The sequence below is a fragment of the Chitinophaga sp. LS1 genome (genome assembly GCF_034274695.1).
Lineage (GTDB): Bacteria > Bacteroidota > Bacteroidia > Chitinophagales > Chitinophagaceae > Chitinophaga.
The window spans coordinates 634,385-865,070 of record NZ_CP128362.1; the positions used below are offsets into that span (position 1 = coordinate 634,385).

At 43.0% G+C, this 230,686-nt stretch carries 180 protein-coding genes and 1 pseudogene (1 of these 181 only partly in view); 61 read left to right on the forward strand and 120 right to left on the reverse strand.

All coding sequences use genetic code 11. The annotated features are described in order from the left end of the window. From QQL36_RS02645 to QQL36_RS02675, 7 genes are all read right to left on the reverse strand, one after another. Window positions 1-9, reverse strand: the start of a protein-coding gene (locus tag QQL36_RS02645) for a DUF4369 domain-containing protein (RefSeq protein WP_321568804.1). 672 nt of this gene lie to the left of the window's left edge; 9 of the gene's 681 nt are visible here — the first part of the coding sequence; it begins with the start codon at window positions 7-9; its stop codon lies beyond the left edge, outside the window. Window positions 10-135: 126 nt separating this feature from the next. Continuing rightward, window positions 136-1,452 (reverse strand): sugar porter family MFS transporter, encoded by a 1,317-nt coding sequence (locus QQL36_RS02650; RefSeq protein WP_321568805.1) that lies wholly within the window; start codon window positions 1,450-1,452, stop codon window positions 136-138. Window positions 1,453-1,598: 146 nt separating this feature from the next. Then, window positions 1,599-2,429: an aldo/keto reductase gene (locus QQL36_RS02655; RefSeq protein WP_321568806.1), complete on the reverse strand. Its 831-nt coding sequence runs from the start codon at window positions 2,427-2,429 to the stop codon at window positions 1,599-1,601. 21 nt (window positions 2,430-2,450) lie between these two features. Continuing rightward, entirely contained in the window at window positions 2,451-3,431 is a 981-nt protein-coding gene (locus QQL36_RS02660; RefSeq protein WP_321568807.1) for an aldo/keto reductase, read from the reverse strand. A gap of 167 nt (window positions 3,432-3,598) precedes the next feature. Next, window positions 3,599-4,525, reverse strand: a complete 927-nt coding sequence (locus QQL36_RS02665; protein ID WP_083720200.1) for a glycoside hydrolase family 43 protein — start codon at window positions 4,523-4,525, stop codon at window positions 3,599-3,601. A gap of 17 nt (window positions 4,526-4,542) precedes the next feature. Next, the gene (locus QQL36_RS02670; protein ID WP_321568808.1) at window positions 4,543-6,975 is read right to left on the reverse strand and encodes a glycoside hydrolase family 95 protein; all 2,433 of its coding nucleotides are present in this window, start codon (window positions 6,973-6,975) and stop codon (window positions 4,543-4,545) included. A 122-nt stretch (window positions 6,976-7,097) separates the two neighbouring features. Then, window positions 7,098-8,645, reverse strand: coding sequence for a GH39 family glycosyl hydrolase (locus QQL36_RS02675; protein ID WP_179090949.1), 1,548 nt, complete (start codon window positions 8,643-8,645; stop codon window positions 7,098-7,100). 468 nt (window positions 8,646-9,113) lie between these two features. Between QQL36_RS02675 and QQL36_RS02680 the strand changes: the two genes are divergently transcribed. From QQL36_RS02680 to QQL36_RS02715, 8 genes are all read left to right on the forward strand, one after another. Then, window positions 9,114-10,865 carry an ABC transporter ATP-binding protein gene (locus QQL36_RS02680; RefSeq protein WP_321568809.1) on the forward strand — a complete coding sequence of 584 codons (1,752 nt, stop codon included), beginning with the start codon at window positions 9,114-9,116 and terminating at the stop codon, window positions 10,863-10,865. 36 nt (window positions 10,866-10,901) lie between these two features. Then, window positions 10,902-12,767, forward strand: coding sequence for a helix-turn-helix transcriptional regulator (locus QQL36_RS02685; RefSeq protein ID WP_083720195.1), 1,866 nt, complete (start codon window positions 10,902-10,904; stop codon window positions 12,765-12,767). 411 nt (window positions 12,768-13,178) lie between these two features. Continuing rightward, window positions 13,179-14,615: an exodeoxyribonuclease VII large subunit gene (gene xseA / locus QQL36_RS02690; RefSeq protein WP_321568810.1), complete on the forward strand. Its 1,437-nt coding sequence runs from the start codon at window positions 13,179-13,181 to the stop codon at window positions 14,613-14,615. Continuing rightward, on the forward strand, window positions 14,593-14,796 hold the full coding sequence (gene xseB / locus QQL36_RS02695) for an exodeoxyribonuclease VII small subunit (protein WP_083720193.1): 204 nt from the start codon (window positions 14,593-14,595) through the stop codon (window positions 14,794-14,796). The genes xseA and xseB overlap by 23 nt, the downstream gene beginning before the upstream one ends. Window positions 14,797-15,165: 369 nt before the next feature. Continuing rightward, window positions 15,166-16,422, forward strand: a complete 1,257-nt coding sequence (locus QQL36_RS02700) for a TolC family protein (RefSeq protein ID WP_321568811.1) — start codon at window positions 15,166-15,168, stop codon at window positions 16,420-16,422. Window positions 16,423-16,424: 2 nt separating this feature from the next. Then, a complete protein-coding gene (locus tag QQL36_RS02705; RefSeq protein ID WP_321568812.1) occupies window positions 16,425-17,447 on the forward strand; it encodes an efflux RND transporter periplasmic adaptor subunit in 1,023 nt (340 codons plus the stop codon). An 18-nt stretch (window positions 17,448-17,465) separates the two neighbouring features. Continuing rightward, window positions 17,466-17,771: a DUF190 domain-containing protein gene (locus QQL36_RS02710; RefSeq protein ID WP_320578071.1), complete on the forward strand. Its 306-nt coding sequence runs from the start codon at window positions 17,466-17,468 to the stop codon at window positions 17,769-17,771. A 16-nt stretch (window positions 17,772-17,787) separates the two neighbouring features. Beyond that, window positions 17,788-20,937, forward strand: a complete 3,150-nt coding sequence (locus tag QQL36_RS02715; protein WP_083720189.1) for an efflux RND transporter permease subunit — start codon at window positions 17,788-17,790, stop codon at window positions 20,935-20,937. Window positions 20,938-21,183: 246 nt separating this feature from the next. On the opposite strand, the gene QQL36_RS02720 is transcribed toward QQL36_RS02715, so the two are convergent. From QQL36_RS02720 to QQL36_RS02810, 19 genes are all read right to left on the reverse strand, one after another. Then, window positions 21,184-21,993 carry a hypothetical protein gene (locus QQL36_RS02720; RefSeq protein ID WP_321568813.1) on the reverse strand — a complete coding sequence of 270 codons (810 nt, stop codon included), beginning with the start codon at window positions 21,991-21,993 and terminating at the stop codon, window positions 21,184-21,186. A 47-nt stretch (window positions 21,994-22,040) separates the two neighbouring features. Next, entirely contained in the window at window positions 22,041-26,543 is a 4,503-nt protein-coding gene (locus QQL36_RS02725; RefSeq protein ID WP_321568814.1) for a CheR family methyltransferase, read from the reverse strand. Window positions 26,544-26,585: 42 nt separating this feature from the next. Further along, complete coding sequence (locus tag QQL36_RS02730; RefSeq protein ID WP_321568815.1) at window positions 26,586-28,097, reverse strand: GAF domain-containing protein; 1,512 nt, start codon at window positions 28,095-28,097, stop codon at window positions 26,586-26,588. A gap of 39 nt (window positions 28,098-28,136) precedes the next feature. Beyond that, entirely contained in the window at window positions 28,137-28,706 is a 570-nt protein-coding gene (locus QQL36_RS02735; protein ID WP_321568816.1) for a biliverdin-producing heme oxygenase, read from the reverse strand. Between the two features lie 66 nt (window positions 28,707-28,772). Next, entirely contained in the window at window positions 28,773-29,222 is a 450-nt protein-coding gene (locus QQL36_RS02740; RefSeq protein ID WP_321568817.1) for a response regulator, read from the reverse strand. Between the two features lie 284 nt (window positions 29,223-29,506). Further along, window positions 29,507-31,027, reverse strand: a complete 1,521-nt coding sequence (locus QQL36_RS02745) for a S41 family peptidase (protein WP_321568818.1) — start codon at window positions 31,025-31,027, stop codon at window positions 29,507-29,509. Window positions 31,028-31,152: 125 nt separating this feature from the next. Further along, entirely contained in the window at window positions 31,153-31,854 is a 702-nt protein-coding gene (locus QQL36_RS02750; protein WP_321568819.1) for a hypothetical protein, read from the reverse strand. Window positions 31,855-31,911: 57 nt separating this feature from the next. Continuing rightward, the gene (locus QQL36_RS02755) at window positions 31,912-32,643 is read right to left on the reverse strand and encodes a hypothetical protein (protein ID WP_083720182.1); all 732 of its coding nucleotides are present in this window, start codon (window positions 32,641-32,643) and stop codon (window positions 31,912-31,914) included. A 176-nt stretch (window positions 32,644-32,819) separates the two neighbouring features. Then, window positions 32,820-33,560: a hypothetical protein gene (locus QQL36_RS02760; protein WP_321568820.1), complete on the reverse strand. Its 741-nt coding sequence runs from the start codon at window positions 33,558-33,560 to the stop codon at window positions 32,820-32,822. Further along, a complete protein-coding gene (locus QQL36_RS02765; protein ID WP_321568821.1) occupies window positions 33,535-34,311 on the reverse strand; it encodes an HmuY family protein in 777 nt (258 codons plus the stop codon). The genes QQL36_RS02760 and QQL36_RS02765 overlap by 26 nt, the downstream gene beginning before the upstream one ends. A gap of 5 nt (window positions 34,312-34,316) precedes the next feature. After that, the gene (locus QQL36_RS02770) at window positions 34,317-35,012 is read right to left on the reverse strand and encodes an HmuY family protein (protein WP_321568822.1); all 696 of its coding nucleotides are present in this window, start codon (window positions 35,010-35,012) and stop codon (window positions 34,317-34,319) included. A gap of 5 nt (window positions 35,013-35,017) precedes the next feature. Next, window positions 35,018-37,276 (reverse strand): TonB-dependent receptor, encoded by a 2,259-nt coding sequence (locus tag QQL36_RS02775; protein ID WP_321568823.1) that lies wholly within the window; start codon window positions 37,274-37,276, stop codon window positions 35,018-35,020. Between the two features lie 284 nt (window positions 37,277-37,560). After that, window positions 37,561-38,577 carry an HmuY family protein gene (locus QQL36_RS02780; RefSeq protein WP_321568824.1) on the reverse strand — a complete coding sequence of 339 codons (1,017 nt, stop codon included), beginning with the start codon at window positions 38,575-38,577 and terminating at the stop codon, window positions 37,561-37,563. A 262-nt stretch (window positions 38,578-38,839) separates the two neighbouring features. Continuing rightward, window positions 38,840-40,900 (reverse strand): TonB-dependent receptor plug domain-containing protein, encoded by a 2,061-nt coding sequence (locus QQL36_RS02785; protein WP_083720176.1) that lies wholly within the window; start codon window positions 40,898-40,900, stop codon window positions 38,840-38,842. A gap of 483 nt (window positions 40,901-41,383) precedes the next feature. Then, window positions 41,384-41,701, reverse strand: coding sequence for a DUF6686 family protein (locus QQL36_RS02790; protein WP_306460907.1), 318 nt, complete (start codon window positions 41,699-41,701; stop codon window positions 41,384-41,386). 250 nt (window positions 41,702-41,951) lie between these two features. Further along, window positions 41,952-42,986 carry a hemin-degrading factor gene (locus QQL36_RS02795; protein ID WP_083720174.1) on the reverse strand — a complete coding sequence of 345 codons (1,035 nt, stop codon included), beginning with the start codon at window positions 42,984-42,986 and terminating at the stop codon, window positions 41,952-41,954. A gap of 3 nt (window positions 42,987-42,989) precedes the next feature. Further along, entirely contained in the window at window positions 42,990-43,835 is an 846-nt protein-coding gene (locus tag QQL36_RS02800; RefSeq protein WP_321568825.1) for a heme ABC transporter ATP-binding protein, read from the reverse strand. A 369-nt stretch (window positions 43,836-44,204) separates the two neighbouring features. Further along, entirely contained in the window at window positions 44,205-45,260 is a 1,056-nt protein-coding gene (locus QQL36_RS02805) for a FecCD family ABC transporter permease (protein WP_083720172.1), read from the reverse strand. Between the two features lie 368 nt (window positions 45,261-45,628). Next, the gene (locus tag QQL36_RS02810; RefSeq protein WP_321568826.1) at window positions 45,629-46,444 is read right to left on the reverse strand and encodes a helical backbone metal receptor; all 816 of its coding nucleotides are present in this window, start codon (window positions 46,442-46,444) and stop codon (window positions 45,629-45,631) included. Between the two features lie 721 nt (window positions 46,445-47,165). On the opposite strand from QQL36_RS02810, the gene QQL36_RS02815 reads away from it, so the two are divergent. After that, entirely contained in the window at window positions 47,166-47,417 is a 252-nt protein-coding gene (locus tag QQL36_RS02815) for a hypothetical protein (protein WP_083720170.1), read from the forward strand. Window positions 47,418-47,422: 5 nt separating this feature from the next. On the opposite strand, the gene QQL36_RS02820 is transcribed toward QQL36_RS02815, so the two are convergent. The 4 genes from QQL36_RS02820 to QQL36_RS02835 form a co-directional block, all read right to left on the reverse strand. Beyond that, on the reverse strand, window positions 47,423-48,277 hold the full coding sequence (locus QQL36_RS02820) for a DUF4249 domain-containing protein (protein WP_083720169.1): 855 nt from the start codon (window positions 48,275-48,277) through the stop codon (window positions 47,423-47,425). 79 nt (window positions 48,278-48,356) lie between these two features. Continuing rightward, window positions 48,357-50,966, reverse strand: coding sequence for a carboxypeptidase-like regulatory domain-containing protein (locus QQL36_RS02825; RefSeq protein ID WP_321568827.1), 2,610 nt, complete (start codon window positions 50,964-50,966; stop codon window positions 48,357-48,359). Between the two features lie 88 nt (window positions 50,967-51,054). Then, window positions 51,055-52,167, reverse strand: coding sequence for a FecR family protein (locus QQL36_RS02830; RefSeq protein WP_321568828.1), 1,113 nt, complete (start codon window positions 52,165-52,167; stop codon window positions 51,055-51,057). A 125-nt stretch (window positions 52,168-52,292) separates the two neighbouring features. Next, on the reverse strand, window positions 52,293-52,802 hold the full coding sequence (locus tag QQL36_RS02835) for an RNA polymerase sigma-70 factor (protein ID WP_083720166.1): 510 nt from the start codon (window positions 52,800-52,802) through the stop codon (window positions 52,293-52,295). 134 nt (window positions 52,803-52,936) lie between these two features. Here QQL36_RS02835 and QQL36_RS02840 point away from each other — a divergent pair, with 134 nt between their 5' ends. After that, on the forward strand, window positions 52,937-53,959 hold the full coding sequence (locus QQL36_RS02840) for a quinone-dependent dihydroorotate dehydrogenase (RefSeq protein WP_321568829.1): 1,023 nt from the start codon (window positions 52,937-52,939) through the stop codon (window positions 53,957-53,959). A 41-nt stretch (window positions 53,960-54,000) separates the two neighbouring features. Here the strand turns inward: QQL36_RS02840 and QQL36_RS02845 are convergent, their stop codons facing one another. The 8 genes from QQL36_RS02845 to QQL36_RS02880 all read right to left on the reverse strand — a co-directional run bounded on the left by QQL36_RS02845 (window position 54,001) and on the right by QQL36_RS02880 (window position 67,471). Further along, a complete protein-coding gene (locus QQL36_RS02845; RefSeq protein ID WP_321568830.1) occupies window positions 54,001-54,903 on the reverse strand; it encodes an Abi family protein in 903 nt (300 codons plus the stop codon). 1,865 nt (window positions 54,904-56,768) lie between these two features. Next, window positions 56,769-57,788: an Abi family protein gene (locus QQL36_RS02850; protein WP_321568831.1), complete on the reverse strand. Its 1,020-nt coding sequence runs from the start codon at window positions 57,786-57,788 to the stop codon at window positions 56,769-56,771. 77 nt (window positions 57,789-57,865) lie between these two features. Beyond that, window positions 57,866-59,863 carry a glycoside hydrolase family 127 protein gene (locus QQL36_RS02855; RefSeq protein ID WP_083720162.1) on the reverse strand — a complete coding sequence of 666 codons (1,998 nt, stop codon included), beginning with the start codon at window positions 59,861-59,863 and terminating at the stop codon, window positions 57,866-57,868. Between the two features lie 197 nt (window positions 59,864-60,060). Continuing rightward, window positions 60,061-61,671, reverse strand: a complete 1,611-nt coding sequence (locus QQL36_RS02860; protein WP_321568832.1) for a RagB/SusD family nutrient uptake outer membrane protein — start codon at window positions 61,669-61,671, stop codon at window positions 60,061-60,063. Window positions 61,672-61,681: 10 nt separating this feature from the next. Next, a complete protein-coding gene (locus QQL36_RS02865; RefSeq protein ID WP_321568833.1) occupies window positions 61,682-64,990 on the reverse strand; it encodes a TonB-dependent receptor in 3,309 nt (1,102 codons plus the stop codon). 176 nt (window positions 64,991-65,166) lie between these two features. Continuing rightward, the gene (locus tag QQL36_RS02870) at window positions 65,167-66,084 is read right to left on the reverse strand and encodes a FecR family protein (protein WP_321568834.1); all 918 of its coding nucleotides are present in this window, start codon (window positions 66,082-66,084) and stop codon (window positions 65,167-65,169) included. 67 nt (window positions 66,085-66,151) lie between these two features. After that, window positions 66,152-66,715, reverse strand: a complete 564-nt coding sequence (locus tag QQL36_RS02875; protein ID WP_321568835.1) for a sigma-70 family RNA polymerase sigma factor — start codon at window positions 66,713-66,715, stop codon at window positions 66,152-66,154. Between the two features lie 54 nt (window positions 66,716-66,769). Then, window positions 66,770-67,471, reverse strand: a complete 702-nt coding sequence (locus QQL36_RS02880) for an RsmE family RNA methyltransferase (RefSeq protein ID WP_321568836.1) — start codon at window positions 67,469-67,471, stop codon at window positions 66,770-66,772. A gap of 220 nt (window positions 67,472-67,691) precedes the next feature. Between QQL36_RS02880 and QQL36_RS02885 the strand changes: the two genes are divergently transcribed. The 4 genes from QQL36_RS02885 to QQL36_RS02900 all read left to right on the forward strand — a co-directional run bounded on the left by QQL36_RS02885 (window position 67,692) and on the right by QQL36_RS02900 (window position 70,891). Beyond that, window positions 67,692-68,069 (forward strand): DoxX family protein, encoded by a 378-nt coding sequence (locus QQL36_RS02885; RefSeq protein ID WP_083720156.1) that lies wholly within the window; start codon window positions 67,692-67,694, stop codon window positions 68,067-68,069. A 10-nt stretch (window positions 68,070-68,079) separates the two neighbouring features. Next, window positions 68,080-68,961: a class A beta-lactamase gene (bla, locus tag QQL36_RS02890; RefSeq protein WP_321568837.1), complete on the forward strand. Its 882-nt coding sequence runs from the start codon at window positions 68,080-68,082 to the stop codon at window positions 68,959-68,961. Further along, window positions 68,945-69,694, forward strand: a complete 750-nt coding sequence (locus QQL36_RS02895) for an AraC family transcriptional regulator (protein ID WP_321568838.1) — start codon at window positions 68,945-68,947, stop codon at window positions 69,692-69,694. Before bla ends, QQL36_RS02895 begins: the two co-directional genes overlap by 17 nt. A 192-nt stretch (window positions 69,695-69,886) precedes the next feature. After that, window positions 69,887-70,891, forward strand: coding sequence for a hypothetical protein (locus QQL36_RS02900; protein ID WP_321568839.1), 1,005 nt, complete (start codon window positions 69,887-69,889; stop codon window positions 70,889-70,891). On the opposite strand, the gene QQL36_RS02905 is transcribed toward QQL36_RS02900, so the two are convergent. From QQL36_RS02905 to dnaB, 3 genes are all read right to left on the reverse strand, one after another. Further along, window positions 70,848-71,378: a hypothetical protein gene (locus QQL36_RS02905; protein WP_321568840.1), complete on the reverse strand. Its 531-nt coding sequence runs from the start codon at window positions 71,376-71,378 to the stop codon at window positions 70,848-70,850. The genes QQL36_RS02900 and QQL36_RS02905 overlap by 44 nt on opposite strands. Window positions 71,379-71,494: 116 nt before the next feature. Continuing rightward, entirely contained in the window at window positions 71,495-72,844 is a 1,350-nt protein-coding gene (locus QQL36_RS02910) for an MATE family efflux transporter (protein ID WP_321568841.1), read from the reverse strand. Between the two features lie 117 nt (window positions 72,845-72,961). Continuing rightward, window positions 72,962-74,530, reverse strand: a complete 1,569-nt coding sequence (gene dnaB / locus QQL36_RS02915; protein ID WP_083720143.1) for a replicative DNA helicase — start codon at window positions 74,528-74,530, stop codon at window positions 72,962-72,964. A gap of 494 nt (window positions 74,531-75,024) precedes the next feature. Between dnaB and pheT the strand changes: the two genes are divergently transcribed. The 5 genes from pheT (at window position 75,025) to QQL36_RS02940 (ending at window position 81,101) form a co-directional block, all read left to right on the forward strand. Next, complete coding sequence (gene pheT, locus QQL36_RS02920) at window positions 75,025-77,445, forward strand: phenylalanine--tRNA ligase subunit beta (protein ID WP_321568842.1); 2,421 nt, start codon at window positions 75,025-75,027, stop codon at window positions 77,443-77,445. A 137-nt stretch (window positions 77,446-77,582) separates the two neighbouring features. Further along, window positions 77,583-77,885: a hypothetical protein gene (locus tag QQL36_RS02925; protein WP_143708671.1), complete on the forward strand. Its 303-nt coding sequence runs from the start codon at window positions 77,583-77,585 to the stop codon at window positions 77,883-77,885. A gap of 11 nt (window positions 77,886-77,896) precedes the next feature. After that, entirely contained in the window at window positions 77,897-78,190 is a 294-nt protein-coding gene (locus tag QQL36_RS02930; RefSeq protein WP_083720140.1) for a cell division protein ZapA, read from the forward strand. Between the two features lie 435 nt (window positions 78,191-78,625). Next, window positions 78,626-80,191: a ribonuclease Y gene (rny, locus tag QQL36_RS02935; RefSeq protein WP_083720139.1), complete on the forward strand. Its 1,566-nt coding sequence runs from the start codon at window positions 78,626-78,628 to the stop codon at window positions 80,189-80,191. A gap of 88 nt (window positions 80,192-80,279) precedes the next feature. Then, window positions 80,280-81,101: a purine-nucleoside phosphorylase gene (locus QQL36_RS02940; RefSeq protein WP_321568843.1), complete on the forward strand. Its 822-nt coding sequence runs from the start codon at window positions 80,280-80,282 to the stop codon at window positions 81,099-81,101. 232 nt (window positions 81,102-81,333) lie between these two features. Here the strand turns inward: QQL36_RS02940 and scpB are convergent, their stop codons facing one another. The 4 genes from scpB to QQL36_RS02960 form a co-directional block, all read right to left on the reverse strand. Continuing rightward, window positions 81,334-82,629 carry an SMC-Scp complex subunit ScpB gene (scpB, locus tag QQL36_RS02945; RefSeq protein WP_321568844.1) on the reverse strand — a complete coding sequence of 432 codons (1,296 nt, stop codon included), beginning with the start codon at window positions 82,627-82,629 and terminating at the stop codon, window positions 81,334-81,336. Window positions 82,630-82,927: 298 nt separating this feature from the next. Continuing rightward, complete coding sequence (gene atpG, locus QQL36_RS02950) at window positions 82,928-83,827, reverse strand: ATP synthase F1 subunit gamma (RefSeq protein ID WP_321568845.1); 900 nt, start codon at window positions 83,825-83,827, stop codon at window positions 82,928-82,930. A gap of 277 nt (window positions 83,828-84,104) precedes the next feature. Further along, window positions 84,105-84,977, reverse strand: a complete 873-nt coding sequence (locus tag QQL36_RS02955) for a WG repeat-containing protein (RefSeq protein WP_321568846.1) — start codon at window positions 84,975-84,977, stop codon at window positions 84,105-84,107. A 283-nt stretch (window positions 84,978-85,260) separates the two neighbouring features. Continuing rightward, window positions 85,261-85,842: a DJ-1/PfpI family protein gene (locus QQL36_RS02960; protein WP_321568847.1), complete on the reverse strand. Its 582-nt coding sequence runs from the start codon at window positions 85,840-85,842 to the stop codon at window positions 85,261-85,263. Between the two features lie 114 nt (window positions 85,843-85,956). On the opposite strand from QQL36_RS02960, the gene QQL36_RS02965 reads away from it, so the two are divergent. Further along, the gene (locus QQL36_RS02965) at window positions 85,957-86,319 is read left to right on the forward strand and encodes a DUF1016 N-terminal domain-containing protein (protein ID WP_321568848.1); all 363 of its coding nucleotides are present in this window, start codon (window positions 85,957-85,959) and stop codon (window positions 86,317-86,319) included. A gap of 23 nt (window positions 86,320-86,342) precedes the next feature. On the opposite strand, the gene QQL36_RS02970 is transcribed toward QQL36_RS02965, so the two are convergent. Further along, window positions 86,343-87,947: a RagB/SusD family nutrient uptake outer membrane protein gene (locus tag QQL36_RS02970; protein ID WP_321568849.1), complete on the reverse strand. Its 1,605-nt coding sequence runs from the start codon at window positions 87,945-87,947 to the stop codon at window positions 86,343-86,345. Between the two features lie 20 nt (window positions 87,948-87,967). Continuing rightward, entirely contained in the window at window positions 87,968-90,967 is a 3,000-nt protein-coding gene (locus QQL36_RS02975) for a SusC/RagA family TonB-linked outer membrane protein (protein ID WP_083720130.1), read from the reverse strand. Window positions 90,968-91,279: 312 nt separating this feature from the next. Between QQL36_RS02975 and QQL36_RS02980 the strand changes: the two genes are divergently transcribed. From QQL36_RS02980 to QQL36_RS02990, 3 genes are all read left to right on the forward strand, one after another. After that, a complete protein-coding gene (locus tag QQL36_RS02980) occupies window positions 91,280-92,650 on the forward strand; it encodes a DUF1080 domain-containing protein (protein WP_321568850.1) in 1,371 nt (456 codons plus the stop codon). Between the two features lie 267 nt (window positions 92,651-92,917). Continuing rightward, on the forward strand, window positions 92,918-94,663 hold the full coding sequence (locus QQL36_RS02985) for a DUF885 domain-containing protein (RefSeq protein ID WP_321568851.1): 1,746 nt from the start codon (window positions 92,918-92,920) through the stop codon (window positions 94,661-94,663). Window positions 94,664-95,020: 357 nt separating this feature from the next. Further along, window positions 95,021-95,374: an MmcQ/YjbR family DNA-binding protein gene (locus tag QQL36_RS02990; protein WP_083720128.1), complete on the forward strand. Its 354-nt coding sequence runs from the start codon at window positions 95,021-95,023 to the stop codon at window positions 95,372-95,374. A 141-nt stretch (window positions 95,375-95,515) separates the two neighbouring features. Here QQL36_RS02990 and QQL36_RS02995 read toward each other — a convergent pair whose 3' ends face one another. From QQL36_RS02995 to QQL36_RS03050, 12 genes are all read right to left on the reverse strand, one after another. Beyond that, entirely contained in the window at window positions 95,516-96,295 is a 780-nt protein-coding gene (locus QQL36_RS02995) for a sulfite exporter TauE/SafE family protein (protein WP_321568852.1), read from the reverse strand. Window positions 96,296-96,775: 480 nt separating this feature from the next. Next, window positions 96,776-98,140 carry an alkaline phosphatase family protein gene (locus tag QQL36_RS03000; protein WP_321568853.1) on the reverse strand — a complete coding sequence of 455 codons (1,365 nt, stop codon included), beginning with the start codon at window positions 98,138-98,140 and terminating at the stop codon, window positions 96,776-96,778. 40 nt (window positions 98,141-98,180) lie between these two features. Then, window positions 98,181-99,398: a metabolite traffic protein EboE gene (eboE, locus tag QQL36_RS03005; RefSeq protein WP_321568854.1), complete on the reverse strand. Its 1,218-nt coding sequence runs from the start codon at window positions 99,396-99,398 to the stop codon at window positions 98,181-98,183. Between the two features lie 11 nt (window positions 99,399-99,409). After that, a complete protein-coding gene (locus QQL36_RS03010; protein ID WP_321568855.1) occupies window positions 99,410-100,615 on the reverse strand; it encodes a 3-dehydroquinate synthase in 1,206 nt (401 codons plus the stop codon). A 77-nt stretch (window positions 100,616-100,692) separates the two neighbouring features. Further along, window positions 100,693-101,553 carry a UbiA-like protein EboC gene (gene eboC, locus QQL36_RS03015; protein ID WP_321568856.1) on the reverse strand — a complete coding sequence of 287 codons (861 nt, stop codon included), beginning with the start codon at window positions 101,551-101,553 and terminating at the stop codon, window positions 100,693-100,695. Window positions 101,554-101,778: 225 nt separating this feature from the next. Next, on the reverse strand, window positions 101,779-102,762 hold the full coding sequence (locus QQL36_RS03020; RefSeq protein WP_321568857.1) for a TatD family hydrolase: 984 nt from the start codon (window positions 102,760-102,762) through the stop codon (window positions 101,779-101,781). A 213-nt stretch (window positions 102,763-102,975) separates the two neighbouring features. Continuing rightward, complete coding sequence (locus QQL36_RS03025) at window positions 102,976-103,851, reverse strand: EboA domain-containing protein (protein ID WP_321568858.1); 876 nt, start codon at window positions 103,849-103,851, stop codon at window positions 102,976-102,978. Between the two features lie 417 nt (window positions 103,852-104,268). Further along, a complete protein-coding gene (locus QQL36_RS03030) occupies window positions 104,269-105,699 on the reverse strand; it encodes an FG-GAP repeat domain-containing protein (protein ID WP_321568859.1) in 1,431 nt (476 codons plus the stop codon). 127 nt (window positions 105,700-105,826) lie between these two features. Then, complete coding sequence (locus tag QQL36_RS03035; RefSeq protein ID WP_321568860.1) at window positions 105,827-107,611, reverse strand: RagB/SusD family nutrient uptake outer membrane protein; 1,785 nt, start codon at window positions 107,609-107,611, stop codon at window positions 105,827-105,829. A gap of 21 nt (window positions 107,612-107,632) precedes the next feature. Beyond that, window positions 107,633-110,878 carry a TonB-dependent receptor gene (locus tag QQL36_RS03040; RefSeq protein ID WP_321568861.1) on the reverse strand — a complete coding sequence of 1,082 codons (3,246 nt, stop codon included), beginning with the start codon at window positions 110,876-110,878 and terminating at the stop codon, window positions 107,633-107,635. Window positions 110,879-111,333: 455 nt separating this feature from the next. Further along, window positions 111,334-113,646, reverse strand: coding sequence for an ABC transporter permease (locus QQL36_RS03045; RefSeq protein WP_321568862.1), 2,313 nt, complete (start codon window positions 113,644-113,646; stop codon window positions 111,334-111,336). 136 nt (window positions 113,647-113,782) lie between these two features. After that, a complete protein-coding gene (locus QQL36_RS03050) occupies window positions 113,783-115,183 on the reverse strand; it encodes an RtcB family protein (RefSeq protein WP_321568863.1) in 1,401 nt (466 codons plus the stop codon). Between the two features lie 228 nt (window positions 115,184-115,411). Between QQL36_RS03050 and QQL36_RS03055 the strand changes: the two genes are divergently transcribed. Then, window positions 115,412-115,792, forward strand: coding sequence for a transmembrane 220 family protein (locus QQL36_RS03055; protein WP_143708669.1), 381 nt, complete (start codon window positions 115,412-115,414; stop codon window positions 115,790-115,792). A gap of 105 nt (window positions 115,793-115,897) precedes the next feature. Next, window positions 115,898-116,209, forward strand: coding sequence for a hypothetical protein (locus QQL36_RS03060; RefSeq protein WP_083720114.1), 312 nt, complete (start codon window positions 115,898-115,900; stop codon window positions 116,207-116,209). A 61-nt stretch (window positions 116,210-116,270) separates the two neighbouring features. Here QQL36_RS03060 and QQL36_RS03065 read toward each other — a convergent pair whose 3' ends face one another. The 6 genes from QQL36_RS03065 to QQL36_RS03090 all read right to left on the reverse strand — a co-directional run bounded on the left by QQL36_RS03065 (window position 116,271) and on the right by QQL36_RS03090 (window position 124,097). After that, on the reverse strand, window positions 116,271-119,666 hold the full coding sequence (locus QQL36_RS03065) for a ThuA domain-containing protein (RefSeq protein ID WP_321568864.1): 3,396 nt from the start codon (window positions 119,664-119,666) through the stop codon (window positions 116,271-116,273). Between the two features lie 51 nt (window positions 119,667-119,717). Then, window positions 119,718-120,485 carry a ThuA domain-containing protein gene (locus QQL36_RS03070; protein ID WP_321568865.1) on the reverse strand — a complete coding sequence of 256 codons (768 nt, stop codon included), beginning with the start codon at window positions 120,483-120,485 and terminating at the stop codon, window positions 119,718-119,720. A 5-nt stretch (window positions 120,486-120,490) separates the two neighbouring features. After that, the gene (locus QQL36_RS03075) at window positions 120,491-121,195 is read right to left on the reverse strand and encodes a DUF1080 domain-containing protein (RefSeq protein ID WP_321568866.1); all 705 of its coding nucleotides are present in this window, start codon (window positions 121,193-121,195) and stop codon (window positions 120,491-120,493) included. A 158-nt stretch (window positions 121,196-121,353) separates the two neighbouring features. After that, on the reverse strand, window positions 121,354-121,767 hold the full coding sequence (locus QQL36_RS03080; protein WP_083720336.1) for a c-type cytochrome: 414 nt from the start codon (window positions 121,765-121,767) through the stop codon (window positions 121,354-121,356). A gap of 104 nt (window positions 121,768-121,871) precedes the next feature. Next, window positions 121,872-122,927 (reverse strand): sugar phosphate isomerase/epimerase family protein, encoded by a 1,056-nt coding sequence (locus QQL36_RS03085; protein ID WP_083720111.1) that lies wholly within the window; start codon window positions 122,925-122,927, stop codon window positions 121,872-121,874. Window positions 122,928-122,933: 6 nt separating this feature from the next. Continuing rightward, window positions 122,934-124,097, reverse strand: a complete 1,164-nt coding sequence (locus QQL36_RS03090; RefSeq protein ID WP_321568867.1) for a Gfo/Idh/MocA family oxidoreductase — start codon at window positions 124,095-124,097, stop codon at window positions 122,934-122,936. A 624-nt stretch (window positions 124,098-124,721) separates the two neighbouring features. On the opposite strand from QQL36_RS03090, the gene QQL36_RS03095 reads away from it, so the two are divergent. Further along, entirely contained in the window at window positions 124,722-125,345 is a 624-nt protein-coding gene (locus QQL36_RS03095) for a DUF4253 domain-containing protein (protein ID WP_321568868.1), read from the forward strand. Window positions 125,346-125,562: 217 nt separating this feature from the next. Beyond that, on the forward strand, window positions 125,563-128,907 hold the full coding sequence (gene secA / locus QQL36_RS03100; protein WP_083720108.1) for a preprotein translocase subunit SecA: 3,345 nt from the start codon (window positions 125,563-125,565) through the stop codon (window positions 128,905-128,907). A 68-nt stretch (window positions 128,908-128,975) separates the two neighbouring features. Here the strand turns inward: secA and QQL36_RS03105 are convergent, their stop codons facing one another. After that, window positions 128,976-129,605: a hypothetical protein gene (locus tag QQL36_RS03105; protein ID WP_321568869.1), complete on the reverse strand. Its 630-nt coding sequence runs from the start codon at window positions 129,603-129,605 to the stop codon at window positions 128,976-128,978. Continuing rightward, window positions 129,598-129,810, reverse strand: coding sequence for a hypothetical protein (locus QQL36_RS03110; protein WP_321568870.1), 213 nt, complete (start codon window positions 129,808-129,810; stop codon window positions 129,598-129,600). The genes QQL36_RS03105 and QQL36_RS03110 overlap by 8 nt, the downstream gene beginning before the upstream one ends. Before the next feature lie 184 nt (window positions 129,811-129,994). Between QQL36_RS03110 and deoC the strand changes: the two genes are divergently transcribed. From deoC to QQL36_RS03125, 3 genes are read left to right on the forward strand one after another with little or no spacing between them, the layout of a single operon-like run. After that, complete coding sequence (gene deoC, locus QQL36_RS03115) at window positions 129,995-130,687, forward strand: deoxyribose-phosphate aldolase (RefSeq protein ID WP_083720105.1); 693 nt, start codon at window positions 129,995-129,997, stop codon at window positions 130,685-130,687. A 29-nt stretch (window positions 130,688-130,716) separates the two neighbouring features. Further along, window positions 130,717-131,163, forward strand: coding sequence for an SPOR domain-containing protein (locus QQL36_RS03120; RefSeq protein WP_083720104.1), 447 nt, complete (start codon window positions 130,717-130,719; stop codon window positions 131,161-131,163). Continuing rightward, window positions 131,147-132,322, forward strand: a complete 1,176-nt coding sequence (locus QQL36_RS03125) for a M20 family metallopeptidase (RefSeq protein ID WP_321568871.1) — start codon at window positions 131,147-131,149, stop codon at window positions 132,320-132,322. Before QQL36_RS03120 ends, QQL36_RS03125 begins: the two co-directional genes overlap by 17 nt. 576 nt (window positions 132,323-132,898) lie before the next feature. Here the strand turns inward: QQL36_RS03125 and QQL36_RS03130 are convergent. Genes QQL36_RS03130 through QQL36_RS03145 form a run of 4 tightly spaced genes read right to left on the reverse strand, consistent with a single transcriptional unit; the run spans window position 132,899 to window position 135,641 of the window. Continuing rightward, window positions 132,899-133,585 carry a hypothetical protein gene (locus QQL36_RS03130; protein ID WP_321568872.1) on the reverse strand — a complete coding sequence of 229 codons (687 nt, stop codon included), beginning with the start codon at window positions 133,583-133,585 and terminating at the stop codon, window positions 132,899-132,901. A gap of 15 nt (window positions 133,586-133,600) precedes the next feature. Then, the gene (locus QQL36_RS03135; protein WP_083720101.1) at window positions 133,601-133,972 is read right to left on the reverse strand and encodes a GntR family transcriptional regulator; all 372 of its coding nucleotides are present in this window, start codon (window positions 133,970-133,972) and stop codon (window positions 133,601-133,603) included. An 11-nt stretch (window positions 133,973-133,983) separates the two neighbouring features. Further along, entirely contained in the window at window positions 133,984-134,802 is an 819-nt protein-coding gene (locus QQL36_RS03140) for a hypothetical protein (RefSeq protein WP_321568873.1), read from the reverse strand. Between the two features lie 8 nt (window positions 134,803-134,810). Further along, a complete protein-coding gene (locus QQL36_RS03145; RefSeq protein ID WP_083720099.1) occupies window positions 134,811-135,641 on the reverse strand; it encodes an ATP-binding cassette domain-containing protein in 831 nt (276 codons plus the stop codon). Window positions 135,642-136,013: 372 nt separating this feature from the next. Here QQL36_RS03145 and QQL36_RS03150 point away from each other — a divergent pair, with 372 nt between their 5' ends. Then, entirely contained in the window at window positions 136,014-137,057 is a 1,044-nt protein-coding gene (locus tag QQL36_RS03150; RefSeq protein ID WP_083720097.1) for a hypothetical protein, read from the forward strand. A gap of 123 nt (window positions 137,058-137,180) precedes the next feature. Here the strand turns inward: QQL36_RS03150 and glyA are convergent, their stop codons facing one another. Next, the gene (gene glyA / locus QQL36_RS03155; protein ID WP_083720096.1) at window positions 137,181-138,458 is read right to left on the reverse strand and encodes a serine hydroxymethyltransferase; all 1,278 of its coding nucleotides are present in this window, start codon (window positions 138,456-138,458) and stop codon (window positions 137,181-137,183) included. A gap of 234 nt (window positions 138,459-138,692) precedes the next feature. On the opposite strand from glyA, the gene QQL36_RS03160 reads away from it, so the two are divergent. Together QQL36_RS03160 and QQL36_RS03165 are read left to right on the forward strand one after the other, a co-directional pair. Further along, the gene (locus QQL36_RS03160) at window positions 138,693-139,685 is read left to right on the forward strand and encodes a sugar phosphate nucleotidyltransferase (RefSeq protein ID WP_083720095.1); all 993 of its coding nucleotides are present in this window, start codon (window positions 138,693-138,695) and stop codon (window positions 139,683-139,685) included. Between the two features lie 235 nt (window positions 139,686-139,920). Next, window positions 139,921-140,862 carry an NAD(P)H-dependent flavin oxidoreductase gene (locus QQL36_RS03165; RefSeq protein WP_083720094.1) on the forward strand — a complete coding sequence of 314 codons (942 nt, stop codon included), beginning with the start codon at window positions 139,921-139,923 and terminating at the stop codon, window positions 140,860-140,862. 148 nt (window positions 140,863-141,010) lie between these two features. Here the strand turns inward: QQL36_RS03165 and QQL36_RS03170 are convergent, their stop codons facing one another. Continuing rightward, on the reverse strand, window positions 141,011-142,294 hold the full coding sequence (locus tag QQL36_RS03170) for an ABC transporter permease (RefSeq protein ID WP_321568874.1): 1,284 nt from the start codon (window positions 142,292-142,294) through the stop codon (window positions 141,011-141,013). 4 nt (window positions 142,295-142,298) lie between these two features. Then, the gene (locus QQL36_RS03175) at window positions 142,299-143,225 is read right to left on the reverse strand and encodes an ABC transporter ATP-binding protein (RefSeq protein WP_083720092.1); all 927 of its coding nucleotides are present in this window, start codon (window positions 143,223-143,225) and stop codon (window positions 142,299-142,301) included. Between the two features lie 587 nt (window positions 143,226-143,812). Here QQL36_RS03175 and QQL36_RS03180 point away from each other — a divergent pair. The 3 genes from QQL36_RS03180 (at window position 143,813) to QQL36_RS03190 (ending at window position 149,985) form a co-directional block, all read left to right on the forward strand. After that, complete coding sequence (locus QQL36_RS03180; protein WP_321568875.1) at window positions 143,813-146,839, forward strand: TonB-dependent receptor; 3,027 nt, start codon at window positions 143,813-143,815, stop codon at window positions 146,837-146,839. A 12-nt stretch (window positions 146,840-146,851) separates the two neighbouring features. Further along, window positions 146,852-148,405 (forward strand): RagB/SusD family nutrient uptake outer membrane protein, encoded by a 1,554-nt coding sequence (locus QQL36_RS03185; RefSeq protein ID WP_321568876.1) that lies wholly within the window; start codon window positions 146,852-146,854, stop codon window positions 148,403-148,405. Window positions 148,406-148,518: 113 nt separating this feature from the next. Then, window positions 148,519-149,985 (forward strand): RICIN domain-containing protein, encoded by a 1,467-nt coding sequence (locus tag QQL36_RS03190; RefSeq protein ID WP_083720089.1) that lies wholly within the window; start codon window positions 148,519-148,521, stop codon window positions 149,983-149,985. Between the two features lie 126 nt (window positions 149,986-150,111). On the opposite strand, the gene QQL36_RS03195 is transcribed toward QQL36_RS03190, so the two are convergent. From QQL36_RS03195 to QQL36_RS03210, 4 genes are all read right to left on the reverse strand, one after another. After that, window positions 150,112-150,804 carry a LytTR family DNA-binding domain-containing protein gene (locus QQL36_RS03195; RefSeq protein WP_321568877.1) on the reverse strand — a complete coding sequence of 231 codons (693 nt, stop codon included), beginning with the start codon at window positions 150,802-150,804 and terminating at the stop codon, window positions 150,112-150,114. Beyond that, window positions 150,801-152,327 (reverse strand): sensor histidine kinase, encoded by a 1,527-nt coding sequence (locus QQL36_RS03200; RefSeq protein ID WP_321568878.1) that lies wholly within the window; start codon window positions 152,325-152,327, stop codon window positions 150,801-150,803. The genes QQL36_RS03195 and QQL36_RS03200 overlap by 4 nt, the downstream gene beginning before the upstream one ends. Before the next feature lie 67 nt (window positions 152,328-152,394). Beyond that, on the reverse strand, window positions 152,395-153,957 hold the full coding sequence (locus QQL36_RS03205; RefSeq protein WP_083720086.1) for an NAD(P)/FAD-dependent oxidoreductase: 1,563 nt from the start codon (window positions 153,955-153,957) through the stop codon (window positions 152,395-152,397). A gap of 141 nt (window positions 153,958-154,098) precedes the next feature. Next, a complete protein-coding gene (locus tag QQL36_RS03210; RefSeq protein ID WP_083720085.1) occupies window positions 154,099-154,485 on the reverse strand; it encodes a DUF3127 domain-containing protein in 387 nt (128 codons plus the stop codon). A 637-nt stretch (window positions 154,486-155,122) separates the two neighbouring features. On the opposite strand from QQL36_RS03210, the gene dnaA reads away from it, so the two are divergent. Then, window positions 155,123-156,556 (forward strand): chromosomal replication initiator protein DnaA, encoded by a 1,434-nt coding sequence (dnaA, locus tag QQL36_RS03215; protein WP_072359606.1) that lies wholly within the window; start codon window positions 155,123-155,125, stop codon window positions 156,554-156,556. 66 nt (window positions 156,557-156,622) lie between these two features. On the opposite strand, the gene QQL36_RS03220 is transcribed toward dnaA, so the two are convergent. Continuing rightward, window positions 156,623-157,519 carry an IS1595 family transposase gene (locus tag QQL36_RS03220; protein WP_321568879.1) on the reverse strand — a complete coding sequence of 299 codons (897 nt, stop codon included), beginning with the start codon at window positions 157,517-157,519 and terminating at the stop codon, window positions 156,623-156,625. Between the two features lie 171 nt (window positions 157,520-157,690). On the opposite strand from QQL36_RS03220, the gene QQL36_RS03225 reads away from it, so the two are divergent. Beyond that, complete coding sequence (locus QQL36_RS03225; protein ID WP_179090944.1) at window positions 157,691-158,236, forward strand: RNA polymerase sigma factor; 546 nt, start codon at window positions 157,691-157,693, stop codon at window positions 158,234-158,236. 136 nt (window positions 158,237-158,372) lie between these two features. On the opposite strand, the gene QQL36_RS03230 is transcribed toward QQL36_RS03225, so the two are convergent. After that, window positions 158,373-158,594: a hypothetical protein gene (locus QQL36_RS03230; RefSeq protein WP_143708666.1), complete on the reverse strand. Its 222-nt coding sequence runs from the start codon at window positions 158,592-158,594 to the stop codon at window positions 158,373-158,375. Between the two features lie 164 nt (window positions 158,595-158,758). On the opposite strand from QQL36_RS03230, the gene QQL36_RS03235 reads away from it, so the two are divergent. Continuing rightward, complete coding sequence (locus tag QQL36_RS03235; RefSeq protein ID WP_321568880.1) at window positions 158,759-159,892, forward strand: hypothetical protein; 1,134 nt, start codon at window positions 158,759-158,761, stop codon at window positions 159,890-159,892. 274 nt (window positions 159,893-160,166) lie between these two features. On the opposite strand, the gene QQL36_RS03240 is transcribed toward QQL36_RS03235, so the two are convergent. Then, complete coding sequence (locus tag QQL36_RS03240; RefSeq protein WP_321568881.1) at window positions 160,167-161,537, reverse strand: ATP-binding protein; 1,371 nt, start codon at window positions 161,535-161,537, stop codon at window positions 160,167-160,169. Between the two features lie 398 nt (window positions 161,538-161,935). Between QQL36_RS03240 and QQL36_RS03245 the strand changes: the two genes are divergently transcribed. The 4 genes from QQL36_RS03245 to QQL36_RS03260 all read left to right on the forward strand — a co-directional run bounded on the left by QQL36_RS03245 (window position 161,936) and on the right by QQL36_RS03260 (window position 170,033). Further along, window positions 161,936-162,847, forward strand: a complete 912-nt coding sequence (locus QQL36_RS03245; protein ID WP_321568882.1) for a FecR family protein — start codon at window positions 161,936-161,938, stop codon at window positions 162,845-162,847. A gap of 233 nt (window positions 162,848-163,080) precedes the next feature. Further along, entirely contained in the window at window positions 163,081-166,464 is a 3,384-nt protein-coding gene (locus QQL36_RS03250) for a TonB-dependent receptor (protein ID WP_321568883.1), read from the forward strand. A gap of 23 nt (window positions 166,465-166,487) precedes the next feature. Then, entirely contained in the window at window positions 166,488-167,990 is a 1,503-nt protein-coding gene (locus tag QQL36_RS03255; protein ID WP_083720079.1) for a RagB/SusD family nutrient uptake outer membrane protein, read from the forward strand. Between the two features lie 93 nt (window positions 167,991-168,083). Continuing rightward, window positions 168,084-170,033: an alkaline phosphatase gene (locus tag QQL36_RS03260; RefSeq protein WP_321568884.1), complete on the forward strand. Its 1,950-nt coding sequence runs from the start codon at window positions 168,084-168,086 to the stop codon at window positions 170,031-170,033. A 232-nt stretch (window positions 170,034-170,265) separates the two neighbouring features. Here the strand turns inward: QQL36_RS03260 and QQL36_RS03265 are convergent, their stop codons facing one another. Further along, entirely contained in the window at window positions 170,266-170,769 is a 504-nt protein-coding gene (locus QQL36_RS03265) for an RloB family protein (RefSeq protein ID WP_321568885.1), read from the reverse strand. Window positions 170,770-170,775: 6 nt separating this feature from the next. Next, window positions 170,776-172,140 (reverse strand): AAA family ATPase, encoded by a 1,365-nt coding sequence (locus QQL36_RS03270; protein WP_083720076.1) that lies wholly within the window; start codon window positions 172,138-172,140, stop codon window positions 170,776-170,778. A 188-nt stretch (window positions 172,141-172,328) separates the two neighbouring features. Here QQL36_RS03270 and QQL36_RS03275 point away from each other — a divergent pair, with 188 nt between their 5' ends. After that, window positions 172,329-172,754, forward strand: coding sequence for a DUF3828 domain-containing protein (locus tag QQL36_RS03275; RefSeq protein WP_321568886.1), 426 nt, complete (start codon window positions 172,329-172,331; stop codon window positions 172,752-172,754). A 4-nt stretch (window positions 172,755-172,758) separates the two neighbouring features. Further along, window positions 172,759-173,433, forward strand: coding sequence for a DUF6928 family protein (locus QQL36_RS03280; protein ID WP_321568887.1), 675 nt, complete (start codon window positions 172,759-172,761; stop codon window positions 173,431-173,433). A gap of 3 nt (window positions 173,434-173,436) precedes the next feature. On the opposite strand, the gene QQL36_RS03285 is transcribed toward QQL36_RS03280, so the two are convergent. Genes QQL36_RS03285 through QQL36_RS03295 form a run of 3 tightly spaced genes read right to left on the reverse strand, consistent with a single transcriptional unit; the run spans window position 173,437 to window position 174,978 of the window. Further along, on the reverse strand, window positions 173,437-173,754 hold the full coding sequence (locus QQL36_RS03285) for a hypothetical protein (protein ID WP_321568888.1): 318 nt from the start codon (window positions 173,752-173,754) through the stop codon (window positions 173,437-173,439). Further along, window positions 173,741-173,932, reverse strand: coding sequence for a hypothetical protein (locus QQL36_RS03290; RefSeq protein WP_321568889.1), 192 nt, complete (start codon window positions 173,930-173,932; stop codon window positions 173,741-173,743). The genes QQL36_RS03285 and QQL36_RS03290 overlap by 14 nt, the downstream gene beginning before the upstream one ends. Next, window positions 173,929-174,978: a TlpA disulfide reductase family protein gene (locus tag QQL36_RS03295; RefSeq protein ID WP_321568890.1), complete on the reverse strand. Its 1,050-nt coding sequence runs from the start codon at window positions 174,976-174,978 to the stop codon at window positions 173,929-173,931. Before QQL36_RS03295 ends, QQL36_RS03290 begins: the two co-directional genes overlap by 4 nt. Window positions 174,979-176,057: 1,079 nt before the next feature. Here QQL36_RS03295 and QQL36_RS03300 point away from each other — a divergent pair. Further along, entirely contained in the window at window positions 176,058-178,076 is a 2,019-nt protein-coding gene (locus tag QQL36_RS03300) for a glycoside hydrolase family 2 protein (RefSeq protein ID WP_321568891.1), read from the forward strand. A gap of 121 nt (window positions 178,077-178,197) precedes the next feature. On the opposite strand, the gene QQL36_RS03305 is transcribed toward QQL36_RS03300, so the two are convergent. The 12 genes from QQL36_RS03305 to QQL36_RS03360 form a co-directional block, all read right to left on the reverse strand. Next, window positions 178,198-178,713, reverse strand: a complete 516-nt coding sequence (locus tag QQL36_RS03305; RefSeq protein ID WP_321568892.1) for a hypothetical protein — start codon at window positions 178,711-178,713, stop codon at window positions 178,198-178,200. 48 nt (window positions 178,714-178,761) lie between these two features. Further along, entirely contained in the window at window positions 178,762-179,382 is a 621-nt protein-coding gene (locus tag QQL36_RS03310) for a hypothetical protein (protein WP_321568893.1), read from the reverse strand. Window positions 179,383-179,420: 38 nt separating this feature from the next. Then, window positions 179,421-179,897, reverse strand: a complete 477-nt coding sequence (locus QQL36_RS03315; RefSeq protein WP_321568894.1) for a hypothetical protein — start codon at window positions 179,895-179,897, stop codon at window positions 179,421-179,423. 37 nt (window positions 179,898-179,934) lie between these two features. Beyond that, window positions 179,935-180,441 (reverse strand): hypothetical protein, encoded by a 507-nt coding sequence (locus QQL36_RS03320; RefSeq protein ID WP_321568895.1) that lies wholly within the window; start codon window positions 180,439-180,441, stop codon window positions 179,935-179,937. 46 nt (window positions 180,442-180,487) lie between these two features. After that, window positions 180,488-180,829 carry a hypothetical protein gene (locus QQL36_RS03325; RefSeq protein ID WP_321568896.1) on the reverse strand — a complete coding sequence of 114 codons (342 nt, stop codon included), beginning with the start codon at window positions 180,827-180,829 and terminating at the stop codon, window positions 180,488-180,490. Between the two features lie 89 nt (window positions 180,830-180,918). After that, window positions 180,919-181,152: a hypothetical protein gene (locus QQL36_RS03330; RefSeq protein WP_321568897.1), complete on the reverse strand. Its 234-nt coding sequence runs from the start codon at window positions 181,150-181,152 to the stop codon at window positions 180,919-180,921. A gap of 327 nt (window positions 181,153-181,479) precedes the next feature. Further along, a complete protein-coding gene (locus QQL36_RS03335; RefSeq protein ID WP_321568898.1) occupies window positions 181,480-183,111 on the reverse strand; it encodes a M28 family metallopeptidase in 1,632 nt (543 codons plus the stop codon). Window positions 183,112-183,566: 455 nt separating this feature from the next. Continuing rightward, a complete protein-coding gene (locus QQL36_RS03340; protein ID WP_321568899.1) occupies window positions 183,567-184,796 on the reverse strand; it encodes a PepSY-associated TM helix domain-containing protein in 1,230 nt (409 codons plus the stop codon). A 127-nt stretch (window positions 184,797-184,923) separates the two neighbouring features. Next, a complete protein-coding gene (locus QQL36_RS03345; RefSeq protein WP_321568900.1) occupies window positions 184,924-186,063 on the reverse strand; it encodes a DUF4236 domain-containing protein in 1,140 nt (379 codons plus the stop codon). A gap of 243 nt (window positions 186,064-186,306) precedes the next feature. Then, entirely contained in the window at window positions 186,307-186,633 is a 327-nt protein-coding gene (locus tag QQL36_RS03350) for a YegP family protein (protein WP_321568901.1), read from the reverse strand. Between the two features lie 17 nt (window positions 186,634-186,650). Then, the gene (locus QQL36_RS03355; RefSeq protein WP_321568902.1) at window positions 186,651-187,688 is read right to left on the reverse strand and encodes an SUMF1/EgtB/PvdO family nonheme iron enzyme; all 1,038 of its coding nucleotides are present in this window, start codon (window positions 187,686-187,688) and stop codon (window positions 186,651-186,653) included. Next, complete coding sequence (locus tag QQL36_RS03360; RefSeq protein ID WP_083720058.1) at window positions 187,685-188,626, reverse strand: caspase family protein; 942 nt, start codon at window positions 188,624-188,626, stop codon at window positions 187,685-187,687. The genes QQL36_RS03355 and QQL36_RS03360 overlap by 4 nt, the downstream gene beginning before the upstream one ends. Before the next feature lie 363 nt (window positions 188,627-188,989). Here QQL36_RS03360 and QQL36_RS03365 point away from each other — a divergent pair, with 363 nt between their 5' ends. The 3 genes from QQL36_RS03365 (at window position 188,990) to QQL36_RS03375 (ending at window position 191,583) form a co-directional block, all read left to right on the forward strand. Continuing rightward, window positions 188,990-189,454, forward strand: coding sequence for a hypothetical protein (locus QQL36_RS03365; RefSeq protein ID WP_083720057.1), 465 nt, complete (start codon window positions 188,990-188,992; stop codon window positions 189,452-189,454). 654 nt (window positions 189,455-190,108) lie between these two features. Then, a complete protein-coding gene (locus QQL36_RS03370; RefSeq protein WP_321568903.1) occupies window positions 190,109-190,930 on the forward strand; it encodes a sensor histidine kinase in 822 nt (273 codons plus the stop codon). Then, window positions 190,927-191,583, forward strand: coding sequence for a response regulator transcription factor (locus QQL36_RS03375; RefSeq protein ID WP_321568904.1), 657 nt, complete (start codon window positions 190,927-190,929; stop codon window positions 191,581-191,583). Before QQL36_RS03370 ends, QQL36_RS03375 begins: the two co-directional genes overlap by 4 nt. Before the next feature lie 106 nt (window positions 191,584-191,689). Here QQL36_RS03375 and QQL36_RS03380 read toward each other — a convergent pair whose 3' ends face one another. Genes QQL36_RS03380 through QQL36_RS03410 form a run of 7 tightly spaced genes read right to left on the reverse strand, consistent with a single transcriptional unit; the run spans window position 191,690 to window position 201,689 of the window. Next, the gene (locus QQL36_RS03380; protein WP_321568905.1) at window positions 191,690-192,346 is read right to left on the reverse strand and encodes an OmpA family protein; all 657 of its coding nucleotides are present in this window, start codon (window positions 192,344-192,346) and stop codon (window positions 191,690-191,692) included. Next, window positions 192,343-193,815 (reverse strand): hypothetical protein, encoded by a 1,473-nt coding sequence (locus tag QQL36_RS03385; protein ID WP_321568906.1) that lies wholly within the window; start codon window positions 193,813-193,815, stop codon window positions 192,343-192,345. The genes QQL36_RS03380 and QQL36_RS03385 overlap by 4 nt, the downstream gene beginning before the upstream one ends. A gap of 19 nt (window positions 193,816-193,834) precedes the next feature. Then, window positions 193,835-194,980, reverse strand: a complete 1,146-nt coding sequence (locus QQL36_RS03390) for a hypothetical protein (RefSeq protein ID WP_321568907.1) — start codon at window positions 194,978-194,980, stop codon at window positions 193,835-193,837. Next, a complete protein-coding gene (locus tag QQL36_RS03395) occupies window positions 194,977-198,492 on the reverse strand; it encodes a hypothetical protein (RefSeq protein WP_321568908.1) in 3,516 nt (1,171 codons plus the stop codon). The genes QQL36_RS03390 and QQL36_RS03395 overlap by 4 nt, the downstream gene beginning before the upstream one ends. Window positions 198,493-198,497: 5 nt before the next feature. After that, complete coding sequence (locus QQL36_RS03400; protein ID WP_321568909.1) at window positions 198,498-199,985, reverse strand: hypothetical protein; 1,488 nt, start codon at window positions 199,983-199,985, stop codon at window positions 198,498-198,500. A 2-nt stretch (window positions 199,986-199,987) separates the two neighbouring features. Continuing rightward, a complete protein-coding gene (locus QQL36_RS03405; protein ID WP_321568910.1) occupies window positions 199,988-200,431 on the reverse strand; it encodes a hypothetical protein in 444 nt (147 codons plus the stop codon). Window positions 200,432-200,447: 16 nt separating this feature from the next. Then, window positions 200,448-201,689 carry a hypothetical protein gene (locus QQL36_RS03410; protein ID WP_321568911.1) on the reverse strand — a complete coding sequence of 414 codons (1,242 nt, stop codon included), beginning with the start codon at window positions 201,687-201,689 and terminating at the stop codon, window positions 200,448-200,450. 176 nt (window positions 201,690-201,865) lie between these two features. Between QQL36_RS03410 and QQL36_RS03415 the strand changes: the two genes are divergently transcribed. Both QQL36_RS03415 and QQL36_RS35545 read left to right on the forward strand, forming a co-directional pair. Then, window positions 201,866-202,036 (forward strand): hypothetical protein, encoded by a 171-nt coding sequence (locus QQL36_RS03415; protein WP_321568912.1) that lies wholly within the window; start codon window positions 201,866-201,868, stop codon window positions 202,034-202,036. A 6-nt stretch (window positions 202,037-202,042) separates the two neighbouring features. Then, window positions 202,043-202,339, forward strand: coding sequence for a DUF6804 family protein (locus tag QQL36_RS35545; protein ID WP_415751050.1), 297 nt, complete (start codon window positions 202,043-202,045; stop codon window positions 202,337-202,339). Window positions 202,340-202,364: 25 nt separating this feature from the next. Here QQL36_RS35545 and QQL36_RS03420 read toward each other — a convergent pair whose 3' ends face one another. Genes QQL36_RS03420 through QQL36_RS03430 form a run of 3 tightly spaced genes read right to left on the reverse strand, consistent with a single transcriptional unit; the run spans window position 202,365 to window position 204,534 of the window. Beyond that, window positions 202,365-202,970 carry a hypothetical protein gene (locus tag QQL36_RS03420; protein WP_321568913.1) on the reverse strand — a complete coding sequence of 202 codons (606 nt, stop codon included), beginning with the start codon at window positions 202,968-202,970 and terminating at the stop codon, window positions 202,365-202,367. Window positions 202,971-202,980: 10 nt separating this feature from the next. Beyond that, window positions 202,981-203,970 (reverse strand): hypothetical protein, encoded by a 990-nt coding sequence (locus QQL36_RS03425; protein WP_321568914.1) that lies wholly within the window; start codon window positions 203,968-203,970, stop codon window positions 202,981-202,983. Between the two features lie 36 nt (window positions 203,971-204,006). After that, window positions 204,007-204,534 carry a hypothetical protein gene (locus QQL36_RS03430; protein WP_321568915.1) on the reverse strand — a complete coding sequence of 176 codons (528 nt, stop codon included), beginning with the start codon at window positions 204,532-204,534 and terminating at the stop codon, window positions 204,007-204,009. Between the two features lie 427 nt (window positions 204,535-204,961). On the opposite strand from QQL36_RS03430, the gene QQL36_RS03435 reads away from it, so the two are divergent. Then, window positions 204,962-205,459: a hypothetical protein gene (locus tag QQL36_RS03435; protein WP_321568916.1), complete on the forward strand. Its 498-nt coding sequence runs from the start codon at window positions 204,962-204,964 to the stop codon at window positions 205,457-205,459. A 48-nt stretch (window positions 205,460-205,507) separates the two neighbouring features. Here QQL36_RS03435 and QQL36_RS03440 read toward each other — a convergent pair whose 3' ends face one another. Beyond that, window positions 205,508-208,000 carry an alpha-glucuronidase family glycosyl hydrolase gene (locus QQL36_RS03440; RefSeq protein WP_321568917.1) on the reverse strand — a complete coding sequence of 831 codons (2,493 nt, stop codon included), beginning with the start codon at window positions 207,998-208,000 and terminating at the stop codon, window positions 205,508-205,510. 147 nt (window positions 208,001-208,147) lie between these two features. Between QQL36_RS03440 and QQL36_RS03445 the strand changes: the two genes are divergently transcribed. The 3 genes from QQL36_RS03445 (at window position 208,148) to QQL36_RS03455 (ending at window position 210,578) form a co-directional block, all read left to right on the forward strand. Then, on the forward strand, window positions 208,148-209,032 hold the full coding sequence (locus QQL36_RS03445; RefSeq protein ID WP_321568918.1) for an AraC family transcriptional regulator: 885 nt from the start codon (window positions 208,148-208,150) through the stop codon (window positions 209,030-209,032). Window positions 209,033-209,082: 50 nt separating this feature from the next. Next, window positions 209,083-209,319, forward strand: coding sequence for a hypothetical protein (locus QQL36_RS03450; RefSeq protein ID WP_321568919.1), 237 nt, complete (start codon window positions 209,083-209,085; stop codon window positions 209,317-209,319). Between the two features lie 242 nt (window positions 209,320-209,561). Continuing rightward, window positions 209,562-210,578, forward strand: a complete 1,017-nt coding sequence (locus QQL36_RS03455) for a hypothetical protein (protein ID WP_321568920.1) — start codon at window positions 209,562-209,564, stop codon at window positions 210,576-210,578. Between the two features lie 127 nt (window positions 210,579-210,705). On the opposite strand, the gene QQL36_RS03460 is transcribed toward QQL36_RS03455, so the two are convergent. Next, entirely contained in the window at window positions 210,706-211,434 is a 729-nt protein-coding gene (locus tag QQL36_RS03460) for a LuxR C-terminal-related transcriptional regulator (protein ID WP_083720041.1), read from the reverse strand. Window positions 211,435-211,938: 504 nt separating this feature from the next. Between QQL36_RS03460 and QQL36_RS03465 the strand changes: the two genes are divergently transcribed. The 5 genes from QQL36_RS03465 (at window position 211,939) to QQL36_RS03485 (ending at window position 219,346) form a co-directional block, all read left to right on the forward strand. Next, on the forward strand, window positions 211,939-215,061 hold the full coding sequence (locus QQL36_RS03465; protein ID WP_321568921.1) for a hypothetical protein: 3,123 nt from the start codon (window positions 211,939-211,941) through the stop codon (window positions 215,059-215,061). Window positions 215,062-215,168: 107 nt separating this feature from the next. Next, window positions 215,169-215,801, forward strand: a complete 633-nt coding sequence (locus QQL36_RS03470; protein WP_321568922.1) for a hypothetical protein — start codon at window positions 215,169-215,171, stop codon at window positions 215,799-215,801. 550 nt (window positions 215,802-216,351) lie between these two features. Further along, window positions 216,352-217,926: an IS21 family transposase gene (gene istA / locus QQL36_RS03475; RefSeq protein ID WP_321568923.1), complete on the forward strand. Its 1,575-nt coding sequence runs from the start codon at window positions 216,352-216,354 to the stop codon at window positions 217,924-217,926. Between the two features lie 60 nt (window positions 217,927-217,986). Next, window positions 217,987-218,745 carry an IS21-like element helper ATPase IstB gene (gene istB / locus QQL36_RS03480; protein ID WP_321566677.1) on the forward strand — a complete coding sequence of 253 codons (759 nt, stop codon included), beginning with the start codon at window positions 217,987-217,989 and terminating at the stop codon, window positions 218,743-218,745. A 367-nt stretch (window positions 218,746-219,112) separates the two neighbouring features. Then, window positions 219,113-219,346, forward strand: a complete 234-nt coding sequence (locus tag QQL36_RS03485) for a hypothetical protein (protein WP_321568924.1) — start codon at window positions 219,113-219,115, stop codon at window positions 219,344-219,346. Window positions 219,347-219,756: 410 nt separating this feature from the next. Here the strand turns inward: QQL36_RS03485 and QQL36_RS03490 are convergent, their stop codons facing one another. Further along, on the reverse strand, window positions 219,757-221,139 hold the full coding sequence (locus QQL36_RS03490; RefSeq protein WP_321568925.1) for an IS701 family transposase: 1,383 nt from the start codon (window positions 221,137-221,139) through the stop codon (window positions 219,757-219,759). Window positions 221,140-221,270: 131 nt separating this feature from the next. After that, the gene (locus QQL36_RS03495; protein ID WP_321568926.1) at window positions 221,271-222,017 is read right to left on the reverse strand and encodes a hypothetical protein; all 747 of its coding nucleotides are present in this window, start codon (window positions 222,015-222,017) and stop codon (window positions 221,271-221,273) included. Window positions 222,018-222,927: 910 nt separating this feature from the next. Between QQL36_RS03495 and istA (QQL36_RS03500) the strand changes: the two genes are divergently transcribed. Continuing rightward, entirely contained in the window at window positions 222,928-223,890 is a 963-nt protein-coding gene (gene istA / locus QQL36_RS03500) for an IS21 family transposase (RefSeq protein WP_321568927.1), read from the forward strand. On the opposite strand, the pseudogene QQL36_RS03505 reads toward istA (QQL36_RS03500), so the two are convergent. The 8 genes and pseudogenes from QQL36_RS03505 to QQL36_RS03535 all read right to left on the reverse strand — a co-directional run. Further along, window positions 223,850-224,029 (reverse strand): annotated as a pseudogene (locus QQL36_RS03505) (transposase); the annotation flags it as partial. The gene istA (QQL36_RS03500) and the pseudogene QQL36_RS03505 sit on opposite strands and share 41 nt — an antisense overlap. 206 nt (window positions 224,030-224,235) lie before the next feature. Then, complete coding sequence (locus QQL36_RS35550; RefSeq protein WP_415751063.1) at window positions 224,236-224,352, reverse strand: UvrD-helicase domain-containing protein; 117 nt, start codon at window positions 224,350-224,352, stop codon at window positions 224,236-224,238. Window positions 224,353-224,781: 429 nt separating this feature from the next. After that, window positions 224,782-226,425: a hypothetical protein gene (locus tag QQL36_RS03510; RefSeq protein WP_321568928.1), complete on the reverse strand. Its 1,644-nt coding sequence runs from the start codon at window positions 226,423-226,425 to the stop codon at window positions 224,782-224,784. After that, entirely contained in the window at window positions 226,425-227,174 is a 750-nt protein-coding gene (locus tag QQL36_RS03515; protein WP_321568929.1) for a hypothetical protein, read from the reverse strand. The genes QQL36_RS03510 and QQL36_RS03515 overlap by 1 nt, the downstream gene beginning before the upstream one ends. Further along, a complete protein-coding gene (locus QQL36_RS03520; RefSeq protein ID WP_321568930.1) occupies window positions 227,174-228,016 on the reverse strand; it encodes a vWA domain-containing protein in 843 nt (280 codons plus the stop codon). Before QQL36_RS03520 ends, QQL36_RS03515 begins: the two co-directional genes overlap by 1 nt. A gap of 189 nt (window positions 228,017-228,205) precedes the next feature. Beyond that, window positions 228,206-229,252 carry a hypothetical protein gene (locus tag QQL36_RS03525; RefSeq protein WP_321568931.1) on the reverse strand — a complete coding sequence of 349 codons (1,047 nt, stop codon included), beginning with the start codon at window positions 229,250-229,252 and terminating at the stop codon, window positions 228,206-228,208. A 307-nt stretch (window positions 229,253-229,559) separates the two neighbouring features. After that, window positions 229,560-230,183 (reverse strand): hypothetical protein, encoded by a 624-nt coding sequence (locus QQL36_RS03530; protein WP_321568932.1) that lies wholly within the window; start codon window positions 230,181-230,183, stop codon window positions 229,560-229,562. 10 nt (window positions 230,184-230,193) lie between these two features. Further along, entirely contained in the window at window positions 230,194-230,613 is a 420-nt protein-coding gene (locus QQL36_RS03535) for a hypothetical protein (protein WP_321568933.1), read from the reverse strand. Window positions 230,614-230,686: the final 73 nt, after the last annotated feature.

Genomic DNA, 230,686 nt, shown 5'->3' on the forward strand with positions numbered 1-230,686 from the left:
TGGCTTCATGCGTGGCAAGGGTTATGATTCCTAATTTAAACAAAATTCAGTTACGTTTCCGTCCACCGCAGGCACTGTAAGCAAAAAACCACTTCCGCGTTAGACAGAAGTGGTTTTTTTGTGCGTATTCGAAAATTACTTAATTCCCAACTCTTTTTGAATCGCCTCCAATGACTTACCCTTCGTCTCAGGCATCATTTTCAGTATAAACAACAACTGCAACAACATCATCACACTATAGAATACAAATGAGTAGAAACCTCCATGCTCACTGCCTTCCACAATGATAGGGAACGTCCAGGAAATAATCGCTGCCATAATCCAGTGTGTAAAACTCCCCAGTGATCCCCCCTGTGAACGTACTGAATTCGGGAAGATCTCTGAAATAAACACCCAGATCACCGCACCCTGTGAGAATGCAAAGAATGCAATAAACCCAATCAGGTAAATCAACACATTACTATTCGCAGCATGTGCATCCCTGAAAGCATAAGCCGTCAACCCCAGGAAAACAATCATACCTACTGACCCGATTAACATCAACGTCTTACGACCAAATTTGTCAATCACCGTCATCGCCAGCAATGTAAACAGGAGATTCGCCGCACCAATGTACACAGGTTGCAAATAGGCTTTACTTTCATCAAAGCCTGCCATTTCAAAAATGCGTGGTGCATAATACAGGATCGCATTGATACCTGACAACTGATTGAACATCGCCAGCAATACCGCATACATCACAGGTTTCATATACCTGCGCTGGAACAGCTTTTCCTGGTGTGCCTGCACAGATTCTTTGATGGATTGTATCGCACCATTTACATCCGTTTCCAGTAAGCGGTTCATAATAGGAATCGCCTCTGCCTCACGGTTGTTAAGGATCAGCCAGCGGGGACTTTCAGGAATAGAACGAAGCAAAACCCAGAAGAGGGCAGAAGGAAACACCATTATTCCCAGCATCCAGCGCCATGCATGATCTCCTAAACCTATAAAGAGGAAATTGGTGAGATAAGCGATGAAAATACCAGCTACAATGTTTAACTGAAACATACCTGCCAGCCTGCCCCTGAGAGGTGCAGGCGCTATTTCAGAAATGTACATAGGCCCTACTACTGAGGAGGCTCCTACTGCAAACCCACTGGTAAAGCGGAAGAATACAAACAGGAACCATGCAGAGACAGAAGCACAGCCAATAGACGAAATCACGAAAATAACGGCAATAGTGAGCAAAACCTTTTTACGGCCATGAATGCGGGCCGGACCACCTACAACCAATGAACCGATGACTGTGCCGATCAGACTGGCGGCCACCGTGAAGCCATGCCAGAAAGAATCGAGTGACCATAATTGTTGAATGGTTTTTTCCGCACCTGAAATAACGGCTGTTTCAAAACCGAAAAGAAAACCGCCAAGGGCGGCAATCAGGGCGATACGTACAGGATAAGAAAGCATATTAGACTGAGTAACGTGGTTAAAAAAATAAATATAATATGCTTTTTTCGTAAAGAGAAATCCCAAACGATTTCACCTTCTGTAAAAACGTTTGGGATTTCGTTATATGACCCGCAGCTCGTCTTTATTTGGCGGCCAGCCGGCTTTTATTTAGACAAAGTGTCAAATTCCTCATCCGTCAATTCTACCTCAGCAGCTTTCAGATTCTCTTCCAAATGCGCTACTGACTTAGTTCCCGGAATCAGCAATATATTATCTGCCCGCTTCAGCAACCACGCCAATGCGATCTGCGCCGTTGTTGCCTGATGCTTATCAGCAATTGCCTTGATCTTGTCCGCCATTTTTTGCGGACCAGATGCCAGCGGGTACCAGGGAATAAATGCCAGGTTCTGCTCTGTAGTATAATCCAGCACTTCTTCCCACTTCCTTTCACCCAGGTTATACAGGTTCTGCACAGATACGATCGGCAGCATCTGCTGCACCTGTTTGATCTGGTCTACTGTCACTTCTGATAAACCTACATAACGGATCTTTCCTGCCTTTACCGCTGCTATCACCGGTTGCAACGTCTCTTCCACTGGCGTATTCGGATCAATACGGTGTAACTGCCACAAATCAATCGTATCTACTTTCAGCCTTTCCAGACTGCCTTCAATATTCTCACGAATAAAATCAGGTTTACCATTCGGCACCCATTTATCAGGACCTGGACGTACAAAACCACCTTTGGTAGCAATGACCAGATCTGATTTATACGGATGCAGGGCATCTGCAATCAGTGTTTCATTCATCTTTGGACCATATGCTTCTGCTGTATCAATGAAATTTACACCACCTGCCACAGCAGCCTGCAATACTTTCTTTGCATTCTCCCGGTCATCTACCTCTCCAAATACGCCCTTGCCTGTAAGTTGCATACCTCCATAACCAAGACGGTTTATTTCCAGTGTTCCTCCAAGTTTAAATGTTGTTGCCATTTTACGTGCTTTTAATTTGGGTTAATTATTCGCCATTTTCTCCTGTATTTCCGTATACCTGGCGCCGGTATCCGGATACTTTTTCAGTAATGCCTCCAGTGCAGACAGATCCTCCACTGTGAGGTCCAGATCTACCGCTGCTGCATTTTCCTCCAGGTACTTACGCTTCTTTGTGCCTGGTATCGGAATGATGTTCACTCCCTGTGCCAGTACCCATGCCAGTGCCAGCTGTGCAGGCGTCGCATTTTTACCAGCGGCCAGTGCTGCAAACCCGCTTGCCAACTTCGCATTGTTATCCGCATATTCCTGTTGATAACGTGGAATACCTTTACGGAAATCACCTTCCGGCAGTGTACTTACATCCAGTGTATTCGTTACCAGCCCTCTGGCCAGTGGACTGAATGGCACAAAAGTGATGCCCAGCTCCTGGCAGAGCGGCAGGAGCTCCTTTTCCACATTCCTCGTGAGTAAAGAGTATTCACTCTGCAAAGCGGTGACAGGATGTACTGCATGAGCTTTGCGGATGGAAGCAGGGGAAGCTTCGGAAAGACCAATGTACTTTACCTTTCCTTCTTTCACCAGTTCAGCCATTGCACCTACCGTTTCCTCAATGGGAACATTGGGATCTACTCTATGTGCATAATAAAGGTCAATATGATCTACCTGCAGTCGTTGCAGGCTCTTCTCTACAGCAGTTTTCATATAAGCCGGTGAGCCATCGAAAACCTGTTTACCATGACCCAGCGATTTAAAGCCAAACTTGGTGGCGATAAATATCTTGTCGCGGTTGGGTACCAATACCTGGGAAATGAGTTTCTCATTCTCTCCATCACCATATACATCCGCAGTATCCCAGAAGTTGATGCCCAGTTCAAGTGCGCGGTGTAAAGTTGCGATTGATTCTTTGTCATCGGGAACACCATATGATTGGCTCATTCCCATGCAGCCCAGTCCGATTGCAGATAATGATTCTCCTGTAGTGCCTAGTTTCCTGTATTTCATTGTCATTAATTTTGGAGTTATACAAAATAAAAGCAAAATAGGATGCACTCTTTTTGAATGCATCCTATTTTTAAAGATAGTACGAAAATCATCTAAGCCTTTGACAAATGATGGTTTTCATAAATGGCCATGCGGCCGGCTTATTGAGTTAGTGAACTGGAACCAACTTATTGTGTTAGTAAATTGCCGAACTCCTTCTCCGTCACCGTAAAGATCGTCCCATGCCTGACCCCTTTCGGTAAACTGATCTGGTCTGAAACATCTTTCCACACCTTCCCATCTGTAGAGCTGATCGCCCCATATTTATGTTCTGTATACTTATCAAAATAGATCAGCCAGGTGTTCCCGATCTTCATCGTAGTAGGCCCCTCTGCCCAGTATTTACCAGTAATAGATGGCCCTGCCTTTGTATACGGTCCTGTTAGTTTACTACTGTATGCCACACGCAGATATTTTGCAGGTGGTTCAATGGTCTCATCTTTCATCACCATCATATACTTTGAACCGTCCTTTACAATCGTTGCATCAATCACATTAAAACCCGGATCATATAACAATTTAGTAGCCGAATACTTTTTAAAATCTTTAGTGGTCACATAATACATCCGGTGATTATACCCACTCTCTTTCGCAGCCGCAGTCTCTTTAAACTGACCCGAAATAGTCGTGGCCCAGTAAATCATATACGTCTTTGATGCCGCATCGTACGTGATCTCCGGCGCCCAGCAATTCCTCGCACTATCTTCCTTCGCCATTACAGGTATAAATTCCTGCTCAGACCAGTGAATCAGATCTTTTGACGAAGCATAGCCAATGCCTTTATCATTCCAGCTCACAGTCCATACCATGTGAAACAACCCATCTCCTCCCCTGATGATACAGGGATCACGCATCAGTTTATCATTGCTCACCACCGGTGTTAAAAAAGAAGAATCACCCTTTAAAGCCGACCAGTTATAACCATCTTTGCTGTATGCAAGATGCAACCCATCTTCACCATTTCCCTTGAAATATGCGAACAGGTATACGTTTTGAGACATGCCGGCGAGTGCCTGCAGCATGCAAAGGCATGATAGTAATGTACGTTTGACCATAACAGAAAAATAAGCAATTAATTTGTGAGTACATACGTTTTGCCCTTTTGTGTCGGCAAATCATATAGTTGTGTAGTTGAAATCTGCATAGGCGAAACCTTCCTGGCATCTTTTACAATCGGCTGTGCAATCTCCACTACCTCGTAAAAAGGATTCAGGTTATCCCCATTCGCTGTCACCAAACCCTTTCCTTTCAAAGCATTCGGCACACGGATCCGGCAATTACCACCTAATGTTGACAATATCTTCAGCTTCACCACTTTCCCATCTTTCCACTCCAACGCTGTAATGGTAAATCCACCTCTTGCCCTCAATCCATTCACATAGCCCTGCTTCCACTCCGCCGGCAATGCTGGCAATAACTGTATCGCCCCATCATGGCTCTGCATCAGCATTTCCGTTATACCTGAGGTACAACCAAAATTGCCGTCAATCTGGAAAGGTGCATGCGCATCAAACAGGTTGGTATAGGTACCCCCACCATGCTCTCCTACGGGTGACAACTGGTTTCTGATCAGTTGCAATGCATGCTCACTATTCTGTAATCTCGCCCACCAGTTTACCTTCCAGCCCATACTCCAACCGGTGGATACGTCTCCCCTTTCCAGCAAAGTAGTATTTGCGGCACTATATAATTCAGGATGTCTGTAAGGAGAGATCTGGGCAGCAGGAAACAACCCATATAAATGAGAAATATGCCTGTGATGATCCTCCGGATTATCCAGGTCTTCCATCCATTCCTGCAACTGGCCATACTGCCCCACCTGCATAGGGGGCAGCTTACTTCTCACCAGCTGTAAAGTATCAGTAAAAGCAGTATCCAGTTTCAAAATATGCGCAGCACGGATCGCTGCACTCAATGCATCAAATACAATCTGGTTATCCATCGTACACCCTGCATCAAAAGATACACCCGGTCTGATCTTCGGCGCATTCTCAGGCGAAGTACCAGGATTGATCACCAGCCAGTGATGCACTGGATCCTCTACCAGGTCATCTACAAAAAACAAAGCGGCTCCCTTTATCGCAGGATATACATCCCGCAAATAAGCAGTATCACCATTGTATAAATAACGATCCCAGAGGTGCTGACTCAACCACGCTCCTCCCATACTCCACACCCCCCAGAATATTCTGTCTACAGGCCCTGTAATCCTCCACAGATCAGTGTTATGATGCGCTACCCATCCCCGCGCACCATACATAGTCCGCGCAGTATGCTGCCCTGTGACAGACAGTTCCTTCACCATTTGAATCAATGGCGTATGCATCTCCGGCAGATTATCTTTTTCTGCCGGCCAGTAATTCATTTCAGTATTGATATTGATCGTGTACTTGCTGTCCCATGGCGGCCGCATTTCCGCATTCCAGATGCCCTGCAGATTAGCAGGTTGTCCACCGGGTTGTGAACAGGAAATGAGCAGATAACGTCCAAACTGGAAATACAATGCTACAAATTGCGGATCGTAAGTATGCGCAAAGTTTTTCAACCTTACATCCGTCGGCTCTTTCGCCGCTGCCGATGTACCCAGGTCAATTGAGACCCTGCTAAAATAATGTTGATAAGCTGCTACATGCTCCTGCAATAATGCCGGAAATCCTTTTGTACTGGCTTGTTTCAGATAAGCACCGGCTTTCGCTACCGCATCCCCGCCTATATCATTGTAGTTGATATAGTTCGTCGCAATAGAGATATAGATCAACGCCGTCGTTGCGCCGCTGACTGTTATCGCCGTATCATTCGCTGTGAGTGTTCCATTGGTCACAATCTTTGAGATCCCATGGAACACGACCTTTCCTTCTACGCCTTCATGACTGTTGGTAATACCATGAATAGTCAGGGTATCGCCCCCTGCTTTGACAGGTGCATTTGGCTGTAATGTGGATAAGTATGCACTGAATGACAGACTACCTGCCTTACTGCTGCTCAGTTGTACGACAATCGCCTGCGCTGGTACGCTGGCAAAGACTTCGCGGGTATAGGTCACACCATTTACGGTATAACGTGTAGTAGCTACAGCACGGTTCAGATCCAGCTCCCTGTAATAACCGGTAAACTGGTCATGACCGGGAAAGGTTAAATTCAGATTGCCCACTGGCTGAAACATTTGCCCACTGCTGGTTTTGCATTGCATTTTTTCAGCGGCAAGGTCCTGTGCTTCTTTTTGCTTACCTTCAAAAATCAATCGCCTGATGACTGGCAATGCAGCCAAAGCATCGGGGTTGTCGTTGTTGTTCGGACTGCCTGTCCATACAGTAGATTCGTTGAGCTGAATGATTTCATGAGCAGGATTGCCATAGACCATTCCACCCAGACGACCATTGCCGACAGGTAAGGCAGCTGTCCATACATTTCCGGCTGGTTGACGATACCAGAGTTTGAGACCAGATTGCTGGGCAAAGGTTTGTAAGGCGAACAGACTGCTGAGTAGCAGAAATAGTTTTTTCATAACGCATGGATATGCGTATAAAAATAACCCATATTGTCAAAATGACAATATAAAAAGGATGAACGTCAACAATATCAAAAAGCCGCCTTCATTTTTCGCACGAAATAAAGACTGACCTTTATCTATTTAGACAATTCATCAATCAACACCACATCCCAGGGCGCCAGGTTCTTCTCTATATACAACACACCGGTTGCACTGGATAAAACCTGTTCTTCATTCAACCCATTGGCTACCTGTTTCATTACTTCTACCTGGTCTCTGTTCAATGGCTCCGGACTACCGGCCTTCGCCCATTGAAAGATGGCATTGCCATCTTCTTTTGACAAGATATCCACATTGAAACGGGCATCAGGATGCATATTTTGAATCTTGAATGAATACAATTTTGTCTCTCCCTTTGACATCAGTGCAGTCACTGCTGCCCTATCTCCTCCAGATACGCCGGTTGTCACTGTCACAGGAATATTATAAAGAATGGCGCTGATCTTCTTTGAATCTTTATGACGGGTCACGACAATGCCATCTTTATTATATAACAACTCTTCGCCCAACGCATTTAACATACGATAAGCATGGAATGCTGGTTTTGCAATACCACTGGCATTCATCAAACCCTGACCACCATGGAAAATATCTTTGAGCTCTTCAGGTCCGTCTATGAATGAACTATAGAACACCCCATTCACTAATCCCACCGCATCCACATTCTCCTTCACGATAAAAGCTGCTGCAGGCAAATCGTCACGCACAGCATCAGAAGGTATAGGGCTGGTGCTCCACCTGGTCACAAAGATTTCTGCCTGTGGAAAATTTCTGCTCACCGTATTACGCAACGCTGTCAGATCCTTTGCCGTAGCACCTAATTCCCGGGGCTTACCTGCACTGTCTGAAGGATATGGATGCGCTGTCACGAAATCAACGGCCAGTTGCTCCTGTCTGCAATAGCCCAGGAATTCATCCAGCCATGCACCCTGGGTATCGCCAGAGAGCCCGCTGGTAGCAGGCCCACCCACTTTAACTTTGGGCGCTACCGCCTTCATAGCGGTTACAGTTGTTTTGTATAAAGTAAAATATTGTGTTTTGGTTCCATCCCAGAATGTACGCAGATCCGGTTCATTCCATGTTTCGAAATACCATTTATTCACTTCCTCTTCACCATACTTGCCCACAATGTGTTTGGTAAATTCTGTCACCAGGTCATTCCATTTTGTAAAATCTGTAGGTGGCACCACCCTTGCATTCCAGCTGAACTGGGTCGCATCGCTGCCAGCGATATCTTTTGGAAAGAAGCTGAATGCAATAAATGGCTTTACCCCCGCTTTGAGTGTTTTATCAAGCAGGTCGTCTACCAGGGTCCAGTTATACAGCCCCCCGTTATACACCCCCATGTCATCGTGAAAAATGCCTGTGAAACGGGCATACTTAAAGCCACAGGCTTTGGCCGCCACCGAAAGTTGGTCCCCCCAAACGGGTCTGGAAGCATCATTGGCCCTGCCGGCACCAACCCCTTTGTTCCAGTGTGGTTCAAAGAATTTTCCAGGATTCTTAGCATCGATAATAAACGGAGGTTGTTCTTCCCATAATGCCATGCTTTTCACAGTTCCGGGCAAGACTGCACTGCCTGCTACAGTGATCAATGCCTGCTTTAAAAAATTTCTTCTTTCCATACGAATAGGGTTCTTTAGTGCTTTGGTCCCCCTGGTTGTGGCCATAGTTTTTCATGGGAATGCTGTTGGCGGCCGGGGTTCCAGTTCTATATTGCTTAATATATAATGATACTAAAGCCAATATGATATTAAATATACAGCTTTTTATTTACCACACAAGGGGCTTCACAAAATATTGGTTACTACCGTAATATGATAAATTATATTATTAAGTTATGACAGGTTAGGGCATAGAATGGTTAAAATAATATTATTAGAAATAAGGACAGGCATTTACTGATTCAAGTACCTTCCCTTTTAAAGCAGGGTCGCCTGCCAGCAAGTGATCCGGTTCCATATCCTTGTATTCATTCAGGCCTGCCAGCCCCCCTCTGCATTTCTACTGCCGCTTTCCACAAAGTGCATGGCATATTGCCAGCCAGCCTGAAAAATTAACATCGTGGTGTAATTTTTGCCGCTTGTATTCGCATGAAAATTTTCTGGCAATACATGCGCCCTCATCGCTGGATGATCTTGCTTTCGCTGGTGCTGGCAGGCATCGCCCAGGTGGCCACCATGTATGACCCCATTATCTTTGGTAAAATTATCGACAATTATGCTTTGCACCCCGGAGACAGAACGGAAACCGTTTTAATCAAAGGTGTGGTGTTCTGGCTGATCATCGCTATTTCAATAGCCATGGTTGCCAGGTTAGCCCGTTCTCTGCAGGACTTTGTCATGCGCCTCATCGTACAGCGCTTTGGTATGCAGATCTTCAACGATGGCCTGAAACAAACACTACGCCTCTCTTTCCAGGAATTTGAAGAACAGCGGAGCGGTGAGACGGTTGTACTATTACAAAAAGTAAGAAACGATACTGAACGGTTTTTCAACGCGTTTATCAACATCCTGTTTTCAACAGTAGTAGGTGTAGGTGTGCTCACATGGTATGCCCTGCATAAAAACTGGATGCTGGTACCTGTGTTTTTCGTAGGGGTGGGTGTGTTAGGTACACTGACAAGTGCACTGAGCAGAAAGATGAAAAAAATTCAGCGCAGCATCAACAAAGAAACCTTAAAACTTTCTGGTTCCATCACAGAATCATTGCGCAACATTGAGCTCGTTAAGAGCCTTGGGCTTACCTTTCCTGAGATCAGAAGATTGAGAACGTTTACAAAGAACATCTTCGATCTGGAAATGAAAAAAGTAAAACAGGTCAGAACACTTTCATTCCTGCAAGGTACTACACTGAACATCCTCCGGCAATCTATTCTCTTCATTTTACTCTGGCTCATCTTTCATAAAGTATTGAGTACGGGTGAACTGATTGCCATGCAATTTATATCCGCTACAATCTTCGGACCGTTACAGGAGTTGGGAAATATTATTCTCTTTTACCGGGAAGCAGAAAGCTCCTTACTGTTATTTGATCAGCTCATGCAGAAACCTGTGGAAGATAAACCTGACACACCAGTCTCTTTAGGACCACTGGAAAATATCCGCTTTGATCACATTGTATTCCGCCACCAGACAGCAGAACAGAATGCCCTGGATGATATCAGTTTTGACGCCCAACTGGGGGAAACCATTGCCTTTGTAGGCCCTTCAGGATCTGGTAAATCAACGCTGGTGAAACTATTACTGGGACTTTATCAGCCCGTATCCGGTCATATCTATTTCAACGAGGTGGCATCAGATGAAATTCATTACAACCAGCTGCGTAGACAGATTGGATTTGTATCGCAGGAGACACAGTTATTTGCAGGGACATTCAGAGACAATTTATTGTTTGTAAAACCCGATGCAACGGAAGAAGAAATGATCGAAGCCCTGCACAAGGCAGCTGCAACGCCCTTGCTCACACGCTCTTCACAAGGCCTCAATACCTTGCTGGGTGAAGGAGGACTAAAACTATCAGGTGGGGAAAAACAACGTATTTCCATCGCCCGGTCATTGATCCGGCACCCCCGGTTATTGATTTTTGACGAAGCTACATCGGCACTGGACTCGCTGACAGAAGAAGCTATTACTGAAACAGTCAGGTCTATATCGGCCAGCAGAGAGCAGTTGAACATACTCATCGCACACAGGTTATCCACAATTATGCATGCAGATACCATCTATGTACTTGAAAAAGGGAAGATCGTAGAGACAGGCACACATGACCACCTATTGACACTCAAAGGATTATACTACGCCATGTGGAGACAACAGATTGGGGAAAGGAGAGTGGTCAGTTGAGTAAGAATACTCGCGAATACTCATTATTTTTGCTAAATGACCCAAAAAAGAATATACCATATCCTATTGATTGTATCACTGTGTCTGCAAATGCCAGCTTATGCACAGTCAATCCTCATTGATTCACTACAAAACTTATTGTCCCGCAAGGACTTACCGCTGGAAGACCGGGTAACCAGCACCATGTTGATGGCGCGGATTACCGGGAATAAAGACATGAAAGCGGCCATCGTACTCAATCAGCAGGCGCTGGCCATGAGCACAGGCCTCAAAGACCTGAAATACAGGGCTAATATATTCAGCAATCTCACACAGCAATATGCGCTCGATGACAGCTTTTCATTAGCTACAAAAGCCATGGATAGCGCCTTATATCTCGCACGTAAATCGGGCGATAAACAGGCACTGGGATTAGCATATTACCGCAAAGGATGGCTCCATATCATAGAACAGCAGGAAGACAGCGCGACCCACTATTTCTTCGAAGCATTGCGGATATTGGATGGACAAAAGAAATTAACCTGTGAGCCGGCAATCTATTACTTCACTGCAGCCACCTACGGTGACTGGAATGACCTGGATGCACAGGAAAAATATGCAAGACTATCTCTCTCCACCGCCATGCAAACCCAAAAGCCGGATGACCTGGTGAATGGATACCAGGCATTGGGCACCTACCTGGAATACAAATACAGGTCGAAGATGAATGATACCACCAAATACCTGCTTGACTCAGCATTGTATTGCAATAGAATGGCATTGCTCATCATTAAAGCGGAGAATGGAAGATTGGTAACCCGGAGTGCTCCCGCTCTATTATCGCTGAACACCGCCAATATGTTTGCAGAAAACTGGCCGGAGCAAAAGGATAGTATCATGCATTACCTGTACATGGCCACTGAATATGCAAAGGCCACGGAGCAGCAGGAAATACTGGCCAATTGCTATGGTATGCTAAGTGATATTGCAGTACACGATGGCAATCTGAAAGAGGCGGAAAATTTATTACTAACCGCATTTTACACAGTAGAAAGTTATCCCGCAGGTGGTGCACAGGTAAAGTCACATATCATGCAGGCACTCGCAAATGTGGCGGAGAAACAAGGCAACACGGCAAAGGCTTTAAAGTATTACAAACAATACATTGATTACTACCAACAGGCTTTTGACAATGAAAGATTGTCTACCGCAAAACGCTTAGGCGCACAATACGAAGCGGAGAAAAAAGATAAGGAATTACAGCTATTACAACAGAAAGCATCCTTCAATAAGGAATTGAATTTCTTCTACATTTCTTTAGCTATCGCTGCTGTACTGATCCTGATCTTCTTCTTCAGATCATATCATTTCCGTCTAAGAGCCAGCTTACAAAATCAGCAATTGTTAGAACTGGAAAAACATGATGCACAATTGCAATTGAAATTGGAAGCAGAAGAAAGAGCGAGATTAGAAACAGAGCAACTGCTCATGCAGGAAAGACAGGAACGATTACAAAAAGAGTTGCTGGCAGGCGCCCTGCAGGTAGAAGAAAAGAATGAATTGCTGCAATCCTTACAGAAAAAGATCACCACCATATCCGGCACAGATCCGCTCTTACGACAAATGGATCGCATCATCACTGATAGCCGGAAAATGGATGAAGAATTCGAAGCAGCAAAAGCTGATTTCAAAGAAATAGATCCCGAGTTCTTCAATCGCTTACAGCAAAAAGCAAAAGAGAACCTCACAAGATTAGATCTAAAATATTGCTCCTACATAAGAATGGGGCTCACCAACAAAGAGATTGCCTCCCGCCTGGCAGTAGAAGCGAAGAGTATCAGAATGGCACGCTACCGCTTAAAACAAAAACTAAACTTACCTAAAGAAGAAAGCCTCGACTTATTTCTTACAACACTAATTTAAGCAGCCAGCATTGAAGCTCAAGCTGCCAGCATTCAACCCTAAGCATTCCGGTTGCGCTTAATACGCTCCATTCTTTCAGCCGGCCGCTGGCCAACAAACGCCGCCAAAAAAATCGCTTTTGCCGAAGGTAAAAGCGATTTTTTTACCCCTCCCATACAACAAACTCCCCAAACAAAAAATAGCCACTCGCCTATACCTACCACCACAGCCGCGCCCGCCGCTCGTAAATAATATGTTAATGCTGAATACTTTAACTAGCCATTAACTGATTTAAGTAACCATCTTCCTAATATTGTCCTAACAATAAAAAGCCGCCTGAAGCTTTTTATGGATTTGTTTTCATAACGTGGAATTATTATAAACGACTGCCTTTCCAGGCAGTCGTTTTTGTTTACTACCTTTGTCCTCACTTTGAGTACGCAACAATACATAACGTTATCACAACTGGCCGCCCACATCCAGGGCACCATCAAAAACGCCTTCTCCCGTCAAAGTAGCTGGATCGTGGCCGACATCACCAGCCACTCCTTCTACCCTGCCAAAGGCTACCATTACTTTGACCTGGTCGAAAAAGATCCCCGTACCCACCAGCTCACCGCCAAAATCTCCGCTACTGCATGGGGAAACGGCAGCCTGCGGATCAGGGATTTCGAAGCTACCACCGGTCAGCGTTTTGGCAATGATATGCATGTACTGCTACAGGTACAGGTCGAATACCACGCCGTATACGGCCTCAAACTGTCCGTGCTGGATATAGACCCCAGCTTCACCATCGGACAACTGGAACAACAAAAACAAGCTACCCTACAGCGCCTCGTCACCGAGTGTGGAGATATTGTACAACAAGTACCCGAAGGCTACCTGACCCGCAATAAAAAACTCCCCCTCAGCGCTGTCATGCAAAAGATCGCCGTCATCTCCTCCCCTTCTTCTGCCGGCTACCAGGATTTCATGCACACCCTCCAGGCCAACGCCCACGGGTATATTTTCCATACGGATAATTATTTCACGACCGTTCAGGGCGAAGCCAATGCCGCACAGGTATGTGCACAACTCCAGGCAGTCGAAGATGCAGGAAAACACTACGATGCAGTAGTCATCATCAGAGGCGGCGGTGCACAAACAGATTTATTACTCTTCGATCAGTACCAGCTGGGTAAGGCAGTGGCAGGATTTCCTATCCCCGTCATCACCGGTATCGGCCACCATAAAAATGAAACCATCACGGATATGATGGCCCATACTGCCACCAAAACCCCTACCCGCGCGGCAGAACTGATCATCGCTCATAACAGGCAGTTTGAAGATGCCCTGATCAGTATCCAAAAACAACTGATCATCCGGCTCCAGCAATCCGTCGCTGGCAAACAACAACAATTGTCTGCCCTCAACAATGCAATTATCAACAGAAGCAGGGACGTAGTGATCCGGCAAAAAGAAAGCCTGATCAGGTATAACCAGTTAATACCACAGCAAGCCCGCCACCTGTTATTAAAACAACGAAACGGGATGATACAACTGTCAGCACAGGTATTATCAAAACCTAAACAATTAACGGCCTCAAGACTACAGGACCTGTCTTTCCTCCGGCAAAACGTACATAGCTTCAGCCGTAAATTGCTGCAACAGCAGCAGCAAAAGCTGCAACACCACGAAACGGTCGTACGCCTCATGAGCCCAACGACCTTATTACAAAAAGGGTTTGCACTGGTATACTACCAGGGCAAACTGATTACAAATGCCACCGCCTTGCAATCAGGAGAAGACATCACCGTACAAATGGTAGATGCCTCCGTACAGGCCACTATTCATACAATTAACTCAGATGGAAACGAATCTAACATATGAAGCGGCTTATAAAGAGCTGCAACAGATAGCCAGGGAAATAGAAACGGAATCCGTTTCTGTGGATGTGCTCGCAGCAAGAGTAAAGCGGGCTTCAGAACTGATCACTTTTTGCCAGACCAGGTTACGCGCCACCGAGGCAGAAGTTGAAAACATCATCCAGCAAATGACGATCTCCCAATAAATAAATTGTTTTCGGCAGCCAGTGAGTTCCTGCAGCCCATTTTTTTCGGCGGCCTTCAGCCGCCGAAAAAAATCCCCCGGATCTAAGAGATTTGCCGAAGGCAAATCTCTTAGATCCGGCAAATCTCATAGATCAGCCAATTTCCCCTCAAAAAAGGTAACCCTCCCCTATTCCATTTTTAAGCTCCTCCCCCTCCCCCCAACATTACCAATCCCACTCCCACCAAACATTTACCCTAAAAATTCTGTTATTCCCTTTTTAATAATTTCATTAAAAACGGGTTAAAATCAACCGCCCGTCTTTAAACCATTCCCCCCATTATTGAAATTTGCAATTATTGACTAATAAAATGCGGACAAACAGCATCACATGAAGAAGCTCTTCCTATTGGCTGTAGTAACCAGTGTACTCACATGTATACACTTAGTTGCTGTCGCCCAAACCAACTTCACCCTGGCAGCGGCTATCGATACCGCCAGAACTAACAGCCCGGTGCTTAAGGCCCAGTACATGAACATCGCCGCCGCACAAGCCGATGTCACTACCGCCAAACTCCGGCCTAATCCCAACCTGAATAACCAGACCTTACAACTGGCCAATTCTGCTCACTTCGCCCCCAATACCCGTTGGTCTTCCAACTCAAACCGACAGGTATGGTATCAGCTCACGAAACCTATTCAGTGGCCCAACCAGCGTAAGTACAAAATTGAAACAGCCTCAAAGGATGTTACAGTGGCGGACAATGAATACCAGGAAAACGTACGCAACCTCTCTCTCAACGTCGGTAACAGCTGGATCACCTGCTGGGTGCTCAAAAAGCGGCTCGCCCTCCTGCAGGACAGCAAAGGCAACCTCGATACCCTCGTTAAGATCAATGAACTGCGCTACAAAAACCAGGTGATCACTCAAACTGACCTCGCCCGTACAAAAGTGTTGCTGGATCAGTACAACCTACAACTCAGCGTATTCCAGCAGGATTACATGAATGAGTTACAAAACCTGCGCCTCCTCACCGGTATCCCTTCCAGTGTGGATATCGATACCCTGAGCGATGTACAGACACTTGCCCCCAGCGCTACACTGGACAGCCTCATTGCCCAGACTATGGACAACCGCTCAGACGTCGCCCTGGTCAAAAGTGCCATCGACGAGCGCAACAGCAATGTGAAATACCAGAAAACACTCGCTGTACCGCAACCTCAGTTAGGTATCATCTACAACCCGCAGAACTCTGTGCCTTACATCGGCTTCTATGCGGCCATCGATCTCCCCTTCTTTAACAGGAACCAGGGTGGGATCAAAAAAGCATACATTCAGGCACAACAGGCAAACCAGGAACTGAATACCACCCAGCGCACGATTCAGACAGAAGTAACCACCGCTTACAATACTTACCAGCTGCAAAAACAAAACCTGGCTAAGTTCAGCGGCATCCTCTCCCAGTCTCAACAGATCCTCGACAATGTAAAGTATGCTTACCTCCGCGGTGGCACCACCATCATTGACTTCCTGGATGCACAGCGTAACTGGTACGATACCCGGCTGCTGTACTACGATGGACTGCAATCTTACTATCAAAGCTATATTCAACTCTTATTCGCTACGGGCCTTATAAACCAATTATAATTATGCAACGCATTACCGGATATTTTTTAGTGGCCTCCCTCCTGCTGGCAGGATGTGGTCAGAAAGAACACAAAAAAGAAGTGACGGACGATCCCGGTCCTGCCATTACCAACAATGGACAGCAGATCACCTTCCCGGATACTGCTTCGGCCAACTTCTTCACCACCGAACCTGTAGGTGACTCTGCCCTGAGTGGTACCCTGCACGCTCCCGGCAAGGTGGCGGCAACTGTAATCCGCTCCCAGGAAGGTGCTCAAAACGTTGTGTTGTTCGACAATCCAGACCTGGAAAGTGATTATACTCAACTGGTACAACACAAGATCAATGTCAATCATATCGAAGAGATCAATATCAAGCAACGTAAAATAGAACTGGACCGTACACAGGACCTCTACGACCACGGTGCCGCCTCCGGCAAAGATCTGCTGGAAGCTAAATCCAGCCTGGCAATGGAACAAACCAACCTGGCAAACGAAAAAGCACAGCTGGTAGAACACGAATCAGGTCTGAAAGCAGGAGGCTTCGATCCTGAAATCCTCCGCACTACCGCTCCTGGCAATGCCTTCGTGATCTGCGACATCCCTGAAACACAATTGATCAACGTAACTAAAGGAACTGCCTGCACTGTTATACTATCCTCATTTCCCGATAAACCACTTGCCGGGAAAGTAGAGGCCATCGCCGATGTTGTCGACAACGTTACCCGCATGGTGAAACTGCGTATCCGGCTCTCAGCCCCGGATTCAGAGATCCGGGCGGGTATGTTTGCGATGGTAAACTTCACCGTTACTGGCGCTAACAAAACAGGTACAGGCACCATCAATGTAACAAGAGATGCCCTCATCACTGCCGAAGGTCAGAACTATGTGTTCGTAAAAACAACACCTACCACTTTCGTAAGAAAACAGGTGAGCACCGGTCTGCAGATAGGTGACCGCGTTTCAGTATATAATGGCCTTCAGAATGGCGAAAATGTGGTGATCAAAGGTGTGATGCAGCTGAAAGGTTTAAGTTTCGGATACTAATAAAAACCCTTAACCACAATGTTACAAGCACAGATCTATATAGATAAAGATGAAGTTCATGGCGCTCAGCCGCTGTACGAATACATCGTACAGTTTCTGCTCAAGCAAAAGGTAGCCGGCGCTACTGCTTTTCGTGGTGTGATCGGATTTGGGGAACATCATCAGATGAAACGCCCTGACAGCATCTTCAGCTTCGATGAACCGCCTATCATGATCACCTTCATCGATGAAGAAGAAAAAGTGCTGCACACCCTGAAAGAACTGCGCAAGCGGATCACCAGTGGGTTCATCATCACTACCAAAGTAGAACGATTCCAGATTTGACCGAAATAATCCGACAATGATTCGTAACCTTTTAATATTTTCTCTAAAAAACAGGTGGGTGGTCATCCTCATGGGACTTGGCCTGATGGGTATCGGCTACTGGTGTTTTACCCAGCTCAAGATTGAAGCCTACCCGGATATCGCTGATACCAACGTTATCATCGTGGCACAGTATCCTGGCCGCGCTGCTGAAGAGGTGGAGCAACAAGTAACCATCCCCATCGAAAGAGCGCTGCAAAATACGCCAAATGTACTTGACCGCCGTAGCCGCACTATCTTCGGCCTCAGCGTTGTTCAACTTACCTTCACCGATGGTACGGACGATTACTTCGCCCGCCAGCAGGTGAATGAAAGACTGGCTGCCGCCGAACTCCCGGATGGCGTAACCCCGGAACTGGCACCGCTTACTACTGCCGTTGGTGAAATCCTCCGTTATGTAGTCGAAGCACCACCCGGTTATACACCCACCGACATCCGTGACCTGCAGGATTGGGTCATCAAACCTTACCTGTTACAGGTACCCGGTATCGCGGATATCACCACTTTCGGTGGCCCGCTGAAACAGTTTCATATCTTAACCGCTCCTGATAAACTGCGTAAATACGATCTCACCTTACAGGATGTGATCGATGCCGTGCAAAAGAATAACCAGAATACAGGCGGTAACGTGATCAGCCGTGGTGAACAGGGATTTGCCGTACGTGGTCTGGGTGCTGTAAAAACAGAAGCCGACATTCGTAATATCGTACTCAAAGCAGCTAATGGTAACCCCGTATACCTGCGTGATGTAGCGACGGTTGAAGTAGCCCCACCACCACCAAGCGGTGTAATGGGCTATACTTTCAACGCTACGAAAACCAATGTGAGCAATGGTGTGGAAGGTATCATTCTGCTGCGCAGATATGAGAACCCCAGCGAAGTGTTGAAAATTCTGAAAGAAAGAATCAAGGACCTCGAAAGAGATGAACTACCCAAAGGCGTACACCTCCGTACCCTGTATGACCGTAGCTTCCTCATCGATCACTCGCTGGAAACCGTAGGTCATACCCTGTTAGAAGGGGTCTCTATCGTAGTGATCATCCTCATCTTCTTCCTGGGTAGTCTGAGAAGTGCACTGGTAGTAGCTCTCACCATCCCGTTCTCCCTCCTCTTCGCATTTATATTGATGCGGTTAACCGGTATTCCGGCGAACCTCTTATCACTCGGTGCGATCGACTTTGGTATCATCGTGGATGGGGCCTGCGTAATGGCAGAACACCTGATACGAACGTATCGAACGGCGCCACCGGAAGAAAAGAAACGGGGTATCATTGCATTGACCCTCCGCTCTTCTCAGGAAGTAGGCCGCGAGATCTTCTTCTCCGTAACCATCATCATCCTGGCTTATATGCCTATCCTGCTGATGACACGTGTAGAAGGTAAACTGTTCTCACCAATGGCGCTGACCCTGGCATTTGCAGTGATCGGCTCTATGCTGGCTGCACTCACGCTCATACCAGTACTGATCTCCTTCGCCTTTAAGAAAGCATTTAATAATACAGATAAGCCCATGAAGGAGCACAAAAATATTGTGCTGGACTTCCTGAGCAAACAGTATGGCAAACTATTAGGCAAGACCCTGAAACGTCCGAAAACAACGGTGTTGGCAGGTTTTGCTGTCGTAGTGATACTGGTATTATTCGGTGCGAACTTAGGTTCTGAATTCTTGCCGGAACTGGATGAAGGTTCTATCTTCCTCCGTGGTAACTTCCCCGCAGGTATTACCATCCAGGAAAATGCGAAGTACTCTCCAAAGATCAGGGAAGTGATCGCTAAATACCCACAGATCGCCTTCGTAATCACCCAGGCAGGCCGTAATGACGATGGTACGGATCCATTCCCAACCAACCGTAACGAAATCCTGGTAGGTCTGAAAGAATATAAACTGTGGAGCGATACCATTTCTAAAAAACAACTGGTTACTGATATCAGGCATGACCTGGAAAAAGCCATGCCTTCTGTGAAGTTCTCTTCCGGTCAGCCGATCATTGACCAGGTAATGGAAATTGTAACCGGTAGTGCGGCGGATCTCGCTATCTCTATCGTTGGTGACGACCTCACCATGATGCGTGCAAAGGCTGATACGATTGCTGATATCGTCAAACACATGCAGGGCTCTGAATCTGTGAACATTGAACAGGAAGGTCCGCAGGAGCAGATTGCGATCAATATAAACCGTGAAAACGCCGCCCGTTTCGGTATCAATGTAGCAGATATCCAGGGTATGATCGAAGCTGCGATTGGGGGTAGAACCATCTCTACATTGTACGATGGAACCAAACGTTATGACCTCGTCATCCGCTATACACCTGGTGAACGTAGTACGATCGAATCCCTGAAAAACTTACAGGTACCATCCGCTACCGGTGCATTGATTCCAATGAACCAACTGGCAGATATCAGCTATGTACAGGGTCAGACGAACATCTATCGTTACAATAGTAAACGTATGGTGACGGTGAGAACAAATATCCGTGGTCGTGACCAGGGAGGTTTTGTAAGTGAAGTCGGTCAGAAGATCGGTGCACAATTGCATATACCAAAAGGCTACTCCATTATCTATGGTGGTCAGTATGAAAACCTGGAACGTGCGGGTAAACAATTGTCCTTCACTATTCCACTCACCATCGTAATGGTGTTCTTAGTACTGTTTATCCTCTTCAGAAATATGCCGCAAACTGTTGTAACAGTAAGTTGTATCCTCTTCGCTCTGGCTGGCGGTATCGTTGCCTTGCTGATCCGTGGGTATCACTTTAACGTATCTGCAGGTGTGGGCTTCGTAAGTATCTTCGGTATCTCTGTTATGGCAGGCGTACTCCTTGTTTCGGCTATCAACCGACTCAGGGAGAAACCGGATCATACCCTGCAGGACAGCGTATTCCTGGGTGCGAAGGAGCAGTTGAGTGCACTGTTATCTATCCTGATCGTAGCGATTGCCGGTCTGATTCCGGCAGCTACCTCTTCAGGTATCGGTTCTGATGTGCAGCGTCCTTTGGCGACTGTGATCATCGGTGGTCTGACAAGTACTTTGATCTTTGCACCACTGTTAATACCACCACTGTATGCATGGGTGGAAAGAAACAGGAAAGCAAAGACAGTGAATAAGGATGATGAAGAAATAGAGTAAGTGTTAAAATGAGCAATACGGGGAACGGCCGCTTCGAAAGGAGCGGCTTTCCTTTTTAGCCCAACAAAACTTTCATGAAAGAAGGAATTCTCCAACGGGGAATGAAAACTATTTTCAGAAAAAAGCCCCTCGTATTAATACGAAGGGCTTTTCTAATTATATCCTTTAAAACTTCTTAGAACTCATTTTATAATTACCATTTAAGTATTGATTATCAATCACAAATTCCTATTTGTGAAATGAGTTCTAGTTCTTCTTCCAGAATAACCCTGAAGGCTCACTCTCCAGCTCACATTTCAAATTCGCTTTATCTCCTACCTTCTTCGTAATATCAACGCCTCCTTCTATTACATTCGCCACTGAAAAATTCTCATCTTCTACTTTAGTCACCACAATCTTACCCAGGGTCTTCTTCCGCTGCATCACCTTATCATTCACCGTAATCTCCGTCACCTCATACACCCTGAATTCATCATTCACCTTCAGACCCAGCAACGTACCTCCTGCTATCAACACCGAAGTCGCCGCACCCAGACTATTCTTATCCTCGATCTCCGCTATACTCACCGTCAGCTTAAAGTTCTCTTTCATAAACTTCTCTACCTGTGACTTCGCATCACTGATCGCTCCATCATATGCATTTTTCCCCTTACCACTCGCATTCACTGTCGTGGTAGCAATCACCTCACCACGCCCTGCATCTGTCACATTCAGTGTAAAGGAGATCTCCGCCACATTCGTATTGGTCGTACCTACAATCGGTACATTGGTCTGTCTCATCTCCATGGTCGCTTTCGCAATATTTCCGGAGATAATAAATTGAGCACCAGCCACCTTGGATTGTTCAAAAGAAGTATCAGTTTGACCAACCACTGCTAAACGCTTGTTTTTCAGGAACACATCTGCCACCGCATCCTGGATAGCGGTTACATTGTTCGTATTCTGAGAAGCGTTGGACTGAAAACGGAGGATACCCACCGTAGTTTTACTCTGAGCAAAAGCCGAAGCTCCAAAAATAAAGCTGGCAAATGTGAAAATTACACTCTTCTTTGTCATGGTTCAAAAATAAGGACTTCTATTAATATGTTGACATTAAAATAAGATCACCCTATCTCCTGATCCTGCTTTACAGGCAGGATAATAGTAAATGTCGCCCCCTCTTTTTCACGGCTGTGTGCCGTAATAATTCCGTGGTGTTTTTCAATGATCTTACGCGTAACCGCAAGTCCTATGCCAGTTCCCTCATATTTGTCCTTAGTATGTAAACGTTGGAAGAGTACAAAAATTTTATCCAGGTATTTCTCATCGAACCCGATCCCATTGTCTGAAATGGTCACACAGACATATTGGCCCTCCGGATCGGCAATACTGTCAAACCGTTTTTCAGCAATCCGGCTCGCCATAATACTGATCATTGGCTGTACATCCTTGCGGGAGAACTTAAAGGCATTGCTCAGCAGGTTCTGGAATACCTGCCGGATCTGGCTGGGTACCGCCTCGATCGTGGGCAGCTGCCCCACTGTCACGATAGCATTCTTTTCTTGTATCAATACCTCCAGGTCAGAGAGAATATCCCTGATTATTGTTTCCAAAGGCACCTTTTCGAAGAAATTCATCTGTGACAACCGGGAAAATCTTAACAAATCATTGATCAGATTTGTCATCCTGCTCGATGAATTGATGATCCTGTTCAGGTAATCTACCGCCTTTTCCTCCATCTGATCCTGGTACCGCTCCCTGAGCATATTTCCAAACATGTGGATCTTGCGCAAAGGTTCTTTCAGGTCATGCGATGCCACAAAGGCATATTGCTGCAACTCCGCATTGCTCGATTCCAGCTCATAATTCGCCTTTTGCAGGGCATTGGTACGTTCCTGTACCCGCTGTTCCATCAGCTCTGCCAGCATCTTCTGCTCGTGGATATCGGTATTCGTACCCACCCACAGGATCGATGCTCCATTCAGATCACGCTGTACCCGGGTACGTAACAGGAACCAGTGACATTGCCCGTCATTTCTACGGATCCGTAATTCCAGTGAAAAGTCCTGCTTATTTCGGAGGGCATTACTCCAGGTACGGGTCCATACCGGCACATCATCAGGGTGTAATATGCTTTCCCAACCGGCTTCACTGATTTTCTCAAGGGTCAGACCGGTATAGGAAGTAAACTGTTGATTCACAAAATTGATCTCGCCATTCGGCCATGCCGTCCAGAGGATCAATGGCATAGACTCTGCCAGGAAGCGTTTTTCCTCCATACTCATGACTGCCTGTTCCTCTGCTGCCCGCAAATTCGTTACGTCCAACATTGACCCCAGCATACGATAAGGAGTGGCATATTCATCCTGCAGCAGATAACCTCTGTCCAGGATATGTGCATAACTACCATCTGCCCTTAGCAAACGATACCCTTCTGACCACTGACTCTGTTTGGTATTCACCGCACGGCTAATGCTTTCCTGCACCCGCACCCTGTCATCAGGATGCACCTTCTCCATCCAGAAAGTTCGGCTGGAAGACTCTTTATCAGGACTATAACCGTAAATATTATAGAAGTTGTCACTCCACCACACTGTATTGTTGGTGAGGTTCCAGTCCCAGATAGAATCGTTGGTGGCTTTGGAAACCAGTCGGAAACGCTCTTCACTCTGTGTGAGCTCACGGGTACGTTCCAGCACTTTATCTTCCAGTGCAGCATTCAGATTACGGAGACTTTCACGCGCCTGTATCAGTTCATTGTAGTTACGGCGTAAACGTTCTTCCCCATCTTTCTTCTCTGTCACATCAGAGCAGGTGATCACAATGCCATCCGCTGTTTTTACGGCAGACATTTCATACCAGGCTTCCTCATTGTTATGGTTCACCAATACCTCTGTATGCAATACCGAACCATCCTGTACTACCTGCACATATTTCTCAAATAATCCCTGCTGCATCAGTTGCGGCATAGATTGTTTCATAGAAGGCGCATTAAGCGCAAGTACATCATGGCCCAGCAAATTCGCAGCTGCACTATTAGATGTCAGCAACCGGAAATCGGATACATTTCCATTATTACCCAGCACAACCTTAAAGGCCATGATCAGACTGGTACTGGCATTGAACACACCTTTCAACAGCATATCCAGCTCCTTGATGGCCGTGATATCCACAAAGGTGATCACTACGCCATCGGTCTGTTTATCCTGCCTGATATAAGGCATTATTTTCATCAGGTGCATATTGCCATTACTCAGCACCATTTCCTTCTCTAAAATATTTTTATTGCGTATGACCGCATTGATATCATCAAGTAAACTATCCTGCTGGATATTCGTAGAGATATGACTGATAGGCCGCCCAATATCAGCAGGGATCAGGTTGATCATCTTCACTGCCGCTGGATTGAACTTGCGGATCTGCATCCGGCCATCCACAAATACCTGACCAATGTCGGTACTGCGGAAGTAGTTGTCCATATCATCATTCAGCTCCATCAGCTCTTTGATTTTGAGCTGGTGCTCTGTATTCAAAGTATGCAACTCCTCATTGAGTGATTGCAACTCTTCATTGCTGGATTGTAATTCTTCATTGGCAGAGAGCAACTCTTCATTACTACTTTGCAGTTCTTCGTTGGAAGTCTCCAAACCTTCAATGGCCATCTGCAAATTCGTACGCGTCTCACCCAGCTCCGCTTCCAGCGACATGATGTGTTCATTCACACCTGCAGGGTAAGTCTGTTCCTCTTTCTGCTCTGACAACAATGCCGCTCTTTCCGGTTCTTCTCCAAATACAATGAGGGTATATTGTCCATTACCAGTATCAGGTTTAATCAACAGATTCACTAACCGGAGCCCCTCTTTTGTATTCAGTTTAATGCCTCTCAGCGTTGCTTTCTGCGTAGTTTTCCATGCCTGTCGCAATGCCATGTTCAATACCATGGACAAGTCATTGGGCACCATTTTCAGCAGATTCAGGTTCAGCTTTTTATCAGGCAGAGAAAGGAATTTTTTATAGTTACCAGTCGCTTCTCTGATCTCATAATTCTTGTCAATGTACACCGCTGCATAACCATATTCTTCCGATAGCACATTTCTGAAGTCATCTGCCAGATCCATCGCCAGTCGCTTCTCCTGTCCTAACAAACTTCCTGCATTCGGACGCATTTCTCTTGACTGACGAATGTATTCAAGTGGACTATACAGATTATCCGGTGGTGCAGAACGGGCTGCATCCGTCTTACGATAGAGCTTCCATTTTGCATTGATTTCTTCCAGTCCACTTCTGATCAATGCCGCAGATTCGCTGGTACCTAAAAATAAATAACCTCCTGTATTCAATGCAAAATGCAGTGACGCCAATACCTGTCTTTGCAGCACATTGTCCATATAAATGAGCATGTTCCTGCAACTCACCACATCATTCTTTATGAATGGTGGATCTTTCAGAATATTATGTCTGGCAAACACAATTTGTTTACGCAGTCGTGATACAATCTGGTAATGCTTTTCTTCCTTCAGAAAATATTTCTTCACCACCACCGGCTCCACGTCTTTCAGTACAGCAGCAGGATACACACCTTTGGCAGCATACTCTATGGCATTGCTGTCGATATCTGTTGCAAAGATCTTCACATCCAGCCACTTGCCTTTCTTTTGTAGCATCTGGTCTACCAGGATAGCCATTGAGTAAGCTTCCTCTCCCGTGCTACAGGCAGTGACCCATATTTTCAGAATAGCGCCTTCCTCTTTACTATCGATCAACTTGTCTAATACCTGATCTCTCAGTACTTCAAAAGCGGTCGTATCCCTGAAGAAACGGGTCACCCCGATCAGGAAATCTTTGGCTAATAACTTACTTTCTTCAGGATTCTGCCTGAGCAATGCCAGGTATTCTTCTAACGTCTTGTAGTTGAACTGCGCCATGCGTTTTGCAATACGGCGCGTAATAGTAGGAGACTTGTAATGATGGAAATCCTGACCACTGCTTTCCTGTACCAGTTTGAATACTTCCGGCAACAGGTGTTCTTCAATTTTACCATTGAAAACATGCAGCGGCAGGTCCTGTATATAATTGAAAATCTCGCCCGGCATAAATTCCGGTGCGAGTATATAATCTATATTGTCTGAGGCAATGGCGCTGCGTGGCATACCATCGAACTTGGCGGATTCAGGATCCTGTACCATCACCATTCCTCCTGCTTTCTTGATAGCTCCTGCACCACGTGTACCATCAGTACCCGTACCAGAGAGGATGATGCAAATGGCCTCACGGCCCTTATCTTTTGCCAGTGAAAACAAGAAGGTATCGATGGCTGTATTCGGCGCTTTCTCAACAGGTTTCTGCATCAGCCGCAGCCTGCCTTTTTCAATGATGATGTCTCTGTTGTTTGGAATCACATATACGCAATCGTTATCCACCGGCATATCTTCCTCTACCTCACGTACCTGCATGTGGGTATGCTTGGAGACCAGCTCCACCAACAGGCTCTTATAGTCCGATGACAGATGCTGTATAATCACGAATGATAGATTGCCGTACTCCGGCATGTTATCGAAAAATTCATGAATTGCTTCCAGTCCACCGGCAGATGCCCCTATGGCCACTATGTAATTCGCTTTCTTCATCTAAAGGTTTTATACCATAAACAAATGATGGGCCGGAAAGCCTCAGTCCATTGCCTTTACTATGTACTCCAATATAAAATTGCGCAGGTGTTCCGCCATGGTCAATTCCGTCTCACGCCATGGCAGAGCGGTATTCCGTACCTGTTGCTGCCAGGTACTAAACGAGTTTCGGGGGTGGTATTGTATATTATCTTTTTCGAAATGGATCGCTTCATCCGGGTTACCTCCCCACTTTACCTCCCTGATTACTTCCGGACGGAACAGTACCAAAAAGTCCCCTTTTTGTGGTTGTATGCTGATGACCAGTATTCCACTGGCGTATTTAGCATAGCTCACGAAAGGTTCATAGACTGCCGGCAGACTCAGTTCCTGGTACACACTTTTCTCCGCTGTACTCTGGATCCAGAGCAACAGATCTTTGAGCGCATGCTTATCAGGCACAGTACCTATGCTTTCCATCCTTTTATTAAATACCATGGCGGCGCCGGTGGCATCAAAGAGCTGAAGTACATTGGCCGCATTCCCCAACAAACCAGTTAGCAGGTCGTTGGTAATGTATACCTGTTCTACCAGCCTGGTCTGAATGTCATGCAGATCGGCATATTCATCGCTCTCTTCCTTATATTGAAGAGATAGGATACGCGCCGAAATGATGTCCGAAAGCAGTTCAAAAAGTGCCCTCCCTTCGTATGGCAGGTAGAACGGGGTACGGTGATGACAGGAAAACAGTCCCCATAGCTGCCCGTCTTTTAATATACGACAAGACATGGATGTCATGATTTCCATATTCTTCATATATTCCAGGTGCACGGCAGGAACAGAGCGCAGGTTGCAACCAGACAGATCTGTAAATGCATTCGTGAGGGGGTTGATGATAGGATACAGGCTCACCGGCACATAATCTCTGTTGGGAATAAGGCGGTAAGGATTTTTGAGGTACATGGCCCTTGCCAGCTTTGGAATATCAGAAGCAGGGAAAGTCAACCCCAGGTACTTTTCCATTTCCGGTACAGCATCCTCTGCCAGCACAGTACCATTCCAGTTGTTGTCGAACTGGTATACCATCACTTTATCGTAACCGGATAACGCTTTCAGCTGCGAAGCGGCTATCTGGCAGGCTTCCGCAATAGAGGAAGCCGCATTAATGGCCGCCATGGCATATTTGAGTTGCTGATAAATAGTAATAAACGAGTTTTGGGTAGTAGGCGTGCTCTGTGCCTCCATTTCCAGTATCACAGATTCACCGTTTACCTGCATCAGTACCAGGTAGTCTTTATTTGAAAAAGACAAAGTAAACGGTACCGTTTCAACGATACCTTCATGCACTCTCTTTTGCAATTGTTCCAGCTGGGTGGCAGGTATATACCTGGACAGTAACGTATTCACGACTTCTGCAGGTGGCAGCTCCAGCGCTTCTACGATATTCTCACTCACCTGCACGATTTTGTAATCACTCCTTTGCAGTATGATCAATATTCCATAGGGTTGTATCAGGTTAATCTGATGTAAAGGAACACTACCACAAAAGGTGGAGTCGTAGTTCTTCGTTTGCATAAAGACAGGTTATCCGGTATTTGATTAAGTTGAAATGGATCAGGCGTTGGCTTGCGCCCAAACTTTGAATAGCCTGAAGGTATTGGCAGCGGTTTCCACTAGCCGTATTTTTTGTTCATCTGTTCCGTGGTATCCTTCGAGGTAGAGTACGAAGCTGTCCCATTTAGCGCGGGATTCTTCACCATAACCGTTAAAAAAAGATAATGCCTTTGTAATTTCCGGCAAAGGGAGGTTTCGTTGTATAATCTGACAAATGACCTGTCCGCCCAGGGTGGAGCCTTCCAGTACATACATAGCACCAAGCGCCTGTCCGTTATCATTAATTTCTGGAATATCGGTACAGGTAGGTGGAGGATCCAGTGGAGAACCATTGATCACGTTGATATCCTGCAATAACAGCACAGCCTTGCGGCGGTGATCAAACCCACCGGGGAAGGATGTATCAATATGCGCCCCAATGTATTGTTCCAGCGGATAATAGTATCCGTAAAACAATTGCAGTAACCTGATGTATGCCTCAGGGGAATTTACTTGCTTAATCAGCGGGATCAGGGTCCTTTCCAGGTCCTGATGGAGTGCTGCTGTACTTTCTCTTAACTGTTCAATCATTATCTGGTATATGTGACAATGATTAAAAGTACTATGAATATTGCTTTGCCGCGTGTGGAATTAATTCTACGGCAATTGCACCACTGTAAACCAATAGATATGCAGCATGCGGGTAAATGAGACCAGGTCTGAGAAATTGGATGGCTTGATGGTAAAACTATTCACCCCCAATTCATAGCATTTCGAAATATCCTTTGCTTCAGTAGAAGTAGTCAGAATAATGATGGGCAGCCACTTAAGATTTGCATGTTCTTTAATTTCACGTAATGCTTCCCTACCGTCTTTACGCGGCATGTTCAGGTCAAGTAAGATAATACTTGGGAAAGGGTATTTTTCTTCGTCCGCATATTTTCCCTGCCTGTTCAGGTAATACATTAATTCTTCTCCATTCTCAACAAAACGCAATTCAGTTTCAGTCCCACTCTCCTCAAAAGCCACTTTTATAAGCTCCCGGTCGTCTGCGTCGTCATCAGCAACCAGTATACATTTTCTGGTACGTTGCGCCTTCTTGATCATCCAGATTTAAATTTGACGGATAAAATTACTTAAATATTGTTGGATATTACCACGAATGCACAGAATAAGGCTTTTTATTGACAAAATTCTCAGAATAGTGCCTACCACCCCGTTAAAACAGGGTGGTAGGACTTGATACTTTTTAAAGAGATCTATGCTTGTGTAGTTTTTTGGGAGTTAACAAACAGCAATTTGATAAGGAAGCTTCACAAATGTACGCCTGTTCTCATTTGTAGACAGATCGGATCGGGAAAAGAAAATACGCGATCGGGAAAAAATGAGCGTTATTTTGTGTGCAATCTATCCTCAATCATACCGGAAAATGAGGTCGGCCCCATGTGTATCAACGGTGTTACCGTTGTTGCAACACCCGTTCTTCCGGACCCAGCCAGATAACTCAAAGCTGCTGCTATACAGGTCTCATTTGCATCTCCGAAATCATGCGTCACATCGTCACTGGCAGCAATATCAGGAGTCATACCCTGAAAATAATCACCATCACCATTTGCATTCTGCATATAGAAGTTTGACATGTAAACTGTATAGGCGTCGATTTTAACACCAAAGAAACCCACTGGCTTTCCATAGGTTTGACTACCTACCAGCTTCACCGTCAGGTAAGGTTTTAAACTGTTGATCACGAGTTCACTCGCAGAAGCAGTATTGCCACTTACGATGAAAACGACCTGCTTCACACTGTTCAAACTCCCTGCCTTACTGAATTTGTAAGTGTTACCACTTACTGAATAATCCAGGTCAGCATAGGTAGCTGTATGACCATTATATTGAACAGTATTACCATTGGCATCCAGGTAAGTCTGTTGTTTTAAGATTGTTGCTTTACCATCCTGTAGCAGTTGATTGAAGTATTCAGTATACATCACCTTATCTTTCAGAGAAGGAGGTGCAATGAGGTTTACCAGCTCTTCAGCAGTAGTCGTATACCCACCACCATTATATCGTAAGTCGATGATGAGTGAGGTCACACCAGCGGCTGCAAACTTGCTGAATGCATTTTCCAGCGGCGTCTGCGAACTGGACAATACTGAGAAACGGCTATAGGCCAGGTATCCCACTTTGGAAGCGCCGGCGGTCAGGACAGTATCTTTCATCACCGGACTTGTTGAATAATTTGATTTCGTCAGATTCACAGTACCCGTCATTCCATTATTGTCCTCAATAGTCATGGATATTGAATTGCTGTTGAGTGCAGATTCAATAAAGGAAGTATTGGAAGTAGATACAGCAGTACCATTGATCTGTGTAACCTTGAAACCTCTCTGTAACCCGGCCAGTGCTGCAGGAGAATTGGGATTCACATAGCGAATGCGGATGTCGGTGCTTGCACTGAGGCTCAGACCGAAATCGTCCCCTTTGTCCGTCAGAGAAACAGTAGCCAGCCGGTTAGTGCCGGTTAGCGAAACACTTCCACGGCGGCCACCGGTGAGTGAACCGTCGTCAATAAAGGAATATTTTGGCGTACCGGCATAGCCAGAGTACTCATATGAGTAGCCGGTACTGGGGTTGGTTTTTAATTGGGTAATGACATACAGCTCCTTCTCGTAATTAGTCAATACACTACTGCCGGTAGCATACTGACGCGGATTGAAGGTAGTATAGTCAGGCAAAGCATCGTACCACAGGTATATCTGTTTTGCATAGAGATAGATGGAGTCGAGCGTAAATTGCTCACGGGTGCCTTCTGTTGGAGATACGGGTGTTTCAGTATCAGTATCGTGGTCCTTGCGACAGGCTACGAATACAGTGGCACAGGATAGGAGTGCAATAAGGATGGGTTGTTTCACCAGAGTGGATTTTAAGGGAATTTACAAAAAAAACAACATTTTTGACGTTTTTAACAGCGCTACCCCAAAGACAACAGCTTCCGCCGTTGGCGGAAGCTGTTGTCTTTGGGCCTTTTAAAACATAATTATTTCGTCGTTAAATCCGTACTTCCCTTAGCAGAAATAAAGTATTTAAACGTCCAATATCCAAAGTCATTCTGATGAATTGCCACAGTCGGCGTCTCAGGTGCTCCTTTGTAAATACTTACATACTGGAACTTCACATACCTGCCATCATTCAGCCTAAAGACAAACACTGTCGTCTTAGGAAAATTGAAATACATCAAATCCCCTGTTTCAGTATTAAACACCGGCTGAGACACATCCATACCCACCGTATGAATAAACTCACTCTCCGCAGGTGCAGCCGTGATCTTATCAAATGTCGTATCCTCATACCCCACTACCTTCACATCCGAAGCATTCATGGCAAACTTATCCACGCCATCCCAGTAATTAGGTGCAGTACCTCCCCAATTGGGCGCCATACTCAAACCAGATCCCTGGAAAGCCAGATCCCATGACGCCGTATTAATACTATCCTCCCCTGCACCAACCAATCCCATTTTCGCAAAACTAAACAGATTATAATCCAGTGTTGATGCTGTAGGTACAGGCAGACTATTGACCTCTACTACTCCACTCACTTTGATAGTTACATATTCATTCACAATCGAATCTTTCTTTTCATCCACAGGTGTCACATCCGTGTCTTTATCATCTTTACAGGCGAAGATAGCCCCGGTCAGACACAGTGATAAAAAAGCATACTTGAATTGCAGTTTCATTTCATTATTTGTTTTAAAAAAATACAGGAAAACGGCCTCCCGGCTATACCTCACACCTTACAGTGCCTGGTACTGGAAGTTATAATATGGATAGTTGGTAGCAGAGCTACTTGCATTAGGAGTACTGTTGGAATAAATGCTGGTGATGCTCACCTTCCATACAGCTTTACCAGTAGTACGATCTTTCAGGATCAGTGTACGTGGTTGATGTGCAGTTACAATATGGCTGGAAATATCATAATCATACCAGCCGGTACCAGCGCTCACAAGTACAGCGCCCATGTAAATATTGTTAGTACCCAGTTTACCACCTGGAGCAGCAATAGTAGTTACACCTTTGGCAGTAGCGAAAGCGGTATCCTGGTAGTTCAGCGTATAAGTGCTGGAATAAGCATAGATATCACCATTTGCACTACCAGTGAAACGCAGGGTATAACTCACAGTAGTCGCATTTACAGAATCACCACCTACGTTAGTAGCCAGGTTGAAATAATAAGTGCTCGCGACATTTGACCATTGCGTGCTGTCAGCTGGCGCAGTTACAGTACCCTGCGCAAAGTTGGTAACAGTGTATACTGATCCTGATCTGGATACAGTACCTTTTGTTTTGCTGGCATACGGACCAGCTACGGACAGATCAATAGAACCACCATCTGGTACAGTTACAGCCAGACCACCACCTACAGTGAGGCCGCTGTTAGGTGTAGTTACGTCATCTTTTTGGCAGGAAGAAAATAAAGCAATAGTTCCCGCTACCAGCAGGGCAGCGCTAAAACGAAGTGTTTTCATTAGATTTGTATTTTAAGAATTTTCAATAGTATGGCATCTTGTGTGGGACAGCATTTTCCCGGGCGCTATTAGGACCGTCACATCCAGCGTCTGTGGTGAATGCAGCCTGCATAAGGCCATACTTCTTTTTCCAATTAGTGGTTATTCCCGGTCACCGGCCGTTTCCTGTATAGTATTTATTTTGTGTTTGTCTTCAAATTCAAATCCCCCTTCGTCTCCTGCACATAATATCTAAAATTAAACCACGGGGCCAGGTTCTTCGTATTCTCATCTTTATAATCAGGCGCTGTCGCCGGGTTATCCTTATACAAATTCACCAACTCCACCTTCACATACCTGTTATCTTTCAACAAAAAGATCAAAGACCTATCCTTATAAGGCACCAACGAATGATCACTAAACTGATAATACCCCCAGCTATCAATCACATCATTTATATCAAAAGAAATCGGCACACTATTCCTGATCATAGAATCCGCCGGCGCTGCCGTCAACTCATCAAACGCAGTTCTCACCACCCTGATCTTCCCCAGCCCATTCTTCCCCTCAGCAGTAGCCGCATCCGCATTTATCTGTGAATTATAAATGCTGTTGAACATGATATGCCATGTAGCTTCACCATCCACCGCAGCAGCACTATCCACTGCCTTGTGCGTATCAAAATTAAAATACCATGCACGATGCCCTTCTGATGCAGCATGCCCTACATCCGGAGCTGGATAATTTACCACATACACCACATTGTATTTCTCATCCAGGTAAATATGTTCATCCAGTTGCCTCACACGGCTGGGTACCCAGTTGGTCCCTTCTAAATAAGTTGCTGCAGGTGTAGTCGTATCATTATCTTTCCCACAAGAGCAAACAAAGAACAGGGTCAGTGCCAGCAAACTATTGGTTAAATGTCTTATCGCCATCTTTATTGATCGTGTATTTAAAAGTGATATAAGGTGCAGCAGTATGAATATCCGGGTTAGCCGGGTTATCTTTATAAAAACTGTAGATCATCAGTTTTGCATAATTCCCCTTCGCAGTTTTAATAATAATAGTACGTGGCAACCCATACACCACATGGGCTTTCTCACTATCACCCGGATACATCTGTCCATAAAAATCATAGAAGGCATATCCATTTGTACTTCCATTAAAATGATCCAGAGTGAGATAACCATTTATCAACAGATCAGCATCTGCCACAGGTACAGTCGTCACTTTATTAAAAGCCTCCTCCATTAAACTTTGTGCAATAGGCACAGCAGCAGGACGCTGGTTTTCATAATCGAAATATTGCTTATCCACTGCACTATCTACCACCAGGTAAATGCCCCCTTTGCCAGGTCCACCCTTACCAGGATTGTAAGTAGCCGTGCCATTATTCGCCCATACACTGCTGTTGTAAATGCTGGCAAATGCAATGTCCCATTTGTCAGTCGCTGCATAAGCATCGGGGATCACACGGCCATCTTCCAGGCTATAATACACAGTTTTGAAAGTAGCGCTACCACCAGCTCTCGCTATAGTATCACCGATTAGGTTATTCACAGTATACGTACCACTGGCGGTCACTGTCACTGCAGGTAAATCAGGTAAAGCAGGATCGTCCTTTTTATCCTTATCCGAACAGGATGCGAATAAAAAGACGGCTAACAACAAGAAAGATATACGCATTATGATCAAGGTGTTTTCAGGTTATGACTACCATCCTGCTGTACAAAATAGCGGAAGGTGAAATAAGGTGCCGGCCAGAAAAGATCAGTCACAGTAGGAGGATTTCCCTGGTATACATTGATCAGTTCCAGCTTTCCATATTTACCATCTGCTGTGCGGATGATAAACGTGCGGTTCTGAATAGGCACTGCCAGATGTGTGTTCAGTGAATAGAAATACCAGCCGGTATTATAAGGTTGTGGATAACCATCCCATCCTGCAAAACGAAGATTCCCTGTTTCGAATGCATCCTCTTCGGGAGCTATTGTCACTTTGCTATAAGCACTATCCACAGCGATGATCAGTCCCTTTCCCGCACCACCTTTTCCGGGGCCTTCTCCACTACCGTTATTCACATATACGAGGGCATTATAGATATCTGTAAATGCAAGGTCCCAGTTGTTACTTTGCTTAAAGGTGTTGCTGCTATCCCATGATTGCAGTTTGGTCGACAGCTTGAAATAAAAACTCCGGAACGGGCGTTTCTCTTTTCCTTCCACACCATCCGCCACAGAGGCTTCAGTATCGCCAGCAAGGTCGTAGATGACAGTGCTCACGCCATCTTCATAATTTAGTTTAGTAACATTGTTGTTCTCTTTCTTACAGGCCATAGTCAGCAGTACGATGGCTGCTAACCATTGCCATTGGGCTCGCTTGTACATATTGGTTATTGTTTAAACAGTCGCCATTTCAACCCGGCCATCAGGATGCGTCCGGGTTGTCCTGGCATCAACATATCCGTATAATTCATGAGGTTGTCTGCTGTGATCTGAACAGCCAGATGACCTTTGCAAAGTTTCTTTTCGATAGAAGCATATACCAGGCAGTAGGCATCAATGAATGTATCGTAGGTATCCAGAAACCGGTTATTGTTTGCATCATCATAGCCGGACCTGCTCTTATAATTCGCGCGGAAAGTAGCGCTGATGCCCCAGGGAGCATATTCATAAAACACACGTAGGTTTAGCATATGCCTGGATCTGTTTTCAAGACCGATATAATCACTGACTTTGGATGCCCTCGTCTCTCCTGTATTATTGTTACGTATCTTATTGTATGGATAGGCGCCGGTCCTGATAGAATCCATAATCCCTCTATCCTTCGCATACAGTAACTGATAACCGAAAGATATGTCCAGGCCTTTCAGTACATGTGTACTGATACCGGCTTCTACGCCTCCGGTAAAAGATCTGTCGAGATTGATATAGGAATAAACGGGTTGAAAATTTGTGCGGGTCGCAATCTGAACAGTGTTGATAAAATTGTGCAGCTGGTTGTAAAAGCCATTCACATCGATGCGAATTTTTTGAACAGGTGTATAACTCATTCCAACATTGTAAGAGACAGCCATTTCGGGTTTCAGTGCAGCACTGATATCTTTTGCCACAGGTCTTACCTCACTGATCAACCCTGCTGCCTGCATGGCGGCCAACTGAATAGCTACTTCTTCCACACCCAATACGGTATATCCTGCCTGTGGATTGGTAAATACCTGGTATCTCTTCTGAAAATCAGGTGTTTTATAACCAGTTCCAAAAGCAGCGGTCAACGATATTTTTTCTGACAAACTATATTTCAATCCAGCGCTGGGATTGAGTCTGCCGCCATAAAAATCAGAATGGTCATAGCGGAAACCCAAACGGGAACTCAGGCGGTTATTCACTTTCCAGTCACCTTGAGCATAGGCATACTCACTTTTTAAATCATTCCCATCCATCACTTCGAGATTACCTCCTATGCCCCCGGCAAATGATAACTGATTCGACACAACATATTGCACCTGCTCCTCAAAGCGATGATAGTATTGGGTAAAATCATTTGAGCTCAGCTGTGCAGACTTACCTGTACTTACATCCTGAGTAGTGCTATATCTTGTCAGGTAGTACTGTGTTTTTAGTTGCCAGGTATTAGTAAGGTTAGCGTTCCAGCCATTATTAAGGTTAGTTTTCCTGTCTTTATTAAGGTTAGCCTGCCAGTCTTTATCAGGAGTAGCGTTCCTGTCTTTATTAAGGTTAGCCTGCCAGCCTTTATCAGGATTAGCGTTCCTGCCTTTATTAAGGTTAACCTGCCAGACAATCGCTCCATTCACATCACTTTCATGCAGTACATCCCTGGTAGTATTCGTCACCTGACTACTGCTATAGACAGATTCATTGATAGAATTACGGAGTGCCCATCGACCGGCAATGTTTAGTGAATTGTTAACATTCAATTTATACCGAAGCCGGCCCTGCAGACTATAACTATCATAAGGTGGTGCGGTCGCACCTTTGCTCAGGAAGGAATTCACATTGTAGCCATCGGTATGATAAAAATTACCTGATAGATTGAGGGAGCCGTTACCACTCTTATCAGTACCTCCACCAAATGGTGTTTCCCCTTCCAAAGTAAAATCCTGCGTATGCTGCGAACCATATCTTACAATAGCCTGCCCCTGTGCCGCATCAATATGTTGGCGGGTAATAATATTCACTACCCCTCCCAATGCTTCACTCCCAAACAAACTCGAGCTGGCCCCCTTCACAATTTCGATTCTTTCAATATCAGAAACAGTAATTCTTGACAAGTCGAAATTTCCCGCATTTCTACCTATCATAGGTTGACCATCAATTAAAATCAAAATATAATCAGCGCTAAACCCTTGTAGTTGCATACCAATTGCCCTCGACCCTGCAGAGACATCATTGACAATCGCAATACCCGTCTGTTCCCGCATCACCTCATCCAGTCGGCGGCTGCCCATCATTTCCAGTGTCTTGCGACTAATCACAGTCACAGGCATGGCAGCCCTGCTGGTAAGTGTTTCCAGGTGCACGGCTTTGACTTCCACACTTTTCAAAGTACGGGAGGTATCGGATTGACTAAAGGCACATAAACTGCTACAACACAATATGAAGAGCGTGTATAAATCTTTGCTGGTACGCATGAAAATTGAAGGATACTGCTATCTACAGCATATCGGGTACAATAATATATTTGGTTCGGGGCGGAGTGGTGTAAAAGTAGGAAGGGAATGTGACAGGGAAGTGACGAAACGGGAAAACCATTTACGCAATCAGGAAAATAAGGAGTGCTTACTAAAAAGTGAGGGATTATGATTTCCGCTTTCGCGAAAAAAGGGAATTCTTCAACGTTTTGCGCATGCAAAACGTTGAAGAATTCCCCCCTCGAATTTTTTGAGGTTTGCGAAGCAAGCCTCAAAAAATTCGCCTATTCTTTAATTAATGCATACTCCACAACCGGATACCCTCTCTCACCACCATCATTAATCCCCATACTCACAAACTTCAGCTTATAATAGTTACCCGCCGGATCTCTCACGATATAATAATATTGCTTGTAAATACCACTGCTGGTAGATCTCCAGCTACTACCAATCGCATCTCTTTTAGAAGAGAAAGTCAGTGAAGCCGTATCCGCCTTCGTAAAACTTGAATACCCAACCACAGTAGAATCCACCTTGGCAGCAGACACACCAGCATACTGGTTGATCACCACAAAATCAGAGAAGAAATAAGGAATAGTAGCAGTATAATACGCTGCATAAGACCATGCAAAATCCCACTCAGCTTTCTTAGGCTCTACACTCACTGTAGCATTGGTAGCAAATGAGAAGAACACAAAGTTATAACTGGAATTCTTAGTAATAGTAACAGAGTTAATAGTCGTAGCACCCAGTAAAGCATATTGTAAAGTATAACCAGTCGTACCATTGCGGGTAATTTTCACTTTATACCAGGTAGCAGGATCGGTAGTACCATCTTCTGCTTTTACCAGGTATACATAGTTCGCATCAGCAGTAGCAGATACTTCAGCAATCACAGTAACACTCAGATCACCATATACATCATCGATCATGCTAAGCGTACCCTGACCCTGACCAATCGCCATACTTACACCGCTGGCATCATCAGTAGTCACCGCAGTAATATCAGTTTTAGTAGTCACTTTTGCACTCATAGCGCTAAAGCTATTCAGAATAACTCTATAATCACTACCGCTATAAAAACCCAGTGACCAGCTAAGACGTTTTACAGCAGTTGCTGAATCAGTACTCATATCAACATATACAGTGTTTGGTGCGCCAGTACCGCCGCCGCCATCTAAAGTTAATTCGGATCCATCAGAAGGAGCAATCACCACAGTGGCATCATCATCTTTACTACATGCACTAAATAAACCAGTAGTAGCAACCGCCAGCACGAGTAAAAGTCTGCTTAATTTCATAGAGTTTTTAATTTTTGAATTGTATTTTATGAGCAATTGAATTATTTCCTGTTCTATTGAGATATCGAATCGGATCATATTGTTTTATTTTATGGATAACAACCCGTCTGGAATTGGTTTATATCAACCATACTTGAGATTAGTTTATAGCAACCCATTCGGAATTAGTTTATATCAGCCCTGCTTGAGATTAGTTTATAGCAACCCATTTGGAATTAGTTTATAACAATGCTGCTTGTTCTTTAAAGCAATGCCATTGGGATTATTTCCTATCCCACGTAAAACTCACCCCCAAAAAGTAACTCCTCCCATACCACATCGGCAATTGCGTCCCCGCACTATGCGCCACTCCACTATTCGCCGTACTATTATTAATATTCGTCACATTGAATATATTCCTCACCCCAGCATTAATATTGAACATCTTTGTCAACGACTTCATCACTGTAAAATCCGCCATATTATAAGCTGCCGACTTCACCTGATGCAAATAAGTCGTACCATCTGTAGCCGTCGCTGACTCATATGTAGGTCTCACACCATTATATTTATAAGACAGATTTAGCGTAGTCCCAATTTTCCTCATATTATAAGTAACATTCCCATTCACCTCTGGCGTCCACATAAAAGTAGGCGTAGGATCTGTCGCCTTATAAGTATCATCATCAGAGAATTCATTGTATCTACCAATGTAAGAAGCCCCTACACTCACATCCAGGTTCTTCCAATTGAGCTTACCCATCAGCGTCCCACCCGTAGTTTTGAATTTGGCAATATTCACATAAGTCATCGTATCACTATTCGCCACATACGCATAGTCAATCATATTATCAAAGTCATTATAGAACCCGGTCGCCGTTACATTCAATTTCACTTTCCCAGACTGAATCGCCTGCCAGCTCAATGATCCCGTAAAACTGTTAGAATATTCCGCCTTCAGGTTGGTATTCCCTTTAATAGCATGACTCGCATCATAGAAGTTAAAATACAACTCACGCAAAGCCGGCGCCCTGAAACCACGGGCATATGACAAACGCAAATCCAATGTCTTAGACAATGCAAATTTTACATTCAAAGAAGGTATCACCGGAGGCGCATCGTAAATAGAATTCTTACTAAATCGGACACCCGGGCGGATATTGATACCTGCAATTGGTTTTAATTCAGCAGAAGCAAAAAGAGAATAGTTAGAAATACTGGGCGTACCCTCTATACGCTGTCCGGACGAGGCATCACGACTATATTCAACACCCGGCTGAAAAGACAGATGAGAATTCAGGGCATACTGCGCTGTACTTCTAAAGAACACCGCATTGTATTTAGTCACATCCTGCGCACCTGAAGCGGTAGACAAAGTTTCCGACCCATCAGTAAAGTTTTTAATAGTAGTACGTGTATGTCTATTGTAATCCTGGTAAGACAAAGCACCATTAAGACTCAGGTCATCATTCACCTGCCACATCGCCTGTGCCTGATGTGTATATCTTTTAGTCAGATAATGTGCGTCTGTCGCTTTTCCATTATCATAATTAATATCTCCTTTAGCAGCCAGATCTTCATCCAGATAATCAAGACGATACCAGGCCTTCACATTTTTCCTGTCAATGCCCACTGTACCATAAGTCATCAACTGATCCTTCGGATGCCATGCCTTAGCTCTTCCAGTCAGCGTATCACTCCATCCACCAAAATTATTTCCCGTAATACCTGCTCCAGCAAAATAACCATGATCACTCCAGCGCAACCCCAACGATGCATTGTGTTGACCTTTACCATCCAGTGCTGCATATTCTTTGCCCACAGTTTCTTCCTGCACACTCGCATTTACAGACAATTGCTTATCGCCATTATACTTCTTCGTAATAATATTAATCACACCTGCGAGTGCATCTGTACCATAGACAACAGACATCGGTCCTTCTACAATCTCAATACGTTCAATACTATGTACATCAATCTGGGCAAGGCTCTGGCGGGTACTTCCACGATCTACCAACGGCACACCATCCAGTAAGATCTTCACTTCAGCACCAGACATTCCCATGAGTTCCACATCAGTTTCACCCAATGTGTTATCATTAGAAAAGCGAATACCCAACTGATTATCCAGCACACCTAAAATGTTGGTAGCACCCCGCATTTTAATATAATCAGCAGTAATGGTCCTCACCTGGTATACAGAATGCTTTAATGATTGTGGGGTGTATTGTCCTGTGACCACAACATCATTTAACTGTACCGAATCCATTCCTTTTTTAATCTGAGCCCAGCATTCGTAAGAACATGCGAATAGCAAGGCTAATAGAATTACCCTAAACTTCATAAGTATTTTTTGATTGCAGTCGAGATACCTTTCCCAGGCTGCATGCGGTGCGAACACAGGCAGTTAAGGGACATAGATGTTAGTCCATGATACCGGAAAAAATAAGATATTGTGTAAGCTGTCGCGGAGTAAACAGTCACACAATACAGAACACTGGCGGAGTAAAATTGTGAAGCAAAGATCATAAAGAATCTTTGCTTCAAATAATCTGATCAGGAAAATGATTTACGCAATAAGGAAACTTTAATGAATCGATTTTGAAATCTTAGTATGTCAATTTTGAAACTTAGCCATACTAATTCTGAAACTTTAGTATATCAATTTTAAAACCTGGCCATACCAATTCTGAAATCTTAGTATATCAATTTTAAAACTTAGCCATACCAATTCTGAAACCTTAGTATGTCAATTTTGAAACTTAGCCATACCAATTCTGAAACCAAGCACCCCGACCCCAAAAATTCAATCTACCAATTCAGCCACCTAGCGTATCAATTCATACACCTGCTGTAGCAGTAACGCCTCATCGATCGCATCTCTGAGGTCATTGAATTCATCCTGGGTAAAAGTAAAGCTGATATCCTTACAAGGGGCGTGAATGATGACTCTTTCTTCCCCATCAGGGAAGACCATACAACAATCTACAAAGTCTTGTCTATTCATCGTTTCACGAAAGAACTGAAAGTCTTGAGGGGAGAAATTGAGTAACAAATTATTATGCCAGATGAAAATCGTCTGACAGTGCATACAATGGCTAATTTGTGCCGTATTCTTTATACATAAAGTCCTGATGTCACACATATAATATCTTGTTTTAAAAATAGGGTTTCGTAGGATATTAATATGTGACAAAAGTAAGGGGGAATCAGAATGGTGATAGATCGATTCGGGAAAAGGATTTACCTAAACAGGAAAAACTGCATGCCACCTCAAAGTTTTCCTCCTATAAAATATACCGTATTTTTTTAGCCACCCGCAGGCCCTGCCCTCCAACATACAAAAGCTCCAGCCGAGGGCAGGAGCTTTTGTATGTTGCTTTTATAGTTTGCTCTTATAACTTCGCCACCAACTCTCTCCACTCTGCCAACTCCGGATTCCCCGGCTTCCTCTTCCCAAAGAACTGTGCAATCATCTCCCCCTCCGCATCAAACACTTCCACCGAAGTCACCACACCATCCACACTTGGCTTCTGCACGGCCCAGCTCTGCGCAATATCATCCGTCTTCAAATGCAAATTAAAATCAGCATCCATCACATTGATCCATCCTGGAATCTCCACAATCTTCTCCACCTTTCCTGTATGAATCTCAATATTCCCAGGATTACCCACAAACACCATGATCTCCAAACCACTCGCCGCCGCACTCTCCAATATCGTCTTCACACTTTCCTTACCTATCTTCCGCGTAAACTTCCCATCTCCAATTTCCAGCGCATACGTACGGGAAACTTTATGCTTCATCAACAAAGGGAAGAAATCATGCGTATCCTGCAAACCAGCCCATCCTTCCAGGAAAGCCGCTTTATCCGCCGTCTCATTCGCATGAACAGGCGGCGCCGGAGCAGGCAATACTGTAATTCCCAGTGGTTGTTCATCAGCGGTAAACTCAGTCACTAGTTTATCCCATGCTGTAATATTTGTCTGTTCTACTGCATAAATCTTCACAATCGCATTTCCCTGTGCATCAAAGATCTGGATAGAACGCTTGAACCCTGTTGCCGCATCATCATTCACTGCAAACCCAAACTTCCAGCGACCAAAGAACATACGCAGGTCAATATCTTTTCCCAACACAGTACCTACATGTCTGCCAGCAGCATCCACCTGCTCGAACAAACCTTTCCTTTCAATCACACAATGTTCATTGCGTGTCAGCACCATTACCTTACCCAGTTCAGGCATACGCTCCATCAAAGCAGGGAACGCTGCTTTCAGATGTTGTACAGCCGTACCAGTACAGGCTGCTACCACCTCGCCCTCACTTACCTGCAATTGTTTTGCCGCATCGCGAATCCTTACTTTAGGATTTTCTGCCCGAAATGCGATCCATTGGTCTTTCAGAGTTGGTGTTACAATTTCATTCATTTTTTAAAAAACATTTAATGCCTTCCTGGCAGGTGATTGAAATAAACCAGCGGTAGCGGCGGTAACCACCAGCGGATAATTACATTGGGGATGCGACAATATCGACACATCCACTCCAAAACTATTTTTAATATGCGCTGAAGTAAACACGTCATCCACAGTACCCTGTGTATACAATGCTCCTTCTTTTAATAATATTATACGATGTGCAAATGCAGCGGCCAACTGAAAATCATGCAATACAGCCACCACCAATACCCCGGCAGCAGTCAGCTTCGTCGCTAGTTGCAAAGCCAGCTGTTCATGCAGAATATCCATACCCGTAACTGGCTCATCCAATAATAACATCTTTTTACCAGTATAATCCAGCTCCTGCAAACCCGGTGCTTCCAGCAACTGCGCTAATACTCTCGCCATCTGCACACGTTGCTTTTGCCCACCGGACAAGGTTGGATAAGCCCTGTCTTTCAGGTCATAGACTTGCATGATCTGCAATGCACTCTTCACAATTTCCTTATCCAGTGATCCTAAATTCCTGCTATATACATACCTTCCCATTGCTGCTACATCCTGCACAGAAAACGCCTGGTTCAATGTTACGTGCTGTGATAGCACAGCCCTGGTGGTAGCTTGCTGTGCTACTGGTATATTACGCAGCTCCTTTCCGGTAATCATCACGTCTCCATTGTAAGTTGGGTACTCACCGGCAATCACTTTCAGCAACGTAGATTTTCCTGCACCATTGGCTCCCATGATTACACAAAGTTCTCCTGCCGATGCGTCAAAGCTGATACCCTTGAGTATTGGCATTTTCCCCAGTGTGAGCGATATATTTTTAATGTGCAACATTATTCCAGTATTGTCTTCTATTATTTTACTATAAGTGATAAAAGCGTAAGGAAAGTATTGTCTTCTTTTCCTTTATGATAAGCAATAACAAAATCGCGCAAGTATTATCCTCTTCTCCTTCACAATCACCAATAACAACATCACACCAGTACCATCTTCTCCTCCTTTACAATCACAAATAACAACATTACGTCAATATCATCTTCTCCTCCTTTACAATCAGCAACAATAACATCACGCCAGTATCATCTTCTCCTCCTTTACAATCAACAACAGCATCACGCCAATATCATCTTCTTCTCCTTCACAATCAGCAACCATAACATCACGCCAGTATCATCCTCTTCTCCTTTACAATCAATAACTACATCACGCCAATATCATCTTCTTCTCCTTCACAATCAGCCAAATAAAAAACGGTGCACCAATCACAGCCGTAATAATCCCCACCGGCAATTCTGCAGGTGCAATCATCGTCCTACACAACAAATCTGCAATCGTAAGCAACACGGCACCTGACAACGCAGCACCAGGTATCAAAATTCTATAATCCGGCCCTGTAAACTGCCTCACAATATGCGGTACTATCAACCCAATAAATCCAATAATCCCAGCCACTGCCACACCCGCCGCCACCGCCATGGTAGCCAATATCACCAACTGCACCTTTAGCCGCGCTACCTTCACACCACTATGCATCGCTTCTCTTTCACCCAAAGCCAGAAGATTGATGGCAGGTGCCAAACCCGGCAATAAGATAACGGGTATTAATATAAAAGGTGTCACCCCCATCACCGTCGTCCAACTCGCACCTCCCAAACTTCCCAATGACCAAAACGTAATACTTCTCAACTGTTCATTATTCGCCACATACGTCATCAACCCAGTCACTGATTCACACAAAGCCCTCACTGCAATACCTGCCAACAACATAGTAGATATCACTGCCTGTCCGCCACTACGCGCTACTTTAAAAATAAACAACGTCGTAAGAATCGCACCTGCAAAAGCAGCGAAGTTGAGCGAATAAAAATTCAGTAAGGGAACAGATTGAAATATAGGCAACGAACTTTGTACAATTATCATCACCACAGCAGCCATCGAAGCACCGGAACTAATCCCGATCAAACCCGGATCAGCCAATGGGTTACGAAATAGTCCCTGCAAAGAAGCCCCTGCCACACCTAATCCCGCACCAATCAACACACCTAATATCACACGCGGCAAGCGGATCATCCACAACACCCCTTCCATATTTTCTTCATAAACTATAGGGATATGGATACCTGCTTTGTGCAGAAGAATAGCCAGCACCTGCAGCGGTGACATATGCATGGCACCGGTACCTGTAGCAATGAGAATAACCAGTACCAATAGTATGCTAAGCCCACCAATGGCACTGATATTCTTAAATATCTTATTCATTAACTATTCTGTTTAACGGTACTGTTACTCCTGAAAATCTTAGTCACTAAACATTCATCTACCAACTCCGACATTTCTGAAAATTTTAGCCATTAACTTTCCAGCGTCACAAGCCGAGATCCATGAACGTCTTAGTCACTAAACATTCATCTACCAACTCCAACATTTCTGAAAATTTTAGCCATTAACTTTCCAGCGTCACAAGCCGAGATCCATGAACGTCTTAGTCACTAAATATTCAGCTACCAACGCCGACATTCCTGAAAATCTTAGTCATTAACTTTCCAGCGTCCAAAGCCGAAATCCCAAACACCTTAATCACTAATTTTCCGATTACCACCACAGATCCTCCTAACATCCTCCCCTTCCTAACTATTCAACTTCCCCGCCAATTCCTTCACTGCACTTATCACCCTGGGCCCAAAACCCGTCAACAAAGCCCCATCCATCACCACCACCTTCTTCTCCTTCCCGGCAGTCGTTTGCTGCACTCCCTGCACCTTCAACAACCCATCAACTCCACCCATACTCTTCAACCCATCATCAAACATCAAAATAATATCAGGATTAGCTGTCACCAACGCCTCTGGTGTCAGGGGTTTAAAATCATTAAAACTATTAGCAGCATTCTGTGCTCCTGCCAGTGTAATCATTTTTTCCGTAGGGGTTCCTGCACCCGCTACCAACATAGTACCCGCACCACGTGCATATATAAATAACACCTTCTTACCAGTCGGCTTTATTTTCAGTGCCGCCTGCTCTTTCTCTAATTGTTTAACAAGTGCAACACCTTTTGCCGGCACCAACAACGCAGCAGCCACTTCAGTAATCAACTTCTTAGTCCCTTCAATAGAAAATTCCTGTTTAAAAATCTGTGTCTTCACTCCCACAGTCTTAAACTGTTCAATCACAGCCGGCTGTAAAAAATTATCCGTCCCCAAAATCAGATCAGGATTAAGTGCCAACACCGGCTCTGCAGAGATATTTCTATTATGCCCTACTTTGGCAACCTGTTGCATGCTGGCAGGATAAGTACTGGTTACATCCACACCCACAATATTTTTCTCAAAACCCAATGCAACAACAATTTCAGTAACGGCGCCATTCAGGGAAACAATTCTCTTCTGGGCAAAAGTATTCATCGCCACAAGTAATGCAGCGGTCAGGACGATCAAGCGGTTCATAAAATCTTTAAAATAAGTTTGATAGAAAAAATAATGGTTGACCCTACCCGGGGTTGCGGGCCAACCATCGCTCACCGGAAGCACTTTACTCCGCCATGCTCCGGCAAGGTTTCTTTAATATGTTTATTACAGTCAGGACATAGAAATCCCATGAGGATATTAGCATCCCCTGACAGTAAGTCAAGTCAATAAATATTGATTATCAACCAGCCTGAATGGTATGCGGAGATATACCAGAAAGGTCGATGATGTGCGGCGGAGTAATTGAGTAATGCAAAGCTATGTCATAGAAATGTAAAGAACTAATCGAATCGGGAAAATTTTATGACAATCTTTACGCAAAAAGAAAAATAAGGATGAACGGTGATTTCGGTTTTCCTGAAATATTTTAAGCTGGCCGCAGGTTATTTCCACACAAATGAAATGCTTTTGCTTTCTGTATCCGTTAGCAAGCCGCTCACTCCCTAAAATAAAGCTATCTGCGTCCGTTAGCAAACCGCACCCCCTCTCCTAAAAACAAAACCTCGCGCTATTTGTATCAGTTAGCAAACCGCGCCCCCCTCCCTAAAAAAAGCTAAACACTCCACTAAAAGTGGATGCTTTTTTTCATGACAATACCTGAATCAAAAAAAAACAACTACTCAATTTGCATAATCGTTAAACCAAACCCTCCAATCCATTGTTTTAATATTTTTACCTGTAACCAGAAAATTTTAAGCCCATGGATTGGGAAGAATTGTTAAATCCATTATCGCCGTACTATCAAAATACTATGCGCGAACAAACACAAATCGTCAATCTCCAGGATGGATTGATCACTGCGGCAAAACGTCTCATGGCTTCACTCTATCCTCAATTGTACGAATTAGAATCAGCAGGGTACACCGAACTGGATAGTACTATTATTTCAGAATGTGTAAAGCTATCGTGTCGATTAAACGAAATCGTCTCGAAGTATCAGATCGAAAAGTAAGGGAGTTATTCTACAGTAAAGAGGAGCCTTGCCGCATTAATGCCAGCCATAATACCATATCCGTTTTCTACATTTGAATAAACGTTTTCCGGATCAAGGGAAATGTTTTGCGAATCGCTCAACCTTTGAGATGATGTAGACTGTAAGTACTGCCAGGCTGCAGGAGTGAGCGAACTTACTTCTATGATCATGTGCGTGCTACTGACTTCCTTCTGGGTCTGTAGTACAAACTGTATAGTTTTACCATTGAAATTTGCATCCGTTATGATGTACTCACTATTGTAATCATTGGTGATGATGTCAGGCAGATCATTATTTAATGCAGGGTCAAGTCTGAAGTGAATGGTATCACTCTTGTCAATTACCCATTTGCCATCGACAGAATCTGCGTTGAAGATGCGTACACGATAGTAGTCGGAGGTAGCGCCATTTTCCTTCAGGGTAAAGCGAACCCGGTTGAATGTGCGTTGTGCATACCCGTCGCTGATCAGCGGACGTATTGGTGTGCTGTCACCTGCACTTACAGAAGTTAATCCATCATTGTCCACATGAATGGAATAATGACTACCCGTCTTTGCAACAGCGTGCGATACGTAATATCCTAACCCATTTATCAATGTGTAAGTGGGGGTGGGCAGGGTAATGCCGTCTTCTGTCAATACAACGGTTGCGGAGTCTAATGGGTCAAATTGATATTCCGTCACTTGTTTACTGCGGGTGACACGGATATAGATCAGGCTGTCAGGTTGAATCAGACTGTTTACAACGATCTTGTCACCAGCATAAGGGATTTCAATTCTTGATTCCTTTACGCAGGAGATCAATGTTATGATGATAAGGGAAATTAAAAGTTTCCGCATGGTGTTAAAATTTGATTGAAAATGTCACACACTGAACAAAACTACTCCCACACTATACCCTCCAACCTTCTTCACGATATTAAAACTTGATTGAAAATGTCACACTTGGCAGTATTGGCAAAATACTAATCTCCTGCAGGTACCGCTTCTCATTCTTCTTATCCGTCACGATAGAATACATAAACGGATTTGCATGATTATATGCATTAAACAAACTAATCGTCCAACTCCTGCTCCCCCACGGCTTCTCCTTCGTATTCGTCGCACTCAGGTCCAATCTATGTATCACACTCGTCCTATACTGATTCCTATTACTCAACTGATCCAACACCGGCAAAGTACTTCCCCCATCATAAGGCGAAGAATCATTCACCCCTTCAAAACTCGCCACCGGCAATGTCAACGGCAACCCTGAATTAAAATGCCAGTTCGCCGCCAACTCCCATCGCTTCCCTATCTGCTGCATCAACATTACCTTAATATCATGCCTCCCATCATAATTATAAGGATACGACTCCCCATTATTCACATTCGGAAACCGCCTGTACGCCCACGAAAGCGTATACGCTATCCACCCTTTCAACTTCCCTTTCCGCTTCTCCAACATTACCTCCCCACCATAACTCGTTCCCGTACCCACCTCTACATAATCATCCCAATTCTTACTCGCCGAGTTGAAAATCTTACCATTATCCTTATACTCAATCACATTCTTCATACTCTTATAATAAGCTTCCAGTGAAAGCGCATACCGCTGATCTTTCAATAACTTATTCACCCCAAAACTAAACTGCCTTGAAAACATCGGCCTTACCTTCCTGGTAGAAGGCACCCACAAATCCATCGGCAAACTCGAATTCGATACACTCAATACATGCAGGTACTGGTTCATATGTGTATGCGCCAGCATCAGCGTCCAATGATGCGGTAACTGATACCTCGCCTGCAACCTCGGTTGCAAAGAAGAATAGAACTTTCCCGGCACCAGAAATTCTGAAGCATGTAAACCAATATTCACCCGCAATGCATCCGTAACCGTCCAGTCATCCTCCACATATAGCAACGCCTCTCCTCCCGTAGAAGTCGCCTGATTATAAGACGTATCCAACAAAGCTTTAGACTGAGAATAATCCTGAAATGCCGATACCCCGGGATTAAATTTGTGGATAATTCCACCCACGCCAAATTTGAATATATGATTCGGAGAAGGAATAAATTCTACATCCGTTCTCAGTATCAGATCCTGCACCATTGAATAGTATTTCCCATACAAATGAATAGAATCAGCACTCTTCGAAGGCTCGTAATAATAGTTGTAATCGATATTGAAATAATACTGTGAATAATTCAATGTCGTATTCATAAACAACTTCGGATTAAAAACATGGTTCCATCTCAATGCACTCGTTTGATTCCCCCAACTCAATTTTGTAACAGTATTCTCTTTAAAAGGATTCGAAGCAGTCGTACTATCCGCATTATTTTGCAAGGTCAATCCAAGGTTATCATTACCTATATAACTACTGAAGTAAAGCCGGTCCTTAGGAGAAAAAATATGATTTATTTTCAGATTCACATCATGAAAAACAAGGTTCACCTTTGTCCCTTTCTCCTTTTGAATTTCCTCATAAATATTATCCAGAAAAGGTTCTAAAATAGACCTGCGGGCAGAAACGACGAAGGAGGTCTTATCTTTTTTAATAGGTCCTTCCACCATTCCTCTTACAGCAATCACACCCACAGAAGCCTCCCCATGATACTCTTTCATATCCCCATCTTTTGTGGAAATATCAATTACAGAAGAAAGCCTGCCTGCATAGCGTGCAGGAAATCCACCTTTATAAAAGTCTGCACTTTTCACAATATCCGGGTTAAACACAGAGAACAATCCAAACAGATGCGAAGAATTAAACACAGGCGAACCATCCAGCAAAATGAGGTTCTGGTCAGAACCACCCCCTCTTACACTGGTCACCGTACCTCCATCTACCCCACCGGATACACCTGGCAAAGTCGCAATCGCACGCATCACATCAGACTCCCCCAATAACCTGGGCATCGCCTTTACATCTGCCGGTGAAACATGTAAGGCGCTCATCTGCCGGTTAGATTGCGCGGAGTCAGATACCGTGAACTCCTGCAGACTATTAGAAGGCTGCAATCCTATGATGACAAATGATTTTTTTGTAGAGGAAAGTCTTTCCGGGTTATAACCAATATAACTGACCCACAGATTACAGGAATCTTTTGGAATGGTCAGACTGAAAAACCCAAACTGGTTAGTAGTAGCTCCTGCCCGTTGACTGGGAGCATATACCGTAGCACCAATGAGTCTTTCACCATTGCGCACGTCCTGCACATAACCACAGATAGTGACGTTGGGAGATTTTTTTACGGTCAGCACAATTTGTTCACCAATGCGGGCGAAGCGAATATCAAAAGGAGAAAAGAGTTCGTCAAGGGCTCTTTTCAGGGGTTTATCTTGAAAATTGACTGTTACCCGGCGGGAAAGGTCTACTATCTCCCTGCTATAGGAGAAGTGGATGCCGTACTGGGATTCCAGTTGTCCGCAGATAACGGAAAGTGGCTGATTATTTACGGTGACAGTGATCCGGGTATGCCAGTCCCAGCCTAACACCTGCAGGGGAATGAGTAACGTTCCCAGCAGCATTCTTCCGAGCAATGACATAGTGTGATTTAAAAAAATGGGCTTTCCAGCCTTCTTGATTGAAATACTTTCTGGACTTCTTTAATGTGGTGCTGTTCAATTGAATTAATTAATCCTGCGGCCGCAACTCATAATCAGCACCCTTATTAATTACATTTGCATTCGTCGAATAAGCGATGGCATCCAATACATTCTTCACTGGTTCTCCTGTATAAGTGCCGGTAACCGGCAACTCCAGCAACGCAGCATCTGCAGTTACGTTTATATGATACAGCACATGAATGGTCTGCAACACCTCCCGCAAAGGAGTATCTTTAAAGACTACAGCACGGGTCTCAACATCACTAATATGTGCGCCAACCTGGAAATACTGCTTACTGGTATCTTCCTGCAACAACATACCAGCAGTTAAAATTACACTATCCTGCTGGTGGGTTACTTTAACTTTCCCTGAATGAATGAAGACACGCAGCTGACTGCTGTTATCCACACTAAAACGGGTACCCAAAACAGTTATTGCCTGATTGCCCAGGTCAATAATAAACGGATGAGAGGCATCAGTAGTTACATCAAAGGTGGCTTTTCCTTTCAGGATAACTTTACGATCTTTTTTACCAAACCCAGGGGCCACCTGTAATTGTGCGGCGGGGTCCAGCTGGATGCTGGTGCCATCATCCAGTTTCACCAGCTGGGCGCCGTTATAGTTGATTTGCCGTTCGTTTTGATGCATAATGTACCAAAGGCCTGCGCTGATCAGGAGGAAAACAGCAGCTGCAGCTGCCATCCACCTGGTAAGGGTTTTTGCGGGGGCTTTGGGTTGGGATGACTCATTATGGGTCATTCCATTATTTAACTCCAGCGAATCCGACCCATCTACCCGACTACTGACACTTTCCTTACCATTTACGCCTTCTCCACCACTGACACTTTCCTCTCCGGTTACACCATTTTCGCCAATCATTCCCCGGTGGTCCATTCCTCCTCCCTTCCTTTGCAGCTCCATCCGCTCACTCAGCATCCTCCAGGCCGTCTCCGTATCCATTCCTCCTGCTACCGCCTGCTCTGGAGCTGTACTTAACAACTTATCCAGAGAAGCCAGCAATACCGGATGCTCAGAATTCGCCTGCAACCAGGTATTCACCCATCGCTGCTCAATGCTATCCGCTTCCTTCAGCAGATACTTGCATAGAAGTGCATATAATGCCTCATCTGGTGTAAGCATAGTCATGTACAGTTAGTAGATTTACAGATTTGCCGGGCAAAAATAACATTTGCCGGTATGATAAATGACGCGTGCGGAAGGAGGACTCCCCTATTGTGGAAAATAAATTTTATCATAAAACCTGCCTATAAAAACAGGAACATCCCCAAATAATCCCTCAATTCTTTATGCATATGCTTCAGCGCCTTCCCCATTTGATTCTCGACAGTCTTCACCGAAATATTCATCAGGGTCGCAATCTCCGCATATTTCAACTGCTGCTGCCTGCTCAGTACAAACACTTCCCTACACCTCTCCGGTAACTTCTCCAACGCCTGCTGGTACAATTTTTCCAGCTCCCATGCCTGAGACGACGTCACTGTTGGGGATAACTCATACCCTGAAGCCAGCTCCTTTTCAGACCTGACGGTATCTTTCCGCCAGTTACTAATCGCTGTATTCCGGATAGCAGCAAAAAGATAAGACTTCACCATTCCCGTAATATCTACACTCTCCCGTTTCTCCCAAAGCTTGAGAAAAACCTGCTGTACTACCTCTTCACCATCATGTATATCTCCGGTATAATGCACGGCAAAAGCCACGCACTGTGCATGGTACTCCTTAAAAATGGCTTCTAATTTCTGGCGGTCTAGCATGATATCGGTTACAAAAATAGTATTCCCGAATGAAGATCAATGCAATTATAAATAATAAAAGTTTCATTGTGACAACAGTGAAATGACGAGGATCTCTCTTTTGCTTTTCTGGTTTAACATTATCTTTGTGCCGCATGTATAATTTAATCAAAAAGGTGTTTTTCCGTTTTCCGCCGGAAAAAATCCACTATCAGGTAATGAAAGGCCTGCAGATATTGCATGGCGTTCCAATGGGCAAGCAGATCCTCCATTCATTTTGTATGTCTAAAAAGACCGGGCTGGAACGGACTTTATGGGGACTGACCTTTAAAAATCCCGTTGGCTTGGCGGCAGGGTTTGACAAGGATGCGAAGTATACGGATGAATTGGCTAGTCTGGGCTTTGGATTTGTAGAGATTGGGACCGTAACCCCGGTGGCTCAGCCGGGTAATGACCAACCTCGTTTGTTCCGTTTGCCTACAGATAAGGCGCTGATCAACAGGATGGGATTTAATAATGGCGGCGCCGCTCCGGCAGCAAAACGACTGCTGAAGCGGAAGTCAGATATTATTATTGGGGGGAATATTGGGAAGAACAAAATCACGCCAAATGAAGAAGCGATTAGTGATTATGAAAAGTGCTTTCATGCGCTTTTTGATGTGGTAGACTACTTTGTAGTCAACGTCAGCTCTCCCAATACGCCTAACTTAAGGGCTTTGCAGGAAAAAGAACCGCTGAAACAGTTATTGCATCATTTGCAGATGCTGAATGAGCAGAAGGCGAAGCCAAAGCCGATTTTATTAAAAATAGCACCGGATCTGACGGATAGTCAGCTGGATGATATTATAGAGATTGTTACTGAAACAAAACTGGCCGGGCTGGTAGCTACGAATACGACGATTTCAAGAGAAGGATTACAGACTCCTCAGCATGAGGTGGAGGCGATTGGTGCGGGTGGTTTGAGTGGTTTACCTGTGAAGGAAAAGGCAACGGAGGTGATCCGGTATATTTCTCAGAAGACGAAGGGGAGTATTCCGATTATTGCGGTTGGTGGGATCTTTACGGCGGCAGATGCGCAGGAGAAGTTGGATGCGGGGGCGAGTTTGGTGCAGGTGTATACAGGGTTTATTTATGAGGGACCGACGATAGCGAAGAAGATATGTGATGGGTTGAAGTAAAAAGATTGAAAAAGGCTGCTTTAGAGCGGCCTTTTTTATTGTCATAAATCTTCTTCATCCCAATTCTCTGGAAATCCCATACGTTCCAGATCAATTCCTCTATATTTTACTAACAACTCCATTAGTTTGTAACTAAAATTATTCCCGGGGCTGGCAGTGTGTAATAAATAGCGAACGATACATAATTGGTAGTATAACCTTTCACTCTCTACACTTCCAGTTGGAGGTATATTATTAATCCAGCGTAATTTAACATGTCGTATTTCTCTCGGGAGGAACGAAAATATTCTGTAGCAAATCAATGAGTGATGGGCACAATAATTTCTAAGCATTGATACGACCTGTATCCATGACTGGAACCATTTGTCTTTAGAAATCCCGTATACATTAACTATTATCTTCTTTTCTTTAACATCACTTCGGATATTTCTATAAATCTTGGATAATGTACCGAAAGAAAGTATGTGCAATGTTTTCCAGGCTGGTGGATGTTCATATTTGGTATTTCTTCTGTCATGCTGCTTTATGAAGTCTTCATCAGATCGTTCAAGCTCACGATTAATCGTTTCGATTACTTCATTCACTCTGTCTTCACTAAAAAATACAGACTTATCTGCAAACCAGTTTGAGCCATAAGAGGGGCACATCATATTGATCAGGATAGCACGAAAAGACACCTCTATACGCTCAATAGCGTCCATTATTAATAGTCTGAGTTCACGATCAAAATTATAGAGTTCAATAACATGATCGAATGTAGTACCAGTCATAAATGTATGACTGACTTGGTTTTTCTGTAAATATTTCCAGTAACCTGATAATCTGTAAAATCCTACATGGGTTAAATAATGAATTGACTCATCAGAACTACTAATTATTAAACCGCGTTGTTGAAGGATTTTTATTTGGTCTGGTAACGTGAATGGTCTTTCAATGGAATTCATATAAAAAAAATGCCCCGCCTCGGGTGCGCTGATCTGACGGGAAGCGTGGCGGGTTCTGTTAACACAAATATACTTTCATTTATTCAAAAAAAACAAATTTTTAGCTACCTAAAAAAGCATTTTCCATTAATTGATTCCTACATTATTTGATCGTTATTATTATTCTCATCTATCAAAAAACGAACCTTATTAACTCCTCAATTTTCCTCAATTACACCAAACTAAATAACGATTCGTTTCTTTCGAATCATTTATTATTTAACCGCGCTATCTAAGGATTCTAATTTGATGAAGTTATAAAGTGAATGGCCTTCCAGTGGAGTTCATATAAAAAAAATGCCCCGCCTCTGGTACGCTGATCTAACGGAAAGCGCGGCGGGGACTGTTAGTACAAATATACTTTCATTTATTCAAAAAAAAACAAATTTTCAGCTTTCTAAAAAAAGCATTTTCCATTAATTGATTGCTACATTATTTGATTGCTATTATTATCCTCATCTATACAAAAAACGAACCTTATTAACTCCTCAATTTTCTTCAATCACAATAAACTAAATAACGATTCGTTTCTTTCGAATCATTTATTATTTAACCAAGCTATCTAAGGATTCTAATTTGATGAAGTTATAACGGGAATGATCGTTCAATGGAATTCATATAAAAAAAATGCCCCGCCTGTGGTACGCTGATCTGACGGGAAGCGCGGCGGGTACTGTTATCACAAATATACTATAATCAATAAGACAAAAACAAATTTTCACCTATCTAAAAAAGCATTTTCCATTAATTGATTGCTACATTATTTGATTGCTATTATTATCCTCATCTATACAAAAAACGAACCTTATTAACTCCTCAATTTTCTTCAATCACAACAAACTAAATAACGATTCGTTTCTTACGAATCATTTATTAGTTAACCGCGCTATCTAAGGATTCTAATTTGCTGAAGTTATAACGTGAATGGTCGTTCAATGGAATTCATATAAAAAAAAATGTCCCGCCTCTGGTACGCTGATCTGACGGGAAGCGCGGCGGGTTCTGTTACCACAAATATACTTTTATTTATTCAAAAAAAACAAATTTTCACCTATCTAAAAAAGCATTTTTCATCAATTGATTCCTACATTATTTGATCGTTATTATTATTCTCATCTATCAAAAAACGAACCTTATTAACTCCTCAATTTTCCTCAATTACACCAAACTAAATAACGATTCGTTTCTTTCGAATCATTTATTAGTTAACCACGCTATCTAAGGATTCTAATTTGATGAAGTTATAACGGGAATGATCGTTCAATGGAATTCATATAAAAAAAATGCCCCGCCTCTGGTACGCTGATCTGACGAGAAGCGCGGCGGGTACTGTTATTACAAATATACTATAATCAATAAGACAAAAACAAATTTTTAGCTATCTAAAAAAGCATTTTCCATTAATTGATTCCTACATTATTTGATCGCTATTATTATACTCATCTATACAAAAAACCAACCTTATTAACTCCTCAATTTTCATCAATTACACAAATTTAAATAACGATTCGTTTCTTACGAATCATTTATTATTTAACCGCGCTATCTAAGGATTCTAATTTGCTGAAGTTATAACGTGAATGGTCGTTCAATGGAATTCATATAAAAAAAATGTCCCGCCTGTGGTACGCTGATCTGACGAGAAGCGCGGCGGGTTCTGTTATCACAAATATACTATAATCAATAAGACAAAAACAAATTTTTAGCTACCTAAAAAATCAATTTTTAATAATTGATTCCAGTATTATTCAATCGATATTTTCCTTCACATTTTACCAAAACGAGACTCTCATCAAACCATCTACAATCAACTATTATAAACTTCATCATTGCCACAAATCTTCCTCATCCCAGTTCTCCAAAAAACCCATCTTCTCTAAATCAATCCCTCTATACTTTACCAACAATTCCATCAACCTATAACTAAAATCATTCCCCGGACTCGCTGTTTGTAATAAATACCTTACAATGCATATCTGATAATATAATTGTTCACTCACTACACTACCTGCAGGAGGAATATTTTTAATCCAGGGTAATTTGACTTGTCTTATTTCTCTTGGAAGGAATGAAAAAGGTCTGTAACAAATCAATGAATGATGCGCACAATAATTCCTAAGGATAGATACCACCTGCATCCATGACTGTAACCATCTTTCCTGAGGAAGCCCATAAACCTTAGCAATTATCCTCTTCTCCTTAATATCATCCCTAATATTCCTATATATCTTGGACAATGTACCAAAGGAAAGGATAGGCAAAGTTTTCCAGGCTGGAGGATGCTCAAATCCAGTTTTCTTTTTATCATGCTGTTTTACAAATTCTTCATCTGATCGCTCAAGCTCCCTGTCAATTTTCTCAATTGCATCATTCAGCCTTGCTTCATTAAAAAAGATACGCTTATCTGTAAACCAGTTTGAGCCATACACAGGGCACATCATGTTAATCATTATAGCTCGAAACGAAACTTCTATCCGTTCCATAGCGTCCAGCAACAATAACCTAAGTTCACGATCAAAATTATATAGTTCAATAACATGATTGAAAGTGGCTCCAGAGATGAATGCATTACGAACACTATCCTTCTGGAGGAACTGCCAATAATCTGCCAATCTATAATATCCTACATGCGCTAAATAATGATTAGCTTCATCACTATCATCTATTTCTAAGCCACGTTGTTGAAGGATTTTGATCTGGTCAGGTAATAATGGGAATTGTTTTTCAATGGAATTCATATAAAAAAAATGCCCCGCCTGTGGTACGCTGATCTGACGAGAAGCGCGGCGGGTTCTGTTAACACAAATATACACCCATTCTTTAGACAAAAACAAATTTTCCCCCATAAAAAAAGATATTCTTCAATTTTTAATCAAAAAATTAAAAATTGAAGAATATCTCAATCATTTCAATCACCCAATTATCACTTCAAACTCACCTCCTTCACCCTCTCCAAAAACCATACACTCATCTCCCCCTCTCCCCTATTCGCCCAACTATAATAAGGTATCAACGTCACCCCCTCTTTTACCGTCTCCACCTCCTGCTCCTCCCGCTCTACATTCACCCTCTTCCCCTCTCCCTTCAACACCACTACCCCATTCAACAACCCCTTCTCCATCACCACATCCCACTTTCTCCCCAACTGAAACAAATTACTCACCTTCCCCCCATTGTCCTTCCACTCCGCACAATACACCAACGGCCCCCGCTGGATCGCCACCTTCCCCACATCATCCACCAACCTGCTATCCGCCAACACCTCCTTCACCTCCATCGGCAAATTCATCGTCACCACATCCCCCTTCTTCCACTGCCTGCTCACCACCGCATACCCCTTCTCCATCTTATATGATACCGGCTGCCCATTTACATTTATCACTACAGCAGCAAAAGCAGTATCCCTAAACCGATACAACCCATCCGGTATCGCCTCTCCCTTCGCCCATCCCGGTACCCGCACATACAAATCAAATGCACTCGCCTTTACCGGATCTATTTTTAATACAATATTCCCCTCCCACGGATAATTATGCTGCTGCGTAACCACCACATCCGCATTATTCACTTTCAATTTCGCTGTACTATTTATAAACAAATTCACATACACCCTCTTCCCCTCCTGCGCATACATATAACCCGGCACTGATGGCAAAAACCGCACTAAATTCGTCGGACAACATGAACACTCAAACCACCCTGAACGACCCGGCTCTAAACTACCATGCTTCACCCCATCCGTCACCTGCATCGCATTCGTATAAAAGAACGACTTCCCATCCAACCCCAATCCTGATATCAACCCATTATACATCACCTTCTCCAACAAATCTATATACTTCGCATCCCCATGCAATAAAAACATCCGCTCATTCCAAAATGCATTCCCTATCGCCGCACACGTCTCATTATAAGCCGTCGCATTCGGCAACTCATAATCCTCTCCAAACCGCTCCCCTTCCGGCACCGCACCTATCCCTCCCTGTACATATATCTTCTTCCCCGTCATATTATTCCATATCCTGTCTATCGCCGCCAAATAAGCCGTATCCCCATCTATCGCCGCTATATCTGCCATCGCTGCATACAAATACATCGCCCTTACCGCATGCCCTTCCGCCTCATCCTGCGCCGTCACCGGCTTATCATCCTGCCAATACTTCCCATTCTGCCACTCATTCTTACTCCTCTTATCATACGCCCGCTTCCCTCTCTCATCTATAAAAAACTTCGCCAGCGCCAGATAATCTTTCCGCCCCGTAATACGATATAATTTCACTAACCCCATCTCTACTACCTCATGCCCAGGCGCCACCCCTCTCTTCCCTGGCCCAAATGTTTGCACCAACAAATCCGCATTCTTCAACGCGATATCCAAAAAATTCTTCTTCCCCGTCGCCAGATAATGCGCACTCGCCGCCTCAAATAAATGCCCTGAATTATACAACTCATGACTCAACACATGCTCATTCACCCACCGCTCTGGCCCCGCCCACTCTGGTGGATGCAAAGGATCAATCGTCCTCGCCGTATACAAATACCCATCCGGCTCCTGCGCCTTCGCCACTATCGCTATCAATGAATCTACATACCGATCCATTTGCTTATCCGGCGTCACTGCCATCGAAAACGAAGCCCCTTCTATCGTCTTGTAAATATCCGTATCATCAAATGTAAACTTCGTACAAAACTTCCCCGAATGCGCTGCCGCCATCTCAAAATTCTTTACCCTGCCGGTATTCTCACACCGCGCAAACGACGCCGGTATCGTTACGGTATGATTCACCTGAATACGCGGCAACCAAAAGTTGTCCGTCAATTTTACCGCTGTAAAATTGACTGCACGGATCGGATAATCCGCTTGTTGGGCTGATAAGGTAACTGAATAGAACAGTGACAATGATAAAAATAATCGCTTCATAATCGTGCATGTTTATTATCAAAAAGTGGAAAAGGATATCGCCCTCTCCCCAAAGACCTATCTCAAAAAATAATTCTTCCAAAAAAATAAAAAAAACGCGCTGTAAGTCTACAAAAATCCATCAACACCCTGCAAAATCTTTCCAATACATCACTAAAAAGCATTCAGTAAACTCACAAAAAAGCATCCACTCAATCCTAGTAACCCGCATTCTGCTTCAAATTCGCATTCTTATTCAACTCCGTCCTCGGTATCGGATACAAACTCCTATAATCCCCATTCGGACTATGCGAAAACCAACTCTTCTTCGTAAACACCCCAAACCTGATCATATCCTGCCTCCTTCTCCCCTCCTGACTAAACTCCCATCCCAACTCATCCAAAAACCGCCCATACACCACATCACTCCCCCCCTGAAAACTTGAATCCAAATGATTCCTCAACCCATAATCATACTCACTCCCCTTCAACAAATCTGCCCCCGTCACCGTCGCCTTTGATGGATTCGTTGAAAATGACCGCTGCCTTACCGTCGTCACTAACGTCGCCGCATCTGCTGTATTTCCCGTCCGTAACAAACTCTCCGCCTTCATCATCAACACATCCGCATACCTGAACAACGGCCAGTCATTACTCAACTGCACCTGCGCCTTCTGCTTTATCTCAAACTTCCCCAATCTATACCCATGTATCTCCTCCGATGCATCTATCCCCGGTACCGCATTGATGTAATTCAATGGCTGCCCTGAATAAGCCCCCATTGTACAATTCAACACCTCCCCACCCGCACTGTACTGCTGCCCCTTTATCCAGTTATCCCTGAGCCGGTCATCATCCACATCATACGTCTTTATAAACTGTGGTATCGCACATATCCCTCCCCACGGCGTTGACTTCAAATTATACGTCGCCTGGTTCGCCGGCTGCAATGTCTCCATATGTATATCAAATGCATTCCAGTTCGTCACATACGTCTCATCGAAAGGTAATGCAAAAATGATCTCTGGTGAGTTCTCATTCTCTGTAATGAACACATTCTTCTGCGCTGCCTCCAATGCAAACCCTACATGAGAATCTATCAACGTATCACACTGCTTTATACACGCTGCCCACGCCGGCACACCCGTATACACCTCCGCATTCAGGTACATCTTTGCCAACAACGCATGCGCCGCCCACTGATTGAATTTCCCATACGTCGTTCCATCATTCTTCGCACTCAACAATGGCAGATAGGTATTGATCTCATTCACGATAAAATCATATACCTCTTTCCGTGTGTTCTGTGTAGGCAGATATCCTGACGGCACATTGAACTCCGTTACTAACGGTACATTCCCATAAAAATCACACAACACATAATAATATGATGCCCGCAATACATGCAACTCCGCCAGCGTGGCATGCTTGGCCGTTGAATCTGATATAGGTATGATCCCTGACTCTAACTGATAGATCACCCTGTTACAATTCGTAATCCCCGCATATGCACGCCCCCATGTCTGCACCACTATATCATCATCCGCTGTCCAGGTATGCTCATGTATACGCAGATAAACACCCCCATCTACCCAACCATTCGGCCTCGCCGGTATCACCACTTCATCTCCTGATACTTCCTGCGCACGGAACAATCCATTCCAATCATTCATCACATACCGCCAGTTTACATACGCTGCCCCCACCAGACTCGCCAAATCTTCTGTAGTCGGATCAAACTGACTATCAATGATCTTATTATAACTGGTATCTTTTAGTTTGGTACAGGCCATTGCAAACAGCACTGCTATCCATATGTATCTTTTCATTGCTTTGGTTTTAAAAATTCAGATTCACACCTACAGTAAATGTTCTTACAGAAGGATACTTATCCCTGTCATCCACGCCCGGCGCCAGTCCCAGCCTGTTCACTTCCGGATCTATCCCTTTGTAACCTGTGAGTGTCAGCGTGTTCAGCGTGGATACATATACCCTCGCCCCATGGATGTACTTACTCTGAATATGATTGAAATTATAGCCTAAAGTGATGTTATCTATCTTCCAGAAATCTCCGTTTTCCACATAGTTACTATTGAACTCCAATGGCATATCCGTACTCAATACTGCCTTGCCCATTACCTTGTCATACGCTGATTTCAGACGATTGTACTGCTGCAACCCCGTGTTCTCATAATACATGCGCTGAAAGTTCAGTATCTGGTACTTGAACGCCCCACGCATGGTCACACTCAGATCAAAACTCTTATAGCGGAATGTATTATTCCACCCTCCATAATACCTTGGCAAACCATTCCCCAATACCCGCTTATCTTCAAATGCATGTTGATATGAAGCATAATCTACCGGCTTCCCATCACGACCTTCATAGATCCACTTTCCATCATTTGATATGTCTACTACTTTAAAACCATAGAAGTCGCCGATATTACGACCCACTCTCACAATATTGGTAAATGTCTGAATCGGCTCTCCCGTACTACCCGTGGTGATGTAATCCACACTCGCCTGGTACAACTCATTGGAAAGTGTGATCAGTTTGTTCGTATTGGTGGAGAACATCAGACTCGTACTCCATTCAAAATCTTTCGTCTTTACCGGAATGATATTCACCATTACTTCCAGCCCTTTGTTTTCCATCTTACCCACATTCGCACGGGTGCTGCTATACAAGTTAGGAGGACTAGGCACCGCATAATCATACAGCAAACCATTGATCCTCCTGATATAATAATCCACATTCCCACTCACCCGGCCATTGAACAATGTATAGTCTACTCCAAAGTTGGATTCATGCTTCTCTTCCCAACGCAGTTTATCATTCGGATTCTGTGAAGGACCCAGTGTCTGTATCCATACCCCATTGTTATACACATAATCGCCATAACTCAGGATACCCACACCCAGAAACAGATCTGTAGGCTGTGTACCCGTCACTCCATAACCCGCACGAAGCTTCAGGTCTGTGAGCCAGCTGATGCCTTTCATAAATGGCTCATTGCTTACTCTCCAACCAAATGATACCGCCGGGAAATTACCCCATGGCTGCTTCGTTCCATACAACTGACTCGCCGCCTCATGTCTCAGTGAAGCCAGCAATAAATATTTATCATCATAACTATAAGTCGCACGACCAAAGAAACCTATCAGGTTGGTTTCTGACTTCTCACTAAATTGCACAGCCAGCCCTTGTTTCAGGGCATACCCTATACCAATGTCATTATATGAAAAACGATCTGTTGGAAAATCCCAGTTCTGCATATAAGAATTCCGGTAGTCAGTTTCCTGGTAACTATACCCACCCATCACACTGAATTTATGCTTGCCGATATTCTTATTATACTGCGCCGTTAGTTCCATCAATCGCTGCACATTCTGTAATGAACCTACTGAAGCATATCCATTCCTGCCATCACGCAAGGTTGATATGTGTTGCTTGGTCTCTGAATAACCACGCTCTTCATTGTAACGGGTATAAGAAAACAACGCTGACAGTTTCAATCCCTCTATTGGCAACAACGTGATGGTACTGTTCATACGCGTATTCTGTGAAGTGTTTTCTCCACTGCTCTCATACAATCTTGACAAAGGATTTTCATAGTTGAACAAACCTGTCTGTTCAAACCACTTACCTGTTGAGTCGTATATTGGAGATGTCGGATTCCTTATCAATGCCTGTCTGTAGGTATACCCGTTAAAACTAATGCCATCACCTGTAGTGGTGAACTTATTATTTGAATTCAATAAACCTACATTGATGCGCAGCTTATCGTCCAGCATGCTATGATTGATGTCCACTCTACCTGTAAAAGTATTGTTGTCAGACTTTTTCATAATCCCTTCCAATGAACGATAGTTCACATTCGCGAGGTAATTCGTCTTGCTGTTACCACCACGGAATGTCAGGTTATGCACATGCGTGATCGGGGTCTGCGTAATCGCTTTCTGCCAGTCCGTATTGGACCCCAGATCCCATGATTTATCACGCGTACCATCTGCTATTTGTTGACGGTAATCTGCAGCTGTCAACATATCCATTTTACGGGCCACCGTCTGTGTACCTACATAACCACTATAATCTACGGTGTTGGTATACGCACCACCTGGCCTTCTGGTGGTTACAATGATTACACCGTTCGTACCACGTGTACCATATATCGCCGCTGCTGAACCATCTTTCAGTACATCCATAGATTCTATATCTTCCGGCGCCACTGTTTTCAGATCACCAGGTATACCATCGATCAGTATAAGCGGACTACTATTCGCACCTAACAATGTGGTATTACCTCTTAATAAGATCTGCGTACCACTGGTAGGATCGCCACTTGGTGCAGATACAGAAAGACCGGCTACTTTACCTTGTAATAACTGTCCCGCATCGAGTACATTTCCCTTTACAAAACTTTCAGATTTCACAGTAGCAACGGAACTGGTCAGATCGCCTTTACGCTGACTACCATACCCAATTACCACTACATCCTGCAGGGAGTTTTCACTCAGTGCCAATCTGATCGTGAGCTGACTGGTACCTTTCACCGGAACTTCCTGTGTTTTATAACCTACATAACTGATGACCAGTGTATCATTGTCAGTAGAACTATTCAAAGAGAAAACACCTTTCTCATTAGAGATCGTACCCGCATGAGATCCTTTAACAGAGATACTCACACCTGGCAACGGCTCTCCCTTTTCATCTGTCACCACACCAGAAATAGGCTTTACAAAAACAGCAGGAATAGATTTTTTAATAATGATGTAATGTCCATCCTGTATATAAGCAAGATCGTTTGGCGCCAGTACTGCATCCAGGATCTCTTTGAGAGAGCGTTCTTTATCTTCCAGTGATGGAACCGACGCCTGCTGGGCTACAGTGCCGTCAATGATAAAAAGCAGTTCAGTGTTGCGTTCAATTTGTTTTAGTACTTTATTCAGTTTGGCGTCATGGATATCCAGATGGAGTCTGATGGCGCTCAGGTCCTGCCCGCGGCCATCGCGGGCTACCAACAGCAGCGTCGTTGTACATAAAACCAGTATGACCAGGAACAGGAAGCGCATGATCTTTAATAACGGTTGAAAACGTTCGTATAAGGGAATAGGAACCCCGCTTAAAATACCGCAGTATTTCATATCTTTAAATGCATTTTGTATGATGAAATAGAAGTACAATGCCGTAGCGCTGAGGCATCTGAAGTTTGCAGACCGTGGATGCTGAAAGCGCTATGTTCTTTCTATCATGAAGAATCACCGGCGGGCATGCTGATAAATTTCATAACGGGAATATTTAATCAATAAAAAAACTATCCTTAATTACTACAGCCACTACCTGAAATAGTTACCTCCCTCTTATCTTCACTGATGCTAAATGTGGAATTGTTAATCTTACACAACATGGATAAAATGAATGGCAGATTGGCTGCCTGGTCAAAACTGGCCAGGAAAGTACAGTGCGCAAGTGCCGGATTTTCAAAGTGAACATCGACATCATACTTCCGGCTTAAGCGATGGGCAACTTCTTCAAAAGTTTCATTGTTGACTTCAAAGCTGCCGTCTATCCAGGCTTTATATACGACTGCGTTTACCTGTTTTTCCCTGATCGCGCCTGTGATTGGTTCCAGCGCAATCTGTTTGTTGGCAGTGAGCACTTTCAATTGCTGATGTTGATCTTCTACCTGTACTTTGCCGGTGGCGACGGTAATGAGGACTTTAGGATCATTTTTGTAAGCTTTAACGTTGAAAGATGTCCCTAAAACTGTGGCGGTACAGGGGCCAGCTTTTACGACGAAAGGGCGGCCTGCAGCCTGTTTGATATTGAAGAAGGCCTCGCCTTCCAGTGTTACTTCTCTTTTATTGTCAGTTTCGTTATACGTAAGTTTACTATCTGCATTGAGCCATACTTCAGAGCTATCTGGCAACAATAATCGATTTTGGTGTTCGCGGGGAACATAAACAGCCATTTGCCTGGTAACTGGTTTTTTATAATAATGATAGCCAGCGGCAAACAATAGCAACACCGCAGCAGCGATGCTTACCCATTTAAAAGATTTTCTTCGGGAACCAATTTGAATCCCCTCCCTGATCCGTACCCCCATCTGTGCATCCGGTACTGGCGTGGGCATGGCTTCCCGGGCCTGGTACCACTCCTGCAAACGCTGTATTTCAGCAGGGGTAGCAGTGCCATTGAGCCATTTTTCAGCTAGTTCCTGAATGTTTTCTTTTGACATGGGAATTGCCCTTTTATAGGTAGAGTATATTTCAAAAGGTTTACCCTTGGTCCGCCGAAAAAAAATTTCACATAAATAAAGTAGTGTACAAAGTACCCAGTTTTAACCGCACTGTTTTCAGTGCACGGGTCAGATGCCCCTCAGCAGTTTTGACGGAGATATTAAAAGATTGGGCAGATTCAGAGAGCGCATGATCTTTCAGTTTATTATCCGAAAAGACCAGGCGGCTTTTTTCAGGCAGTTCTGCCGCAATGGTATCCACCAGTTGCAACAGTAAGCGGGCATTCACAATCGCTTCTATATCGGGTGCCGACTGCGTCATGGCAGCCATTTCCTGCATACGCGTGCGAATGGTTTCCTGACGGGCATGATAATGGAAAATAGCGTAACGGGTAATAGCGAAGAGATAACTTTTTAAAGTCGTAACTTCAATGGAATGCCGCTTCTCCCAGAGAATAATAAATGTATCCTGTACAATTTCTTCGGCGATTTCCTTCGAAGGAAGACGTTTGTAAGCCATACGGAACAGCACCTCCCAGTAGCGGGAGTATACTTCATTAAAAGCCGGAATAGAATCCGCTTTTATCAAATTCCATAAATCGGAATCCTGATGAAGATGCGCATTTTTCACGTGGTACTTATAAAGTATATATTATAAGTGTGTAATCTACAATTATTTTTTCTTTTATCCAACATTCACCGCATTCATCATGGTGCACCCCACCACACCCGCAGTCTCCGTACGCAATCTGGTTTCACCCAGTGACACAGGTTTAAAACCCTTACCCAGGGCCAGTGAAATTTCTTCAGGCGTAAAATCGCCTTCTGGCCCGATCAGCAACAGCGAATCTTTCCCTTTTTCCATAGCTTGCCAGAGATGTTGTTTTTGTTCAGGCAGACAATGCGCGATGAATAATTGCTCAGAAGGCGGCTCATTCACCAGTTTATCAAAATTGGCTGGCGTAGTCAGTTCCGGTAAATAATATTGCTGGGATTGCAGCATGGCAGAAACAAGGATGTTTTCCAGCCTGTCTGCCCGGAATTTCTCCTTTTCAGAACGATGACTGATCAGCGGGATAATAGATTGTATACCAATCTCTGTGGCCTTTTCCAGGAACCACTCGATACGGGAAGTATTCTTTGTAAACGCAATCGCTATTCTTACAGGCGCAGCCACCGCTGGCATCAGGGTGTATTGGGAGATGGTTATGACACATTTCTTGCGGTTATCGTCCGTAATCACCCCCTGGTACCGTCCCCCTTTTCCATCGGTCAAAATCACCTCATCCCCTGCTGTATGGCGCAATACCATGATGCAATACCTGGAACCAGGTTCATCCATTGTGTAAGTGGCTGCAGATGGCAGCAGTTCTTTTGCGTAAAACATGGGTGCAAAGCTATTTAATTGGTACGAGAAAATGATGCTGACTCTTCTGAATCGTATGACCGAACCAAATCAATCAAATTACTGTCTGATGTATCAAACATCATCTCTTATCCTCTTATCCTCTTTTCCCCTTCAGTCGCAATTTCCCCCTTTATTGACGTACTCCCCCCTCACAATTTTCTGTGAACAAATCTATATTTACAATTGTAAATTATACTATATGAAAACGACTAAGATCATTTACTGGGTTACCACCTCTATCTTCTTCCTCTTCGAAGGCGTGATGCCTGCCATCTATGGCAATTCTCAATTAGCCAAAGAAGGGTTTGTACATCTGGGTTATCCTGAATATTTCCGGGTACTCCTCACCATCTTCAAAGTAACGGGAGCGCTGGTATTAATTCTTCCCTTCTTCAAAGGCAGGATCAAAGAATGGGCATATGCCGGCTTTACTTTTAACCTGATCAGCGCAGCAGTTTCCCATGCCGCAGTAGACGGTCTTTCCAACGGCCAGACCTTCTTCCCTATATTTGTCATGCTGATTTTAGCGATCAGCTATTTCACCTATCATAAAATATTTGGTGTATCTTCAAGGTAATAAAAATTATATGCCACGAAAGACCGCCATTGTTATATTACTTGCATGCCTGTCTGCTACCGTTCACGCACAAACTACCGCTCTCCGGAAAACGATCGATTCTATCGCCACACATTCCAATGCACATATCGGCGTAGCTACCTTATTGCTGGAAACCGGTGATACTCTTACTTACAGAGGCAATGATCATTATCCTATGCAAAGCGTGTATAAGTTCCCCATCTCCCTGGCCATCCTGCATCAGGTAGATATCGGGAAATATAAACTGGATGAAAAGATCCTCATTACCAAAGACGACATTATGCCCATAGGACATAGCCCTATCCGTGATGCACATCCAAATGGCGGTGTGAGCATGACCCTCAGGGAAATATCCAGGTACAATATCATGGAGAGCGATGGCACAGCCTGCGATGTATTGCTGCGTTTATTAGGAGGAACTAAGAAAACAAACGCTTACATTAAAAGCCTCGGTGTAAAAGGTATCAACATCGCCACCACCGAAAAGGAACAACAAAGCAATGATACCACCCAATATCGTAACTGGGCAACGCCAATAGGTATCACCCAATTATATAAGATCTACCTCCAAAATAAAGTATTGTCCAGCGCATCATACAATACCCTCTGGAAAGACTTAGCCGGATCTTACCCGGGCGCAAACCGCATCAAAGGGCTATTGCCCAAAGGCACAATAGTAGCTCATAAAACCGGTACCTCCGGCACAAATAATGGATTCACTGCTGCCACAAATGATAGTGGTATCATTATCTTACCAAATGGAAAACACCTGATACTGACAGTATTCGTATCCGATTCAAAAGGAAGTGATGCTGAAAGAGAAGCCTGGATCGCCCAAATTTCCAAAGCCGTATATGATCATTTTAAATGAAGGTGAGTTTTTAGGGGTCAATGAACGAACAAGTATTCATCATGACCTGATCCTCAGCAAGACAGCACATCTGTATGGTGAGACGCAGCCCCATGCCCATAAAAACGACTATTTCAGCATCCTCTTAGCAGGAGAATATGTTGAAAACTTCAGGAATGAATCTATTCTCATCAAGCCAGGTGATATCGTGTATAGAAGCAGACACCATATCCATAAAAATGAATTCGTAACGGATACGGTGTCGTGTATAAATATCGAAATCTCCCACAGGGAAAAGGAAGATTTCTTTCTCTATACAAATGACAATAAAGCCTATTTCTACCAACTGATAGTAGACTTTTTACTAAATAAATCCTTTGCTGCAGATCCCGGTTTCTTTATTGATCAGCCATTGCCGGAACGCAATCAAAATCTGACATGGCTCATACAAGTGATCGGGATCCTGCATGCCGAGAAAGATTTTTTTCATACCCCACATTCACTGGCACAAAGGGTATATGTCCATCCTAATTACCTGGCCCGGGCATTCAAAGAAAAGACAGGAGAAACCATTGGCACCTACCAACTCAAAATAAAACTCAATCATGCGGTGCACCAACTATTAAATACCCCTAAGACTATCTCCGACATCAGCTTTGACAACGGCTTCTATGATGACGCCCATTTTATCAGGTCGTTTAAAAAAGCCTATCACATCTCGCCCCTTCAATTCCGCAAACTGCTGAAAAGTTAATTGCATCCGATGCTGAAAAGCTATTCCATAACCTGCCGAAAAGTTAATCCCATCCGATGCTGAAAAGCTAATCCCATAACCTGCCGAAAAGTTAATTCCATCCGATGCCGAAAAGCTAATCCCATAACCTGCCGAAAAGTTAATTCCATACAATTTTGAAAATCCCCCCTGCCCTTCCTTTGTAGAAAAAACATGCGGTTCTCCCTTCTTCTCTTCATTTTATTCCCCCTCTGCACCTTTGCCCAATCCGACTCTACCCGGTTTTACAGTTCCTGCTTAGATGCCAATGTAACCAGGGCGTTGCAATATGTACCCCAACACCTCGCACCTGAATTTGAAAAACGCTTCAAATACGAAAATGACCAGTCTGATTACCTGATAAAACACACTTCCGGCATAGATTCTCTCCTGATAATCTTCCACGACTACTGGCGAAAATCATTACTGGATACTGCTAACAATTATGATGGAGAATTAGCCACTAAATTGTGTCAGTTTTTCCATGTAGAAAACACAAAACCCATTGATTCGCTGAAAGAAACATTCAATGCATATATCAAATCAAAAAACTTATTTTCTACGGATGGTATCGGACAGGTAGGTAGACTCTACGATCTGCTGGTATGGCGTAAACAAACAGATACGACTTACTCTTTTCATATAAATATGGAACTACTAAATGTACGGGTAGTACTCATGCAGAACTTTGTAACCCTTGGCTGGGAAGATTACGCCTCTTTAGGTAAATTCTATCCCGGTGGATGGGCGGTGACTGATGCCTTATATTGCGTCTCCGACGCATATGACAAAAAGAGCGAAAAATTCCTCGTCAGTTATCTCGCCCACGAAGGCCGGCATTTAAAAGACTACCAGCTATTTCCCGGTATAGCAGGCAAAGACCTGGAATACAGGGCTAAACTCACTGAATTGAGTATGGCAAATACAATGCTGTATTCCCTGATAAAATTCTTTATCAGCAATGGGAATAAAAACAGTGTGAACGCCCACCCGCTGGCGGATTACAATGTAATGAGTGATTTATCGAAACGTCTTTTCCACAAGGAATTTGAAGATGATATCAACAAGTGGAAAGCATTATCCGTGAAAAAGATAAACAGCACCGCCTATCAGCTATTAAAGGAAAACACAAAAGCTATGCGGAGCTCTTATAAAAAGAAGAAAAATGATAAAGCCTGAAAATAGGGACATCCACCATTGGAATCATCTCCCTTATCGGAATAATTTTCCCGGAGATACCCTCATTTTTAGTACACCCTATCGAACTCATTATCCCATAAACACCCTCATTTCCAGCATTCCCGATCGGAATAATTTTCCCGGAGGTACCTTCATTTTCATCATAGCTTATCGGACTAATCATCCCAGAAACACCCTCATTTCCAGCACAGCTTACAGATATACTTCCCCCGGTGGAAACCTTTACAACTTCCACCGGGCCATTTTCTTTTCTTAAAATACCCTCAATCTCCACCTCACTCATCCTTTTCAACAACTCCTTCGCCCGCCCCACCATTTTCCGATATACCTGCACATCCCCAATCTCCAACTCCCTATACACCCTCGCCGCCAAAGGCGACGCCACCTTCATCCGCCCGGCATCCTCCATCAATGGCCTAAACACCGGATCCCGACGAACCCTCTTCCCCGTCAACGAACTTTTCATACGCAGCACGAACCGCCCACTCCTCATCGGAGCAAGTGTCATACCCTATTTGGTACGCTGCTTAAAAGGTCGTTTCCCATGTATAATCATACTATGAATATACCGCTAAAAGGTCACTAAACCGCTGTAAAAGCGTTCAATTGAGTAGTCTTATGCTGAAATCTCAGGAACAACAATACCGAAGCTGTGAGTAGTCCCAATAATAACCCCCACCAGATACCCTGGATGCCATAGCCCCAATATATCCCTAACAAATATGCAACCGGTAAACCCAATACCCAATACGCCAATAGGGTAATCACAGTCGGAATCTTCACATCTCCCAATCCCCTCAATATCCCCAATCCAACCACCTGCGTACCATCAAACAACTGAAAGAACGCCGCTATCAAAATCAAATGCGCCGCTATCTCCACCACCGCCGGATCATTGATGTACATCAGCGGCAATACCCTGCATCCCACTAAAAATATCAACGCCGTCGTACCCATCATGATCAACACCATATGATAACTCGCTATCGCGGATAACCGTAACTCCCTCAACTGCTTCGCCCCAAAATGATTCCCACTCTTAATCCCCGCAGCCGCCGAAATTCCACTCGCCATCATGTAAGTGATAGAAGCTAAATTGATCGCTATCTGATGCGCCGCCTGCTCCCTTGCGCCAATCCATCCCGCCATAATAATCGCACTGCTAAACGCACTGATTTCAAACACATACTGCAACGCTACCGGGGTACCAATCCCCAATATCTTTTTAATCGTCTGCCATGATAAATACTTTGCCGCAAACGCCTTCAGATAAGGCTTGAAACGATGGGCCGTCAACACATACCAACACATCGCCACCGCCATCAGTATACGATCTGTCAAGGTGCCAATCCCTACACCAATCACCCCCAACCGTGGCAATCCTCCAATGCCATACACCAATGCAATCCCCACCACAATGTTGACAATGTTCCCAATAATACTGATATGCATGGCCTGCTTCGTAAACCCAAGCCCCTCTGCAAATTGCTTAAATGACAAAAACACCATCAATGGGAAATAAGATACCCCCAATAATTTCAGAAAAGGCTTCGCCTGCACAGCCACCGCCGGTACCTGGTCCAGTTTATACAGGTAATTACTCCCCACATAGATCAATGTACTCATCACCACGCCCATCACTAAATTGATCACAAGACTATGTCGCAACAGATCTCCACAGGCATTCTTATTCTGCCTGCCATACTCCTGCGCGATCAATGGGGTCAATCCATACGACATCCCAATGCCGATCACCATGCAAATAGAAAAAATACTACTCCCCAGCGCCACTGCCGCCAGCGGTACATCGCCCGTATGCCCTATAATAATGGTATCAGAAAGGGCCACCATCGTATGCCCCAGCTGACTAATAACGACCGGATATGCCAGTTTAAAATTGTCTTTATAATAAGTTTGATACTTAGTCCACACGTTGTTAAAATTTGATAGAAATAAATGGGAATCCGCTAACGGAAATAAACCCCATTTCCAGTAATAAAAAAAGGCGCTTCGGTGAAGAAGCGCCTTATATCGTAAACCTTTTTATTGCTAAAAAGGCGCCTCTTCATCGAAGTCCATATCATTCATACGTGATCCTTTCTGGATGTACAGCTTTGCTTCGTCCGTAGCACCACCATATGAATCCTTACCTGAATTACCAACCGGCATAAAGTTGCCGCCGCCGCCACCAGGATTCTCCAGACTACCATCATCCTCAAAGCGCTGGAATTCCAGTATCGCTCTCAGCTTGATCGTATCCAGCTGACCATTACGGTGTTTCGCTATACGCACGTGGGTTTCACCTTTATTGGATTCACCCATCTCATTGGTATTGATTTCATAGTACTCAGGACGGTACAGGAACATTACCATGTCAGCATCCTGCTCGATCGCACCAGATTCACGCAAGTCAGACAGCTGTGGCATCTTGTTACCATCCTTTCTCTTTTCCACATCACGGCTCAGCTGTGACAATGCAATGATCGGTACGTGCAGTTCCTTCGCCAACCCTTTCAGATCACGGGATATCTTGGAGATCTCCTGCTCACGGTTACTACCCTTACCATCTGCATGACCACTCATCAGCTGCAGGTAGTCAATGATGATCACACCTACGCCATGGTTGTGTACCAGACGACGGGCTTTCGCTCGCAATTCAAAAATGTTCAGTGCCGGGGTATCATCAATAAAGATCGGCGCCTTCGCCAGTCTTTCGATACCATGCGTCATCAGCTTCTTCATCTCGTACTCTTCCAGCTTACCACGGGTGATCTTTTCCAGCTTAATCTCTGACTCGGCAGAGAGAATACGCTGTACGATCTGCCCGGAAGACATTTCAAGGCTGAACACGGCCGCACCTTTCGGAAAGCGGGGATGCAACGCAGCATTTCTGGCCAGGTTAAGTGCAAACGCAGTCTTACCCACCGCCGGACGTGCCGCGATGATGATCAGATCCGTTGACTGCCAGCCATAAGTTACCCTATCGAGAGAAGGGAACCCGGAAGGTACCCCTGTGATATCATCACCTTTGTTACGCAGATCTTCGATACGCTTCATGGTATTCACCAGTACGCGGTCGATACTGTCATAGTTCTTACGAAGGTGATTGTTCGTCACCTCAAAGAGTTTACTTTCGGCGGAGTCGAGCAGGTCGAATACGTCGGCAGTATCTTCGTATGATTCAGATAAGATCTCTCCTGAAATACGGATCAACTCTCTCTGAATGAACTTTTGCAGAATAATACGGGCATGCGCCTCAATATTGGCGGAAGATACCACCATATTTGTAAGACGGGTGATATAATAGGGTCCACCTACTATCTCCAGTTCGCCCATTGATCGTAACTCTTCTACCACTGTGAGGATGTCCACAGGCATGGACTTACCCGCCAGGCGGGTCATGGCAGTAAAGATTTTCTGATGTGCCTCTACATAAAAACATTCACCTTTCAAGATCTCTACCACGGTGTCAAACGCCCCTTTTTCCAGCATAATGGCTCCCAATACGGCCTCTTCCATGTCCTTTGCCTGAGGTGGAATTTTACCGTACATCATGGTAGATACATCAACGGACGGCTTGCGACGTACATTGCGGTCTTTCTTTAGATTGAGATCCATTTATTTTTTATCTGATTCTGTTAACCAAAAAAACTATATGTCGTGGCTATCCTTAGTTTCTTTTACAATTTTTTGTACCTGTTATGTCCTTCTCGATTTCGAAATTGTAAAGCTTTTTAGGGCCGTAAAAACTAAGGTAACCGCATTTATTCATTTAACAAGGATTGATTGCTGATATAGTTTATAAGACACAATTCACAGGATATACACCCGCAAAATGTCAGTTATCCACTGACTGCAAATCACTTATTCACATTATTAACGCACAATCCCCATACAAAGGTGCACATAATCACAAACATTGTTAAAAAAGTTTTTCCCCATTGGTTTGGAGATATGCCTGATGTGATTACCGGCGGACTTATCCACATCCTGCAAAGATCGCTCCTTTTTAGTTGAGATTGCTAACACTTCTTAGTCAGTTTTGTGCAATGCGACCAACATTGGCACATTCGTACATTAATTTTACCTTTACGGACTTATTAATTAATCAAATGACTATTTCATACAATTGGCTGTGTGACTATTTGCCGGTGAAACCAACACCGGAGGAACTATCTGTGATCCTGACACGCATAGGTCTGGAAGTTGAAAGCCTGGAAGAATTCGAATCTGTTAAAGGCAGTCTGGAAGGACTTGTCATCGGAGAAGTACTCACCGCAGTACCACATCCCAATGCTGACAAACTGAGACTGACTACTGTCAATATCGGTGCCGCTGAGCCCCTCAACATTGTTTGTGGTGCGCCGAACGTTGCTGTTGGACAAAAAGTAGTGGTGGCCCCCATCGGTGTGACCATCTACCCTGCCTCCGGCGAACCGCTGACCATGAAAAAAGCAAAGATCCGTGGCGAAGAAAGCCATGGTATGATCTGCGCTGAAGACGAAATCGGCCTCGGTAGCAGTCATGCAGGTATCCTTGTGCTGGATCCTTCCCTGACCCCAGGTACCCCTGCCCGTGAAATATTCAAACCTTTTGAGGACTGGGTGTATGAAATCGGCCTCACCCCTAATCGCATGGATGCTATGAGTCATCTGGGCGTGGCAAAGGATGTGTGTGCTTACCTGAACAATACCGGCAATACGCTCGATAACAAAGCGAAAATCCCTGCCCTGGCTCCATTGCCTGAAGCAAAAGACCGCTACGACATCGCCGTATCCATCGAAAATACTACCGCCTGCCCTCGTTATGCAGGTATCACCCTCACCGGTGTGAAAGTAGGTCCTTCTCCTGAATGGCTGGCACATCGCCTGCAGGCAATCGGCATCCGTTCTATTAGTAATGTAGTGGATATCACCAACTTCATCCTGCATGAAACAGGTCAGCCATTGCACGCTTTCGATGCTGATACTATCAAAGGCCGCCAGATCCGGGTAAAGAACCTGCCACAGAATACCCCCTTCGTCACCCTCGACGAAAAGGAACGTAAACTGGATGCCGCTGACCTCGTGATCTGCAATGCAGACAGCGAACCAATGGCCCTGGCCGGTGTATTCGGTGGCCTGCACACAGGTGTATCCGATACTACCACTAATATTTTCCTGGAAAGCGCCTGCTTCGCTGCTGCCAGCATCCGTCCTACCTCTTTCCGTCATGGATTGCGCACTGACGCTGCTGCCCGTTTTGAAAAAGGTGTGGATATCTCAGGTACCGTATACGTTTTACAACGTGCCGCTGCCCTGATCTGTGAACTGGCCGGTGGCCAGGCTGCCTCAGGCATCATAGATGTATATCCTGCACCTAAGCCTGCTGTGGAAGTGGAAACCTCCTGGAAATATATCCAGAAGTTAAGTGGTAAAGCATACCCTGCTGACAAAATTGAACGCATCCTGGTGAGCCTTGGATTCACATTCCTGTCTAAGACTGATGAGCACTTCCGCGTAGCAGTTCCTTACTCCAAACCAGATATCAGCATTCCTGCAGATATCGTGGAAGAAGTAATGCGTATAGATGGTCTGGATAATATTGACATTCCTACCCAGGTGCAGATTACCCCGTCTCCGGCTTCCCGTCCTGACAAGGAAAAGATCCGTGAAAAGGTGGCTAACTACCTGGCATCGAATGGTTTCAATGAAATCTTCACCAACTCCATCACGAACAGTAAGTACTACTCACCCGAGGTACTGGCTACGACCGTTCGTATGATCAACAGTCTGACCGAAGACCTGGACATCATGCGTCCTTCCATGCTGGAAACCGGTCTGGAAAGTGTATCGCACAACCTGAACCGCAGAAATGACAACCTGTTGTTCTTCGAATTCGGTAATACTTACGCCACCAGCGGCGAACATAAATATGAAGAAACAGCTCACCTGAGCCTGTACCTCACGGGTCAGAAGGTGGCAGAAAGCTGGTTGCACAAAGCAGCACCGGTTGACTTCTACTTCCTGAAAGGTTATGTGCAAAACGTATTGCAACTACTGGGTATCAAGGGATTGCAATGGAAAGAAGGAGAACAGCATACCTGGGAGATCGTAGTAAAAAACAAATCGGTAGTGACCCTCGGTGCTGTGGACAATGCAAAACTGAAACAGTTCGACATCAAACAACCAGTATGGTTTGCAGATTTCAACTGGCTGAATTTGTTAAGCCTGTTGCAAAAAACAGAAAGCTTCTATAAAGAGATTCCTAAGTTCCCATCCGTACGTCGTGACCTGGCACTCATCCTTGACAAACAGGTGAAATACGCTGCAGTAGAGGCCGCAGTAAAAACTGTGAAGTCTCCACTCCTGCAGAACGTAAACCTCTTCGACGTATTCGAAAGCGAAAAGCTGGGTAATAATAAGAAGTCTTACGCAGTAAGCTTCACCTTCCAGGATGCGCAAAAGACGTTGACTGACAAGGAGATCGATGCGGTAATGGAAAAGCTCATCAAAACCTTCCAGACACAACTCCAGGCTGAGATCAGAAAATAATTAAAATGCTCCACGCAGGTATCATAGCCCGGGTGGAGCATTTTTTGTTAAAATCTCTTGAATATTAATCTCCGGTAGTTTCTATTATCAATTCATAATCCGTAATTTGTACTCATAAGTACATTTGAACATTGGCTTTGGAGCAACACATACTACGAATTGAAGAAAAGCTGCAACAGTTGCTGAAAAAGCTGCAACAGGTGCAGTCGGAGAATGTATCGCTCAAAGAAACGTTGCAAATCAAGGACAACGAACTGATAATGAAGCAACAGCAGCTCGATGAGCTGGACAATAAGTTACACTTGGCCAGAATCGCGGGTGCTGCACAGGGTACTCCCGGAAACAAGGAAGATGACGAAGAGTTTAAGAAGGAAATGCGCAATAAGATCAATGAATATATCAGGGAGATTGACCGCTGTATCGCCTTATTAAACATATAAACGACACAACCATGGAACCGCTGATCCCCATTAATATTATCGTAGCAGACAGGTCCTACAGATTAAAAATCAAGCCGGAAGAAGAAGAGGAAGTACGCCGGACCATGAAGGAAGTGAACGAAAAGATCATAGAATTCAAAACTGCGTATGCGGGCAAAGACTTACAGGATTACATCGCGATGGCGCTGATCATGTACTCGACCCATCCTGTTACCCACGGTGGAAAAGTGCAGGCTGGTCTGCAACCATTTCTGGAGGAGAAGCTGCAACATCTGGAGACATTGATCGATGAGCACTTAAAATAAATTCAACCAACCTCGGTTCAGGAAATGCAAAAGAGTCCCTATTAATAATTTAAAAATGAAGGAAATATATTAATATGCACCCTGAAAAGAAGATGTTTTGTAATAAGAAATGTTGAGTCCGGTAAGTGATGGATGATAGGAAGGGGCTGAAATGTTTTGAAAAAGTGGATTTCTAGAAAGTAATATATTCTAATATATAAATACGATATAGCAATTTAACGTTCAGCAAATTACTGTCGCTTCCCCGTTCATGAAAGCTGCGCCTGATGGCCCATACGGGGGTCTGGCCGGCCAAAATACCTACAAATCCTCAACTGTACTGCATTGCAGCACATTCTTTTTTGTATTTTCGTGAATCAGTTCTCACCCTCTACCTTTTCCACGGAATAGGGATGTGGCCAGGAATGCAACATAAATCAAGTTAAAATTATTGAAATGGAATCTACTTTAATCGTAGCAATAACAGCAGTAGCTGCGTTGATCATAGGAATACTGCTAGGCAAGGTTATATTTGCTAAGAACACACAAATAAAAATACAGGAAGCTGAGGCTCAGGCACAAAAGATCGTAGAAGATGGGAAAGTAGTCGCTGAGAATGAGAAAAAGAACAGAATACTGGAAGCAAAGGAGAAATTCCTGCAGTTGAAAAGTGAGCATGAAAAAGAAACCCTGGCGCGCAACCAGAAAATGGCAGATGCAGAAAACCGCATCAAACAGAAAGAACTGAGTCTGACACAGAAGACAGACACCTTAACGAAACAGATGCAGGAGAATGAGGCGATCAAGGAAAACCTGACCCGCCAGATGGAGCTGGTAGCTGTAAAACGTACCGAACTCGAAAAACACCAGGAAGAACATATTCGCCGTCTTGAAAAAGTAGCGGCACTTACAGCAGAAGAAGCACGTCATCAGCTCATCGAAAGCCTGAAAGAAGAAGCCCGCTCACAGGCCCTCTCCCACATACAGGAGATCATCGAAGATGCTAAACTGAAAGCAAACAAGGAAGCTAAGAAAATCATTATACAATCCATCCAGCGTACAGCTGCAGAGCAGACCATCGAAAACGCAATCACTGTTTTCAACCTGGAAAGTGATGAAATCAAAGGCCAGATCATTGGTCGTGAAGGTCGTAACATCCGCGCTATCGAAGCGGCTACCGGAGTTGACCTGATCGTAGACGACACCCCTGAAGCTATTGTATTATCTTCTTTTGACCCACTGCGTCGTGAAATCGCTCGTCTGTCCCTGCAAAGACTGGTACAGGATGGTCGTATTCACCCTGCACGTATCGAAGAAGTAGTTGAAAAAACGAAGAAACAACTGGAAGAACAGGTAATGGATATCGGTGAAAGAACCGTGATCGAACTGGGCATCCATGGTCTGCACAAGGAGCTGATCAGACTTGTAGGTAAGATGCGTTTCCGCTCTTCTTATGGTCAGAACCTGCTCATGCACTCCAAGGAAACAGCTAACCTGTGTGCGGTAATGGCAGCAGAACTGGGTCTGAACCCTAAACTGGCAAAACGTGCTGGTCTGCTCCATGATATTGGTAAAGTACCTGATGAAGAAACTGAACTGAGCCACGCCCTGCTGGGTGCCAAGCTGGCTGAGAAATATGGTGAGCATGCAGCGGTAGTGAATGCGATCGGTGCACACCACGATGAAATGGAAATGCAATATGTGATCTCTCCGATTGTACAGGCTTGTGATGCCATCTCTGGTGCCCGTCCTGGTGCCCGTCGTGAAATCATGCAGAGCTACCTGCAGCGTATCAAAGATCTGGAAAACCTGGCGCTGGCACATGATGGTGTGGAAAAAGCGTATGCAATTCAGGCAGGTCGTGAACTGCGCGTGATCGTAGAGAGTGAGAAAGTGACAGACAACGATGCAGATCGTCTTTCATTTGAAATCGCGAACAAGATCCAGAATGATATGCAGTATCCTGGACAAATTAAGGTGACCGTGATCAGGGAGAAACGTGCTGTTAATGTAGCGCGCTAATTCAGTAGAATTAATATATTTAAAGCAGGCCTGGAAGTTAGATTCCAGCCTGCTTTTTTAATTCCACTAATTACTTAACTCAATGATTATGCATCCCTTAGAATCACAGATCGAAGCAGCTGTCAATTTTCTTTCTCCTTTTAATGTTGATAAAGCCCGCGTAGGGATCGTATTGGGCACAGGTCTGGGCCAGCTGGTACAACATATTGTTGTGAGCAAGACAATCTCATACTATGAGATACCCCATTTTTCCTTATCGACGGTAGAGTCGCATAAGGGTCAGCTGATCTTTGGTAAGATTGGTGAGACCCCTGTTATTGCGATGCAAGGGCGATTTCATTATTATGAAGGGTACTCCATGCAGCAGATTACATTTCCGATACGGGTAATGAAGGCATTGGGGGTGGAGAAACTATTATTGAGTAATGCCGCGGGTGGGATGCGACCGGCGTTTAAGAAGGGGGATATGGTGCTGTTGGATGATCATATTAATTTACAGCCGGAGAATCCGCTTCGGGGGTTGAATTCCCCGGTGTTTGGCGTGAGGTTTCCGGATATGAGTATGCCTTATGATGAAGAGTTGGGAAAGTTGCTGAAGGCGGCGGCGCATAAGGTGGGGTATTTTTTGAGGACGGGAGTGTATGTGGCGGTACCTGGGCCTAATTTGGAGACGAGGGCGGAGTATCGGTTTTTGAGGATGATAGGGGGTGATATGGTGGGGATGAGTACGGTGCCGGAGGTGATAGTGGCGAATCAGATTAAGTTACCGTGTGCAGCGGTGAGTGTGATTACGGATGAGTGTGATCCGGATAATTTGCATGCGGTGAGTATAGAGGAGATAATAGAAGTGGCAGGGAATACGGATAGGAAGTTGAGTGAGATATTTGTGGAGGTGGTGAAGCAGTTGTAGGGTGGCGTGGCGTAGCTGGCGCCAGGCTTTTTCTAGAGGTGGTTTTGGGGAGGAGGCTTTTGGGGAGGTGACCTTTTATCGAGGTAACTTTTTCTCGAGGTGGATTTGGGGAAGGTGGCTTTGGGGAAGCCAGCCGAAGGACTTTTTTGCTGGATTTTTTTACTGGCCGCAGGCTCCTTTACGGCCCCCAAACAAAAACGCTTTTGCCGGATGGCAAAAGCGTTTTTGTTGTTTATTTTGAATGAGATGGATGATCATCATCTTCTCCTTTTTCTTCGTCTTCGTCGTTATTTTCATCTTCGTCATCGTCTTCTTCATCCTCGTCATCGTCTTCATCGTCTTCATCCTCATCGTCTTCATCCTCATCGTCGTCGTCTTCTTCATCCTCATCGTCATCTTCCTCCTCGTCATCGTCTTCTTCATCATCCCCTTCCTCGCCATCTTCTTCTTCGTCCTCCTCATCTTCGTCCTCGTCATCTTCTTCTTCTTCATCCCCTTCCTCCTCATCTTCTTCCTCGTCATCCTCTTCCTCGCTATCCTCTTCTTCATCACCATCCACAACATCTTCATCCTCCTCCCCATCTTCACCATCCTCCTCTTCCATCTCTTCCTCCGTCGGATCCGGCACATACACCACATCCTCAATATGTATCGTCTCTATAATCACATTATCAGGATCCTCTTTTTTATCTTCTTCATCTGCTGCCGCAGGCTCTTCTTCACTCCCTTCTTCACTTTCAGCTGCAGGTTGTTCAACCTCTTCCTCCGCCACAGGCAGTTCTGTCACTTCGCCCTCTTTTGTTTGCTCTTCCACCTCTTCCTCTCCCAACGGCAGTTCCAACTGCCCACTCACCTCATCCTCAATCACCGGCAAAATATCACCCATCAACTCTCCATTCTCAGAAACTGACAGTATCAGATTATCATCCTCCTGTCCATTTCCTCCTACTCCCATCATAAACGTCGGCTGCACCCCCTCTTCCTCAAACACTTCCTTCAATTTCGGCAGATCCGAAGCTGAATTCAACCCGAAATAATCCATAAACGCCTTCGAAGTAGTATACAACAGCGGCTTCCCTGGCAAAGTCTCACTCCTCCCGGAAATCACAATCAACTCCTTCTCCAACAATTTAGTAATGGAATAATCCGTACTCACCCCACGAATATGCTCAATCTCCCCTTTTGAAATAGGCTGCTTATACGCCACAATCGCCAACGTCTCCAACGCCGCTGTAGACAGCCTTTTCAGGAACTTATCCCCATTCAGCTGCGCCACAGTCTGATAATATTCTTTCTTGGTCAGAAACTGAAACCCTCCCCCACTCTCTCTCACTTCAAACGCATAAAACTCCGAGCTATACTTTTCCCGTATAGCCTCAATAGCCGTCTCCACCTGGTCAACAGTAACCCTGTCTTCCAAAAAAGCCAGTGCATTATTCAACAAGTCGGTGATATCCAGCACAGGCAGGGGTCTGTCAGCAGCGAATATCAGTGATTCAACATGAGGTATGATCTGTGAGATTTCCATTATCCGGTTTTCAATTGCTGGCGTCAGCGCCTATAAGCTAAAAAGTCAAAGACCGAAAATACAGTCTTTGACCTTTATGAAGAAATCAAAAATTATCGTTGTTAATACGATGTGTATAAGTCAGGCTATTACCCTTCCAGAAAAACTACACCACTCACAATCTCAATGAATTCAGTTGTCACATGGGGTTGTAGCAGATCTTAAGTCAGAAGATTAGACTTCCAGCACCGCTGCACCACTCACAATCTAAATCAGTTCGCTTGTTATGCAGGGTTGTAACTGGCCCTCTTTCAGGCTATTAACCTTCCAGCGCCGCTGCACCACTCACGATCTCAGTCAGTTCGGTTGTAATCGCCGCCTGACGTGCACGGTTGTAGCTGATCTTATAGTTACGCAACAGTTCATTTGCATTCTCTGTCGCCTTATCCATCGCCGTCATACGGGCACCATGCTCAGAAGCATTCGCATCCAGCATCGCTTTGTACAACTGTGTATTCAGGATCTTCGGCATCAGTTCAGCAATCAAAGTTTGCTTTTCCGGTTCGAAGATAAAGTCAGCCTTCGCAGCTTTCTTGCCTTTAGCAGCCGGAACTTCTTCCTCCACCTTTGCGATTGGCAGGAATTGTTCAGCTTTATAAAACTGGGTAGCGGCATTTTTGAACTGGCTATAAATGATCTCAACGGCATCATATTGACCGCTGGTGAAACCATCCATTGCAGCTGCAGCCGCTTCCTTCACGTGATCGAAATCCAGGTGAGCGAACAGGTGCCAGTAAGTGTCGTTCATTTTGTAACCATTCTTACCAAAATGCTCCCAACCTTTCTTACCGATAGGCAGGATAGTTACATGACCTTTTTCAAACTGTTCCTGGTATTTTTCACGGATCACCTGCTTAGTCAGCTTGATCAGGTTTGAATTGTAAGCACCACATAAGCCTCTGTCCGAGGTTATTACAACTAGTAATACCTTTTCAACAGGACGCTCTGCTGCCAATGCCAGGTCAATGCTGCCTTCACTGTTGGAAACAATGTTTTGCAACATTTCCTGCAATTTAACGGCATAAGGACGCATCAGTAAAATTGCATCCTGCGCACGACGCAGTTTCGCAGCACTCACCATTTTCATAGCCTTAGTGATCTGCAGGTTGGACTGTGTGGACTTAATTCGGTTGCGAACTTCTTTAAGCTGACCGGACATAATGTTTTATGTATTACGTAAAGTTTATATGACTAAAAGCCCTTTAGGAGCTCCAGAATTTGGCTGCAAAGGTAATAAAAAGTAATTAAGATTGATAGGATTGTGGATAGTTTGGTGTGAAACCAATGTGATCTTCGTCATATATTAATAAAACTGTATGATTGGTTGCAACAAACAAAAATAATCATACAATAACTATCTCCGGGAGGTAAAGAATCCTCTTACAGGAACTGATTCTCTCCTGTATTCTGTAATTTTCAATTATTTATTTATCCGGCTATTTCCCTGCCGCCGGCACCGACTCCGTCCATGTCTCATTCCCCTCCTTATCCACATACCCCACCTTCCCATTCAACTTAATCAACCCTCTCCCATTCTGGAAAATAACCGCATTATCATACTTACGCGCAATCACCTCCCTATTTGCCATATCTATAAACCCAAACTTCCCACTCACCCCAACCGGCGCATACCCCTCATTAAAATTCCCTACCCTGTCATACATAACCGGAATCACCACCTCTCCTTTATCATTCACAAACCCAAACTTATTATCCTGCTTCACCCATGCCAGCCCATCCTTAAATGGCCCTACTTTATCATATTGAGTTCCAATAATCTGCCCCGTCTTCAAATTAGCACGCCCACATTTCTCGCCATTATAAATCAATACACTATGATGACTCACCCCACTTATCATATCATAAGCTGGTTTCAGGACTACCTTCCCCTTACTGTTCACCATCCCATAAAATTCCCCCACCTTAATCCTCGCATATCCATCCTTTTCTGGCTTTACCTCCTCATAAACCGGCGCCACCCATTCCTTTCCCGTACTATCCAGCAATCCCTGCTTCTGTTTCTTACTCACAAAAAAGAATTGCCCCTTCACCCATGCAGAATCATACTTATAAGCAGAATGCTTCCCATTAGCAAAGACAAATCCATACTTCCCTTTTGCCTTCACAGGTGCTGCTCCACCCACGAATTCACCCACTGCCTCATACTGAGCAGGGATCTTTTCATGACCCGCAGCATCATTGAAGCCATATTTTCCATCTTTCTGGAATTTCACCAGGGAATCAGCTTGCTGCGCATGAGCGAAAATTGCCGGACACAGGAGTAAAGAGAGGAGGAAATATCGTTTCATAGGAAAAGGATTGTATACCAAAAATAATAAATATCATTGAATTATGCGTAAAAAGGCCTTCGCATGTGCAAAGGCCTTTTCTTTAATGACTATTAAAGCTTTAAAAACATTAAAACTTCAAAAAGATGATAAACCACTAAAACTTTAAAACGTTATAACACCAAAGCTTTAAACCATTAAATCACTAAACCTTTAAACCACTAAACCTTTAAACCATTAAAGCTTTAAACCACTAAACCTTTAAAATCTTCAAAAAACGCTAAAAACCTAAAAGCATACCACCTCATAATTTAATCTCCGTTCCCAACACCTTCAAAAAAGCAGCTATCCATTGTGGATGCGCCGGCCATGCAGGTGCCGTCACTAAATTCCCATCCGTCACCGCCTCATCTACATTCACAGCAGCATAATGCCCACCGGCAATCGTCACTTCCGGCCCTACTGCCGGATAAGCTGTCAATGTCCTGCCTCTCACCACATCCGCCACTGTCAATATCTGTATACCATGACAAATCGCAGCAATCGGCTTATCTGCATGCGCAAAATGCTTTACCAGTTCTATTACACGTGCATCGAGTCTTAAATATTCTGGTGCTCTTCCACCTGCAATCACCAATGCATCGTATTTATCAGGTTTTACATCCGAAAAAGAAGCATTCAGGATAAAATTGTGACCACGTTTTTCACTATACGTCTGATCACCTTCAAAATCGTGGATGGCGGTGATGACTTTATCCCCTGCCGATTTATCAGGACATACTGCATGTACGTTATGACCAACCATCAGTAACATTTGAAATGGTACCATGGTTTCGTAATCTTCTGCATAGTCTCCGGTGAGGAAAAGGATGTTTTTTTGAGCCATGAGAGAAGGGGGTTTTTAAGGGTGAGATTAAAGATAGTGAATAAATCTTTCTATGCACAACTGCAACTTTTTCCCACCTAAAGCGACTAATAAACAACAAGTAAAATCATTTTTATGGAGACACGTTTTGATGAAGTCATCTTGCTTATAAAACAGGCAAGAAGCAACGCCATCAAGCAAGTTAATATTGAATTGATCAATATTTACTGGCAGGTAGGGGCATATATAAGTAATAAAGTTAAAAATGCTATTTGGGGTAACAAAACAGTAACTGAACTAGCAGATCATATTGAAAAACATCATCCGGATCTGAAAGGCTTCACTCGTAGAAATCTGTACAACATGAAGCTGTTTTACGAGGCCTATACACCGTCATTATCGAATGATAATCAATCTGATATAATTGTGCAGACAGTGTCTGCACAATTTAACCAAACAACTAATCTCACAACAAAATATAAATTGTGCGGTCAGTGACCGCACAATTTATACTCACAACTTTAATACCCCGCATTCTGCCCAAACTCATTACTACTCCTATCAATCTGATCCTGCGGTATCGGCCTTAACACATGCTTCTCCACTATATTCAACCCGCCCTGCGGATTATGCAACCTCACCCTCTCCAACAACTTCCCCGTCCTCACCAAATCAAACCATCCCATCTGCTCCCCTACCAACTCTCTCCCACGCTCATCCAATATAAAATCAATACTCAAATCCCCCTCTCCAATCTTCATCGCCTCCTTATGCACATCCGTCTCCGCATCACTCGCCCCCACCTTCGCAGCACGCACACGCAATGTATTGATATATTCCACCGCCGTCGCATTATCCCCCTTCTTCATATACGCCTCCGCCGCTATCAAATAATCCTCCGCCAACCGATAAGCTATAAATGGCCGCACACCACTCGCCTGATTATCCGGCCGCAACGCATCCGCAAACTTATTCAATGATGGATACAACTTCTCCGTATAATTACGAGGCGGCACATACAAATACTTCTTACCCGCTATCTCCCCATCCGTCACATCCACCCCCGGCATATACACCGAAGTATCCCCCACCTTCAACTTATCTGTAGCAACATTACAGTACCAAACCCTCGTAAAAAACTTCTCATACCGCCCATCATTCACCCGATCCCTATACAACGTATCCAACAAAAACTTCGTCGGTCTAAACCGCTTCCACGGCGTCCCATTCGCCAAATCCCGCTTCATTCCCGACAACACATCATACTGCATCAAAAAGAACCTGCACGCATTATTATCCGACGAATTATACAACGCATCATTCACATACTGCACCGCAAACACCGTCTCATTATTCTTCTCATTCCCCTGCGCCCATACCTGCCCCACATCCGGCAATAACTGAAATCCATACTGTGATATCACCCTTGTCGAATACACCGCCGCACTATCATAATCCGTACCCACCGCCGAAGCAGAAGACGCTCTCGTTAAATACACCCGCGCCAATAAATGCTCCGCCGCCGGCTTCGTTGCCCTCCCCCAATCTGTCTGCGACACCGGCAACACCGCCGCCGCATATTGCAAATCACTGATCACCGATGCATAAACAGCAGCCACCGGATCACGATGCGCCTCCGTCACGATCGAAGTATTCTCTTTCAAATTCAACGGCACATCACCAAACAACTGCAACAATATAAAATAATAATTCGCCCTGCAAAACCGCGCCTGCGCCACTCCCGATAGCTTAACTGCCGAATCAAGTCCCGGTATCGCATCCGCCCTCGTCGTCACCACATTACACACATTGATCGCCTGATAAAACCCATTCCAGATCTCCTTCAAATGCGCATAACTGGGATTCAACTGCGACGTATACTGATTCACAAACTTAAAATCCCCATCCGACCCATTCGTATACGTATCCGTTCCAAACACACTCACCGTCATCCCCCGCTCTGTACTATAAAAATTTCTCAAACCCGCATAACTACCACTCACCGCCGTCGAAAACCCTCCCGGCGTATTATAAAAATCATCCGTCACATTCGTCACCACATCCTCATCCAACATCTTATTACACGATACCACCACTATGAATATTAAGAATAAGTACTTTTTCATGATCAAAATAATTTAAGAATTTAAAACGTTGCGTTTACGCCAAATTGCAACATCCACGTTGCCGGCGCATCTATACCAATCAAATTCACATCCTCCGGATCTATCCCCTTCCACTTCTGCCTGTATGGCGCCAGTATCAACGGCTGCTTCACATCCAATGAAAATCTTAACGACTCCATCTGCCACCTATCCATCACCTTCTTTGGCAACGCATACCCCAATCCTATATTTCTAATCTTGAAATAAGATCCATCAAAATAACTCAACGTATTATAGTTATTAGGCCGCTCCTGGTTTGAATTCGGACGTGGAAATTCATTCGATGGATGTGCAGGCGTAAAGTAATTCACATCCAGGTTATTATACCTTCCAAACAATGTATTATAGGTCGCATAAAAATCACTCTTGATCATACTCCCCATTCTCGCAAACGCTACTATCGACAAATCAAATCCTTTATAACTAAACCGCTGCGTCATACCTCCAGACCACTTCGGCTGCGATGATCCTAAGATCACCCTATCCTTATCATTCAATACCTTGTCATTATTCACATCGGCCAACTGTATCTCTCCCTGATGCTGTGTATACACCTGTGCCGCAGCTTCCGTCTGCCAGATGCCCACCTTCTTATAATCGTAATATACATAGGTTGGCTGCCCCACAAACCATCCATTCCCTATATCCTGTGTCTTGCCCTCTCCCAATGCCAATATCTTTTCCCGGTTTATAAAAAAGTTCACATCCATCGTCCAGCTAAACCCACTCTTCGATTCTATATTCACGGTCGAAATTCCTACCTCTATCCCTTTATTCTGCGTCTCACCTGTATTCTCCAACACATAATCAAACCCATTACTATACGGCAGGAATCGCTGTAATAACAAATCTGTCGTCTTCTGTTGATACACTTCCACCGTACCACTTATCCTTCCCTTCAACACACTAAAATCCAACCCAATGTTCGAAGATGTTGTCGTCTCCCACGTCAGATTAGGATTGCGCAATAAGATGGGCGAATACCCCAACGTTCCCTTATTATTAAATGAATAAGTCGTTCTGCCTAACAAACCCTGCGTGGCATAAGGCGGTATCCCCGTATTCCCGATCTTACCATAACTCGCACGTAATTTCAAATTATCAAAGAATGTTGCACCCTGCATAAAATGCTCTTTCGTAATATTCCAACCCAATGCGACTGAAGGAAAATACCCCCACTTATGTCCCGGTGCAAAACGGCTGGAACCATCCGCACGCAAAGTGAGTGTTACCAGGTATCTATCATCATATCCATAATTCACACGACCCATATAAGAAAGGATCGTCCACGTACCCAAACTACTCCCTATCCCCGTCACATTCGCTGCCTGCCCCAATCCATAATACTGCTGCCACTCCACCGGAATACCTCTCACTGATGCTGAACTACTATCCTCCCGCTGTCTTTGCACACTATACAATGCCGTCACACCAAGATTATGTTTCTGCCGGAAAGTCTTGTTATAAGTCAACAGATTCTCTACTGTATACGCCCACACAAACTGGCTTTGTTTGGTAGCCGTCGCATCTCCTCCTCCTATGAGCAGGTCTGTACTATTCTTTCCTAAAAACAACCCATAATTATTCTGCTGTAAATCTGTCCCTACATTCAGGCGATATTTCAAACCATCGAGAATGGTCACTTCGCCATACAGACTATTGAAGAACCGAAGATGATACAAATTTTCTACCCTGTTGCCTGGTACATAATTCAACAATGCATTCGGCTGCTGGTTATCACCCGTCGGATATGTAATGAGATGTCCATTGGCATCATAAGGATCTGCTATCGGCAACATTTTCAATGCATCTCCCATACCATTATAACTACTGCCTTTACGCGTACTATAGGCAGCCAGCATCGAAGTTCCTACTGTAATACGTTTACTGATTTCCTGGTCCACTGCCACATGCAGGTTATAGCGCTCATAACTTTGTAATTTCAATACCCCCTGATCTTTGAAGTATCCACCCGTCACTGCATACTTTGTTTTATCTGATCCTCCACTCACACCCAGGGAATGCCTCGTTTGCCAACCCGGACTAATCAACAACTTCTGCCAATCTGTATTCACGCCTCTCTTGATATTCGCCAACTCTGTCGCATTAAATATCTTCGCATCCGAAGCATCCGGGTTACTATCATCATAAGCCCCTGTGGTACGATACGCCTCTCTTTTCATTTCGGTATACTGCTGGGCATCCATCATATCCGTACGCCCCAGTGCATGCACATACCCATACAACCCTCCATAACTCACTACTGGTTTATTCCCACTTTTCCCTTTTCGCGTAGTCACCAGCACCACTCCATTCGCACCTCGCGAACCATAAATAGCAGTCGCAGATGCATCTTTCAAAATATCCATCGACATGATATCCGCCGGATTGATATCATTCATCGCCCCTGCAAAAGGAATTCCATCTACTACATACAAAGGATCATTTCCGGCAGAAAGCGATCGCGTTCCCCGCACACGTACTCTCGGCTCATCACCCGGCTTCGCACTATTATTAATGACATCTATACCAGGGGTCCTTCCCTGCAGCGCCTGTTGCGCATTTGTAACCGGTACTTCCATGATCGCCTTGCTACTGATCGAAGCAATAGACCCGGTCACATCTTTCTTCTTTTGCTGTCCATAACCAACTACGACAACTTCTTCGAGTTTCTTGTTGTCTTCGGCCAACATCACATCAATAGACGATCGGTTGTTGAGGGGGATTTCCTGTGGCAAATAACCAATAAATGAGATGACGATTGTGGCGCCGGGCGAGACTTTCAGCTTATAAGCACCCATGTTGTCGGTGACCGTACCCGTCGACTTCCCTTTCACAGCTACAGTAGCACCTATCACGGGTGTTCCATCTGGTGCTGTCACCCTTCCCGAAAGGTTCACCAACTGTTGTGCGCGTACCAGGGTTCCCAACAATAGCAGATACAGGAGTATCACCCCCGTTTTCGATAACGTGTTTTTCATTACGTAGAATTTTAGAGTAACAGAATAAGTACTAGTTTATTTTGAGTATACAATGAGCCCTTCCTTTTCCCGGCGGGTAATAACTACAGCTTATTTATGTTCAATTTTAGTCCAGGTTTTTCTTACAATTCCGGGTCGGGGCAATACAAGTTAAGTAGATTCGTTATAAATTGCAAACGATTGCATAAATTTAGAGACAAGTTAGTACTCCTTGGATAAATTGAATTTCTACCGTTCATCACATAAATGGTGCAATCGGTTGAATAAATGAAGGTTAATATTTATTTTTAAAACTAGTTTTGGTTCAATGTTATGAAAAACACGTTACTGGTCTGTAGTGTCCTGTTCCTCAGTAGTTGGGCAACGGCACAAAAGAAAGCTCAATGGCATTCACTCTACAATGGTAAGGACCTCACGGGATGGAAAGAAGTAAATGGGACAGCTACCTATGAGGCCAAAAAAGATGAAATAGTAGGCACATCCGTCACGGGAAGCCCAAATTCTTTTCTTGCTACCACAAAAGACTACGGTGATTTTATTTTAGAGCTGGAACTCAAGCTCGATGCGGAAATGAACTATGGTATTCAATTCCGCTCGGAAAGCAAACCTGACTATAACAATGGTCGGGTACATGGTTACCAGATGGAAGTAGACCCCAGCGACAGAGCATGGAGTGGTGGTGTATATGATGAAGCACGTCGTGGTTGGCTCTATCCGCTGGACCTGAATCCAGGTGCGCAAAAGGCGTTCAAAAAGAGTGACTGGAATAAGTATAGAATAGAATGCCGTGGATCGGAGATCAGAACATGGATCAATGGCGTTGCCTGTGCACATGTGATCGACGATATGACACTAAAGGGTTTCATCGCCCTGCAGGTGCACCAGATCTACAAGCCCGAAGATAAAGGCAAACAGATCCACTGGCGCAATATCCGCATTTTAGAAAACCCGGATGCTTCACAATATTCTCCTTACGATAATATCTATGTGGTGAATAATGTACCGAACACGGTGTCTCCACAGGAGCAGAAGAATGGATATGCGTTATTATGGGATGGCAAAACATCGAAAGGATGGAGAAGAGTGAATAAACAAGACTTCCCCACCACCGGCTGGACAATGGAAGATGGTTTACTCACTATCCACCAGTCTACCGGCGATGAAGAAGGTTCCGGTGGCGACATCATCACCGACAAACAATACGGTGCGTTCGATCTCGAGTTCGATTTCAAACTCACAGAAGGCGCTAACAGCGGTGTCAAATACTTTGTAAAAGAAGATTACGATACCAAAGGGAAATCAGCCATAGGCCTGGAATTCCAGGTACTGGACGATGAGCGTCATCCGGATGCCAAACTGGGCCGCGATGGAGACAGAACCCTGTCTTCTCTGTACGACCTGATCCCCCGGAAAAAAGATGCTAACCAGAATGCATTTAGAAAAATCGGTGAATGGAACCATGGCCGTGTCATTGTTTATCCAAATAATCATGTGGAACATTGGCTGAATGGCATAAAGATGGTAACATATGAAAGAGGGTCTAAAGAATTTAAAGACCTCGTGGCGATTTCTAAATACAAAAATTGGAATAACTTTGGTCTTTGGCCAGAAGGACACATCTTACTCCAGGATCATGGTAATACTGTATCCTTTCGTAGCATAAAAATCAAAAATTTAAAATAGGTTAACAAGTTGCCTTTAATTATTAACCTAATTTTGCAGCAGGTATATAAGCCGGAGTCGACTGTAATGTGGAAATTTCGAATGAAACCGGGCTGGAGCTTAAACGATTGAGTAAACCAGCAAGCATTTGAAAATGAAGGGGGTTATGCTGATAAATACCTGGTATTATTAAGTTTTCATTGTTCACTGTTCTATATAAAACATTCCGATTCTTCGGAGTGTTTTTTTATTTTACGCCAGTTTCCATCAACAAAATCTAAGTTAACAATGCTGTTTAAAAAGCACTATCTCCTACTGCCATCAATTCTGCTGGCAATGGCTTGTGGTCAGCCTGGCAAGAAATCCGGCAATGACGCCGATTCGCTGCACCACCTCGTCCAGAAATATTATGATGACAGAATGGAACTGTTTCCACTGGAAGCAACCATGAATGGAGAACATCAGTATGATAGTCTCCTGCAAATTGACATCAGCGAGCAATTCCGTCATCGCACCGATAGCTTTTACACCAGCTACTTAACAGCACTCAACGGTGTAGATACTGCAGGCCTTACGCCCAATGACCTGATCAGTTATCTCATGTTGCAACGCGACCTCACCCTGAGCAAAGAGCGCCTGAAATTCCCTGATCATTACATGCCGTTTGATCAATTCAGTGGCCTTACTTTAATGCTCCCTTTACTAGGCTCCGGCGCCAGCGCACAACCATTCAAAACGAATGACGACTACCGCCACTTCATGTCACGCATGAAGTCATTCTCTGAATGGGCAGACATGGCTATTGCTAACATGCGCAAAGGCATGGAAACAGGTATCGTATTACCCAAAACACTGGTTGTAAAAATACTCCCGCAACTGGCTGAAATCGCTAAGAAAGATACCGGCAATGTTTTCTATGCACCACTCAGAACCCTGAAGGATACTGCACTCGCCACTGCTTACAAAGCAAGCATCGAACAGTATATTTTGCCTTCTTATGCACGGCTGCATGACTTTATCGAAAAAGAATACCTGCCCAAAGCACGCACTACCAGCGGTTATGGCGCACTACCTAACGGTAAAGACTGGTACGCGCTCTACAGCAAATACTGGACAACCACCAACTTCACACCTGATGAGATCTTTGCCATCGGTGAAAAAGAAGTAGCCCGCATCAAAGGTGAAATGGAAAAGGTAATGACGGAGACTGGCTGGAAAGGCGATCTGCCCTCCTTCTTTACTTACATCAGAACCGATAAAAAATTCAAGATCTTCTCTACCCCAAAACAAATCCTCGATAGCTTCGCAAGCATCAAAGACAGGATTATGCCAAAGGTAAAAGAACTATACGGTCACCTGCCAAAAACACCTTTCGAAATCAGGCAGACAGAAGCTTTCCGCGCCGCTTCTGCAAGTGCGGAATACATGCAGGGTGCTGCTGATGGTTCAAGACCAGGCGTATTCTACGTACCCATTTTGAATGCAAAAGAATTTGGTTACACTGGTATGCAATGCCTGTTTCTGCACGAAGCAATACCCGGTCACCACTTCCAGATCTCTATACAACAAGAGAACGATTCGTTGCCTAAATTCCGCAGATTTAACTGGATCGGCGCATATGGGGAAGGTTATGCACTATACTGCGAAAGCCTGGGAAAAGAGTTAGGAATATATACAGATCCATACATGTACTTCGGCAGATTAAGTGACGAAATTCATCGCGCTATCAGACTCGTTGTGGATGTAGGTTTGCACTATAAAGGATGGACCCGTGAGCAAGCCATCAAGTATATGCTTGATTATGAACCAACAAGCGAGCAGGAAGCGATTGCCGAAATTGAACGTTATATGGCGTTGCCGGCACAGGCTTTGTCTTATAAAATAGGCGAAATGAAAATCCGCGAATTGAGGAATAAGTATACTGCTGAGTTGGGAGATAAATTTAATATCAAAGATTTCCACGACGAATTGTTGAAAGATGGTTGTGTACCATTGGATGTGTTGGAAGAAAAGATGGCGAGGAAGTTCAAATAAAACCATTTTGCCCTTTGCAGGATGCATTCATCCTGCAAAGGGCAAACATTATGAAAAAATCTATATACCCACAATTACTGCACAGCTTTCTGATAATCCGGATTTAACAATAAAATATGTGTCTGCTTTGAGAAAAGATACTTAAATTTATAGAAGTAAATATAGAATTACAGGGAACTTCGGAACTACCAGGGTTTTAAGGAACGTTGCCATATCACTAAGAGACTCTATCTATATCGAAAGCTATCTGCTCAACGCGCCTTTTACCATTTCACGTTACAAAAGATATTGCACGCTTGTGCCTTATAATTATCACTGAGAGAAAAGGAATTTTTTAACTTTTAAGCTGCCAGTATTATGTTTGACATGACCCTTAATTACTGCCTTGCTTTCCCTGCCGTGGTGCGGGAAGATAAGTGGGATGATGATGTACGGTTTTCCGTAGGTGAAAAGCTTTTTTGCATGATCTCTAAGGCTTTTCCACATCAGGTATCTCTGAAATGCAGGCTGGAAGATTTCCACCGCCTCATTTCCCAACCAGGTATCGTACCGGCGCCATATTTGGCCCGTTATCACTGGGTACAGATCAAACAATTGGAAACTTTGCCAGTTCCCGAATTACAGTCTTTATTACAGAATGCCTACGATCTGGTCGTGAATTCATTACCTCCGGAAGAAAGGGCGCAGATTTTGCGTGAGCAAAGGGTATAGGACCCCTGGATTTTTTGTGGTAGGAAGGTTTGCGCCTGACGCTGGCAGCGTTCAGGACTTCTAATTACCCACCAAATAAAAAAGCTTTTACCCAATCAGGTAAAAGCTTTTTTATTTGGTGGGTGGCCAATGGCCGACATTTTATAAGAAGACGGTGTAGATGATATCATACACCCCAAACACGATCAGCGTACACGCAAATACTTTTTCAAGTAAGGGTGATTTCATTTTCACCGCTGTTTTCGCCCCTAAATAAGAAGATGGTATCGCTGTGAGCGCCAGCAAAAGCGCTATGTTCCAGTCGATATGACCCAGGTACCAGTGCGCGATTGCCCCGGGTATGGATAAGATGGCAGATAATACGATGGAACATGCCAGCGCCTGCTTGATAGGCATTTTTAACCGCTTAATAAAGAAACTACTAAACAATACCCCGCCCGCGTTCGCCAATAAACCAGATAATAAACCAATACCTATCGCCGCCACGATCATTAACCCGGTATGAAACGCCTCTTTTTCAGCAACTTCCTCAGACTTCTTTCTTAAGAATGAAATCAACAACGTCGTACCAATTCCCATGATGAATAACGCGGTACAGATCATCAATGTTTCACCCTTTAAGTAATGGCTAAAATAAGCCCCTAATACCGTAGCAGGCACGCCAAATATTGCCCCTAATCCAATCACTCTTTTATCGAAAAGCTTCTCCTTGCTGTAAACCGCCGTTGCTGATATCGTACTCGTAATGGCCGCAGGTAATGGAGAGGCCAGGGCATAAAAGGGGTTGATGCCGGCAAAGATCTGTAAAGCCGGCGTACTCACCGCACTCCCTCCTTTGCCCAGTAAACCGGAAAGATAGCCCACTACCAATCCTATGGATAATATTACCCAATAATCAGTCTGTTGAAATAACACAATCATATACAGGTTAGACACACACGTGCCGGTTGGCAGGTCGTCGGTTGGTTTTGATGAATTTCCTTTTTAGCAAAAATAAGTGTCGCGTACAAGCCAAAAGTACTGTGTTGACGGAGGTTCAACAAAATAATCAGGGGGATTAGGTCATTACTAAAAGTTATGGGATATAACTTTATGTTATGATTCTGACTGTCGTGAGTTTGAAGGGGAATAGCCTACCAAGTCTAGGAAATATAGGAAATCAGGGGATTAGCTAAAATAATCCCCTGACAGCCAGTTTTATTGAAAACAAGGTTCATTTTCGATGGTGAAACGATGGTGAAACCTGCTATTTTTCTAAAAACAGATTTCTCTTTTTTAGAACCAGACACCTTTTTTATCCAATGCTTACCTGGAACTCATTTCATAAATGGATATTTGTAATTGATAGTCAATGCTTGAAGGGTAATTATGAAATGAGTTCTAGTATTAAATGAATACGCTCTATTGCATCGTTTTCCAGATCACATCATATATATCAATCGCCTCTACCGCACTCGTCTCCTCCCCTTTCGCCGTTATCAACACCGGGTGATACTGGCCATCTTCCGAAATTCGCCCATGTGACCCCTTAATTAATGTCGCATCCAGCGGAATCACATTCATCAGGTACCGGAAACCCAATTTCTTCTTTAACAGCTTAAAACCTGCCTTTAATTTGATCAAGGGATCTGCAGGGTTCATAAACATCTCCACCGGGTCATACCCTGGCTTACGATGAATATCTACCAACCTGGCAAAATCCGGCGCCTTCGCATCGTCCTGCCAATAATAGTAAGTAAACCAGCTATTGGTATCTGCTACCAATACCAACTCCCCACTCCTTGCATGATGCATATTGTGTGCACGCTTGCCTTCGCGATCCAATACCAGTTGTACACCAGGTGTGTTTTCCACAATCGCCCTTACCTTCTTATACACCGAAGGATCATTTACATACACATGCGCAACCTGGTGATCCGCTACCACAAATGCTTTGGAAGCTCCTGCATCCAGCAGCTCCAACCCACGCTCTTCTCTTACCGCTATCAAACCTTCCTGCCGGAAAATGCGATTCAGATGAATAGGGTTATTCACATTCGTAATACCATATTCTGAAAGAATGATCACACGGGTATCCTTCTTTTCATAATGATTCACAAGCTGTTTCACCACCTCATCTACCTCACGCAATTCCTTGCTGATGCGGGTCAGATCCTGCCCGGATTTTTGTAAACAATAATCCAGGTGGGGTAGGTAGATCAATGTCAGGGTAGGATCATACATATCATCCGTCATTACAGATGCATCTGCAATCCACTGGGTAGATTTGATATTCGCACCCGGTCCCCAGAACTGAAACAGCGGAAATGTGCCTAACTCTTTTTGCAAATGATCGCGCAGTGATGATGGATGTGCATAACAATCCGGCGCCTTACGGCCATCTGCTAAATACTGCGGACGCGGCGTCACAGAATAATCTGCACTGGAATACATATTGTACCACCAGAACATTTTGGAAACAGTAAAGGAAGGATCTATCTTCCTCGCTCTTTCCCATATTTTCGGTGCATCTACCAGCTTATTTGATTGTTTCCAGAACTTGATTTCACAATCCTCACGGTCATACCAGCCATTACCGACTATGCCATGCTCCGCAGGCCATTGTCCGGTGACATAAGTACTCTGTACCGCTGTGGTGACTGCAGGCACCATAGGTTTAATTGTGCGTAACTGGTGCTGCTGTACATACCCCTTTAAAAAAGGTGTATGTTCTCCAATCAGGGAGGAGGAGAGACCTACGACGTCAATAACAACTGTCTTTTTCATGATCGTTGAGCCATTCTTAGGATATGATTCTTGTTCAAATCTAGCCTTCCATTTTCAGAATTCCAAGCTGTTGCATCACCCAGCTCACCTCGCGCGAAACTGATTGATCCATTGGCAGTTTCAATGCTGCTGGCAATACGCCCCATGTGTAGGTTTCTACCTCCATATGCTGCGTAAATAACTGTTCAATTTGCAACGCCAATACTTCACGAATATCAGACTGTGTTGAATATAGTAACTCGTAGTGTTCTAAAAATACCGGTACATGAAAGTGTGATCGCCACTCCACTACATCCTTATTGTCCGCATCTTCCAGTGCCTGCGGTAAGTCAGGATAATGCAGAAAATCACCGTTCGATTTTCGCGCAATGACCTGGTGTAAATAAGTCGGTTCGTTGAATGCACTGAATGCCTGCACCACCGCTTCTCTTTCTACAGGATCTGCTGGCATAGCAGCTTTCAGCGCTGCACTGATTTGTAATTTACCAACTTTCAACCCATACTCCTGCAACTTTCCTAATACAAATGCAGGCGACTCATATACCAATGCAAAGTGGCATACGTCATAGCATAATTGAATATGCCTTTTTATAGTAGCACCAGCTTCTTTTTCTGTCATATCAAACTGGTCCAGCAGATAGTTAATACCCAATGGCATCAGGTAAGCAAAGTACCAGTCTATATACTCCTGAATATTCTCCATCAATCCATCTGGCTCGGGTTCTATATCCAGGTGCATCACAGGACCCCCTGCGCGATGTATACGTACTAACTGACCCAGTACCTGCAACATATTGAACGTGGCAGTTTCCATCGCCGCTTCTGTATCATCATGCCATAGTTTGTACGACAAGGGCGCTGTAGAAATACCACCTTCCATATCTGCCGGCAACAAAGCAGCGAGAATACGGAACAAACGAATGGTATATTCCACTCTGTCCGAAGTGGTCCAGTCAGGTGTATGTACCTGATCTTTTACCACGGTATGATGAAAGCCTCCGTATGGAAAACCATTCATCGTAAATACATAGCAACCCTGTTCTTTCAGCCATTGCTTGAAAGCCAGCAGATTGGTTTCTTTAGAAAGCTCTAAACTCGCCGTGTTGGCAAGACGCAGACCAATACCAAAAGGTTTATCAGGTGAAATACCTGACTTAATAGCTGGAATATATTGTTGCAATTGCGCGAAATGATCCGGCCAGGTTTCACCCGGGTGAATATTCGTGCAATAGGAAAGATGACCTGTAACTGTTTGCATGAAAATAGGTTTTAAGAAAGCGATTTGACTGTCTCTACAGCTTTGTCTAAAAGTGTCAGATCCATCACATGCACTTCTGCTGCCACACCGATCCCCTTTAATAAACAAATGGTAAGTCTGCCGCCAAGGTGTTCCCTGAACTCTTCCAATCCCTTGATAACCGGCGAAGGAATACCTTCTTTATGCTCCATTAATGGATGGTACACCGGCAGTTGTAACTGCTGCAATAACTTTACTATCCGCAAAGCAGATGCCTGATCCAGCCACCCCAGCAATGAAGCATAGATACTGTCTACTGCCATACCAATAGACACAGCTTCTCCATGGCGCAATTCGAAATTGGATAACTGTTCCAGCTTGTGCGCACTCCAATGGCCAAAGTCCAATGGCCTGGAAGAACCACTTTCAAATGGATCGCCCGCACCACCAATGTGGGCCATGTGTAAGGCGGCACAACGATATACCAGTTCCTGCATGAGCGGAAGATCTCCGTTTGCCAGCGCTGTAGCATTCGCTTCCAGCCATTCAAAGAAAGGAGCATCTTTGATCAGTGCAACTTTTACAGCTTCAGCAATACCTGCCCGCCAGTCTTTCGGATCCAGCGTTGTAAGCAAATGTGCATCGTTGAATACGGCTGCAGGTGGTGCAAAGGTGCCCAGGAAGTTCTTCTTCCCTTTGTAGTTAATACCATTCTTGACACCTACACCAGAATCATTCTGTGATAATACGGTGCCTGGTATACGAATATGACGTACCCCACGATGAGATACGGCGGCGGCAAACCCTACCAGGTCCAGTACGGCGCCACCACCAATGCCGATTACAAATGAATGGCGGTCGATGGAATACTGATCAATCGCGTCAACAAGGCTGTAAAATAACGGCATGTCGTTCTTTACAGCTTCGCCACCCGGAATAACCAGTATGTCGCCAGCAAGTTCAAAACCCTTCACGGTTTCGCAATAATGTTTAATTTGTACAGGAAGGTTCGGATGATGTTTGATCAATCCTTCATCAGCAATAACCAGTAAGCGCTTGCTGAGATTGTTCGCGGCCTGGGATTCCAGGTAGTTCTTAAGCAGTGGGTTCCCTGAGTCAAAGAGATGGGTGGTAAAAAATACCTCGTAGGTATATGGTACACTGAATGTCTGTTGAATAACGTGCATAGCTATGATTGTGTGCTCATCAAATAATAAAAGCCGTTTTAAAAGTAGCATAAAAAAATCGCTTTTGCCAGTGACAAAAGCGATTTTCTTTGCGCTGGTCCTGCGGCCAACTATATAAATTCAAAATATCAGGTTACAGCAAAAGCTTTTGCGATCAGCATAGATATTGGTAACAATATCAACACCAACAATGCATGTTGCAGGGTGGAAAACGCCGCTACCCATGCTGCATTCATGGCTATCAACGCAATGATCCCTCCTTTCACCGCCTTACCAATATTAGGTCCTGTGGGATTTTTCATGGCAATCCACAATGGTCTGTTAATCATAATGATGAATAACAGGATGAACGGCGATGCAATGAGCAGGTGTTCATTGTAATACGCGAGTGCTACCATCGTACCATATACCAATGCATAAGCAACAGCTGCAATCCGTATAGTCATTGCATTGCCCCCATGTACTTCACCACGACTGATGTAGGTCACTGCCGCAATGTACACGACAGGAATAATCCCCATCCACCAATACGCCTGCAAAGCAGGCATCACAATACTAATTCCTAACAATAAATTCAATCCCCTGCAAAGGCCCATATTCACAGGGCCCCATGCCCGGTGTTTTCCCCATTTATCATATACCAGTGCACATACAGTAATACCCAGTGCTATAAAACCAGTCACACGCGCAACTGTAAATGCCGCCAGTATACCTACTAATAAAAGGTACGAACCCAGTACAATTGCCTGGTTCATAGAAATTATGCCACTTGGAATCGGGCGTTCAGGGCGTTCTACTGTGTCCAATTTTGCATCCATCACATCGTTGAATACCACACCTCCTCCATACAGACCTATAGTAGCCAGACAGAGACAAAGTACGGGCAACAGATGATCCAGGTAATTGACCATTTCTGACCCCAAAAAACCGGATATAGCTATCCCTGCCAAAACATCTGCTACAGCTGTCACGATATTGGCAGGACGCATTAAACGTAAATATCCTAGTAATTTGCTAATAATATAATTCACCGGGTACACGGGTTTTCTCAATGACGAATGACGAAATACGAATTGCAATTGATCCATATTCACATACATGTTTAAATTTGTTAGCGCAACGAACAATTCGTTGCCGGGTTAAAATAACCTGGCTATGGCGTACGATCTGTCTGGATTTTAATCAGGACATTCGTCAAATCTTAATACTGCTGTTTAACTGATAATAGTAGACTGAGCATTACGGAAAGGTTGTTGACCACCGCGTAATACGGTACTTCCGTTGAACTTCTGGCTCTGGTCTATATTCTTTACCATCTCAAAATCCGCTTCATTAATTTGCCCACTTTGGGCAAAGGCTGTTATAGCATTTCGGAAAGTTACCAAATGAATATCATTCGAGTCAATACCACTTTCGTGCATGAGGGCCGCTGTTTTAGGTACAGCCAATGGGTCACTGATACCCCAGTCCGCAGCAGAATTGATCATAATCCGCTCACTGCCATACTGTTTCACAACTTCCACCATGCGCTCATTCCCCATTTTAGTAAATGGATAAATGGTAAATGCAGCCCAGAAACCCCTGTCCAATACCTCTTTTACAGTCTCTTCATTATTGTGGTCTACAATCACCATTTTTGGATCAATGCCATGCTCGATGGCGATGTCCATACTACGTGTGGTACCTTTCTTTTTATCTCTGTGTGGTGTATGGATCTGCACTGGCAAACCCGCTTCCTTAGCGAGTTCCAGCTGTGCACGATAATATTTTTCTTCAGCGGGTGTCTGGTCGTCAAATCCTATTTCTCCTACACCTACTACTCCTTCTTTATAAAGAAAAAGAGGGAGTATTTCCATCACTGCTTCCGCCAGTTTTTCATTATTGGCCTCCTTGCTGTTCAATCCGATGGTGCAATAATGCTTAATACCAAATTGTGAGGAACGAAAGCGTTCCCAACCAATGAGGGAATTGAAATAATCCCTGAAGGTATCAATGCCGGTTCTGGGTTGTCCTAACCAGAAAGCAGGCTCTATTACAGCAGTAATACCAGCCGCTGCCATAGCCTGATAATCGTCTGTGGTGCGGCTTGTCATGTGGATATGCGGATCGAAGAACTGCATTCCTTTTATACGCTCCATATACGCGGGTACCATTGTTAATGGTTGGGTTGTTCCATTCAGTTCGTGACTACAACACATGTCAAAATAATTTCGTGAGACCTGATAATTTGTTTAAAATTCCTGGTTGAATGACTGCAAGTTTACAGCATATACATTGAAGGTGTGATACACGTTTATGCTATTCCATGTTAATTCCGGTTTTCCGCAGGTTCATATCATGAATTAAGGCAATACATTTGCCTATTGAAGCTGCCGAATGCCCGCCCATGTTATGCACTTACCTGTTGTCAACTATGCATTCGCCTTTTCTGCAACAATATTCCATGTCAACGATTGATCGGCGATGGCACCAGCCAACTCCGGCGATTGCTGCAGGAGTACTTTTGCCGGCGCAAACCCGGTATGCGCACAGGCCAATGCCGCAGCTTCTTTGTCTATGATCTGATCCGATGCCCAGATACGATTAATGTCAGGCATGATCTCATGATCAATGAAAGGAGCGATCAATCTCCACAACATAGGATTGATCTTTCTGCCAGCAGCCCAGCGTTCATGTGCATAATCAATCAGGATCTGCGCGAGTGCCGGGTTAGCACGTTCGTCAAGACCAGTGATCAAATGCACAGGTTTGTCTGTAAAAATCGCTTTCATCACCAGCTGATTCCAGGCTGGTTCATCCAGGTACTGAGCAGGATAACTATTGTGTACCATAATGGCTTCCAGCACCCCGCCTATGTTTGAGCGGATGCCTTCAGCAGTACGCAGTTTCCACTCTTCCCCATATGCCAGCAAAGGCAATGCACCATACAGCGTAATCTGCTCATTCATATCTGCTGCCGAAAAGAGGTCTTCAATAGCAGCGACATAACGGGACCGGTCCTCCGAAGGAAATTGGAGCAACCACCAGATACGTGCGAGGCGATCTAACGTATATCCATAAATGAAAAAGTTATCTGCCTCGGGAATGTGAGTGTCAGGTATGACTTGTTTGCCCGTAAAACGGGGCATGGCAGTGAAAGTGATGTTGAAGCGCTGAGTAGTCTTCGCTTCCTGTAGCAGCTGTAACTGTTGTTGAAGCCAGTTAAGCGCTTGTGGCGTGGAGTGCGTGGCGATTATTGCATGTATTCGGTTCTTTACCAACGCACAATCGTAATAATATGGTTCCATCTTTGAGACCCTGGTTGTCTGACTTTAAAGTTAGCAGAATATGATGAAAAATAATAAAAGAGTTACGAAAGGTAGCGTGGTAATTTAAATGGCTGTATCATAGGTTATTTATTATTGGTGGTAAATAAAAGAGAGGCACATTGTGCCTCTCCTTCCGCCATTCTAAAACCTGATCAGTTCAATCAGGAGTATCTTTATAGACAAAACAATACAAGCGTATTGTTTATATATTTAAATGTATGTATCCAGGGAAATAATCAAGGTGGGCTAATCTCTATGTTAGCATTCCACGATTTAGATTTCTTACCTGTTGTTGTGTATGCAATATAAGGATTTATTTGTTACAACTATAATCTACCATGTAAAAAAAATGTCAACTTGAGTTACTATTTAATTGATGAGTAAGGTCGGGGCCGGTTATTTTTTCTTATTTTCCAACAGTACCAGTGGCGTATGAATATTCCAGGCCGGTTCATACCCATCCTGGATGATAAATCCCCTCGAATAGCTACCCAATACCAGGTCAATATCCCCATCTTTGTCATAGTCACCTGCCGCCATACAGATCCATCTACCCTGGTCAACTAACCCCGTAACTACATGAGGTTCAAATACTAACGATTTTTTTTGTTCCAGATAGACAAATTTCTCCGAAGGGTTATTTTTCAGATCTGCAAAGAAAGCAATCGTAGCCAGGTCCATATCCCCATCCTGATCAAAATCAGCAGCTATCACCTTGGTACACCCATTAATGTGGTAGAAGAAATCTGGTTTATCCACATCAAATTTGAAATTTCCCTTATTCAAAAACACATACACCCCATGATAAGGCTTGAGGATCATAGAGTAATCACCATTGTCTCCAGCCGTGTATATAATGTCCGGCTTGCCGTCTTTATTTATATCTGCCAGCTGAAAACTGGTGGACCCATAAACCGGTGGAAAACGAAGGATGTTCTCACTGGTAAATCCCCCCTTTTTATCATTCAGGAATAGCCAGATACCTTCATCATCATAAGCATATAACACCATCAGGTCAGGGTAACCGTCATTGTTGAAATCACCGGTTTCAGCATGGATAGCACCCGGCACATCCCGTATAGTTTTCCTGTTCTCCTCATTTACCAGGTAAAGCCCCCCGAATTTGTGGCCAAAACCAAGGGTGACATAGTCCTTCCCGAATGGCAAAGTTTGAACAGGTCTGGGCAGACCCATGGCTATCGTATGCACTTCTTTCAATGATGGGGTTATTCTCCAGATCACACCCGCCAACTGATCTACCGCCCTCAAATTCCCAATACAAGTCAAAATACCCGTATCCGCCCGCACCCAGTTTATATCCACTCCTGTTGATTGCAGATCAATTATTTTTTCTGCCTTCAAACTATCCCATTTAAACAGCGATGCCGTCTTCCCATTCTCTGCACTCGAATACACCCCACCCGTAAATGGATCGATCGAAACTAAGGTCGTACTCGCCCTATAAATAGTATCGGTTATTACTGGCGTATGCACAGCAAAAATCGAAGCATCCTCTTTTAAGGACGCAGACCCTGCTTTCAATGAATCAGGCGCTAATTCTCTATAATAACTCACAATCTCATTCCATTCATGGATGGAGATCCCTCCTTTCTGAGCATAATACTTATCATCATCCCACACACCAATCCCCAGATTTGGCGCCATCGCCGGCAATACATGCTTTAACCAAGTCTCTTTATCTAACAAAGCTGGTGACACCGCCATATGACAGCTACTACAATATTTAGTCGCCAATGCCTCACCTTTCGGCCGGCTTTTACATGAGCAAATGATAACGAGGAAGACGAAAGGAATATATCTAACCATACTTTACAAGTTAAAAAAAATTACGAATGGCAGCACCCGGCCGCCATTCGTAATTCAACTGCCCCGGATTAAGAGGCTCCCGTACTGACGGGCTCATTCATCACTCAAATGAGAACTTTAATAATTATTAGTAACCTTGATTTTGCTCCAATGTTTTTGTACCACCTTTTACACTCAGGTCAATCTGACGCTGTGGTATCGGATAATGCTCATTTCTTCCAGCCACAAACTTACCACCTGTGATGTCAGTAGTAATCTTTGACTCATACGCAAAGAACTTGGTCAGCTCTGTAGACGCTATACCCCAACGAACTAAGTCGAAATACCGCTGTCCTTCCATGGCCAATTCCAGCTTACGCTCAAAGTAGATGGCCTTCAGGGAAAAATCCTTACCCCCTGCTGCAAAAGTGCCGGCTGTATAAGTCGATACTACATAATTAGCTGCAGGCGTAGTAGAGAACCCACCCATCGGTGCCGCATCATTTGTGTATTTATACACCGCTGTCGCCGGCTTACCTGCCCTGGTACGTACCTGGTTTACATAAGTCTCTGCAGCTGTGTAGTTACCTAACTGTGCTTCTGCCTCTGCTGCCTGCAACAATACATCTGCATAACGGATCAACACAACATTCAATGCAGATCCCGGCGCCCAGGAGTTTGCATCTTTGTACTTATCCTGGTCATACTGCCAGTACACATTTTTCTTTGGCGCATAAGGCCCTGCATAATCCTGGTCACGTACCCATGAACGACCCGGGTGATTACCCCAATCCAGGTAAGGAATACCACGACGACCTACCGTCCAGTCCAATCTTGGATCCAGGTTACCGGCATCAGGTGTGAATGGCTCGGTAGACAGGATCTTCATGTCATTCTTCACTGCATGATCATTTGCATCATCCAGGTAAGGTAATCCAGTGGCATCTGTACGATATGAATTTACCAGGTCCTGTGTAGGCTGGTAAAATCCACAACAACCAAACGGACTGTTATAAGGGAAGTTCAGCATCTCACCCTGATTCGCATTCGCAATAGAAAGGGTACCATCATTGGCTGTCATCTGGATCGCGAATACAGACTCCTTGTTATTTTTATTAGCCGGATCAAAGTTATCTTCAAACCGATCCACCAATCCGTAAGACAAACCATTTGTAGTCTGTCCTTTTACGGTGATGATATCAAAAAGTGCTTTCGCCTCCGACCACTTTGCCTGGTATACATATGTCTTTGCCAGGTAACAGGCAGCTGCCCATTTGTTAGCACGACCTACACTGGTTTGTGTCTCTGGCAGGTTATCGTAGGCATACTGAAAGTCTGCTTCGATTTTAGGCCAGATATCCACATTATTCGGCTGTTTGTAATCGTCCATGTTCGTTTCATCTACCCAGGGAACTTTGTCATACATCTTCTTCAGCTCAAAGTAATAATGACCACGCAGGAACAAAGTCTGTGCTTTCACACCCACCTTATCGGCATCCGTCATACCTGTAGCATCCGGCAATAATGATAACAATGTATTGGCCCTGGCTATACCTTCGAACAATACCTGCCATTTGGTATTAAAGAAACCATTACTTGGATCAAATACACCTGTGGCAATCTGGCTTACCGGCGGCTGGTCAGTGGCATCACTACCCTTGTGGGCATCGCCGGCAGCTACGCTACCATAAATCCAGTTACTCGGCGCTGCCTCCCATGGGTTACCGCCATTCAGCGCTGCTGTACCACTACTTTGCCCATCCAGTGCAGCATATACACCTACGAGCAAAGCCTGGATACCATCTTTATTCTGTACGTCACTACCCGTCAATGCTCCCTGAGGACTACGTTCCAGGAAACTCTTGCTGCACGCATCTACCAGTATGGCAGTAGACATCACTGCCGCTATGACTATATATTTTGACTTAATCATTGTTAGCGATTTTTAACATTTTCAGAATCCAACATTTACACCTATCAGGTACTGACGCTGGTTAGGATAAGCACCTTCATCCAAACCATAGTTGGTAGAACCACCAGAGATCTCAGGATCTATACCTTTATACTTCGTGATCGTGAACACGTTCGCTGCCTGTACATATACGCGGAAACGATCTATACCTACCCGCTTCAATGTTGACGCAGGGAAAGTATAACCCAGGCTCATATTCTTCGCTCTGAGGTAAGAACCGTTTTCTACCAGGTAAGAGTTAGGTACGTTGTTCGTACTGAAAGAGTTGTCATTTTCCTGAATAGGAGCAGTAGCATTGTGATGATCAGGTCTCCATGAATCATAGAGCGCTGTCTTACTCTTTGCACCTGCAAAGTTAGCATAGTAGTCAGTCCACCAGCGAACCTGGTTCCAGATCTGATTACCTTGTACACCATACAGGAAGATGCTGAAATCAAAGTTTTTATAATCAAGTTCCAGGTTCAGACCATAGCTGAAATCCGGATTAGGATTACCAAGGAATGTTCTGTCTGCTTCAGTGATCTGACCATCATGGTTGATATCCGCATAGCGGAAACGGCCCAGCGCCGCCTGTGATTGGTAGATAGCACTACTATTGCCGGTTGCTTTCTGTGCTTCCAGGTTAGCAGCTGTGATCTCATCCTGTTCATTCCAGAAACCGATTGTCTTATAACCAAAGAAACTGGATACCGGCTGTCCTACTGCATTACGAATGATGAAGCTACCATTGAAACGACGTGACTCCTGGTCAAAGTAAGGCGCATCATAAGAAATAGCTACGATCTTGTTCTTGAAAGTAGTGAACGTAGCATTTGCTTTGAACGTGAGTTCTTTTGTCAGGTGTATACCAGTAGCTGTGATGGACAGGTCTATACCATGGTTTTCCATCTGTGCAATATTCACAGTAGGAGGATCTGTACGACCAGCAGTAGCAGAAATTTCAGGTTTGTACAACAGATCTTTTACTTTCTTGTAGTAATAGTCTGCACTCACTTCCACTTTACCTTTGAGGAAACTCGCATCAATACCTATGTTGGAGTTGATGTTGCTTTCCCATTTCGCATCCGGGTTACCAATGTGTGTTTTGGTAAAACCAGATACCAGCGTGTTGGATGTACCATTCAGGTCATAGAAAGAAGATCCTTTGTTCAAACCATATTGTGTAAAGGCGTTTGAACTTTCCACATTCAGCTGGTTACCCATGATACCATAACCACCCCTGATCTTCAGGTCTGACAGCCAGGATACATCTTTCAGGAAAGCCTCCTGAGAAATGCGCCAACCAGCACTTACTGCCGGGAACCAACCATAGCGGTAGTTAGCACCGAACTTACTGGAACCATCACGACGAATAACCGCACCTAACAAATAACGATCATGGTAACTATAATCCAAACGACCGAACAGGGAGAACAACCCATCTGAATAGGTGCCACTGCCAGTTGTCTGCGTACCGGTACCGGTTGATAGATTGGTGAAGTTAGGATCGAAGATGAAGTAATTCTGTGTAGTACCGGTAAGCGTGCGACCATGGTTGTCGTAAGCTTCAGAACCAACTAAAGCAGTAATATTATGTCTGCCAAATTTCTGGCGGAAAGTCAGGGTATTGGTCCATGTCCAGTTGTAACCATTGCTGGAACCTTCGGTATATGAATTCGTTTTGGTATTTTCCGCATTTTCATATTCCGGATAGGTGAAGGTGTGTGTGCTGGATGAGAAGATTTCACCACCGAATGACGTACGGAGTGTAAATACTTTCAGCACATCTGCTTCCAGGAACATGTTGCCCAACAGGCGTGAGCCCAATCCTTTGTTATTACGGATACGATCCTGGATCGCAACAGGGTTACGCGCATTACCCAGCTGGGCACTGTTGGTACTGAAAGAACCACCATAGTTACCTTTGATATCGTATACCGGAATAATAGGCTGCTCGCGGAAAGCCATACCAATTCCACTACCTTCTGTGAGTGCATCGATCTGTGGATTGTCGATGAGAGAGTATTCAATATTCTCCCCTATCCTGATATGCTGACTCACATTGAAGCTACTATTTGAGCGGATCGCATAGCGTTTCAGGTAAGTATTTTTCAGCGTACCTTCCTGGTTAAAATAATAGAAAGAGAGGAAATAACTACCCTGATCGCTGGAGCCACTAACTGAAACGTTGTGACTGGTGATAGGTGCTGGTTTGAAGATCTCATGGAACCAATCAGTACCTTGCTTGTTAGCCTTGGTAATACGATAGAAATTATCCAGGTCTGAAGGGTTTTTATAATTCGGATCTACATTATACAAAGAAGGATTTACACCCGGATCACCTTCTTTCAAACCACCGGGAGCAATGTAATCAGGTAAAACAGGAGTAGCACCCGAGCCATACAGACCATCGTTGTACACAATATTCGGATCCGTATTTTTCAGCGCCATCCATTTCAGGTTAGCCTGCTCCTGTGAATTCAGCAGGTGCCACACATTACCACCTTTAGGTACCTGACGACCATAGTATGCATCGTAAGTCACTCTTACTTTGCCTGGCTTACCTTTTTTTGTGGTGATGATGATCACACCGTTTGCTGCTCTGGCACCATAGATGGAGGCAGAACCTGCATCTTTCAGTACCTGCATGGACTCCACATCATTTGGGTTGATGTCCACAATATTTTGTGTTGGCACACCATCAATTACATAGAGCGGGGTGTTGTTACCAAAAGTATTCACACCACGAATGCGTACCTGTGGCTCTTCACCGGGCTGACCGGAGCCGAGTACCATGATACCTGATACCTGCCCCTGCAACTGGTTGCTCACCTGTGCAGTAGGTTGGCGGGTGATCTGGTCTACATTCACAACAGATACAGCACCTGTCAGATCTTTTTTACGTTGAGTGGCATAACCGGTTACAACAACTTCATCGAGCGAACCGATTTTTTCGGAGAGAATAACGTCGAGTGAGGGGCCATCACCTACAGCTACTTCCTGCGAAGTATAGCCGACGAAAGAGAAAATAAGGACATCACCTTTTTTAGCTTGTAATGTGTAATGTCCACTTGGGTCAGTGGCACCACCTCTGTTTGAACCTTTTACTGCTACAGTAACACCGGGCAAGGGATTGCCGGAGGATTTGTCAGTAACTCTACCAGTTATACGGGTTTGGGCTAGTACGTTACCGGCAAGCAGCAACAAGGCCCAGCACCATATAATGGTGCGGCATACATGTTTCTTCATAACGTGAAACGTTGTTTTTTTAGGTGAATGAATGGCCTGATCCTGGTCCTTTTGTTGAGAAAAAGACACAGCGATAAGAGCCGGTTACAGCATAATCCGGGTAATTAAAGAGGGTTTTGCAATAATGCCAGTCGGAGATACTAATGCTCTTCACACTGCCCGCGAATGCAGTGGGAGGGTGTTACAATTCCGGTCAAGGTTTATTTTTATTGGGTATTTGCTACAGCACTATTTCAGGAGGGCACTTTTGCACAGGCGTACAAACTAGATACTACATACAGCTTGTTCTCATGTCATAACGTTGTTTAGAATAATAATCGTGGATATTAGACTTTGGTTACGCTTACCAAATTAACACATTCATTTGTTTTATGCAAAGATTTTTTTAAAACCAATAAAAAGAGGGTGTATCGCAAGACCGATACACCCTCTTTTTATATGACAGATTAATTCATTTACTCAGTGCGAAGACTCTTCACAGGATTTATATTCGCCGTCTTTATTGCCCGCCATCCTACCGTCACCACTGTGATCAGCATCGAAAACAAAATTGCCGCAACAAAAACAGTAATCCCCGGCTCCGTCCTGTACACAAAAGAATCCAGCCAGCGGTGCATCACCCACCAGCCTACCGGCGCAGCGACTACAAAACCAGCTATCAACAACAGGAAAAATTCTTTTCCAAACAACCACAATATATTTCCCAGCCCGGCACCCAATGTCTTCCGGATCCCCACTTCCTTCGTACGCTGTGCTGCCATAAAAGAAATCAACCCATACAAACCAATACAACCAATCACCACCGAGATCAATGTAAATATGCGAACCAGCTCATAAATAATCAGGTCCTTCTGGTACAATTTCGCCATGTCATCATCCAGGAAACCGGACTGAAAAATATAAGCAGGATATACCGCCTTCCAGGCATTTTCCACTGCTGCCATCATTTGCGGTGCCCTTGCCATATTAATACTCACTGCACAATTCTGATAGGTGTATATGAGGGTGGTGATCACTAAGGGCTCTATCGATTCGTGAAATGAGCGGTAATGAAAATCTTTCACTACACCTACTACTGTACCCTTTGCCCCATTCACAGTTGCTGGATACCCGATTATTTCACGGGGTGAGCTAAATCCCAGTTTCTTTACGGCCGTTTCATTCACCACAAACTCACTCATCGTATCTGAAGCCGTCACATTTCTTCCAGCGATCAACTGCAATCCGAAAAAAGGAATATAATTCGCATCCGCCGTCTTATAAGCGACAGAAACATTCCGGTTGTTACAAACAATTCCCGTAGAGGGAGAGTAATCTGCTGCCGGGGCTGACCGGCAAAATGTAAATCCACTAATATCACCCAGCTTACCTGACAATGCATGTACCTTTGCCGCATCATTGTCCGGTACCGGCAGCATCACGATGGCCGATCTGCGAAATCCCGGATCTGCTTCCTGTGTATACCTCATTTGATTGGCGATGATAATGGTACAAATGATCAGCAATTGTGAAATAGCAAATTGTACAATCACTAATCCCCTTCTGAAAGAAAATCCACTGGCCGCCTTTTTTTGCTGTAATGCCACTACCGGCCGCAACCCTGAAATAATCAGTCCCGGGTACATGCCGGATATTAATACGATGCTTATAAAAAGCACGATTAAAAAACTCCAGCCACGCACATTCCACCAGCTTATCGTCGTGTGCAACAGGTTGTTTAAAAAAGGTAATCCCAGCCATGCCAGCAACACACCCACTGCCATAGCTGCTATTGTCAATATCGCCGTTTCAGTAATGAACTGCATAAACAGCTGCCAACGGAAACTTCCCAATGCTTTTCTTACACCAATCTCTTTGGAACGGCTCCAGGCCTGCGCTACAGACAGATTTATAAAATTGATACAGGTAGTAATGATCAATAAAAGCCCTATACAGGATATCATCCATAAGGTACTTTCCCGAATCACCCCATCCAGTGCAGTATTAAAGTGAATGTCTCCCAAAGGTTGAGTGACAAAGGCAAATAAACTTTCTTCATTTCCATATGCTTTGTTAGCAAGATCTTTCAATGCCTGGTCTGCCACAGCTTGCGTAATACCGGGCTTCAGCCTGATAAAACATTGCACCGATTTATTTACACTCATCCACCAGTCTTCTACCATCCACTGTTGATAGCCTTTCAATTTATCAAAAGGGAAAAAGATCTCCTGCCGCAGGTCTGTATTTGCAGGCAGGTCTTTCAATACGCCACTGATCTGAAAACGCATGGTGTCATCCAGCAATAAACTTTGCCCTACCGGGTCCTGCTGACCAAAATATTTATGCGCGATCCTTTCGGTAATGACCACGCCATGGGTATTACCGCTTAATAACGGAAAGTTGAATATCTCGAAATAAGCAGGATCAGTGAAAGCAATGTCTTCCAGGAAATTCTGACCACGCGTCACTGCTATGCGTTTATTACTTAGCATGTCCAGGTGTGTCACCTGCTCTGCAATGCCATAATCATTTTTGAAACGATCAGGCAAAGGGCCAGGTACTCCTGTATTGACCGACGCCTGTTCATCCATATGGAATTTCGAAATGATCCGGTAGATCTGCTCTTTGTGCAAATGAAAATTGTCAGTACGCAGGTGATAAGCCACCGTGGCATAGATGAGAATAATACAGGCTATGCCAATAGCAAGGCCCGTAATATTAATGAACGCATACGCTTTGCGGTGTTGCAAACTGCGAATGGCTGTGTGCAGGTAGTTGCTCATGGTCATTGCAGGCCGGAAAAGTATGCCAACAATAAAACAATTGATTATCAATATGTTTACTGATGTAATAGTGTTCATTTCAGCACAGTGGCTGCCCGCAAATGAAACATCGCCCATTTGCAGGAATAGCTTTGTCCATTACTTATTCTTTATACATTCTTACTATGCGGGGAACGAATCTTCCCTCAATGTTTACTAACTCCCGCTGTGCATCTATCACACGTTCTATGTCTTTGTATGCCAGCGGATTTTCTTCTACGCTCCCACCGATGAGTGTAACATTGGCATCGGCCAACATTTTCTTCAGTGCAGACATAGTTACGTTTTCTTTTGCGCGGGTGCGACTCATGGCCCTGCCTGCACCATGTGAGGCAGAGTACAAAGAAGCCGGTACACCTTTGCCTGATACCAGGTAAGCTGCAGTCGTCATACTACCCGGAATAATACCTAACTCACCTGCATGCGCAGGCGTCGCACCTTTCCGGTGGATGATCGCCTTGCGGCCATCTGCCAACGTATCTTCCCATGCAAAGTTGTGATGGTTCTCAATCGTAGCCAGTGCCTGCAAACCCGTTTCTTTCAGCAGATTTGCATGAATCCTGTCATGACATGCTTTGGCATAATCACCTGCCAGCTGCATACTCATCCAGTACTCCTGTCCTGCCTGTGTGTCGAGATCTAACCACGCCAGTTGTTGTGCCTCCCTGGGCAACTTGCAGGTATCCATCGCGATCTTTGTATAATACTGCGCAATTGCAGCACCTAACCCCCTGCTACCTGAGTGTGATAAGAGTGCGAGATACTCACCTGCTGCAATGCCCAATGCATTGTCTTCATTCAAGGTGATCAGGCCAAATTCCACAAAGTGATTTCCGGTACCTGATGTACCTAACTGCCTGGCTGCTTTTGACTGCAACCTTCTTAACAAATCAGTTTCTTTGAATGTAGAATGATCCAGCACAGCATGTTCCTGCGCTATATCCAATCCACCTTCCAATCCAAAGTGCGTGAAATTTTTCAACGCAGTTTTTAACTGAAAAGAATATCGCTTCAGAAAACTCTCGCCTGTATCTAAGATAGAGAGTGCCATTCTGCACCCGATATCCACTCCTACTGCATAAGGGATCACCGCATTGTGCGTAGCGAGCACACCACCAATAGGCAGCCCATAGCCTGTATGTGCATCAGGCATTAAAGCGCCCTGCACAGCAACGGGCAGCGTCATCGCTATCTCCATTTGTCTTTTGGCACCGGCTTCTATTTCTTTGGCGCCATACACTTTTACATCACCTGTTGTTTCCAGGAGGGTATGTGCACGGAAAGGTTTTACTGCTACTTCATCAAGGAAGGTCGCAGCTATTTTTCCCAGTACTTCATCATTACGATAAGTAGTGGGATTGTCTTTAATATCATTCAATAAAGAGATCGCTTCTTCTTTTGTATGATGCTTAAAGTGTTTAGAAAATATATTAATCACAAGGCTCCGGGCACGATCGTCTGTATAGCCGATCCTGCTGAGCTCTTTTGCTTTTAAATTGCTCATAAGAATGCTTCGTGCGGGCATAGCAATGCCGCAACTAAATTTTTAATCAGGAAAAATTAATTGGAAACGGGGTGTCCTGCCGGACTATGCGGCAAGATCGATGGGTGATATGTGGGTACGGTTCAGCATGATTCCTTGTGTTTTAAAAAGTGATGAAATAAGGAATTCGGGGCAAAGGTATATTTTTTTTATATATTGGTGAAATATTCTACAACATCAGGTCTCTTTATGAAATTATTCAACATTATATGGTGCATCCTCTTCATCATTTTCGCAGGATTGCAATACAATGATCCGGATCCATATATCTGGATGCCTATCTATTTGTACGGAGCTGCATGCTGTGCACTGGCAGCCATGGGCAAATTTTATAAAAAAGCATATGTAGCAGGTAGTCTGGTATATCTGTGTTATGCAGTCTATAAATTCTTTGATCAGAATGGTGTATGGGATTGGGCGACCAAACATCATGGGGAGAACATTGCAGAGACCATGAAAGCCTCGCAGCCATGGATTGAAGAAACCAGGGAGTTCTTTGGCCTGTTCATCCTGATCGCTGTTTTGATGATCAATTATATTTATGCCGGACGTAAAAAAGCAGGGAAATAAGGGGAATAATCTTTACCTTCAGTAGGATTAAGTTTTGTTTTCCTGATAACCCACATCCTACTCATGAGAAGATTGATCCCAAAACACCTGCACTCCTCGTAATATATGTCCGGTTTTTCCATTTTGCCTGTTCGTTATTCTAAAATCGTGGCCGCTGCTGAGTCTATTACCTGGCCTGTTACAGGTCTTAGCGAGAGTTCCTTAGGTATGGTTGATTATTGTATCATCGCCCACGATCATATTCCTGTTTCAATTCAGTTTAATCTGGGTGCTGCTGTGTATGGGCCTTATTATTTCAGTGATGAAGGGGAGAGTGAATTTGTGGCTGTTGGAATGAAGGCGGAGCTTGATATATCAGGCGTGATCCTGAGAATCGGCGAGTGGTATACGATTGAGATTGTAAGTATTTATGCTTAAAATGCAACGGCCTGCGGTGATCACCGCAGGCCGTTGCATTTATTTCGATAATAATTGCAATTTATTTTGATAACAATTCAAATCTACTCATCCCCAACGATGTCTTCTCCCCTGCATCTGCTGCCGTAATCTTTATATACAGATTATGCGGCTTACCATCTGCCACCGGTGCAAAGTTGATCGTAGCTGTATTGGGTACTTTTACTTTAGCTCCCGGCCCTATTACCACCTCGCCTAACTTAGTACCACTCTCTTTATCCAGGAACAACTGCACATTATATCCATACTGCAAAGACTCCTGTGAATAATAGCTGATACCCACACCCGTCACGCCTGTCAGATCCAGGTTATTATAACTTACCCAGCTGTTCGCAGTAGGGATCAGGAACTTGATGTCATTTGCTTCAAACGTAGTTACACCAAAAGACTGATCATAATTAGCCGCTACCAGTTTAGGGCTCTTCAGCATTGCTGTAGCCGTTCCCGTTAGCGGACGAATATTCGGACCTCCCTGATCTGTATAACTGGCTATCAGGTACAACACACCATTATCTTTCTCCGGCTTACCTGCTGTTGGAGACACTGTTCCTTTCTGTGGCAACGAAGCAGGTGCTTTGTTATCTCCACTCTGCGACATCACATAATCTGCCAGTTGATGTGCTTCTCCTGATGTGAGGGTAGGATGCGCTGACATCGCTGTTTCGCCCCATACGCCACCACCACCCTGGATGATCTTATTCGCCAGATAATCTTTCGCATTCGGATCATCTTTATATTTCTCCGCTACCTGTTTAAAGGAAGGACCGATCGATTTTTCATCCAGCTTATGACAGGTCTTACAATCACCTGATTCAAACAGGTTCTTACCTGCTATCACCCCTGTGATGATCTGATGCCCCTGCTGGGGAATCGCCGCCTGATCGCTACCTTCCATGTATTCTGCACGGATGTACATGTTCTCAGGTTTTATATTGTTAGCATCTTCCTTGTCACTTACCTGTACATCATAAGCTACCTGTTTGCCTGGGAAGTAGAAAGTTTTATTACCCGTGATATTGATCTTTACTTCCGGTGTTTCATTACCTGCGTACAACGCAATGCCTTCACTACGGGTACTGGTGCCTTTATCATCCAGCACTTCTACTGATACTGCATATTCACCAGCTACTGCATACGTTACTTCTGTCTCCGGTTCTTTCGTTTCTTTCTTATTTCCATTACCCAGGTACCAGATGTAAGTAAGCGGATCATGGTCAGGATCTGATGATCCTTTTGCACTCAGTTTCACTTTGAATGGTAAACCACCAGATAGTTTGTCTGCCTGGATCTTCGCTATTGGCGCACGGTTGCCACCATTAAAGTCAATTCTTGACAACCCTGCATCTTTGTTCTTACTAAACCAGCCATTCCCATATTCCAGTACATACAGTCTGCCATCAGGTCCCATTTCCATATCAATGATCGCATTGAATTTGGTATGCGGCATGAATGGTTCTGTCTTGGAGAGGTTTCCATCTTTATCAAAAGTTACCGCTTTGATCCAGCCTCTCACCCAATCGTAAATAAAGAACTTACCACTGTAGTAATCAGGGAAACGTGTTTCCTGGGGGTAATACTCATTGTAAAACACAGGGCCTGCCATGGCATTACGACCACCACTACCCATTGATGGGAAGTCAGGCGATTTATCGTACGGATACCAGATCATCGCTGGTGTAGCAGGTGGTAGATCTCTGATACCGGTATTATTACGTGAATCATTCACAGGTTTTGCAGGATCAAATGCAGCACCGGCTTTTCCTGTTTCGTAATCGTAACGATGGTAAGCATAGTTGTTACCCACGAACATCGGATAACCATAGTTACCCGGCTTCTTCGCCTGGTTAATTTCATCATACCCTCTTGGACCACGCTCCGGATCATCATTGTTTGCATCAGGGCCTACTTCACCCCAATACACATACCCCGTTTTACGGTCCACAGAAATACGGTAAGGGTTACGGGTACCCATTGCATAAATTTCAGGACGGGTCTTTGGTGCTCCCTTCTTAAAGAGGTTCCCCTCAGGAATGGAATAAGTACCATCCGGATTGATCTTCAAACGAAGGATCTTTCCTCTCAGATCATTTGTATTGGCGGATGTACGACGACCATCATAATTCAGGTGACCCGGACGATCATCCAACGGCGCATATCCTTTTGATACATATTGCTGGCCTGGTTCATCGAACGGTGTGGAGTTATCACCTGTGGACAGGTACAATAAATGATCAGGGCCAAAGGCGATAGAACCACCTGTATGACAACAGATATTACGCTGTGAATATAGCTGCAACACTATCTTCTCCGAAGCCGAATCGATCTGGCCGTTTTCAAATGTAAAACGGCTCAACCTATTCACTGAGGTATCAACAGGAGAGTAATAAATATATACATAATGGTTAGTAGCAAAGTCAGGATCCGCACTGATACCCAGTACACCTTCTTCTGCGTTCACATTCGGTACTTCTGTTTTGTAGTACACCCTTAAATAACCAGCCTGCGTCAACTTATGCGCCTGCTGATCAAAGTACATGATCTCACCTCTGCGCTGTGCAATGAGTATATTGAGATCAGGCAGAATAGTCATCTCAGTAGGTTCGAAGAACTCACCGGATACAAGGGTATTCTTGGTAAAGCGATCTTCAGCCGGCACTCTCAGGGTAGTGGCCACATTATAATCCAGTACCTGGTTTTTACCGATGGCATATTTAATACCGCTCAGTAACAATTTCAGCACATTCTCTTCTTTATAAGCAGCGTCTGTATGACCGAGTTCTGTGTAGAACGCACGGCCACCATCATAATCGTGGAACCAGCTTATAGGATGATTGTCTCCATTCTTCCCGCCTTCATACGTCTTCTCATCCACCGTCATAATAACTTTGATATTGGGACTGATCTTTTTGAAGTTATACCATTCGTCTTCGTGTTCCCATTTATCGGGCAACTGACCAAAGGACTTATCTTTTACAATCAGTGTCGCTTTGTGTGTACCAGCAGGATGACTGTCAAAGTAAGCACCCGCCAGTCCTCCATACCAACCCCACTCATATTCAGTATCCGTAGCAGCATGTACACCTACATACCCCCCACCGGATTGAATATATCTTTCAAAATCTGCTTCCTGGTAATTGTTCAGTACATCGCCGGTAGTGTTCAGGAAGATGACAGCAGCATATTTCTGCAAAGTATCTTCTACGAACATTTCGGCATTAGTAGTAGTGTCTACATCGAATCCATTTTCTTTTCCCAGTTTTTCAATCGCCGCAATACCAGCAGGAATAGAGGCGTGGTGGAATCCGGCAGTTTTCGAGAATACCAGTACCCTGGGATTACCGGGTCTGATCTTTGACTGGCAACCGGAAAGGATAATTCCGCAAAGCGCAGCCAGGTAAATAGCATACCTCAATCGCATGATAGTTGTTTTCGTGAAAAAGCCCCCATTTCCAGGGGGCTTTCTATATGATTAGTAAAAGGTTCCTGCTGTGCTGGCGGTAGCTGCTTTCAAGCCCATCACATATCTGAGTCCACCCAGTACATGCCGCATGTACGTCTTATCGCTATACGAGTCTTTGGTATGCCCCAGCTCTGTATAAAAAGCTCTGCCTCCATCGAAGTCATGATACCATGCCATGGGGTGGTTATCGCCGTTCTTACCACCTTCATAACTGCTCTCATCTATTTTGATGAGCACATGTACATCGGGGTTCAGGTCTTTGAAATTGTACCACTCATCCCATCTGGACCATTTATCGCCCAGGTGACGGGTGGCATCGTTATTCTTGTCTACTACCTGCAGGGTAGCCTGCTGTTGTGCCGGATGGCTGGTGAACCAGGCCCCTACCAGCTTATTGTACCATGGCCAGTCATACTCCGTATCAGTTGCAGCATGAATACCCATGAAACCACCGCCTTTGTGAATATACTTTTCCATAGCAGCCTGTTGTTTGTCGTCCAGGACATTGCCTGTCGTATTTAAAAACAACACCGCCGCATACTTCTTTAGATTCTTGTATTCAAATGCACTGGCGTCTTCCGTGGTGTCCACATCAAATCCATTTTCCTGGCCCAGCTTGATGAAAGCTACTTTAGCAACAGGAATACAATCATGACGAAAGCCCATCGTTTTAGAAAAAACCAGCAGGCGTGGACGATCCGCGGCTATCAACCGGGTCATGGGATACAACATCAACAGTGCGGTGGCACATACAATGCCAACAAACAGTTTTTTCATATTCATTAGAGTGTTTTGATCTTGAGACTGCGGTAGCTCACTACATTGCCATGATCCTGCAGGGCGATGTGACCTTTCGCATATTTCATAAAACCATCCCAGGTTTTAAACTTACTATTCGCTAACAGCTCCTTCCATTCATCGCTGCCAATAGTGGTTTCAATGGTTTTAGTGCCATTGAGCCAGAAGGTGAGATGACCGTCCTTTTTCAGGATGCGTGCTTTATTCCACTCTCCTACTGGTTTTGCAGCGTCCTTTGTTGATTTTTTCAAATCATACAGATCGCCGGAATTATGTTTAGGATATTTACCATCCGGATGACGGGCATCGTCCAGCACCTGCATTTCAGCACCTGTCAGATAGGTAGCACCGTATTTTGGATCTTCATGAACGCTGAAGATCAGGCCACTGTTGCCACCTTCAGAGATCTTCCATTCGTAGGTAAAATCGTAGTTTTCATATTCATCGTTAGTAACGAGGTCGCCACCACCTTTCTTCACAGCAGTATCGAGTACAAATGCGCCATCAGTTACCTTCCACCTGTCAGTAGCAGTGGATTGCAGATAAGAGTGCCAGCCTGTAGTCGTTTTGCCATCAAATAATAATTTCCAGCCGTCCTTTTGTTCTTTTGCAGTTAAAGTGTTGGGTTGTTGCGCGAAAACAGCGGCCGACGAGAGACTGAGCGCCAAAACGGGAATGAGCAATTTCATATGATTAATGGATTTGTTTGGGTTTGGAATTTTAGCAAAGCGGATTACGAAAGAATCAATATACGTGCTATACAATGGTTCCGCAGTTCACCCACAGAATGACATAGTTGAGACCCGTAAATTATTGCATCCATAATCCGCTACGGATAATTATTTGACTACTTTAAAGCCAGAATGTATTTCACCATTTCTTTGGCGTCGTCTTTCGATACATTAGGGTGTGCCTGCATAGGAATTTCGCCCCAATGACCACTACCACCAGAGATGATTTTGTCAGCCAGCATTTCGATGTTTGCCTCAGAGGCTTCATATTTGGCAGCTACTTCTTTGTAAGCAGGGCCTACCACTTTCATATCTACTTTGTGGCATGTCAGACAGTCCGACTGTGCAATCAGACCCGCGCCTTTCGAAGCTGCTGCTTCCGCCGCACCTTGCTTTACCATTGAGTTATCAACAGGCGCTTCGCTGCTGCTTGTTGATGTGTCTTTCTTTTCGCTGCTGTTACCGCTGCCACCACATGAGGCTAAGAAAAATGCACTTAATACGAATGGTGCCAGATAACGCATTCTCATTTTAGATTCCATTTTATAAGTCCTATTTCAGATTATGACAAATACAGATTGTGTAATATAAGCAACCTTATAATTTAAATACGATAATTATGATGAAAAGCACCTTATTCCAGACCGAGTACCTTTCTGTTCAGACTTTCGTCCGCGCCTGCACTGGCAAAATCGTCGAACGCCTTTTCTGTCACACGAATAATATGATCTTTGATGAACGGTGCACCTTCTTTCGCACCTTCTTCCGGATGCTTCAGGCAGCACTCCCATTCCATCACCGCCCAACCTGAAAAATCATATTGCGTGAGCTTACTAAACACGGCTTTAAAATCAACCTGGCCATCACCCAGAGAACGGAATCTACCCGGACGATCTACCCAACCCTGGTAACCGCCATATACACCGGAACGGCCGGTAGGATTGAATTCTGCATCTTTTACATGGAACATTTTGATCTTCTCATGATAGATGTCGATATATTCCAGGTAGTCAAGACATTGTAATACAAAATGACTTGGATCGTACAGCAGGCAGGCACGTTTATGATTGCCAGTCGCTTCCAGGAAACGTTCGTAAGTAGCGCCATCATGCAGATCTTCACCCGGGTGAATTTCATAACAGAGGTCTACACCATTCTCTTCAAATTCATTGAGGATCGGCAACCAACGGTTCGCCAGTTCTTTAAACCCGGTTTCAACCAGGCCAGCAGGGCGCTGTGGCCATGGATACACTGTATGCCAGAGCAATGCACCACTGAAAGTAGCATGCGCATCGAGGCCCAGGTTACGACTTGCTTTTGCAGCATATTTCAGTTGCTGCACCGCCCATTCGGTACGTGCAGCAGGTTTACCTCTTTTATCAGCAGGCGCAAATGCATCGAACAGATCGCTGAATGCAGGATGCACAGCTACCAGTTGTCCCTGCAGGTGAGTGGAGAGTTCAGTGATTTCCAAACCGGTGGATTGCACTAATCCTTTGATATCATCAGCATAAGTTTTGCTTTCAGCAGCCTTTTGCAGATCGAAGATATTTGGATCGGAAGTAGGGATCTGCACGCCTTTAAAACCTAAGCCTGCCGCCCATTTACAGATGCTCTCCAATGAATTGAAAGGGGCAGTGTCACCCAGGAACTGCGCCAGAAATATACCGGGTCCTTTGATAGTTTTCATAATAGATCAGATTTCAAATTTTGTCCATTTTTCGTTGCTCTGTCCTGATTTCACGACGTTCTCAATGAAGGCCATGCCTCTTACACCATCATCCACACCCGGGAAATCGAGTGCTTCAGGGGCAGGTGTTTCACCATTTAATTTAGCCTGCAGCGTGAGTGCGAAGTTGCGATACAGGTTGCCAAAGGCTTCGAGGTAACCTTCCGGATGTCCGCCGGGAGTGCGGGTATTGTGGATGGCATAACTACTTTGCAGGGCACCATAGTTATTACCGGCGCGATAAATTTCAGTAGGTTTATCCAGCCATTTTACCAGCAGGGTATTGGGTTCCATCTGTGACCATTCGATGCCGCCTTTTTCACCATATACCCGGATGGTGAGATTGTTTTCTTCACCAGCCGCTACCTGAGAGGCAATGAGCACACCAGAAGCACCATTATCGAATTTCAGCAGCACACCACCGTCGTCATCCAGTGCACGACCGGGAACTACGATATTGAGATCTGCACACAGTTTGTCTATTTTCAACCCACTGATATACTCGGCCAGATTGGCAGCGTGGGTACCGATATCGCCCATACAACCTGCTTTACCAGAGCGGCTGGGGTCTGTACGCCAGGCAGCACCTTTACTATCTTTTTCAGAGAAAGTGCTGAGCCAACCCTGTGGATATTCAACATAGACCTTTCTGATCTTGCCAAATACACCGTTTTTCACCATTTGCTTCGCCTGCTTTACCATTGGGTAACCAGTGTAAGTGTGGGTGAGTAGTAGGGAGAGGCCGGTAGCTTCCACCTTTGCTTTCAGTTGTTTGGCTTCTTCGAGGGTAAATGTGATGGGTTTGTCGATGGCTACATGGAAACCTTTTTCCAGCGCGAGCATAGCTGGTTCAAAGTGCACGTGATTGGGCGTAACAATGGCAATAAAATCCAGTTTTTCATCAGCCGGTTTGTTCGCTTCTGCCTCCAGCATCGTCTTATAGTCAGGATAGGTCCTGTCAGGGTGGAGGAACAACATTTCGCCAGAGGCTTTAGAGAGCTCCGGGTCAGAGCTGAAAGCACCTGCTTTCAATTCAATCAGTCCATCCATGTTCGCTGCAATTCTATGAATAGCACCGATGAAGGCATTCTTACCGCCCCCAATCATTCCCATTCTTAACTTACGGTTCATTGGCAAATACTTTTTGTTCTTTATGATAGGTTTTGTTTTTCTCTTCCCGCAGCATGAAACGGGGGTTTTGTGCACGTGATATTATCTCATAACGTCGTTGCTTCACAGCTTTTAAATGTAGAAAACTCCGGGGAAATTTCTATATGAAATTTCTTAATCGCCTGAAATAGGAGAATTTTTATTGACTCAATAGTCTACTTGTATTATAAAAGTATTATAGTAAAAATGAAAGAAAAATATGAGTAAGAAGTGTAGAATTAATTAACAAACAAATGTTTATATAAAAATAAAGAGCCTGATAAGACTATCCGGCTCTTGTTTTACTATCCTATGAAAACCCTAATAATGTAAAGGTAGACTGTTGTAACAAATGAAGGTGTTAAACGGTCGTTAATAATATCTTTTTTTTAAAGTGTACTTTTTACGGCTTATCCTAATTGAAACCAGAACGATATAGATGAAGGAATTGATTATATGGTGGTATAAAATATGTTTTTGAGTACAGCAACCAGGTCAATTATTTGCTTAAAACATTGATTATCAATCATTTTAATAATGAAATTTCGATCCAGGGTTGTCTGGTTATACTCATTTTTGTACATTGAGAAATATATAATAATACCTATGAGCAAGGTTCTTTTATCCTTTGCGGCTGTCACCCTCCTTTTTTCCTGCACCAACTTTGGGAAAGAGGTACCTATCAGTGAACAGGATCGTGTTTTGGCGGATTCCCTGCATTTTGACCGGAGCGCTATTTCCGCCATCCGGACACTCACTACGGTACCTTTACATTCCCTTGGAGAAGATGCAGGGATAGAGTTTGAGTATAACCCAAAGCCAGAGAAATACGAGCGGATCCGCAAAAAACTACGGTCTGCCGGTTATCTTCTCTTTAAATCTGAAGAAAATTATGGGAACCTTCCTGATCAATATGCCGTGATCAAATCCAATGATCAGTTTGACATTATCCGGTTAAAATCCACGGCGGCTCCTAATTATGACATCTCCAATGACAGCTTATTGTTCAGACTGCACGACTGGCATAACCGATACTCCCTGGAGATTCTTGGCGCAGGCAACGACTGGTTTGAAGCCAGAATAGAGCATATTTCACCCGCAGACCTCGAAGCCTTTGCCAGGGAAATACATAATTTTTGTCCGGATATAGCAGAGGAAGGGATTGGAAACGTGGAAGATCTCGTCCAGGAGCTGAAAGACACAAAGACTTTGTACCTCTGGTGGGATTAAAATTTATTTTTTCTGGTTTAACTGTCATCCTACGGCATTACAGCTTCACTATGTGCAAATAATTCCTAATTTTACGGGCCTTGCGCGAAACCCGGATAGCTGACACCTTGTCACCGGTTGCTTTCCAAGCATAATATTTGGGTAAGGAAACAGAAATGGAACATAGGTATCCTATGGCCCTACAACTATTTTAACAATCATTCGTAATAAACTAGACATGTTAGGTTTTTTAACAAAACTTTTTGGCGGGCATAAATCGGAGAGAGACATCAACACGATCATGCCTTTAGTGAAAAGGATCAACGAGGAGTATGAAAAACTGCAATCCCTGCCTGTAGACCAGCTGCGTAACAAAACGCAGGATTTTCGCCAACGGATCAAAGCCCATTTGTCGAAGATTGACGGAGTAATTGCCGAGAAACAGACTGAGGCTGAACAGACTGAAGAAGTAACCGCTAAGGATACCATCTATCAGGAAGTGGATAAGCTGAAGAAAGACAGAGATAAACAAATCGAAGAAATACTGAAGGAAATTTTGCCTGAAGCATTTGCGGTGGTAAAAGCAACTGCATATCTCTTCACCAACAATCCTACTATTACTGCTACCGCCACTCCGCTGGACCGGGACCTGGCAGTAAGAAAGGATTACCTGACCATTGAAGGTGACAAAGTGACGTGGAAGAATACCTGGACTGCCGCTGGTAGTCAGGTAACCTGGAACATGGTTCATTATGACGTACAGCTCATAGGTGGTATCGTGCTCCATGAAGGTAAGATCTCCGAAATGGCTACGGGTGAAGGTAAAACCCTCGTATCTACCCTGCCTGCTTATCTGAATGCATTGGCTGGCGAAGGTGTTCACATCGTAACGGTGAACGACTACCTCGCTCGTCGTGACTCTGAGTGGAATGGTCCTATCTTCGAATTCCTGGATATCACCGTAGATTGTATCGACAAGCACCAGCCAAACACTGCTGATCGTCGTGCCGCCTACCTGGCTGACCTTACCTATGGTACTAACAACGAATTTGGTTTTGACTACCTGCGTGACAACATGGTGCATACACCAGACGAAATGGTGCAACGTAAGCACCACTTTGCCATGGTGGATGAGGTGGATAGCGTATTGGTGGATGACGCCCGTACCCCACTCATCATCTCTGGTCCGGTTCCCCGTGGTGACGACCAGGAGTTCCATGCACTGAGACCCCGCATCCAACGTCTGATCGATGCACAACGCGCAGCTACTTCCCAGTACCTGCTCGAAGCAAAGAAACTGATTGCTGAAGGTAAAGACGATCCTAAAACAGGTGGTCTGGCCCTGATGCGTGCATGGCGCGGTTTGCCTAAAAGCAGCTCACTGATCAAGTACCTGAGCGAACCAGGTATCAAAGTATTATTACAGAAAGCTGAAAACTACTACATCGCCGACCAACAGCGCGAAATGCCGAAGGTAGATGAAGAACTGTACTTCAGCATCGACGAAAAGAACAACACTGTAGACCTGACAGATAAAGGTATTCACCTGATCACTCAATCCGGTGAAGATCCAAACTTCTTCATCATGCCCGATGTCGGCTCTGAGATCGCTGATCTCGAAAAGCTGGAACTGACAGCTGATGAGAAATTACATCGTAAAGAAGCCCTGCTGCAGGACTTCGCACAGAAATCTGATCGTATCCACTCCGTACAGCAATTACTGAAAGCATACACCCTCTTCGATAAAGATGTGGAGTATGTAGTAATGGATGGAAAAGTGAAGATCGTAGATGAACAAACAGGTCGTATCCTGGATGGCCGCCGTTATTCTGACGGTCTGCACCAGGCAATCGAAGCGAAAGAAAACGTAAAAGTGGAAGCTGCTACGCAAACATTCGCTACCGTTACCCTGCAGAACTACTTCCGTATGTATCACAAACTGGCTGGTATGACCGGTACAGCGGTGACAGAAGCAGGTGAGTTCTGGGAAATCTACAAACTGGATGTTGTTACCATTCCAACTAACCTCCCTATTACCCGTAAGGATAATGAGGATCTGGTATACAAAACCAAACGCGATAAATACAGAGCAGTCATCGAAGAAGTAAAGAAACTGCAGAACGAAGGACGCCCTGTACTGGTAGGTACTACCTCCGTAGAAGTATCCGAGTTACTGAGTAAGATGCTCACCTTCGATAAAGTGCCACACAATGTATTGAACGCAAAACAACACGCCCGTGAAGCACAAATCGTAGCAGAAGCTGGTCTGAAAGGTGCTGTGACCATCGCTACCAACATGGCAGGTCGTGGTACGGATATCAAGCTCGGCCCCGGTGTGAAAGATGCAGGTGGTCTGGCTATCATCGGTACTGAACGCCACGAAAGCCGTCGTGTAGACCGTCAGTTACGTGGTCGTGCCGGTCGTCAGGGAGATCCGGGTACTTCACAGTTCTTTGTATCTCTGGAAGATGACCTGATGCGTATGTTCGGTTCTGACCGTATCGCTGGTCTGATGGACCGTATGGGTTATAAAGAAGGCGAAGTGATTCAGCATAGCATGATCACCCGTTCTATCGAAAGAGCACAGAAAAAAGTAGAAGAAAATAACTTCGGTATCCGTAAGCGTCTGTTGGAATATGATGACGTGATGAACAAACAACGTACTGTGATTTATGCGAAGCGTAATCACGCCTTGTTTGGTGAGCGTCTGGCTATCGATGTGGACAATGCATTCTATGATGTAGCTGAAAACCTTGCAACGACACATAAAGATACCGGCGACCTGGAAGCACTGAAACTGGATATCATCCTCAACTTCGCGATCGATATCGATGTAACGCAGGAAGAGCTGACGAAAGGTGATGTAAACCAACTGGCATCTAAACTGTACCACGCTGCGAAAGAAAACTACCAGCGCAAAGTACAGGAGATCGCACAGAATACACTGCCTGTGATCAAACAGATCCATGAAGAACAGGGCCACCATGTTGAGAATATCTCCATTCCATTTACTGATTTCGTGAAGAGAGGTGTGAATGTAATGGCGAACCTGCAGAAGGTAGTAGATACCAATGGGTATGAAACGATCAACTCACTGGAACGTAACATCACCCTGTCATTGATCGATGATGCGTGGAAAGAGCACCTGCGTGCGATGGATGACCTGAAACAATCCGTACAGAGTGCAGTGTGGGAACAGAAAGATCCACTGTTGATTTATAAGTTCGAAGCGTTTAACCTGTTTAAAGAGGTGACTGCTGAGACAAGTAAAGAGATTGTATCTTTCCTGTGTAAATGCGGTATTCCTGTGCAGGATGATGGTGGTCGTGCACAACAGCAACAGCGCCAGCAGGCACCTCCGCCAATCAGGGAGGCACGTGAGCAGAAGACTGATATGAGTAAGCTGAAGGCGACACATCAGGATTTTGAAACTACCAATGGTCATGAGGCGCAGGAGTATGCTACGAATGCAGAGCCGATGAAACAGGATCCTGTGAAGGTGGGACCTAAGGTGGGAAGGAATGATCCTTGTCCTTGTGGAAGTGGTAAGAAGTTTAAGCAATGTCATGGGAAGGATTTGTAGTCCTTGCCGGATGAAAATAGTAAAGGGTGTCTCAGCTGAGGCACCCTTTGTTTTTTATATACAAAGGATTACGCAGCTAGAATAGAGGAGGGTTTGAGGCGGGGACGGAAGAAGGCGAGGATACTATTTGGGTTACGAACGCAGATCTGGATATGGTTCTTGAGTTTTATAGCGGCACCGGGAAAAGCAGGAGCACCTTCAAGAAAAGCACAGCGAACGGTGTCGAAGCCTGGTGTAAGGATAAATCCCAATTTTCGATGTTCAATTTCCTGGATGATACTGATTTCTTTGTGCATTTGTTCAATTACGGCACAATCTAATTTTCGAAGCAATTTATCCTTATGTGGATCAGATTTAACATCTTCATTATGTGGCATATCATCTAATATTTTATTCAATTTCACATAATAATCTGCTAATTGCCCGGTATATTTTGAATTCATAAAATCACAACAATTACCTGGATCAATAAATGCTCCTAATACTGCCGCTTTCCTGATTTTCCCTTGTTTTTGTTTTTCAAGCGCCCACTGACGGGCTCTTTCCAAATCATTCTCCCAGAAATACATACCATTCCCCAACCAATCGTAGGAATTTTTATTAAAATGAAACTCCTTAGGATCATTTACTAATCGCTGGCAGGTTTCCTCATCACATCCATGGAAACCCAGGATTACATGGTGCCTGTTATCATACATAAAAACACTGATTTAATTTATCCCATTTTAAATATTGAAAATCTTCATATTCCGGGGTGTAATTCCCATTTTCATCACAAATACCCATTTCCATGAGTTCACGGATATTTTGTTCCCGGGTGTTATTTTTAACCCGCTCCAATGCGTTTTTCGCTATCTCATCATACTTTTTATCGAGATACTCTTGCGAAAAAATGTTAATCATACTTTCTGTTTTAATAATGAACAATAATTTACCCCTCAAATTTACCCCCTTCCCCTCTCCCAGCCTAGCTTTCCACGATCCATTTTTGTTCATTCTGCATAAACCTTTTCTCACCTTAACCATTCCCGTTCATTCCTGACAATCCTACAATTTTCCCTACCTTCGCACCCGAAAACCACTCGCTATGCAGCTGAACAAATACATCGACCACACGGTCCTTAAACCTACCACCACCCTCGAAGACATCAAAAACCTCTGCATGGAAGCCGTTGAATACGACTTCGCCGCAGTATGCGTCCCTCCCCCCTTCGTAAAACTTGCCAAAACCTTCACCAGCAGCACCACCACCAAAGTAGCCACCGTGATCGGCTTCCCCTTCGGCTACTCGGCCATCGAAGCCAAACTCGCCGAACTCGTCCTCGCCATCGTTGACGGCGCCGACGAAATCGACATGGTCGCCAACCTCCTCGCCATCCGTAACAAAGACTGGGACTATATCGAAAAAGAAATCAACAACATCATGGCAGTCATCCGCAGCCAACAACATAAAGTCATCCTGAAAGTCATCATAGAAAGTGGCATATTATTGGAAGAAGAGATCATAAAATGCTGTGAGATCTATGCGAAATACGGCGTTGACTATGTCAAAACATCCACCGGATACGCCGAAAAAGGCGCCTCCGTCGAAGCCGTACAACTCATGCGGGCACATCTGCCACAAAATATTCAGATAAAAGCTTCAGGTGGAGTTCGTACATTTGCCTTCGCCCAGGAGCTCATCGCTGCCGGCGCCACCAGATTGGGTACTTCCAGCGGCGTGGCTCTCATGAAAGAGGCTAAAGGGGAGGCGACTACCGGCACCACCGGTGCTTATTAACCATACCCCAATCCTCTAAACGACTGAACATGAAACACATAATCATATTATTATCCGGGTTACTGATCGGAACCCTCGCTTCCGCTCAGGACAATACCCTCACCGCTGCCAATACCGGCGGCGTGAAAGTGGTAAAAGACAGCCGGCTCGACCTGCTGATCAAAAAACAGATCTATATCAATACCCTCGCTATCCGTAACCAACCAGGTTTCAGGGTACAGGTCATCTCTACCAACAAGAGAAACGAAGCGACCGAGATAAAAGCGAAGGTGATGCAACTCTACCCTGATTACCGTACTTACCTGGACTACCAGGCACCTTACTTCAAAGTACGCATAGGTGATTTCAAAAACAGGGATGAAGCTGCGGACCTGAGAGATAAATTGTCATCCAGCTTCACAGGCGGTGTATTCGTAGTGCCCGCCACCATTAATCTACAACCAGAGAAAGAGGCAGGGAATGAAGAATCGTATTAAGGAACTCGCGCACCAATACGCGCCTGAGTTCATTGCTATCAGAAGACATATTCACGCTCATCCCGAACTGTCCTTCCAGGAATTTGAAACGTCAAAGTACATTCAGCAACAACTGGATGCATTCGGTGTGAAATATACTGCCGGCATAGCCGGTACCGGTATCGTGGCCATCATCGAAGGGAAAAACCCTTCCAAAAAGACCATCGCACTCCGTGCCGATATCGATGCCCTCCCCATCACAGAAGCGAACGATGTACCTTATAAGTCATTGAACTCCGGTATCATGCATGCCTGTGGTCATGATGTACATACTACCTGCGTGCTCGGTGCTACCCGCATCCTGCAGGAGCTGAAAGATGAGTTTGAAGGCACCATCAAAATACTGTTCCAGCCTGGTGAAGAAAAACACCCGGGGGGCGCAAGTCTCATGATCAAAGATGGCGCACTGGAAAACCCACGTCCCGATGCCATCATCGGTATGCACGTACAACCTTCTATGGAAGCTGGTTTACTGGGTTTCCGTGCAGGTCAGTATATGGCCAGTGCCGATGAGATCTATATCACGATCAAAGGCAAAGGCGGTCACGCGGCCCAACCTCACCTGACTACTGATACCATTCTCGTGGCATCACATCTCGTTGTAAGCTTACAACAGGTGATCAGCCGGAACAATAATCCTTTCTCTCCTTCCGTACTCAGTATCTGTGCATTCAATGGTGGATATACGACCAACGTGATCCCCAGCGAAGTAAAACTGATGGGTACATTCAGAGCGATGGACGAAACCTGGCGCTTTAAAGCCCATGAGATCATCAAAAAACAGGCGACTGAACTGGCCCATGCCATGGGTGCAGAGATTGAAATTGATATATTGGTAGGTTATCCCTGCCTGTATAACAATGAGGAAGTAACCAGCCGCGCCAGAACAAAGGCGGAAGAGTATCTCGGACAGGAAAATGTACAGGATACAGAAGTGAGAATGGGGGCTGAAGACTTCGCATTTTATAGCCAGATTATTCCCGCCTGCTTCTTTAGATTGGGTACAGGAAATGTGGCAAAAGGTATCACATCAGGTGTACATACACCTACATTTGATATCGATGAACGTGCGATTGAAACCGGCATCGGTGCTATGGCTTATCTTGCTACGCAGCTATAAAAGATGGTCTATCTCGCTACGCAAGTTTTAAAATGGCCACACAGATCTAAAAACATTAAGAGCCCGCTCAATAGCGGGCTCTGTTTACATAGTTTTGCTTATATCAATATCGTTATCAAATCTTGATTTCTTTCAAACTTCACTCACCTCTAATTCTTTTTAATCTTCACTAACGCGCTAATTGCTTTCAAACCTCATTTACCTCTAATTCCTTTAATCTTCACTAACGCGCTAATTGCTTTCAAACCTTACTCACCTCTAATTCCTCTTAATCTTCACTAACGCGCTAATTGCTTTCAAACCTCATTTACCTCTAATTCCTTTAATCTTCACTAACGCGCTAATTTCTATCAAACCTTACTCAACTCTAATTCCTCTTAATCTTCACTAACGCGCTAATTTCTTTCAAACCTCACTTACCTCTAATTCCTTTAATCTTCACTAACGCGCTAATTTCTATCAAACCTTACTCAACTCTAATTCCTCTTAATCTTCACTAACGCGCTAATTTCTATCAAACCTTACTCACCTCTAATTCTTTTTAATCTTCGCTAACACGCTAATTTCTTTTACACTTTAATTCCTCTTAAACTGCGTTAGCTGTGACAACCCAATCTCATCCAATCTCAATGCCCGCATACTATCCGCTTTAACACTGAAATTCTTCACAGTCACATCCTGCAGTTCAACACTCCCATACCAACCCAACTGCACATTCATCGTATCAAAATTGCCCAGTTCACGCGTCAATACTTTATTATTTTTTCCTCCTTTATAGGTGAAATTTTCAATTTCCAACCCCGACATTTCCACATAACAATCATCCAATCCCGTTACTTCCAGTAATGGCTGTTTTAAAGTGACAATTTCCACATGCAAACTGTCTTTTGCTAACCTGATATATGTAACAGCCTTACAATACACTGAGATCCCATTCCCCTCACCTGGCAGGATGTATAAAGTATCTCCTACCTGTTTATAATAGTTTGAAGGCACTTCACTCTCCCCTCCCAAATTCCCTATACGATTTTCTGTATCATACATGATCCGTACATTATCTTCATTGATCACAATCGCCTTGAACGGACGTAAAACAGTCATCTTTGCTACCTCGACATTATCTCCCTTTTTCGGGAATCTTAAAACCGTTCCATCCCCATTTATCCCCTTCTTAAAATATGCCCATAATACCACATCTGACGCCAGCACCAACAACAATACGATGCCAACAAAAAAGAGTAACAATTTTATATTGGTCTTCATTTTTGTAAAATTTAATTACCTGAAATGTGAACGCTTATACTTCTCATAATGCGTCTTCAGCTCATCCAGCTCTATATCCAGCAAGTAGATATTCCGAAAGAACTGCGGCAGCTCATTCTCCATGAACCGTTCCTTCTTCAGCTGTTTAATCCGCTTCATCGCATCCGACGCTACGAAATAGCCAATCCCTCTTTTATTATAGATGATCTCATATTGCTGCAAATATTCACAGGTCCGCATCACCGTATTTGGGTTGACTTCCGTTTGCACTGCAAGTTCCCTCACGGATGGCAGCCGGTCCTCTGCTTTCCACTTTTCCAACAAGATCTGTTCGCATATATGATCCGCAATCTGCAGATATATAGCCTGTGATTCTTTAAATTCCATGAGTTGAAATTTTAAATTTCCTTATCTTTTAACCTGAAATATGCCAATACCCACAAGACCGGAGGCAATATAAACCGCCACATAAAGTACAGCGTCTCCCGCATCCAATGTGGCGACTCCAAAAAGATGGATCGATATTCTTCCATATGCGGATGTTCCGTAATTCCAACCCCAAAGAATGGCGCTGAAGCTGCCCAATGCATTAAATGACCATAGAACAATATGTTCATAAATGCCGCATTTACCAATCCAATGACCAGGATAAAAATGAATACTGCAAATAGGGTTTTTATAATACTGTACTTAGGGAAGTAAACAGATCCCAACAAAATGATTGCCTGTCCCATAAACCACCAGTGGTAAAGTTGCGTCATGTCATTGCGGAAGTCATCAGGCATACTGGGATCCATGACGTGCGTATCTCTGCTTAAAGACACTAAACCTGCACCTATGAAAGTGGCTGTTCCAAATGCAATGTGATATACCAGTAAAAACCCTGCTGTCGTAATCAATAACGTAGTGAGGAATTTTTCAAAATGCGAAGCAGGCAACAACAGATAATCGATACCTTTTGGTTTGTCGCCTAACTGAATAAATGAAAACCCGGTAAAGATCAAACCTGCGCCAAACAACAGAATGGCATAAAAAGGATAAATAAAGGAAACCCTTACAGTCTCTCTGTTGTTGGTCAAAATACTGATTACACCTATCGCCACCAATACACCTACCAACACCACCAACGACATCAGGTACAACCGCAGATTATCAACAATATGCTTTTTAAAATATGCACCAAACCTCGGTGCATGAAATACATTGCTCGTTTGCATAAGGGAAATTAAAAGAGTTGGTTAATCCGTCCGGAGGGCTCCAGTACGGCATTAAAGAGCAGTTCCATATCCAGTCTACCTGGTACGCCACCTGCATTTTCAGTGATGATAGAATGACCTAATCCGGTACTTTCTGCGAACAATACAAGATCTGCTTCTTCGAGTCGCTTCACACTTCTGAAACTCAGTCGCTCCGCCACAGTTTCCACATCCTGTTTGAAAATGATCTTATGATTGTCGATCACCACAATACTATCAATCAGGTTATCCAGGTCCCTTACCTGATGTGTGGATATCACAATACACTTCTCTTCATTCACCGCAGCGGCAATCACTTTGCGGAACTGGCTCTTGGACGGGATATCCAGGCCATTCGTCGGTTCATCCATAATCAGGCATTTGGTATTGGCTGCCAGACCAAAACTGATGATAACCTTTTTCTTTTGTCCATAACTCATGTCAGTGAGTCGCTGGTCGCGGGGAATCTGGAATTCATCCAGGTACTGCTGAAAAGCTTTTGTGTCAAAGTTGGGATAAAAAGGTGCATAGGTGTTCACATAACGGTTGATGGTCACCTGTGGCAGGTAAAACTCTTCAGGCACCAAAAAAAGTTTGCTGAGGAATGCTGGCTGACGGAGGCGGGATTCATACCCCATTACCGTACATACCCCACTTTTTGGAAAGAGTAGCCCGGCTATCTGCTTCAGCAAACTGGATTTTCCTGCCCCGTTTTTGCCCATCAGACCGTAAACGTGACCAGCTTCCAGCTCCAGGTTCAACCCCTCAAACAATGGCCTACCCTTTTTGTAGTGGAAATGAAGATCTTGGATAGTTATCATAGCAAGTGATTTAGTGTACTACTTACCTAGTACACTACAAAGATAGAGAAGGAAATCATAATTCCAAATTCAATTAGCTTTTTTTTCATACAGCCGATTTTATACCATCAGGCATCGTGCTATACAGCAAAATCCCTTGCACCAGCCGGACAAAATCATCTTCCTTGCTGCCGCAGGCCTTCTTATAAAATGCAAAAACCGCTCTGAAACAGGAATTTCCCTCATCGCTGCCAGCCGGACAAAAGCGTCTTCCTTGCTGCCGCTGGCCATTCCTTAAAAATGTTAAAAAATTATTTGTAGCGACATTTCTACACATTAAGAATTTTTAATAAATTATATTTGTCACTGTGGTTTAAATTAAAACTAATCCCTATGAAAGGTACCATATCCGCCTTGCTTAGTTTAAGCCTCTTGTTAACTGCCTTTGTGGCCTCCGCACAGTTCGTAAAATCAAAAGATCTGGAGAAATTGAAAAAACGGACGAAAATTATCGTAGTAAAAGAAGTCCCTGATAAGAGTATTCTTAAACAACTACGTCGTCAAAGCCAAACAAAAGCAGAAGAGTATAGACAAGCAATTAAACAGTTAAACCTGGATTTCCCTGAAGTTGTCAGACAATTCTGGAACGTGGATGGAGTAACAGCTACAATCGAACAGAGAACAGAAAAAGAAGTTGAAAAGCTGCGGAAAAAGAATGATAGAAGCTATATCGTTATGGATTGTCAATCGCTGCATGTGAAACCCAGTAAAAGCCATTATGCCAAATCCGCACAAACATTTACATCTGACCTGGTGTGGAAGAGTGATTCAAAAGATCTCAGTGTTCCGGTGATCAACATGTACTTCATTGAGAATGATGTAACGCGACCATTCTATATTCAGAATATGTCGGAACGGTTTCCGGATTTCCTGGATCTGGCAGTGGGTATCCGGTTATCCACCTATGTATTCTCAGACCACGTAGATGATAAGGCGGCCAAAGCGATGATGCAGTCTACCAGCAAGCATAATGCGATCTTCCTGAAAGACAGGACCCTGATATTATGTAATAACTGGCTGGATGAGGATTTTGAAAAAGGGAAAGCTGGTACAGATTATCCTTATCCCATTAAATATGTGGATTACGAAGACCTGGAAAGCTTATTCAGAAAAGATGGTTTTGCCGGCACTGTCATGGCTTATGTACCAGCAGGTGTGTTCTCTACTTTTGATAAGAATACACCAAGTATGGAAGTGCATGTGCCAGTAGTGATCGATCCGATAAATGGAATGCCTTTGTGCCATACAGATATCAGTGATGAAATGTTTCAGGCATGGGGATATTCATTGATTCCTAAAATGGGGAAGTCGATAGTAGGGTTCAGGAAAATAAGAAACGAGGATATCCGGAATTTCGCAAAATCAATAAAAGAATAAAATGCGGCCTGGTCAACAAATCGACAAATCGAATGTACTTCCGCCGCCCCATCTCAAACTCATAGAGGAAGCCTCCCGAATGGGAGGCTTCCTCTTTTATAAACATTTTAATTCACCTCAAAACTACAACTCAGGATACAGCGGAAACTGCTTCATAAACTCATTCACCGCACCTCTCACTGACGCAATCTTCGCCTCATTATCCGCATCCATCAGCAACTCATCAATCCATGAAATCACCTGCCCCATATGCTCTTCTGTCAAACCTCTTGAAGTGATCGCCGGAACACCCACACGAATACCAGAAGTCACAAACGCTGACTTATCATCAAACGGCACCATATTCTTATTCACAGTGATATCAGCCTTCACCAACACCTGTTCCGCCTTCTTACCGGAAATATTCTTATTACGCAGGTCGATCAACATCAGGTGGTTATCTGTACCGCCAGATACAATCTGGTAACCTTTCTCCACCAATGCCTTAGACATCGCCTGTGCATTCTTGATAATCTGCTTTGCATATACAGTATAATCGTCAGACAGGATCTCAAAGAAAGAAACCGCTTTCGCAGCAATCACATGCTCCAACGGACCACCCTGAATACCAGGGAACACCGCTGTATCAATCAGACTGCTCATCATACGGGTTTCGCCCTTTGGCGTTTTCAGACCAAACGGATTTTCAAAATCCTTACCCAGCATGATCATACCACCACGAGGACCACGCAGTGTCTTGTGGGTAGTAGTTGTTACAAAATGACAATGTTCGAACGGAGAGTTCAACAGCCCTTTCGCAATCAAACCTGCAGGGTGAGCAATATCTGCCATTACAAAAGCACCTATCTGATCAGCGATCTCACGGATACGTTTGTAATCCCAATCACGGCTGTAAGCAGAAGCACCACAAATAATAACCTGTGGTTTCTCTTTCAGCGCAATCTCTTCCATTTTATCATACTCAACCAGACCAGTCTCCTTGTTCACACCATAAGAGAATGGCTGATACAACTTACCAGAAAAATTCACGGGAGAACCGTGTGTCAGGTGACCACCCATACTCAGATCCAGACCCAGGATCTTATCACCTGGTTTCAGGATAGCCAGCAATACGGCAGCATTTGCCTGCGCACCAGAGTGAGGCTGTACGTTTGCATACTCAACTCCAAAGATTTCTTTAGCCCTGTCAATAGCCAGCTGTTCGCTCAGGTCTACAATTTCACAGCCACCATAATATCTACGTCCTGGATAACCTTCCGCATATTTGTTAGTCAGTACAGTACCCATTGCCTGTATTACCTGTAAGCTGGTAAAGTTCTCCGATGCAATCAATTCTATACCATGACGCTGACGCTCCAGCTCCTGGTCGATGATATTAAATATTTGCTGATCTCTTTGCATTTACTTTGAAAATTTGCGACAAAGTTAATCGAATTTATGGATAGTCAATAGTTCAATTTTAACCAATACTAGATTTTTCTTCTACAAAACTATATAATGATAGTTAATTCCACTGCTAAGCTATTACATACTATGCATTCCTCCCTGTGTAGGGGCATTTCCACTATTCTATTTATAAATTTTGTTCTACCTTCACGCCCTCAGTAGACTAAAAACATCTAATCGCTGCGGTACATGAAGGCCATTATACCTGTAGCCGGTGCTGGCACCAAGCTACGTCCACATACATATACTCAGCCTAAGGCATTGATCCCGCTCGCGGGCAAAACAATTCTAAGTATTATTATTGATCAGCTGGAAGAAGCAGGCATTACCGAATTCGTCTTCGTCATCGGTTACCTGGGAGAAAAGATCCAGCATTATGTTCAAAAGAAATATCCTCACCTTACCTGCCATTTCGTACAGCAAAATGTACGCGAAGGTACCGGTCACGCCATCCTGCTCACCAAAAAGGTGGTAGGTGACGATGAAATACTCATCGTTCTCGGCGATACCATCTGCGAAGGTAATATCAAGGAACTCATCGCTTCCCCCGTCTCGCAACTGGGACTAAAGAAAGTGGATGATCCCCGCAGCTTTGGCGTAGCCGAACTCAATGATGCCGGCGACATCGTACGCGTGGTGGAAAAACCACAGATTCCGAAATCGAACCTGGCCCTGGTAGGTATCTATAAAATCAAGGAAACCGACCAGCTCTTCGACTGCCTGGAACGGAACATAACAGAACATAGAAGGTCACATGATGAGTTTCAGCTCACTGATGCCCTGCAATGCATGATCGAACATGGGGTGCAGTTTACCCCCTTCAAAGTGAGTAACTGGTTCGACTGCGGCCGCAAGGAGACCTTGTTGGAAACAAATGCTATCCTGCTCAGTAAATATAAAGCACCCGCCAACCCTATTCTTCCATATGAGAATGCGATTATCATTCCTCCTGTAAGTATTGGCGAAGGTTGTAATATTAAAAATTCTATCATCGGTCCCAATGTCGCTATCGGAGATAATACCGTGATCAATTACTCTATCGTCAAGGACTCTATCATCGGCTCTTACAGCAATCTGTATGAAGTGGTGCTCAAGTCTTCCCTGATCGGTAGTGACGCCAATATTCGTGGCCTTAGTCAAAGCCTGAACATCGGCGATAATACAGAAATCGATCTCGGCTGAAATCTTCACTAACAGATAGTGATGCCAACTTCCATGAAAGAACCTTAGCCAACTTCCTGAACATTGGTCATCATTCAGAAATTGATCTCGGCTGAAATCTTCACTAACAGATAGTGATGCCAACTTCCATGAAAGAACCTTAGCCAACTTCCTGAACATGGGCCATAACTCAGAAATTCTTCCCGGCTGATTGTCATCACTTTCAGTTTAACATAACCTCCTTACATTTACGGCCATGAACCGTATATCTCAACTATTCAATATAGATTACCCAATCATACAAGCTGGTATGATCTGGGCTAGTGGCTGGCGCCTGGCCAGTGCTGTGAGCAATGCCGGCGGCCTTGGCCTGCTCGGTGCAGGTAGTATGTACCCTGACGTTCTCAAAGAACATATCGACAAGTGCAAACAAGCCACCGACAAACCTTTCGGCGTAAATCTCCCCCTCCTATACCCGAATATTGAGGAACACGTAAAGATCATTATCGAAAACAAAGTACCCATCGTCTTCACCTCTGCAGGTAATCCAAAAACATGGACTTCCATCCTGAAAGCCGAAGGTATCAAAGTTGTCCACGTAGTCGCCAGCGCAGCCTTCGCACTCAAAAGCGAAGCAGCCGGCGTAGACGCCATCGTAGCAGAAGGCTTTGAAGCAGGTGGTCACAACGGTAGAGAAGAAACAACTACCCTGGTCCTCATCCCCAGCGTATGTCAGGCTGTAAAAATACCCGTCATCGCTGCCGGCGGCATTGCCACAGGCAGAGCCATGACAGCCGCTTTCGCCCTCGGTGCCAGTGGTGTTCAGGTAGGTAGCCGATTCATAGCCACACCTGAAGCTTCTTCACATGATCACTTCAAACAAGCTATACTCGATGCGAAAGAAGGGGATACCCTCCTTTCCATGAAGAAACTCACTCCCGTAAGATTACTGAAAAACGAATTTTTCAAAAACGTAAAAGCTGCCGAAGAAAGTGGTGCTGACAATGAATCACTAAAAAACCTCCTCGGCAGAGGCCGCGCGAAAAAAGGGATGTTCGAAGGTGATATGACGGAAGGTGAACTGGAAGTAGGACAGGTAAGTGCGATCATTGATAAGATCATGCCTGCAGCAGATGTAGTCGCTGAGATCTGGAATGAATTCCAGGCCACGAAAATAGAACTCTGTCTAAACTCTTAAAAAAGAACTTTGGCTAAACTCCTGAAACCACGCTTACCAGCCGGCCGCAGGCCATGCCACAAACACAGGCCATGCCACAAACAAAAGATCCTTTGCCGAAGGCAAAGGATCTTTTGTTTGTAATATTAAGGATCTTTTGTTTTCAATATTATTGCCTGATCCACTTAATCGCTTCTTTCCACGTAATCTTCTTCCCATACATCAATATCCCCGTTCTATATATCTTCCCTGCCATCCACGTCGTTCCCAAAAACCCAACTATCAACAACGCCATCGACAATCCCAATTGCCAATAGGGCACCGTCCCCGGCACACCATAAGGAATCCTCGCCATCATCACCATCGGCGACGTAAACGGAATGATACTCCCCCAAAACGCCAACGAACTATTCGGATGCTGCACCGCCGCAATCATCACCATTATACCAATAATAATCGGCAATGTTATCGGCAATGTCAACCCCTGCACATCCGTTGGATCTTCATTCACCAAACTACCCACCGCTGCAAACAACGCCGCATAAAACAAATACCCACCCAGAAAATAAAATATAAAACAGGGAATAATCAACACCCAATTAATACTATCCATCACATATCTCAACTGTGACGCCACCTCCATCACCGCTACATTATTATTCGCATTACTCTGCGCCGCACTATTCATAACTGCTGTAGGAATAAACAATTGCAACACACAGATGAGCACCACCCAAATAGAAAACTGTAACAGCCCAACACCCGCAATCCCCACAATCTTCCCCATCATCAGCTGAAATGGTTTCACACTAGACACCATCACCTCTGCAATACGATTCACCTTCTCTTCCATCACACCTCTCATCACTGCCATCCCAAAAAACATCAGGATAATATAAATGATAAACCCGCTGGAATACCCCACCGCATAAGCAATCACTGAACTCCCTTTCTTCTCCTCCTTCCCTGATCTGAATTCAATATTAATATTCGACTTAAATCCTTTTATCTGTGCAATGTCAATATTCGCCTTCTCCATCCGCACCTCTTCAATCCGGGTATTCAGATACCTGTTCAGGTGACTCTCTATTCCCAGCCCCGGCTGACCACTACTATAATACGTAATCCCCAATGGTCTTTCAATATCAATCGCAGGAATATACAACACACCAGAATAACCATACTCCTCGTAATGCTTACTGAAAGTATCAATAGCCGTCTCCGTCAGGAATTTAAAATAGATCCCCTTCTCATCCGGCAATTTATTCAGGAACAAATGACTATCATCTATCACCGCAACACGCTGATCTTCGTTAGCACTCGTAGCTATCAGCACCGGCACTACAATCATCGCCGCAAAGAATAGCGGTACTAACAGGGTGACGACGAGAAAGGACCGCTTGCGCACGCGGAAGGTGAACTCTCTTTTGATGATGAGCCAGATCTTATTCATAGGATTAATTAATTGGTTCTTCTACTTCTATTTGCTGTACCTGTTGTATAAACACCTCATTGATAGAAGGTAGTATTTCCTGGAAGGATGTTATAGGGATTTCCTGCCTGATAAAATGTGCGAGAATATCATTTGTCGTACTGCCATCAGTAAGTTTCACGATATAACCGCTCTCTTCCTGTGAGACAATGGTAAAATGATAAGTCATTACTTCGGCAAAGTTAGGTACTCTGCCCAATCCTATCCGGAACAGGTCTTGTTTGAAATCGTGCCTGATCTGTTTCACCTCTCCATCCAGAATTTTCTTTCCTTTATTCACAAGAATAATACGATCACAGATCTCTTCTACCTGTTCCATACGATGGGTGGAGAAGATGATCGTGGTACCATTCAAAGCAAGGTCAAAGATTTCCTGTTTGATCAGGTTGGAGTTGATCGGATCTAACCCTGAGAAGGGCTCATCCAGTATTAACAGTGATGGCTCATGGATAATGGTGGAAATAAACTGCACTTTTTGTTGCATGCCTTTACTCAACTCTTCCACTTTCTTATTATACCATGCGTTGATATCAAACTTATCGAACCAATATTTGATCTTTTCTTTGGCTTCTTTTTCCGTCATGCCTTTGAGCTGTGCCAGATAGAGCGCTTGTTCCCCTACCTTCATTTTTTTGTACAGCCCTCTTTCCTCCGGCATGTAGCCGATGGAATGAACGTCATTATCCGGATGAAAAGGTTTGCCTTTGAAAAGTATTTCTCCCTGATCGGGATAAAAGATGCCGGTGATCATACGGAGCAGGGTGGTTTTTCCTGCGCCATTGGGTCCAAGCAGCCCAAAGATGCTACCCTCGGGGATAACAAAACTAATATCATCTACAGCTTTATGCGAGGCATAATCTTTATGCAAGTTTCTAACTTCGAGCAAACCCATAATTCTATATTACGGACGGAAATTACAAAAAATCCCACTGGCTTGGATAGAGTAAATTGAAAAGATAATCAAAAGGTGTATGAAAAATGCAGAAAATGTACAGTATCTCAATGCCATAAAGGGATTTTCGGGTAACGTAAAGTTATAATTACAGGTTGTTCAGACCCACGGCAGCAAATTTTGTTTTCTATATATATAAAATAAATCATCTACTGATACTGCTGTAAAACCTTGCGCTTTAAGCTGGTTAATTTTACATTCGGTTAAAAATTCAAATTGATATATTTCCTGACTGGATAATCTTAATCCGTAGAACCCGATTCCCACAAAATAACCACAATACACCCTCTTTAATTGTCAATTAGACATTAAAATAAAAACACTGAAAGAACACGCTAAAGAAAGAGAATAAATAGCATAAATACAGGATGTCAAAAAAATAAACGATTTTACCCCCCATTTTATACGATTTACCCCTGTTCGTAACAATGAATTTAATACTTGCTTTGTAACCGTCTATATATAGATGGGCTCAATAATCCTGAGACTGAGCATTTCATTTTAACCTACTTAAACAGATTCTCGTTATGAAAAGATTTCTAAGCATCTTTCTTTTCCTATTTCCGTACATGACACTTTTTGCCCAGCAATCGAAGATCACGGGCAAGGTGGTTTCCGGTACGGACCCATTACCCGGGGTAACAGTAAGGATTAAACACTCCAGCCAGGGAACAGTAACAGATAGTAAGGGTCAGTTTACCCTTATGGCAGGTACTGGTGATACACTGGTATTCAATCATATCTCTTTTCTTACAAGGGAAATAGTGGCAAATGGCAACGGTATGATGAATGTATCGTTGTTGTCTGCCAGCCAGAATGTGAACGAAGTGGTGGTGGTAGGTTATGGTACACAGAAAAAAGCAAACCTGACAGGCGCCGTCGGCGTTGTTAAAATGGAAGACATGGAGAGCCGGCCATTAACCAATCCCGGTCAGGCATTGCAGGGTACTGTAGCAGGGGTATATGCTTTGCAAAGCTCCGGGAAGCCCGGCGATGATGGTGCCGTTCTGGATATTCGTGGGGTAGGTACATTTGGTGACAATACACCATTAGTATTAATTGATGGCTTTCCGGGTAATATAAATGATGTCAATGCCAATGACATACAATCCATATCTGTGTTAAAGGATGCCGCTTCCGCCGCTATCTATGGTAACAGGGCCGCCAACGGTGTCATCCTGATCACAACCAAAAAAGGCACCGCTGGTAAATTACGGGTAAATTATACCGCATATTATGGTTCTCAAAGCCCTACCAGACTGCCACATGTTTTGAACGCTGTAGATTATACCACTCTTTATAATGAAGCTTCTGTCAATTCCGGCGGAACGGTAATGTATGCTGACTCTATCATCGCAAAGTATGCAGCACACAATGATCTGATGTATCCGGATATCAATTATTTCAAAGTGTACTATGGCAACGCAAATATTCAAAATCACCGCTTGAGCATTTCCGGAGGAAACGATAATGTCAACTATGCATTTATGCTGGGTCGCCTGAATCAGGACGGGATCCTTGTAGGCACCAGCTACAAGAAAACAGACTTCAGATCAAATATTGATGCCTATTTCCTAAAGAATAAAAGACTCCGGTTTTCTGGAAAATTATCTGGAAACCTGGGCGTGAAAAATGAACCAACAGACCTGTGGAATGCAGAGTGGTATGCAACACTTGCGCCAATTCACCCTTTACGAAATGCCGCCGGGCAATGGGTATCTGTTAACGGAGAACGAAACTACTATGGGGAAATTAAAGAAGGTAGCACTTCACTGACCAAACGATACAATTTCAACGGCCAGGTTGAAGCTGAATATAAGATAATAAACGGCCTGAGTGCCCAAATCACTTATGGTTATAATGTAATGACTTCAAAAGCAAATGCGTTTCACGCAAATGTTACATTGTATAATGAAAGCGGCACCACTACCAACCTGGTCTCCAATCTAAATGTTACCGACGAAACTGATGTTCAAACCTTGCTGACCTCCTTGTTAAAATACAACAAAGTGCTCGGTAAACATGAGTTTAACTTATTGGGCGGTTATTCTGAAGAAGAATTCACCTACGATTGGGAAAGCGCTTACCGTTCAGGATTTGTTAATAATACACAACGTGTGCTCAATCTTGGAGACCCTTCTACCCAAACGAATAATGCGGGCAGTTACGACCTTGGCTTGCGCTCCTATTTTGGCCGCCTGAATTATGTCTTTGATGGGAAGTACCTGTTTGAGGCTAACATCAGAAGAGATGGCTCTTCCAGGTTTGCAAAGGAACACCGGTGGGGAACCTTCCCCTCTTTCTCCGCAGGCTGGGTAATCTCAAAAGAGAGTTTTATGGAAAACCTGACCTGGATCGACATGCTTAAACTCCGTGCTTCCTGGGGCAGACTGGGCAACCAGAACATCAGTAATTATTACAATGGAAGCGATATACTGACATCCGGGCAAAACTACTCCCTGGGCGGTTCATTGTATTCAGGTGTAGCTGTTACTGCTATGACCAATAAAGATCTTACCTGGGAAACAGCACAACAACTCGACTTTGGTATTGATTTGTACCTGAAGAAAAACTTTGAGATCACTGCCGATTATTTCGACAAGCGAACAAAGGACTTACTACTGACCCAGTCTATACCACTAACAATGGCTCAATCTGCACCATATGCAAATGCGGGCGAAGTGCAGAACAAGGGGATCGAAGCTGCCATCACCTATAGAACTACCTTTTCTAACGGATTCAAATTAAGAGCAACCATCAATGCCTCTCATATGGTAAATAAGATTGTAAGAATGGATGTTGCGGAACAGCTGACTTCACCCAAAGCCATTAAGACCGGCGCAGCCATCAATTCATTCTACGGTTACAAAATGGACGGCATATACCAGATATCAGACTTTACCTGGCAAAATAACAGCGATCAGTCAATCCCTTATGCTGAACGCAACTATACAATAAAACCGGGAGTAGTACAGGTTTCCAACTACACGGCGCAACCAGGCGACATCAAGTATAAGGACCTCAATGGCGATAAGGTAGTTGACATGAATAATGACCGCACCATCATAGGAAATCAATTTCCTAAGCTAACTTATGGATTCAATATTAATATGGAATATAAAGGATTTGACCTGAGTATGTTTTTACAGGGTGTTCAGGGCATACAGGGATATACCTATTATGAAATTGCTACTCCATTCAGCGGATTTGCAAATATGGGCGACTGGTGGCTGAAAAGATGGACACCTGATCATCCATCCAATACCTTGCCACGGCTAACCTTAGATGGTGCACGTAATAATATCCATTCTTCTTTTTACATGGAAAACGCTTCATACCTGCGCTTGAAGAATATTGAACTGGGCTACTCTATAAGCCCCAAAATCCTTTCCAGAGCAGGTATCAGTTCCCTCAGGATCTATGGAAATGTGCAAAACGCTTTTACAATTACAAAATTCAAAGGGTTTGATCCCGAGCAAACAGTTGGTCAAACCAGGGCACAGGCTTTCCCGCAGGTCCGTATTATGACGATGGGTGCAAGTGTTAACTTTTAAAAAGGGCAGTTCATGAAAAACATATATAAAATAACTCTTTTCTTCTTTGCTTTGTCTATATTGGGTTGTAAGAAAGATCTTCTTGATAAAACACCAAAGGACAGACTTTCTCCCGCTACGTTCTTTCAAAACGAATCGCAATGCAAACAGGCACTGATAGGTATCTATAATGCCATTCAGCCTAATGCAACACCTTCCCATTTTTACCAGTTCGATTATATGTCTGATAATGGTTACTGCCAGGACTCCTGGCAGGGATCCAGGGAAATCGGCGAATGGCTCACCAATACTTCCAGCTGGGCCCCCTATGCTAAATGGACGATGGACTTTACCATCATCTCCAGGGCAAACGAATTTCTCCAGGACATCAGCAATGCAACCGTAAGTGAAACAGTTAAAACACAAATGTCTGCCGAAGCTAAATTCCTTAGAGGATATGCTTATACCGACCTGATCACCTATTTCGGAGATGTGCCACTTATCACAAAAGTGCTGGCATTGTCAGAGGCTTACGTATCAAGAACTGCTAAAAGCGATGTACTTACACAGATCATTTCCGATCTTAATGATGCAGCCGCCGACCTTCCTGTTTCCTACTCCGGAACAGATGTAGGACGTGCCACAAAAGGGGCAGCGATTGCTTATAAGGCAAAAGTCCTGTTGTATAACCAAAAATGGACCGAAGCGGCACAAGCGGCACAGGATGTGATCGATCTGGGAGCATACAGCTTATTTTCAAACTATGAAACCTTGTTTGACGAGGCCCATGAAAATAATGTGGAAGTTATTTTTGATATTCAGTACATCTCTACTACACAGGCACAACCATGGCCCTCATCTGCTTTATCTCTCAGCAGCTGGCCTACTGCAAATGTTACAGCAGACCTGATCAACTCATATTACATGACAAACGGGTTGCCAATTACAAATGCAAATTCAGGCTATGATGAGCAGGATCCTTTTAAAAACCGTGATCCCCGGCTGGCGGCGTCAGTAGTCTTGCCAGGTTCATCATTCGGGTCATCTACATTCATACCATCTGTGGACCAGGTTCCCTGTGGCGCACGACCTCGCAAATACGCTGCGCTGGGCATTGCAGATGTCAACAACTGCTCTCTTAACACAATCCTGATGCGCTATGCAGATATCTACCTGATGCGGGCAGAAGCACTGATCGAATCCGGAAGCACCGAGCAGGAAATATATACGCTGATCGATAAAGTAAGAGCCAGGGTAAATATGCCTACAGTGGAGTCCGTTGAAGGTGTTGGATTGACACAGTCTCAGCTCAGGAATATTGTACGTCACGAAAGAAGAGTAGAGTTTTACAACGAAGGAACACGCTATGCGGATATGCTCAGATGGCAGGATGCGTCCCTTGTACACGATGTATATGGCTATGATAAAGCATTGTTGTCAAACCCTGCCAGCCCTGCTACATGGACCTTTAAACAAATAAAAGTGGAAACAAGAACTTTCGATGCGTCAAAAGGATGGTTGTGGCCCATTCCCCAGGCTGATATAGATATCAATAAGAATTTGCTTCCAAATAATCCAGGCTATTAACCGCCGTGATACTACATTAGTTTCCAAAGTGATCCGGAACATTCAGCGTCCGGATCACTTCTGAAATAGTTTGTTTTACATGAATTTTGTCACCAAACCCAAATATCTCCGTTATGAAAAGAAACCCAATTATTCTGTTCATTTGCTTACTAACTATCTTAACTTCCTGTTCAAAAAAGGAAACGGCCCTGGACAAGATCCCGGCTTCTTCTCTTACAGCGTTGGCTACCACCACTCCGACAAATACAAATAGTTTGCGGGGAATTAACTGGGCTGACCCTAATGGCAATGAAGCACCCTCAAGGGTTGTTACGCCAAGCGGACTATCCGCTACCATAACGGCAGCAAATGCTGCGGCCGTAGGAAAACGAATTGCCGATTCTTTAAAACAGGCCGGCGGTACAACCATACGAATGCCTATCACTCCGCTAACTGCCAGTAATGTATCTTATTGGCCTGTATACCAGGCGGCTATTAATGCGATCGTAACAGAAGGTTGTAATGTTATACTCTGCTATTGGCCTGATGGCGTACATCATGTTCCTGACACTACCCAATGGTATACAATGTGGAAACAAGTGGATACTGTTTATAAAAACAATGCTGCTGTACTTTATGAACCGATCAATGAACCTGTAGATTATTCCAGCACTAATCTTTGCAACCTTTATGCAAATTTCTTAAATCAGCTTAATCCTGCTTCCTGGAAATGTATCCTGGATGGAACAGGATATGCAGGAGAAGTGATCTCTGTAGGTAATGACAGCCGGCTAACCAGTCAATATCTTGGTCTCCATTGTTACTGGTGGTTCTATGGATCTTATAATGTATGGTCAAGTTACTATAATATCGTATCAGGTAAAGTGGGAACATACGCCTCCAGAACTGTAATTACGGAAGTAGGCGTTGAAACTTTTCGTAAAATCAGTTTCTGGTGGCAGTGGGATACAGGCGTATATGAAGACCAGGCATTCCTGACAGGATCCCTGGCCTATTCAAAAGATAACCTGATAGGCACTATTGCCTGGTCAGGCGTAAATGATATTGACACCTATCGCTGGTTTTCGGCCAACAATAATCTTGTGGAAGTGAATCCTGGTTGTGCCAATATGTTCAGATGGTCATGGGGCCTTACTGCAACACCAAAATGGCAGGGACCAATCGCCGACGGGAGATTTAAACTGCAGAACCGGGCAAGCAACCTGATGCTTGATAATCTTGGAAGTACAACAGATGGGGCCAGTGTAGCTCAATGGCAAGATGGAACAAGTGCCAATCAGCAATGGAATGTGAGTTATACTGATGGTTATTATACTTTGAGTTGCGCCACCGGGAAAAATTGTCTTGATGTAGGTAGCAATACCAGCGATGGCTCTGCCGTTCAACAAAAAGCGCTAAGCTTTTCTAACAACAGCCAGCGATGGACATTTGTTTCTACCGGCGATGGTTATTATAAAGTAGTTAACCTCACTACAGGTAAATGCCTTGATACCGGTGGTCAGACTACAAACGGATCATCCCTGCAACAATGGTCTGGTAGTTCAAGTTATAACCAGCAATGGAAATTTATCCAGTTATAACAAAACATCATTAGGACTGCACCCAAAGGGCCAATTCCCTAAAAAAAATAAGAATATATAGCTCTCCCGAAAGGGCTATATATTCTTATCAAAAACATCCCCTATATTACCGGCAATCCCAGGCCACTACTTCAACATCCTCCCCACCGCCTCCGCATACGCTGCCCCAATCGGCACTACCATCTCCCCCACATACAAACTACTCCTATCCGCCCTTGTCACTTTTTCATTCGCCACTATAAAACTCCTATGCACCCTCGTAAACAACGCCTGTGGCAACAACGCCAACGCCTCCTGCATCGACAACCTTGACAACACCTTCTTCTCCTTCGTCACAAACGAAATATAATTCCCCGCACTCTCCAAATACAATATATCCCTCAACAATATCTTATACTGCTCATACCCACTCTTCACCATCACATAATTCGGTGCATCTGCCCTCGCACTCTTCTCCATCATCTCCAACAACCCCTTCGCCTTATTACACGCCTTCAAAAACCTTTCTTCCGAAAATGGTTTCAACAAATAATCCACCGCATCCAACTCAAAACTCTGCACCGCATGTTCACTATAAGCCGTCGTAAATATCACCAACGGCCCTCCCGGCAGCGTAGTCATCAATTCCAGCCCCGATATATCCGGCATCTTTATATCCAAAAATATCAGATCCACCGGCTCCTTTTCAAGATACGCCAACGCTGCAAACGGATCTGTAAAATACCCCTTCATATCCAAAAACTCCACCTGCTGTGCATGCGTACGAATCACAGACAGCGCTACCTGTTCATCATCAATCGCGATCGCTGTCAGTCTCATATCACATCATTTTTAGCAGGATCCACCACCAATGTCAGGTGTACAAAAAACTCTGTCCCCGTCTCACGTATATTCAAATCATGCTTCCCCGGATACAGCAGGTTCAACCGCTGCCGCACATTGTTAATCCCTATGCCCATACTCTCATTCTCAATCTCCACACTTTTATTTACATGAATACTATTGTACACATCAAAATAGATCTTATCATTCGTACAAGACAAAGACAAATTGATCCTTGACTTATTCCGCTGACTAATCCCATACTTAAACGCATTCTCCACAAACGGGATCAGCAACATAGGTGCAATGTTATGCTCACATAACGCCTCATCTATATTCACATCAATAATAATATCTGGTGTACCCTGCGTACGTAACCGTTGCAAAGCAATATAGTTCTGTAAGTAAGCAATCTCTTTCTCCAATGGAATACTTTCCAGCGTATTATCATGCAACATAAACCGCATCATATCTCCTAATTGCTGAATACCCTGCCCAGTTGCCGTTGCCTGCTCCTGCAATGCTGTACCATATAAAGTATTGAGTGCATTAAATAGGAAATGCGGATTAATCTGCCAACGTAAAAAATCTAACCCCGCTTCTGTATGCGTCAATGCCTGTCGCAACCCCTGCAATGTCGAAGCTCTTGCATTCCTCGCCGTAAAGATCCACCACGCCACAGGCAAAATCGCAATCGCCGTCACAAGTGTTGTGATCACAAGACCCGCAGCATAATACGCCCCACTATTAAAACTCCCCTGCACCGCTGTCAACAACATCCATATGAATGACAGCGCCCAGAACCCGATCATTTCCTGTACTAACACCTTTTTATTCCGATGCACAAGATAACGGGGATACAACCTGTGCATCGCCACAAAGTACATGAACGCACAAAAAACACCCACGCTAAATATCATCAATACAAACCCACGATCATCATTCCTGGCCACCATCAACCAGAACATAATGATCCCTGCCATCACAGCCCCATCAACCAACGACTGACGAAACCAGGACTTATTCACCACACGTTCATAGGCATAAGTTAAAAACAAATACCTCCCCGCATAATAAATCAGGTATACTACAACATAAAAAAACGTCAGGAGAAAAGCGGCCTTTGCACAATGTGTATGTACACCGCGTACAGTTTTGTATACCCCAAACAAGTATCCATACAACCATGTATCAGACACCCAAATGATAAAAAACAACGACATCAACACCGGAAATGATAACAATGCCCCCAATGTATATCGCTGTTTCTCATAAAATCGCGGCACGAGTACACCATGCACAAACACAAAAGAAAAGTATACAATAGCAATATGTGCTAATAAAGGGAACAGGTAATGTTTATAGTAATCAAACACCTGGTGATAGCGCGCGAACTTCCAACCATAGTCACGCTGTAGGTCAAATACATTATATACTACACTCTTGTATAGCAGGGAAAATAGAATAAGCAGGAAAATGCCCGTAGCAATCCCGAATTCAGTTCTTCTGATTTTATTCATGGAAAAAACTTTCAGCAATGATAGTTATCCCCTCAGCACTAAATAAATATATGTGATCAAAATACCACTATCCGTGATAAAATCCAATAATGCGGGCTGCCACACGTTCTCCGTCCATCGCAGCAGAGACAATACCTCCCGCATAACCCGCACCTTCACCACATGGATACAATCCTTTGATTTGTGGGTGCATCAGATCTTCATCATTTCTGGGTATACGCACAGGCGAAGATGTACGTGATTCAGTCGCCACCAGTATCGCATCGTTGGTATAATATCCTTTCATCTTTTTGCCAAAGGCTGTGAAAGCCTGCGACAATCTTGTATGTACACTGGAGGGTAACACTTCCTTCAGGTTAGTACTTTTCACACCTGGTACATAAGAACAATCTGGTAAAGTTGTAGACACTTTATTGTAGATAAAATCCGTCATCCGTTGCGCCGGCGCCACAAACTGTCCACCGCCAGCCTGAAAAGCATGTTGTTCCACCATCTGCTGAAAATACATGGCTGCCAGCGGACCTTTGTCTGCAAAGATTTCGAAATCACTTTCATCTACTGTCACTACCATTCCTGAATTTGCAAACGGATTATCTCTCTTTGATGGAGACCAGCCATTCACCACCAGTTCTCCAGGATCTGTAGCAGCAGGTGCAATGATGCCACCGGGGCACATACAGAAGGAAAACACACCACGGCCATCTACCTGCTCTACCAGGCTATAACTGGCTGGTGGCAGATGCTCTCCTCTCACAGCACAATGATACTGTGCACTATCAATGAGTTCCTGCGGATGTTCTACACGCACACCGAGTGCAAATGGCTTGGCACTGATGAGAATTTTTTTATCATGTAATAAGCGGAAAATGTCGCGGGCAGAATGACCTGTGGCCAGTATCACCTGTGATGCATCGAAAGTAACACTGGCAGCGGTTTTCACGCCCCTGATATGATTATCTTTAATAATAAAATCAGTCACTTTCTGATCAAAGTGCACTTCCCCACCACTATTGATAATTTGCTCCCGCATGGCAACAATTATATGTGGTAATTTGTTAGTACCTATGTGTGGGTGTGCTTCGTATAATATTTTTTCTGTCGCACCGAAATAAACAAAGATGCTCAGTATACGATTGATATCACCTCTCTTATTGGAACGTGTATAGAGTTTACCGTCAGAGTAAGTACCAGCGCCACCTTCGCCAAAGCAGTAGTTGGAATCAGGGTTCACTACACCTGTCTTATTCAATGCTGCAAGGTCACGCCTTCTTGACCTGACATCTTTACCTCTTTCCAGTACAACGGGTTTAATACCTGCTTCAATCAGGTGTAGTGCGGCAAAGAGTCCGGCAGGCCCTGCACCGATCACGATAGCAACAGGCGCGTCTGGTGCTAATGTAGCATATATTGGTATAAATTTCTCACGTTCATGAAATGGTTCATTCACAAATACCTTGAGTGTAAGCATGAAGTACACCTGTTTAGAACGGGCGTCTATAGAGCGTTTCAGTACATGAAAACCTGTGATAGCTGTTGGGGAAACACTGAGTGCGGCAGCGGCTGCTTTGGTGATAGCAGTTTCGTTATCAGCCTGAGACGGCAATAACTTTAAAGATACTTGTTCAATCATGATCGTCAGGTTAGGTAATTATCCTAAAACTTTTTTATTACTCCCTGAAATCCGGGATATTTTTTCACTGAAAAGTAACGGGCACCTGCTCACACAGGTACCCGTTCCAGTATTTTTTGTTAATGAGTTGTTATTGTCAGATCAGAAAGGCAGGTCATCTGCTGCTGCTCCACCTGGAGAAGAGATCTCCTGGGAAGTGTTGTAGTTAGGCATAGCATCCTGACCTGGAGCGCCTGCTACTACTGATTCCATGCGCCATGCATCCAGATTGGTGATGTAATTGACACGACCATCTTTTTCCCAACGTGTACCTCTGATATTGAAGTAAACTTTTACGGTTTCTCCTTCATTGAAGCGGTCTACGATAGCTGTTCTGTCCTGTACCGCCTGGAACTTGATGTAGTTGTTTATAACGCGGCCGTTGATATCGTCGGACTTTTCAATAACGAACTCCCGTGTCTTAAAGGTTTCGCTACGTTGCATCGTATTATATTTAACGATCAGTTTTCCGGTTATTTCAAAACTCATATAATTAAATTTAACTTTTTTTCAAGAGGTCAAAGATAGGTTTTTTAGCTTCAATCACACGCAATAAAATTTAGTCCGGAACAGTTTACCTATATAGGCTGACTGCTAGCTATTTATAGGTAAGATTTCATTAGTCGGGAATATTTGCGCCCGCTTGCGTGGATAATAAGGAATTTGCATGGTATTTGATAAACTTAACCACATTTTTTTAATTACAATTACTAACATAGTTTTGCACGCCCGTACGGAATTATTAACATCGGGCTGGCCATAAAAGATGGCATCATACCCGACATTGATTCTCTGTACAATATTATTTTATCACTCGCTAACACATATCTATGACAAACATGTTAATGTCAACTGGAATATCCTGGATATCAAATAAGTGTGGTATTACATATAGGGGCGTTTTTTCGTCGGGAAACCGTGCGTGATAACAGAAAAAAACACAACAAAAACAAGGTAACGATACTGGTGTCGGGCGGTATAAAACAAGGGTAGAAAAATTTTTTTTTTCAACATTTTGTACAGATATTCGTTGCCCTGTCTGAAAATTTTTCAACTCCCCACGTTGGAAGATTTATAATTCGAGAAACAATCCTTAATTCAAACAACATTAATTTTCAATAGCTCAATGAATAAAACTTGCGAACAAGTTTGGGAAAGGTGTCTTAATATAATTAGGGATATTGTGGAATGGCAGCCATTTAAAACCTGGTTTGAACCTATTAAACCGATCCAGCTTGAAAACAATGTTTTAACGATTCAAGTACCTAGTCAGTTCTTCTATGAATATCTGGAAGAACATTACGTTGGATTATTAGGTAAGACAATCAAGCGTGAACTGGGAAAAGAAGCAAGGCTGGAATATCGCATAGTAGTTGAGAACGGAACACCCCATCAACATCCTAAAACTGTGAATATGCCAGGGCAATTCACTAAGACCAAGAAAGACAGCGAAGTTGATTTTCCGCTTACGATACAAAATCCGGTAAAGAACCCATTCGTTATACCGGGTATCAAACGCGTTCAAATAGACTCACAGCTGAATCCTCACTACACGTTCGATGCTTACATCGAAGGTGATTGTAATCGCGTGGCACGCAGAGCTGGTAAAACAGTATCTGAGAAACCAGGTGGCACCTCCTTCAATCCATTAGTAATATATGGTTCTGTTGGTTTAGGTAAAACGCATCTGGCGCAGGCGATCGGTAATGAAGTGAAACGTCTTCATCCCAACAAAGCAGTGCTGTACGTAAGCGCTGAGAAATTTATCAATCAGTTCATTGATCACTCTAAGAATAGTATCATCAATGACTTCATTCACTTCTATCAGCTCATCGATGTGCTGATCGTAGATGACATACAGTTCTTTGCCCGTGCAGAAAAAACACAGGATGCGTTCTTCGCTATCTTCAACCACCTGCATCAATCCGGTAAGCAACTCATATTAACATCCGATAAGTCGCCCAAAGATCTGGATGGCTTACAGGAAAGATTACTGAGCCGCTTCCGCTGGGGCCTGAGTGCCGACATGCAAATGCCGGACTTCGAGACTCGTATGGAGATCCTCGAAATGAAGATGAAGAATGATGGTCTTGAAATGCCAAAAGAAGTAGTGAAGTATGTTGCATATAATATTCAAAGCAACGTACGCGAACTGGAAGGTGCACTCATCTCCCTGCTCGCACAATCTTCGCTCAACAGAAAAGAGATCGATCTGGAACTCGCTAAGCGTGTACTGAAATCTTTCGTTAAAACTTCTTCTAAAGAAATTACGATCGAAAGCATCCAGAAAATGGTATGCGAATACTTTGATGTACCTTATGATAAGCTCCTGCAGAAAACACGTAAACGTGAAATCGTACAGGCCAGACAAATCACGATGTACCTTGCAAAGTCTTTTACAAAGAATTCACTAAAAACTATCGGAGAGCACTTTGGCGGACGCGACCACACTACCGTGATTCACTCCTGCCAGACAGTGAAGGATCTGATGGATACTGATAATACTTTCCGTGATAATGTAATTGAATTGCAACAGAAAGTACAGTTGGCAGCTATGTAAATGATGCCCCTATATAAACCTTTTTATTTCCCAGGCAATAAAAGCCTGGGATTTTTTTTTATAGAATTACCCATTTAGCTCTCGTAAAGTTAAAAATAAAGGAGCAGCAGCAACCATCCTGGATAAAAGTTTGTGCATTATACTGCCCAAATGATTTCTTCTGTTAAATCGGAAATGAAATTCATTTAAGTATGCCTGCATATGATTTTCAGAAACACGATGATGAATGCCTCTTAACCAACCTTTAAAATTCATGATATGAGTATGTAAATGAGGGAAATTTTTGCCATTACCAGATTCTACTTGCTCCAACCGTGGAAATATAGTCTTTAGTGGAGCATAAGCTGTCCAGCCATCTGTCACTACCCGTGATTTTTTATCGATGTGTTTTTCCATAAATGGCTGAAACGATGTAGAGCTGTAATTCTCTATGCATTGGGCATACGCTCTGCCAGTCTTTCTATTTCGGCATACTTTTTCAACTGCTATCAGGATAATTTTTCGATCTCCTTTAGCCCGACCTTGATTCCCTTCCTCCTTGCCACCAATCACAAATTCATCTACCTCTACACGACCTTGTAATGGAAACTGTTCACTACTTTGCATGCCCTCCTGCACTTTGCGCTTAAAATACCAGGCACTTGTTTGACGGATGCCATATTCCCTGCTTATTTCGCAACTTGACATCCCCTTTTTACTTACACTCAAACGGAAACAAATCTGAAAAGCTGTCAGCAAACTGAATTTTACTTTATGAAACAATGTCCCTGCTGTGGGGGACTCATTATAATTGCAAGCGTGACAACGTCTATCAAGCCACCTTTTACCTTTCCACCACATTTCTCCACCACACTTCTTACAACGAAACCCTTGCTGCCACTTCAACTCTGCAAGGTATTGTAAACACGATTCTGCATCTGGAAAATGTCTTTTAAAACTTTCAATTGTGACGCCCCTAAACATAGTTTTTTTTATAAAGCTATGATAGCACTACGCCGTATATTTGCGTAACGACCCGTAAATGGGTAATTCTATTTTTTTATATTCATAGTCATCAACCACCTCGTCGGTTAACAATTTGATAATTACACCTCATAAGGAACAACCAATACCTTTGCACCATTGATGCACCTTATGCCAAAAGATTGTCAACATACACACTGGGATGCTATCCGCACAGGTAATGAAGACGCTTTCCGTCAGCTCTTCGAGTTGCACTGGCAGGACCTCTTCACCTACGCGTCCCGTATCACCCGCGATCCCGCCACTGCGCAGGACGCGGTCCAAAGTGTATTCATCCATCTCTGGGAAAAACATACCTCCCTGCCCCCGGTCACCGCTGTACTCCCCTACCTCCGCACCGCCCTCAAACATCGCCTCCTCAACGCTATGCGCGATGAAAACCTCTATCAAAAACATGTCGATACCTTTCATCAGGTAGCCGATAACTATCACGCTACCCCCGCTCACGAACAACTCCACCTCAAAGAAACTGAACAACAATTATTACAATCCATCAATCGCCTGCCCGAACGCATGAAGGAAGTCTTTTACATGAATAGAGTGGAAGACCTTTCTGTCGCTGAAATCGCACTGCGCCTGGGTTCCAGCCCTCAAACTATCCGTAATCAGCTCAATACGGCGCTTCAGCGGATTAAACATATTTTTATTGTAGAATAAAGCACGGTCACTACAATGGTTGCATCTTATCTCCTACAGCATGTCAAACATATCTTATACGACTTTAACGACGACTCGTTTGATGGTCAGCCAATTGATAATTATAAAGTAGTCAGAAGTTATATTCAGGATCAGGTTATTGCAAAAGGTCTTTAAAACCGGCAAACTTTGCCAAAGTATTCAGTGTCGTTACCGCAGGTATATTCTCATATTTCAGCTTCCCCCACAACCGCTTCAAGGTGGTTACACTCAATGTAACACCCGTCTTATCCTGTATCGCTACACTCAACTTTTCGAAGTCATAATTCGTCCATTCACTACTCTTCCCCCAGTTCAAACGGGTTTCGATAAGTGACACGCAGCTATTTATATAATTTATGTCAATATTCTTAGTCATTGCATTTCAGACTATTACAAAATTGCACCGACTTGCACAAACTTGCTCAAGCCCTGCTTCAAAGGGAAATTACTGATTATTCACATTTGCAGTACTTATCCGCTCACAAATTTAAAAAGCAGAATATGACAAAAACAGTCACCGGTCTATTATTAGCATTATTATTAGCAACCCATGTGAACGCACAACACAACGCCGCTAAAAAGGAAGTGAGGGTAGCACTGCAGGCAGCTAACTGGGAATACCAGCCTGATGCAGTGGAATTCCTGACTTATAAATCTGTACCCACCCTGAAGATCACTGGCAAAGGCCTCGTCATCCTGAAAGACCTTGACTTTAAAGATGGCACCATCGAATTCGATATGGAACCCATTGACAAAAGCTTTACCTCTTTTTACTTCAGAAGGAGCAGCAACAACGAATCGGAATGTTTTTATTTCCGGCTATTCAAAGCCCCCAACATTGATGCAGAAGATGCTATTCAATATGCGCCCATCATTAAAGGGGTCAACCTCTGGGATATGTTATACCAATACCAGCGGAATGCAATGATTGATACAAGCGGATGGAACCACGTAAAACTGGTGATCTCCGGTAAACAAATGCGGGTATTCGTCAATGGAAGAATGGATATGCCCCTCGAAATCCCTTACCTGGAAGGTACGAATGATCACGGCGGACTTGCTTTTGAGGGTCACGCGATCTTCGCCAATCTTGTTCTAAAACCAGATCAGGTAGAAGGACTTTCTCCATGGCCCGGCACAGATATCACTGACAACGATGCCCGTTACCTGCGGAAATGGCAGATCAGTCAAGTGATAAATATGGCTGAAAAAATTGATTTCAACTATGCCCTGCTGCCGGATAAAACAACTGTCTGGGATACTATCCGGGCAGAAAGACGTGGGCTCATCAATCTCACCCGTAAATATGGAGGTGCTGCTATGGGCCCGCGCAGAGTCACCTTTTTAAAAACCACCATTTATGCCAATAGTCCGCAAAAAAAACAGCTACATCTGGGGTTTAGTGATGAAATATATGTATTCATCAACGGGCAACCTTTATACATGGACAAAAACCTCTATGGTACCCCTTTGATGAAAGGCCCTGATGGTCGTTGTACCATAGATAATACTTCATTCGGACTGCCGTTAGCCCAGGGTGCCAATGAATTGCTCATTGGGGTGGCTAATAATTTCTATGGCTGGGGGATAATTGCTCAATTGGATAACCTGAATGGCGTCTCGATTGAAAGATGAGCATACAGTCAGGGACTTTCTTCCAACCTTAGAGACAAATAGTATGTCCACTATTTGTCTACAATCACATGTATAATAGTTCGATACTTGTCGCCTTCCCAGTACAAGTGAAGCTGGCGCTTCGAAGCAATTAAAAAGGCACCGCGAGAGCGGTGTCTTTGGTTTTTAATCCTTCCCCTTCAACATAGTTACAAATTGGGATGCTATAATTTAGTTACCGCTGTCTCTAAAATAATATCTAACTGATCTTTAATGTAAGGTAATAAGACATTCCTTATTCCTTGTCAAATATTTCATCCTTATGCCAGTTGAGATCTTTTAAATTTGATAAAAAGGGAATACCACCATATCTACCATTTAAATAACCATTTTCTATGTTTATTGTATTATGTACTTTATAATCGCTAAGTGAATACATCTTTGATGATCCATCAACATCTTTTTGAGAAAACCATATTTCATCTGTTCGAAGAATATTCTGGTCTAATAAACATGATTCATGAGTTGTAAAAATTAACTGACCTTTAACCTGATCATCATGTGAAATTTTTTTGATAATCTCTTTAATCATCAATGGATGAATACTCCGTTCAATTTCATCAATTAAAAAGACCTTTTCCTTATAGATTATCTTTTGAAGTGCGGGAATGTACTCAATTAATCTTCTTGTTCCATCTGACTCAAGAGTAATATTGAATGGGACTAAACCACCTTCAATAGATTCATGAGAGGTAACCAATCTTTTTATTACCACATTACCATTTTCCTTAACAACCGCAATGCCGTCTCTAGTTGAAAAAATTGGTAAAACTCCATCTGGCAATTCACTAGTACGTGAAAGCAAAGCCTTCAGGATATCTTTATCAATTCCAGATATAGAATTTTCTTCGTTTTCAGAGAAACTTTCTTTTAGTACATCAATTGATGCTACACCTGTACTTAAACTAGGTAAAAGATCGTTAGCAAATTTCTTTACGCTCTCATCTTTATCCAAAATATCAGCAATTACGTCTGGCTTTGTATTAGGTTTAATAATTATTAAATTAGATCTAAACCACTCCATCACATTTTTAGTATCTGAAAATTCATTTTCATATTTGTTAGCCAGGAATGATAATAAGACGTCATCTTTATTAATAAGCTTTTCAGCTAATACTTCTGCAAAAAATGAATTTTTAGGATCCTTATAATATTCCTCAAAAAAACGAATCGTTTGCTTGCCATTTAATATTTCGCGTTCAAAAATTAAAATATCTTTTTCAATTTGACTTTCTGCGAAATATTCATAAAGTATTTGCCCCTTATCAAAAGTTATTGAATAAAAGTAAGTATGTAGTCCACAAAAAAACTCTAACGATAATGATGTGGGATCTTCCTGAGATTTATGAGATAATTTAAACTTAACCTCTTTGGGTACAACAGAAATCGTTCCTTTTATAATTATCCTTGACAATAACTCTATCCCTTTTACAAGATTTGACTTACCAGAACCATTAGCGCCATAGACAGCACTTAGCCTCAGAACCGAAATATTATTCTTAACGATTTTATGATGTGGGAGATTAGTACTTCTATTGGGCAATAAATTAAATTCAGTCTCTTCTTTAAAAGAAAAAAGATTTTTGGCTGTAAAGCGCAATAACATATCTGTGAGATTTTCACGGTAATTTATGAAAATAATGGGAATAGCCTATATTTTAATGCAAAAAAGCTATCAAATTGTGAGACCTTCACTTTTCTTACAAGTTCATCAATAAATAATGGAGAAGCTCTAAAAATGAATTTTAATTCTATAATTGTTTTAAATCCAGAATATTGTACAAATCCGGGTAATTATGGACGATGTGATTAGATAGTCATCCCTCATTATCATAAATTGCTGGGAATCAAATTACTTCTTGTCTAAATGGCACATTTTACGTTACAATGCCCGACGATAGAATGTTTCATCCGGGTAAACACAATCCCCAATTATAACTCCCACCCAAAAAAAACTTTCCCTCCCAATAGTTATTCCCCCCTTCCTCCGTGTCTTTATATCAAATGGACAAAAAGGACCTTTCATCACTCTTAAAAAAATACCAGCAAGGCGACTGCACCAAAGAAGAAGAACAACTCCTCTTTGACTGGCTCGACGCCCTGGAAGCCGACGCCTCCGACGTAGCACCCGCTACCGACATGGACGCCGTCAGGCTTGCTATGATGGAAGAAATCCCCCTCCTCTCCAACAAAAAGAAACGATACATCTGGCTCAAAGCCGCAGCAGCAGTACTCCCATTAATCATCGGTACGTACCTCCTCTGGCCCCGCCAACAAAAATCACAACTGGCTGCCAACTGGCAAACCATCACCAACACCAGCCATCGCATTCAAAAAGTCTATCTGCCAGATAGCTCTATCGTATATCTCGGTGCCTACAGCACCCTCCAATATAATCCCTCAAGAAAAGTAATATTAAAAGAAGGAAAAGCCTTCTTCGATGTCAGGACTAATCCGGCACAACCATTTATCGTATCAGATGCCAGCGGTGTACGCACCACCGTTCTCGGCACCTCATTTATAGCAGAATATAATAACAAGGTATCCAGTATCGCAGTCGCCACCGGCAAAGTAAGCGTGCAAAGCGGCGCCAGCAAAACCATCCTGGTACCCGATCAACGCCTCACCTGTGCCAAAGGAACCGTTTTACAGGATCAAATCTCCTCCGCCGATTTATTAGCATGGACAAGAGGAGAGATCATCCTGCGCAACGCCTCCTTACACGACCTGATACTCGCTATCAGGGAACACTACGGCATCACTGCCACTACAAAAATGGATACCAGGAAAGGAAGTTATAACCTCCGCATTACTGACAAAATGCCTTTACAGGCACTACTGGAAGTGGTGGAGAAAATATCGTATAAACCGAAAATTCATTTCAAACTGCAGCATGATCAACTGAGCATTGAGTAGCATGAAGCTGTAGAAAAAGCCATCATTATTTAAAATCTATCATCGGTGTTACACACCGGAAGGGAAAAGTATTGCCTGAAAAAAAATCAGCATCATAAAAACTATTGCCATAAAAAAGCAATCTGCATAGAAACAAAACAATCTTTTGCAAAAAACACTGATAGCAATCAATCAGCATAACAAACAAATACACATCAATCACACACAATCTTTTGCCTTAACAAACACTATATATGCACACAGACAACGCACTTTTCTCAACCCGCGTCAAACACGCATTCGCAGCCACTATGGCCCTGCTACTGCTGGTTACCTCCGCCATGGCCAGACCATCATCCGGCAGGCAGGAACTGCACAAAATGCTACAACGCTTCCAGGTTCAACAAGGCAGCCTCTCCTCTGCCCTCAAACAACTGGAATCTGCCGCCCAGATCAGTCTTGCCTACGATGAAGATGCCCTCAGGAAAGTCCAGGTGCACGCCAACACCTACCGCAAAACCGCGGTGATCGCGATCCTCCAGGACCTCCTCAACCAATCTTCTTTAAAATTCGAAGAACGCTACAACACCATCTTAATCTATGACAGCGCTGCCACCCTGGCTCACACCAGCCTCCAGCAAGCTGCCAACGACATCACCATCACCGGTTCTGTATCTGACAAAAACGGTCCCCTCATCGGCGCTACCGTTTTCGTAAAAGGAACTACCAAAGGCACACACACTGATGCCAGCGGTCAATTCAAACTCACCGTACCTGAAAATGCAACCATCTCTATCACAATGATTGGTTACAAATCAGCAGACATCACCATCGGTGCAGAACGTACCTTCAACATCGTTTTACAGGAAAATAGCCTGAACCTGAACCAACTCGTTGTAGTAGGTTACGGTACCCAGCGTAAAGCTACCGTATCCGGTGCGATTGCTGATGTTCAGATGGATAAACTCACCTCCCGCTCACTGAACGACGTCACCGAAGCTCTGCAAGGTAAAGCTGCCGGTGTGATCGTATCCAACAACGGGGGTGATCCAACCTCAAAGCCAACTGTATACGTGCGTGGCTTAGGTGGTATCAACGGTGAATCTGCACTCTATGTTGTTGATGGATCTATCTACACCGGTGGTCCTATCAACCCGAACGATATCGAATCTATCAACGTACTGAAAGACGCCTCTGCTGCCATCTATGGTGCACGCGCTTCCGGCGGTGTCATCCTCATCACGACCAAGAAAGGTAAATCAGGTACTGCGACCGTTTCTGTTGATGCTAAAACCGGCTGGCAATGGGCTGCTAAAAAACTCGACGTTCTCACTGCTAAAGAATTTGCAGACGTTGAAAACACCGCTTACGATGCTGCTGGTATCGCTCGTGCTGATGCCTTTAATGCTGCCATCTATCCTGACGGACAAATCACCCGTACCGACTGGCAGGACCAGATTTTCCGTACCGGTAAAATCCAGGATTACAACATAGGCGTAAACGGTGGTACTGACAAAAACCATTACTACATGGGCTTTGGCTACCGTAACAACGAAGGTATCCTTCTCAATACTAACAGTGAGCGCTATACTTTCCGCCTCAATTCCGATGCGCAGATCAAACCATGGTTGAAGATCGGCGAAAACATGAGTTATACTTATAACAACGGTAACGGTGCGAACACAACCAGCCCTTACACCGGTGTTATCTTCACTGCACTGGGTTACCCACGCAATGTGACACCTTATACTGCTACCGGTGCTTTCAGCGGGCTGCCAGCTGCTTATGCAGGTTCTTATGGTGACCTCGCCAACCCGGTTGCTACCCTGATGCGCCTTGATTCCAAAACGCCTGTCAATGCAATCAACCTCAACCCGTATGCTGAATTAACCCTGACCAAAGACCTGACCTTCCGCTCTAACTTCAGTGTGACCAAGTCTTTCAGCGATCAGAAAACATTCACTACCCGTGCGCTTGAAATCGGTAAGATCAACAGCAACAACTCACTGGTTGAAACAATTCAGGATTACTCAGATATCCTGTCTGAACAAACATTGAACTACGCTCACCGTTTCGGTCTGCACAACATCAATGCTTTAGCAGGTTACACCTATCAACATCATACTGAAAAATACCTCATCGCTACTGCCAACTCTTTCAGCGATGAGCGTGATGTATATCGTTATTTTGACAACGCTGCTGCATGGTCTAAACCAAGTAGCGGTATTGAACAGGACGCAGTGGAATCTTTCCTCGCCCGTGTGAACTACGACTACAACAGCAGATACCTCTTCACCATCCTGGGTCGTCGTGATGGTAGCTCCCGCGTAGCAGCACAGAACCGCTACCAGAACTACTACTCTGTATCCGGTGGTTGGGTATTGTCCGACGAAAATTTCATGAAAGACATCAAATGGCTGAGCATCGCGAAACTCCGCGCCAGCTATGGTGTACTGGGTAACCTGGGTAGCGTTCCTGCTAATGCACTCAACGTAAACCTGGCCTCTGTATCTGTATATACTGGTGCTGAAGGTACCCTGTCTACTGGTTTAGCTGAAAATGCACTCTCTAATCCAAACCTGAAATGGGCGGAATCAAAACAACTCAACTTTGGTACTGACCTCGCATTCTTCAAAAACCAACTGTCATTAACGGCTGATTACTTTATTAAGACCACCACTAACATGGTGATGCAGGTAAACCCACCAAGTACTGCAGGTGTGAGCGAAGGTATGTACAAGAACATGGGCGAGGCACGTGATAAGGGTATTGAACTGGGTCTGAACTACAATGGCAAAGTCGGTAAAGACTTCACTTACGGTGTAGGTGCTACTATGACTAAAGTAACCAACAAACTGCTGTCACTGCAGACAGGTCTGACTGAAGTGGTAAGCGTAGCTTCTACCAACATCCGTAGCTCCCTGACGCCGCTGGTAACACGTGTAGGTAATCCACAGTATTCTTTCAACGTGATCAAGACTGCCGGTATCTTCCAGTCACAGGCAGAAGTTGACAGCTATGTAGGTCCTGATGGCGTAACTAAGATCCAGCCTAATGCAAAAGCAGGCGACCGTAAGTTCGTAGATAAAAACAGTGATGGTAAGATTGATAACAATGACCGTCAGATCGTAGGTAGCTTCTATCCTGGCTTTACATATGGTTTCAGTCTGAACGCTGCTTACAAAGGTTTTGACCTGAACATCTTTGCACAGGGTGTACATGGTAACAAGATCTTCAATGCACTGAAGTATACGAACATGAACCCAAGCATTGGTACGAACTACAACATGCTGAAAGGTATTCTCGATGCATGGACACCAACACATACGAATACGGATGTAACACGTGTGATCTCTACCGACCTGAATGGTAACTATGGTAATACATCTGACTGGTATATCGAAGATGGTTCTTATCTGCGTATCAAGAACGTTACTCTTGGTTATACACTGCCAGTACACCTGACGAATGCAGCGAAGATCGGTGCTGTACGTATTTACGCTACTGCAAATAATTTGCTCACATTCACAAAATATAAAGGATACGATCCAGAAGTAGGTATGGATAATTACGGTATCGATGTAGCCCGTTATCCACAATCAAGAAGCTTCTTACTGGGCTTAAATGTAAACTTCTAATCAAGGTAATTAATACTACAATAATGAAACGTCTTATATCTTTATCATTATCCATCCTCCTCCTGGCTGCTTGTAACAAGAAGCTGGAGATCACGCCGGCAGGTACCCCTACCAGTGGTAACTTCTGGACAACATCAGACGATGCTGTCGCTGGTGCCAATGCCCTGTACTCCGAGTTTGACGATGAAAACTTTTATGGTCGTGGCTACTGGTGGTTTATCAACGCCAGTGACGACATGATAACCGGTCGTGTAAAAGCGGAAGGTGATAACATCAAGAACTTCAACAGCAGCTTTATCGGCGGTTCATACACCGAATCACAGTGGAAGATGCGTTATATCGTAATCAAACGTGCGAACGATATCATCAAGCACGTTCCTGCTATCGATATGGACGAAACCCTGAAAAACCGTATCCTCGGTGAAGCATATTTCTTCAGTGGTCTCATGTACTTTGAACTGGCTTACACATATGGTGATGCCCGCGCAGGTGTACCTATTATAAACCGTGACAGCACTGTAGGCGATGCGCCTATTCCACGTGCTGCAAATGTAGATGTAGTGTATGACTACGTAGCCAGCGAACTGCAAAAGGCGGCGAACCACCTCCCATACTTTGACACTTACACCACTGATCAATATGGCCGTCCTCACAAAACCGCAGCCTGGGCATTCATGAGCAAAATGTACCTATATAAAAAGGACTATGCAAATGCAGAAAAATATGCTGACTCTGTCATCAACAGTGGCAAGCATGCATTGCTGGCAAATTTCGCTGATGTATTTACTATTGCTAATAACTGGACCAGTGAATATATTTGGTCTGTATATTCTAACTCACAGTCACCAAGTGGCTGGGGTAGCATTCTGCCAGGTGTGATGCTGGAAAACAAAGGTTGGGGTGAATACAATGGCTGGGGCTATTATATGCCAACCAAAGAGTTGTATGACTCTTACGAAAGTGGTGACCTGCGCAGGGAAGCGACTATCCTGAAACCAGGAGATAACTTTACTTACTTTGGTACGGCTAAGACGTATGCTTCTACCAACAGTTTGTCTGGCTATCAGTTCCGCAAGTATATGGAGCCGTTCTCCTATGCCAATCAGGCACATGTGAGCCCGAATGGCGATCACCCGACGACTGACCTGAACCTGCCACTGATCCGTTATGCAGAAGTGTTGCTGATCAAGGCAGAAGCAGAACTGATGCAGGGTAAGAATGCAGATGTTGAAATCAATAAGATCCGTAACCGTGCTGGTCTGGCAAGTGTAACGAATGCGACAATGACTGAGTTGAAAAAACAACGTCGTTCAGAACTGGCTGGTGAATGGGCTAACCGTCACTTCGATCTGGTAAGATGGGGTGATGCACAAGCCACTTATGCACAGCCATTGCACGGGTATTCTGGTGCAATAGTATGGCCTGCACGTACCTTCAATCCAGCTGTACATAATGTATGGCCGGTGCCAAGAACAGAGGTAACGAGCAGTAATGGTGTTGTGACCCAGAATGCCGGATGGGAATAAATCATTTATATAATAATCCCGTCCTCCCTTTCCCTGGCCCTTTTGGGCCTACCAGGATTGGGAGGGCGGGAATTAATCAAACTTCAATAAACCATGAAAAAATTACTTTTATCCTCTCTATTATTCGCCACCTTCCAAGCCCAATCCCAGGCTCAAACACAAACTCAAGCCCAATCCCAGGTCCAGGCCCAGGCCCAAACCAAGGTCCAAACTCAGCCCCAATCTCTGGTTCAAACAAAAACCCAGACCCAATCACAAACACACCCCTACCCTCCAACCTACACCCCCATCAACGCCCACTCCCACAACGACTACGAACAACCCATCCCCTTCCTCTCCGCCTACACCCGCCACTTCGGTAGCATCGAAGCCGACGTCTACACCCAAAACAACTCTTTATGGGTCGCTCACGAAACCAAAGAACTCACCCCTGACCGTACCCTCGAATCCCTCTATCTCATTCCATTAAAAAACAACATCAAAAAAAACAACGGCACCGCCTACCCAAATTCCCCCGACACCCTCCAACTCCTGATCGACTTCAAAACCGACAGCATTGCCACCATGGCAGCTCTCATAAAGATCCTCTCTAAATACCCCACTATCACCAACAACCCCACCATCCAGATCGTGATCAGCGGGAACCAACCCGATCCCAAACTCTGGCACACCTACCCCTCCTATATCTTATTCGACGGCAAGCGTGAAGGCAGCTATCCCGCCGACGCTGCCAAACGCATTCCCATGTACAGCACTGATCTGAAAAACTTTACCCAATGGAATGGCAAAGGCATCATCATCAAACCTGAACATGACCGCATCCAACAATGGATAGACAGCATACACACCCTTGGTAAAAAAGTACGCTTCTGGGATACTCCTGACAATCCAAACACCTGGAAGACTTTCATGAACCTGGGTGTCAACTATATCAATACTGACAAAGTAGAAGCGATCGCCGACTTCCTCTCTAACCGTGCAAACATTGAATACAATGCGACCATGGCACCTCACGAAGTCTACAAAGCAAAATACATCAACAACGACAGTCTCATTACCATCAATAAAGTCATCCTTCTCATCGGCGATGGTATGGGTCTCACTCAGATATACTCCGGCTTCACTGGCAACCGTGGCCAACTGAACCTCCTTGAAATGCTGAACATCGGCTTTTCAAAAACCTACTCTTCCGACAGCTACATCACCGACTCTGCTGCCGGCGGCACCGCCATGGCATCAGGCAAAAAAACCAATAACCGCTACGTTGGTGTAGATGCCACCGGTGTTGCGATCCCTGCCATCCCTGACATCATTGCACCTAAAGGTTATGTATCAGGCATCATCAGCGCCGGTGACATCACCGATGCGACTCCTGCTGCCTTCTATGGCCATGCACAGGACAGAAGTTACGAAGACGCTATTGCTAAAGACTTCCTCAACAGTCCTGTCTCCGTCCTGATCGGTGGCGCTCCCCGTCACTTCAATGCACGTGGGGACAAATTGGATATGCCTGCATTATTAAAAGAGAAAGGCTACACCTTCACGACTAAATTAGAAGACCTCGACACTATACAATCTTCAAAATATATCAACCTGACTACCCAGGCAGAGCTCTCCATGCAGAATGGTCGTGGAGAATTTCTTTCTAAAGCACTCACCAAAACCATCCACACCTTAAACACCAATAAAAAAGGCTTCTTTATCATGGCCGAAGGAGCGCAGATAGATTATGGTGGTCATGCCAACAAACTCCCTTATGTCATCACAGAAATGATGGACTTTGACAAGGCCATTGGCGAAGCCATGAAATTCGCAGATGAAGATGGTCATACCTTAGTGATCGTTACTGCCGATCATGAAACCGGGGGGTTATCCCTGTTAGATGGCAACATCTCCAAAGGTCAGGCAGACGGTCATTTCAGTACCAATGACCATACTGCGGTGATGGTACCGGTATTTGCTTATGGCCCTAATTCATTGTTATTCAGAGGGGTGTATGAGAATACGGAAATCTTTAAAAAGATCATTGATCTGTTGAAATAAAAGGACCAGATCGTTTAATAATAAAATTGTAAATATAAACGGCGCTTAAAATAATAAGCGCCGTTTATATTTATATTAATTCGTAGGTTGGATAATCAACTTTTCGACTACTTTATAAACATGAGATCCTATACCACCAGGTATTTCTTCAAGTGCTGAATCAAGTACTTTACCCTGAAAAATTGCTTTATGTATATTGGGTAGCAACAAATCAGTTTCAAAGTTCGATTTATTAAATGATCCCAATGCTCCAACAAGCAATTTTTTCCAAATGTCGTCTGTTACCTTGTTTTTTATTCTTTAAGATCGCCAACTTTTCTTCTTCAGAAAAACGACTAAAATCTGATACATGCATCAGTAACCAGATTTCAAAACAAGGATTACTTATTGCCACATACATTCCACCCGCTGTCTTACATTGATTAACAATTTCCCGCAGATTCTTCCATCTGTCAGTATCAATAATCATCCACAGTTCATCCTGTACACCAAAATTATATTTATCTTTAGCCTCACTTTTAAGCTTTGCAAAAACATGTTTGGGAGCACTGTTAGTATCGGTCTTAGGCCGTTTTAAAATATGCAGATAAATTAATTCATCGTTGAAGTACATGCAATCTTTTAAGGCAGAAAAATAAATTTCTTCAGTATCGTTACCTTCAAATGCAAGTACAATTATTCTCTCTTTATCTTTTGTATTACTTTCCCGAAATAACTCCTGACGTTCTCTTCCCATAAAATATCAAGGTTGATTAGGCAATATAGTCAACTTCCGCCTATTCCCAATCCTTGGTACGCCTTTGTATCGGCCCAATAAATAATCTTTTCTAATCTCCTTATCAAAACGAATTGTATATTCTTCCAATGAATGAAGTCTGGTCGCTCCATCTTTGTCTTTTACCACAAACCATAATTCATCCTTACGTAATAATTTCTGTGTCAACAAGGATGATTCATGTGTTGCAATAATAAGTTGGCTATTCACTTCCCGGCCTTTGTCAATAAAAAGGTCTATAATATCGTACATCAAATTTGGATGTAAGCTCCTTTCCATTTCATCAACAACAAAAACGTTATCTCCTTTTAGCAAATCCATAATTAATGGAATAAAATCCATGATACGATTTGTGCCATCAGATTCATCACCAGGATCAAAGAATTCTTCATTGTCCTGATCTTTGATCTTATGTTTAGTCATGAATTTCTTAAAGGAAATTTCATTATTTTGTTTGCTAATAAAAAACGTATTTCTCGAATGAGAGATAACAGCTACTGCTGATTCTGATTCTTTACTATGGAGCTGATCAAGAATACTGCTTACAACTTTAGAAGGTAAATCCAAGCTTTCCATTTCAACGCGCTCTAAACATACACCACTGATCCCAGTATCAAAATAATTTAAAAACTCCTGAAAAATAGTCAACAACTTTTCATTGTCTTCCAGTTCAAATTTCAATCCTTCATTATACTTATCGTCAGGAAATATTACCTTCAAAGAATTAAGGAACCAATCATTTACGTTCAACAGATCCTCAATATCCTTTACATTCTCTTTGACTCTTCTTGTTCTGATTTCAGTAAGAAAAAGTTGATTTACAGGTGTAGCTCTGGCAGTAAAACGCAAAAACTGCTGATGATCTTCTTTAGGGTTTTTCTTCAGGAAATATTCTAAATCGAATTCATTGCAGTTTCTTTCAAAAAGCTTTATATCACCACTCTTTTTCACTTCATACAACCATTCCTCCACTATTTCAGTATTATTGAATACGAAACCATAAGCATAATTTTTCCCTTTATGCTGAATTTCATATTCAATACGGGAATTCCTATTAGTAGCACTGGCATCTAACCTGAATTTTTTATACCCAATCATTGCATCTGATCTTGTACCTGCCAGGACCAATCTACGGCCAAATTCTATTGCTCTAACGAGGTTTGATTTTCCAGATGCATTTGCACCAAAAACCAAGGCAGTTTTAAGTAACGATACTCCTTTTACAGGCTTTGTCTTATGTTCGGGTTTTAAGACTCCTTTTCCAGGAAGAAAGGAAATTACCTGCCGTTCATTAAATGACGAAAAATTCTCTACAGAAAACCTAATTAACATAGTAATCTGGATTTTAATATGCAATATGGTGATTTTTTCACAACAAGACTAATAAAAACTATAATTATTTATCACTGATCCGGGTATTCATTGTAATTTTCAACATGTACAGAATATACATTTTAATAATTAACAATACATTCATGTAAAATACTGATCTGTAATTGTCAATTATTTACATTTATACCATGAAACCAAAAAAAATCCTGTATCTTTTTATCCTGAATACATTGTTATTCATCCAGTTTGCAAATGCACAGACAGACAGTGCAAAAATCATGTTAACGAAGTTTTACAAGGCTTACATTCCGGCTGTTGAATCCAGCACCGGAGAACGCCAAATTGAAAAATTGCAGAAACAATACAGTACCGCCAAACTTATCTCCCGGGTAAAAAAACAAACTGAAACAATGGAGCTGGATTACGATCCATATCTGAATGCACAGGATGCTGACAAGGATTGGGTAAGAACATTGCAAATTGAAAAAGATCCAAAAACTCCTAACTTGTACAATGTTTCCTTTTTAGATAACTACGAAAAGAAAAGACACTATATAAAAGTCTTCGTTACAAAAGAAAGAAATCAATATAAAATCAGCGGATTTAAAAACTAATATTATGGGATGGAAAGCTGCGTCAATAATTATCAGCAATGTCACAACAGTAGATCCTGAAAAGCTCCTGCAGGAGCTGGGTATTGAACAATTCGAAACGATTGAGGATGAACCGTATGACGTAGCTGTCTATCCTGAAAAACATCAGATATTCATAGGTGTTTATAAAGAAAATCTGATCATATCTTCCTGGGAGATAACCGACCATTCTTTCGGAAAAGAGTTATCAACATTCGAACAAAAGTTGTCTATCCTATTTCCTGCTGCTGAAATCTGTACCATACAATTACATAGCGGAGTCAATCACTGGGGATATTCAATAGTAAAAAATGGGGAAAAGATTCGTGTAAGATGTGGTAATGCAGAACAGGGTACCATCATTGAGCTAGGCGAACCTTTGTTGGAAGAGCAGGAACTCCTCTCCAAATCTGAAATCAAAGATGGTAGAAGGATCTATCATTTAAGAGACGACGAACCTTATGAAGAGGACCAGGTAGGAGAAAATTTCGTATCCTCAATGTGGGCACGGTATACCGGTAAGGAATTTTTTGAAGATGAGGAGATGTTTGAGTTTAGGTTGTCAGGTTTTAAAACAACCAAAGCAGCATCTGTACAAGCCGGTCGTAAGCAAAAAACAAAACCTGTCGTGGTTATAAAGCCATGGTGGAAGTTTTGGTAGCATTCAGCAAAAAAAACCGGCCTTATTCAACTTTGCCACCTCATACAGAAAATCAATCCTCACTTTCTCCCGATAATTAATATCGTAATCCCTACTATACCAGCTATGTAGGCAGTAAGTGATATTTTCATCAATGGCACCCGTCACTTTAGTAGACACATTATCCCACAATATTGAAGCCTTCAAAAAATATGGCTTCCCATATTTTGCCAACCAGTAAAATAGCCCGGCAAATGGTTCTATTTGATCATGTGTATATTGACCGGTTATCCAGGAAGGCTCATCAGGTATTTTCTGAAAGATCTTTCTATAAAGCACCATCAGGTGTCAGATTTTGTATAATATGTTGAATGGTAAACCAAAGACTCACCGCCCCTATTTCATGTGGTATAGGTGCAACAATGCTGGTTTTAAAAATGTTCTTATCTGAAAATTCATGGATGATATTCAATCGCTTATCCTGTCTATGTGGTAAATTAATAACAAAGACAGGTATCATAACAACTTCTTATTTAATAATGCCCGAATATTTGAAGTATCAATTCCTTCTGATTTATAAATAATAATTCCCTTGTCAATAAGCACTGTAGTAGGCAGCGTGTTGATCCCATAGCTATCCCTGATTTTTCTGTCCTGATCAAATACCTGTATCCAGGTAATATTTTCTTCAGATATCGTTCTTGCACAGTCTGACATATTTCGATCCATATTGATGCCCACTATATCCAGCTTGTTTGCTGGATATTCTTTTTGTAATGATTGGTAAAATGGAATTTCTGCAATACAAGGTCCACACCAGGAGGCCCAAAAGTTCAGCAACAGATATTTATTTGTAGTGTTCAAACTGATATTATTCCCGTATATATCTTTTATAGCAAGTACAGGTGCGGCATGCATCACAGTTGCTGGGTGAAGAATACCTTGTAACTGACTGGCAATCATCTGTCCCTTTTCTGTCTTCAAAAATCGCTTGTCAAGGTCTTTTTGTAGAAAATTATACAACGTTCTAACATAATCAGTGTCATGAATAAGGATACTCAGGGAGGGTAATGTCACCTGATTATAGAAGAACCAGAATGAATAATATTTATCGGAATATTTTTTCAATATCGGCAATGCTTTCAAGCTGATATTTTTAACAAGGCGCTTATTAATATTGAATAAGGAATCATTCCTGAAGTCGTCATTATCTTTCCCTTTCCAGAAATTAAGATATGCTTGTAATTCCGGCAATCTATATCTATAAATATCCCTGTAATACTTATTATAAATTGTATCAAAAACAGCCAGTGTGTTTGAAGGTTTACCGTAATTCAGATCGTTATTTTTATAATAAAGAGATATCGAAGCCGGTTGTTCACCGATAAGAAATATAGTAGCTGCCTGTTTATATCTTATAGTCAATGTGGTTGCTTCGGCCGCTAATTCCCCGGTCAACTTAATTTCATTATTCTCTGAATCATGAATGGCCACCGGTCTTTGCCCATCGTTTACAAAAAATGACAAGCTGTTTTTATCAATAGTATTATTAACGCGAATTTTCACATAAAATTTATGCTGTGAAAACGTTTTAAATGATATTATCAAACCTATTGTCAGAAAAAAACACCTAACTGCCATAACAATTCTATTTTTAAAATCAATAGACGTCCTAAAACCATAAGCCTTCAGGACGTCCTTTTCAATTAGGATCTGGAAGATTGTCCTGTACCAGGACTGCTGCAATAGCCGGAAGAGCCACATTTACATTCCTCGTACAGTCGATCTTCTCCAGGGATGGTATTCCGGACTATAAAAGACTAAATCATACTCATTTATTTCTTTCACCACAGTAAACATCCTCAACATACCACGTTCATCCTTTAATGGCGCAATAAAAGGAACCAGTAATACTGAAAGCTTATCAGCAGTAATGTTTATAGCGATATTCTCCACACCATAACTCTTAGCACATCGCTGATACTAAGCATACCTGGATAATCCGGGTGTTCTTCAGTTCCCGTGTAAGGCTGGTTTCACTAATCATCAGCCCTAAAAGATCAACCAATACTTTAGTCATCTGAGGAGAATTGCTCTTTGGATTAAAAGCTTTTCTATGAAAGTAACCATGACAAACGTTATTTTTCAAAATAGGGATCCCTTCATTGATCACCACAGAGGCAATCAATGTTTACGGGTTTACACTATGAAAATTAAAAAATGCCGGACACACACATCATTTAGCAATGCGCAGACAGCTTTACAAACGACTACATGACAGTAATTGAAGGTTATCTGGTAAAATTTATCGCCGAAAGTGAATTGGCGAAGTTTATAGCGACGGCTTAAAAATGATTTTTCTACGTATGTAATTCATTGTTCACACCAAGGGTTACACTAATCACTAACAATGATTCAACAGGTATAAATGTAGAATAAAAAAAATTAAAAAATATCTCCTGATAATTTTTAATTTCTACTTTTAAAAAGCAAAACAAGTTGTATATCTTTTTTGCTAAATGATAAACAGTGAATATTAAGGTGTGTAAAACCTCAGTTTCTCTTTTTTGATGAATATACCACCTCTCAATTATTTCTGCGATCTCCTAACTACCCCTTCCCCTCAACCTTTATATTTACCTCCAATGAAATCCAGGATCCTCCAATTCATCATCCTCCTGCTTCTCTATAACTCACTCCTGCATGTCAAAGCCCGCCCCATCTCCGCCTGGCACATGCAGCCAATCACTATTCAATCTCCCTGGGCCTCACAGGTATCACCCTCTCATCCCCTCCCTGAATACCCCCGCCCTCAAATGGTCCGCACCCAATGGCAAAACCTCAACGGCCTCTGGGACTACGCCATCACCGCCTGGGATGCTGCCGCCCCTACCTATTACCAGGGAAAGATCCTCGTCCCTTTTCCAATAGAATCCGCGCTTTCCGGTGTAAAAAAAGCGCTTCTGCCTAAACAACGCCTCTGGTACCATACTACTTTCAAAGCCACTCCCAAACAAAGAACCCTCCTGCATTTCGGCGCCGTCGACTGGAAAGCCACCGTCTACCTCAATGGCCATAACCTCGGCGCACACCTCGGTGGCTATAATCATTTCTCTTACGATATCACTTCTTTCCTCAAACCAGATAACAACGAATTAATCGTCAGTGTCTACGACCCCACCTCTCAAGGCAATAACCCACATGGCAAACAAAGCCTCTACCCACGTAAAATATTATACACTGCCTGTAGCGGCATCTGGCAAACCGTCTGGTTAGAAACCTTACCTGACACCTATATCGCGGGGTTCACCCTCACACCAGATCTTGATAATAATGAGCTACAGATCAAAGTAGCCGTTTCATCTCCTGATGGACAAAATGCGATTTCCAGTTCTATACCTCATGATCAATCTACACCTCCTGATCAATCTGCATCTTATGATCAATCTACACCTCATGATCAAAATACCATTCCTGTTTCATCATTCGACACTCACAACTTCGACTCTCATAATACCATCCCTGTTTCATATCCCAGCACTCAAAACACATTTCCCATTTCATCCTCCAATCCTCAAAGCACCTCTCCCCCATCCTCCCATTATACCATTCAAGCTATTTCAAACAACATCAGCACCGCCCCCTCTGCTGGCGACAGCCTCACTCTACACATCCCATCTCCCCATACCTGGAGTCCACAAGATCCCTATCTCTACCCCCTCACCATCCGCCTCCTAAAAGACGGCATCATCACCGACTCCATCACCAGCTATTTCGCCATGCGTAAAATCACTTTAGAACCAGACGCCGCCGGCCGGCCCCGCATCTTCCTCAATCACAAATACCTATTCAACCTCGGCGTCCTCGACCAGGGCTACTGGCCTGACGGCATTTACACCGCCCCAACTGACAGCGCCTTAGCATACGATATCAACATCATCAAACAAATGGGTTTCAACACCATCCGCAAACACATCAAAATCGAACCTGACCGCTGGTATTACCACTGTGACAAACTAGGTATACTAGTGTGGCAAGACCTCATTCCCCCTGCCGGCTACACCCAGGCCGACGCCTCCGTATTCGAAGACGAAAGCCCAAAAATCATCCAACAACTCTACAACTTCCCCTCCATCATCGTCTGGACCTTATTCAACGAAGGCTGGGGTGCCTACGATCAATTACGCCTCGCCACCCAACTCAAACGTTACGATCCCAGCCGTCTCCTCAACGCTCACTCCGGCGCCAATATGGATGAATACAGCGAAGGCTACCCTTCTCAAATGTGGGCCGGCAGCGACTTCGTCGATGTACATAAATACCCTGGCCCTTCCATCGGTCCCTCTTTACCTCAAAAAGCCGCTGTACTTGGTGAATGGGGAGGCATCGGTGTAAGTATAGCAGGTCATCGCTGGGACCCAGATCAGTCTTATAGTTATCTCGATGTCACCCGCGCAGAATTTCCTGATTACTACCAGGCACTTATGCAATTATTGTATTTATATGAAAGAGCGGGTTTATCTGGGGCTATCTATACCCAACCATTTGATGTAGAAAGAGAAGAAAACGGGTTAATCACCTACGATAGAAAAGTTCCTAAAATGCCGGTTCCTGAGATCAGGGCCATCAACGATTCGTTATTGACTGCGATAGCTCATCATTAGCTACTGCTTTATGTTCCCATTTATACTGAATGTTGTACAACATGATCCAATCCCACCTGCCACTCCTACCCACAAATAGATCTTCATCATCAGCGGCATCAAACTTCTTCTTCGTACCTTCTTATTTTCTTCCACGAACAGCTTCATGTTCCCATTTATTTTGTATACGATATAACATCCACCAGTAAGGCGCACTCACTACCAACTGTATTAACAGATATTCCGGTTTATTCTGCACAATACCCACTACCAAAATAAAAATCCCCCAACACACTCCTATCCCCCAATTCCACCGAATCGCAGACTTCACCTCTAACCATAACAAAAAGTATTTTACGATATAAGCGATCGACAACAGGAAGTATCCTGCAATCGCTACATTTCCCATTATTTCATGTGCCAGACTATACGCCTCAGGCATAGCCGCATGCCCCACCATCGCTGCTCCTAAACAAAGGAAAAGCACGCCCAGCAGCACACCGGCTAACAAATAAATCTTTAACAACAATGGCAGCAGATTTCTTCTGCTTACGTTAATTTCCATAAATATTATTTTCTCATACACCAGGTACACCAACAACCCATTCACACCCCGCATATGCAAATGCCAGGTCATCCACGTAGGCACCTTCTTCAAAAACTACAAAAATCCCACTTGCCTCCCCGGTAATGGAATGGCTACATACTATTTATTTTCTGAAGACTTCAGGGCCACATAAGTACCCGCACTAATACCCAATAAGATAAGGTTATTCATGGGAATAACAGGCATAATCTTATCAATCATATCATCAGAAGAAGCAAACCCTGCCAACTGCAAATTGATCACCGTTCTCCATATAAACCAGATTCCAAAACACAAATTGAACACCACCGCCTGAAAACGTGGAATACTAATACCCGTTTTATCAGACAGAATATCCAGCCAGAAACCTTCGCTTTTCATGTCTTTTGAATTCTTCTGCGGCACAGCTGCTTCCTCTTCAGTCGCTTCTGTCACCGCTTCTTTGTATTTGTTATCATCTGCCACGTCTACAATGCGTGCAGAGGCCGTGGTCAGTGCGCCGATACCCAGGAGTAATAACGTAGAAGTATCAAAAGTCGGCATCTTGCCGGTAGCAGCCAGGATACTGATAAAGGAAACCAGTATGATAAAAGTCCACCAGAGTAACTGTAACCTGGAATAACTAAAGGGTTTAGGATCTATGTTACTGGCATCGCAGAGTATACAAAAACGTCTCTGCATCCAAATGGCCATCACGACCCCTAAGATAAAAACTAGCAGGTAAATAACTTGTGCATTCATGGTATAAGGAAAAAATAAGTCGCTTAGTATGTCTTCGTTTAGTTTGTCTTCATTTTGAGTTCCCGCTTAGATACAGCTTCCTGCTCCCACCGATATTGGATTTTGTAGATCATAATCCAGTAAGGAATGGTCAACACCAACCCATTGATCTGGCTATTTTTTGTATCACCAGTGAAAAAGCCGACTCCCAACATCACCAACCAAATCGCTCCCATGATCCAGTTATACCGGATGGCCCATTTCACTTCAAACCAAAGAGAAGCGGTCATCGAAAAAATAATTGCGGAAAAAAGCGCGGCCATACCCACCAAACCTACCATCGCCAAATAATTCTGACCGAACGCTCCAAGAATGAGTTGCGAAAACCCCAACGCAAATAAGATGGCGACAAAGGAGATCATAGCTACAACAAATCCTATCCAGATATAAACTTTTAGGAAAACGGGTAGCAAACTGCGACGGCGAATACGAAATTCCGTCCCAAAATTATCCTCGAAAATAGTTGGCTGCTCCATAGATATTATTATATAGCAAATATACGCAATACATTAGCTATTTCATAGGGGTAGCGGAAAGGGCTTCCCTTTTTGAAACTGCGACATGTTCCCAGCGATACTGGATCTTATTTAACATGACATAATAGGGAATAGCTACTGCCCACGGAAGGGAGAGTTCACTTAAATCGGTTCCGGTCCAATCATTGAACGAAATACCTATGACAAAAAGGAAACTAGCAAACAGGATTCCCCCCAACACCCAGTTATACCGGATCGCCCATTTGGCTTCAAACCAGAGACCGGCAACAGCCATAAAAAATATAGTGATCAATCCCAATCCTACGGAGAGTTCAACGACTTCCAACCATCCTGAGTCGCGCCTTTTATAATGATGATGTTTAAGAAGGCCGGCGCCAATAGTAAATAATAAAGCAATCAAACAGCCTAACAATATCAGGAACCCAATCCAGATGTAAACTTTAAGAAAAACGGGTAACAAGCGGCGGCGACGTACCTGGAATGCCGTGGCGAAATGTTCTTCGAAAATAGAGGGTTGTTCCATAGGTTATTAACTATTTTATAGGTCGAAGATACTCGGTTGTTCCATATCAACAGGGGGTTAGTATCTCTTTTTCAGGTCTGGTAGTTACTATCTCCTGTAGGATAGTGTCTATCTCCTGTCTGATTGTTGCGATCTCTTTGTCTTTAAAAGAGATACGCTGATTATTACCAATAGTCAGGGTCACATCTTTTCCTTTTCTACCTTCATAATATTCCAGTAGCACTTCTATCAGTGATTCTCTATCTCCACTTAATCTAATTCCCGCTATTTCAGCAGATAAGAACCAATGATTAAAGCGATACTTTATTTCTGGTTCTATTCCTTTGTTTTCCAGGAATTGGTATAATTCTTCAAGTCCTCTACCTTCTATTAAGATGTCTGTATTCATAACATGGGGGTTGTCATCCCATATTGCTATGAGGGGGGATAGGTAATATTCCCCCTGGTGGGTTTGTGGATAATAAATAAGTGCGCTTATTACCCCTGATGGGTCTCTAAATAATAATCATATTTATTTAAATCCAGCTTCTCGCCTAGCAATTGCTCCACTGCTGCCTTCTGCGCAGCTCCTACCTGGTAAATATTCAAATAATCTGCATCCCCATCTTCCGCTTCCCAAATCTTACTAATCTCCGCCACTTCCAATTCAACCAGGTACTCACTCACAAAATCCTCACTTCCTTTCAAATAATAAGCAATCGTTCTTTCCATAATTTATCATTTTAATTAAACAGCCGGCCTCCAGGAAGCCGGCTGCAAGTTATTATCTTTTACTCTTAAACGTTGAAGACGTCCACGAAAAAGCCGGTACACTTATACTACCTTTTACCCTTAAACTCTGAAGTCGGCCACGAAAAAGCCAATGAAATTATACCACCTCTTACCCTTAAACTCCGAAGCCGGCCACGAAAAAGCCGGTACACTTATACTACCTTTTACCCTTAAACTCTGAAGCCGTCCACGAAAAAGCCAATGACATTATACCACCTCTTACCCTTAAACTCCGAAGTCGTCCGTTTAAAACCCAGTGCCATTATACTACCTCTTACTCCTAAACTCCGAAGCCGGCCGCCATTCCGGAAACCTTTCCTCATTCGCCAACGTCTCCCCTACATCAAACAAAAACCGGATATCCTCCACCATCCCTGACAACTCCCACGTATCATCAAACTGATCAAACGGTGAATGATATCTATCCCTTCCATAAGAAGCCCTATGATTCGGCACCCACGCTGAATCATGCAGCAATGAATGTTCCCCCGCCCCAGGATACAAAGAAGGAATCCCCACCTTTGCAAAATTAAAATGATCTGAACGGAAAAACCATCCCCCGGAAGGATTCGCCTCCGGAATAATCGTCCTCCCCTGTTTCTTCGCCGCTCTCTCCGCATAATCATCCAGCTCAGACTGCCCCTTACCAATGATCGTAATATCCGTCGTACGACCAAAAGTATTCATCACATCCATATTTATATCTGCCACTGTAGACTTCACAGGAAACAAAGGATGTGTCGCATAATACTCAGATCCCAACAATCCCTGCTCTTCCCCTGTCAGCGCTATAAAAAGGATAGACCGCCTTGGTGCATTTGGCAGACTCTTGAAAGCCTTCGCCAGACTTAACAACGCCGCTGTACCGCTGGCATTATCCGCTGCACCATTATAGATAGAGTCACCTCTGATCACTTCACCTACACCCAGGTGATCCCAGTGTGCAGAGTAAATAATGTATTCATTCTTTCTGTCTGTACCTGGCAACTGTGCAATCACATTATGGGAGGTGGACTTCTTAATCTTATTCGTAATCTCCAGGCTGGTAGTCACCCCTAATGGCACTGCCTTAAACCCTGGATGCTTCGCTTTCTCAATTACATCAAACGGCACCCCTGCCAGCGCAAACACTTTCTTTGCTGACTCCAGGGTCATCCAACCTTCCATCGCCGTTCTTGACATATTATCATCCGCTGTCTGCAGGTCCAGTCTTGGTTTAGACCAACCGCTCCTCACCACATTCCAGCCATAGCTGGCAGGCAGGATGTCATGAATGATAATTACGCCAGTGGCTCCTTTACGGGCAGCCTCTTCGAATTTATACGTCCAACGACCATAATAGGTCATGGTCTTTCCTTTGAATAAGGTGCTGTCATAAAAACCCGGATCATTCACCATCACAACAACAGTCTTCCCCTTTACATCCAGCCCTTCATAGTCATTCCATTTATATTCCGGCGCATCAATCCCAAAACCGGCAAACACCAGTTCGGAGTTATCCACATTTACCTTCTCTTTTACACGACGGGTCGCAATCACATATTCATCCAGGTAAGGCAGGGTTACGCTCCCGCTCTTTCCTTTGAACACCAAAGGTCCGCTGGGCTTGGAAATAATTTCAACCATCGGTACTTCCTGAAAAAAACTATCCCCATTCCCTGGCTGCAGTCCGATCTCTCTGAAGCGGTCTTCCAGGTATTTGATGGTTTTATCTTCTCCAATGGTAAAGGGTTTACGTCCCTGAAATACATCAGAGGATAATACAGTGATGTCGCGGGCGATACTTGCCGAGTCTATGCTTTTAATGGCTACTGAATCCGCTGTAGCAGCCTGCTTCTGCTCAGGTCCATGACAGGCAAAAAGGCCGACCAGGGGGATTATACGATAGAAATATTTCATGCAGCGTACGTTTTGGGGCTAAGATAATGCACTTTTAATTGAAAAAGGGCCCTGTTGTGGCAGGACCCTTTATAATATCTTTATATGATAATCGCTTTTTAGAAAATTCTGTCTTGTAGCGATGAATAATGCATTTAAATTAAACGTTTTCATCTACTACTACCAATCATCTTTTTACCCGAAATCCAATAATATCGCTCTGGTCAATGCTTTCCCCCACATTCCTACACCCCTGCCGCCGATGCCACCTTTGAAACCGTTGCCTTCTTCTTATCCTTCTTCTTCCCTTTACCCCACATTCCTACACCGCTGCCGCCGGCACCACCTTTGAAACCGTCGCCCTCTTCTTATCCTTCTTCTTCCCTTTACCCCACATTCCTACACCGCTGCCGCCGGCACCACCTTTGAAACCGTCGCCCTCTTCTTATCCTTCTTCTTCCCTTTCCCCCACATTCCTACACCGCTGCCGCCGGCACCACCTTTGAAACCGTCACCTTCTTCTTATCCTTCTTCTTCCCTTTACCCCACCACACTATAAACCCAGTCACCGGCAAACTCGCACAAATCAAACTCACTATAAAAGCAATAATCTTCCCAATGATCCCACCTATCGCCCCCACATGTATATCATAATTCATCCCGATCAACTTCTCCCCGGCATTTCTATCTTTCCCTGTCACCTTCGCCAGCATCTTCCCTGTATACTTATCAAACTGAAAATCATCTCTATCATAATACACCTCATTCCCCCAATAAGCCGACATATACACCACCGCTGCCTTTCCGCTATCCGGAGTACTCAATCCAATCCTTTTCGCAGCAGGATTATCTTTCCTCACACTCTCAAATGCAATATCCAACCCTCTCTGTGGTGTATTCGCCAGCGTCGTATCCGACACCCCATTCTTATGCGCCGGCGGCGTTATACTCCTGGAAGCCACCACATACACCGTCGTCTGGAACCACTTAAACGACCACACCAACCCTGTCAATGCCAATACCAGCGCAATCGCCATGGCATAAAACCCCAATACATTGTGCAAATCATAGTTCACTCTCTTAAAACTCGCCTTCCATTTTATCTTAAAACTCTGATCTCTTGTAGCCTTCGTCCATTTCTTTGGCCACCAAAGGATCAACCCGGTTATTAACAGAATTACAAATATCAATACACTCCATCCTACAATCTGTTCGCCAACCTTCCCGCTCAACAACAAGCTCCAATGAATCATTTTCACAATCGCAAAAAAGTCATACTTGAAATCATGGTGTCCAATCACCTCACCAGTATAAGGATTCAGGAAAACCGCCTCATAATATTTCACACTTCCAAAATAGGTGATGGCTTTGGGATCTCCCGCTACATAAGTCATAAACTCCCATGCTCTATCCTTATCGGTATAAGTCGTTATGTAGTTTACTTTCTTATCCGGTCCCAGCGCTTTCCGGGCATTATTTATTAAAGTACTGATAGGGAGGGTAGCGGTCTGCTGAGGCTGTACGAACATGATATCATGATGCACCTTTTCAGAAATTTCCTTCTGAAAAGCGAACAAACATCCCGTAATGCTTACGATAAATACAACAATTCCTGAGGCTAATCCAAGCCATAAATGTAACCAGGCATTGAGTTTTGCCCGCCAGGATTTCCCCTTTTTCCCTGTTGGCTGAGTGTTTTTATTCATGTCGCTTCGCCCTTATCAGTTGATATAGAAATGGTTATAGTAAACCACGCTAGCAAATTTGGAGAATATAGTGGGGATGACCGAGACGGATCGGGAAATTTATTTGCGGAAAACGGAAAAAGGAGGGTTAATACCCTCCTCTTATCACATTCAGGAAATCGATAAAGGCCTCACTAAAATTCTCAGCAGCCTCATAATTACTAAACTCGTATTCCTCATGCACACCTGCTGCCGTTCGCAAGGTGATAGCACCATACCTGACAATCGGGATCTGGAAATTATCCCTGAACCGTTTGTCCGGAGCGCCATTCTTATTGACCTTGTCCCAGGTATGGTCTATGACCTTTGCATCAGGTGGCACGGACCCTCTTTCTATGAACCTCACAGGCAGGAACTTAAACTGTAATTCTTTCAGGTCGATAATACCAAACCTGTCTTTGGTATCGTACATGATGATAAACCCAGGATAGCAATACAAATCCGCACCATTGGCATTCTTGAACCACAACGGTTCAAAATTGGAATGGATATCTTCAATAGATTTGATCCCTATTTTCACTTCTTTCTTATCCACCAATGTAGAAGCTGCTGACCTTGTCACCCTCCTGTTTTCTGCCACAGCGCTGGTCACATCCCATATTTTATGAGATTGAGAGAGCCGTTTGAATGCTGTTGTGACAGCCTCATATTTCTGCAGGATGTCAGTATCAAAAGAAATATCCAGTTCCATCCGGCTCTTCACCAACTCCTGACTGATTTCGTCAATAGCTGTTTGTTGAGCAGCGATTCTTTCTTTAATACCTTGTGAAATAGATTTTACAAAAAGTCCATAGAGAAAAACATAACTCAACGTGAGCTTAGTTTTTGAACCCTTCAATGCCAGTCCTATTTGCTGCAAGTCATGTTGCAATTCTTTTCTTTGCTGATGTGCGGATAAGATAGTATCCTTCACACCCTGCATATCCTGGTTCGTAATTTCAGTAGGAGCGACGCTGAAGATGTTGCCTTGTGGTGTAGTTACAGGAACATGATGAGGTACGGGTGAAGACGGTTTTGCTCCAGGCAATGCTGGTTTATTCGCCCCTGCAGGCAACGCAGGCTTCGACGACATTTTATGTCTTCCCAATACAGAATTCACATAAGTACCATCATGCCCAAAAGTAACACTAGCGCCTTTTACACCTATATTAGTACTAATACCTTTTCTACTAATATTTAAATGAACACCGGGAATGATTTTGATTCGTTTTCGATAGGTCCAAGCCATAATTTCAAAAATTAATTACAATTACAATAAGATCTATCCACATACGTCTTATTACCATTCTTATTCAGATAATAACAACCTCCTCTCGGGCCAACATTCAACTTATGTCCATTATAAGTACAAACCATAGGATTGCATCCTAACATAGATACAAGTAATGCAGTACAGAACAATAATCGTTTCATTTGGGGTAAATAATTAAAAACAAAATGGGGATAAATAGGACAGGTCTAGTATTGAATCTTACGTCAAATCATTAATATCTGCTATAGGTCCACATCTTTTCACAGCAGCAATACCATTATCACGCCCGGCAGCTGTAGTATAGCTTTCACTTCTTCCTATTGTTATCCCATTAGCAGCTGTCAAAACAAACGTATAGGTAGGCGTATCCTTTTTCACATACCTCTTATCCAAAGGCGCATTTTCCTTCACTGACTTTATGCCATTTTCAGCGCCTTGTTTACTAATATATCCTTCGCTGGATAAAATAGTCTGGCTATTTTCTGCCTTTAAGTGGAAATAAAACTCACCACTTGATTTAAAAAGATCAAATTTGGGATTTGCCATATTATATTGTTTTTAGTTTAATTATCTTTTACAACTCTAAATCCAACATCACTCAATCGCTCATCCGGCCGCTCCGCACGCTTACTACTCACCGCCAACTCTCCCACCTCACTATCATACCCACCTCCCTTCACCACTTTCTTCGTCTGCGCCGAATCCGCCCAATCTTCACACCACTCTGCCACATTCCCACTCATATCATAAATCCCCCACGCATTCGCCTTCCTATGCCCCACAAACGCCGGCTTCACCCTATTATACACCGCCACCGTCCCTGCCGAAGTGCCACCACTATAAATCGTACTTCCCCCCGCCAGCGCCGCCGCCTGCCACTCCATCTCACGCGGCAATCTTCCCTTCACAAATGCACAATACGCCTTCGCTTCCTCCCACGTCACATTCCTCACCGGCATAGAATCAACAGAATGAATGGGCTGCTCAGGGAATATCTTACCCGTAAGCATGCAATACTCCCTGTATGCAGCCACTGTCACTTCTATATTACTGATACAAATAGGCAACCCTTGTACATGCACATACTCCTGCTTCAAAATCCACCGATGGCACCACCACGCATAAATCAAATACCACAAAAAAACTGTCCCCCCCATCACACACAAGAATGTACATATCCTTAACAACCGCCATATCACCTCCCACTTTCTTTTCTCAATCTTCTCTTTCAATAACCTCGCTATCTCTTCCGGATTCTTCTTCCAATCCTCACACACCTTATGCTTCGACAATCCCCCCACCTCCGTATCATCCAATCTCAACTGCAAAACATTCCCCTGTGGGAACTGCGCCAATGCCATCTGCTGCTCAATACCAGACCAATACTTATTCACACAATACCGACTCGTTATCAACAACACATACTTCGTCCGCTTCCCATATGCATCCATGGTCAGATTAATCAAATGCTTCCCCCAATTATCCTTCTCCTCTTTATAATAGTAATACCGAACATTCAATTGCTTCAACTCTGCCGCAATCATATCCGCCACATACGTATCCTCTTCCGCCACCGAAATGGCTACATCAATTGTCTTCATATCCTCCCCTCCTTCACCAATTGCCAATAATACATCCCCAATGGCGTCAACCTACACTTCCCACTATTCATTGCCGCCCAATACATATACTCCTCATCTACCGGCTCCACTAACCCCACTCCCTGCATCCTCCGCAACACCTTAAACACCCTGATATGCTCCGAATCCGCCCCCTCCACCGTATACTCATAACTAGGATCCAATGGCATCTCATAAGCTACCTCCGGAAAATAGCTCCTCAACAACCTCAAATCACCTAAATCCAACGGTGGCTTCACTTTACGCAAATTCAAAGACCGCGCAATATTCGCCTTAAACACCGGCCTTTGTTGCCACCCTCCCAATCCTCTATCTATATAACTATAAATATTCCCCGCCGTCACATCCCCCACTATATCCGCAGCTCCACCATGCAATGCCTTCAACAACAAACTCGTAAACACCCCCATCCCTCCTACCTCCTTCGATTTCTCCGAATCTCTGCTCGATGCCAATATCACCACACCCTTCCCCAGCACCGCCATCCCATTCCCCATCAAAACCGGCGTGCCCATCGCCCCTGCATGACAACAATCCAATACAATCACCTTTTGCATGGCCTTCGAAGTCGCCGCCATCATCAGGATGTCATCCATAGAAATCCCCTCATCATACCGCTGAAAATCCGGCGTCACGATGTACCCACCCATCTCATTCACCATCCCATGTCCTGAAAAATAAAATAAATGAATCTCATCATCCCCGCTGAATAGCTCCATCAACCGGGATTTAATAGCCGCTTTGCTATGATCTTTCGTCATCAACATGACATCAAAATTTGGGGCACCATCTTCATTGGAACTTAATACCTCTCCAATACTGGTCGCATCATTCACACAACCATATAACCTCGCACTGCCCGGATAATCATTAATACCGACAACCAATGCTCTTCTCATGTGTTAGGGGATTTAAAGGGATTCAACATTTCCCCCCAAAGGTTGTTGTTATATCCATAGGAAAAAACCTGTACCACAGGGGAAAAATCCCCTTTTTTAAAAAACCGGGTAGATTTTTTATCCCTAAGGCAGATTTTTAAACCTGGGTAGATTTTAAACCTGAGAAGAATTTTTGTACCAGGGTAGATTTTAAACCCAATAATGAATTTTTAACACCCAGGGGGAATTCCCTCCACCACCATAGGATTTTTCCCCTATTTGCTTTTCGTTGATTTTTGAAGGGTAAGGAAACAATAGCTTCGCAACCGTAAACGGTTTACAAAAGCATTTTTATTTCCTTAACACCAAAAAACTTTGTTCATTATGCAACAACACGTCACAGTAAAACCTCTACCTTTCTTCTATGTCGGACAAACCATCACCAACGACCGCATTAGCAGTTTCAAGACACAAAAACATCCGCTCCTCACACAGGCAATCGGTAAATCCGATACTTGTTCTGTATGGTATTCAAAAGAACATTTCGTAAAATTGCTGGAAGAAATCGAGTTTGCAGGTGGCGACGGCATCCGTATCAGCTTTGGTACGTATGAAGCAGGTCACCAATACGAGGGACAGACTTGTCTGTTATTCAATACGACGAGAGCAACTGAAGTTGGCGGCGCCATCACCCACACGAACGTAATTCTGGAAAACGAGCCAGACTTTGCAGAACGCTCTGCACAGGAAAGAGACATTATTCACTTCCCGGGAGAAGATCCTATCGTCAAAGACTTTAACCTGGGTTCACCCTGCCCTCCATTCTGCAATGATGGCGGACCAAAATAAGATACACTAAATGTACAGATTGTTGAATCATCGATTTTTATATCTTATTCCACTATTGCTTAGCGCCATTTTTAGTCTGAAGGCATTCAGACTAAAATGGCCTAAGCCTTATAGACTGTATGCATGCATGGTTATCCTGTCTCTGCTCACAGAGATCCTGGCCCTTGCCTGGAAATGGGAACTATACAAATGGGGATCCTACCATTTTTCCCAGAACAATTTCTGGATCTACAATTGTTTTCTCATCATCCGGTTTGGCCTGCTATCAGCTATTTTCAACATGACATTATACCGTAATAAACTATTACCCCTTATTACGGGCATCATCTTTTTGTTTGGAATACTGGACTACGCCTTCATCCATGGGCCGCTTCAGTTTAACACCTATAGTATGATTCTCACCCATGCTTGTATCATCACATTATGTCTATTGTATTTCCGGCAACTATTGCAGGAGCCTGGCGTTATCTCTATACAAAAAGAGCCGTTATTCTGGATGGCACTCAGCATCTTCTTTTATCATGCTGTGTCATTGCCATTCTTAATTATGTTGGGGTTCTTCAACATACAAGACTATCGGCTAACCGTTTTATTTTTTCCTATTAATGAAGCCCTTAACTTCTTATTGTGCTCCTGTTATCTAATAAGCTTTTTATGGAAACCTCAATATTCGCAACCTCTCTGACAATCATTATATCCACTTTACTTGTTCTGGGACTCTGTACTGCCGTCGTATATTTTCTATTTCTCTATCAGAAAAAGAAATTTCGACATCAACAGGAGCTCATTGAAATGCGCGAGCAATTTAATCATGTATTGCTGCAATCAAGACTCGCTATCCAGGAACAGACGTTGGATCATATCAGTAAGGAGTTGCACGCCAACTTCAGTCACCTCGTGTCGTTGATCAATATCAACCTCCAGGAAATTCTGCCACAAGCTCCCGCAAATCAACGGGAAAACATCCTCGAAACAAAATCGCTGGCGAAACAACTGATGAGTGAGCTAAAAGCCCTATCGGCCAATTTAAACACAGATCATATTATCCACATCGGCTTTGTCAAAGCACTGGAAAATGAACTGAACCGGCTGGCTAAAACCAAGAAATACGAAGTGGTCATCACCAAAGCGGGTGAGGAATATCGTATCTTACCTGAACACGAAATCATCCTCTTCCGCCTCTGCCAGGAAGTACTCAACAATACCGTGAAGTATGCAAAAGCAACTGAAATCACCGCTTCTATCAATTTTTCAAAAGAGCAGTTTGTACTCGTCATTACGGATAATGGCACTGGGTTCAATGTACAGGATGCCCTCGAAAACAGCGGAGAGAAACAGAGTACCGGTTTGTTGAATATGCACAAAAGAGCCTCGCTGATCAATGCTGAACTCCTCATCACCAGCCGCAATGGTGGCGGTACCGTCGTGTTCATTACTATTCCTCAACCCCAGATCCTTAAATCTATTCAAGAATGAGTAAAATCCAAATAGCCCTCGTAGACGACCATAACCTGTTTCGTAAAGGCCTGATCAAACTGATCAACATGGGAGATACACAACAACGGTATCATATCCTCTTTGAAGCAGACAACGGCAACCAACTCAAAGAGAAAATGAGAACACCCCCATTTCCTGATATCATTCTCATGGATATCGATATGCCGGAAGTGGATGGCTTTGAAGCGGTAGAATGGCTGCAACGTACACATAGTGATGTAAAGGTATTGGTCATGACCATGCTGGAATCAGAAACAGCGATCTTGCGGATGCTACGCATGGGGGTGAAAGGATATATTCATAAAGACATTGAAGTAGAAGAACTGACGGCTGCGCTCGAGTCTATTGCGGCTAATGGATTTTATTATTCTGATGCTGCGTCTGAGGTATTGCATCAAAACCTGAATGGATTAGATCGATCCAACAATACCGCTATACATTTATCTGAAAATGAAAGGGAGTTTATTAAATGGGTAGCCACGGATATGACTTATCAACAGATAGCGGATAAGATGAATCTGAGTGTGAAGACGATTGATGGGTATAGGGAGGCACTTTTTAGGAAATTAGGTGTAAGGACCAGGGTAACGCTGGCGCTGTATGCGGTGAAGCATGGGTTAGTAGAATTATAACCCACAATATTTGGCAAATTATTAGTAATGGGGTAAACGCCCCATTACTAATCTTTATCCACATCCTGATTATAAGAGAAAGTACTTATGCTTATTGACACCCCACTCACTTCACATCCCCTATTTTAGGAAAAATCTGTATCAAAAAACGCTGATTATCGGGCTCAAACGGCAACCGCCCAATCCCTCCCCATCCATTCCCCGCCACCTGCAAATCCACCAATTCCTCATACTCCTTCGCCTCAAAATCAATCCCCTTAGTCTTCCAATAATTCTTCAAAGCCAACGCCCGCTGATAACTCAACTCATAATTATGTGCCTCCTGCCCCGTCCTGGAAGCATACCCCGCTATCACCACCACATACGACACCCGCCTTAACCGCTCATCCGATGCCCGCTCCTGTTTTAAATGATCAATGATTGACTTCAACTTCAACCCCGCCTGATCTATATGATTGATCGTCTCCTGGTAATTCTCCAACTGATCAGGCGTTAACTGATACTGGTTATTCCCAAACTTCACATCAAACGCTAACTTAAATCGCTTATACTGCTCTTCATAAATAAATAATGAAGACTCCGCCTTCAAGGGTCGCAAATTCTCTTCTACTGTCTCTATGATCTTCAATTTATTTGCCTGCAACTGAATCGTAGAATTCAACCGTACATAAGTAAGAATATACAATACCAGCATAATAAAAAACAAACTGGTCATCAAATCCGTATAACTCGGCCAGAAAGCATCAGATTTTGCTGTATTCATCTTGACGCTGTTTTTTTACCTAACAATTTTGTAACTGTACGACTCAACCTCACCGACAATGAATCTTCTGATAACCGTTTGATCAGATTTAACTCTTCCAGCATCTTCGCAAATTGCTCATTAAACTCTTCAAACCGATCTATATGATCATTCCCCTGACTCTTGAGATCTACCAAATGACGATTCACTAACTCCAATTGCCCTAGCTTCTCCAGGTGCTTCCACTTCTCATAATAACTATCCTTCATCTGATCAATCTCTTTCAACGTGATCTGCTGAATTTCTATCATCCGCTCCTGGGTAAAGTCTTTTAGCAACTGTAAGCTATTATCCAGGGTGTTATTCACACCATTCACCGCCTTGGTGATCAACTGATGACTATCCTCCAACGAACTATAATGATGTTGCAAAAATTGCATCAACTCGCGGTTCTGGCTAAACACCGCCATAATATTATCTCCCACTACATGCAGCTCGTCCGTACGCATCATGACCTGGCTGATTTTTTCAGCGAACGTTCGCGTACTCCCTACCAATTCACTGATATCCGACACATACTTATTAAACGCTTTGAACTGTTTCATAGAGGTTTGCAATTCCTGCAGAATAACCACATTCGCATTCGCGAAATTGACCACATCCATATTATTCAGTGTATCTAATATCCGCTCCTGTGACTGAATGGTCGTCACATGTTTACCCATCGCTCCACTTAACTGATGAATACTTGTCTTGAACTCTTCATTAAATTTATGCAGGTTATTCTGTAGTGAATACAACGTAGAATTAATATTCTGGTTCAACAAAGGCATGAGATCCGTCTGGATAAAAGTGTAAAACTCATTCCTACTATCTTCTACCATTCGTTTAGCCCGTTTAAAGAAATAGCTATTCCCCGCCAGGGTACATAGCAATCCTGCAAAACTCGCTATCATCGCTATTTTCACACCTCCAAGCAATAATTGGATAGCTTGACCTGCCACACTGGGATCGGCAGCCAGGCTTTCCCCTGAGATCTGTATTAATCCCAGTACAATCCCCATAAAAGTACCCAACAACCCAAGATACAAAGGCAATGATACTGACTGCTGAATATCATTTTCTATTACAGCAACATTTCGCTCCACCATATCTTTAATCAGGTGAAAATCTGAAGCAACCCCCCTGTTCCTAACCAGGTAAGTATTGATATTCCGCACGATCTTGTCTGTCACCAGATTTCCCTGGCCTTTTTTAAATACCAGGTCAATATAGACGATCTCTTCACCCAACTCATCACTCTCCATGATATACTTATTAATATTGTCCAGCAACTCATTGGGATGTAATTGAAAAAGTGACTTAGCCAGTCCCACATTAATTACTTCAAACTCTTCACGGGATGGGAAGATCTGCTCAAATAACCGAACCTGGCTCAGCGTCCTGAAAAATACGATCGCCTGCAATCCTATAATAAAGATGACTCCCATAATTTCAAAAACCTGCACACTATTCATATCTTATAACAGCTTTAGCTTTAATGATCCATTTATCATTTTCCAGGAAAGCGACTCCCTGCTTGCGGGTAACAATATTCCGGGTACCGGGCATTGGAAGATTCTCCTCATCACAAGCTGGCTTAATATAGCTTTCAATGACCTTTATAATATCATTGATGCTGGCACCAGTCGTATGCAATTCAAACCTGGCCTCCGTCCCGCCAGGTTGCAGGTAAAACTTATATACCGTGTTTTCCCTGTGATTGGAACGTGCACTGGAAGGGAAGCTATTACCCGTAGGACCAGTCATATAAAATGTACCTCCAGCAGATTCTTCAGGAATAACAGGGGTGTTCATTGCAACCATACGAGGTGCAGGTTGCTGTAATTTTTCAACATGTTCTTTAAGGGTAGCGTATTCATCCTGAATACTTTTCAGAACAGGACTACAAGCTATCAATCGTTCTACTTCTGTTGGAGTAATGCCAGCAGGGCTTTTAGCTTTCTCCCAATCCAGCGGCATCCCCATTTTATTCAACTTTTTTTCAATGCCCCACAACCGACGGTGTATATTACTATTAGTGATAAAAACATAAATACCCATACCAATTATTAATAACATAGACAAGCATGATGCCCACGTCTGCCAGTCAGTACCTGCCTCAATGACTTCAGGAGGTGGAATCGTTATTGGCTGTGTAGAAGACGCTGTCTCAACCGCAGGCATGATCAGATTTGTATCTACCACCGCTTCCCTTGTTGGTGAACTATCTACGTCAACAGCTGTTGGTTCTTCCTTTTTCACTGGCACAGCTACAATCGTTTCTACCGGCGCAGGTACAATCTTCTTCTCTGCCGCAGGTACAACCTTCTTCTCTACCGGCGTGGGTACTATCTTTTTATCTACCGGGTGTACTACCTTCTTTTCCGGCGTGTGTACCACCTTTTTATTTACTGCATGTACCACCTTCTTCTCCGACGCAGGTACCGCCTTTTTATCTACTGCATGTACCACCTTCTTCTCCAACGCAGGTACCACCTTTCCCTTTTTCACCTCCTCCTGCTTTTTAGGCATCACTGCCTTCGGAGAATTTTGCTGCCCAATTCCATCCTGAAAAAAACATATAAATATCAATAACGTGATTATTCCTTTCATGAGTTTACAAGGTTATTTAGATGATAAATTTTATAGGCCAGCCTATTCATAGCTCCTATCAATGGATAAAAAAACAATGTCTCTTCAAGGTCAATATTGACATTCCCCGCCAGCTCCTTCAATTTCTCTGTGATCCCACTCTGTAAATCATTCCTTACCTTATCTTTCAATAACTTTTTATATTGCTCAAAACGGCTGGGATTCACTCCAAAATGCTGGTAGTAATTAAATTGTCTATCCCATTCAAAGAACTTATCCACAAACTGACTCACTGCACTACATACATCCTGAATCAACTGCTCATCATTCAACTGGCTATAACGAAGCGAAGTACCAGGAATCAATGACTGCTGTGCGCCACCGACTAACACAGTTCCGATCTGCTTTTCCAACTTATGAAAAAGAGTAAAGTCAGTACATTCCAATCCACCTTTACATGTGATTTCTTTAGACTTTTCATTAAACCTAAATTCAATCACAGGTGCATTTGTCTCAAATACATCTGAGAATATAATCCTTGTATACTCATTCAAGGTTTCCAGGTTACCACCATCAGTTAATTTTACCAACCTGGCCCCATTACCACTGAAGGTAATGTACTCCGGCACTTCCATCCCCTTCGCTTTCATCAGTTGAGCAATGTGGTAGATGATCGCACCATAAAAGAAAACCAATACCAGCTTCAATTCACTTTCCGCTGCCAGCATCTTCGAGAAGGAAAGCGTGATGCCCTTATCCTTCAATGTTTTATTATCTTCTAACGAAAAGAAAAACTCTATCAACTCAATTGAGTTAGAATTTTGATTCTTTAAAGTTTCCAGCACCGTACTTAGGTTATTCGCAGTAATATTCTTCAGTGAATCACTGATACTTGCTTCAAACCGTTGTACAAATCCATTCGAATTGGCATTGCTTCCATATCCATCCCCGAAAATGGCATTTGCTGCAAACTTAAATGAAGTCAACAGAATCGGATTTTCTCCTTTATAAGCTACAATATCCGTCGTACCGCCACCAATGTCGATATTGACAGCACTTCTGTCATGCGCTCTCACGTTCTCCTTATGGTAATAGTAATAGAATGGTGCAAAAGATTCAGACATGCTATGGAGCTTATTCGCCTCTCCGAAGTAACGTTTATAATAATCCTTCCAGGAAGTATCCAGCAGCATTCGCCTGTTCACCGTCATGCTAGTCGGGTAGAACCATACGATCTCTGTAGCGGCGAGATCCCCTCCATTTAGCAAAACTTTATTCCTGATCATCAACAACAGTTGCTTCATGAATGCCCTCGTTCTCCGCTCAAACCGTTTTTGGTTATTGAACACACCCCATTTCAAATTGGAAGTGATTTCTCCACCATATACAATACTCTCTTTTAAATACCCAAATGGAATATTCAGGTCTGCCAGTGCAAAATTGGCTTCATCCGGGTTAAAGGAGCCATTGTCGTAAATCACAGTACGTTGTGGAAAACGATACTGTTTCCCTGGCCCGATTGTAAATGGCAAAAACTCTTCTCTTACAATATCAGTCAGCGCAATAGCCCCCAGTCCTAATCTGGCCACTTTCAATGCAGCCAATGTTCTGTCATCTGGCGCATACAAGGTGCCAATCTGTATATCCTTTTCTGTTATATCAAAAGGTCTGGGCGATTCATTCCCTATTTTATATTCGATATGCGTATTCGTTGTTCCAAAATCAATCGCGAACTTAAATACCTTACCCGCAGCCTGCTGTGGTACAAATAATGGTATCAACAATGCCCTGGCGGTAGTATTCACGACCTCTATATAGTCAAAGTTCTGCTCCAGGATATTGTACAGCGTAGTGACACCCTCTTTCTTATGCTTATGACTACGCTGGCGGGGAGCGAGTTTGTTGATTGCCTCCGAAGGCTGATCTGCATTGTAAAAGTTGAGTGTATAATTATTATGCTTCGTCAGCACCTGCAGATCCCTGTCCACCAACATCACCCTGTAATGTGGATTCACCCTGGGATCAGATATCTTTAAAAATGGATAGACGGCTATTGTAAACTGATGTTCTACAATAATCCCCTGGTTATTGGCTTCATCCGGCTGTTGTATTTTATCGCTGAACTGGTTCACCACGTAAATCCGTGACATCTCTATATATCGGTTATTCCGGATAGGAATTCTCAATATCACCTTCACCCCACCAGGCATTTGCATCATCTCAAAGCGATTTTTCCCATCCGATACATTCCCCTTCAGGTCTTCCACTTTGAAATACCTGAAAAACTCCTTCTTAACAGGCAATGCATAACCATGATCACTTTCTCCCGAACGGATCGTATAATTACCCCCAAAGAATTTATCCGTATCCAATGGATATGGCAACCTGACCAGGTATGGCTCCAGAAAGTCACTCACCGTCAAATAAGGGTATTTCACATGCCCCTGGTTCGGCAACATCCTTTCTGATAGCGGGTTAGGATCGTATGCCGGCACCTTTCTATGATAATCTTTTTGCCATATCCCTCCTGCAAATCGCAATGGTTCATTAAACGACTCCATAGGAAACACACAAGGCATTGGCCCCTCTATTAACCTGGACGCATCCATCACAAAATCATTCTCATCAGAGGTATTCACCACGCCATATTTCTTTGCCCGCAGGTGATGTCCCAATATTTCAGCATTATTCCCAGCTGCCTTTACTGATATTTTTTGGTATTCCTTCTCATAAGACCCACCATCCAGATCGCGGATCATATCCCGCAAATCATCACTCAGTAAAGAGAAACAACTCGCCATATAAGCATCCACATCCTGAAAAAGCCTTGAAAACTGTGGAAAACCAGCCTTGAATGAATACAGGTACTTAATAAAATCCCTGTCCCGCCTATGAAGCGGGCAATATTGATTATCGAACACCCTATCATTGGCAAACATGATATCCACAAATGACAGATCATTCGCAGAAGAAAAGAACAGGGTTGAAGGAGAGGTTCCTCCAATGATGTTAATCATTTCAGGACCATTCTTATAATTAAGCAGGTAGAACTGCCTGACATGAGCGAAGTTAAAAGCGACCCTATCCTGTGAGATAAAGGTCTTTAACGTTTCTCCTAACAAACGGTGCCTGGGGTCTTTGGATTTTAGCAGTTTGCCGAGGTCGCTATCTTCATTTATATCAATGCCATTTCCGACAGCACTGATCCCCGCATTCCATTCAATGATTTCAATTTGGTCCGTGAATGCTTCAATATTGAAAAAGATATTGGCAATGTCCAGGCAATCAGATACAATCTTATGATAGATGGTATTACCATCCAGGTTACCACTCAGGTTTACATTTCGGAAGGCCGTCCTTACCAGGTCCATCCTGGCAAATGGAGTAGGAATGGATGTAATCTGGGTATCGGCATTTGCACCGGCAGGGTCGCTGATAGAATTGATAAATGTGTCATGCAAATGACCTCCTGTTTCCTGCCAGCCCTCAATATTTTCAGAAGCGCCTTTATGCAGGCGAAAGATTTTGCTCATTGCAGTTACAGATTTATTTCTTTATTGATGATGACAGCAGTGGCGTCAGAGAACAGTGCCAGTAGTTTTCGGGTACTATTCAAATGATCTAATGGAGGTTCTGACTTTGACAGTACTTTCAGGAAGTTGTCCACACCTGCAGCATTGAATAGATCTTTCAGGACACTTTTTTTATTCACTACACCATTTACCAGGTTGTAAAAATCCTTCCCGCTCTTTTCTGTATCGAGGGCAGTAAAACTTACATTGGAATGTGCCATTTCATTTAACCATTCTGCATAATGCCTGTTAAATAAGGTAATGGCTGAGCGATATCTACCATCCAATTCATCTATCGTCAGTTTATTATTGCCATGATTGGCCCATGCCTCTCCCTTCCTGCCCGCAAATTCTTCATAATGATGGTCCATAAAATTGCGAAAAAGACTTAACCTGGTCAGCGGTTTGGCAATCTGGTCATAAGTCTGCCTGGATAGATCAGGGAAAGTAATATTCATACTCTCCTTACCTAAACCAAACTCAAAATATTTGGGGCTGACAGCCTTCCTCTCATCGCTGACCTGTAGTTTATTGTCATCCATCGACATAAAGTCGATAATACTTAATGCTGCGGCTAACTCTACAAAGTGTGCTTTATTCTTCTGCTCATTGGCGCCATCAGCACCTTTCTGATCATTGGTTACTTTATCACCTATATAATAAAGGGCGTTTACTGCACGAATGCTCTCTCCTGTCAGGTTATGTGCATAGTAGGACAAAGCTGCCTTCGTTTTGGTGGTGAAAGAATTACTATCTATCGTTACACCATTGGCCTTATCCACACCGAAGTAAGGAAGTACGGTCACAGCACCCACCCTGGCGCGTTGTAAATAGTAATGCCTGGGAATAGGGGGCGCGGCATCGCGGATATTCTTTAACAATAAGGGAAAACCAGCTGCACCAGTACCGCCAAAAATGGAACTCACAATGAATACTCTATCCTGCTCTTCAAAGCTGGAAGCAAACTTTCTAAAAAAAGGCGCATCCTTAAATTTATTCAGCACCACACTTCCAATATTAGGGTTCCCCTTAAAGCCCACTTCCATGTCGGCGTCCAGGTTCGCCTTCGAAAACAATAACGAGGCAAAGGCCTTATTACTTTTATCCAGTTCACTATAGCCTATAAACTCCCTGAATCGTTGTTCCTTTACGCCATCTATGTCAAATTTAAAATTGTCAGAGAGATAACCGGCATCACCTAACTCATCCAGTGAGGAAATCATCGTTTTAAAAAAGTCACTACTATCAGAAGCTCCTTTTTCCCTGATTCCTTTATATGTTTTCAGTAGTTCAATAGTTCTGGTCAGGTCACCATTCGATGTATCAGGATCAATGATGATAGGAACGATGGCATCGGTATTTTTAATCTGTACACCTGCGGCCATGAGCATGGTCAATGCCTTTACAACACGAGAGCCGGTACCTCCTATTGCAAACAGGAATAGTTTAGCCATGGTTAGAAGGGGATTTTTTTGTTACAAATACTTTTCCATTTAATAAGGAGAGATAAAAGAACAGACCATACGACGGAGTAAATAGCGGCTGTAATACCAAATCCTATGCAGTCACCATCATGGAAACTGAGTTGTTCGCAGTACCGATGGTTGACCAGGTCTCTATGTGAACCTACATACGCAATCAGAAAAATGATAAATGCACCCACCAGGATATTACCCAACCACCATCCCACCTGGTTAAATGGAGAACGGTTGAGCAATCCATAATAATAGTTGAACAGGATCACTACATTTACGAAAATAAGTGCGAGAAATACAAAGTTATAAGCAGATTGCCGGGACATGGTTTGACAATCGATGTCCAGTCCGCGCAAATGTTCTCCCAGTCCACCAGAAGAAGAATATAATCCGACTGCTTCAAAGAGGGCAGGTAAAATGTTCATGATAATTGAATTTTATTTAGTTCCTGATAGAAATTGGAGGAATAGGTATTGTGAACTGATGAGTCGTGCTACTGGCTTTATAGGCCTGTGAAACACCACTCATCAGTTGTCTGAATCCGAATGTCTGGTGTTGTTGCAGGCTGTCTGACGGGTTGTTATCATCCTCATTTCCTGTTTGAATGATCCAGGTTGGGAGCTCATACCTGAGGCCGATTTTTAAAATATGATGGGATTGCAAATGATCCGTTTTAAGGGTGAGGGTATGGAGAATACCCGTATCTTTTTTAACACTCACCACAGAAAATTTATCATTGACAGTATAGTTATTCACATCCATCAAATAATCTTCCTGGTACCCTAGCCGGCTAAGATCTGCATTAAAGGAAAACTGGAATACGCCTTTATTAGCTTCGGCCCCTGTTAATGCCATCCGGCATGCTGGTTTTGCAAATTCAAAATTGCCTTTCTTATTATAGTAAGTCATCGTAGCATACGCCGAATCAGTGGGATCATTCGCAGACAAACAATAACTAGCTTCATAGCCTGGGTAACTTTTGAAATCTATTGTCTGGAGTAATGCAGCCAGGTTTTCTTTTTTCCCAAATAAGAGCAGGTAGTAGGGTCTGTTGATATTATTCACTTTCATGGGCTTGCCGCCATTGGATTCAGCATAATAGATTCCGGAAAAAGAGGAATTGTATTTAATAACAATGGTCGATATCTTCCCTTCAGCTTTAAACTTATTGGACATGAAAATTTTCATCTCTGCTTCAGCAAGCGAGCTATTACCTCCTTTATCAGAGAAGATACAATCTGATACCAGGATACTTACTTTTTTCCCCATTTGAATGGTGCAGGAATCTATCACCTGTGGCAATAGCGACGAGCCATTGGAGGAACATAATGATTTCAGGGTACCTGGGTTAAGACTCATTACTGACTTTACCAGGGGAATATTAGTTGGTGGCTGGAAAGGACAGATATGCCCACTAATAAAGAATAATTGAGGTTCCCTTTTTAGTTGAGCCGGGATATCGCTGATAAAGTTAATAAGGACTTTTTTGAAGTCGGCATTGTTTCCCAGGTAACCGGCCATGCTACCAGAGTTTTCGATATAGATGTTATAATCCACATTGGGGACAGCTTGCTTTTGAGGGCCGCATTTATAGTGGATAGCTTCATCCCCTCCACATCCCCATAAAAATATCAGTAAAAAAAACAGGAGTTTTCCATGGGGCAGGGTATACGCATTCTTCATGTTGGGAATTTTATCATACCAGCAGTTTATGTCTCTTGTCTGAACAAAGGTGACATTAACCGGGGTAGGAAAAAACCTGGGGAGGGAGGGGATTTTTCCGGTATTTGTATCCACCAATATGTAGCAATCCAGTAATAGTTTAGCTTTACTTCATTCACCAACAAAATCGCTATGCTATGAATTACGGACAACCAATGATAGTAATGGGCTGTATAATCCTCCTGATCGCACTATATGTTTTCATCGTTCGATGGGTGCTGCGTATTAACGACATCATTTTTTACCTTGACAAAATAAATGAGAAGCTGGCAAGAATGGAGCAATCCAAAGAACCTCCTCAAGAGTAATAAATCATGAGACTATTCACCTTTTTCACAGCAGCCTTACTTTTCATTGCTACAATTCAATTACCAATAGGCTTCTACACCGCTCTACGCATATTGGTTTTTATCTGTTCAATATTGTTAGTCAGGTCATCCTACCAGGATAGCCTGACTAACTGGGTGATCATTTTTTTGGTAATAGCGGTTTTATTTAATCCAATTATCCCTGTTTATCTATATAAAAAGAGTATCTGGATACCTATTGATATAATAGCAGGGATATTGTTCATGGCGAAAGGTCTATTTTGGAAAAGAACCACTCATTAAAAGAGTCAGGTAGGTCCTGACTCTTTTAATACACATTTCCATACACCTCCTGTAAGCACGTATCCCTTACAATCTTTATCTGCTGTGACTGTCCCACAAAAGAAATCTCCATTTTATTACTCCCATTCTCAAAAGTCCACCCTGGCGCATCCAGGTATAAATCCGCCGTCTGACTCCTATACACATAAGGAATCCCGAAAAACCGCGCATTCGCATGCTCAACCTTTACCGTCTTCAACTCTGCCCCTACCAATAATCTCAGAGAATAAAAATCTCCCTCCAACGGCTGGTCCTTCTTCCCCGTCACTAAAAGCAAATAATCAAACGACCGCATATTCTTCACTAAAAAGAACCCACCTAACACCGTCAACATAAATACCACCACCGGCCCACCCAACTGCAACGTTCCATTAAATTGCCTTCCGGAGAAATGAGCATTCGACCGCATTACCCCAAATAAAAACGAAGCAGTCGAGAACCCTAACGGAATCAAGGCGATATAAAATAAATTCTGGTCTATGCCCATCTTAATCAACTCTTCCGATCTATTAATGTACAACCAGACAATCCCCAAACTTATCCCCAAAAACAAAAGTGAATACACCACATACAGTGTTAGTTTCCGTTCCATAATAACTAGTCTATCTATTTATTGATATCAAAGGGTTAGATAATTTACTTTCTTCAATGCCAACGTATTTCTGTTGCTCATTTGCATTTTGATTATCCTGATGTTCACGAATAGCACCTTGAATAATAGCCGATATTTTCTCTTCTAATGGAGTTTGGGGTTTCTTGCTGATTTTCATCTTACGGTTTATCTTTCCCCTTTGAAATACCGGCTGCTCAATATTTGATTTATTCAATAAATTCCATCTCTTATTATTTACCATAAAATTAAAATATGCATCCATCACAGACATTCGCTGGAATGCTCTTTGCATGACCAGATCTAATTTTACAGTTAAATTATACCATTCTATACTGGAACTGTTTTCTCTATTTCCTGGAATACTACGTATATATTCAAACGGGGAGATATATTGCAGACAATCAGCAAACTCAAATTTTAAGAAATAATACTCCCTGAAATAAAATAAATAAACCTTCGCTGTATAAATAATTATAATCCGTTCAGTCCATTGCTCCAAACGAACAACTGCTTGTTTAATCAAATCAATCAATGAATGTTCCTCTTCGGCACAACGATCATTTACTCCCTGATAAAAATCAAGCAGAAATAAAATTTCTTTATTATTAGCAAAAGGATTGTCAATTGAATATAATCCTCCTCCTACATGAATGATCATCGTTTTTCTTGCAGGTGATTTTATCGGATCCTCTTCATCCAGTTTCTCCATCACATTTCCAATAAACACCTGGATATCTACTTCTTTCTTATTAAAATACTTCGCTAGCTCATCTGCATCTGTTATTTTATGATCAGCAATAATATCTTTCAGATATTCAATTGTATCACATACCATCTCATTATTCAAAACAATATCAATAGTGTGATCCTTAAACAAAAACTGATAGATGGATTGCAATTCTATCTCTGTAAGATCTACAGTATCGTGAAAAATGTTTAGTATGCTCTTTAATATATCGGAATGGTTACATTTAATCATTGTAAGTAATTTGGATGGGTACATTAATAATAACAATCACTTCTTGTTTTTATTTCTGTAAACTTTCATTTTCAAACTTCCTTCAGTAATATTCATCTTTTGAGATATCTCATCATAGTCATAACCATGCTCCCTCATCTCATACATGTCGTAGAGATTCCGATTTTTTTTCCATACTTTCTCCAGACCGTCTTTTACGGCAAGCCGTTCATACGGATCCAGCCCCTGGTCTCTAATTTCCATCACTTTTTCAGTGATCCCTTCTACCTTGCCGCTAAATTTTTCCAGGTATTCACTCAAAATATTTTTAGCTTTCAGGTACAGCAAGGTCTTAATTTCATACCTTTCTTTATAGTCTTCTTTCCGGCTATTTTTTAAGGTTTCCTCAATCGTTTTTTGCACCAGATCAATAGGGAGCAATGCATTATCCATACCTTTCAGGCACTTCATTCGATTATAAAACATCATTTCCAGATGATGGGACTCTTTTGATAGTATTTCTACTATTTCCCGATCATTATACATAGCGATGGTTTTAAAAGTTATTAATGCGATCAACAACAAAATGCAGCAAAAAAGAGGAACAATTATTTAGAAGATTTTACATCCCCGGGCTTACCTCATGTTGCTATTTTTACGCCTGCTACATATATATAAACATGCATTCCTCTCAAAAAGTAACATGTAACTATACAAGTCAATAGTTAATGTCTGGTTAACAAAATTCACATTAATAAAAATCATATTATTTACTATAATCCTTTTAAAAATGCCATTCCAATTATCAATGTGTAATTATACATCCAGTGAATTTTGAGCAGTAATTTTCTTATAAACTATCTGCCAGGAACCGAAAGATGAAACTCAAATACACAATTTGATTCTGAAAATATCAATCTGATAAATACATTGTCAATCAATCACTTATCGAAAATAATTTTATTTTATAAATATAAAATTCGCTAAACTTGTGTCCCAATAAACAAGTTCTATGAATGTTGTATCACTCATTAGTAAGACTGATCTTAATCGCATTCCGAAGATATATGCTGATATCGGGAGTAAAGTGAAGGGCCAGATTTACATAAGGAGAGCTTTAAAAGAAATAGGCTATTATCAGCCCTTCTTTCTATTTATATTGAATCGATATAAAATGGAATTAGATAAAGAATCGGCAAAACCATTATTAAAACTCTATTTTCTGATATGGTTCTTTTATAAAAGAAAAACACGCATCCGCGATATACCAGTTACCTCGGAGAGATACATGCAAGCCGAATTTGAAATAGCAGATATCGGGGAGGATGAACAATTATTTGACGCACTCGAAAGCCCAGGATCAAGAGCACTGATATCAATTATTTTATCAAAATTCAAGCAGGACCCTGAAATCGAACCAATACTTCAAAATTCTGACAGTACTGTTTTTATAAGTATCTGCAGCTTTATCAGATGCTTTGACGAGATCACTACCAAACGCTGGCCATAACGTAAAAAATGGGCGTGTGCTACACGCCCATTATCTCAATTACTTATTTTACCACACAACTACCGTTCTGTTTCCCGTTGCAGGATACCTCAGATCCTCACCGCCATCTATCTCTACCGTTATATAATATTCGAAATCTTCACTTTTTATTTTCTCATTTCCTACATGAACTTTATACACATTGGCGCCTTCATGTGTTCCATTTTCCTTCGCAAAATCTGTCCCTGCCAATTTACGCCAATGTAATTTCACGCCTTTCACCCCCTTACCGCTCAATACCCTCACCCGCATATCCAAACTTTCATTGGCGGATAGCATTGTTCGTTTGGTGGTAACGATCACCCTCGCCGGTCCTTTATATTCTTTCGATAACACCAACGGCGGCACATTCCCTCTCACGACTCCTATCACACTGTCATACCTTGTCAGATACTGCATCCTTTGCATATTATGCTGTTCAATATTCGCCAGGGTTCCCATCTCTCCTGTAGTACTTACGGTCTGCAACAGTTCCGTCACCATTTCCTCCCATACCTTTGCCGTACTATCTCTCAATACCAATAACCGGTCACCCAATTCCTTTTGTTTATTTACAATCGCCTGCTTAGCGATCGTATCCATCTCACCTAATAAACAACCCACTTTTGAAATAGCTCTTGCATAATAAAACGTATGTAACCAATACTGATAATTTGCCTGGTTAGTGGGTGTATGTACCAGGCGTCCACACTTTTCAAAAGCATTAATAAAATGATAGCCTTTCGCTACTGAATCCCATGGTAACTTATTCACAATAATCAAACCCGGTCCTTTAATACCCCAGATAGTCGCTCTTGGAAAATTAGCTGTATAATCCGTTACTTCCGGCGCCACGGGTGCAGCACCATCAAATGCCTGGAAGATAGGGGAGATCGCTTTGGCCGCATCTTTCCCAAATTGTAAGGTAGCCCACTCATCATATAGATCATTCACCGGGTAATCCCGTTTACCAGCAGGGATAATTTTGTTATAAGTATTTGCTTCCCATCCCGCCCTGGCCAGCGACATGAAATTTGGCGACAGGTTCTTCGTCCGCCAATGAATCCCCATCAATCCTGTACATCCATATTTATATGCATCCTGCGCATCCTTCCTGGTTCTACCCGCCCAGAACTGTGGACATATCAATGCAGGATCATCTTCCATCCAGGTGATCTCCCATTTGGGTCTTCCCTTTACCGTACCAAATGCAGGCTCCACAGGTGTATATCCCTGTTGTCTGTTGATCACGCCAAAAGGCATTTCTTTGGGTAATAACTGATCAAACTCCGCCCTGTTCCTGGCAGGCCCTAATACCCAACCACAGGTAGCCAGGGTAAAAGGAGCATTCACCGCTTTAGCTGCAGCCACCGCACTTTGCAGATCTTTCTTTACAAAATCCGTTTCTCCCGGACGCTCACCTTCCCATGTCCAGTCCTCTGGTGTCCAGAACCAATAATAATCTAAAGGATGCGTCGCTTTTATTCTTGAAAAGATCCCTTCATACAAAGCCTGCCTGGTAGAATCCTGTCTTCCAAAAGGTAAAGTCTTTTTCACTTCACGGGGAATTGTCAGCGCTGTCTCTGTACCAATACAGGTTTTTACCCCCAATTCTTTCGCATAACTAAAAGCACTATTCAACAGATCTCCCATCTTATTAAAGATGGTCATATTCTCTTCGGGTGTATGTGGCCAGTCGGACACATTCTTCATATAATCAGCACCATAATTATCCGTTTCAAACAATTGTGCCGCACCAAAATTAAAATCTGATGTTTTCTTAGGATAATAATCCCAGGTACTATCATTGGTATTTGCATGCAGAATAGGATAGGCATTATTCACATGTCCGTTGTTCTTATCAAATTGTTCTTTTGTTCCAATCCACACAATCGGCTCAGGCTTATACCATCCTCTGAAAATACCTACGCTGGGATAAGTATGAAAACCAATAAAGTTCATCCCCATCTTTGGTAATTGCGCCAGGATGGCTTTATAATCATCTTCATTCCACCAGTCTGGTCCTTCAGGAAAATCATGAAAAGGTTGTATACCTCTCAGGGCAAAAGCAGGTTGATACACCTTATTGAAACCGGCTAATTGTATCACCTTTATCTGCTCATCGGGAATTATATCATCATCAAGTGCAAAACCAATTCCAGTTGACTCGAGGAATTTATACGCTCCATACAAGGCCGCAATTTCAGTGGTACCTGCAATTAACAAACGTTGATCAGTAGTAGATAGCAATTGGTAAGCATCTCCTTTTAATCCGGTATTGATCCTTTTATCTTTTAGAGGCAGCGCGTCTATAGTACCTACCCAAATGGCATTTGCAGGAATAGTGCCGCTGATGGTCTTTATTTCAGGCAATTCACCTGTACGTACATATATATACCGCTGTAGCTCTTTTGTTGCCAGGTTGATCGTAGCTCCGGCACCGCTATTATGAACGATCACAGGTACCCTGGAAAACCCCGGAGTCAGCGTTAACAGTAAGAAAAACAGTACTAAATATCTCATTGAATGAATGGTTCTAAATAACGATGAAATAAATCCTCAATTTACCGGCCCTTCATTATATGGTCGTATCGTTTATTATTCAAAAAGTAAATTATATTAATCATTTCATTCCCCGAAATGCCTTAAATTGCATAAGATTATTCCACAATGAAACCGCTGATACAAAAGTTGCCTCTTAATGAGAACAATTCATTTGTTGCTCAATCTTTCCGCACTCCTGATTTTGAAGTAGGCTGGCATCAGCATATCGAGGTCGAACTCATCTTATTTACTGAAGGGGCCGGTTTGAGCTTCATCGGCAATTCCGTCGGTGAATTTGATACCAATGATATCTATTTATTAGGGTCCAACCTTCCGCATACTTTTCAGAAATTGGAGGAGCAAATGATAGCCAGTGCCATCGTGGTACAATTTAAAGAAGATTGCTGGGGGCGTAGCTTCCTTGAAATGCCGGAATGCCGTCATATCCGGAACCTGCTCAGCGTATCGTCGTATGGCTTAAAAATGCAGGGAGCTACAAAAGCTACGCTGGCTAACCTTATCAAAACTTTGGAAACAACCCAGGGCTTTCAGCGGGTTTTACTATTAGGCCAGTGTCTTGATCTGATCGCTACCTCGCAGGAATATGTTACAGTCTCGACACAGGAGATAAAATCTCCGCAAAAAGAACGTGAATGTATCGACAACATCTTCCAATATACGATCGATAATTTCAGAGATCCCATCACCCTCTCCCAGGTAGCAGATATCGCCTGCATGAGTATACCTGCTTTCTGCAACTATTTCAAGAAAAGTACGAAAAAAACTTATATCGATTTCCTAAATGAAATCCGTATTGGCTATGCCTGCACCTTGCTAATGGAAACCAGGAAAACCGTACTTGATATTTGCTTCGATAGTGGGTACAATACGATGGCAAATTTCCATAAGCAATTTCTGAAAATTAAACACATTACCCCACTTCAATATAGAAAATACTTTACTACTCAGATAGCAATGGCACAGAACAACATCCATATTATAGAGGAATAAATTCTTTTGCTCCTAACAATTTCGTTCGTTATGCATCTTATTTTCCCGCCATGAAAAAGGCCCACATTGTGTTAATCTTCCTCCTGACTTCCTGCATCACCGCCGGCCTATTTGCATTTAAGGTGCAACATCCTGCCAGTCCTCAATACCTGTATTGTACCACCCAGTATGGAGATCCTGGTATTATCCAGGTATATCCTACCATTGCACCTGCTACTACTGCATTTTGCACAACTGTATTCAACGATTCTTGTTTCAAGCTGACTACTGTCTATTTTAAATTCTGAGATTGTTAATGAAAAAAGGCAGACCTGAAAAAGTCCGCCCCGAGTTGCAAAATATTGTTCCAAGTATATAAAGGCTAAATCTACTCACACTTTTTCAAACACATTTGTTATCAACTAGTTAATAGGATCAAATCGATCCTGCCAGGATCATTAACACCCGAATTAACCACTCATTAACAAAACTTTCACCAATATTCATTATCTAGCAAACCGAACATTGAAATTTTAACTCCCTACCCATTATGCACCACATCTCCCTAAACAACGTTTTCAGACAACTGAAAGCGGATCTTATTGGCAAAGACTCCTATCGTGGCGTCACGCTCACCTATACATGGTTAGCTAACCAGTTCGGGCACTTTTCCCTAGGCTTCATACCTACATTATTAATTCCCCACCACGCTGCGCCCTGGATCGTCGCCATCGCCTGGACGCTCTTTGAAGCATACAACTTCCTCGGGCCCCTGTTATTAAATAAACACACCGAATCCAAAACATTATACGTGCCTTCTCATAAGCGATATACCTTCCCACCTACCTGGGGCAACATCGCCTTCGATACCTTCACGGACCTTTGCTTCTTCTGGCTCGGCGCCTTCGCCGCCAGCCTGCTCTTAGGTCACCACACGATATTGAATATCACCATCATCGCTATTATACTCATCTACCCCATCTGCTACTGGTACCCTACCAAAATGTACCTCCAGCAAGCCTGTCTACCTACTCAATTCCGCCTCAGTCAATGGAATCTTTCCATCAAAGACGCTGACAAGGAAAAGGTGTACGGATTCCTGAATGCCACCCTTCATCCCGACACCATCATCGGCAAGCACCTCTTCATCTTCGGTGGCAAAGGCAGTGGCAAAACCGCCCTTGGCATCGGCCTCGCTACCGAATCTGCTATTAAGCACAAAGCCTGTCTGTATACCACCGCTATGAAACTCTATAGCCTCTTCTCCCTTACCGATGAAGACATCCAGCAAGAAGATCCTAACCTCTGGACATGGCGCACGACCTCCCTCCTCGTCATTGACGATATCAATCCTGGTCAACCGATCCCCAAAGACATCGTGACCGCTTACCAATTCATGGAATTCATGGAAAACGACGGCAACCGCCACGCCTTAAAAAACAAAAATGTAATCTGGATTTTGGGAGATGATGCCACTTATAGTGAATGGCAACAGATGCTCCATACTATTGGGGTACCAAAAGAAAGTATTTCCGCTATTTATCTGCCGCAGGGTAAATTGTCATAACGGGTAACAAACACCTCAGCGTAAAATGTGATAATTCGAACCCTGACACTTCAGGCTAAAAGATAGCTCCTGTTCCGTCAATGCATGAGAATTGAGGGTTCTCCACCATGATGGGGTTTCACTCCCCTCACGGTAAAATATGATTCTCCATAGCAAACGTCACCAAATGCGTTAAACTCTTCACCTCAAACCTTTTATACAATGGAATAATCCTTTTCTCTATCGCCGACTGCGTAACATTCAACTCATGCGCGATCTCCTTAAACGACTTCCCCTGCGCCAACATGGCCAGCGCCTCCTTCTCCTTTTGTGAGATCGCATAATAATGAAACAACTTCTTATTCAACTCCTCCTCAAACTCTGCCTTCTCCGGCCCATATGCCGCATACTGCATCACCTTCCCCAATTTCAACCGCTGGCTGACCTGGTTCCTCCCAATTATCTCCGTCACCCGTCCATTCTCAGACCTAAACACCCCCACCCGCACAATGAGCGGCACGGGCGTCCCATTCTTATGTAACTTCTTCAGTTCTATCGTAAAACTATACTTCTCCAACTCCTCCGACCGGCTCATAATAAACATCAACGCCTTGTCATTCAATTCGAATGAAAACGGTTTATACTCCGGCGTTGTGATATCCACAATACTCAGCATATTGATCTCACTATCCTCATACCCCAGCACTTCTTCCCACCCATCCGCATATACCATCCTATTCTCCTTAAAGGAATACACATATATTGCTTCCTCAGGAAACCGCTGTATTGTTCGTCTTAAACTAACTGCCTGTTCACTGTTCAAATCGGCAGGCAAGGCTGTGATCATAGATCTGGAAAACTCACCGGGATTGGACATGACAAATTTTTAATTCCTCTAATTTAAGAATTCCTGTCCAAACTGCGGATTTTCGCAGTTGACCTCCGATAAAAACCTGTTTATTTTTGCGAAACCTTTCAACCATTACTTTAGAACCCCAATTTTATTAACCCCATTAGTTACTACAACTTTTCTAGTGCCAGGGTACAGGGCAAGCACTAACCTTCGCTTGCCCTTACCGTTGGTTCCTCCTTACCCACAGGTCATTCCACATGCCTCATTCCTCTGAACTTACTCCCCATAACTTACTCCCCACAGAACTAACTTTCCACACCTCTCAACACACCTAACTCCCACAACGCTCTCCCCGTACCCCTCTTCCCACAACTCTCCTCAAAGCACTCATGCATATCTTTACCCCCTCCCCTGAATTACTCATAAAACAATAATTTTCTCCTACCTTTTTATTAGATTTTAAAAAATCATTATATTGTATAATAACCCTATATAGACAACCCATTCCCTCAACCTAAATGCACACCTATGACTCTCCATAATGAAAGTCACATTTCACTATCCATTATTTCCATCCTTGACGCCGACAACCAGGTTACAGGCTATGGTTTCTTTATCGACCCTCATGGACTGGCCATCACCTGTTATCATCTTATTTCAAACCTGCAAAATATCCGCATCCGGGATTACTATGGTCATGAATACGATGCAGTCATAAACAAGTACTATTCATCTCTTCGGAATGACATAGCCGTTATCCACATCCAAAAAGACACCACTTATTTTTTATACTTCTCACACAAGGCTGAAATTATCATAGAAGTCACCGAACCTGTGCGCTCGCCAGGCAAAACCACCTGGGAGTTCGAGGACCTTAGAATAGATAAATGTGATTATCTTTTACAAACAACAGGCATGCATGGCTTACCTGTTTTAGAAAAAGACAAATTAAACGTGTGGGGTATAAAAATATCAGATCGATATTCCAGAGTGCTCCCGCTAAAGAACCCAAATAAAACTGGACAATTTGGATTGCTCAGAGAATATCTTTCAAATACATATTCGCTGAGACAATACCTTCGAAGAAATGGCGAAGTCAGAACCATTTTCAATCTACAGGTGCTCACTGCTATCAATAACCTGATCGACAAAGGCATCTATTTGCCCGAGTATTATTGCTCGCGCGATGAAGAAACCAAAATACACACATACATTCATAGCGCAGGCCATCTTAAATTTATAATTGGCGATAATGGTGTAGGCAAAACTTCTTTATTAGCTCACGCAGCTACTCTATCCATCTCATCAGGATATGTTTTATTCTTTTCCGCCTGGCAATTCGAACTAAGACCGCATGGCCTGCGAGGAGAAATAAAAAGATTACTACAACAAACGCTCACAGACCATCCCCAGGAAACCATCACAATTGATGACTTAATGCACACCGCCTGCAATAGTATATACAATAATCAATGCATCATATTTATAGATGGATTAAATGAAATCAGCAATCAATTCGCCGGTAAGTTTAACTCGTGGATCAAACACTCCATTGGCTGGGCAAAGAACACGAACATAAAACTGATCATCACTTCCACTACTCCCTTCTATAAGCATCCGGGTATAAGAATGGGAAGTTTCAATGTTAAAGAAACCAAAGAGGCATTCCTATTATATAACCTACCTGAAAAGTTCAAGACGATCTCCAGGTTGAGTCATCCACTTGTAATCCGACTTTTACATGATATTTCTTCACAAGCTATATCGGCAGTTCCAGATGACTACCCATTAGTAGCTACCTATATTCAAAGAAAATGTGCCAGTATCGCCAGACTGACCAATATACCCTCTAACACTATCCAAGATCTTCTCATTCTCTTAGCCAGTCATTCTGAAAATCACTGGTTATCATACGATACATACCAGGATATTCTTAAAGACCATCCTGACCTTGTCCCCATACTTATCCAGGAAAATCTCTTTTTCCTGTCAAACAATGGCATCAGAATAATTTTCCCCTGGATTGGAGAATTCCTGACTGGCGAATCATTGGACCTACACCTACCATGGGATCAACTAACCCCTACACAAAGGAAAGGCCTCCCATGGCTGATCGCAAAACACTCCTTCCTAAAGCAGGACGTCTCGCCCGTCATGCAACAATTACTATCCTCCATCGTCAATAACCACCCCGAAAAAGAAAAAGCTGTCGATATATTAATCAACACTATACAACACCTATCCCATCCTGATAAACACTATACAACTATTGAAACGTTCACCCTCCATGAACAAAACGGGTTCTTCCTTCCCCAGGAAGTAGGTCCGTTAGTCTTCCATTCGCATCTATCCTACCCCAATCAACTCAAGCTCATCAAGATAGCCTTATCTACTGAAACCCTGAGTCCTCACTTCATCCATTTTTATTTTAGTTGCCATATATATCATCCTAAGAATTTATTTTTAGAACCTATTGCTCCATTCTCTACTAAACAAGCCTTACACAGATACCTGGAAATCCAACGTGACAAAACTATTGACACCATCATGCAATGGCTATATGATTACGATGGTGTGAGTGACTTACCTATGATTAACGTCATTGCATGTATCATTCTACATCAATTCCACTGCCACGGTAAGACACGCAAGACCTCCTTCAATGTCAGAGATAAACTATTTATAAACATTAACAAGCAAGACAATACCCACCTGTCTCCTATTATAAAAGAAATCTGCTCCCTTATCGTCGCATCAAACCCAGAGTTTGAATATGATTTCTATAAATATTGTGCAGAACTGGAATCGCATATTAATATTCTTCGAAGAAAAAGTAATTACCATTTTTATATTAAATGGCTTCCACCTGTTATGCTGGATATTATCAGGAATACTACGACTTTCGAAAAGCAACTATCTGGAATTACATGGTTGATCCGGGTACCTGAATACACGGAAGAAATGCTTCATCAAACCTTAATCTTATTAAAAGAAAACAAATTAAATTGGAGAAATTGCGAGACCTTACTCTCCTGCATCAACATGGAGGAATATTTTGATATCATCGTACCGGAACTGATCAGTTTTATTAAAAACGGTGAAGATCGTCATTCAAGGGAAATGTGTATCGGTATGCTTTTCACTTTAAAAAACAATGAGGAACATAATCTGGTACTTGTCCAACACCTTGCATCACTTATGGAGGAAGTCCCTGAGCTTGACAGAAAACTGACCCAACAGTTTGTCGCCGCGCTTGTCAAGGTACCGTATCATTCAAAAGCGTATCCAGTTCTAAATGCTCTCATCCCTAAGCTATTACTAAAGGATTTGCATATATGGTATCCAATAATGAAACATCTATGTAGGGAAGAAACATGCTCATACACACTATTTGATAAACTCAATTGGATCCGTTGGGCATTTAACAACCTAGAATTAAGACCATTGTGTACATTAACTATACTTCTCTTAAACACAAAGGTGATGAAAGATGAAGATCAGATTATTGCGTTGATAAAGCCGGTAATATTAAGGACGTTGGAGAAGTCGGACCAGTTTTATGATGCGGTGTTGAAGAAGAGTAAGAAGAAGAATTATGCAGTGTATTATGATATACTCAATGATGAAGACTTTAAAAGAGGAATTACATGACTAATTTGAACATTGTAGGTTCTATTTAATTCTTATTATGAGACAAGTATATTTAATTTGACATATAGGAACTACATTTCATTGAATCCAATTATACAATAACTATTATGCATCCAGAACAAATTATATATCAGGATATAAATCAGCTCTTCCCTGCTGAGGCAGGGAGTCCAAACATTCAACAAATAGAAAAAATTATTACAAAGAAGGTAGAAGAACTCACTATCGGGCAGGGACCATGGCAACTTTTTCACGATGCAATTAAAAATGAGCATGGAAATAATGCTTTTGATACCTCTGCCAGCCCATTCCCAGCATATAATTCTAGGATTCTGCTTGCTGATGAAAAGGAAGAACACTATGTAGTTAAAAGATATTTATGTATTGACGTATCTTTAATTACTCCTTTTTATACTATATATTTTGAAGATTTTTATTCATTTAATAGATATAGACACGAAGACGTACCTGGTGGAAAATTATTAGTACATCAACACGTACTTTTCTTTAAAAGTATGACTAATGAATCATTTAAGGAATCAGCAGAGAGAGCCAATAATTATGTAAGGCAATTTTTCCCTGAATATCAGTTCGTTTCTCACTATGCATTGTTCAACTACAAAGTAGACAATCTTTTGCCCTATACGATAAATGAAATGGATAGAGCAAAGGCGTATAGCTTACATGATTTTGTAATGAGCAGCTACTATTACTTTAAAAAAGTCAATGTGATTATTTAAATATCAGAGAAAAATTTAGATGCAGGAACTCAAGCTAGAAAAGGATCGGCGGGAAAAACGAGCTCAAAGCCTTGTCTGCGCCAGACAAAACAACTTGGCATCACTGCTATGAAAGATAAAAAAATCGAAATCCGATTTGGAAAGAAGTCCTTAAAGGTCCAAAATGCAGGTCCATTGGATACACTCAAACAATGGGGGTTATATAAATGTACATTACCAACTAGAAAATTAGTAGAAATATTGTCGGATCCGCTACAAATAACAATTATATGGGAATAGTCAAAAATATGAAAGGCTTGGAGGAAGCTGTCTAAAAGCAATAATGATAAAGATTTATAGTTTTATCAACTATTAATAATAAAGATATTAAGAGTATGGATTTGTCAATGAAATTCAAAAACTACTTCGATGAGGCGATTGTAATCGGCAATTACAACTACACAATTTTCGGCGAATAAGCCTGCAGAGTTTTCGGCAGCAATAATGCAGAGGTTTTCTCATCCTTCCCGGAGAAGAATGCCACATTAGCAGGGAACTTAAGTTTCCTGTCATGATGAATGCTTATTTAAAGAAAATTATGATGTATCAGAGTATTAAAGAACTACACGAACAAGGCTTTTCAATAGCCAAAATTAGCAGTACTATTGGTATTAACTGGCGGACGGTAAAGTCTTATCTGTCCATGACCCTGGAAGAATACAACCTGTTTATAGAGAAAAGAGCACAACGTCAAAGAGGATTGTCTGTTTACGAATCTTTTGTTAGGGAAAAGCTGGAGAAATACCAGGATACATCATCCGCTCAAATGCATGACTGGCTCAAAGAGAACTTCCCTGAGTTTCCTAAGACAGCCATTAGGACCATGTTTGATTTTGTAATGTGGGTACGTCGCAAATATAATCTGCCTTATATCAAACCGCTTAGAGAATATGAAATGTTGGAAGAGTCTCCTTATGGGAAGCAGGCCCAGGCTGACTTTGTAGAATATAATCTCCGCAATGGAACTGGTAAAAGGGTAAAGATATATTTTGTCGCCATTCAACTATCCCGATCCCGTTATAAATATATCTGGTTTATTGGTAGGCCTTTCACGACTGAATTGGCTATTATGGGCCATGAACAGGCATTTTCCTTCTTTAAGGGCATCCCGGAACAACTAGTCTACGATCAGGATAAGGTCTTCATAGCAGATGAAAACATAGGAGATATCCTTCTTACAGATGCATTCCGGGCATATACCAGAGAAAGACCTTTTGAGCTACATTTCTGTCGAAAATCCGACCCGGAAAGTAAGGGGAAAATTGAAAGCGTTGTCAAATACGTTAAAAGAAATTTTCTGTATAACAGATGCTTTATCGATATAGAAAATTTAAATGAAGAGGCTTTACAGTGGCTAAACCGCACAGGAAACAATATGCCTCATGGAACAACAAAGTTACTTCCTAATGAAGAATGGCTGAAAGAACAACCATACCTGAGCGCTTTACCAGAGTTTATACAAACTACCAGTCCTGAAATTTACATGGTCCGTAAGGATAACACCATCTCTTATAAAAGTAATTTTTATTCGTTACCACTGGGTACTTTTAAAGGAAAAGGAACTGCCGTAGTAGTGGGTGTTGATATGCATATTTACCTGATTATATCCAACTTACAGGGGGATATATTATGCAAACATATGATCGCTGTTGGCAAAGGACAGAAAGTACTAAATACTGACCACAGAAGAGATAAAACCGTTAAGATTGACAAGTTGATTAATGAAGTCTGCGGTTTTTTGGAAGACGATGCAAATCGGGGTAGACAATTTTTAGAGACCATACGAGAAGTGAAACCACGTTATATAAGAGACCAGGTGCTGTTGTTCAGGGACACTATTGATATTGCGGACAAAGTGAGTGTTGGCGAAGCATTGACATATTGTTTGAACAATAATATTCAAAGTGCCAACGACTTCAAATCTATCGTAGAACAGCAGTTGAAAGTAAGAAGAGCAACATCCATCCTTAATTATCAGTCTATCCAGATGAATCCATTAAATGGAGAATTACCCCCTGTAGCTTTAGCAGAACCTGCTAAAAGTTCAATCGAAGATTACATAGATCTTTTTAGCAAACAATCTTGAATCTCTGTCCGGACGACTTACGCAAGCATATTTTATGTATACACAAAATAAAAATCAATCATGGAAAAGAAACAAACAATTAAACAGTATTGCCACCAGTTTAGGTTGGGCGGGATTTATAACCAAATCGATCAACTGGTATCAGCTGCGGAAGCAGCTGGTATTGGTTATCTGGAATACACCGTTAACCTGTTAAAAACCGAAGCGGTACACCGCGATTATAATGATACTCAAAAACGTCTTAAAACAGCACAATTACCCCGATCCAGCGACTTAAACCTATTCCAGTGCAAGAATGATAGCGGATTGTCTAAGGCTCGCTTAAATCAGCTTAGAGAGCTTAACTGGCTTGATCAGGTTTATAATATTCTTCTTACGGGGCCCTCTGGAACGGGTAAATCCATGCTGGCCGCAGGTCTTTGTGCAGATGCGGTGCAAAAGGGATACAAAGCCTACTTCAGGGATATGGAGGGACTTATCAACATGTTCAAAATGAAAGATTTTTCTGCTTCCGCTAAGATTGAATATAAGAGATTATCCAAAGCCCATTTAATCGTTATAGATGACCTGATGTCGTTTCCTATTGAAAAAAATCATGCTGTCTCATTTTTTAATTTTTTCAACAGTACCTATGAAAAAACAGCCTTTATCATCACTACCAATAAGAACCCCGCAGAATGGGCTACTATGCTCAATGATGAGGTACTGGCAACCGCCTTACTGGACAGATTATTATTCCAGTGTGAAGTAATAAATCTAACAGGAAAAAGCTTCAGACTGGAAAATAGGAAAACAATTTTTGAGCTTACAAACAAATAAATAATACATTTACCTCACTCTGCAGTATTGCTGCCGTTTTTTAGGTATCATTGCTGCCGAAAATAATGTACCATTGTTGCCGAAAACTCTGTATTTATATCTGCCGAAAACTCTGCATTGTTATCTGCCGATTACAGCGATTGAATTAGAGAAGTTTAAATAGGCATATCAAGTATCGCATGCATTGATAAAGGGCTGTTTAAGAGTATAAGTGTTCACAAAAGAGATTATAGTTTTAATAAGCATCAGTAAATCTCCAGCCGCCGCCTTAAGCAATTTCTGTTAAATTTCAAAACCCATGATCTTATAAGTTTTCGTATTTTAATCTTGTAATTTATCTTTATTAATATAATCTTAATCTATTAGTATGACTGATGATAATGAAATTTGCATGATTAATCTTAGTAATGGTCTCTTAGATAATGACTATACTTTTTACGAAAGTGGCAAAATAAAGCACTTTTATGATAAGCATAGTTTTAGTCTCAATAATGAGGAATGGATGACTGGAAAGGATGTACGTGATTCAGATAAAGTGAAAATACTTGAAAAATGCCCAGAACAATATAAGAAAGTAATCAAAAAAATATTGGGGGAATAAAAGCTATCGTACCCTTCCTTTTGAAATTAACAATGTAAAGTTCGTAACTGGAAACTATTTAATCTTTATAAGTTATAGAGAATATGTTGGTTTTACTAGGGCGGTGGATACGATAACCTTTTTGTATACGAATACCGTGTCTCGTAATTTCCCAGTTATTAAAAATCGCTCATTATATGATGGCCATTTGAGATATACTGACTATTCCCGGGTTGCTTTACAAGATATTGAGAGTTATAATGGATTCGTCGACATTTTGCAAGAGGCAATCGACCATGAAATATACACAAGGCAAGAAGCTGTCAATGAGCTTATGAAATACAAAGACTTTATGCAGCAAGCCAGGAGTAGCTAGAAATGTCGGGGTATAAGGAACAAGAAATATCTAATTTCTTTTTAACTTGATTTGATCAGATTCGAATAAATAATAATTTCTTTAGTTTTCTATAATCTGGTGGCTGTTTAGCAAGAATATAATCGATGATATTTCGGATTGATCTCAATGTCAATTTGAGAACTGATCTTATCAACAAGATAATATCTTGTGTTGTTACCCACACCTTTTCGTGGTAACAAAGAAGCTTTTGAGTGTTCATAAACAGTTGTCCTAACATAATCATAGCCATGTGCTTATGCCAGCTTTGAGCGCTTCGGGTTTGATACTCATTTAGACCTAATTCCTTTTTACCTTCTCTAAATGATTTTTCTATAAAGAACCGCTTACACTGCATATAAGCTAACTCTTTCATTGATGCTCCAGGTTTGTAGCACAGACTATATTTAATGGTGCCGTCAATATCCTTTCTAATTAATAATTGCAGTAGTTGACGTTTCTCTGTTAACGGATTGAATATATAAATCTCTCTACAATGGAACCAGGCAAAAAGCTTCTTCCCTTTGCTTTGATGACGTACCTTCATCCAGGTCCAATCTTTCTTTTTCAGTCCGGACATGTATTTCCGGATTGATATAGATTCTCTGTTTGGTCGTGCATAAACACTTTTTCGTCCTCTCTTTCCGGGGACGCTGACAGGGACTCTCATTTGAAATGCTTCCAGCCAAACTTTATGACTGTCAGGAACATCGGCTACAAACGGCAAGCCTATCCTGATCAGATTGCATAGTAGATTAGCATCACGACCATAGAAGGCATCAAAGCAAACCCATTTTACCTTTATCTTTAAAAACAACACGACGTGATCTATGATTTCCTTTGCAAGATCAATCTTGGTCGACTCCGATCCCAAAGACAATCTGGCTTGTACAAGGTTAACCAAACTGCCTCCACATAGAGCGCCAAAGACACCGACCTGACGGTTCTCTGTTTTACCAATTTGCCCGCAGTATTGTCTTTTCACACCTGCAGAGAGCCTTCCTTTTTTAGGATTGCCACTTTCATCTATTATCAAACAGGTATCGTCTTCCAGTCCACTCTGTTGTAAAAGATGCCAGAAATCTAATGTTATCCTATCCATCAACTTTGAATAACACCACTTGCCAATGGTTATAAAGTGATGTAAGCATTGCTGACTGGTATTTTGAAGTTCCTCTGCCATCACCTGGCAATTACGTCGTCGACTAACCATTAACCCCTTCAAATAAGAAGCTGCATTTGATGTTCCGTCTTTTGTCTTGCTCTTAAAGTAAAATGTAAAGCTGAGAAGAAATTGTAACAACCGACTCTCTACGAGCCGGAAATTGTTTATTTTCGACTCATATTTTTGTTTATTAATAAAGCCCGTTCGGTTTCTACTGTTTGGGCTTTTCTTTTGGGATATTGCAAATGTATGCAAAACCCGCTTCCGTACAAAGTTTCGACTATAATATGTAAAGAACTATAATTTGACTAAACACAGTTAAATAATACATCTAATTCGAAAAAAGTAGATGTTCGTGTGTCCTGATTAAATCCTGACTATTAAATTTAGATCTTTTTATTTACAGGAACAAAAATGCTGTTTCCATTAATGCTAAATCTGTTTTTTTCCGGAGAGCCACCAATTCCTACGTTATAAAGTGTACGAGAAACGTTACAGCCAATGCTAATTAAATAATCACATATTTCTTGTCCGTATTCTTTTACTTCACTATCAGCCATAGAAGTCGTTAGAGTGACAGACTGGTTAGCAAACAGGACTAGCTCCTTTTTATCTTCACTACTTAGATGCCTTGCCGGTAGAGCAGGCTCACCGACATTTACCGTATGTGCAGTGATACCTCCGGTTTGCCCTTGTGATATAACTACATCCCCTGCAACATTATTTACAGATATATCACTATTTATCTTTTTTTCTTTCTCTTTATTCATTTTATTTGTTTGTTTTGGGTGATTTTTAATTTGGCTCAACGAAAATGAATCTAAAGGGCTGATAGCTTTTTGCTCTATATTTGTTTTTATGCTATCACTTTTGTTAATAACTTGGTCATGCTTATGGTTGAATGGAAATAATTCGAAGTAAGCAAGAATAGTCACAATAGATGAAAGCCCCCCAAGACAGCCAAATAGCCATCCGAGTCTGCTTTTGGGCTTCTTTTCCTTATTTGGGTATCCGCTACTTTGTGTGTTTACATTATGACCTGTTATACCTCCACTTTGATCCTTACTTACAATAACATTTCCATGAATATTCCCGAAATTAATATCGCCTTGTTTTTCAGAGTTGTTATCCATAATATATGTTTTGGTGTAAGCTGCAAAAATACATACATTTTAAATGTTTGCTTTTACTTTATTACATTTTGTTTACCAATTCATTTTTGTTGAAACTCACATTGAACTTTAGAAAACTAGTGATCACTCGCTCAAATAAAACAACCGATTGCAATTTGAATATTGCATCTCATTATTTTCCGTTCCTTCTAGCAATATTAACTCAATGGATGCAGTCTAGTAAAAGGAGGGATTATCCTGACTGCTTAAGTCAAATCATTTATAGCTATAGTTAAGTTATGTCAGAATGATACTAGTTTACCACAAGAGGTTATCAACTTGATCCGACATCAGCATTGATTTGAGATTAAATTTTCAATAAACAAAAACGCCGGAGGTAATACCTCCGGCATTTGCCATTTCCGAACGTGCCCAGTAGCGGAGCGTATTCGAACCAAATGCTCTTGATTATAAGAGGGTTATATTTTTGATAGTTTGATTAGACCTTATTTCATAAATGCTATTTAGATTTTTTTAAGATCTTTATAGCATGTTTAAAAGCGAAAACTTAACTGATTATCAATGGCCTTTAATAAGCCCTCATATTCCAGTGGCACCGATACCATGGGACGCTAAGGGGCCCCCACGTATACAAAGTGACAGGTTATCAATGGTATTCTATGGATACTTAGAACCGGCGCATCATGGATTGATCTACCAGTTGTAAGCAGTAAATAATAATACAACAAAAACGGTAAATATGAGTGCAGCAAAAACGGTAACAATGCTACAGCAAGAATGGCAACATTAGTGCAGCACTAAAAGTACAGTTGTTACATAGTTCGTCCCCCCAGGATTTCTCCCGGAGGGATTTTTTAACCTTTGTCAATCATCACAAAGACAGGGTTAAATGAACTATTTAAACAAACTTATGACTTACCAGCGTATTCATCAACTTTACCGGGATAAGCACTTCATTCGATCTATTTCCAGGATAACAGGGCTAAACTGGCGTACGATCAAGCTTCAACTTTCCATGAGTGAGGAAGACTTTTTAGTTATTTCTCAACAGAAAAAAGGTCGAAAGAAGATACTCCTGGAATTTGAAGATTTTATATTCAATCGCCTGAGAAGCCTTCCAGATACAACTTCTGCTCAAATCCATGATTTATTAAAAGAACATTTTCCTGATTTAGGGCCAATCAGCCCTAAAACAGTCTATAATTTTGTTATGGCCATCCGGGCTAAATACAGCCTTTCTGTAGAACAACCAACCCGGCAATATCAGATGGTAGCCGAATTACCTTATGGGCAGCAAGCTCAGGTTGATTTTGGCTTTTATAATATGCGGACTACTGAAGGCAAGACGCGTAAAGTACAATTTTTCTGTATGAGTTTGTCCCGCTCCCGCTATAAATACGTATTGTTCACAGACCGGCCATTTACTACCATCACTGTTATAGAAGCACATGAAAGAGCCTTCTGCCATTTTGGAGGTATGCCTCAGGAACTTGTCTATGACCAGGACCGATTGTTTATGGTTGATGAAAATTGGGGAGATCTAATACTTACGGAACATTTTCGACAATATATATATCATCGACCTTTGAAAACTTATTTCTGCCGTGCGGCAGACCCTGAGTCCAAAGGAAAAATAGAAAATGTCGTAAAATATGTAAAAAGAAATTTTCTATATGGCCGTTTTTTCAAAGATATTCAGTTGCTTAATGAAGAAGTACTCGCATGGCTGAAACGTACTGCTAATGCATCAATCCATGGCACTACAAAGCTAATACCAGCTGAAGAAATGGAAAATGAAGTTACCTTTCTTGGTTCTTCGTCAATTTTGGTGGTTATTGCCATTGCAGAACCAATCGCTTTCGCAATAGATTGAACCCTGCACGTCCGTACATCTGACGTTTAATTGTCTTCAATTTATTAATTTGGCCTTCTACCTGTCCATTGCTCCAAGGAAGTGAGACGGCGTTTGTTACGGCAGTGATGTCTGATAATAAGCCTTTTGCAAAGCTTTTAAGCATAGGTTATACTCAAGTGAAGTACATAAAAGATTACTAGAATTTCAAATATTAATATTTTAATTTAGTAATAATTTGAATCCAAGCGTTTTAGATGCTAATATGGATCTGAAACGGAATTTTTTTGATAAAGAATTACTTGCTATATGAGTTTTTTTTAAATAGTCAAGAGAATTTACAATGAGAAATGTAATCGCTAGTATTTATTTCGCGGGAATATCCTTTTCCTTAATGTAGTATTTGATTTTTTCAATCAGGGTATTGGTTTTACCACTGCCGGCACCTGCCAGCACTAAAATGCGCTTTTCATCACTATCTATAGCGAATTATTGCTCTGGGTTAGGGGTAGTAATCATTTACAATCATTTTGATTAAAATTACTAACCGGTGGAATCAGTAATAGAAGTACTCATATATAAGGCTAACGAGGTTCTTCTGGATAAATATAATAGAATTCAGGCAAAAGGTCAATGTAAAACGGATCAAATTTGAAAATGATTATTTTAAACATATAATTTTCGCACTACCTATTATCCTGGTTAAGTTGCAAAAAATAATAAATCTTTTATATTACATTATGGCAAGAAAAGCAATATAGTATCATTGAGTATTTATACACTATAATGGTCCGGTCTTTCAGCTATTGCTATGCATATCAGTTAAATCCCCCAAGCTCAACGGAATAAGGAGCAGTAACATTCCTACGTACAGGGTGTTACTGTTTCCTTACTTTTTCCAGGAAATCCAACTCACGATTTAAACCAACTTTGAACCCAGGCACCAACAAATCCGCCCACAATTACCCCAATGAACCAAAGTTTCCCCTCTGATGCAGCACCGAATACAATTAATCCCAAAAATGCAAATATTATTGGAACGATACACCCATTGTTATTGCTATTATTAGTCGAACTAGCACTGCTATAGGTAGTAGCTGGCGGTTTATAAGTTGTTGCCGGCTGTGTAGCTACCGGCTTTGGCGGTGGCGTTACGATCGGTTTAGGCGGCGTGTAAACAGTCTTATCTTTATAAAGCGAATTAAAAACATCCGCTTCCTTGTCAATAACCCTCCTAGGTTGTGGTGGGGTTGGAACAGCAGTACCTATAGGCTGCTGCCTCAGTCTTTGATTGACTTCACCTTCATTTGCCAATATTTGAATTTGTGTCGGCTGTTCAATAATCATTTGTGGGTTACCATTATAACTAGTAATTACCCCTGTCACACTTACATACTTCCCAACCAAAGATACCGGTGACATTCCCTTTGCTGTAAGGGTTGCAATTCCCTCCTGCCAGATGACAAGTGTAAATGTCTGATGTGGAAAAGGTCCAAAATTGAGAAACATATAAGGCGCCCCAAGGGAAGTTGAACCTAAATATTTCCCTGATATCTTTCCAACAACTTCAATCTTTTCGCCAAAATGTTCCAGCAGGCTACCTTTTTTAGCAGCATCAATAATTTCGTATTGGCTTCTTGTAATGTTAATTGTTCCAACCGAACTTTTATTATAGCTGAAATTACCGGAAAGAAAGTCCTGCAATGAAGGAACCTGACCAATATCTAAATAGCAACAACCGATCAGCCGTTCAACTAAGGTTTTAATTTCAGGGATGGATAATAAATCCTGAATAAGAGCAGACTGCTGAAGGTCGGCATAGTCCTGACTGCGGAATAAAATATTTTCTCCATTTTCGTATTTACTCCAGAGAGAGGGCTTTAAAGAAATTGCTTTCAACCCGATGTAAATAACAATCGCGGAAAACCTATCTATATATTGATTATAATGCAAGGCAGAACGACCTGGATGCTGATAATTTATATGCCCGATTTCGTTTGTCCTTAGCGACGCCAGTTCCGGAAAATACATGCCATCATAATCAATCAAATGGAGTTTATCATTCTTAACTAAAATGTTTCCATGTTGCAGGTCACCATGTGCAATGCCAAATCTTTCCAGTTCACTGATCAGTTGAACAAAATCGGAGAGAAGCCTTTCTACTTTAGCTCTTTGATTATATGCTTTATCCAGATATATGTTTAATGGCTCACCTTCCAGCCAACTCATTTTGATAATTGGATAACCCTTACCATTTATTTTTATTCCCTCAGACAAATATCTGGCATCCACAAAATAAGAAGACGGGCTTTTCGACAGGAAATTCCCAATAGATTGATAACGCCGCTGCAGGTCTTGCATATCTCTGTGGAAACACCTTACTGCCCACGCTCCCTGATGATTTGATAATTTGTAAGTGATCGTAGAACCACCTGAGTAGGGTTTAGGTAATCCCAGGGGTGTAGTTTCTACCGAACCATTTTTAAGGTCGGTATCAGTAAATGCAATTCGTGGGTTTTGAATTGCTACATTATATTCATCTCCTCTTGGAAGCATCACTCAAATTTTATCATTAAAAGTGTGACGTCATCATTTTTAATGCTCCTTGTCGCCCGTTGTTTGTTCAACCATTCTTCAAATGGCTTTTCATCCTGTTTTTCAAATTGGTCAATCAACCTTTTCTTCAATTTTTGATGACGATTTTTCTGTTTTAAAATCCACGCTGCCATAGCATCTGTTGCCAACAGCATAATATCACCTGGTAAGATATTGTCGTTATGGTAAATGACATTTTTCTCTAAATCAGTTTGATATTTATCATTGCTTGCAATCAAATTGGGTGTGTTATTAAAATCTTCAACAGATGAAACAGGAAACGAAAAATGCAATTCATCATTTCTTATTAGAAAAAGCGTACAATCACCAATGGCTATCACTTCAAAAGACATTTCCTCCCTATCTATAGTCAAGCCAAGAAAGGTTGCAAATGCTCCATTTTCAGCTTTTTGTTGCGCATACCATGGCAATTCAATGGCGTTAACCATCGATTGCCAGTTTTCAGCAATTGCTTTTATCGTATCAGGTAAACGAATTTTGTCAAAGGGCTTATCCTTATATGCACTTACCAGTAAGTCTGACCATTCTTTTGAGAAAGAAGATTCTGTGGCTCCGTCAGCAATAGCAAACCGGATAAGTGTGTCTGATCTAGTTTCTAATTTTCCCGGCTCCAGAATGTTGTCCTCGTTTTCATCTGGTGAATTTCCGAGCTTAGGTAAGGATATACTTTTGAAATGACATTGCAGCATTATCTTAATTGTAAGCTCGGTCTTGTCCCAATTTCTATGGCTGTAATGATTAAATCAATATCTCCATTCAGAACAAATGCTTTTGCTCCATCCGATAAATTCAGCCCAAACTCCTTTCCTGCAACATTTCGCATAAAATCGGGCAAAGCAGAAGCCCCATTAAAAAGCATCTCAGCATATTGGTCTGGCAATTGAGCTTCTGGCCCCGGAAATGAAATTGGGTTGGTGCTTCTTGCATGGGTGTGCAGATTGAACAAAATCACATTTCCATCATTTGATGTTTGAGCAGTCAATTTTTTCATTTCATCAGTTGGGTTACCGTCTGTGCTCTCTCCGTCTGTTATATGAATTACAACAGGTGGAAAGCAATGAGGATGTTCTCTTAACCAACCTGAAATAATGATGTTAGCTTGCCTAAATGCTTCAGTCATGGGTGTTCCACCATTTGCAGTTGGATCAAACCAAATTGGGAACTTAACCGTCGTGTCAATTAAGCCACCTGCACCATCTGAAACTTTTTTAGTTCGTTCTTCAATTCGTGCCGGGTTATTAGCGATGGCAGAAACAGGGACCAGTTTTTTTCCTGCCAGATTGCCACTGAAAGCTGCACCCACTCCATTTGCACCATAGCCAATTACGCCAACATGATAATAATCCCGAACGCCCTCTGACTTAGCACACTTTATTACAAGCTGTTGCAACATTCTGTTGATTACGTCTGAAAGTGCTTCTGATTTGGGTTTTCCGATACTAACGTATTTGTCGGACATAGAACCTGACTGGTCTATGATGAAAAGAAAGCAACTTGGGTTGTTTCTGCTGATTTCTGCTTTATATGCCATTTTGAGTTAATGTTTATGGTAATAGGCTGATAACATCAATATTCATATCGAGGAATTGTCAACAATGCCCTTAAATATAGTAAAATTATCATAAATAGAAAAACCTCTCCCAATTTCTACTCCAATAAAATTTAAAGATTGATTGAAGTAGAAATTGACCAATACCAACTAGTTGGTATTTTGAAAATACTACCATTCTTCAAATCTCTTATTCTCAAAAATATTTTTTAATAAAAGAAACAATCTTTCCCTAACCGGCATATTCAGATCATATCCCAGAGAGTTCAGTATCCTAACCACAGCAGATAACAACCTGATAATACTCTCAATGTAAAATACCATCTCTCTATCTTCATCTGTCTTTTCTGATTTATTGACAACACTCGTTACATAAGGAGATATCCATTCCCGTTCAAACAAAAACTGATGAATATGCTGATCCCTCAATAATTGCTGATTATCAAATGAAACCCACTTCCGTTTTATTGTAGAATCAATACTTCTACAATACACATCTACCACAGACGATGACATGTCATTCGGAATCTCATGCATCACATAGTAAGAAACAATTGGTTCCAGAGAGTCCATCCAGTTTTGAGCGAAATAAAAATAAGTATTATCCGGAAGCCGGCAGGAAGAATACAACTTTTTCAAATACCTGTCAGGAGGAAGGCCCAATACATAATAAGGGTTGAAAGGGTCCTTATCCTTAAACCTTAAAATCAGATATTCCTGTGCTGCGATCTGGGCTGGGGCATACATTTTTTGTAAGAGTGTTGCTCGTTCTGTATTAATAATATTTTCTAATGATTGTAATTCATTGCCTGAAAGATTTACAAGTTTTAATAAAAGCAACGTAGCCGGATCCCCTGATTCATCCTGTAAAGGAACACCATCCTTTCTTAACCTTTCATATAATCCCCCGCCGGAATAACTATAGGATAATAATGCCAGCATATCACGGGGTATTTCCCAATCTCTTACACTATATCCTCTTATGCTTCTATCATTACGGGCGTAATCCTGAGTTCTTTGAAATAGCACACTGGCCTCATTTCTCCACATCCTCCACATATCTTCCGCTTTTTTAACAGTCTTACTTTGCTCGATTTTTTTCAGGCTCAATATCTCCACAAAAGTATCCGAAAGTGTTTCATCGGTGGCATCAGGCAGTACCCTCCTCCAGTTATCAATATTTAACTTCACCGTTTCCCGAACATTGGTTGGCTCCATGGCAAGTTCCAGATCTCTTAAAACAAGGCTCGACACCTTATGTAACCGACCTATATAAAGCAATGCAGTCCAGTAGTACGTGACACATTTATGCACACGGTGATAAAGAAACTCATAAAATATATGCTGACGTCGATCATATTTTTCATTCTCCGCATGCTCCCTTTGAGTATACAGAAAAATCCACTTTGTTAGATAATCCTTTCTTATATGTTCAGGAAGAAGTCCCTGAAGGGATGCGGAAAATGAATTCTCGACAGTACTATTTAAATTTACTTTTTCCATAGTGCATGTTAGTAATGGGAATTCAATAATATTTATACTCTTCAGATCCAAAGAACTTCCTGAAATAAGTCCTCAATTGCGAAATATCTGTAAAATTAGCTAACGGGTGCTTCCATATTACTTTTTCGTCAAGGTCCTTAAAGAAAATAAGACAGGGTACCTCGCTATATTCCATATTGAAATAGCGAATTACATCATATGCATCAGACCTGTTATACAACATATTAAAGTCAGGATTTAATAAACGTCCCCCATTTACCCGGACATTGTCACCTATTACTATTATTGAATTGTCGACATTTTCTACCAGCTTTTGTATATCTCCTGGTTGGAGTGTCCTACCTGGTTGGGTAAAACAACCATCTGGCGGGGTCGTCGCATTACTACCGTCATTATAGAAGCAATCTCTCCAGGGGTGATTTATCTTCTGAGTATAATCCAGCCACCTTACTGTAGGTGGCTCGATCAGAAAAATTGCACAGTCATTTCCCGATATATTATCCAGGTCGTAAATTCCTTCTTCCATATATCGAACCAACACCTCATCACAACCAGTATATAACAGAAAGCCGTACAATTTAAATCTGTTCCTTTCAATACTCAGCCATTTAATCTTTACCTCCTCTATTCCTTTTACAGGCATCATAAATATTGAGTTAAATAGAAATTCCTAACAACTTAGTGATTGTTGTTATAAAAGGGTATACCCTGGTACCTACCTCTGTTACTTTGGAGGTAATGTCCAGAATATCTTTTAGCCTATCTGTGAATCTTTTTTTAGGTTGCGCGGGATTATCTGCTATTTCTTTTGCCATTTTCTTTGCCTGGCTCACTGCAGGGATAAGCGAGGTATCCCTCACCTCTTCATGCTCATCGGGAAGTTCTTTTATAATTGTCTGCAACTTATTCATCTCTTCAATCACCTGTTTCCACACCTGATCATTTGAATTTATTTCAGACTCGATTACATTCGACAATCGTACAGAGGCCTGTACATAATTATTATTTCCAAGAACGACGGTTGAATTATGAACACCTGAAATATTTATACTAGTACTACGATGCTGATTTTCCATTTTGATTAGTTTAATAATCAGAAAATATTACTGATCATAGTTGCCTAAAATATTTTTTTATAACATGGAATCT

Bases quoted from the DNA above. Each gene is read 5' to 3' on its own strand.
- QQL36_RS03055 (WP_143708669.1), top strand. From the start codon at position 115,412: ATGAAATTATTCAACATTATATGGTGCATCCTCTTCATCATTTTCGCA.
- dnaA (WP_072359606.1), top strand. From the start codon at position 155,123: ATGAATAAAACTTGCGAACAAGTTTGGGAAAGGTGTCTTAATATAATT.
- QQL36_RS03080 (WP_083720336.1), bottom strand. From the start codon at position 121,767: ATGAGAATGCGTTATCTGGCACCATTCGTATTAAGTGCATTTTTCTTA.
- QQL36_RS03520 (WP_321568930.1), bottom strand. From the start codon at position 228,016: ATGGCATATAAAGCAGAAATCAGCAGAAACAACCCAAGTTGCTTTCTT.
- QQL36_RS02800 (WP_321568825.1), bottom strand. From the start codon at position 43,835: ATGTTGCACATTAAAAATATATCGCTCACACTGGGGAAAATGCCAATA.
- QQL36_RS02705 (WP_321568812.1), top strand. From the start codon at position 16,425: ATGCAACGCATTACCGGATATTTTTTAGTGGCCTCCCTCCTGCTGGCA.
- QQL36_RS03435 (WP_321568916.1), top strand. From the start codon at position 204,962: ATGAATGTTGTATCACTCATTAGTAAGACTGATCTTAATCGCATTCCG.
- QQL36_RS03460 (WP_083720041.1), bottom strand. From the start codon at position 211,434: ATGTCCAATCCCGGTGAGTTTTCCAGATCTATGATCACAGCCTTGCCT.
- QQL36_RS02895 (WP_321568838.1), top strand. From the start codon at position 68,945: ATGATCATTTTAAATGAAGGTGAGTTTTTAGGGGTCAATGAACGAACA.
- QQL36_RS03165 (WP_083720094.1), top strand. From the start codon at position 139,921: ATGAACCGTATATCTCAACTATTCAATATAGATTACCCAATCATACAA.
- QQL36_RS02980 (WP_321568850.1), top strand. From the start codon at position 91,280: ATGAAAAACACGTTACTGGTCTGTAGTGTCCTGTTCCTCAGTAGTTGG.
- QQL36_RS03275 (WP_321568886.1), top strand. From the start codon at position 172,329: ATGAAACCAAAAAAAATCCTGTATCTTTTTATCCTGAATACATTGTTA.
- QQL36_RS03085 (WP_083720111.1), bottom strand. From the start codon at position 122,927: ATGAAAACTATCAAAGGACCCGGTATATTTCTGGCGCAGTTCCTGGGT.
- QQL36_RS03290 (WP_321568889.1), bottom strand. From the start codon at position 173,932: ATGATACCTGTCTTTGTTATTAATTTACCACATAGACAGGATAAGCGA.
- QQL36_RS03350 (WP_321568901.1), bottom strand. From the start codon at position 186,633: ATGGCAAATCCCAAATTTGATCTTTTTAAATCAAGTGGTGAGTTTTAT.
- QQL36_RS03455 (WP_321568920.1), top strand. From the start codon at position 209,562: ATGCACCACATCTCCCTAAACAACGTTTTCAGACAACTGAAAGCGGAT.
- QQL36_RS02665 (WP_083720200.1), bottom strand. From the start codon at position 4,525: ATGGTCAAACGTACATTACTATCATGCCTTTGCATGCTGCAGGCACTC.
- QQL36_RS03075 (WP_321568866.1), bottom strand. From the start codon at position 121,195: ATGAAATTGCTCATTCCCGTTTTGGCGCTCAGTCTCTCGTCGGCCGCT.
- QQL36_RS03415 (WP_321568912.1), top strand. From the start codon at position 201,866: ATGAATTACGGACAACCAATGATAGTAATGGGCTGTATAATCCTCCTG.
- QQL36_RS03310 (WP_321568893.1), bottom strand. From the start codon at position 179,382: ATGAATGCACAAGTTATTTACCTGCTAGTTTTTATCTTAGGGGTCGTG.
- QQL36_RS02855 (WP_083720162.1), bottom strand. From the start codon at position 59,863: ATGAAGCGATTATTTTTATCATTGTCACTGTTCTATTCAGTTACCTTA.
- istB (WP_321566677.1), top strand. From the start codon at position 217,987: ATGGAAAAGAAACAAACAATTAAACAGTATTGCCACCAGTTTAGGTTG.
- QQL36_RS03265 (WP_321568885.1), bottom strand. From the start codon at position 170,769: ATGGGAAGAGAACGTCAGGAGTTATTTCGGGAAAGTAATACAAAAGAT.
- QQL36_RS03370 (WP_321568903.1), top strand. From the start codon at position 190,109: ATGGAAACCTCAATATTCGCAACCTCTCTGACAATCATTATATCCACT.
- QQL36_RS03530 (WP_321568932.1), bottom strand. From the start codon at position 230,183: ATGATGCCTGTAAAAGGAATAGAGGAGGTAAAGATTAAATGGCTGAGT.
- QQL36_RS03245 (WP_321568882.1), top strand. From the start codon at position 161,936: ATGGACAAAAAGGACCTTTCATCACTCTTAAAAAAATACCAGCAAGGC.
- QQL36_RS02845 (WP_321568830.1), bottom strand. From the start codon at position 54,903: ATGAATTCCATTGAAAGACCATTCACGTTACCAGACCAAATAAAAATC.
- eboE (WP_321568854.1), bottom strand. From the start codon at position 99,398: ATGCAAACAGTTACAGGTCATCTTTCCTATTGCACGAATATTCACCCG.
- QQL36_RS03385 (WP_321568906.1), bottom strand. From the start codon at position 193,815: ATGGGAGTCATCTTTATTATAGGATTGCAGGCGATCGTATTTTTCAGG.
- QQL36_RS02770 (WP_321568822.1), bottom strand. From the start codon at position 35,012: ATGTACAAGCGAGCCCAATGGCAATGGTTAGCAGCCATCGTACTGCTG.
- istA (WP_321568927.1), top strand. From the start codon at position 222,928: ATGACTTACCAGCGTATTCATCAACTTTACCGGGATAAGCACTTCATT.
- QQL36_RS02740 (WP_321568817.1), bottom strand. From the start codon at position 29,222: ATGATCAAGAAGGCGCAACGTACCAGAAAATGTATACTGGTTGCTGAT.
- QQL36_RS03035 (WP_321568860.1), bottom strand. From the start codon at position 107,611: ATGATTAAGTCAAAATATATAGTCATAGCGGCAGTGATGTCTACTGCC.
- QQL36_RS03255 (WP_083720079.1), top strand. From the start codon at position 166,488: ATGAAACGTCTTATATCTTTATCATTATCCATCCTCCTCCTGGCTGCT.
- QQL36_RS02805 (WP_083720172.1), bottom strand. From the start codon at position 45,260: ATGAATAAGATATTTAAGAATATCAGTGCCATTGGTGGGCTTAGCATA.
- atpG (WP_321568845.1), bottom strand. From the start codon at position 83,827: ATGTCCGGTCAGCTTAAAGAAGTTCGCAACCGAATTAAGTCCACACAG.
- QQL36_RS02990 (WP_083720128.1), top strand. From the start codon at position 95,021: ATGTTTGACATGACCCTTAATTACTGCCTTGCTTTCCCTGCCGTGGTG.
- QQL36_RS03195 (WP_321568877.1), bottom strand. From the start codon at position 150,804: ATGAGACTGACAGCGATCGCGATTGATGATGAACAGGTAGCGCTGTCT.
- QQL36_RS02900 (WP_321568839.1), top strand. From the start codon at position 69,887: ATGCGGTTCTCCCTTCTTCTCTTCATTTTATTCCCCCTCTGCACCTTT.
- QQL36_RS02940 (WP_321568843.1), top strand. From the start codon at position 80,280: ATGCATCCCTTAGAATCACAGATCGAAGCAGCTGTCAATTTTCTTTCT.
- QQL36_RS03185 (WP_321568876.1), top strand. From the start codon at position 146,852: ATGAAAAACATATATAAAATAACTCTTTTCTTCTTTGCTTTGTCTATA.
- QQL36_RS03315 (WP_321568894.1), bottom strand. From the start codon at position 179,897: ATGGAGCAGCCAACTATTTTCGAGGATAATTTTGGGACGGAATTTCGT.
- QQL36_RS03225 (WP_179090944.1), top strand. From the start codon at position 157,691: ATGCCAAAAGATTGTCAACATACACACTGGGATGCTATCCGCACAGGT.
- QQL36_RS02685 (WP_083720195.1), top strand. From the start codon at position 10,902: ATGACCCAAAAAAGAATATACCATATCCTATTGATTGTATCACTGTGT.
- QQL36_RS02775 (WP_321568823.1), bottom strand. From the start codon at position 37,276: ATGCGTACCAGCAAAGATTTATACACGCTCTTCATATTGTGTTGTAGC.
- QQL36_RS03180 (WP_321568875.1), top strand. From the start codon at position 143,813: ATGAAAAGATTTCTAAGCATCTTTCTTTTCCTATTTCCGTACATGACA.
- QQL36_RS03140 (WP_321568873.1), bottom strand. From the start codon at position 134,802: ATGCAAACGAGCAATGTATTTCATGCACCGAGGTTTGGTGCATATTTT.
- QQL36_RS03515 (WP_321568929.1), bottom strand. From the start codon at position 227,174: ATGCTGCAATGTCATTTCAAAAGTATATCCTTACCTAAGCTCGGAAAT.
- QQL36_RS03335 (WP_321568898.1), bottom strand. From the start codon at position 183,111: ATGAAATATTTCTATCGTATAATCCCCCTGGTCGGCCTTTTTGCCTGT.
- QQL36_RS03145 (WP_083720099.1), bottom strand. From the start codon at position 135,641: ATGATAACTATCCAAGATCTTCATTTCCACTACAAAAAGGGTAGGCCA.
- QQL36_RS02850 (WP_321568831.1), bottom strand. From the start codon at position 57,788: ATGGGGGAAAATTTGTTTTTGTCTAAAGAATGGGTGTATATTTGTGTT.
- QQL36_RS03405 (WP_321568910.1), bottom strand. From the start codon at position 200,431: ATGAACATTTTACCTGCCCTCTTTGAAGCAGTCGGATTATATTCTTCT.
- QQL36_RS03440 (WP_321568917.1), bottom strand. From the start codon at position 208,000: ATGAGATATTTAGTACTGTTTTTCTTACTGTTAACGCTGACTCCGGGG.
- xseB (WP_083720193.1), top strand. From the start codon at position 14,593: ATGGAAACGAATCTAACATATGAAGCGGCTTATAAAGAGCTGCAACAG.
- QQL36_RS02820 (WP_083720169.1), bottom strand. From the start codon at position 48,277: ATGCGGAAACTTTTAATTTCCCTTATCATCATAACATTGATCTCCTGC.
- QQL36_RS02860 (WP_321568832.1), bottom strand. From the start codon at position 61,671: ATGAAAAGATACATATGGATAGCAGTGCTGTTTGCAATGGCCTGTACC.
- QQL36_RS03000 (WP_321568853.1), bottom strand. From the start codon at position 98,140: ATGAAAAAGACAGTTGTTATTGACGTCGTAGGTCTCTCCTCCTCCCTG.
- QQL36_RS03300 (WP_321568891.1), top strand. From the start codon at position 176,058: ATGAAATCCAGGATCCTCCAATTCATCATCCTCCTGCTTCTCTATAAC.
- QQL36_RS03445 (WP_321568918.1), top strand. From the start codon at position 208,148: ATGAAACCGCTGATACAAAAGTTGCCTCTTAATGAGAACAATTCATTT.
- QQL36_RS02870 (WP_321568834.1), bottom strand. From the start codon at position 66,084: ATGTCAAAAGAAAACATTCAGGAACTAGCTGAAAAATGGCTCAATGGC.
- istA (WP_321568923.1), top strand. From the start codon at position 216,352: ATGATGAATGCTTATTTAAAGAAAATTATGATGTATCAGAGTATTAAA.
- QQL36_RS03510 (WP_321568928.1), bottom strand. From the start codon at position 226,425: ATGCTTCCAAGAGGAGATGAATATAATGTAGCAATTCAAAACCCACGA.
- QQL36_RS03320 (WP_321568895.1), bottom strand. From the start codon at position 180,441: ATGGAACAACCCTCTATTTTCGAAGAACATTTCGCCACGGCATTCCAG.
- QQL36_RS02755 (WP_083720182.1), bottom strand. From the start codon at position 32,643: ATGAAAACACTTCGTTTTAGCGCTGCCCTGCTGGTAGCGGGAACTATT.
- QQL36_RS03190 (WP_083720089.1), top strand. From the start codon at position 148,519: ATGAAAAGAAACCCAATTATTCTGTTCATTTGCTTACTAACTATCTTA.
- QQL36_RS02930 (WP_083720140.1), top strand. From the start codon at position 77,897: ATGGAACCGCTGATCCCCATTAATATTATCGTAGCAGACAGGTCCTAC.
- QQL36_RS02885 (WP_083720156.1), top strand. From the start codon at position 67,692: ATGAAAACGACTAAGATCATTTACTGGGTTACCACCTCTATCTTCTTC.
- QQL36_RS03065 (WP_321568864.1), bottom strand. From the start codon at position 119,666: ATGCGATTGAGGTATGCTATTTACCTGGCTGCGCTTTGCGGAATTATC.
- QQL36_RS03010 (WP_321568855.1), bottom strand. From the start codon at position 100,615: ATGCTACTTTTAAAACGGCTTTTATTATTTGATGAGCACACAATCATA.
- QQL36_RS02750 (WP_321568819.1), bottom strand. From the start codon at position 31,854: ATGAAACTGCAATTCAAGTATGCTTTTTTATCACTGTGTCTGACCGGG.
- QQL36_RS02720 (WP_321568813.1), bottom strand. From the start codon at position 21,993: ATGACAAAGAAGAGTGTAATTTTCACATTTGCCAGCTTTATTTTTGGA.
- QQL36_RS03070 (WP_321568865.1), bottom strand. From the start codon at position 120,485: ATGAAAAAACTGTTTGTTGGCATTGTATGTGCCACCGCACTGTTGATG.
- QQL36_RS02715 (WP_083720189.1), top strand. From the start codon at position 17,788: ATGATTCGTAACCTTTTAATATTTTCTCTAAAAAACAGGTGGGTGGTC.
- QQL36_RS02700 (WP_321568811.1), top strand. From the start codon at position 15,166: ATGAAGAAGCTCTTCCTATTGGCTGTAGTAACCAGTGTACTCACATGT.
- QQL36_RS03200 (WP_321568878.1), bottom strand. From the start codon at position 152,327: ATGAATAAAATCAGAAGAACTGAATTCGGGATTGCTACGGGCATTTTC.
- QQL36_RS02730 (WP_321568815.1), bottom strand. From the start codon at position 28,097: ATGCAAACGAAGAACTACGACTCCACCTTTTGTGGTAGTGTTCCTTTA.
- QQL36_RS03535 (WP_321568933.1), bottom strand. From the start codon at position 230,613: ATGGAAAATCAGCATCGTAGTACTAGTATAAATATTTCAGGTGTTCAT.
- QQL36_RS02760 (WP_321568820.1), bottom strand. From the start codon at position 33,560: ATGGCGATAAGACATTTAACCAATAGTTTGCTGGCACTGACCCTGTTC.
- QQL36_RS02975 (WP_083720130.1), bottom strand. From the start codon at position 90,967: ATGAAAAACACGTTATCGAAAACGGGGGTGATACTCCTGTATCTGCTA.
- QQL36_RS02810 (WP_321568826.1), bottom strand. From the start codon at position 46,444: ATGAACCGCTTGATCGTCCTGACCGCTGCATTACTTGTGGCGATGAAT.
- QQL36_RS35545 (WP_415751050.1), top strand. From the start codon at position 202,043: ATGAGACTATTCACCTTTTTCACAGCAGCCTTACTTTTCATTGCTACA.
- QQL36_RS03105 (WP_321568869.1), bottom strand. From the start codon at position 129,605: ATGTATGATAACAGGCACCATGTAATCCTGGGTTTCCATGGATGTGAT.
- QQL36_RS03410 (WP_321568911.1), bottom strand. From the start codon at position 201,689: ATGAAGAATGCGTATACCCTGCCCCATGGAAAACTCCTGTTTTTTTTA.
- QQL36_RS03450 (WP_321568919.1), top strand. From the start codon at position 209,083: ATGAAAAAGGCCCACATTGTGTTAATCTTCCTCCTGACTTCCTGCATC.
- QQL36_RS03345 (WP_321568900.1), bottom strand. From the start codon at position 186,063: ATGGCTTGGACCTATCGAAAACGAATCAAAATCATTCCCGGTGTTCAT.
- QQL36_RS02880 (WP_321568836.1), bottom strand. From the start codon at position 67,471: ATGTTTTACGCAAAAGAACTGCTGCCATCTGCAGCCACTTACACAATG.
- QQL36_RS03360 (WP_083720058.1), bottom strand. From the start codon at position 188,626: ATGAGAAGAGCATTGGTTGTCGGTATTAATGATTATCCGGGCAGTGCG.
- QQL36_RS03280 (WP_321568887.1), top strand. From the start codon at position 172,759: ATGGGATGGAAAGCTGCGTCAATAATTATCAGCAATGTCACAACAGTA.
- QQL36_RS03390 (WP_321568907.1), bottom strand. From the start codon at position 194,980: ATGAAAGGAATAATCACGTTATTGATATTTATATGTTTTTTTCAGGAT.
- QQL36_RS03285 (WP_321568888.1), bottom strand. From the start codon at position 173,754: ATGGTGCTTTATAGAAAGATCTTTCAGAAAATACCTGATGAGCCTTCC.
- QQL36_RS02840 (WP_321568829.1), top strand. From the start codon at position 52,937: ATGTATAATTTAATCAAAAAGGTGTTTTTCCGTTTTCCGCCGGAAAAA.
- QQL36_RS03125 (WP_321568871.1), top strand. From the start codon at position 131,147: ATGAAGAATCGTATTAAGGAACTCGCGCACCAATACGCGCCTGAGTTC.
- QQL36_RS03205 (WP_083720086.1), bottom strand. From the start codon at position 153,957: ATGATTGAACAAGTATCTTTAAAGTTATTGCCGTCTCAGGCTGATAAC.
- rny (WP_083720139.1), top strand. From the start codon at position 78,626: ATGGAATCTACTTTAATCGTAGCAATAACAGCAGTAGCTGCGTTGATC.
- QQL36_RS03160 (WP_083720095.1), top strand. From the start codon at position 138,693: ATGAAGGCCATTATACCTGTAGCCGGTGCTGGCACCAAGCTACGTCCA.
- QQL36_RS02830 (WP_321568828.1), bottom strand. From the start codon at position 52,167: ATGCTTACACCAGATGAGGCATTATATGCACTTCTATGCAAGTATCTG.
- QQL36_RS02780 (WP_321568824.1), bottom strand. From the start codon at position 38,577: ATGAAATTAAGCAGACTTTTACTCGTGCTGGCGGTTGCTACTACTGGT.
- QQL36_RS03525 (WP_321568931.1), bottom strand. From the start codon at position 229,252: ATGGAGCCAACCAATGTTCGGGAAACGGTGAAGTTAAATATTGATAAC.
- QQL36_RS03045 (WP_321568862.1), bottom strand. From the start codon at position 113,646: ATGACCATGAGCAACTACCTGCACACAGCCATTCGCAGTTTGCAACAC.
- QQL36_RS02865 (WP_321568833.1), bottom strand. From the start codon at position 64,990: ATGAAATACTGCGGTATTTTAAGCGGGGTTCCTATTCCCTTATACGAA.
- glyA (WP_083720096.1), bottom strand. From the start codon at position 138,458: ATGCAAAGAGATCAGCAAATATTTAATATCATCGACCAGGAGCTGGAG.
- QQL36_RS02655 (WP_321568806.1), bottom strand. From the start codon at position 2,429: ATGGCAACAACATTTAAACTTGGAGGAACACTGGAAATAAACCGTCTT.
- QQL36_RS03250 (WP_321568883.1), top strand. From the start codon at position 163,081: ATGCACACAGACAACGCACTTTTCTCAACCCGCGTCAAACACGCATTC.
- QQL36_RS03425 (WP_321568914.1), bottom strand. From the start codon at position 203,970: ATGATTAAATGTAACCATTCCGATATATTAAAGAGCATACTAAACATT.
- QQL36_RS03050 (WP_321568863.1), bottom strand. From the start codon at position 115,183: ATGAGCAATTTAAAAGCAAAAGAGCTCAGCAGGATCGGCTATACAGAC.
- QQL36_RS03465 (WP_321568921.1), top strand. From the start codon at position 211,939: ATGACTCTCCATAATGAAAGTCACATTTCACTATCCATTATTTCCATC.
- bla (WP_321568837.1), top strand. From the start codon at position 68,080: ATGCCACGAAAGACCGCCATTGTTATATTACTTGCATGCCTGTCTGCT.
- QQL36_RS02995 (WP_321568852.1), bottom strand. From the start codon at position 96,295: ATGATTGTGTTATTTCAACAGACTGATTATTGGGTAATATTATCCATA.
- QQL36_RS03485 (WP_321568924.1), top strand. From the start codon at position 219,113: ATGACTGATGATAATGAAATTTGCATGATTAATCTTAGTAATGGTCTC.
- QQL36_RS02650 (WP_321568805.1), bottom strand. From the start codon at position 1,452: ATGCTTTCTTATCCTGTACGTATCGCCCTGATTGCCGCCCTTGGCGGT.
- QQL36_RS02965 (WP_321568848.1), top strand. From the start codon at position 85,957: ATGGAGACACGTTTTGATGAAGTCATCTTGCTTATAAAACAGGCAAGA.
- QQL36_RS02835 (WP_083720166.1), bottom strand. From the start codon at position 52,802: ATGCTAGACCGCCAGAAATTAGAAGCCATTTTTAAGGAGTACCATGCA.
- QQL36_RS02825 (WP_321568827.1), bottom strand. From the start codon at position 50,966: ATGTCATTGCTCGGAAGAATGCTGCTGGGAACGTTACTCATTCCCCTG.
- QQL36_RS03325 (WP_321568896.1), bottom strand. From the start codon at position 180,829: ATGAATACAGACATCTTAATAGAAGGTAGAGGACTTGAAGAATTATAC.
- QQL36_RS03380 (WP_321568905.1), bottom strand. From the start codon at position 192,346: ATGAATACAGCAAAATCTGATGCTTTCTGGCCGAGTTATACGGATTTG.
- scpB (WP_321568844.1), bottom strand. From the start codon at position 82,629: ATGGAAATCTCACAGATCATACCTCATGTTGAATCACTGATATTCGCT.
- QQL36_RS02955 (WP_321568846.1), bottom strand. From the start codon at position 84,977: ATGAAACGATATTTCCTCCTCTCTTTACTCCTGTGTCCGGCAATTTTC.
- QQL36_RS03340 (WP_321568899.1), bottom strand. From the start codon at position 184,796: ATGAATAAAAACACTCAGCCAACAGGGAAAAAGGGGAAATCCTGGCGG.
- QQL36_RS02815 (WP_083720170.1), top strand. From the start codon at position 47,166: ATGGATTGGGAAGAATTGTTAAATCCATTATCGCCGTACTATCAAAAT.
- QQL36_RS03060 (WP_083720114.1), top strand. From the start codon at position 115,898: ATGTCCGGTTTTTCCATTTTGCCTGTTCGTTATTCTAAAATCGTGGCC.
- QQL36_RS02675 (WP_179090949.1), bottom strand. From the start codon at position 8,645: ATGGAAAGAAGAAATTTTTTAAAGCAGGCATTGATCACTGTAGCAGGC.
- QQL36_RS03235 (WP_321568880.1), top strand. From the start codon at position 158,759: ATGACAAAAACAGTCACCGGTCTATTATTAGCATTATTATTAGCAACC.
- QQL36_RS03240 (WP_321568881.1), bottom strand. From the start codon at position 161,537: ATGTTATTGCGCTTTACAGCCAAAAATCTTTTTTCTTTTAAAGAAGAG.
- QQL36_RS03095 (WP_321568868.1), top strand. From the start codon at position 124,722: ATGAGCAAGGTTCTTTTATCCTTTGCGGCTGTCACCCTCCTTTTTTCC.
- QQL36_RS02795 (WP_083720174.1), bottom strand. From the start codon at position 42,986: ATGAATGAAATTGTAACACCAACTCTGAAAGACCAATGGATCGCATTT.
- QQL36_RS02765 (WP_321568821.1), bottom strand. From the start codon at position 34,311: ATGCGTATATCTTTCTTGTTGTTAGCCGTCTTTTTATTCGCATCCTGT.
- QQL36_RS03420 (WP_321568913.1), bottom strand. From the start codon at position 202,970: ATGGAACGGAAACTAACACTGTATGTGGTGTATTCACTTTTGTTTTTG.
- QQL36_RS03175 (WP_083720092.1), bottom strand. From the start codon at position 143,225: ATGGGTTTGCTCGAAGTTAGAAACTTGCATAAAGATTATGCCTCGCAT.
- QQL36_RS03495 (WP_321568926.1), bottom strand. From the start codon at position 222,017: ATGGATAACAACTCTGAAAAACAAGGCGATATTAATTTCGGGAATATT.
- QQL36_RS03150 (WP_083720097.1), top strand. From the start codon at position 136,014: ATGAAAGGTACCATATCCGCCTTGCTTAGTTTAAGCCTCTTGTTAACT.
- QQL36_RS03025 (WP_321568858.1), bottom strand. From the start codon at position 103,851: ATGGAACCATATTATTACGATTGTGCGTTGGTAAAGAACCGAATACAT.
- QQL36_RS03365 (WP_083720057.1), top strand. From the start codon at position 188,990: ATGCAACAACACGTCACAGTAAAACCTCTACCTTTCTTCTATGTCGGA.
- eboC (WP_321568856.1), bottom strand. From the start codon at position 101,553: ATGCGTCCTGCCAATATCGTGACAGCTGTAGCAGATGTTTTGGCAGGG.
- QQL36_RS03110 (WP_321568870.1), bottom strand. From the start codon at position 129,810: ATGATTAACATTTTTTCGCAAGAGTATCTCGATAAAAAGTATGATGAG.
- dnaB (WP_083720143.1), bottom strand. From the start codon at position 74,530: ATGGATCTCAATCTAAAGAAAGACCGCAATGTACGTCGCAAGCCGTCC.
- QQL36_RS02660 (WP_321568807.1), bottom strand. From the start codon at position 3,431: ATGAAATACAGGAAACTAGGCACTACAGGAGAATCATTATCTGCAATC.
- QQL36_RS03470 (WP_321568922.1), top strand. From the start codon at position 215,169: ATGCATCCAGAACAAATTATATATCAGGATATAAATCAGCTCTTCCCT.
- QQL36_RS02670 (WP_321568808.1), bottom strand. From the start codon at position 6,975: ATGAAAAAACTATTTCTGCTACTCAGCAGTCTGTTCGCCTTACAAACC.
- QQL36_RS03220 (WP_321568879.1), bottom strand. From the start codon at position 157,519: ATGTTTAGGGGCGTCACAATTGAAAGTTTTAAAAGACATTTTCCAGAT.
- QQL36_RS03120 (WP_083720104.1), top strand. From the start codon at position 130,717: ATGAAACACATAATCATATTATTATCCGGGTTACTGATCGGAACCCTC.
- QQL36_RS03130 (WP_321568872.1), bottom strand. From the start codon at position 133,585: ATGAAGACCAATATAAAATTGTTACTCTTTTTTGTTGGCATCGTATTG.
- QQL36_RS02970 (WP_321568849.1), bottom strand. From the start codon at position 87,947: ATGAAAAAGTACTTATTCTTAATATTCATAGTGGTGGTATCGTGTAAT.
- QQL36_RS02680 (WP_321568809.1), top strand. From the start codon at position 9,114: ATGAAAATTTTCTGGCAATACATGCGCCCTCATCGCTGGATGATCTTG.
- QQL36_RS02905 (WP_321568840.1), bottom strand. From the start codon at position 71,378: ATGAAAAGTTCGTTGACGGGGAAGAGGGTTCGTCGGGATCCGGTGTTT.
- deoC (WP_083720105.1), top strand. From the start codon at position 129,995: ATGCAGCTGAACAAATACATCGACCACACGGTCCTTAAACCTACCACC.
- QQL36_RS03270 (WP_083720076.1), bottom strand. From the start codon at position 172,140: ATGTTAATTAGGTTTTCTGTAGAGAATTTTTCGTCATTTAATGAACGG.
- QQL36_RS03135 (WP_083720101.1), bottom strand. From the start codon at position 133,972: ATGGAATTTAAAGAATCACAGGCTATATATCTGCAGATTGCGGATCAT.
- QQL36_RS02735 (WP_321568816.1), bottom strand. From the start codon at position 28,706: ATGATTGAACAGTTAAGAGAAAGTACAGCAGCACTCCATCAGGACCTG.
- QQL36_RS03260 (WP_321568884.1), top strand. From the start codon at position 168,084: ATGAAAAAATTACTTTTATCCTCTCTATTATTCGCCACCTTCCAAGCC.
- QQL36_RS03395 (WP_321568908.1), bottom strand. From the start codon at position 198,492: ATGAGCAAAATCTTTCGCCTGCATAAAGGCGCTTCTGAAAATATTGAG.
- QQL36_RS02725 (WP_321568814.1), bottom strand. From the start codon at position 26,543: ATGAAGAAAGCGAATTACATAGTGGCCATAGGGGCATCTGCCGGTGGA.
- QQL36_RS03040 (WP_321568861.1), bottom strand. From the start codon at position 110,878: ATGAAGAAACATGTATGCCGCACCATTATATGGTGCTGGGCCTTGTTG.
- QQL36_RS03375 (WP_321568904.1), top strand. From the start codon at position 190,927: ATGAGTAAAATCCAAATAGCCCTCGTAGACGACCATAACCTGTTTCGT.
- QQL36_RS02960 (WP_321568847.1), bottom strand. From the start codon at position 85,842: ATGGCTCAAAAAAACATCCTTTTCCTCACCGGAGACTATGCAGAAGAT.
- QQL36_RS03020 (WP_321568857.1), bottom strand. From the start codon at position 102,762: ATGTGTTGTAGTCACGAACTGAATGGAACAACCCAACCATTAACAATG.
- pheT (WP_321568842.1), top strand. From the start codon at position 75,025: ATGACTATTTCATACAATTGGCTGTGTGACTATTTGCCGGTGAAACCA.
- QQL36_RS03355 (WP_321568902.1), bottom strand. From the start codon at position 187,688: ATGAAGACAATTGATGTAGCCATTTCGGTGGCGGAAGAGGATACGTAT.
- QQL36_RS03090 (WP_321568867.1), bottom strand. From the start codon at position 124,097: ATGAACCGTAAGTTAAGAATGGGAATGATTGGGGGCGGTAAGAATGCC.
- QQL36_RS03400 (WP_321568909.1), bottom strand. From the start codon at position 199,985: ATGGCTAAACTATTCCTGTTTGCAATAGGAGGTACCGGCTCTCGTGTT.
- QQL36_RS03030 (WP_321568859.1), bottom strand. From the start codon at position 105,699: ATGGTTAGATATATTCCTTTCGTCTTCCTCGTTATCATTTGCTCATGT.
- QQL36_RS03210 (WP_083720085.1), bottom strand. From the start codon at position 154,485: ATGAGTTTTGAAATAACCGGAAAACTGATCGTTAAATATAATACGATG.
- QQL36_RS02790 (WP_306460907.1), bottom strand. From the start codon at position 41,701: ATGTGTGACATCAGGACTTTATGTATAAAGAATACGGCACAAATTAGC.
- QQL36_RS02985 (WP_321568851.1), top strand. From the start codon at position 92,918: ATGCTGTTTAAAAAGCACTATCTCCTACTGCCATCAATTCTGCTGGCA.
- secA (WP_083720108.1), top strand. From the start codon at position 125,563: ATGTTAGGTTTTTTAACAAAACTTTTTGGCGGGCATAAATCGGAGAGA.
- QQL36_RS03330 (WP_321568897.1), bottom strand. From the start codon at position 181,152: ATGGAAAGAACGATTGCTTATTATTTGAAAGGAAGTGAGGATTTTGTG.
- QQL36_RS02785 (WP_083720176.1), bottom strand. From the start codon at position 40,900: ATGAAGTTTAGGGTAATTCTATTAGCCTTGCTATTCGCATGTTCTTAC.
- QQL36_RS02710 (WP_320578071.1), top strand. From the start codon at position 17,466: ATGTTACAAGCACAGATCTATATAGATAAAGATGAAGTTCATGGCGCT.
- QQL36_RS03170 (WP_321568874.1), bottom strand. From the start codon at position 142,294: ATGAATAAGATCTGGCTCATCATCAAAAGAGAGTTCACCTTCCGCGTG.